The organism is Buchnera aphidicola (Acyrthosiphon lactucae) (genome assembly GCF_005083565.1).
Classification (GTDB): domain Bacteria; phylum Pseudomonadota; class Gammaproteobacteria; order Enterobacterales; family Enterobacteriaceae; genus Buchnera; species Buchnera aphidicola_AH.
In genome coordinates this window covers 1-230,686 of record NZ_CP034891.1, presented here as the reverse complement: position 1 = coordinate 230,686, position 230,686 = coordinate 1, and the positions used below count along the sequence as shown (strand labels likewise).

The window sequence follows — 230,686 nt, the reverse complement described above, 5'->3', positions numbered from 1 at the left end:
GGATGTGGAAAAAATTTATTTATTTCAGAATTTTATTTTAATTGTAAGAATTGTCTTACACAAAACGGAATTTTTGTAGCGCAAAATGGTATTTTCTTTCTTCAAAAAAATGAAACTATTCTTACTTATAAAAATTTAAAAAAATATTTTTATGATACAAAATTTTATCAAGCAAATATTCCCACTTATTATGGTGGAATTATGATGTTTGCATGGGGTACTAATAATATAGAATTTCGTAAAAATAGTTTTATAAATATACAATCACGCATAAAAAATACAAAATTAGCTTTTAATTACTATAACGCTAAAATTCATATAAGTAGTTTTTATTTACCTCAATATATTCTTAATGCATTAAATGAAAGTTAAAAATCCTTTCATAGGAGAGTAATTAAATTGCAAAAACTAAAATTATATGGCTTTAATAACTTAACTAAAAGCCTAAGTTTTTGTATCTATGATATTTGCTATGCGAATACTAACGATTCACGTAATAGTTATATTGCTTATATTGATGAACAATATAATGCTATTAGATTAACTAAAATTTTAAAAGAAACTTGTTCGATTATTGGTGCTAATGTTTTAAATATATTCCATCAAGATTATGAACCTCAGGGTGCAAGTGTAACTATTTTAGTATGTGAAGAACCGATTAATATAGAGAAAATAAATGTTTTAAACAATAAAATTGTATCATCTTCTGTACTAGCTCATTTAGATAAAAGCCATATTTGTGTACATACATATCCAGAAAGTCATCCTCAAAGTGGAATTTGTACTTTTCGAGCTGATATAGAAGTTTCAACATGTGGAATTATATCACCTTTGAATGCATTGAACTATCTTATACATCAATTAGAATCAGATATTGTCACAATTGAATATCGCGTTCGGGGATTTACTAGAGATATTGACGGGGTAAAACATTTTATTGATCATAAAATAAACTCTATTCAGAATTTTATGTCAAATGATATAAAATCAATGTATGATATGGTAGATGTAAATGTATATCAAGAAAATATTTTTCATACTCGAATGTTATTAAGAGAATTTCATTTAAATAATTATTTATTTAATATTGATTTAAAAGATCTAAAAAAAGAGGAACGTTCTAATATTGTCAATTTACTTTGGAGGGAAATGCGTGAAATTTATTATGGACGCAATATATCTATGATAGATTCTATCTAGTAGTATGTGTTTAAAAATTTAATAGTAATGCAGAATTAGTAATTTTTTTTAGAAAAAGAAAAGATTATAGAAGATTAATTTCTATAATCTTTTCTTTTTCTGAAAAAATTTTATTAATATAAAAATAGAGCTTTTAAAAAATCAATAATTATTTATTAAATTTAACATTTAATACATCTGTTGCTGTACCCTGAAAAATTTCTGCAGATAAACCGATTGATTCATATAAAGTAGGATGGGCATGAATAGTTAATGCAATATCTTCAGCATCGCATCCCATTTCAATAGCAAGTCCAACTTCACCAATTAATTCTCCAGCATTTGTCCCTACTATAGAACCACCAATAATTTTATTATTTTCTTTATTAAAAATTAATTTTGTCATACCTGTACTACAGTTTGAAGCAATAGCTCTTCCTGATGCACTCCAAGGAAAATTTGCAATTTCATAATTTATATTTTCTTTTTTAGCTTGTTTTTCATTTAATCCAACCCAAGCAATTTCAGGTTCAGTATATGCTATTGATGGGATTACTTTGGGTTCAAAATAATGTTGTTTACCAGAAATAACTTCTGCGGCAATATGACCTTCATGAACTCCTTTATGAGCTAACATAGGTGCACCAGTTACATCACCAATAGCATAAATATGAGGTATATTTGTTTTTAACTGCTTATCCACATCAATAAAACCTAAACTATTTATTTTCAATCCTATTTTATCTAATTTCAATGTATCAATATTAGGAGTCCTACCTATTGCTACTAATACAGCATCATAAAATACATTTTTTTTAGAAATATTTTCTTGTACTATATCTACTGTTAATCCATTTTCTTTTAGTTCAATTTTATCTATATGAGTATTCAACATTAAATTAAATCTTTGATTAATAGATTTTATATATACATTAGTAATATCTTTATCTACTGCAGGAAGAAAATGATTAAATCGATCAATAATATCAACTTTTGAACCTAATGCACTATATATTGTAGCCATTTCTAAACCAATAATACCACTTCCTATAATTAAAAAACGATTGGGTATTGTTTTAAATGATAATGCATCAGTTGAATCCCAAATTCTTATATCATCATTAGGTATCGAAGAAATTTTAATTGGTTTAGAACCTGTTGCAATAATTGCATGATCAAAAAAAATAGAAAATCTATCTTCTTTACTTGTTACAAAAAGACTTTTATCAGTATCAAAAATAGCATTTCCTTGAAAAATTCTTATTTTTCTTTTTTTTCTCATACTAGATAAACCATTTGTTAGTTGATTTATAACATTTTCTTTCCAATTTTTAATTTTTTCAATATCAACTATGGGTTCACTAAAAGAAACGCCTGTTTTATATAATTCTTTAGCTTCTTTAATAACTTTAGCTATATGCAATAACGCTTTTGACGGAATACAACCAACATTTAAACAAACACCTCCTAATTTATTATAACGTTCTATCAAAACAGTATCTAAACCTAAATCTGCACAACGAAAAGCTGCAGAATAACCTGATGGACCTGATCCAATAATTGCAACTTGTGCGTAAATTTTTTGATGCATTATAACCTCTTATTAAGTAATATTTCAATAATTTTAAATACATAAAAATCACATGATTAAAAAATGTATATCAGATAAAATTTTTCTAATAAATGTGATAAAATGCGCTGCATAAGCCCCATTAATTACACGATGATCATAAGATAAAGATAATGGTAACATTAAAGATGGAATAAATTCATTTCCATTCCATAAGGGTTTTATCTGAGATTTTGAAATTCCAAGAATTGCTACTTCAGGTGCATTGATAATCGGAGAAAACCAACTCCCCCCAATACCTCCTAAATTAGATACTGTAAAACACCCTCCTGTCTGATCTGAAATATTTAATTTTCTTTTTCGGGCTTTTTCTGATAGTAACATTAATTCAAAAGATAATTGTTCAATATTTTTTTTATTAACGTCTTTTAATACAGGAACAAATAAATCATTGTCAACATCTATAGCAAATCCGATGTTAATATATTTTTTTAAAATAATTTTTTTATTATGAGAAGTTAAAGAACTATTAAAAATAGGAAATTTTTCTAATGCATATGCAATTACTTTAATTATAAAAACTAATATTGTAATCTTATTACTTGTTTTTTTTTGATTTTTATTTTCATTATTATATTTTTGACGAAATTTTTCTAATATAGTAATATCAACTTCATCAAATTGTGTTACATGAGGTATATTTATCCAATTCTGATGTAGATTATGACCAATTATTTTTTGAATATTATTTAATTCATACTCTTCTTCTTTCGATTGATTATCATTATTAGTACAAATTTTACTTTTTTCTTCTAAAAATTTTTTTTTAATTTTATTTTGATATAATTCTATATCCTTTTTTACAATCCTATTTTTAGGACCAGTACCAACAATAGTACATAAATCAATATTTAAATTACGTGCTAAACGTCTTATAACTGGAGTGGCATGTGGAAAAATATCTTCTTTAAGTTTTTTATCAAGATTTAAATTAATATTTTCATCTAAATGATTTTCTTCTTTTTTCTGTATATTAGAATTAAAGTTATTAACTTCAAACATCATGATAAGAGAATTAGTTCGAATTTTATCACCAATTTTTATATAAATATTTTTTACAATACCTGATGTAGGTGAGGGTATTTCCATAGAAGTTTTATCTCCTTCCACAGTTATTAGCCCTTGCTCTGGTTCTACTTTTTCATTGTTATTAACTAATATTTCAATTACTTCTACTTCTTCTAACCCAATATCAGGCATTTTTACTTCTATATCCACTGTTTTTTTACCTCTCAAGCTAAACGCGGATTAATTTTATTAATATTAATATTAAATTTAATAATTGCATCTTCTACTACTTGTTTCTTAATATTATTTATATTAGCTAATAAATTTAAAGCAGCTACAACAATATAATGAGCATTTACTTCAAAGTGATTACGCAATTTATCTCGACTATCTGAACGGCCAAAACCATCTGTTCCTAAAACATGATATTCTTTTGATGGAATATAATGACGAATTTGCTCAGCAAACAATTTCATATAATCAGTAGCTGCAACAGTAGGATTTTTATTCATAACTTGTTTTATATATGCGATTCTATTCTTTTCTTTAGGATGTAACATATTCCATCGTTCGCAATCTTCGCCATTTCTAGCTAATTCTGTAAAAGAAGTAACACTATATATATCTGTGGTAATAGAATAGTCTTTTAATAAAATTTCTGCAGCTTGACAAACAGAGCGTAAAATAGCACCAGATCCTATTAACTGTACTTTTGATGCAGTACCATGTAAAGTTTTTAATTTATAAATTCCTTTGCAAATACCTTCTTCTACACCTAGAGGCATGGCAGGCATATAATAATTTTCATTAATTGTAGTAATATAATAATATATGTTTTCTTGGGAAGGACCATACATACGTCTCAATCCATCTTGTATAATTACAGCAATTTCATAAGCAAAAGAGGGATCATAAGATATGCAATTAGGAATTGTTAAAGATTGTATGTGACTATGTCCATCTTCATGTTGTAATCCTTCACCATTTAACGTAGTTCTACCTGAAGTTCCACCAATTAAAAACCCTCTTGCTTGTTGATCTCCAGCAGCCCAAAATAAATCCCCTATTCTTTGAAAACCAAATATTGAATAATAAATATAAAAAGGAATCATAGGAAAATTATTAGTACTATAAGAAGTTGCAGCAGCTAACCAGGATGCAGCAGCACCTAATTCATTTATGCCCTCCTGTAGTATTTGACCTTTTTTTTCTTCTTTATAGTATGCTACTTGTTCTCGATCTTGAGGAATGTATTTTTGACCACTAGAACTATAAATACCAATTTTTCGAAATAATCCCTCCATTCCAAAAGTTCGTGCTTCATCAGCAATAATTGGCACTATTAAATCTTTAATAGAATTATTTTTTAAAATAATATTTAAAACACGTATAAAAGCTATAGTTGTAGAGATATCTTTTTTTTGTTCTTCTAATAATGATTTAAAATCAATTAAATCTGGTAAAACTAATTGATTAGTAAAACTAGATAAACGAAAGGGAATATAACCACCTAACTTTTTTCGTTGTGAATGTATATAACAATATTCTTCAGAATTTTTTTTAAAAGTTATATATGGTAATTTTTTTACATCATCATTTGATATGGGAATATTAAAACGATCTCGAATATGTATTATGCCATTAATATCTATTTTTTTGATTTGATGAGCAATGTTTTTACCTTCCGCACTAACTCCCATTCCATATCCTTTAACAGTATGTGCTAGAATAACTGTTGGTTTATTTTTTGTTTCTTTTGCTTTTTTTAACGCGTTAAACATTTTTTTAGGATCATGCCCTCCTCTATTTAATTTCCATATTTCTTCATCAGTCATGTCTTTAACTAATTCATATGTTTCTTTGTATTTACCAAAAAAATATTTTCGAACATACGCACCATCTTTAGATTTAAAAGTTTGATAGTCTCCATCAATTGTTTCATTCATTAATTGAATTAATTTTCCAGTTTTATCTTTTTTTAATAAATAATCCCATCTACTACCCCATATAACTTTTATAACTTTCCATCCTGCACCATAAAAAAAACTTTCTAATTCATTGACAATTTTTCCATTTCCAACTACAGGACCATCTAATCTTTGTAAATTACAATTAATTATAAATATTAGATTATCTAAATTTTCACGCACAGCTATAGAAATAGCACCTTTAGATTCTGGTTCATCCATTTCACCATCGCCTAAAAAGGCATAAACTACTTGTTTGGAAGTATTTTTCAATCCTCTATTTTGTAAATATTTTAAAAATTTTGCTTGATAAATGGAACAAAGTGGTCCTAGACCCATAGATACAGTAGGGAATTGCCAAAAATTTGGCATTAATTTAGGATGAGGATAAGAAGATAAACCTATACCATCAACTTCTTGTCTAAAATTATTAATTTGCTCTTCTGATAAACGTCCTTCTAAAAAAGATCGAGCATAAATACCTGGAGAAATATGACCTTGAAAATAAACTAAATCACCTCCATCATTATCATTTTTAGCTCGAAAAAAATGATTAAAACATACTTCGTATATTGTAGCAGAAGATTGAAAAGATGATAAATGACCACCTAATTCTAAATTTTTTTTTGATGCACGTAGTACCATCATTATAGCATTCCAACGAACTGCTGAACGAATACGCTTTTCTATAATAAGATTTCCAGGATATTCAAATTCATCTTCGCTACAAATAGTATTAACATAGTCACTAGTAAAAAAACATCTAAAAAATTCTACTCTATCAATTTTAGATTTTTTTAAAACTTGTTCAATTAAAAAATGAGCTCTTTCACGACCTTCTTGACGAATAACAGATTCAATAGCTTGCACCCAATCACTAGTTTCAATTGGATCCACGTCATTATATAAACGTTCTGACATGGTATAAATTCCTTATACATTATATGTATTTAATGATTAAATTAAAATTTAATATAAAAAATTATTACAATGAGTTTTTTATTTTAATAAAAATTTTATCTTTATATATTATTATCTTAATTTAAAATTAGTTATGAATATCTAAAAAAAATCAATAAAATTAAATATACATAAGTATAATTAATTTTATTGATTTTAAAATATAAAAACTTTTTCAATAAATATTTTTATTCTTTAAAAATATTAAAAACACAATTTTCTTGTTCAGTAACTCGTATAAATGTAGTTCTTTTTGTTAATTCTTTTAACTTTTCTGCACCTACATAGGTACAAGAAGAACGCAATCCTCCTAGAATATCACGTATAGTATTTTCTACATTTCCCCGAAAAGGTATTTTAACTGTTTTTCCTTCAGATGCACGATATCCTGCAATTTTACCTTCATAACGTTTCATTGCAGAAATAGAACTCATTCCATAAAATAACATATATTTTTTTGATTTTTCTTCAACTATGTTTCCTGAACATTCCTTATGACCTGAAAGCATTCCTCCTAACATAACAAAATCTGCACCTCCTCCAAAAGCTTTAGCAATATCTCCAGAAACAGAACATCCTCCATCACTAATGATTTGTCCATTTAATCCATGTGCTGCATCAGCACATTCTATAATAGCTGATAATTGAGGATAACCAATTCCGGTTTTCATGCGTGTAGTACATACCGAACCCGGACCAATACCAACTTTAACTATATCTGCTCCAGAAAGTATTAATTCTTCAACCATTTCACCAGTAACAACATTTCCAGCACAAATAATTTTATCTGGAAAACATTCTCTGACTAACTTTAAAAAAGAAACAACATGTTCAGAATAACCATTAGCGACATCAATACAAATATATTTTAATTCAGAAGATAATAAAAAAATTTTTTTCATTTTTGAAAAGTCTATATTGGAAGTTCCAATTGATACAATTACATGATTTAATACTTCTTTAGAAGATGAATTAACAAAAGTTTTCCATTCTTCAAAAGAATAATACTTATGGACTGCTGTTAGTATATTAAAATCTGATAAAGATCTAACCATTTCAAATGTACCTATAGTATCCATATTTGCAGCAATAATAGGAATACCAGACCAAATACTAGAAGAATATTTAAAAGAAAAACAACGAATAAGATCGACTTGAGCACGACTTTTTAATGTAGAACGTTTTGGTCTAATTAATACATCTTTAAAACCTAGTTTTATATCTTCTTCAATTCTCATAAAATTGTTATCCTAATTTAAACATACTATACTAATAATAAAAATTTAAAATATCATGACTTATATTGTAGCACTTACTGGAGGTATTGGTAGTGGAAAAACTACCGTCTCTAATGAATTTAAAAAAATAGGCATCAACATTATTGATACAGACACTATCGCAAAAAATATAATAGAATTTAATTCAACAATATCATTGTCTATCAAAAAAAAGTTTGGAAAAAAAATATTAAATATAGACAATTCAATTAATCGTTTTCTACTAAGAAAATATGTTTTTAATAATAAAAATGATCGTTTATGGTTAGAAAATCTATTGTATCCTAAAATCTATCAAGAAACTAAAAATCAAATAAAAATTACACAATCAAATTGGTGTTTATGGGTAGTACCGTTATTAATTGAAAAAAAATTAGAAAAAAAAGCTCATCGAATTCTTTTAGTTGATACACCAGTAAAAGAACAAATAAAACGTATAATTAAAAGAGATAATATTAGTCATGTAGAAGCTAAAAAAATTATTTCATTACAAACTACTAGAAAAGCAAGAATTTCTATATCAGATGATATTATTTTCAATAATAAAAACATTAAAAATATAAATTTATATATTTATTATTTTAATATATTTTATTCATATTTATCAGAAAAGTATCATAAAAAAAAAATAATAGACATTAAAAAAAATTATTTAACAAAATTTTACTAATATATTAAATATATTTTTATTATTTATTTTAAAAAAATCTTAAATTTAAATATTTTTAATAAAAAAAAATTAATATTTTTCTTTAAGAAAAGTTATAACATCATAATTCGCAGGTGGAAAATCAGAAGATTTTAAATTATATAAAAATTTCCAATGATAAGAATATCCTTCAATACTATAAGGTTTATTTTTCCATTTTTTTATTAAAAAAAAATATAATTTTATTTTTTTTTTATAATTTATATGCTCTATATATTTAAAAAAATTAACTTCTAATATGTTAATTCCCACTTCTTCTAATAACTCTCTTTTTAATGCATGTACTATGTTCTCATGTTTTTTAATCTTTCCACCTGGAAACTCCCATATATTTTTTTTATATTTTCCTCTAGTGACATATACTTTTTTTTTTATTTATAATAATCCCAATTGCTGCTTCTATACAATTCATTAGATTTATCCTTAATATAAAACATATCTTTTATTTTTTTATAAAAATAAAATTTCATAAAATACCATGACAATACTTATATTTTTTTCCTGAACCACATAAGCAAAGTGCATTTCGACTGATTTTAGTATTATTAAAATTTCCTGTTAAATGTTTATTTAAATCTATATATTTTTTTGAATAAGATAAATTAATCTTGCTGAGAAATGATACTACTTCATATTTTAACAATTCTAACATGCTAGAAAACATATTAAAAGATTCTCGTTTATATTCTTGTTTGGGATCTTTTTGAGCATAACCACGTAAATGGATACCTTGTCTTAGATAATCTATAGCTGATAAATGCTCTTTCCAAAGTGAATCTAATGTTTGCAACATAATAGTTTTTTCTATTATACGTAAATTTTTTTCACCAATTAATTTTTCTTTTTTTTCATAATTAATTTTTGCAAAATCAATTATTTTTTTTATAATTTTTTTATCTTTTAAGTTAGGTTCTATAGTTAACCAATTTAAAATTGGTATATTTAAATGAAAGTCAGTATTTAATTTGTATTCTAAATCAATAATATTCCATTTATCTTTCAAAGTATTTTTAGGTATATATACAAAAATATTTTTTTTCAAAACATCTTCTAAAATATCGTAAATTATTACTTTTATATCTTTTGCATCAATTAATTTATTACGTTGCGAGTAAATTGCACTACGCTGTTCATTAATCACATCATCATATTCTAATAATTGTTTTCTAATATCAAAATTTCTATTTTCTACTTTTTTTTGAGCATTTTCTATAGCTTTTGTCACCCAGGGATGTTCAATTGCTTCATTTGAAGACAATCCTAATTTTCGCATCATATAAATAATTTTATCAGATGCAAAAATTCGCATTAACGAATCTTCCATAGAAAGATAAAAACGCGAAGATCCACTATCTCCTTGACGACCAGAACGACCTCTTAGTTGATTATCAATCCGACGCGATTCATGACGTTCAGTTCCAATTATATGTAACCCACCAGCAGAAACAACTAAATCATGCTCTTTTTGCCATTTTTTTTTAATTTTTTTTACTTCATATTCAGTTATATTTTTATATCGATTTAATTCTACTTCTAAATTACCTCCAAGAACTATATCTGTTCCTCTACCAGCCATATTAGTAGCAATTGTAATGGATTTAGGTTTTCCTGCTTGTGCTATAATTTCAGCTTCTTTAGCATGAAATTTAGCATTTAAAACACTATGATCAATTTTTAATTTTAATAACTCTTTAGAAATAACTTCTGATTTTTCAATAGAAACTGTACCAACTAAAACAGGTTTATTTAAACTTATACATTCTTGCACATCTTTAATAATAGCGTTGATTTTTTCTTTTTCAGTAACATATACTAAATCAGGTAAATCCTGACGTATCATTTTTCTATTTGTTGGTATGACAATAGTCTCAAGATTATAAATAGAACTAAATTCAAAAGATTCAGTTTCCGCAGTACCTGTCATACCTGCTATTTTTTTATATAAACGAAAATAATTTTGAAAAGTAATAGATGCTAGAGTTTGATTCTCATTTTTTATAGGAACATCTTCTTTTGCTTCTATTGCTTGATGTAATCCATCAGACCATCTTCTTCCTGGCATAGTACGACCTGTATGTTCATCCACAATAATCACACAATTATCTTTTATGAGATAATCTACATCTCGAATAAATAATTTATGAGCACGGAGTGCAGATAAAACATGATGCATCAATATTATGTTATTAGAAGAATATAATGATTCACCTGTATTCATTAATTTTTTGTCAAATAATATTTTTTCAACTTCAATTAATCCTCTTTCTGTTAAATATACTTGTTTTGATTTTTCATCAATAGAAAAATGTCCTGTTCCATGAAAAAAATCTGAATCTTCTTTTTCTTGTGAAATTAAGTAAGGAACAATTTTATTGATTTCTTTATATAGTTCAGAACTATCTTCTGACGGACCTGAAATAATTAAAGGAGTTCTAGCTTCATCTATCAAAATTGAATCCACTTCATCTACTAATGCATAATGTAATCCTCTTTGTACTCTTTGCTCAGGAGAAAAAACCATGTTATCACGTAAATAATCAAATCCATATTCATTATTTGTACCATAAGTAATATCAGATAAATAAGCTTTTCTTTTAGAAGAAAAAGACATATCAGATGAATTTAAACCTACTGTTAAACCAAGAAATTCAAATAATGGAGTATTTTTTTCAGCATCTCTCTGAGCTAAATAATCATTCATAGTTACTATATGTACACCTTTTCCGCTTAATGCATTTAAATAAGCAGGTAAAGTGGACGTTAAGGTTTTTCCTTCTCCTGTCCGCATTTCTGCAACACATTGTTTATTTAAAACTATTCCCCCAAGAATTTGTACATCAAAATGACGCATATTAAAAATACGCTTACTTGCTTCTCTAACTGTAGCAAAAGCTTCTGGTAATATATCATCTAAAGTTTCACCATTACTTAATCGTAGACGCAAAATTGTTGTTTTTTCTTTTAATTTTTCATCTGATAAATTTTCAAAATTTTTTTCTAATTTATTAATAGATAAAACTATTTTTTTAAACTTTTTTAAAAAACGATTATTACGATTGCTAAAAATTTTAGTTAAAAATTTAATTAACATACTATAAATTCTCATATTTAAAATTTTTGAATCAAATGACAGTAAAAAATTTTTTTATTATTCTTTAAGTGACTTGATCAATTATTTTAATTCTATTTATATACAATATAATGAAAAATTTTTCATTAATAAAATAATCTCAAATTAACATTAATAATATGCAGTTAAACAAAAAAAAATTTTTATTGTGTTTTAAAATAAATCTTTTAACCAAAATAAAAAATTTTTTTTCTCTTTTATTGAAAGATTTTCTGAAAATTTATTTTGAGTACAAATTTCTTTATTTTTTAAAGACCATATTGGTAAAATTCGATTATGTTTATCGTTTTTTTCACAAAATAATTTTCCTGAATCATCAATATAAAACATATTAATATTTTTTGGAGGTTTTAATATTAGAGGTATTGGATGTTGATATTGAAGATATCTCCTATAAATTTGCATTGCTCCAGAAGCACTATACAACTTTGTTGTTTGATTATTATCTCTACCTACCCAAATAATTGCAATTTGTTTTCCATCAATACCTACAAACCAATTATCAACTAAATTATTTGTTGTACCAGTTTTACCAGCCAAAGAAAATTCCTTAAAAATTGCTCCTAGTGATTTTGCTGTTCCACTATTAACTACTTGTTGCATAGCATATAGTGTCAAATAAGACGCTTCAGAAGATTCTATATGTTTTGATTGAGGTAAAGTTTGATAAAAGACTTTACCGTCATCAGAAACAATTGATCTAACTGATGATAATAATGACTTGTAACCACCACTTGCAATTATTTGAAATACTTGTGCTACTTCAATAGGTGTTAAATTAATAGCCCCTAAAGATATTGATGGAAAAGAAGTAATACGATTTTTAGAAATACCTAAATGCAACCAGCTATCAACTATTTTTTTTAAACCTATATCTATACTAAGATTAACTGTAGGAATGTTAATAGAATTAATTAAAGCATCTAATAACATTACTTTTCCACTAAAAGAAAAATTATTATTTTTTGGTATCCAGTATTGACCATTATCTAATTTAATTGAAATAGGACGATCAGAAATCCAAGTATTTAAATTGTATTTTTTTGGTTGTGATAAAGCAGTTAAATATGTTATAGGCTTAGATAAAGAACCAATGGAACGACGAGCTTTTAAAGCTCGATTATAACCATTAAATTCTGGCTTAGAACTTCCAACTAGTGCTTGAATTTCTCCATTAAATCTATCTACTACTATCATAGCAACTTCTAAATCTTTTAGTCCTTTTTTTCTTTTTAATATAGGTATTTCTATTTTTACAGCTTGTTCTACTGCATTTTGTGAAATAGAATCTAGGGTTGTAAATATTTTAATTCCTGAAAAATTTTTTATTGAACTACTAATTTTTTTTTTAGATTCTTTGCATACAAGTTGTATAAAAGAAGGATGCAGTGAAGTAATATTTCCTTTAGGTTGAACATTTAAAGATCGTCTACATAAATCTTCATAAATTTTTTTTGTAATATAATTTTGTTTATATAATAAAAATAAAACTAAGTTTCTTCTTTTTAATGCAGATTCAGGATGAGTCCAAGGACTATATAAAGATGCTCCTTTTACCATTCCAACTAATAAAGCATACTGATCTAAAGTTAATTCATCTATTGGCCGACCAAAATAACAAATACTAGCAAGAGGAAATCCTCGAATTTGTTCATCACCATCTTGTCCCAAATATACTTCATTTAAATATAGTTCTAAAATCCGATCTTTTGTGTAAAAACCATCTAAAATTAAAGCCATATAAATTTCATTCATTTTCCTTAATATTGAACGATTATTTGTTAAAAACATATTTTTTATCAACTGTTGCGTCAAAGTACTTCCACCTTGAATTGTACGACCAGCCATCGTATTTACTAAAAAAGCTCGACCTATAGAAGATATCTGAATACCATCATGTTCATAAAAATACTTATCTTCAATTGCTAATAATGTTTTCACTAACATTTCTGGATATTTATTACGAGAAAAAAATATACGTTTCTGTCTTTCAGGAGATTTTAATATATTAATTAATTTAGGTTCTAAACGAAAAAAACTAAAATTACGATTATTTTCAATATTTTTAATTTCTATTAAAGTATTTTTTTTAAAAGATAAAAGTGTATGCAACTCACCTTCTTTAATATCAGGAAAATCAAAAGAACGTCGTATAAATTCTATAGTATTATCTTTTATACTATATTCTCCTGGTAACATAACTAAATCGACTTTTCTATACATTCTACTTTTTAAAAGACTTAATAACTCTTTCTGAGAATATAAATTACCTGGTGCTAAATTCACTATACGTCCATATATTGCATTAGGAAAACTCCATACTTTTCCATTAATTGATCGATCTATCTTAATATACAAATATAACCCATAAAAAATAATTAAAATTAACATAGATAAAAAAATTTTTATTAAAATTTTTTTTTTTATATTCATATATATTAATCATTCCTTGAAATTTTATCGAAAATGTTTTACTAAAAATTTATAAACAAAAAACAATTTAACATTTTTTTATTTAAAAAATATAGAAGTATATGGTGATTTGGGCAAATTAAAATGTAAAGGATATTCTACATATACTAAATATAAACCTTTAGCTGGTGCAGTAGCTCCTGCATAATTTCTGTCTTTTTTTTGTAATAACTCTTTTATCCAAAATTCTTTTTTTTTAGAAATTCCAATTTCAATTAAAGAACCAACAATATTTCGAACCATATGATGTAAAAAAGAATTGGCTGTAATATCAATTATTACCCAATGATTTAAACGAAAAACATTTAATTTTTTAATATTTCTAAAAGGAGAATATGATTGACAACTGAGTGCTCTAAAAGATGTAAAATCATGTTCTCCTAATAAAAATTGAGCTTCAGAATACATTTTATTTACATTTAATTTTCTATAAATATGATTTATTTTATTCTGAAAAATAGCAGAACGAAGACTATAATTATATATTATATAACGATAAGAACGTGTAATAGCACTATAACGAGCATGAAAACTTTCTGGAACTTCTCTAACCCATACAATAGAAATATTTTTAGATAAATAACTATTTACTCCTATTGACCAAGACGATTTTTTTCTCACTGCTGTAGTATTAAAATGTATAACCTGACCTATACTATGTACTCCAGCATCAGTTCGACCTGCACATATAACATCTACCTTATGATTAGCAATTATAGATAAAGCTCTTTCTATTTCTGCTTGAATACTAGGTACTCTTTTTTGACTCTGCCATCCATAATAGAGACTTCCATCATATTCAACTCCTAAAGCAAATCTTTTAATATTATTAAATGCCATTTAAAAAGAATCCTATTATAATATTGAAAAAAATAATAAATTTGTACTTTTTATACAAAGTAGTATATGTATGTAAAAAAAAATCTAATCATATAAAAAACATATTTAATTATAGTTTATGTTAAAAAAATTTATTATAATGACTACTTAACACATAAAATAAGAAAAAATATAAATTTAATATATCTTAAAAAAATATTTACTAAATTTAAAATTATAAAAATAATATAAATTAATTATATTAATAATTTTCTTATATGTTCAATATTTAGTAAAATATTATCATTGGAGAGAGCTATGGAAAAAGACAAAAATAAAAAAACATCATCTTTAAATGTTCTTTCTATTGCAGGTTTGCAACCTTATCAAGAAAAAATAGACGAAAAATACATGAATGAAGATCAAATGTTACACTTTTATAAAATTCTTAAAACATGGAAAAATCAACTAAAAGATGAAATTCACCATACTCTACTCTATATACAAGATAAAGCAACAAATTTTCCAGATCCTATTGATCGAGCTACACAAGAAGAAGAATTTAGTTTAGATTTACGAAATCGTGATCGTAGTCGAAAATTAATTAAAAAAATTGAAATAACTTTAAAAAAAATTAAAGAAAAAGATTTTGGTTACTGTAGTTCTTGTGGTATTGAAATTGGAATTCGTCGTTTAGAAGCCAGACCTACTGCTAATCTTTGCATTGATTGTAAAACATTAGCAGAAATTAGAGAAAAACAAATGACTGGTTAATTTTGTAGATTAAAAAATTTAGATCAGGATGTTCGATTGATTCAAAAAAATCCATTCGAATATCCTTTCTTGATTTAATTCATATTATTATCATAAAAATTAACTGGAGTAAATATGGAATGTATTACAATTTCTAAATTAGAAAATTGGAAAAAAAATAAAAAAAAATTTGCGGCTATTACAGCTTATGACTTTAGCTTTTCTAAATTATTTTCTAATCAAGGTATTCCAGTTATACTAATAGGCGATTCTCTCGGGATGACTATACAAGGTCATAGTTCTACATTACCAGTAAAAGTTCAAGATATTGAATATCATACAAAAGCAGTTAGAAAAGGAGCGCCAAATACTTTCTTGTTATCTGATTTACCTTTCATGTCTTATTATGAAACTAGACAAGCTCTTAAAAATACAGCAAAAATTATTAGATCTGGTGCAAATATGATAAAAATAGAAGGAGGAAAATGGTTAGTTGAAATTGTTAAAGAACTATCTAACAGATCAATATTAGTATGTGGTCATATAGGTTTAACACCTCAATCCTTTAATTATTTAAGCGGATATAAAGTTCAAGGAAAAGAAAAAAAAGACGCAAATAAACTAATAGATGAAGCCTTATTATTAGAAGAATCTGGCATTAAAATGCTAGTAGTAGAATGTATTCCAGAAAAATTAGCAAAAAAAATTACGAAAAATTTATCTATTCCGGTTATCGGTATAGGATCAGGTAAATATACTGATGGACAAATTCTTGTAATGCATGATTTATTAGGAATTACTGAAGGGAAAAAACCTAGTTTTACAAAAAATTTTCTTTCTGAAAATGGTAGTATTCAAAAATCTATTCAAAAATATATATATGAAGTTGAAAAAGGTATTTATCCAAACAAAAAATATAGTTTTTAAAAATTTGGAGTTATAATGTATATTATCAAAAAAATAGAAACATTATATAAAAAAATAATTATTTTAAAAAAAACAAATAAAAAAATAGGACTAGTTCCTACAATGGGAAATTTACATGATGGTCATATAAAATTAATATTATTAGCAAAAAAACACGTAGATATTATTATAGTAAGCATTTTTATTAATCCAATGCAATTTAATAATTTATCCGATCTGGAAAATTACCCACAAACCTTTAGAGCAGATTGTCAGATATTAAAAGAACAAAATGTAGACATAATTTTTGTTCCTTATGTAAGTCAAATTTATCCAAACGGTATAAAAAAACAAACATTTGTTGAAGTTCCAAAATTATCTGAAATCTTAGAAGGTCAATCACGTCCAGGACATTTTAAAGGTGTAACAACAATTGTTTCTAAGTTATTTAATTTTATACAACCAGATTTTGCTTTTTTTGGAGAAAAAGATTATCAACAATTATTAATAATAAAAATGCTTGTAAAAGAACTAAATTATATGATAAATATAATTAGTTTACCTATAATACGACTAAAAAACGGACTTGCTTTAAGTTCAAGAAATAATAACTTAACCAATCAAGAAAATAAAATAGCACCTTATTTATATAAAGTTATAAAAGCAACATGTAAAAAAATTAAAAAAAGAAAAAGTTACAGTAGAAAAGAAATTATTTATTCATCCCGTATTTTATTAATTAAAAAAGGATTTTCTATTGATATTTTTAATATATATAATTCTAAAACATTAAAAAATCCTTCTAAAAACGTTAAAGAAGTTATTCTTTTAGCATCTGTGTGGTTAGGAAAAACTCGTTTAATTGATAATAAAAAAATTTTTTTTAATTAAAATATATCTATTTTAATTTTATTTTTTAAAAACTACTTTTCCTATATATGGAAGATAACGATAAGATTGAGCGTAATCAATACCATAACCTACTATAAAAAAATTTTCTAAAATAGAAAAACCTATAAAATCAACACTAATGTCTACCTCACGACATTCCGGTTTATCTAAAAGAGTGCAAATTGATAATGATTTTGGATTTCTAAGTTTTAAAATACCTAATACTTTACTTAAAGTTTTTCCTGAATCAATAATATCTTCTACAATTAAAACATTTTTATCATAGATATCTTCATCTAAATCTTTTATAATTTTTACGTCGCCACTAGAGAGCATTCCCCGTCCATAACTAGAGGTTGTCATAAAATCTATTTCGTGTTTAATGTGAATTCTACGACATAAATCTGCTATAAATACAAAAGAACCACGTAATAATGCTATTAATATCATTTTATTCTGACTATTTCTATATTTTTTAGTAATTTCTTGACCTAATTCTCGAACACGGATATCAAGTTCTTTTTCAGTAATGACAACTTGAATAGTATGTTTCATAATATCAACTAAATGGTTAGTGTGAATTAAATTATATTAAAAATTTAAATTTAAAAAAACTAGTTTTTTTATTAAAAAACAACATATTTTGAAAAAATTCTAATATATAATTAAAACTATAACATTTATTTTTTAAATTATTGCACTAATAATGATCGTTATGTTATAAAAATTAACTCAATAAATAAATTTATTAATAAAATGGTTATATAAAAAAATTATTATGATTAAAAAAATATATTCTATCTATATCAAAATGTAATTTATGTTATATTTATTATTTTAATATTAAATATTAAATGTAAAAAAAAATACAATGTTTTTTGATAAAAAATAAATAATTTTCATTATTATTTTTTTTATAAACAATACATACATCTAATTTATGATAAAATCAAAAAATACTGCTTTTACAGCATTCTAAATAAATAACAATATTTTTAATTTAAAATATAAACTATATTAAAAGATATCATCTAATACAATTAATTGACGCACTTTACGTATTCACAAAAAATATTAATATCTATTTATAGCCTTTTCACTAGAATAGCTGTTCTAATTATTATAACTAGTTATGATCTAGGCTTAAATAACATTTTTTCAAAAAAACCTGCTCATACTAAAAAGCAGGTTTTTTTATGATATAAATATAAGGAATTATAAAATATGAAATTATTAAAATTTGGTGGAACTTCATTAGCTAATGCGGAAAAATTTTTATGCGTAGCTAATATTATAGAAGAAAAAATCAAAAAAGAACAAATTGCAGTAGTACTTTCAGCACCAGCTAGAATTACTAACTATCTAGTTAAAATTGTAGAAAAAACAATTAAGAATAATCAAATTTTAGAAACTATACATCTTGCGGAAAATATATTTATTGAGTTAATAAAAAATATTTTAAAAATACAATCTAATTTTCCTTATCATGAAATAGAAGAAAATATAAAAAAAGAATTTGATAAATTAAAAAATATAATACATGGAATTATATTATTAAAACAATGTCCAGATAATATTCGTGCTACTATAATTTCTCGTGGAGAAATACTTTCTGTTTTTATAATGAAAAGTATATTGCAATCTAAAAATTATAATGTAACTGTTATTGATCCAGTTAAGAATTTTGTTTCTTTAGGTAATAATTATTTAGATTCAAGTGTTGATATATATCAATCTAAAAAACGTATTAATAATATTAATATTAATAAAAATCATATTATTTTGATGGCTGGTTTTATTTCAGGCAACCAAGATAAAAAATTAGTAGTATTAGGAAGAAATGGTTCTGATTATTCCGCTGCAGTTTTAGCAGCTTGTTTAGATGCTAATTGTTGTGAAATTTGGACTGATGTTGATGGAGTTTTTACTTCTGATCCAAGAACCGTTCAAAATACTTATTTATTAAAATCAATATCATATCAAGAAGCAATGGAACTATCTTACTTTGGCGCTAAGGTATTACATCCTCGTACTATTGAACCAATTTCTCAATTTAAAATACCATGTTTTATTAAAAATACTAATAACATTAAATCTGTTGGAACTTTGATTTGTCAAAAAAATTATTCTGAAAAAGATTTTCTAAAAGGTGTTACTCATCTTGATGACATAGCTATGTTTAATATATCTGGACCTAATATAAAAGATATAGGAAATATAATTCCACGTATATTTACTATAATTTCAAGAGATAATATTAAAACATTATTAATTACTCAATCATCTTCAGAATATAAAATGAATTTTTGCATTTTTGAATATGACATTGAAAAAGTTTTATACTCATTAAATAAAGAATTTCAATTGGAATTAAAAGATAAATTATTACATCCTTTTAAAATAAAAAAAAATTTATCTATTCTTTCGGTAGTTGGATCTAATATTTATAAAAAATATAATATTGCGTCAAAAATATGTTCTACTTTAGGTGCTTCAAAAATTAATATTCTTGCAATTGCACAAGGCTCTTCAGAACATTCTATTTCACTAGTAATTAAAAAAGAATATATTTTAAAAGCTGTTGAAAACGTTCATAATACATTATTTTGTAATAAAAAAATAATTCATGTTTTTTTAATAGGAATAGGTGGAATTGGTAGCACACTACTAAAACAAATATTAAAACAAAAAAATCTTTTAGATGAAAAAAATATAGAAATTAAAATTTGTGCTATTGCTAATTCCAAAAAAATATTATTTTTAGATGATAGAAATAATTTATGTAATTGGAAAAATGATTTCCAAAAATCAACTAAAAAATTTAATTTAGAATTGTTAAATAATTTAATTAAAAATAATAATTTTTCAAATTCGGTAATTGTTGATTGCACATCTGATCAATTATTAGCCGAACAATATGTAAATTTTATTTATAACGGTTTTCATGTAGTTACTTCAAATAAAAAAGCAAACACTAGTGAATGGGATTACTATAAAAAAATAAGAAATGCTACTTTTAAAAAAAATAAAAAATTTTTATATGAAACTAATGTCGGAGCAGGATTACCAGTAATAGATACTCTTAAAAATTTATTTAACACAGGTGATACTTTAATTCGATTTAAAGGAATATTATCTGGATCATTATCTTTTATCTTTGGAAGATTAGAAGAAGGAATTTTATTATCACAAGCTACTAGAGAAGCTAAAGAATTAGGTTTTACTGAACCAAATCCGTGTGATGATTTATCTGGTATAGATGTTGCAAGAAAATTACTAATTTTAGCACGTGAATCTGGATATAATATAGAGCTAAAAGATATTAAAATTGAACCTTTGTTACCAAACACTTTTAAAGGATATGAAGATGTTGATAATTTTCTATTAAAATTAAAAGAATTAGATTTATATTTTCTTAAAAAAATCAACCAAGCACAAAATGCAGGAAATGTACTACGATTTGTTGCAACAATAGAACAAAAAAGACAATTTTTTGTAAAACTTGAAGAAGTCAACATTAACGATCCATTATATAAAGTAAAAAATGGTGAAAATGCATTAGCATTTTATACTAATTATTATCAACCAATTCCTTTAGTATTAAGAGGTTACGGTGCTGGTAATAATGTTACAGCGTCTGGAGTATTTTCCGACTTACTACGTACACTATCATAAACGTCAGGAGCATAGTAATGATTAAAATTTATGCACCAGCTTCTATTGGTAATGTTGGAGTAGGATTTGATATTTTAGGTGCAGCAATTATGCCTATAAACGGTTCTTTATTAGGTGATTTTGTAACAGTAAAATTATCCAAAAAGTTTAACTTAGTTAATAAAGGTATGTTTTCTGATCAACTACCTAAAAATACTGAACAAAATATTGTTTGGAAATGCTGGTTGAAATTTTGTAATATCATAAAAAAAAATATTCCAGTTTCTATTATATTAGAAAAAAACATGCCGATTGGATCAGGATTGGGCTCTAGTGCTTGTTCAATAGTTGCTACTTTAGTTGCAATTAATGAATTTTGTAATAAACCTTTAAATTCAAAAGAATTATTACTTCTTATGGGAGAAATAGAGGGAGAAATATCAGGAGGTATTCACTATGATAACGTTGCTCCATCTTATCTTGGAGGACTACAGCTAATATTAGAAGATTCTGAAATAATAAGCCAAAAAATTCCAAGTTTTAAAAATTGGTTTTGGATAATAGCTTGGCCAGGAATTAAAGTTCCTACTTCGAAAGCAAGAGAAATATTACCAAAAAAATACCAAAAAGAAATATGTATTAAAAATAGTCGTTATTTAGCTGGTTTTATTCATGCTTCATATAGTAAACAACCTTATTTAGCAGCAAGATTAATGCAAGATTTTATAGCAGAACCATATCGTATTAAATTATTACCTAATTTCTTAAAAGCTAAAGAAAAAATAAAAAAAATTGGCGCTATAAGTTGTGGCATATCTGGTTCAGGACCTACTATTTTTTCTATTTCTGACAATATACATACAGCTCAAAAAATATCTTTATGGTTAACAGAAAATTACTTACAGAATAAAACAGGATTTGTTCACATTTGTTTTTTAGATTCAAAAGGTGTACGTAAAATAGGATAAAAAAATGAAACTTTATAATTTAAAAAATCATAGCGAACAAGTAAATTTTGAAACAGCTGTCAAACTAGGATTAGGACAACAACAGGGTTTATTTTTCCCAGTAAAACTACCTGTTATTACACCTATAGAATTGTCAAAAATATTAAAAATGGATTTTATTACTCGAAGTACTGAAATACTTTCTAAATTTATTTATCATGAGATATCTAAAGAAAAACTATATGAACATGTTAAACAAGCATTTTCATTTAAGAATCCATTAAAAATAAAGATTACAGAAGATATACATTGCTTTGAACTATTTCACGGACCAACATTAGCATTTAAAGATTTTGGAGCACGTTTCATGGCTCAAATGATACTATCGCTAAATAAAAAAAATGAATCTGTTACTATTTTAACAGCAACATCAGGTGACACAGGTGCAGCGGTAGCACATGCTTTTTATAGAATGAAAAATGTGCGAGTAATTATTTTATACCCTAAAGGAAAAATTAGTGAATTACAAGAAAAACTATTTTGTACTTTAGGTGAAAACATAAAAACTATATCAATTAACGGTAGTTTTGACGATTGTCAAAAACTAGTAAAAGAAGCTTTTAACGATAAAAATCTTAAAGAATCAATAGGATTAAACTCAGCTAATTCTATTAATATAAGTAGATTATTAGCACAGATTTGTTATTATTTTGAAGCTTTTTCTTTAATGTCAGAAGAACAAAGAAAAAATTTAGTAATAGCAGTTCCATGTGGAAATTTTGGTAATTTAACCGCTGGATTATTGTCTAAATCTCTTGGTTTACCAATCAAATCATTTATCGCATGCACAAATTCTAATGATACAGTACCAAGATTTCTTAGTAATGGAAAATGGTATCCAAAAAAAACTGTATCTACAATTTCTAATGCTATGGACATTAGCCAACCCAATAATTGGACTCGAATTGAAGAATTATTTTCTCGAAAAAAATGGAATTTAAAAGAACTTAGATTTGGTAGTGTATCAGATAATACTACCAAAGAAACATTAAAAGAACTATTTAATTTAGGTTATGTTTCTGAACCTCATGCTGCAATAGCATATCGATTATTACGAGATCAATTAAAAAAGAATGAATTTGGTTTATTTCTAGGAACTGCTCATCCAGCTAAATTTAAAAATACTGTAGAAAAAATATTAAAAAATAAAATTTCACTACCCAGTGCGCTAAAAAATAGAATCAATCTTCCATTATTATCATATAATATTAATCCTGTTTTTAATAAATTAAAAACATTTTTATTAGAAAAATAAAAATTAAATTAGAGAGGATAAAATTATTTTTTCCTCTCTAAAAAAATAATATATAAAAAAAATTAAAAATTAATTCTCTTAAACATTGAATAAAAAATGAATAATATCACCATCTTTAATATAATATTGTTTTCCTTCTATTCTAAATTTTCCCATTTCTTTAATTTTTGCTTCACTTTTATATTTTATGAAATCTATATATTTTACAATTTGAGCTCTAATAAAACCTTTGCTAAAATCACTATGTATTTTATGAGCAGCTTGAATACTAGTACTTCCATTAAGAATTGCCCAAGCTCGAATTTCTTTTATCCCTACAGTAAAAAAAGTTATTAAATTTAATAATTTATAACCAGCAGAAATAATATTATTTAAAGCTAAAGTTTTTATATTAAAAGCTTTCATAAAATATTTTTGTTCTTCATTATTCATTTTAACTAAATCTAATTCTAGATTTTCATAAATTGGAATCACTATAGCATTTTCTTTTTTAGCTATATTATTTAACTCATCTAAAAAATAATAAGATTCCTTTTCTTCATTAATATTAGCAATATACATTGTTGGTTTTAAAGTTAAAAAACGCAAATAACTAATTAATTTTTTTTCCTCTTCATTTAAATGAAGAGTTTTTAACATGAAAAATTCTGTTAAATGATTTATACATTTTTTTAAAACATTAATTTTTTTTTCTATTTCATTATTTTTTAATGCTTTTTTTTTTTGCAATTGTAATATAGTTTTTTCACAGAGATCAAAATCAGATAATATAAGTTCAGTATTAATAATATCTATATCTTTAGAAGGTTGGACTTGATTATAAATATGAGTAATATTATCATTTTTAAAACAACGAACGACATGTGCTATGGCATGTGTCTCTCGTATATTACTTAAAAATTGATTACCTAATCCTTCACCTTTAGATGCTCCTTTAACCAAACCTGCAATATCTATAAATTCTATAAATGCATGGACTATTTTTTGAGGAGAAACAATCTTAGCAAGATGATTGATACGCTCATCAATAACTGGAACAACACCTACATTTGGTTTAATAGTACAAAATGGAAAATTAGCAACTGCTGAATTCCCTTTAGTTAAAAGATTAAATAAAGTAGATTTACCAACATTAGGTAATCCTATAATACCGCATTTAAAACCCATATCTGATATACCTTAAAAATAGAAGAGATTTTATCTAATTAAAATCTTAAAATATTTGAAATAAAATTTTCTTTTATTGCATGTAAAATTGATTTATGAATTAATTTTTTCTCTTCTTCTGTAGGAATTGATAACACAAAAGAAGCTATTTGATTACGATGTATTGGACGACCGATACCAATTCTCAGTCGATGAAAATTAATTTTCTTGTTAAATACATTAACAATATTTCTCAAACCATTATGTCCATTATGTCCATAGCTATATTTTAATTTTATAATTCCAGGCTGAAGTTCTAAATCATCATGAACTATTAATATTTCACTTAAATGAATATTATAAAATGAAGCCATTTTAAAAATTGACTGACCATTTAAATTCATAAATATATCAGGTATAAGAAATCGAATATCATTTGAATCTATATCAAAAAAAGAAGTGAAACCAAAAAATTTTTGTTCTTTTTTAAAATTCTTTAAATAATTTTCTGCTAAAGAATATAGATACCAAGAACCCGCATTATGACGTGTATTGTGATATTCTATTTTGGGATTAGATAATCCAACTATCATTTTAATAGTATTCAAAAAATATCCTTTAATCTTAACATCATTATGTTAATATTTTATAAAATAAAAAACATATAATATAAATTATATGTTTTTTAAAAATTATACGAAAAAATTTAGAATAAAATCAATAAAATTGATATGTAATCAATATAAAAAAATGTTATTCTAAGAATATAAATAAATTATTTTTGTAAACGATCAGAAGCTTCTTCCCAATTCACAACGTTCCAAAAAGCTTTAATATAATCTAATCGTCTATTTTGATATTTTAAATAATAAGCATGTTCCCAAAGATCTAAACCAATTATAGGATAACCATAAGTATTAGATATTAATTTACCCATTAAAGGATTGTCTTGATTAATAGTAGAAACTATAGATAAAACACCATTTTGATTCACTAACCAAACCCAACCCGATCCAAAATGATTTAGTGCTACTGATTCGAATTGTTCTTTAAACCTATCAATTGTACCAAATTGTTTTTCTATTTCTATTTTTAAATCATTTGTTAAAACTGTTCCTAATTTTAAACTTTTCCAAAAAAAACTATGATTTATATGACCACCTGCATTGTTACGTAACAAATTCTTTTTTTCTAAAATAATCTCATTAAAAATAGACATTAATTCATCGATAGATAATGAAGAAAAAGTTGTTTTTTCTAAAATAGCATTAGTATTGTTAATATAATTTTGATGATGTTTAGTATGATGAATTTTCATGGTTTTCTCATCAAAAAACGGTTCTAATGCATTATATGAATAAGGTAAAGAAGGAAGAATATAACTCATTTTATTTTCCTCAAAATAGTGATAATAAAATTATGAGATTGTTTTTAAAAAATATTAAATTAATAATTTAATCTTAAATATTCTTATAAATTATAGTACACTTATTAAATCATTCACAATAATCATAATACATATTTTTAAAGTATCTATAATTAAAATCATAAAAATATAAAAAATTAACTATATTAAACAAAAAAATATTTTAAAAATGAGATTTTGATGTCTACAACTCAAGAATTCAATTTATTAAGCAACAGGTTTCGTACTTTTTATCCTGTTGTTATAGATATTGAAACTGCAGGATTTAATGCAAAGACTGATGCAGTATTAGAAATTGCTATAATAACATTAAAAATGGATGAATCAGGGTGGTTGCATAAAGAAAACACATTACATTTTCATATAGAACCATTTAAAGGTTCTATAATAAACTCTGATGCAATAGCATTTAATAAAATTGATCCATTCAATCCATTACGTGGTGCAATTAGTGAAAAAATAGCAATTCAATCTATATTAAAAATGGTACGAAGGGGAATTAAAATACAAGGATGCAGTAAGGGAATTGTTGTAGCACATAATGCTAATTTTGATCATAATTTTTTAATGGCAGCAATTCAAAGAGTAAAAATAAAAAACAATCCTTTTCATCCATTTGTTACATTTGATACAGCAGCATTAAGTGGATTAGTTGTTGGTCAAACTGTATTATCTAAAGCATGCAAAGCTATTGGTTTATCATTTGATAATCATCAAGCTCATTCTGCACTTTATGATACTTTACAAACTGCTAATCTTTTTTGTGAATTAGTAAATCGTTGGAAACGTTTAGGTGGATGGCCTCTTAATTTAGAAAAAAATAATAATATATAAAATAAATATTTAAAAATAATTATATTATATATTTAATAATTTTTCAAAATTAGAAAAAGATATGACATATTTAATAAATATTAAAAATATTATTTAATGTCATATCTAATTTTCTATATATATTATAGATCTACCTTTTTTAAATAACTATATTTTATATTTTTTTACTGTCTTTGATATTAGTTCTTTCAATTGACCATTTTCTAACATTTCAAGTATAATACTACAACCACCAATTAATTCACCATCCACCCATAATTGAGGAAATGTCGGCCAATTTGCATATTCTGGTAATTTATTTCTAATTTCTACATTTTCTAAAACATCTACATATGCAAACTTTTCACCACAAACTGACAAAGCTCTTACTGCTTGTGCAGAAAAACCACAACTAGGAGACTCAGGAGTTCCTTTCATATAAATTAAAATAATATTATCTTTAATTTGTTGTTTTATTTTTTTAATAATACTCATATTGATTTCCATTTTTAAAATTTACAAAAAATATATATTTAAATTATTTAAATAAAAATTTTATTAAAATACTATAAAATATTTCATAGACAAACTTATTTTTTTTTGCAATACTACAATTTTAGAATAAAAGGGGCTGTTTTTGGATTTGACAAAATTATCAACAAAGTAAAGTGCATGCCGAGGAACGGTTTGCCTCGATAAAAGCCGTAAAAAAATAATTGCAAATAATAAACAAAACTACGCTTTAGCAGCTTAAAAAACTGTATTAAGCCCTTTCTTCTCAGCCTCCCTCTTAGGACGAGAAAAAAGAAAGGTCAAAAAAAGAGAAAAACGTGAAAATCAAGCTTGACGATGACACGCAGTAATTTTTCAAGCTATATACCTAAAATGTGTTTTTCCAAATTAGATTATGAATATAAAAAAGAAAAACTAAGCATGTAGTACTTTATTCGTCGAGATTTTGGACGCGGGTTCAAATCCCGCCAGCTCCAAAATATTAATATAAAATTAAAATATTTATTTTAAAAAACTATGTAATATTAAATTTCTCAACTTTATTATCTTTAAAATATAAATTTAACATTACTTTTGAAGAAGTATTATTATTTTTTAAATCATATAAATAATAATGATACACATCACTAAAAGAATCTGAAATAATTGGCATACCAAAGATATAAACTATTTGTTTTCTAGTCATGCCAACATAGTTTTGATTTAAAATATTCTTATTAAAGTATATTTTATCTAAAAAATTAGAATTTTCTTTTTTATCTAAAACTGAACAACTAGAAAAACAAATAACTATTAATAGTATTTTAATATAATTATTCATCATAATATCTTATTATAGTTTACATAAAAAAAACAATTAATACTCTTTATTCATATCCTACAATGTTTTTTGTTAATAAAAAATATCAATTATTCAAAAAAAATATTTTTTTTATTAAATTGATGATCTTTTATTCTATATAGTCTAAAAAAATTTTTTAGACCAACTTAACTTAGAAGTTAAATTTTTAAAATAATTATAACTTTTAGGATGGATAAGATTTAAATAATAACAACTTCGACGAATAAATACACATTCGCCTTTTTTTATTGTTAAAATAATTTGACTATCACAGCTTATTTTTAAATTATTTTGAATATTAGAGAATTTTAAACAAATTATACTATCGCTATGAATTACTAAAGGACGAGCAGATAAACTGTGTGGAAACATTGGCACTAATACAATTGCATCTAAAGATGTCGCTATAATTGGTCCCCCAGCCGACAGTGAATAACCAGTAGAACCCGTGGGCGTTGAAACAATTAATCCATCTGCACGTTGAGCAAAAGAGAATTTATTATCAATATAAACCTCAAATTCTATCATATGTGCTAATTTTTTTGTATGTAAAACTACTTCATTAATAGCTATACTAGATCTCGAAATCATTTGTTTTTGACAAACTTGTGCATCTAATAAAAATCGGTTTTCTAATAAATAATTTCCAGATAATACCTCTGATAATTTTTTCAAGCCAGTATCAGGATTTAAATCAGCAAGAAAACCTAGATTACCTCGATTTATTCCAATAATTTTAATATTATAGAATGATAAAACACGTGCTGCACATAATAAATTACCATCTCCTCCTATAACTACTGCTAAATCACAAGATTGACCAATTTCAATTAATGTAGCAGTATTAGGATTATTTAATTTTAATTCTTTAGCAACAGTGCATTCAATAAAAACTGTGTAACCATTTTTTATCAACCACTTATAAAGAGTCTTATGTGTTATTAATGCACTCGCATGACGCGGACGCCCAACAATACCTATACAAGTGAAATGTTGCTTCATTACATAAAAATTCCTAATAAAAATAATGTATATTATATTATAATAGCAAACAGTCTTGAAAGATTAATTATAAGGTTTATAATAGCTTCATTATTAACATTTAAAATGGTAAGATTTATGGAAAATCAAGAAAAACAAGAAAATTCAATTGATATAATTTCTCTTGAAAACAAAAAAATAGATGCATTGAAATTAGAACTAATTAAAAATCAAAAAAAAATAAACGATATTGAATTACGCAAGTTAGCAAATATAGAAAATATCAAAAAAAACACCATAGAAAAAATAAAAAAAATAAAACAAACAGAAATTGAAAGATTTTTAAAAACAGTAATTCCAGTAATCGATTCTTTAGAAGATATCTTAATATTATCTGATAAATTAAATGTAAAAGATAAGCCTTTAATAAAAGGAATTGAACTTACATTAGAATCTTTATTAAATATATTATATAAATTAGGTGTAAAAACTGAAGGCAAAAAAAATGAACTTTTTAATCCTGAAATTCATAAGTCAATTTCAAAAGAACTATCAGATAATACACAACCTAATCATATCATATCTATTAGTAAAAAAGGATTTACTTTTAATAAAGTATTATTAAGAAAAGCAGAAGTTACAATTTCTAAAAATTAATATTCCCATTTTTAAATTAAAAACCAGTTAATTGGCTCTTTTTTATTTTGAAGTAGTATTTTATTAGTTAAAGAAAAATGTTTACATCCGAAAAAACCTCGATATGCTGATAATGGAGAAGGATGAGACGCTTTTAATACATAATGATTATTTTTATCAATTAAATTACATTTTTTTTGTGCATCATTCCCCCATAACAAAAAAATAATAGAATTTCTATGCAAGTTAATTGTAGAAATCACTTTATCAGTAAAAATAGTCCATCCTATATTACTATGTGATTTTGGTTTTCCTGATTCAACTGTTAAAATAGTATTTAATAAAAAAACACCTTGATGGGCCCATCTTTCAAGGCATCCATGATTAAATTTATATTTTTTTTTAAAATCGCTATTTAGCTCTTTATATATATTCTTTAAAGAAGGTGGTATAATAGAATTTTTCGGTACAGAAAATGATAAACCATGTGCTTGATTTTTAGAAAAGTATGGATCTTGTCCAAGAATAACAACTTTAATATCATTAAAATTAGTTAAAATAAAAGCGTTAAATATATCTTTTTGATCTGGATAAATTATTTTATTTAAACGTTCTTTTTTAAGAAATTTAATTATATCAATAAAATATTTTTTTTTTTCTTGCGATAAAACATCTTTCCAAGATGGAATTATATTCATTTTTAATTTCCATTTTTAATAAAAATTTAACAATAATTTTATTATACTATTTATTATTATAACATTATAGGAAAAAAAATGGTTTTAGTCACACAAAAAGCACCTAATTTTATAGCACCTGCAATTTTAAAAAATAATCAAATTGTTGAACAATTTGATCTTAAAGAATATGCTAATGGTCAATCAATCGTACTATTTTTCTGGCCAATGGATTTTACTTTTGTATGTCCATCTGAAATTATAGAATTTAATACACTATATGCAGAATTTAAAAAAAGAAATGTAAAAATTGTAGGTGTATCCATTGATAATGTTTTTGTTCATCAAGCATGGCAAAATACATTAATTAAAAATGGTGGCATTGGGAAAATAAACTTTCCTATGGTATCTGATATAAAACATAATATTCAAAAATCTTATGGAATTGAACATCCAAATCTTGGCATAGCACTGAGAGCTTCTTTTTTAATTGATTCTAATTGGACTATACGTCATCAAGTTGTAAATGATTTGCCATTTGGACGCAATATAAAAGAAATGATAAGAATGGTAGATGCTATAGAATTTCATAATAAATTTGGAGAATTATGCCCTGCTAATTGGGAAAAAGGGAAAAAGGGTATGAAAGCTTCTTCGGAAGGAGTTGCTGAATATTTAAGCAAATATTCTTAAAATAAAAAATTAAAGTCAGCAAAAAAAAATATTTTATGCTGGCTTTATTTTGTGACCTTTTTTATAAAAAATAAAATATTAAATTTTTTTATATTACAATTAAAGAAATACTTTTTTAAATAAAATGACTATCATCAAAATCAATATCATCTGAATCATAAACATCATTGTTTATAGTTTCTAAATTTGATTCGTTACTATTAGTATCTGATTCATCAGATTCGTAATTTATTAAATTATTATTAGAATTATGATGATTTAAAAGATCATCTTCTCTATGCGATTCTAAAGATGATTTATTAACAGTATCAAATATATCTTCTTCTGGTTTAGTATGACTAAAAACATTCATTAACATATTTCCTAAAATCATACCTCCTGCTACACCTGTTGCTGTTTGTAACGCACTGCTAAGAAAACTACTACTTCTATTGCTACTATTTACTGTTGGTAGTGGTTGAGTTGTTGGTAATATGGTTGCATTAGAATGACCAGACGAAGAAATATCTCTTTTTTTTCTCCATAAATCATTATCATTAGATTCCATTTGAGCAGTAGGCTTTTTTTTAAAAAAACCAGATAAAAAACTTGATTTTTTATTTAATTCTTCTGTATTTAATTCTTTTATTCTTCTTTTTAATTCTTCAATTTTCATGTTCATTTTTTTTATGGCTGTTTCTTGAATTAATATTGTTTGAACCATATAATAAGAAGAAGCAGGTTGTTTTTTTACTAAGTTTTGAATTAGATCATCTGCTAAATGATCTCTTTCACAAGAGTTTAGTTCGGTTTTTTTCAAACGATGAAATAAATTTTCTATTAAATTTTTTTCTTCATCTTTCATAATAAAATCTCATTTTAAAATCAAGTTAATAAACTATTATATGTTTAATCAGTATTTTTTAATACTTTTAATGTAAAATTATTATTTTTTTATAATAATACTTTCATTTTAAATAAACAATATAAAAAAATATTTTTTTATTATAATAAAGTTATTTATCATCAAGAATGTCTTTCTTATATGCATCTAATAGTTTAATTATGTTATACTTTTATACTTAATTCGATTGTTTTAATAAAGAGATAAAAGTTCTATGAAAGATCCTGCACGAGAAATCATACAGGTCAATATTGAAGAAGAGCTAAAAAGCTCTTACTTAGACTATTCTATGTCTGTAATAGTTGGCCGAGCTTTACCAGATGTTCGAGACGGTTTAAAACCTGTTCACCGAAGAATACTTTTTGCAATGTATATATTAAATAATGATTGGAACAAATCATATAAAAAATCTGCTCGTGTAGTAGGTGATGTTATAGGAAAATATCATCCACATGGAGATTCTGCTGTATATGATGCTATAGTTCGTATGGCTCAAAAGTTTTCATTACGCTATATGCTTATAGATGGTCAAGGCAACTTTGGTTCTGTAGATGGAGATTCTGCTGCAGCAATGCGATATACAGAAGTTCGAATGTCTAAAATAGCTCATGAGTTATTAAATGATTTAGAAAAAAATACAGTTGAATTTTTACCCAACTACGATGGAACTGAATATATTCCAGAAATATTACCAGCAAAAATACCAAATCTTTTAATAAATGGTTCATCAGGTATAGCTGTAGGCATGGCTACAAATATTCCACCGCATAACTTGCATGAAGTGATTAATGGATGCCTAGCTTATATTGATAATAATAATATTACTCTACAAGAACTAATGAAACATATTCCAGGTCCAGATTTTCCAACAGCTGGAATAATCAATGGAAAATCAGGAATAGAAGAAGCTTATCGTACAGGAAAAGGAAAAATTTATATTCGAGCACGAAATAAAATTGAAAAAAATAAAAAAAATAAAAAAGAATCTATTATATTTGATGAAATACCTTATCAAGTAAATAAATCACGTTTAATTGAAAAAATAGCAGAACTAGTAAAAGACAAAAGAATCGATGGGATTACAGCTTTACGTGATGAATCTGATAAAGATGGAATGAGAATTGTTGTAGAAATTAAACGAGAAACTATTTCTGAAATAATTTTAAATCAATTATATTCTTTAACTCAATTAGAAATATCTTTTGGCATTAATATGGTCGCTTTATGCCAAGGACAACCAAAAACATTATCTTTAAAAGAAATATTAAAAAATTTTTTGTCTCATAGACAAGAAATAATTATAAGACGTAGTATTTTTGAATTAAATAAAATGCGTAATCGTATTCATATTCTTGAAGGATTAAATACCGCTTTAATAAATATTAATATAATTATTAAAATAATAAAAAATGCAGAAAATTCAATAGATGCAAAAAATTTAATAATTAAAAAAAAATGGATATCTGAAAAAATAAAAACATATAATTCTTTAGAAGAAAAAAGTTATTTATTTAAAAAAAATGAATGTTATTTTACTGAAAAACAAGCACAAGCTATATTAGATTTACGTTTACATAAACTAACTAATTTAGAACAAAAGAAAATTATTATAGAATACGATGATTTGACAAAAAAAATTAAAGAACTAAAAGAAATACTCGAAAATCCTAACCGTATGTTTAATGTTATCAAATCAGAGTTATTATTAATAAAAAATAATTTTAGTGATAGAAGACGAACTGAAATTACTGAAAATCACACTGATATTAATATTGAAGATCTAATTAACCAAGAAGATGTAGTAGTTACACTATCTCATTCAGGATATGTAAAATATCAACCTCTTTCTGATTATAATGCTCAAAGACGGGGTGGAAAAGGAAAATCCGCTGCGAAAATAAAAGAAGAAGATTTTATAGAAAGTTTAGTAATTGCAAATACACACGATACTATATTATGTTTTTCTAGTCGAGGTATTTTATATTGGATGAAAGTTTATCAATTACCAGAATCTAGTAGACATGCTAGAGGAAGACCAATAGTTAATTTGTTACCTTTAAGTCCTAAAGAAAGAATCACAGCTATATTACCAGTACATGAATATAAAGATAATCTAAATATTTTTATGACCACTGCACATGGAATAGTAAAAAAAAGCGCATTAAATCAATTTAAAAAACCTAGAATTGCAGGAATTATTGCTATCAATTTGCATGCAAATGACGAGCTTATTGGAGTTGCTTTAACTGATGGTAATAATAATATTATGCTATTTACACAAAATGGTAAAGTAGTTCAGTTTTTAGAAAAAAGTGTTCGAACTATGGGTAGAACAGCATCTGGAGTCAGAGGAATTAAAATTAAAAAAAATGATAAAGTTGTTTCTTTAATTGTACCAAAAAATAAAGGAAGTATTTTAATAGCGACAAAAAATGGATATGGTAAACGTACAAAAATTACTGATTTTCCTATAAAATCACGTGCTACTCAGGGTATTATCTCTATTAAAATTACAAAAAAAAATGGAAAAATAATTGGAGCAATACAAGTTGTAGAAAAAGATCAAATTATGATGATTACTAATGCAGGAACATTAGTTAGAATTAGGGTTTCTGAGGTAAGAGTATTAGGAAGAAACACACAAGGTGTAATATTAATAAGAACTTCAAAAAATGAAAAAGTTGTCGCTTTGCAAAAAATTGTCGAACCTATATAAAAAATACATTTCTCTATATATAGATCTCTAATCTAAATTAATAATTTTAAAAAATACATTTTTATACTCTTTATAATAAGTTAAATTCATTATGAAAAATAGTTTGTTTGTCACTAAGCGTGATGGAAGAAAAGAAAAAATAAATTTAGATAAAATTCATAAAGTCTTAAATTGGGCATCCGAAGGACTAGATGACATATCTGTATCACAAGTCGAATTATGTTCTCGAATTCAATTTTATAATAATATTACTACTATTAATATTCATGAAACTATTATCAAAGCTGCTGCTGATCTCATTTCACAAGATACACCAGACTATCAATACATGGCTGCAAGATTAGCTATTTTTCATCTTAGGAAAAAAGCGTATGGTCAATTTAAACCACCTCATCTATATGATCATGTAAAAAAAATGGTTCTTTTAGGAAAATACGATAAAAATTTACTAAAAAACTATTCTTATGAAGAATTTTTACAAATGAATTCTTTTATTAATCATTGGCGAGATATGAACTTTTCATATGCAGCTGTAAAACAGTTAGAAGGAAAATATTTAATACAAAATCGTATCAGTGGTCAAATATATGAAAGCGCCCAATTTTTATATATTTTAATATCTGCATGTTTATTTTCTCAATATCCAAAAAATATTCGAATGAATTATATTCATCGATTTTATAATGCTATTTCTACTTTTAAAATTTCGTTACCTACACCAATTATGTCTGGAGTTAGAACTCCTACTCGTCAATTTAGTTCTTGTGTTTTAATTGAATGTGCTGATAACTTAAATTCTATTAATGCTACAACTAGTTCTATTGTTAAATATGTTTCTCAACGTGCTGGAATTGGTATTAATGCAGGACAAATTCGTGCATTAGGCAGCCCTATTAGAAATGGAGAAGCATTTCACACAGGTTGTATACCTTTTTATAAACATTTTCAAAGTGCTGTAAAATCTTGTTCTCAAGGAGGTGTAAGAGGTGGAGCTGCAACTATTTTTTATCCAATATGGCATTTTGAAGTCGAGAATTTATTAGTTTTAAAAAATAATAGAGGAATTGAAGAAAATAGAGTACGTCATATAGATTATGCAATTCAAATTAATAAATTAATGTATCAAAGAATGTTATCAGGAGATCAAATAACGTTATTTAGTCCTTCGGATGTTCCTAACTTGTATGAAGCATTTTTTTCTAATCAAAAAAAATTTGAAGAAATGTATATTCAGTATGAAAAAAATAAAAAAATAAGAAAAAAAACAATTAAAGCACTAGATCTATTTTCATTGATGATGCAAGAAAGAACTTCTACTGGACGTATTTATATACAAAATGTAGATCATTGCAATACACATAGTTCATTTAATCCTCAATTATCTCCAATAAGACAATCTAATTTATGTTTAGAAATTACATTACCTACTAAAGCATTAAATGATATTTATGATACAAATGGAGAAATAGCACTTTGTACATTATCAGCTTTCAATTTAGGAGCTATTAAAGATCTAAATGAATTTAAAGAATTATCGATATTATCTGTACGTGCACTAGATGCAATATTGGAATATCAAAATTATCCAATATTAGCAGCTAAAAAATCAGCGATTTCTAGACGTTCTCTAGGAATTGGTGTTATTAATTTTGCTTATTATTTAGCTAAAAATAAAGTACGCTATTCAGATGGAAGTGCAAAAAACTTAACACATAAAACTTTTGAAGCAATGCAATATTATCTATTAGAAGCATCTTGTGAATTAGCAAAAGAAAAAGGACCATGCTCTTTATTCAATCATACTAATTATTATTTAGGAAAATTGCCAATAGATACATACAAAAAAGATATTGATAATATATGTAATGAACCACTTCATTTGGATTGGAATTTATTACGTTATAAAATTAAAAAATATGGTTTAAGAAATTCAACATTATCTGCTTTAATGCCTTCAGAAACATCTTCTCAAATATCTAATGCAACAAATGGTATTGAACCACCAAGAGGTTTTATTAGTATCAAAATTTCAAAAGATGGAATATTACGCCAAGTTGTTCCTGAATATAAAAAATTAAAATCACAATATGAATTACTTTGGGATATACCAAATAATACAGGATATTTACAACTAGCTGGTATTATGCAAAAATTTATTGATCAATCTATTTCAGTAAATACTCACTATGATCCAAAAAGATTTTTAAACAATAAAATTCCTATGAAGCAACTTCTATATGATCTTTTATTATCATATAAACTTGGTTTAAAAACACTATATTATCAAAATACTCGAGATGGTTCTGAAGACCATCAAAATATTATATCTAAATCTATAACAGAAGATATTTGTGAAAGTGGTTCATGTATTATATAAAACACATATTTTTTTAAAAATATATATTAAAAAATTAAATTTATTATTAGGTATCATATATGTCTTATACAATTTTTTCAAAAAAAAAAAATAATCAACTTAAAGAACCTATGTTCTTTGGACAACCTGTAAACATTTCTAGATATGATCAACAAAAATATAATATTTTTGAACAACTAATTGAAAAACAGTTGTCATTTTTTTGGAGACCGGAAGAAATAGATTTATCACGAGATAGAATAGATTTTCAAAACTTACCCGATAATGAAAAACATATTTTTATTAGTAATTTAAAATATCAAACATTACTTGATTCTATTCAAGGACGCAGTCCTAATATAGCTTTTTTACCAATTATATCTATTCCTGAATTAGAAACATGGATTGAAACATGGTCTTTTTCTGAAACTATTCATTCGCGTTCTTATACTCATATAATTAGAAATATTGTTAATTCTCCGTCTTTAGTATTTGATGATATTATTTCAAATAAACACATTAATGATCGTGCTCAAAATATTTCTATCTATTATGATGAATTAATCAAAATAACGAATTATTGGCATTTATTAGGTGAAGGTACTCATTTAATAAATGAAAAAAAAATTCATATTAATTTAAACTTACTAAAAAAAAGATTGTATCTATGTTTAATAAGTGTGAATGTTTTAGAAGCAATTAGATTTTATGTTAGTTTTGCATGTTCATTTGCGTTTGCAGAAAGAGAATTAATGGAAGGAAATGCAAAAATTATCAGATTAATAGCACGCGATGAAGCATTACACCTAACAGGAACTCAACATATTTTAAATCTTTTAAGTAATATAAAAAATGATGAAAATATGGAAGATGTAATATTAGAATGTAGAGAGGAAGCTATGAATATATTTGTTTCAGCTGCACAACAAGAAAAAAAATGGGCTGAATATTTATTCCAAAACGGTTCAATGCTCGGATTAAATAAAGATATCCTTTGTCAATATATTGAATATATTACAAATATTCGTATGCATACAATAGGTTTCAAAATGCCTTTTAAAAAACAATCCAATCCTATTCCTTGGATTAACCATTGGTTAACTTCTGATAATATACAAAATGCGCCCCAAGAAACAGAAATCAGTTCTTATTTAGTTGGTCAGATTGATTCAGAAGTATCTGATTATGAATTTAAAAAATTTAAACTATAAAATGAATCATACTATTATTAAAATAATAAATATTAAAAAAAAAATTATTTATAAAAAAAACATCTCACTATTATTAATTTTAAAATTAAATAAAATTAATATAGAATATCAGTGCCAATCTGGATATTGTGGAATGTGTAGAATTGAATTAGTTAAAGGAAAAATATTTTATTTAATAAAACAGCCTATGGCTGCTTTATTTAAAGAAACAGAAATATTTCCATGTTGTTGTAAACCAAATGGAAATATTGTAATTAAAATTTAAAATACATATTCTTATAGCATAAAAAGTATAATTTACTGAGATTGAATAGATGTTAATGCGATAGTATACAAAATATCTTCTACTGAAGCACCTCGTGATAAATCATTTACTGGTTTTCTTAATCCTTGTAACATTGGGCCAATAGAAACTATTTTTGCAGAACGTTGTACTGCTTTATAAGTTATATTACCAGAATTTAAATCTGGGAAAATAAATACATTTGCAGCTCCTGAAATTGGAGAATAAGGTGATTTTAATTTAGAAACTCGTTCTGAAACTGCTGCATCATATTGTATAGGACCATCAATAATTAAATCAGGTCGTTTATTTTTAACAATCAAAGTAGCTTTTTTTACTTTTTCTACTTGGCATCCAAATCCAGAAGAGCCAGTCGAATAAGACAACATAGCAATACGTGGTTCTATTCCAAACATTTTTGCTGAATCTGCAGATTGAATTGCAATTTCTGATAATTCTTCTGCAGTTGGATTAATATTAATAGCACAATCACCATAAATTACAACTTGACTTGGTAATAACATAAAAAAAACAGATGAAACTAATAAACTCTGAGGATGAGTTTTGATAATTTGTAATGCCGGACGTATAGTATCAGATGTAGTATTTACTGAACCAGAAACTAATCCATCTACTTCATTAGATTCTAATATTAAAGTTGCTAAAACATTATTATCTTCTAATTGTTTTTTAGCAGTAAATTCATTTATACCTTTTTCTTTTCGGATTTCTAGAAAACGTGAAAGATATTTCTTTCTTATTAAAACAGGATTAATTATCTCAATATTTTTATTTAAATTAATCCCTTCATTATTTGCTATACTATAAATTTTTTTTGGATCTCCTAACAATACACATTGAGCAATGTTATAATTACAACATATTGAAACAGCTTTTAATATACGAATTTCATATGATTCAGGTAATATAATACGTTTATTTCTTTTTTTTGATAATAATTTTAAATGATAGCAAAATTCTTTTGGAGAATATTGTATACCATATTTGTATTTTTTTTTAGAAACTATAAGAGAAGAATAAGAAAAAAAACTAGAAATATATTCTTGTAATTTTCTAATATATAGAAACTCTTTTGAATTAATATTAAAATTAAAAAATTGCAATTGAGATAAAATCTCTATTGTGCTTTTTTCTGTATAAAAAATAGAAATAGATTTTTGAATTAAGACATTACATAAAGAAATAAGATGTTTTTTTGATTTTAATACTCCTGTCAAAATAACACATTGAATTTGATTAGCATTAAAATTTAACACATCTATAAAAATATCAATACGACTAAAAGAAATTATTATCAAAGTATTTGAATATTTTTTATTTAACATATTTAAATAACTTTCATCAAATATAATTATTTCTTCTATAATATGAGTTTTTTTTTGTATTAAATTAATACATTCTAAATTTAAAAAATTTAAAATATCTCTTACATATGTTATTATCAATCTTTTATTCCAAGGAATGCAAGCTATGATTGGAAAAAAATTATTTTTAAATTTTTGATTGGGAATAATTACTTCTGTTTTATTTGTTATTTTTTTTAAAAGTGTTAATTTTTTTATAAAATTATATTTTTTTTCTATAAAAGGAGAATTAATTTTATTAAAAATTACACCTAAAATATTTTTATATTTTTTTTGTTTTAAAAATAAATTTATGTTTTTTTCTTTTTTTTGAATACATTCTAAAGAAGTATTTTCTAAATTTGATATAAATATTACTTCTGCATTTAAATTTTGAGCAATATCGTAATTAATTGTCTCAGAATTAATGCTATAATTATTATTTATTCCTTCAATTAAAATAACTTCGTATAAAAACTTGTTATTATGACATTCGTCCATAATTTTATTTAATAAAGATAAATATTCAGAGGAATTTAAAAAAACTTGAGAGAAATCTATATTTTCTGATATATGTACAATGTTTGAAAAATATTTTTTAATAATTAATGATGTATCATCTAATGATTTTTTTATACAAGAAAAATATAATATCGATTTAACTGATTTCTTTTCAAATTTATTTTTATCAAAAAAATAAATCATACTTAAACTTATAGTAGTTAAACTAACATCTTTATCTAAGGGAATTAACATTATAATACGTGACATAATTATCCTATTATGACATATCAATATAAAACACTAAAAAAATAACTATTTTTTATTAAGAATATTATTAGTTTCTTGAGCTATTGCTAATTCTTCATCTGTCGCAATAACAAAAACTGGACGAGAAGGATATTCAGTAATTAATCCAGATTTACCTCTTATCATAGATAAATTAAATTCAGAATTAATTTTAAAACCTAATATAGATAAACTAGAAAGAGTCAATTCTCTAATTAAAGGTACATTTTCACCGATTCCACCAGTAAAAATTACAGCATCTAAACGATTTTCCATTAAGCTCATATAAGAAGCAATATACTTAGATAAACGATGACAAAAAACATCTACTGATCTTTTAGCATGTTTTTTAAAATAATAATTTTTTTCAAAATAGCGAAAATCATTGCTAATACCACTTAAACCTAATAATCCTGATTTTTTATTTAAAATTATTTCAATTTCATTAATACTCAAATTAAGATTTTTATTCATAAAAAAAATAATTGAAGGATCTAAATCTCCACTTCGAGTTCCCATAACTAATCCTTCTAAAGGAGTTAATCCCATTGAAGTATCTACGCATATTCCATTACAAATAGCGGAAATAGAAGCTCCATTACCTAAATGACATGTTATAATATTTAAAGATTTAAATTTTTTATTTAACATGATAGACGCTTGATAAGCAACATAATTATGACTGGTACCATGAGCACCATAACGTCTAATACCATATTTTTTATAAAAATTATAAGGTATTGCATATAGAAAAGAAGTTTCAGGCATTTTTTGATAAAAAGACGTATCAAAAACTGCTACATTTTTTCTTGATAAACTAGGATATTTTTCTATAATTATTTTGATACCGATTAAATTAGCCGGATTATGCAACGGAGCGAACGAGACAGCATCTTGAATACATTTAATAACATCGTTATTAATTAAAGTTGATTTTTTTATTTTAGCACCTCCATGTACGACTCTATGACCTATACCTATTAAATTTTTTAAAATGTCTTCTTGTTTTTTTAAAACTTTATCTATAATAAAATTTAAAGCATCTTCATGACTAACGTTTGAACCTATTTTTTTTTTATATTTTACTCCTAAACACTGCCATTTTATATATGTTTCTGATAAAAATAAACATTCTACTAAACCAGATAAATATTTTTTTTTGTTATTGGGATTTAATATCGCAAATTTTATAGAAGAACTACCACAATTTAATACAAAAATTAAATTATTCAATTTTTTATCCATTTTTTATTTTAAGAACATTAAAAAGTACATTCAGTATTTAATATATAAATATTTAAAACTTTTAAAAATTAGGAAAATTTATGACACTTCAAAAAAAAATTATTAAGTTACTAGGAGTAAAACCTACAATTATACCAGAAATAGAGATAAAAAATTGTATTGATTTTTTAAAAAACTATTTACTTAATCATGTTTTGCTAAAATCTTTAATAGTTGGTGTTAGTGGAGGACAAGACTCTACATTAACTGCAAAATTATGTCAAATAACTATTGAAAAATTGAGAAATGAAAAACAAGACATGACTTATCAATTTATCGCATTACGTTTACCATATGGAATTCAATCTGACGAAAAAGACTGTCAAGATGTAATTAATTTTATACGTCCAGATCAAGTATTTAATGTTAATATTAAAGAATCAGTTTTAAGTAGCGAAAAATCTCTAAAAAAATCAGGGATTATTATTTCAGATTATATTAGAGGAAATGAAAAAGCTAGAGAAAGGATGAAAGTACAATATAGTATTGCTGCTATAAAAAATGGTCTTGTAGTTGGAACAGGACATGCAGCAGAAAATGTCACTGGATTTTTTACAAAATATGGAGATAGTGGAACAGATATAAATCCTATTTCTAAATTAAATAAACGACAAATTCAATTATTATTAAAAAAATTAAATTGTCCAAAACATCTATATTTAAAAAAACCAATGGCAGATTTAGAAGACGAACATCCACAACAAGATGATGAATCTATTTTAGGTGTTACATATAATATAATTGATTCTTATCTAGAAGGAAAAAAAATAGATCTCACTAGCCAAAAAATTATTGAAAGATTATACTTGAATACGTTACATAAACGTAATTTACCAGTTACACAATAAATAATTTTAATGTAATATAATTTTTTTTTGTTCAATAGAGTGAATTTGAATTTTAATAATTTCACTAATCGGATCTTCAGGACAATGTTCTACAAAATAAATTAAATCTGTTAAAGCAACATGATTACATTCTAATTGAGCATATATTAGTCCTCTATCACGAATTTCATATGGATCATTTGGATTAATCTTTAGCAATAAATTTGTAACATTTAATGCTAATTCCATTTTTTTTTCTTCCATTAATGCAGATTTTAATGTATCTAACATTTTTCGAACCACAGTAATGGATTCAGATTTATACAAATCATTTTCATATAATTCTGCTGTTGGACTAATATTGCCTTTTAACCAAACTTCTAACGTATGTTGATCTAGTATTTCTCCATTAAAGGGATTAATAAACCATTTTTTTTCGTTGATCCAATCTGCTCTTAAAATTAGTTGAGTAGGAAACACCACAGGATTTAATGGTAACTTCAATTCTTGAGCAATATGTAAAAAAAGAATACCTAAAGATACTGCAGTACCTTGTCGTGTTTTTAATACATTATCAATCCATAGTACATCTGAAAGTTTATAAATACCACTTGCACCACCAAAATTCCAGTGGGTATAGAATAATTCTAATAACTTTTCTAATTGGCGATTAGGTTCAGTTTCAGATGAAATATAAGATTTAGCTTCTTTTATTCTACTTTTCAATTCAGATATAACACAATTTGCAGAAAAATCTTCTCGAATAGCTTGAGAAGCAATAATAATAGATTCAAAAAGTGATAATTTAGAAAAATCAATATTAGAAAGAGATTTCATATTATTAGTAATAGTAATATTTTTTTTAAATTAATAATAAAGATCAAAAGGTATAAGTTTTATATAATTAATCTAATTTATATTAAAACATAACATTTTTTTATTTTTATTAATACAACATTTTTTATTTTATAAAATTTTAAAAATGTTATATTTTTTTGATTATATTTTTCCAACTGTCACACGATCGTTTCCTCCATAATCTTGATAAGATTCTATTTTAAAAAAATTATATTTTTTGAATAAATACTGAACCTGCATTTTTTGTTGCCATCCATGTTCTATTAACAACCAACCTCCACAAAATAAATAATTTTTTGCATTTTTTATTATTTTTTCAATATCAGATAGTCCATTATTATCAGATAAAAGGGCATCAAATGGTTCAAAAAAAATATCTTTTTTAAGAAATATCATTTCTTTTTTGCTAATATATGGTGGATTACTTACAATAATATTAAATTTTTGATTTATATTTGAAAACCAATCACTAAAAAAGAAAGAGACATTTTTAAAGTTTAATTTATTTGCATTAATGCGAGCTATTTCAAGAGCCTTTTCCGATTTATCAATACCAATAATATTCCAATCGGAACATATGCTTGCTAAAGCTAAAGAAATAGCTCCACATCCAGTACCCAAATCTAGAATCAAAGCAGAATTGCTGTGAACTTTAGTTAATACTTGTTCTACTAAAATTTCTGTATCAGGTCTTGGAATAAGAGTATCATATGAAACACATAAAGACAAAGACCAAAACTCTTTTTCTTTTATTATATAGGCTATAGGTTCTCCTAAAGATCTACGATCAATTAAATAATTTAAATATTTATATTGTTTTTGAGTTAATTCAATATTGTCAGTACTAATTATACAACTTCGTGTGCGTTTTGAAACATAACTAAGTAAAAATTCAGCTTCATATTTAGGATTATCAACACAAGATAATTTTTTAATAGATTTTTTTATCCATTTTTTAATATTCATAGTTCTGATTGGGATAAAGAAGAAAGCATATCTGCTTGATATTCTTGTATTATTGGATCAATAAGTAAATCTAATCTTCCTTCTAATACTTCATCTAGTTTATAGATAGTAAGATTAATTCTATGATCTGTAATTCTATTTTGAGGAAAATTATATGTTCTATTTCTATCTGATCGTTCACCAGTACCTAATAAAATTCTTCTCATAGAAGAATTTTCTTGATGATCTTGTTCTAGTTTAGCAGCATAAATACGTGCTGATAAAATAGACAAAGCTTTTGCTTTATTCTTATGTTGTGATCGTTCATCTTGACATTCTACCACGTGACCAGTTGGAATGTGAGTAATTCTAATGGCTGAATCAGTAGTATTAACATGTTGTCCCCCTGCACCAGAAGAGCGAAAAGTATCAATTTTTAAATCAGAAGAATTAATTTCTTCTTTTTCAGTTTTTGGTATAACAGGCATAACAGCAACAGTGCAGGTAGATGTATGAATTCTCCCCTGTGATTCTGTTTCTGGTACTCTTTGTACACGATGACCACCTGATTCAAACTTTAGACGACCACATGCACCTTTCCCTGTAATTTTTGCAATTATCTCTTTAAATCCTCCTTTTTCACTTTCACTAGTATTCATTATTTCTACTTGCCATGAACAGTATTCAGCATATCGTACATACATTCTAAATAATTCACCAGCAAAAATAGAAGATTCATCTCCACCTGTTGCTGATCTAATTTCAATAAAACAACTATGTTTATCATTAGGATCTTCAGGCAATAATAATTGATTAATTTTTTCTTCTAATATTTTCTTTTTTTTATTTAAAAAACATAACTCTTCTTCAGCCATATCTTGTATTTCTATATCATTTAATAAAATATTAATATTTTTAATATCAATTTTTAATTTTTCCCATTGAATAAAATATTTTACAATTTTAGAAAGTTTTAAATATTCTTTAGATAAATTTTTCAAATTTTTTCGATCTGAAATCACATTTTTCTGAGTAAGCATAAATTCAATTTCTTGATAACGATTTCGTAAAGATTTTAATTTATTTAAAATGGAATTATTCATGAAATCCTTTTTATTTATCAGTATCTTTGAAAAATAATTTTTAATTAATATTAAACAATGTATTATTAATATAATTAAAAATAAAATAAAATATTTTTTTAATAATTTTTTTAAAATATAAGAATTAGAATTCTTATAATACAACGATTATATCATTTTCAATATTTTCATTGTAATTTTAATAAAAAGTAATATAAAAAAAATATTTTAAATTAATAAATGAAAATTAAAATGATTCATACATGGTTATCTCCTGCAAAAATTAATCTATTTTTATATGTAACAAGTGCACGTAAAGACGGATATCATAATATACAAACATTATTTCAATTTCTTGATTATGGTGATACATTAAAAATAATTCCTAATAAAAAAGGTAACTTTCGATTATTCACTACAAAAAAAAATCTTTTAGATGTAAATAATAGTATTATTATTGCTGCTAAATTATTAAAAGAAAATGCACTATTTCATGGTAAATTACCTAATTCTAATTATGGTGCAGAAATATTTTTAAAAAAAAAGATACCTATAGGTAGTGGATTAGGCGGAGGTTCTTCTAATGCTGCAACTACTTTAATTGTTTTAAATAAGTTATGGAAAACAGAATATACGTTACAAGAACTAGCTACATTAAGTCTTAAAATAGGCGCAGATGTACCTGGTTTCATTATGGGAAAAACAGCTATTATTGAAGGAATAGGGGACATAATATATCCTATTATAAAAAAAGAAAAATGGTATCTAGTTGTATATCCTTATATCAATGTTTCAACAAAAAATATGTTTTCTAGTCCATTTTTAATCCATAATACTCGTAAAAAATCAATCACAGAATTATTAAGATTACCTTTTAGTAATGACTTCGAAAATATAGCAAAAAAAAAATTTATTGCAATACAAAAATTAATTACCATCCTATCTTCATATGCACCTTCTCGAATGACTGGTACAGGATCCTGTGTTTTTTCTGAATTTAATAATAAAAAGTCTGCTCAAAAAATTTTTTCTTTATTACCTAAAAATATGCAGGGATTTATAGCAAAAAGTGTTAATATTTCACCATTACATAAAGCTCTTTATAAAAAAATATTTTAATATAAATTAATTTTTTTAAATATTAATAATCAAACATATTATAATTAAATATATAAAAAATTACTAATTAAAAAAAGGTTCTTTATGCCTGATATGAAACTTTTTTCTGGAAATTCTATTCCTAAACTAGCAAAATTTATTGCAAATAGATTGTATATTAATTTAGGCAAGGCTTCTGTCGGTCGATTTAGTGATGGTGAAATAAGTGTTCAAATAAATGAAAATGTAAGAGGTGGAGATGTTTTTATTATTCAATCAACTTGTTCACCGACTAATGATAATATAATGGAATTAGTTGTAATGGTAGATGCTTTAAGAAGAGCTTCTGCTGGTAGAATTACTGCAGTAATACCATATTTCGGATATGCTCGTCAAGACCGTAGAGTAAGATCAGCACGAGTGCCTATAACAGCAAAAGTTGTAGCTGATTTTCTATCTAGTATTGGAGTAGATCGTGTATTAACAGTAGATCTGCATGCAGAACAAATACAAGGGTTTTTTGATGTACCTGTTGATAATGTTTTTGGTAGTTTAATTCTTTTAGAAGATATGCTTCAAAGAGAACTAAAAAATCCAATTGTTGTTTCTCCTGATATTGGTGGAGTAGTAAGAGCTAGAGCAATCGCTAAGCTACTTTATGATACTGATATGGCTATTATTGATAAAAGAAGACCGCGTGCTAATGTATCTCAAATTATGCATATTATTGGTGATGTAGCCAATCGTGATTGTATTTTAGTAGATGACATGATAGATACAGGAGGTACTCTTTGTAAAGCTGCAGAAGCTCTTAAAGAAAGAGGAGCTAAGAGAGTTTTTGCATATGCAACACATCCTATTTTTTCTGGCGATGCATCAATAAACTTAAAAAATTCTGTTATTGATGAAGTTGTCGTATGTGATACTATTCCACTATCAGAAAGAATTGAATTACTTCCAAATGTACGCACACTAACGTTAGCAGGTATGCTAGCAGAAGCAATAAGACGAATTAGTAACGAAGAATCTATCTCAGCTATGTTTGAACATTAAATTTTTTATTAAAATATATGCAATTCTAAGCACACTATAATTTTTTATACTAATGCAAATAATGTGCTTAGTTTTTTTAATAAATTTTAAAATGATAAAAAATACTTAATAAATTTTAAAAAAATAGAAATTAAAATAGAATTATTTAAATAATAGTTATAACTATTCTTATTCATATAATTAAAAACAAAAAGAAGTAAAAATACTAATAACAAACCACGAAATATTCCAAAAAATCCTCCTAAAATAATATCATAATAAGAAATATGAATTTTTTTAATAATTTTTTTTATAAAAAAATTTAAAATATATTTTGTAATAAAAAAAAAACAATCATAACTAATATTAAAATTTTATTTTTTAAAAAAACATTTTGAATTGCATTTATAAAAAAAGAACTAAAATACTCATATTTATTAAAAAAATAAAAATTAAAGAACCAAAAAAAAGAAGAAAATATTTCTTGATAAAAACCACGTAATAAACCAAAAAAAACTGAAATAATAATAGTTAAAATAATAATATAATCTAATAAAAACATGGATTTTCCAAAATTATATTTTTTATATATTATGTTACATTTATAATTTTAAAGAAAGAAACTCTGAAACAGTTAAAAAAGAACCAAAAACTATAATAGCATCCTGTTTTTTTACTGATAAATATGCTGCTTGATAAGCTTCATAAATACTGTTTAATACACATGTATTATTCATAGTAAAAATATTTTTCAATTGATTTTTAGTGGCAGTCCGAATTGTTTTTAAAGGTGCAGCAAACCAATAAGAAATTTTATTTTTTAACGGATTGATAATACCTAAAATATCTTTATCGTTTAATATACCTACTACTGCATATATTTTTCCTTTTATATCAATTTCATCTATCTTTTTAGATAAATATAAAGCAGCATCAGAATTATGAGCTACATCAATAATAATATGAGGAAAGGTAGATAGTACTTGAAATCTACCTGATAATTGCACATTAGAAAGAGATTCTCTTATAATTTTTTCGTTAACTTTAAAATCTGAATAATATAGAGCAGCTAATGCAGTAGCTGCATTTGATAATGGTATCTGAGTTATAGGTAAATTATATAATTGAATATTTGAATGAATAAAATTCCAATAATTACTTTTTTTTTCCCATGACCAATCTTTATTAATTTTTTTTAATATTGTTTTTTTTTCTTTCGCTATTTGATACATGGACTCAGGAATATCTATCTCTCCAATTACAGAAATTTTATTCTTTCTAAAAATACCAGATTTTTCACGTGCAATACTTGCACGATCTGTTCCTAATAAAGCAGTATGATCTATACCTATATTGGTTATGATAGATATATTAGAATCTATAATATTAGTAGCATCTAATCTACCTCCTAATCCTACTTCTAGTATAAGAACATCTAATGAATACTTTTTAAATAAAATTAATGCAGAAAGTGTGATAAATTCAAAATAAGTTAATAGCATACCATTTCTTACTGATTCTATATTCTGAAAAGAAGAAATATACTCTGATTCATTAATAAAAAATCCATTAATGCGTACTCTTTCTACAAAATTTATAAGATGAGGTGAAGTATATAATCCTACTTGATAACCTGAATTTAATAGTAATCTCTCTAACATTGCACAAGTTGTGCCTTTACCATTAGTTCCGCCAACAGTAAAAATAAAAGCTTTTGAATTTAATAAATTCAATTTTTCTGCAAAATTTTTTAATTCAGTAAGATTATATATGATTTTTTTATCTGATTTCTCTAAATATTTAAGCCACATAGATAAAGGATAATTTTTATTAAGCATATCACTCTTATTAGTTTTTATAATATGTAATGTTCAAAATTTCTAATATAAAATAATTGAAATATTCTATAAATTTTAAAAATTTAATATTGATTTTTTTTATTTTCTAATAATTTTTTATTTTTTTTAAATTTTTCTAAAAAATATCAATGTTTATATCTTTTCATAAATACATTAATATTTTTTATAAAACAAAATACTATTAATAATATGAGTCATTATTAAAATGACTAATATTATTAAAAAAGTAATAAATATTGGAATAATAAAAAACTTTCAAACATCATTTGAACTCCAATAAACATTAAAATAACTGATAAACCATATTTAATTATGATATTTTTTTCTAACATAATAGGCAAAAAAAATACATTGATCTTAATGCTAATACAGAAAAAATATTAGAAGAAAGTACAATAAAAAAATTATCAGTTATAGAAAAAATAGCAGGAATACTATCTACTGTAAATACAATATCACTTAACTCTATTGTAATTAAAGATAAAAACAAAGGAGTAGTAAAAAATTTATTATTTATAATAGAAAACTTTTCACTATTAATATTTTTACTAATTCTAAAAATATTAGAAATCCAAGGTATGCTGATATTTTTTCTTTTAAATTTATTTTTTTTAAAAAAAATAAATTTTAAATTTGTTAATAGAAAGAGAAAACCAAATAAACACAACAACCAATGCCATGTAGGAAAAAAATCTTACCATAAAAAATTATTATAGAACGTAATATTAAAGCTCCCCATATACCATAAGATAATATTTTTTTTTGAAATTTTACCGGTATTATAAAAAATTGAAAAATAAGAATCTATATAAAAAAATTGTCTATTGAAAGTAACATTTCTAATAAATATTCAGTAAAAAACAATATAACTTTTGAATTAGAAATTTTACAATCTTCATTTTTAAAAACTATAAACCAAAAAATTAAAAAAAAATAATAAAGATAAAAAAACCAATGAAAATTATAAATAAAATAATATTTTAAATATTTTTTTTATTTTTTTCTTATAACAATAATTATCTATTATAAATATTGTTAATACTAAGAAAAAAATACTCCAAAGTAATGGCATATAAAAAAAATTATTCACTAAAAATACCTTTTTATTAGTAAAAAATTTTTCTAATATAATAAATATATTTTAAAAAATAATATTATATTGTTAATTTAACCAAGTTAATCAATGAATTTGGATGTATACCTAATATTAAAATTATTATTCCTGAAATACATATTACTATTCCAGAAGGAGAATGACACCAATCCTTAGATACATTTAAATCTCTTTTACATGATGTGGCCGGATTTAAATATAAATTTAAAATTATTCTTAAATAACAATAAAGACCTAATATAGTTCCAATTATAAAAGAAAAACCTATTATCAATAAATGTTCTTTTATAATAATTGATAATATATAAAATTTTGCAATAAAACCTAGAGTTATTGGAATACCTGCGAAAGAAAGTAGAACTAAAGTGAATATACTAGATAACAGTGGTTGTGACCAAAATAATCCTTGATATGAAGATATCAAATCACAATTATTTTTTTTATTTGAATTTGAAATTAAATTGATAATACCAAAACAAGCTATATTACTAAATAAATAATTACATAAATATATTGCACTAGCTTCTAAAGAAAATAAATAATTTTTCTTTGATATAAATAATATTATTAAAAGATACCCTAATTGAGATATTGACGTATATCCAAAAAATCTTTTAATATTTTGTTGCAAAAGCGCCATTAAATTACCCACTAATATAGAACAAATAGTGATTAATAATAATATAAAATATAATGTTTTATTATCTAAATTAGAAATATTTGAAAAAAAGTGCAATAATACACTAAAAATAGCAATTTTACTAGTAGTTGAAAAAAAAGATAATACCGATGTAGGCGATCCTTGATAAATATCAGGAGTCCATAAATGAAATGGTATAATTGATAATTTAAAAAATAAAGCAAAAAAAATCATACTGGTTCCAAATAGAACTACTAATTTTTCATTTTTAGATATACTTTCAAATACTTGATGCATAGATAAAAAATCAAGACTTCCAGAAATAGAATAAATCCATGCAATTCCAAGCAATAAAAAACAAGATGAAACACCAGATAAAATTATATATTTAAATGAAGCTTCTAAAGAGTATTTTTGATAACTAGAATAAGCAATTAAACCAAAAATTGGTAAAGATATCAGCTCAATATTAATAAAAAGTGACGCCATATGATTCGATATAATTAATGACATGGCTCCTAAGCTTGAAATTATTATTAATAAATAAAATTCTTCTTTATTGAATGGATATTTTAATAACCATGAATATGCGAAAATACATGCACAAAAACTAGAAATTATAACCATTCCAATATATAAAATAGAATAACTATCAATATGAAATAAACAAGTCACATCTATAGGAACGATTGCAATTAAAAAATATAGTGAACAAAATGCAGATATAAAACCTAATATGCTAAATACAGCAATAAAAAAATGATTTCGATTATAAGAAATAGATAACATAACTGTTACTGCAGTGAACATTGTAATCAAAACAGGCAGCAGCGCTGTTAATTGTTGTAAATTTATTGTCATTACTAATTACAACCTTATCTTTAGAATAGAATTATTAAATTCTTTTTGAATATTGTGTATAGGATTATATGAAATATCTATAATTTTCTGTGGATTTAAACCTAAAAACACTAACATAAAAATCAATGCTATTATTATGCATAATTCTTGTTTTTTTACAAAAAATATAGAAAAATTTTTTTTATATGGACCATAAAAAATATTTTGAATAATATTTAAAGAATAAATAGAAGAAAAAACAATACCCATTGTTGCTAATATAGATGCAAATGGTAAAACTTGAAAAAGACCAGATAAAATTAAAAACTCACCAATAAAATTTCCTGTTCCAGGAATTCCTAAATTTGCAAGAGAAAAAAATAAAGAAAAACCTGGAATCCAATAAATACGAGACCACAGGCCCCCCATTTCATTCATATTTTGAGTTTTAAAACGTTTGTAAAGTTGACCTGATAAAATACACAAAGCAGCAGTAGTTAAACTATTTGATAATATTTGAACAACTACCCCTTGAAGTGCTATTTCATTATTACTATAAATACCAATTAAAATCAAACCCATATGAGAAATCGAAGAATACGCAATTAATCTTTTAATATTTTTTTGAGAAAAAGCAAGCCAAGATCCATAAAATATACTTAATAGACCTAAAAAAATTGCAATTAAAGAAAACTTTTCTGTTGAATAAGGGAATAAAACTAAATTGTATCTTAAAAGTGCATAAGGAGCAGTTTTTAATAAAACACCAATAATTTCTACTGCACCACAAGAAATTGATTGAGAATGTACATCTGGCAACCATCCATGGAATGGTACAATAGGCATTTTTATAGCAAATGCTAAGAAAAAACCTATCATAACTATATATTCTATATATCTATTAATTGGTTTATCAAGTAATAAATTATAATTAAAAGTTAATATATTAGTACTTTCATAATAACTAAAAACTAATAATAAAATAGATGATAATAATATTAATCCAGAAGTCTGTCCATATAGAAAAAACTTATTAGCAGCAAGAAAATTTTTATTTTTTTCATCTTTATCACTCCATAATACAATTAAAAAATACATTGGGAGTAACATAATTTCCCAAAAACAAAAAAATAAAAAAAGATCAAAAGAAATAAAAATACCAATTATTCCAGTAAAAACAAGCATAAAATTAAAATAAAAAAATCCTTCATTTTTTTTAATTTCATTCCATGAACAAAAAACTGCTATTATTGATAATAAAGAAGAAAAAATAAGCATAACAATCGAAAAACCATCAATGGCAATATTAAATTCAATACCGAATCTTGATATCCAAGGCACAATTAATTGGCAATCCCAATTAGGAGAATACTTAGTTTGAAAAAAATGAGCTTTTTCTTGAAAAAAAATTTGAATTAAAAATAAAAATGTTAAAATTATTCCTAATAATGCAATCCAACGAGGAAGATTTTTATGCAATCTATAAGAAAAAAAAGAAAAAAAACTACTAAAAAATGGGATTATAATTAACAAAGAAAGTAACATTCACGTATATTCCTATTATTCACTATGAATATTTAATTAATATAATTATTTTTATAAAAACATAAATTTATTAATAAAAAAACTATTTTAAATTAAAGTAATAAAATTAATAAAAAAATAAAATTTATACCTAATATCATAGAAGCTACATACCATCTTACATAACCATTACTAGTTTTTAATAAATAAAAATTAAATATCTGAATAATTTTTAAAAAATAATTAATAATTCTATTAAATGGATCAGAAGATAAATTTTTAGATATATACAAATAAAAATTTATAAAAGATATATTATAGAACCAATCAAAACCCCATCCTTTTAAAAAAAAGCAATATATATACCTTGTTAATTTAAATTTAAAAAATTTATTAAGAAAATATAAATTTTTAATCCAAAAATAATAAGCTAAATATATTCCGGAAATAGATAATATACTGCATATTATTTCAAGTACAAACTTATCATCTGTCAATAAATAAGAAAAAGGAAATACATGTAGTAATGGTGGCGATATATACGAACCAAATATAGTAGAAAAAAATAAAAGAATAAATAACGGAATATCATGTCCTAAATTTTTAGATGAAGTAACTTTATTAATATTTTTTCCATGAAAAACAACAAAAATCATTCTAAATGTATAAAGAGCTGTTAAAAAGGAACAAAATAATGCAATTAAAAAAAAATGAATATAACCACTTTTTAAAACACTAAATAAAATGTTACCTTTACTATAAAATCCAGCTGTAAGTAAAGGAAAAGAAACTAAAGATGCACCTCCTACTAAAAAATTAATATATAAAAAAGGTAGATTTTTACGTAAACCACCCATTTTAAATATATTTTTTTCATGTTTACAGGATAAAATTAATGAACCAGCAGATAAAAATAATAATGCTTTAAAAATTGCATGTATAATTAAATGTGTAATTGCTGCACTCCATGCTTTAACTCCTAAAGCTAAAAACATATACCCTATTTGACTCATTGTAGAATAGGCTAAAATACGTTTTATATCTTTTTGAACTAAGGCAGAAAAACTGGAAATTAATATTGTTAACGTGCCAATAAGTCCCACTAAATATAATATATCAGGAGTTAATAAAAATAAAAAATGTGTTCTTGCTATTAAATAAACACCAGCTGTTACCATAGTAGCCGCATGTATTAAAGCTGAAACAGGACTTGGACCAACCATTGCATCAGATAACCAAGTTTGTAAAGGTAACTGTGCTGATTTTCCAATTACACCTAGTAATAAAAAAAATGTGATACAATTTATATTGTAAATATTTTCTATATTTAAAAAAGTTGATAACAATTTAACTTGTTGAAAACTAAAAGTATTATATTCTTTATATATTAAGAATATTGCAATTATTAAAAAAACATCAGAAATTCGAGTTAAAATAAAAGCTTTAAAAGCACAACGATTATTATTCAATTCAGTATAATAAAAACCGATTAGTAAATAAGAACATACACTAACTCCTTCCCATCCTAAATACATAAATAAAAAATTATCAGCAAGAACTAAAACTGACATGCTTGCTATAAATAAATTAGTATATGCAAAAAAACGTGAATAACCTTCTTGATATCTCATATACCAAGAAGAAAAAATATGTATTAATAATCCAACACCTGTAATTACAAATAACATGCTTAAAGACAAACCATCTAAAAGAAAACCAAAATCAATATTAAATCCATCAAAAGACAACCATTTCCACAATTTCTGAGTAAAAATTTGATCATTATTTTTAATAATTCTAATACCATAAAAAAAAGTTGTAATAAATGATATAAATATAGATAATATACCTATATTTGTTGTATTTTTCCTAGAAATAACACCTTGTGTAGAAGATAAAAATAAAAATCCGATTAATGGAAATAAAGTTATGAAAAAAATAATATTCATCCATTCATCTCACTTAAAATATCAATATTTAATGTTTTTCTACGTCTATAAAGTTGAAGTAACAATGATAAGGCTATACTAGCTTCTGATGCAGCTAAAGTAATAGCAAATATATACATTATTTGACCATCTGCTTGATGCCAGTAACTACCAACTACTATTAACGCTAATCCAGCAGCATTCATCATTATTTCTAAACTAATTAATATAAATAATATATTACGTCGAACAATTAAAGATGTTAAACCTAAAATAAATAATATTAATGATAGAAATAATCCGTGAAATAAAGAAATCATGAATTATTACCCTTAATAAATATCAATTAATCAAAAAAATTTTATTTTTATTTATATATTTTTTCTTTTCCAATATGAAAAACAACAACTAATGCAGATAATAAAAGAACAGAAGATAATTCAACTAAAAGTATATAAGGACCAAATAAATTTATACCTACTATTTTTGCATCAACTAATAATCCATCTATTTTTTTTTCTTTTAAAAAAAATATTGCATAAGTCATAGATATAAGTAATATTAGTGATAAAATACTAGGTCCAATCCAAAAATTAATTTTTAAATAACGTATTTCTTGTAAATCATATTTATCACTGATATTAAGCATCATAATAACAAAAACAAATAATACTATAATAGCTCCAGCATACACAATAACTTCTAAAGCACCGGCAAAAAAAGCTCCTAATGAAAAAAACACACCAGATATTGATAAAAGAGAAATTATTAAATATAATAGTGAATAGACTGCATTTTTTTGAATAATTACAAAAAAAGTAGAAATAACTGCTATAAATGCACATATATAAAAAACAAATTCCATAAAAATCTCCTTATGGCAATAAATCTTTTACATCCACAGGCTCAGATTCGATATCTAAATCACCTATTTTTTTTCCTTCTATAGACACACCAGAAAAATTATAAAAATCATAATCTGGATATTTACCTGGACCCGAAACTAATAAATCTTTTTTTTCATATACTAAATCTTTTCTTTTAAAATCAGATAATTCAAAATCAGGGATTAATTGTATAGCAGCTGTAGGACAAGCTTCTTCACATAAACCACAAAATATACAACGAGAAAAATTAATTCTAAAAAATTCTGGATACCATCGACCATCAATTGTTTCAGATTTTTGTAAAGAAATACAATCGACAGGACAAACTGCAGCACATAAATTACAAGCAACACAACGTTCTTGTCTATCTATATTACGAGTTAATATAATTCGACCTCGGTAACGAGGAGAAAGGTATACTTTTTCTTCTGGATATAATTTAGTTTCAGATTTAGAAAAAATATTTGCACCAATCATTAAAATACTTCTTATTTGTGTAAAAAATCCAATAATAATATTTTTAAAAATCATAAATAAAAAAATCTCTTATAAAATTTATAATAAAATAAAAAAAGCAGTGACAAATAAATTTAATAATGTTAACGGCAAACAAATTTTCCATCCAAATAATAAAACTTGATCATATCGTGGTCTTGGCAAAGATGCTCGGATTAAAATAAAAATAAAAATAAAAAAAATAGTTTTTAAAATAAACCAAATAAAACCTGGAATCCAAGGGCCAAGCCAACCACCAAAAAAAATTGTTACTATTAATGACGAAATTGTAATAATAGAAATATATTCACCGATAAAAAACAAACCAAATTTCATACCTGAATATTCAATATGATAACCATCAGCTAATTCTTGTTCAGATTCAGGCTGATCAAAAGGATGTCTATGACACACAGCCAAACCTGCTATGAAAAAAGTTAAAAAACCAAAAAACTGAGGGAAAAAATTCCATATATATTTTTGACTATTTATAATGTCTGATATATTAAAAGATCCTGATTGAGCTACTACACCCATTAATGATAAACCTAAAAAAACCTCATAACTTAACGTTTGAACACATGCTCGCATAGCTCCTAATAGTGCATATTTATTATTACTAGACCAACCAGCAAACAATACTGAATAAACAGATAAACTAGCCATCATTAGAAAAAATAAAATTCCTATATTTAAATCAATGATAAAAAAATGAGAAGTAAAAGGAATAATAGGAATAACGCATAATAAAGAAGTAAAAGCTATTACTGGTGATAAAACAAAAATAAATTTTCTACTAAAAGGAGGGACCCAATCTTCTTTAAACAAAATTTTAATCATATCAGCACATAATTGTAAACTTCCCATCCAACCAACTCGATTAGGACCATGTCTATTTTGAAAAAAAGCTAATAATCTTCGTTCAATTATACTTAACATAGCACTAGAAAATACTGTTAAAAATAAAACAAAAATAACTTTTAAAAAACAAAAAATTATTTTAATAATATTTGTATCTAGCCAAATCATTTAATAAATTCCTGTAAAAATTTAATTTTTTTACCAATAAGGGCAGTAGGAAAACCTTTTCTTCCAATAGGTAAACCTATCTGTTTTTCACTTAAATGTTTAGATAATTGTATTGCTAAACGATAATCTTTATTTAAACAATTAAACTCCACTATAGAATCTTTTTTTAGACCTAATGCAATGCTATCTGATAAACTAATTAAAGCATATTCTAAAGGAATATTTTCTTGTATAATAGAAGAGTACTGGGTTAATTCTTCGTTTCCAAAAAGATGATAATAAGGAATTATATTCCAATATTTTTCTTCTATTAAATCTTTGAAAATTACATTTGAATACATATCTACTTTGATTTCATTTGTTTTAAAAATATGTATTCCTGAATTACCTGATATTAAATTTTTACCTATTTCTATTTGAAATTTATTCCATGCTTGAGGTGAATTCCATCCAGGAAACCAAGCAAAGGGAATATGAGAAATAGATGCGTTAGGTTGATTATATCCTTCCATAGAAAATGCAAACATACTATTAGTATCTTCAGGTTGACAAGGTTCATGAATATCAATATCAGCACGTAGGGATGTTCTTCCACTAGAACGAATAGGAGATCGAGCAATTTTTTGACCGTTAATTCGAAAAGTAGAACTTAATTCTCTTATTTTTAATTTTTTTAAAACTGAATATTTTTTAGAATAAGAATTTATTACATCATCTAAGTTAAACCAACACACTTGTGTGTTATTAACTTTTGATTGAATACAATGTAACCATTTCCAACTATCAAAAAGACAATTATTCTGATTATAAAAATTAGGATCATAAACTTGAAAAAAACGCTGTGCTCTTCCTTCAAAATTAACTAATGTTCCAGAACTTTCAGTAAAACTTGTTGAAGGTAGAGATAATCCAGATTTTTTATAAGTCTCTGTATACTGATGATCTATAGTAATTATATTTTTTTTATTTTTTAAAAAACAATCACAATCATCTTGAGATATAAAACGATATAAATCATATTCCATGAAAATTACAGCATCTGCTTTTTTTTGTTTAAATGCATCTAAAACAGATTCTATAGACATACCTCCAAGCAACTCTGCACCTAAAGAATTACAAGATGCTGTTAAAAAAGTAATACCAACATGATGATTAATAGTATGAATTTTAATAGCTTTAGCTATATTGATAGATGCTTGTATAATAGAACTATTAAAAGAATGAGAACCTGAAATAATCAATGTTTTTTTAGATGAAATTAATCGATTAGCAATTAATGATACTTTTTCTTTTAACATAGAATTTAAATTCAATACTTGTGGTAAACTTTTATCTAATTCACAAGCAATAGCAGATGCTAGTTCTACTTGTTTATCAATAGGGGCAAAATAACACCATTCAGAAATATCATCTAATTTATTTTCATGTGTATGCATAATATATAAAGAATTTTTAAATCTTTCTGAAATATGCATATTAGAAGAAACGTTCCATTTTGGTATTCCATATGAATTTGTTATATCTTTCACCCTATTTTTAACTGCTTGACGAACAGCTAGAGCAACACGAGAAGATGTTTGTGTTAGATCTTCTCCAAGAACTAAAATTACATCATAACTTTCAATTTCTTTTAACGATGGAATATATATATAATTATTTTTTAAACATTCTAAAATTAACTTAATACACTTCTGTTCTTTTTCAGGCATTCCATTAGAAAAATTTTCTTTTCCCACTAGTTCTTGTAATGCAAAATTATTTTCTATACTTGATCTAGCAGAACCAACTCCAATTACACGGTTATACTTTTTTAAAAAATCGACTCCGATTTTTATTGCTTGATTAAAATTTAATGTAGTTAAATCGTTATTATCATTAATATATGTAGGATTTTTAGGACGCTTATTTAAATTATTATGTAAATATCCAAATCGACCAAGATCACAAAGTAAATAATGATTTATATTTTCATGATATCGGTTTTCTATACGACGTATTTCACCATAACGTTCTCCAATACTAATATTGCATCCAATACTACAATTTTGACATATTCCTGGAGCATATTGCATGTCCCATTTACGATTATATTTTATAGAATGAATTTTATCAGTAAACACTCCAGTAGGACATAATTCTATTAAATTACCTGAATATTCACTTTCTAAGGTACCATCTTCTATACGACCAAAATAAATATTATTATTAGAACCATAAACACCAAAATCCACACCATCTGCATAATCATTATAGTATCGAACACAACGGTAACACGCAATACATCGATTCATTTCATGTTTAATAAAAGATCCTAAATATTGATTTTTATGTGTTCTTTTTTGAAATCTATAATCACGTATACTATGTTTTGTCATAGCAGTCATATCTTGTAAATGACAATGACCACCTTCTTCACATACTGGACAATCATGAGGATGATTTGTTAATAAAAGTTCAATAATAGTACTTCTAAAAACCTCTGATTCAGTACTTTTAATAGAAATTATGGCCCCATCAGTTACAGGAGTCATACAAGACATAATTAATCGACCCTTACGATCTTCAAAATTATTATACTGTGTAACTGCACATTGACGACAAGCTCCTAAACTTCCTAATAAAGGATGCCAACAAAAATAGGGGATATCAATCCCTACTGATAAACAAGCTTGTAATAAATTTTCTGATTCATTAACATTGTAAGTTTTACCATCTATATAAATTTTAGCCATAAGAGAGTGATTCCAAAAACTTTTATTTTAGATATATTTATTTAAAAAATATTTTCTACAAAAAAATTTAATGTGTAAACTTAATATTATTAGATTGAATTCCAATAATTTTTTTATTTAAATTCATTTTTTTTATACTAATCCCAGATTCGAATTCAGATCGAAAATATTTAATAGCACTTTGTAATGGTTCTATCGCTCCTGGTGCATGAGCACAAAATGTTTTTCCTGGACCTAAATGTAAACATAATTTTTCTAAACGTTGTACATCATTCTTTTGCCCTTTATTTTGTTCTAAACTTTTTAATATTTTTACAATCCACGGTAATCCATCTCGACATGGAGTACATAAACCACATGATTCTCGGGCAAAAAATTTTTCTATATTATATACAAGAGAAACCATGTTCGTTTTATTATCAACAGCCATAGAAAGAGCAGTTCCTAAACGACTACCAGCTTGACTAATATTCTTAAAATCCATTGGTAAATCTAAATGTTCTTCAGTTAAAAAATCTGTACCTGCACCACCTGGTTGCCAAGCTTTTAAAAAAAAACCAGACTTCATTCCACAAGCATAGTCTTCCAAAATTTCACGAGCAGTAATACCAAAAGGCAATTCCCAAACACCAGGATTATTTACTTTTCCTGAAAACCCCATTAGTTTAGTACCTGTATCAGAACTTTTAGATAAATTTTTATACCAATCTGTACCATTTAATATAATAGATGGAATATTAGATAATGTTTCCACATTATTTACACAAGTAGGTTTTCCCCATAAACCAAATAATGCTGGAAATGGTGGCTTAGATCTAGGATTAGCTCTACGACCTTCTAAAGAATTGATCAAAGCTGTTTCTTCGCCACAAATATATCGTCCAGCCCCAGTATGTAAAACTAATTCAAAATTAAAGTTGCTACCTAAAATATTTAATCCAATATAGCCAAGATTTATTGCTTCCTGTATAGATTTTTTTAAAATATATTCTGCGTGAACATATTCTCCTCTTAAAAAAATATAAGCGCGAGAAACATTTAATGCATATGCTGATAATATGATTCCTTCAATTAATTGATGAGGAATTTTTTCCATTAATAGTCTATCTTTATATGTACCAGGTTCCATTTCATCGGCGTTACATACTAAGTAAGAACGTTCTATTTTTTTAGATCTATTTTGAGACATTAAACTCCATTTTAAACCAGTAGAAAATCCTGCTCCTCCTCTTCCTTTTAAACCAGATTCTTTTACTATATTAACAATATCTTCTGGAAGCATATTTTTTAATGCTTTTTTTAAAGCTGCATAACCATTTTTATCGCAATACTCTTTAATCCAAATAGTTTTTTGATCATCTCTTAAACGCCAGGTCAAGGGATGCGTTTCTGCAATACGTAGAAATTTATTCATTTATATGATTCCAGTAAATGTGGTATAGATTCTGGAGTTAAACAAGAATGTGTATCTTCATTAATCATAATTGTTGGACTTTTATCACAATTTCCTAGACAACAAACTGGCAATAAAGTAAACCTATTATCTTTAGTAGTTTGTCCTATTTTTATTTTTAAATAATATTCTAAAGCTATTTTAATCTTTTCATAACCAGTTAAAAAACAAACTACACTATCACAATAACGAACAATATTACGACCAACAGGTTTACGAAAAATTTGACTATAAAAAGTAGCAACTCCTTCAACATCACTTGGATTGATCTGAAGTATTTCAGCAATTGCATAAATAGCTTGATCAGAAATCCAACCTCGTTTTTTTTGAACAATTTTTAATGCTTCTATTGAAACAGAACGAAAATTTTCATAATATTTTTTTTGGTTTTCTATTTCATTGATTTCTTCATTAGTTAATGAAAATTTTATAGAAATTTCTCGAATTTGACTTTTTTTTTATTCATAATTATCTATCCACGTCAGACATGACAAAATCTATACTACCTAAGTATACAATTAAATCTGATATTAAACTTCCACGAATTACTGAAGGTATTTGTTGTAAATGTGGAAAACTAGGTGTACGTATTCTTGTACGATAACTCATCGTACCACCATCACTAATTAAGTAGTAACTATTAATTCCTTTTGTTGCTTCAATCATTTGAAAACTTTCATTTTGTGGAATTACTGGACCCCAAGACATTTGTAAAAAATGAGTAATCATTGTTTCAATGTTTTGTAAAACACTTTCTTTAGAAGGAGGTGTAGTTAATGCATCTTCAGACTTAAAAGGACCTTTTGGCATATTATATAAACATTGTTTTAAAATAATAAGACTTTGATAAATTTCTTCTACTTTAATCATTACTCTTGAATAACAATCACTTATACCTGATCCTATTGGTATTTCAAAAGTATAATTTTGATATCCAGAATACGGCCTCCATTTTCTTACATCAAAATTTAATCCTGTAGCACGTAAACCTGCTCCAGTAACACCCCATTGCAATGCTTCTTTTTTATTATATTCAGCAATTCCTTTCGACCGATTGATTAAAATACTATTTTTTAAAGCAGTTGTTACATAATATTTTAATCGCTTAGGCAACCAATCAAGAAATTCTTTTAATAAAACATTCCACCCTTTCGGAAGATCATTAGCCACTCCACCAATACGAAACCAAGCAGGATGCATACGAGCACCTGTAATTGCTTCAACTAAATCATATATTTTTTGACGATCAGTAAAAGCAAAAAAAACGGGAGTCATACAACCTACATCTTGGATAAAAGTAGAAATATATAACAAATGACTATTTATTCGAAACAATTCTGACATCATTACTCTAATAACTTCTGCTTTTTCTGGAACAGAAATATTGGCTAGTTTTTCTACAGCTAAAACATAAGGAAGTTCATTTACGCAACCACCAAGATATTCAATTCGATCAGTATATGGAATATAACTATGCCATGACTGACGTTCTGCCATTTTTTCAGCTCCGCGATGATGATATCCAATATCTGGAACACAATCCACAATATTTTCACCATCTAGTTGCAAAATAATTCTAAAAGCACCATGAGCAGAAGGGTGGTTAGGTCCTAGATTTAAAAACATAAATTCTACATTCTCATTTTTTCGTTTCATTCCCCATAACTCAGGTTCGAACCTTAGCCCTTCCATTTCAAAGTCTTCTTTCTGTTCATTTAAGAAAAAAGGTTCATACTCAGTTGCTCTTGCAGAATAATTTTTTCTTAATGGATGCCCTTTCCATGTACTAGGCATAATAATACGAGTCAAATTAGGATGTTTCTCAAAAATAATACCAAACATATCCCAAGTTTCACGTTCATACCAATTAGCATTAGGAAATAAACTAGTAAAAGTTGGTAAAATTAAATCATCTTCTAATAATGGTACTTTAATCATAATATCAGAATTACGTTCAATAGATATTAAATGATAAAAAACTGAAAAATCAGCTTTAGGTAAATTTTGACGATGAAATCTAATACGTTCATCTACACCATGTAAATCATAAAGCATGATATAAGGTTGAGATAAGTTACATAAAAATCTTCCAACTTCTATTAATATTTTTTTATTTATCCAAATTACAGGAAAACCAGTTAAAGTAATTTGATGAAAAAAAAATTCTTTACCGAAAACGTCAAATAAATTTTTAATTACTGAATCAATTGATTGCTCTTCAGGTTTTTTCTTCAAAAATAAATCTTCTTTTGAATTTAAATCTATCATAAATCTCTCACTACACTTAGTTTGAAAATATAATAATATTATTATCTAAAAAAAAATGAGTAATATTAAAGAAATTTATATTTTTTAATTAGTATAATTAAATTTTTTCTGGGGTTCGAAGATTAATAATGTTAATAGTTTTACTTCTTTTTTTAACTTTTTCAGATGGCATTTTTTTATGATACACACCTTGTTCTCCAATTATCCAAGACAATGGTCTTCTTTCTTCATTAATTAATTTTTGCAATAATATTAAAGCTTGCATATATGCTTCAGGACGAGGTGGACAACCAGGAATATAAATATCAACCGGTAAAAATTTATCTACTCCTTGAACAACAGAATAAATATCATACATACCTCCAGAATTAGCACATGCACCCATAGAAATAACCCATTTTGGTTCTAACATCTGATCATATAATCGTTGAATAACAGGAGCCATTTTTATAAATGGGGTACCTGCAATTACCATAACATCAGCTTGTCTAGGAGATGCACGCAAAACTTCAGATCCAAAACGTGCAATATCATGAACAGAAGTAAAAGAAGATACCATCTCTACATAACAACAAGATAATCCAAAATTATAAGGCCACAAAGAATTTTTTCGTCCCCAATTAACTAATTTATGCAATAATTCAGCAATTTTACCCATAAAAATATTTTTTTTTAAATATTCTTTAATTGGATCTGAAACTAATTCAATATTTTGTTTTGGATATTTTTTATTATTTTTATCAGTATCTGCTTTGGTTAAAGTATAGTTCATTTTATATCTCTTTAAAGTAAATATATAATGTATTTAAGATAGTTAAATATTATTATGTTGTGAATTTTGAGATACCCAATTTAATGCTTTGATACGAATTAAATAAAATAACCCTAATAAAAGAGATGTTGCAAATATACAAGCTTCACTAAATCCAATCCATCCAGATTCTTTTATACTAATAGACCAAGCATATAAGTAAAGTGCTTCAACATCAAAAATAACAAAAAATATAGCAATTAAATAAAATTTTACAGAAAAATAAAGATGAGTATTTGACGAAGACACTATACCTGATTCAAAAGGAGTATTTTTATATCTAGATGAAGATCTACCACCTAAGATCCAGCTTAAAAAAAGCATAAAACAACATAATCCTAAAGAAAAAATTATAAAAATAAAAAAAGATGCACATTCAATAATCGTTTCTGTGTTTATCAACATATATTTCTCCTAAAAATTTACAAATATTTAAATCATACGATATAAATTGTTTTATATATCCTTAAGATATTAAAAATAAAAATTACTACTATAATATTAAACATATTAACGAATATGTTATCTTAAATAAATAAAAAAACTTATAATTCTAGTTATAGTCCACTAAAACTTTATTTTTTTTATGCTCAACCCTTGATGAGCGAAAAAGCGACCCCATGTAATAATCATTCTACATTGTAGATATAAAGAACAATATTAAAGTCATGTAACTAATTAAAAGCCAAAAAAATGGCTGCATAAATGTTGCAAACCCAATTTATCAAGATGTTGAATAGGAGAAAAACGTTAATGGGTAAAATTATTGGTATTGACTTGGGAACAACCAACTCTTGTGTTGCCATTATGGATGGCAATAAACCACGTGTTCTAGAAAATTCAGAAGGTGATCGTACTACACCTTCAATTATTGCATATACTCAAGAAGGAGAAGTTTTAGTAGGACAACCTGCTAAACGTCAAGCTATAACTAATCCAAAAAATACACTTTTTGCTATTAAACGTTTAATTGGTAGAAAATTTAAAGATGATGAAGTACAACGTGATATAAAAATAATGCCTTACAGAATTATAAACTCTGATAATGGTGATGCATGGATTGATATAAAAAAACAAAAGATGGCACCTCCACAAATTTCTGCAGAAGTATTAAAAAAAATGAAAAAAACTGCAGAAGATTATTTAGGAGAAACAATAAAAGAAGCTGTTATTACAGTTCCTGCATATTTTAATGATGCTCAACGTCAAGCTACTAAAGATGCTGGAAGAATTGCAGGACTAGAAGTAAAACGAATTATCAATGAACCAACAGCTGCAGCACTCGCTTATGGTTTAGATAAAGGACAAGGAAATAGAACAATAGCTGTTTATGATTTAGGTGGTGGAACTTTTGATATCTCTATTATTGAAATTGACGATGTTGATAAAGAAAAAACATTTGAAGTTCTTGCTACTAATGGAGACACACATCTTGGAGGCGAAGATTTTGATAGTAGATTAATAAACTATTTAGTAACTGAATTTAAAAAAGAACAAGGAATAGATTTAAGAAATGATCCATTATCTATGCAACGATTAAAAGAATCTGCAGAAAAAGCAAAAATAGAATTATCATCTGCGCAACAAACAGATGTAAATCTTCCTTATATTACAGCAGATGCTAATGGACCTAAACATTTAAATATAAAAGTCACTCGAGCAAAATTAGAATCTTTAGTAGAAGATTTAATAATACGTTCTATTGAACCACTGAAAGTTGCATTAAAAGATGCAGGATTATCAGTATCAGATATAAATGATGTAATATTAGTTGGTGGTCAAACTAGAATGCCTATGGTACAAGCTAAAGTGGCAGATTTTTTTGGCAAAGAACCTAGGAAAGATGTAAATCCAGATGAAGCTGTAGCAGTCGGAGCAGCAGTACAGGGAGGAGTTCTTTCTGGTGATGTTAAAGATGTTTTACTACTTGACGTAACTCCTTTATCACTAGGAATTGAAACTATGGGTGGAATAATGACTCCACTTATAAATAAAAATACTACTATTCCTACTAAACATAGTCAAATATTTTCAACCGCAGAAGATAATCAATCAGCAGTAACCATACATGTACTACAAGGCGAACGCAAAAGAGCATTAGATAATAAATCATTAGGACAATTCAATTTAGATGGAATCGATCCAGCACCTAGAGGAACAGCACAAATTGAAGTAACATTTGATATTGATTCCGATGGAATATTACATGTGTCTGCAAAAGATAAAAAAACAGGAAAAGAACAAAAAATTACTATTAAAGCATCTTCTGGACTAAATGAAGAAGAAATTAAAAAAATGGTAAATGATGCAGAAGCTAATTCTGAAGCAGATCAAAAATTTGAAGAACTGATTCAAACAAGAAACCAAGGTGACCAATTAATTCATAGTATAAAAAAACAATTGAATGAAAATAAAGATTTAATTGAAGAAAAAGATAAAAAAGAGATTCAATTAGCTGTAGACGAATTAGAAAAAACATTAAAGGGAGAAAATAAATCTGATATTGAAAAGAATATACAAAACCTTTTAAAAATATCCTCTAAGCTAACAGAAATCAATCAAAAAAAATCAGAAGAAAGTAAAAAAGATGAAAATGTATCATCTAATAAAAAAGATGAAAATGTTGTAGATGCAGAATTTGAAGAAATTAAAGATCCTAATAAATAATCAGTTTTAATAAAATATTGAAAAGTAATTATTACAGACTTTAAACTAGCACGGGCGTAGAGGCTTATCTACGCCCGTGTAATTGTTTTAAATTAGGAAGAGCAAGTAAGAATGACAAAAAAAGACTATTATCAAGTTTTAGGGATTTCTAAATCAGCTGAAGAACGCGAAATTAAAAAAGCGTATAAACGATTAGCAATGAAATATCATCCTGATCGGAATCAAGGAGATAAAACAGCTGAGGGAAAATTTAAAGAAATAAAAGAAGCTTATGAAATTTTAGTTAATGACGAAAAAAGAAGCGCATATGATCAATATGGACATGCAGCTTTTGAAAATGGTCAGTCTAATAATACATATAGTAGTACCTTTACTAGTTCTACAGATTTTGGAGATATTTTTGGAGATGTTTTTGGAGATATTTTTGGAGGAAATAGAACTCAAAGAGCTAAAAAAGGAGCTGATTTATGCTATAATATAGAAATATTGTTAGAAGAAGCAGTAAAAGGAACAAAAAAAGAAATTCGCATTCCAACCCTTAAAAAATGTCAAAAATGTTATGGAAGTGGTACAAAAACTGGGACTAAACCTCGTGCATGTTCTACATGCCACAGTAAAGGACAAATACATATAAGAAAAGGTTTTTTTACTGTACAGCAATCATGTCCTACTTGCCATGGTAAAGGGTCAGTAATTACTGATCCCTGTAATTTATGTCGTGGACAAGGACGAATTAAAGCATATAAAACACTATCAGTAAAAATTCCACCAGGTGTAGATACTAATGATCGAATCCGTTTAAACAATGAAGGAGAAGCTGGTTCCAATGGTGCAGAATCAGGAGATCTTTATGTACAAATCACAGTTAAAAAACATCCTATTTTTGAGCGAGAAGAAAATAATTTATACTGTGAAGTACCAATAAATTTTACAATGGCTGCATTAGGTGGAGAAATAGAAGTTCCTACGCTAGATGGTAGAGTTAAGCTAAAAATACCATATGAAACACAGTCAGGAAGACTCTTTCGTATTCGTGGTAGAGGTGTAAAATCAGTACAAAATAGAAATCAAGGCGATTTATTATGTCGTGTTGTTGTTGAAACACCTGTAAATCTTAATGAACAACAGAAAAATCTTTTACATGAATTAGGAAATAGTTTTAATGGTTTTCGAGGTGAAAAAAATAGTCCTCGTTCAAAAAGATTTTTTGATGGAGTCAAAAGATTTTTTGATGACTTAACAAGATAAAATTTTATAAAGTATTGCTTCTAAATTAGAGGCAATACTATTAAAAATATTATATTTTACATATTTTTCTAATTTTTAATGAAAAATTAGATTTATAGCGTGCAGCTTTATTTTTATGTATTAAACCTTTATTCACATGACTATCAATAATAGATTGCATTTTTTGAAATGCATCTTCTGCTTTCTTTTGATTACCTGACATAATAGCTACCCGTACTTTTTTTATAAAAGTACGAATCATTGAACGTCGACTAGAATTTTTTTTACGACGTTGTTCAGATGTTACTGCGTCTTTTTTAGCAGCTTTTATATTAGCCAATTTCTTTACCTCTAAAATTTTAAAAAATTGAACATTTATCGAAAAACAATATTAATTAATATTCTAAAAATATATTATAATTATTAATTCAATTATAAATATTTTTTATTTAAAAAAAATATAAAAAAACTATAAAGTTTTAATGAAATTTTTATCTAATGTAAAATTTACTTCATTTAATAAGGTTAACCTAACAATGAAGATTATACGAGGAATTCATAATATTAAGGAAATAAATTCTGATTCAGTTATTACTATTGGAAACTTTGATGGAGTACACTTAGGTCATCAAGAATTATTTTTTAATACATATAAAATAGGAAAAAAATATAAATTATCAACTATAATTATTTTATTTGAACCACAACCACTAGAATTTTTAAAAAAAAATAACGCTCCTATTCGGATTACACAATTTCGCGAAAAAGTACAACGTATTGCTTCTTATAATTTGAATTATATTTTATGTATTAGATTTAATAAATCTTTTGAATGTCTAAGTGCAGAAGATTTTATCATAAATATATTGATAAATAAACTAAATGTAAAATTTATAGTGATAGGAGATGATTTTAGATTTGGATTTCAAAAAAATGGAAATATTAATCTTTTGAAAAAATTAGGAAATAAATATCAATTTAATGTTATAAAAGTTAGTTCCTTATATAAAAATAATATAAAAATTAGTAGCACTAATATTAGAAAAGCACTATCTGAAAATAATATCGAACTAGCTTCTCTTTTACTTGGTCGCAAATTCAGCATATCTGGAAAAGTCATTCATGGAAATGCAATAGGTAGAACAATAAATTATCCTACAGCTAATATACTTTTGAATAAGAATTTTCCATTAATTAATGGAGTATATGCAGTTAAAATAAGATATTGTTCAAACAAAAATGCTACAGGAATATCTAATATTGGTGTCAAACCTAGTTTCTGTAATACTGAAAAAAATAAATTACTTGAAGTTTACTTATTTAATATAGAAATAGATTTATATGGACAAGATATAGAAGTATTTATATATAAAAAAATACGTGATGAAAAAATATTTATTTCAAAAAAAGAATTAAAAAATCAAATTTTTAAAGATATTGTGACAGTTAAAAAATATTTTAAAATCTATTAAATATAAGAAATAAAAGAGGGAAAAATGGCTGATTATAAAAAAACTTTAAACTTACCTAAAACAAACTTTTCTATGCGAGGAAATCTTTCGCAAAAAGAACCAAAAATATTAAAAGATTGGTATAAAAATAATTTATATAAATTAATTAGAAAAAAAAATAAAGAAAAAAAAATATTCTTTCTTCATGATGGTCCCCCATATGCTAACGGAAACATTCATATTGGACACGCAGTAAATAAAATTTTAAAAGATATTATTATAAAATCTAAAAATATGTCAGGTTTTGATGCGCCTTATATTCCATCTTGGGACTGTCATGGATTACCAATTGAACAAAAAGTTGAAGAAAAAATTAAATCAGATCAGAAAAATATAACTACTTCAGAATTTCAAAAAAAATGTAGAGAATATGCACAAGATCAAGTAGAAAAGCAAAAAAAAGATTTTATTAGATTAGGAGTGATAGGTAATTGGGAACATTCTCATCTTACAATGAACTTTAAAAATGAAGCAAACATTATAAGAACTTTATCTAAAATTATTAAAAAAAAATATTTATATCAAGATTTTAAACCTATACATTGGTGTCTTAAATGTTCATCATCATTATCTGAAGCAGAAATTGAATACTCTAAAAAAAAATCAGATTCAATTATAGTTGGATTTAAATGTCAAAATACGTCAATTATAGAAAGATTATTTAATTTTCAAATTTTCAACGAAAAAGCAATATATCTACTTATTTGGACAACAACACCGTGGACTCTTCCATCTAGTAAAGCTATTTCGATACATCCAGATTTTCAATACCAATTAATAGAAACTGAAAAATATAATTTAATTATAGCAAAAGAATTAGTTAACAATGTATTAAATATATTAAAGATCAAAAAATGGACAGAAATAAATTCGATTGAAGGAAAATTACTAGAGAAAATAACATTTTTTCATCCATTTTTAAAAAATATTCATTTACCTATAATTTTAGGAAAACACGTAACTCTTGAATCAGGTACAGGAGCTGTTCATACATCACCAGATCATGGAATAGATGATTATATTATTAGTCAAAAATACAATATTAAAACAAGTAACTTAGTAGATTTTAAAGGCAATTATATTTCTAAGATACATCCCAAATTAGATCGTATAAATATTTTTGAAGCTAATTCAATTATTATAGAACTATTAATTGAAAATAACACATTATTTCATCATAAATATTTAATACATAGTTATCCACATTGTTGGAGACATAAAAGTCCAGTTATATATAGAGCTACTCCACAGTGGTTTATCAATATAAATAAAAATCAATTACGTTGCAAATTATTAACAGAAATAAAAAAAGTTCATTGGATACCTGAATGGGGCAAATTAAGAATTAGTGATCTAATGCAAAACAGACCTGATTGGTGCATTTCAAGACAAAGAAAATGGGGTGTGCCAATGTCAATTTTTATAAACAAGAAAACAGGAGAAATGCATCCTGATACTGTTTTTTTAATGGAAAAGATAGCAAAAAAAGTAGAATTAGAAGGAATACAAGTATGGTGGAATAGCGATATAAGGAAAATCCTAGGTAAAAAATATCAATTATATAAAAAAGTTTTAGATATATTAGATGTATGGTTTGAATCAGGAAATACACATACTTCAATAGAATATCATAATAAAAAGTATGCTAAAAAAAATGCAGATATGTATTTAGAAGGATCAGATCAACATAGAGGTTGGTTTATGTCTTCATTGATAATATCTACTTTAATTACTGAAAAAGCACCGTATTCTGAAGTGTTAACTCATGGATTTGTTGTAGATGGAAAAGGACAAAAAATGTCTAAGTCTATAGGTAATACTATTAGTCCCAACAAAATAGTTAATACATTAGGAGCTGATATTTTAAGGTTATGGGTTGCTTCTTCGAATTATACTAACGACATTTCGATTTCTAATGAAATATTAAAAAATTCATCAGATATATATAGAAGAATTAGAAATACAGCACGTTTTATATTAGCAAATATTAGTGATTTTGACCCTAAAAAAGATCTAGTATCTAAAGATAATATGGTTTTTTTAGATAAATGGGCTATCGGACAAAGTAAAATAGTTCAAGAAGAAATTATTGAGTTCTATAAAAATTATAATTTTCATGCAGTAGTACAACGTTTAATGTATTTTTGTTCTATAGAAATGGGCTCTTTTTACCTTGATATTATAAAAGATAGACAATATACATTAAAATATAATAGTCAAGAAAGACGCAGTTCTCAAACAGCTATGTATTATATAATTAATGCACTTGTAAGATGGATAGCACCAATATTATCTTTTACTGCTGACGAGATATGGAGCTATTTACCAGGAAAAAAATCTCAATATGTATTTCTGGAAGAGTGGTTTGACAAATTATTTTATTTAGATCAAGATAACTTATTTAATCATCAATTTTGGAATGAAATAATTACGATTAAAAACGAAATAAATAAATTTTTAGAAGAAGAAATAAAAAATAAAACTATTAATAATTCACTTGAAGCTTCTATTACTTTATACATTTTACCTGAATTATTCAATACGCTCAAAGTATTAGGAAAAGAGATAAAATTTATTTTTTTAACATCTGATATAAAAATAAAATTATATGATACAGCTCCTAAAAATATTAAAAAAAGCAAAAATATTCCTTATTTAAAAATTTCTTTAGAAAAAATTAAAGGGGAAAAATGTCCAAGATGTTGGCATTATTTTAATTTTTCTACACATGATATAAAAAATAGCAATATTTGTAATCGTTGTATTTTAAATACAATAGGAAAAGGTGAAAAACGCATATTCATATAATGAAAAATAAATATTTTAAAAAATCAAAAAACTGGATTTATATAATTATAATAATTTTTGTTCTTTTTCTAGACAGATTTAGTAAATATTGGATTATCAAAAATACTAAAATATATGAAATAAAAAAAATTTTTCCAATATTAAATATCTTTCATATACATAATTACGGTGCAGCATTTAGTTTTTTATCTGATCAAAAAGGATGGCAAATATGGTTTTTATTAATTATTAGCATTTTTACTATACTAGTAATAATAAGAATCATTATAAAATCAAGAAAAAAAGAAATAAAAAAAATAACTGCTTATTCTTTTATTCTTGGAGGTGCAATAGGAAATCTAATAGATCGAATGACTTATGGATGTGTGATAGATTTTATTGATGTACATATCGATGATTGGCATTTTGCTACATTTAATATAGCTGATTTTAGTATTTTCCTTGGAATTATAATACTTATACGAATAAATTATTAAATTTAAAAAATTAAATAGTTCATATAATATTCAATCAATATTAACATACATATTCTGGAGATAACCAAGTGAATATTATATTAACTAACCCACGAGGTTTTTGCGCAGGCGTTAAAAGAGCAATTTTAATAGTTAAAAATGCATTAAAAATTTATAAAAAAACAATTTATATTAAACATGAGCTAGTACATAACCAACATGTTATTAATGAATTTCGTCAACAAGGGGTTGTTTTTATTGAAGAAATTTCAGAAATTCCAGATTATTCAATAATTGTTTTTTCTGCACATGGTGTATCCAAAAAAGTTGTACAGGAATCTATAAAAAAAAAATTAATTATATTAAATGCCACTTGTCCATTAGTAGAAAAGGTACATATAGAAGTATCAAAATCCAGTAAAAAAGGAATAGAAACAATTCTTATTGGTCATAAAGGTCATCCTGAGGTAGAAGGTACAATAGGACAATATAATAATAAAAAGGGGAAAATATATCTTATTGAATCTATAGAAGACATAAATAATTTATCTGTCAAAAATGATCAAAAATTAAATTTTGTTACACAAACGACTTTATCTATTACAAATACAAAAAATATTATTACTACTTTAAAAAATAAATTTCCTAAAATTTCTGGTCCTAATAAAGAAGATATATGCTATGCCACAACTAATCGTCAAATGGCAGTGCGTAAATTATCTAAAATAGTTGATATAATACTTGTAATAGGATCAAAAAATTCTTCTAATTCTAATCGTCTTGTAGAACTAGGAAAAGAAACTGGTACAGTTACAAAACTTATTGACTCTTTTGTTGATATCAAAAAAAAATGGTTTAAAAATATCAATTATATTGGTATTACAGCTGGTGCCTCTGCACCAGAAATATTAGTCACAGAAGTAGTTCAATATTTACAAAAAATAGGTGCTAATAAACCAATAGAGATGATAGGTATTAGAGAAAAAAAGGTTTTTAAAATTCCTAAAAAAATATTAAAAATAAAAACAATATTAGATAATATGGATAAGAACAATGAATAAAAAAACTCGTATTGCAATTACTGGTCCTATGGGTCGTATGGGTCAAATGTTAATTAAAGAAATAAAAAAAAATGAATATGCATATTTAACAGCAGCATTAGTTCAAAAGAATAATCCACTAGTTGGAAAAGATATCGGTGAAATCCTTGGAATAGGCAAAATAAATGTTTCTATTAGCGATACATTAAATATAAAAAAAAATGATTTTGATGTTTTAATTGATTTTACTAAACCAAGTAGCACATTAGAGTATTTAGAATATTGTAATCAATACAAAAAAAATATTATTATTGGTACTACTGGATTTTCAAAAGAAGAAATTAATATTATTAAATCATACTCTCAAAAAATTGCTATAATTTTATCATCTAATTTTAGTATAGGAATTAACTTATTATTAAAATTAATTAAAAACACTACTAAAATTATAGGAGAAAATTCTGATATTGATATTATTGAATATCATCATCGTAATAAAATCGATGCTCCTTCAGGTACAGCTTTATCAATAGGAGAAAGTATATCAAAAATAATGAATTGGGATTTAAATAAAAGTTCTATATATCATAAAAAAGGAACAACTGGAATCAGAGAAAAAAATAAAATTGGATTTTCTATTGTACGTGCAGGTAATATTATTGGAAAACATACTGTTATGTTTTCTAGTTCTAGTGAAGAAATTAAAATTACTCATACTGCATTTAATAGAGAATCTTTTGCTAAAGGTGCTATACAATCAGCTTTATGGATTAATAAAAAAAATACGGGTCTATTTGATATACAAGATGTACTATTATTTTAATCATAAACAAGTATAAATTATCTTATTAAGATTATTTATTAAATTTAAATTCGATAATATATAATTATAATTAAATCTAAATATATAATTATAATTAAATCTATGAAATATTAATTTCAATATATTTTTTTTAAATAAATATAAATTTTTATCATGATAATAGACAAAAATATTAATTTTAGTTAAAATAAAACGCAATTAGTACAATAGTAATAAAAATTCACACATTAAAAAAGTGTCTTTTAAATGGAGGATGTTTTGAGCCAATTAGCAGTACTGGTTTTAGAAGATGGAACTAAATTTCATGGACGAGCTATTGGAGCTAAAGGAGTAACCGTAGGAGAAGTTGTTTTTAATACATCAATAACTGGTTACCAAGAAATAATTACTGATCCTTCTTATTCACATCAAATTGTGACATTAACACATCCCCATATTGGCAATGTTGGAACAAATTCTCATGATGAAGAATCATCTAAAATTTATTTAAAGGGTCTTATTATCCGTGATTTATCAATAATTTCAAGTAATTACCGCAATCAAAAAAATTTATCTTCTTATTTAAAAGAAAATAATATTGTTGCAATATCTGATATTGATACAAGAAAATTAACACGTATTTTACGTACAAAAGGTTCACAAAATGGATGTATTATAGAAGATAAAAAACAAAATTATACTATAGCGTATAAAAAAGCTAAAAAATTCTTCAGTTTACAAGGTTTAGATTTAGCAAAAGAAGTATCTACTAGATCTATTTATAATTGGAAACAAGGTAGTTTTACTTTTGATAAAAAAAATACTATTTCTATTAAAAAACAAAAATTTTTATTTCATGTTGTTGTATATGACTTTGGAGTTAAAAGAAATATACTGCGTATGCTTGTAGATAGAGGATGCTATTTAACTGTTGTTCCAGCTACAACTGATCCAAAAATAGCGTTAAATTTATACCCTGATGGAATCTTTTTATCTAATGGACCAGGAGATCCTAGACCATGTCATTATGCCATTCATGCTATTAAACATTTTTTAAAAACCAACATTCCTATTTTTGGAATATGCTTAGGACATCAGTTACTTGCCTTAGCAAGTGGAGCCAAAATTATAAAAATGAAATTTGGTCATCATGGAGCTAATCATCCTGTTAAAGATATTAAAAATAACCGAGTTATTATTACATCTCAAAATCATAGTTTTACTGTAGATACTAAAAATATGCCACAAAATATAGAAATCACACATAGTTCTCTTTTTGATGGCACATTACAAGGACTATCTTTAACTAATAAATTAGCTTTTAGTTTTCAAGGTCACCCGGAAGCAAGCCCTGGACCACATGACGCCTCATCTTTATTTGATCACTTCATTAAATTAATTATTCACCAAAAAAATAAAACTCAGTAATTAATTAGGGAAAAAAAATGCCTAAATCTACTGATATAAAATCAATTTTAATTCTTGGTGCAGGTCCAATAGTAATTGGACAAGCATGTGAATTCGACTATTCAGGCGCACAAGCTTGTAAAGCTTTAAAAGAAGAAGGATATAAAATAATTCTTGTAAATTCTAATCCTGCAACTATTATGACAGATCCTTGTATGGCTGATTCTACATATATTGAACCAATTCATTGGAAAATAGTAGAAAAAATTATTCAAAAAGAAAAACCAGATGCACTGCTTCCTACTATGGGAGGTCAAACAGCTTTAAACTGTGCTTTAAAATTAGATCAAAAAGGAGTTTTAAAGACACATGGTGTTAAAATAATAGGCGCAACAGTTAATGCAATAAAAAAAGCTGAAAATAGAAAATTATTTGAACATTCAATGAAAAAATTAAATTTAGAAACTGCAAAATGTGGTATTGCACATAATATTCAAGAAGCATTTTTAGTTCTAAATGATGTAGGTTTTCCCTGTATTATTCGTCCTTCTTTTACTATGGGCGGACATGGAGGAGGTATTGCTTATAACCATGAAGAATTTGAAAAAATATGCGAAAGAGGACTTAAATTATCTCCTAATACAGAACTTCTAATTGACGAATCACTTATTGGTTGGAAAGAGTATGAAATGGAAGTCGTACGAGATAGAAATGATAATTGTATCATCGTTTGTTCCATCGAAAATTTAGATCCTATGGGTATTCATACAGGTGATTCAATTACTGTAGCACCCGCACAAACTCTTACTGATAAAGAATATCAAGTTATGAGAAATGCATCTATGGCAATTTTACGAGAAATAGGTGTAGAAACAGGTGGTTCTAATGTGCAATTTGCAATTAATCCAAAAAATGGTCGAATGATTGTTATTGAAATGAATCCTAGAGTTTCTCGTTCTTCTGCTCTAGCATCAAAAGCTACAGGATTTCCTATTGCAAAAATTGCAGCTAAATTAGCTATTGGATATACACTAGACGAACTTACAAATGACATAACAGGAATGAATACTACTGCATCATTTGAACCATCAATAGATTATATAGTAACTAAAATTCCTAGATTTAATTTTGAAAAATTTCCGGGATGTGATGATAGACTAACTACACAAATGAAATCTGTTGGAGAAGTAATGGCAATTGGTCGTACTTTCCAAGAATCTATACAAAAAGCTATTCGTGGTTTAGAATTAGGTGTCAGTGGTTTTGATTCTAAAATATCTCATCTTGATCCAGAATATTTAATTAAAATTAGACGTGAATTAAAAGATGCTGGTTCTGAACGTATTTGGTATATAGGTGATGCATTTCGATCTGGTATGTCTGTAAATGATGTATTTAATTTAACATCAATTGATCCATGGTTTCTTGTTCAAATTGAAGAAATTATTCAATTAGAGAACAAAATTATAAAAAACGGATTTCTTGGATTAAAATATGATTTCTTTTATTTAATTAAAAGAAAAGGTTTTTCTGATCAACGCATTGCAATATTAACTCAGAAAAATGAAAGTCAAATAAGAGAACTACGTTATAAGCTAAATTTACATCCTGTTTATAAAAGAATTGATACATGTTCAGCTGAATTTTCAACTGAAACAGCATATATGTATTCAACATGGGAAGATGAATGCGAATCGTATCCAAATAAAAATAACAAAAAAATTATTATATTAGGTGGTGGCCCTAATAGAATAGGACAAGGTATAGAGTTTGATTATTGCTGCGTACATGCTGCTCAAGCTTTACGAGAAGACGGTTTTGAAGCAATTATGATTAACTGTAATCCAGAAACCGTATCTACTGATTATGATATTTCAGATAGACTATACTTTGAACCAATTACATTAGAAAACGTTTTAGAAATAGTTAGAATAGAAAAACCTAGAGGTATTATTATTCAATATGGAGGACAAACTCCATTAAAATTAGCACGTGAATTTGAAAAAGAAGGTGTTCCTATAATAGGTACAAGTCCGGATTCTATTGATAAAGCAGAAGATCGCGATCGTTTTCAAAAAATTGTTACTAAATTAAAATTACAACAGCCTTTAAATGCAACTGTCTTAACTTTAGATGAAGCTTATAAACAAGCTGAAATAATTGGCTATCCAATAATGGTACGACCATCTTATGTTTTAGGTGGTAGAGCAATGGAAATTGTTTATGAACAATACGGTTTAAAAAATTATTTTAAAACAGTATTGAAAGAAAATAATACTACTCCTATTTTATTAGATCAATATTTAAATTATGCAACAGAAGTAGATGTAGATGCTGTCTGTGATGGAAAAACAGTTTTAATTGGAGGCATCATGGAACATATCGAACAAGCTGGAGTTCATTCCGGTGATTCTGCATGCTCATTACCAGTTTATACTTTAACTAATAAAGTACAAAATGAAATTAGAAAACAAGTAACAAAATTAGCTTTTGAATTATCTGTAAAAGGGTTAATGAATGTACAATTTGCTATCAAAAGAAATATAATCTATATTATTGAAGTAAATCCAAGAGCAGCACGAACAGTTCCATTTATTTCAAAAGCAACAGGTCTTGCATTAGCAAAAATTTCTGCTCGAGTAATGTATGGAAAAACATTATTAGAACAAGGTTTTATTAAAGAAATAATTCCGCCATATTTCTCAGTAAAAGAAGCCGTTCTTCCATTTGACAAATTTCAAGGTGTTGATCCTATACTAGGTCCAGAAATGCGTTCTACAGGAGAAGTAATGGGAATGGGAAAAAATTTTTCAGAAGCTTTTTCTAAAGCTATGTTAGGTGCTCATACAAATATGAAAAAATCAGGTCGTATTCTTCTTTCAGTAAGAGATGATGATAAAAATAATATTGTAAATTTAGCTGTTAAGTTGAAAAAAATAGGATTTAAAATAGATGCAACTAAGGGCACGTCTATAGCTTTAAGAAAATCTGGAATTTCATCTAGACTAGTAAATAAAGTACATGAAGGACGTCCTCATATACAAGATCGTTTAAAAAATGGAGAATATTCTTATATTGTTAATACTACATCTTCTCATCAAGGGATAAAAGATTCAAAATTAATATGTCGTAGTGCTCTTCAATATAAAGTACACTATGATACAACAGTTAATGGAGCTTTTGCAACTGTTATGGCGTTAAATGAAAACCCAATAAAAAATATTAAGTCTCTACAAGAGATGCATAAAAAAATAAAATTATTTTACAAGAAAAAATAATTCACTTACACTATAATTTAGTAAATATTTATAAATATGTTGTGAAACATATTTATAATTAATATAAAGGTTATATTTTTTACATGAATATAAGTTTGATTGCAGCTATATCTAATAACTTAGTTATTGGAAACAAGAATAAAATTCCTTGGCATGTTCCAGAAGATTTAAAATGGTTTAAAAAACGAACTATCAATAAAAACATAATTATGGGCCGTTTAACTTGGGAATCTATTAAAAAACCTTTACCAATGCGTACAAATATAGTAATTAGTAGTAATGAAATTAAAGAAGAAGGTGTAATTTGGGTGAACTCAATATCTAATGCAATTATTTCTGCACAGTATAATAAAGAAATTATGGTTATTGGAGGAGCTAAAATATATAAAAAAATGTTATTTTATGCTAATAAATTATATTTGACTCACATAGATACTGATATTATTGGTGATTCTTATTTTCCTCAATATAAATTATATTCATCTTGGAAGGTATTATTTCAAAAAAAAAATATTAAAAATAAATTAAACCAATACAATTATACTTTTGAAATTTTGTCAAGATAAAATAAAAATTTTCTAACATAAATAGTTTATATAAACTATTTTAATAAAAAAGGCTGTGAAAACCACTTTTTGTCTTCCCATCTTAACATAATTAATTCTTCTCCCCAACAACAACCACCATCTAATGAGAAAAAAGGTTCAGGTATATAAGTGCCTTTTAAAGAAGACCAGTGTCCAAAAAAAATAGAATAAACTTTTGGAATCTTAGATGGCATTAAAAACCATGGTCGTAAAGGATATTTGACAAAATTAGGAGATTGTTTATGAAACATATTTAATCGACAATCAGGATAACAATATCTCATTCTTGTAAAAGAATTTATAGCATATCGTAATCTATCTAATTGATTCAATTTTAATTCCCAAAAATTTATATTATTATCATACATCTCTTTTAGAAATAAAGAATAATTTTCATGAGATAAAAAATCCTCAATTTCTAATGCACAAATTTTCGCTGTATCAATATCCCATTGTGGACTAATTCCAGCATGTGACATAATAATTTTACGTTTTTCATCAACTTTTAAAAGAGATTGACAACGAAGCCAATTTATCAATTCAAATCTATCTGATGAAGAAAGAAATTCATTAAAATAATTTTCTTTTTTATTTTCTTTTATACCAGAATATACTGCAATTAAATTTATATCATGATTGCCTAGTACTATTTTTACTCTATTTTTTAATGAATAAAGATATCTTACAACATTAAGAGAATCAGGACCTCTAGATACTAAATCACCTGCAATCCATAAATAATCTTTTTTATCATCAAAATCTGATTTTTCTAAAAGCATTCTAAATTCTTTATAACAACCGTGTATATCACTTAAAAAATAAGTACTCATGTATTATATTGCCTTTTTAATAAATATAAAAAAATTAATTTAGTTTGTTTTTAAAGTAGTATTTAATTTTTTATATAAATAATTAGATAATTGACAATACTGAAAAATAGAAATATTTTCAGCTCGTAAATTTGGATTAATTTCTAATTGAAGCAATTCTTTTTTAGAAAAAAAATTTTTTAAACTATGACGCAAAATTTTTCTTCTGTTCTGAAAAGCATTTTTCGTAATATAACTTAAAATATTTATATCATGAACAAAATAAGGAGAATTGGTATGAGGAGTTAAATTAATAAAAACAGAATGAACTTTCGGAATAGGTCTAAAGTCTTCAGGTATAACATTTAATAATATTTTAATATTACAATAATATTGAGATATAATGCTTAAACGACCATAAGATTTATTTCCAGGAATCGAAATTAGTCTCTCAGCAACTTCTTTTTGCAACATAAAATTCATATCTTGAATAACTTGAATTTGTTTAAATAATAAAATAATTAAAGATGTAGAGATATTATATGGTAAGTTTCCAAAAATACGAATTAATTGATTTTTTTTATGAAATAAATCTATAAAATTAAAACGTAGAGCATCTTGGCAAAAGACTATTAATTTTGAATAAAATGAACGTTTTTTTAATAAAAGTAATAAATTAGGATCTACTTCAATAACAATTAATTTTTCTAAAAATTGACACATTGATTTCGTTAATGCACCTAATCCTGGTCCAATTTCTACTAATATTTGTTTTATATTCGGGTTAATTATTTTAACAATATCTTGAATAGTATTTTTATTGACAAGAAAATTTTGTCCATATCTTTTTAGGGGAATATGTCTTTGAGAATGTTTTATAATCATAAATTTATAATTAATTATTTAATGTTTAAATTTTATCGAAGAAAATATATTTATGATCTTATAATTTTTATATAAGCAGTATTTTTAAGTTCTTCTATCCAATTATTCTTTTCTAGCATTATTCTTTTATTGAATAAAATATTATAAGCTTGTTTTTTTTTCAAGTTATAAAAATAATCTACTTGACGTTTATCTAATACTTTAAAAATATGCCATCCAAAATTAGATTTAATAGGCTTACTTATTTGGTTATTTTTTAAATAAAAAAAATTTTTATCAAAATTGAAATTAAATAACTCTTTTGAAATCCATCCTAAATTACCTTTTTTATTAGATGAATAGGAATCATGAGATAAATTTTTAACTGCATCATCAAAACTATAAATTCCTTTTTTGATATTTTTATATATTTTAAAAATATTCTTTTTCGATTCTTGATCTGTTAAAATAATCGTAGGCTTTATTAAACAGTGCTGCATGTAAAATTCGGTTTTAATATTTTCTTTATTGTTATAAATATCATTAACTCTTAAAATATAAAACCCCTTATCTCCTAATAAAGGCCCTAAAATCTGTCCTTTTTTAAAAATATTTAAAGTTTCAGAAAAATTTTTTTTTATATCTGAATAATGCATCCAAAACATTTTTTTTATTAAAAAAATAGATTTATCTTTTTTACAATCTATAAGTAGTTTTTCAAAATCATAACCTTTTTCAAGTTTATTTACGATATCTTCTGCTATTTTTTTTCTATTTCTCATAGTATCATTAGAATCTTTTTTTAAAGAAGGCAATAAAATGTAGCTTAAATTTATCTTTTGAAATTTTTTTTTATTTTTTACAAGTTTGTTAAAAATAAAATTAACTTCTTGTTCTGGAACATGAATACGTTTATGAAGTTCATAATCTTGCATTATCTTAATTTTTAATAATTTTTCAATATTCTTTATATAATTATTATTAAGATTATGAAGTAAAATATAATTTTTTAACTTATCAAAACTAATATTTTTTTTACGAGCAATATTTTTAATTACAACATCAATCTGTTCTGGAGTAACTCTAATATTCATTCTATTTGCTTCTTGTAATATTAAAGAATCTACAATTAATTTTTGAATTGCTTTTTCTTTTAAAAAATTACTTCTTAAAGGAGTTCGAAAATTTTTACCTTCTTTTTTTAGAAAAAAAAGAAGATTATTTACATCGCTACTTAATATAATTTGATCATTAACAATAGCTGTAATATTATCTACGTTAATATCTTTAGCAAAAACATAGAAAATACCAGTAAAAATATAAAAAATTACTAAAATACATACTTTCATTACAATTCTTCTTTTTATGAGTAAGTTTTTTTGTACTAAAATATTTTTTTATTATTTATATAATAAGAAATATTTTTTTATTATTTTAATTTCAAAATGTTTAAAAAAATTTACAATATTTTCTTGAGGTTATTTTAAAAAAAATATAAAGTATAAAATATTTTATAAACAATTTAGTTTTAATATAAAAAAATTTAAATAATGAGAATTTATGGAATCTTGGTTAACATCTTTTATAACACAATCTGTCACATACGCTCTCTTAGTAGTTGGTATTATTTCTTTTTTAGAATCTCTTGCTTTAGTAGGCTTATTACTTCCTGGTATTATTTTAATGACTACATTAGGCACATTCATAGGTGATGGAAGATTATTATTTTATCCTGCTTGGATATCTGGAACAATCGGATGTTTATTAGGCGATTGGATTTCATATTATATCGGCTTGTATTTTAAAAATTGGCTTTATAATTTTAATTTTTTAAAAAAAAATCAAAAATTACTCGATAAAACTAAATCTGTATTGCATAAACATAGCATGATTACTATTATAATTGGACGTTTTATAGGACCAATCAGACCTTTAATACCAATGGTTTCTGGGATGTTAAAACTACCATTAAAAAAATTTATTTTTCCTAGTATTATTGGATGTATATTATGGCCTCCAGTATATTTCTTTCCTGGTATAGTTGCAGGAATCGCTATTAAAATACCTCAAAATTCTCAAAATAGTTATTTCAAGTGGTTTTTATTAATTATTTCAATTTTAATATGGCTAGGTATTTGGTTAACATCAAAATGGTGGAAAATGAGAAAAAATCATAAAAATAATAACACTGATTTTTTTTTCAATAAGAAAAAAATTGGATGGTTAGCAATTTTAACTATGTTATCTGGCTTTTCAAGCTTAATTGCTATACAATTTCATCCTACAATGTTTATTTTTAGAAAAATTTTTTCTGCGATATTATTAGGAATATATTAAAATAATAAGTTATAAAAATTATAATTTTAAAAAACAAATAAAACTAATAATATTAGTCCTTGTTTCATGTATTTAAGAAACATATAAAAAATCAATATGTAATAATTTTGATTTAAAGGAATGTCGTTGAATAGCCTGTACTTTAACTTTATATTTTATATCTTTAATAAGCAAGAAAAAATTTTCTGTATAAAATTCTACTTTTTTTTGCAAATTAAAAACAGAATTATGGTCTAATATAAGTAAAATTTCAGTTTTATCAACTCCATACAAAATTCCCGGAAATTTGTTGTTAATACGTAATCTTCTACTAAAGCTTTTACCTTTTTCTTTTCTTGTTTCTACTTGAAGCGTCAACATATTTAAACCTCTTATTAGTATAATAATTTTATTAATTAAATTTTTTTTGTGATCTTAACCAAAAAATTTCTTCTTCCCATATCGCAGAATTAACTGTTTCTAAAATCATTGGAATGTTATAAAATTTTTTGTTTCTTATAATCCATCGAAAAGCTAATTTTCCTATTTCACCTAATCCTAAACTTTCGTGACGATCAATACGACTATTAAGTTTTCTTTTAGAATCATTTAAGTGAATCCCTTTTAAATATTTCAATCCTATTAAGTTATTAAATGTTTCAAATGCATTTTCACAATCTTGCTCAGTACGTAAATCATACCCTGATGCAAATAAATGACATGTGTCAATACATACTCCAACTCTAGATTTATCATCAACATTTTTAATAATTTCAGACAAATGTTCAAAACAATATCCTACATTAGTTCCTTGTCCTGCTGTATTCTCTATAACTGCAATTACATTTTTAGTTTTTTCTAAAGCTATATTAATAGAATCAGAAATTCGTAATAAGCAAGAATTTTCACTAATTCTATTTAAATGACTACCTGGATGAAAATTTAAAAATATTAAACCGAGTTGGCTACAACGCATCATTTCATTAATAAAAGAAGCTCTAGATTTTTTTAATAAATCATCGATAGGATGACCTAAATTAATTAAATAACTACTATGAGGTAAAATTTGTTGAGGTGTGAATGTATATTTAATACACAACTCTTTAAAATCATCTATTTCTTTTTGAAGTAATGGACGAGAAAACCATTGGCGTTGATTTCTAGTAAAAAAAGAAAAAGCTGTTGCTTTGATTTGAACAGCACGTAAAACTGTTTTTTCTAAACCACCAGCAGAACTAAAATGTGCACCAATATAGTTCATTTTTTATCTATTTCCTGTAAAAATAATTTTTATTTAATATGTTTAAATATATTTTAAAAAAATAAAAATAATAATATAATGGAAATATATTATTCATAAAATTTATTTTTATTTTTAATATAAATATAATTTTTTTATATTAAAAACAATATAATACTGAGAAAGCATCTTTTAATCAATAAAAATAAATCGAATATATTTAATTCATTATTTCATAATTTTAAATAAAAAGATTATTAGAAAAATTTTTATCACATTTAAATCAGTTGTATAATGAAAATTAACGATACTACTATACTTATCACAAAGCTACCATTTTAAATAAAAAATGTTTAATAATTAAAATATTTTTATTTCTAATAAAAATTATAATTTAATTGATTAATATATTAATGTATATTATCACTATTAAATTTTTTCAATATAAAATTATATTTCTAATTACAATTATTCTATTAGAATAAATTAAATAAAATTATTTAAAAATATAATTTTAATAAATTTTTTAAGAAAATTATAATATGTTTAGCAATCAATAATTATTTTTTTCTTTATATGATTATGTTCTTTTAAAAAAGAATTATTATAAAAATATATAATATATCTTTATTATCTTTTCTGGATGTGCAATGAAAAATTACCATAATAATTTTTATAATTTAATTACAATTTTGCAAAAATATTGGTTGCAACAAGGATGCACTGTTTTTCAACCATTAGATCTACCAATAGGAGCCGGAACATTTCATAATATCACTTTTTTAGGTACTATTGGACCAGAACCAATTAATGCTGCATATGTACAATCTTGTCGTCGTCCTACTGATGGAAGATATGGAGAAAATCCTAATCGTTTGCAACATTACTATCAATTTCAAGTTATTATAAAACCTCCTCGAGATGATATTCAAAATCTCTATTTAAATTCATTAAATTTATTAAATATAGATGAAAAAACAAATGATATACGTTTTGTAGAAGATAACTGGGAAAATCCTACACTAGGTGCTTGGGGCATTGGTTGGGAAATTTGGTTGAATGGAATGGAAATTACTCAATTTACTTATTTTCAACAAGTAGGTGGATTAGAATGTAATCCTGTAACTGTAGAAATAACGTATGGTTTGGAAAGAATTGCTATGCATATGCAAAATAAATCAAATTTATATGATCTTGTTTGGAATATACATAATAATAAAAAAATAACTTATGGTAATATTTTTCAACAAAATGAAATAGAACAGTCACAATATAATTTCTACTATTCTGATATTAACTTTTTATTTAGTTGCTTTATGCAATATGAACTAGAAGCAACAAAACTAATAAATTTAAAAAAACCATTATTATTAGTATCATATGAAAAAATATTACAAGCCAATCATATATTTAATTTATTAGATGCAAGAAAGGCTATATCTTCCACCGAACGTCAAAGTTATATTTTACGCATTCGAAAATTAACTGCTCAAATAGCAAAAAAATATTTAAATTTAAGAGAAAAATTAGGATTTCCATTATGTTATAAAAAAAGAGAAAAAAATGATAAAAAAAACATTATTAATTGAAATAGGAACTGAAGAACTACCAGCTAGATTGCTTTTTAAAATATCTTTATATTTTTATGAAAATTTTATTAAGGAGTTGAATTATTATAATATTAAATATAAAAAAATCCAATATTTTTCTACTCCAAGAAGATTAGCATTAAAAATAATAGATATTGATATAACAGATAAATTTATAGAAATAACAAAAAGAGGTCCATCAATAATCAATTCTTATGACAAAAATAGATGTTTAACACAATCAGCTATGCGTTGGTTAAACCATTGTGGAATTAATATTAATCAAACTACTCGTTTAAAAAATAAAAAAGGTGAATGGTTGTTATATCAAACAAGAAAAAAACAAGAAAAAATTGAACTACTAATTCCTAAAATGACTGAATCAGCGCTGAAAAATATTTCAATAAAAAAATGTATGCGTTGGGAAGAAAATAATCAAAAATTTTTTCGTCCTATTCGTAATATAGTAATTCTATTAGACAATCAAATTATTGAAGGGAAAATATTTAATATTGCTTCTAATAATCTTCTTCAAAATCATCTTTCTTTAAAAGAAAATCAAATAGAAATTCAAGATGCTAGAGATTATCCAAAAGTTCTTTTTCAAAAACAAAATATTATTGCGGATCATATAATTCGTAAAAAAACAATCATAAAAAACATTAAAGAAATTGCACAAAAAATTAACGGTTTTATAAAAAATAATGATCTATTGATTGAAGAAGTAACCTCTTTGGTAGAATCACCTACAGCACTTTTAGCTAATTTTGAAAAAAAATTTCTTAAAATACCTCAAAAAATACTAGTGCACACTATAGAAAAACAACAAAAATGTTTCCCAATATATAATTTTAAAAAAGAACTTCTTCCATACTTTATCTTTGTCTCTAATATTAATTCAAAAGAACCACAAAAAATTATCATTGGAAATCAAAAAGTAATGCATGCACGACTTTCTGATGCTGAATTTTTTTTAAAAAATGACAGGATGATAAAATTAGAAAATCATCTTTTATCTTTGAAAAAAGTATTATTTAAAAATAAACTTGGTTCATTATATGAAAAAACCTTGCGTCTTACACTACTTATACAATGGATTGCTAAATACAATTGCAGTAATATACAAGATTCAATCAGAGCTGCACTTCTCTCTAAATGTGATCTTGTAACTCATGTAGTATCCGAATTTCCAGAACTAAAAGGAACGATAGGTATGTACTATTCGTTAGAAGATAAAGAAAAAAAAGATGTTGCTATTGCTCTTAAAGAACAATATCTACCAATTTTTTCAGGAGATAAAATACCATATACTTCTATAGGTTGCGCACTATCCATTGCTGATAAAATGGATACTTTATCAGGGATGTTTTATGTTGGAAACATCCCAAGTTCAGATAAAGATCCATTTGCATTAAGACGATTAGCTATAGGAATAATACGTATTATTATAGAAAAGAAAATACCATTAGATTTAAAAGATTTAATCAATAAAAGTCTTCATCTATACGATGAAAAAAATGTTAATAATTTGATTTTATTCAATAAAATTCTTGAATTTATAATAAAAAGACTATTTCATTGGTATGAAGAAACAGGATATAATATAAAAATTATCAAATCAGTATTATCATATAAATCAACACAACTAATAGACGTTCATGAAAAAATAAAAGCTATATCTTTTTTTCAAAAACTAGAAAGTTCAAAATCAATAATATTATCTATTAAAAGAATATCTAATATTTTAGAAAACGAAAATAAAAAAATTACTGGACTCATTAATATAAAACTAATGACTGAAGTAGAAGAAATTATATTATTTAATCAAATAAAAAACTTTAATGTTAATACAAGAAATTTATTTTTAGAAAAAAAATATAAAGATATTTTAATCGAAATCAAAAATCTTGAAAAACCTATATCTAATTTTTTTGAAAAAGTTAGAATACACGATTCTAATTCTCAAATACGTTTAAATCGACTAATTTTATTAAATACTTTAAAAGAAATTTTTTTTTCAATAGTAGATTTTTCTTATTTATATTAAATATATAAAAAAAAATTATAAAGATTTTAAAGTACCCTTAGGTAATGATGATGCTATAAAATCTTGTTTTATAAATACTTCAGTTGTATCATTTAATTGAAGTAAAATATATCCATTTTTTGTAATTTTTTTTATTCGTCCTAATAAACCACTGGTTGTAATGACTTCATCTCCTTGAACAAGAGAATTCATAAGATTTTTGTGTTCTTTATCTTTCTTTTGTTGGGGACGAAAAAGCATAAAATAAAAAACTAATAAAAAGATTATAACCATAAATATTAAAGAATATGAATTTCCACTTTCTGATATTTTATTTACTGTAGCATTGGCGTTTTGAATAAAAAAACTCATATGTTTTCCCTTAAAATGATTTTTTTGAAAATTAATTTTATTTTTATTCATAAAAATTTAATAAAATTGATTAAATTTTTTATTTTTTTTATGAATGTCTTATATTCGACATTAATTTCTGATAATAATATAAATTATATATTATATTTAAAATGAGCTCTTAGTATTTTATTACAAGAATATAAATGATGTAAATAAAGAACGAGTATAATATTGATAAGTATAACAGGTCCAAGTACTATCTAAACAAGATAAATTTTCTTTATATTTTTTATGACTAATTTTAATTATATCCTTTATAAAACATAGATATCTATTTCTAGAATTTTAATTAAGTATAAATAATCAAAAAAATCTATATCTCGATTAATTCTTTTTATCAAATCTTCTAGATTACCTAATCCTATTGAATATCGAGATTTATTTTCTGGTATTTAAAAATAAATATGATCTAATAATCTATACATTTCTTTTTTTGTTTCTCTAATAGCTAAACTAATTAATGTATATCTATCAAAATTTATTTTTATTGTTTATTTTAGAGACATATCATATAAATATGAATATATTACTTTATAAGTAATACCAAATAATAAATTTTTATTTTTATATTAATCAAAATACAAAACAATTATTTTACTTAATTTAATTATCTTTTTATTGCATTTTTTATTTTTTCTTAACCTTGATTATATGCAATAGATTCGTAAAAAATTATAAAAATATTTAAATCTAAATCTAATTGATTTTTCATAGAAATTTAAATAATTAAAAATATTTTTTTCTATTGATATTATTTTGGAAAAGAACTCCTTCATTATTAAATTTATAAAATTGTGAAAGATTAAAAATTTGAAATCCTTAGATTCAGTAAGAATAGGTCCTGACTAATTCATAAAATTATGTAAAACTTTTATCTAATTTTATTATCTCATGTCTAAATCTAAAATATAAACGAAATGAATTTGCTAAAATAATTTTACTCCTATTTTTTTTAATCTCTTCTGTACTAATACTTCTTACAGTATCATAAATATTTACTGTAATAAAAATAAGTTTTTTCTATTATTGTTCTATTAAAATTAAATTCACTATTCTAAAATTTCTATCTTGATATAAAACTTGAAAATTTATTTTTTCTATAATCCTTATAATATATTTTTTAAAAAATTTTTATTTGAATATATAACATAATAAAAATTTTATATAGACCTAATTTATTATGAGTTATATATAACTTCATTATAAGTAAAAATAATCATAATTGTTTATTATTACTTAACAATAAGGATTCATTTTATTTTTATATCCTAAAAAAAAGAAACTAACATAATAAATTTTAATTCATAAAAATCAAAATTAATAATCAATGAATTAACAATATTATCCTTATAACCAGGATATATAAAAATATTCGTATCGCTAATAAAATTTTTAGTTTTTCTCTATACAAGTAAACACTAAAAATTTTATAAAGTACAAAGTATAATAGTGCCTACTAAAATAACACGACCACACTTTTTTACAAAATTTAATATTTTGAATTATTAAAGAAAAAACTTTAACTCATTCAGAATGCATAATATTCTTTCAGTTTTAACTATTTTAATTAGTTAAAATGCACTAAAACCTATATGAAGAATTATACAATCTATATCTATACCTTTATTATATAATTTTCCAATAAAGGTAAATCAAAATCTAATTCAGTAGTAGGTACAGTAACAGAACCTATTTTTTTATATACAGTTTGATATAAAAATCTAATTTTCTTTATAATTTTTTAATATAAGGCGGCAAAGGTATTGCTCCAATGCCATTAATAAAGTTAATCTCTGAATAGATTTTACTATAAAAAAATTTTTAAAAAGAGTTTTTATAGTTAATAAATAAACTTTTCATTTATTTTTTATATCCAAGTAGAATATTAATTCTAACATTAATTTTTTAGGATTTTTAATCCTGGCTAATATCTTATTAACATCTAATATCTTCTCGACTATAAATTTAACTTTTCTAGCGTTATCTTTATATCTAAAAAAAACGAGTAGAAATAACTTTAGTATTATTTAAAACAATTAAATCACCAGGGTTGATTGCATGAATAATATTAAAAAACGCTTATGAGATAAAATTCTATTATCTCAAGAAAAACAATCATTAAACGACATGTATGACTAACAAAATGAAAATTAAAAGATATAAGTCATTTTATTAAATCAAAATAAAAATCAGAAATTTTTATATATTACTTCTTTTAAAAAATAAAAAATTATTCTAATAATATTAAATATCATTATTTTTTTTTTATTAAATAATTATCAATTTTATTTTTAAGTTTTTGACTAGCTTTAAAAGTAACTACTCGTCTAGCTGTTATAAGAAAAATTTCTCCTGTTCTAGGATTTCTACCGGGACGAGCTTTTTTATTCTTGATTTGAAAATTTCCAAATCCAGATAATTTAACATCTTCTCCTTTTTCCAAAGATTTTTTAACTTCTTCAAAAAAAAATTCTACAAATTTTTTTGAATCTTTTTTAGTTAACTGTAATTTCTCAAATAAATTTTCTGAAATTTCCGCTTTTGTAAGCACCATAGGTTTATTTCCTTAAAACAGCTTGAAATTTTTCTTCTAATACTCCTATGCAATCATTAATCATTAAATTAATTTCATCATCTTTTAAAGTTCTTTGTTCATTTTGAAAAATAAAACTAATACCTAAACTTTTTTTCTTATTATGAAATTCTTTACAAAAGTAGATATCAAATAGATTAATTTCTACTTTTTGATTAATAAAAAATTGTTTACATTTCTTAATCACATTATTAACTACAATATCTTCTGATATTAATATTGCAATATCACGTCGAATAGTAGGAAATTTTGAAATCTCTCTAATTTTAAATGGTTCAATGTCTAAAAAATTATTTAATGATATTTCAAATAAAAATGTAGCACTATTTACATTTAATTTTTTTTCTAATCTTGGATCAATTGCACCAATACTACCAATTAAATGATTTTTAAAATATATAGAAGCACTTTGTTTTGGATGTAATCCAGATATTATTTCATGTCGAAACTCTATATGATTTAATTTACATAATAATTCTAATATAGATTCTAAATCACCTTTTAAATCATAAAAATCCATTTTTCTGATTTTATGATACCAATTTTCTTTAATATAATTACCACTGATTGCTGCTGCTAAAAAAATTTCTTGTTTAACACCAAGTTTTTCTGTTTTATCTACTGAAAAACAAAGTCCACTTTCAAAAATACGGATACTTTGCTGCTGACGATTTTTATTATAAGAAATATTTTTAAGTAAACCAGGCCACAAAGATAAACGCATACATGACATATCTTGAGAAATAGGATTGGATAGTAATAAAGTTTTTTTATTCGGAAAAATTAAACTTTGTATTTTAGGATCAACAAAACCATAATTTATAACTTCATAATAACCTTGATTAATTAATATGATGGCAGATTTTTTTAATAAAGAATCTATTAATGTATTTTCTTTCCTATAATTTAAAAATTCTTTTAATGGAGTTAAGCTAATATTATTGTATCCATATATTCGTAGTATATCACTAATTACATCTTCCTCGATTAGTATATCAAATCGCCAACTAGGAGGAATAACATCCCAGAAATTTTTTTGAAAATTCAACTGATAATCAAGACTATACAAAATGTTTGAAATAGTGATTATATCAATAAAAAAACCTATTATTTTATTTAATTTTTGATGATACAATCTTATCGTATTTTTTTTATATATATCTAAATTATTTTTTTCACCAATAATTGGACCAGACATACCTCCACATATTTTGATAATTAAATCAGTTGCATATTCAATAGCATAATTTTGAAGAGATGGATCAATACCATAATTATAATATTCTAATACTTTATTAAAATTCATTTTTTTAATAATATAAGAAATAGATTTTCTATCAATTAAAAATGAACTTAAAAAAATATTTTTAGTATTTTTATTTACATCAACAATATTAGAATTAATGTTTCCAGGAAGAGATAATATTTTATTAGTATCAGAAAAAACTAATATATTTTCATTTAAACTTATCTTTATATTATTATTTAAAAATATATTCTCTTTATCTTTTGCCATACGAACTATAATAGAACCATTAATATTATCTGAATTTAATGCATTTAATGGTTGTCCAACTTCAATTAATACATAATTAATAATATTTGTTATAATATTTTCTGATAAAACATCAGAAAAAAACAATTTTTTTTTCATCCAAAAAGGAGTTTCAACATTTATATTAATATCTTTTATAATTCTTCCTAAAAAATTTATACATTTTTTTTTAGCATGAACATTAATATCAATTTTTTCTTGAATAACTACAGGAGCTGATTTATATATTAAAGGTGAAATTTTTAAATTATTTATAGCTGCTATATTCCGAGATAAACCTAAAAGACTTAAACCATCTGGACGATTTGACGTGACAGAAACTTTAATAATATTATCATTTAATGATAAATAATCATTAACATTAGTACCTATCAATGTTTCTTGAGGAAATTCAATAATTTTATTATCATTAACAAAAATACCTAATTCAAAAAAAGAACATAACATCCCTTCAGATAATTCTCCTTTTAAAACTCTTTGATTAATTTTAATATTTTTTGGTAAAGTAGCACCAATAGTAGCTACTGCAACTTTCATACCATTAAAACAATTAGATGCTCCACAGACAATGTTTAATAATTTTTTTTTGCCTATATCTACTTTTAATATTTTTAAATTTTGAGATTGAGAATGAAAAAAACATTGAATAATTTGACCAACTACAACACCATTAAATTTAGATTCAAAATTCTCGATATCTTCTACTTCAATACCAGCACTAGAAATTTGTTCATGTAAAGTATTACTATTAACTTTTGGATCTATCCATTCGCGTAACCATTTTTCACTAAATTTCATTTTATCTCGCTAATTATATTTAAATTGATTTAAAAATCTCATATCGTTTTCAAAAAAATATCGAATATCAGATATTCCATAGCGTAACATTATAATTCTTTCAATACCTATTCCAAAAGCACAAGCAGAATATCTTTTTGAATCAATATTAACATTTTTTAAAACCTCAGGATGTACCATTCCACATCCTAATATTTCTAAAGGTTTTCCATTATTATTAATAATATCTACTTCTGCAGAAAGAACAGTAAAAGGAAAATATGATGGACGAAATTTAATAGAAACCTTTTTTCCAAAAAAATGATATAAAAATTTATATATAATCCATTTTAAATTAGAAAAATTAATATTCTCATCAACTATTAAACCTTCAATTTGATGAAACATAGGTGTATGTGTAGTATCGTAATCATTTCGATACACTTTACCAGGAAAAATAAATCTAATTGGAGGTTTTTCTTTTTTCATAATACGAATTTGCATACTTGAAGTTTGAGTTCTTAATAATCGATTATCATTGAACCAGAAAGTATCATGACTATCTCGAGCAGGATGATTTTTAGAAATGTTTAAAGCATCAAAGTTATGATATTCATCTTCTATTTCAAGACCATTTACTGATTGAAAACCTAACATTAAAAAAAAATTTTTTATGTAATTAATAGTATGTGTTATAGGATGTAAACTACCATATTCAGTACGACGTCCAGGTAAAGAAACATCAATAGTTTCTTCTTTAATACGTTTTTCTAAAATAAGTTCAGTTAATTTTTGTTTTTTTTGATGAATTAGGCTAATGATCTCTTGTTTTTTTTTATTTATAATAATGCTGTATTTCTTTTTTTCTTCAAAAGAAAAATTTTTTAAGTTTTTTATATAAGAAGTGAAAATGCCTTTTTTACCTAAGTATTTAATACGAATTTCATCTAATTCTTCTATTTTTTTTGAATTTTTTAGATCTGTTTTAATATTTTCAAACAATTGATTTAAATTTAACATTTTATGTGCTTTTTTTATTTTATTAATATTTTAAAAGTATTTATTCAACATAATAAAAAGCTCCCATAAAGGAAGCTTATTTTTATTTTGGCTAATAAGCCAAAAATTGAAATATAACAAAAAATTTCTATTAAATATTTTTAATATTTAAATATCGAGGGGAGATGAATTTCCCCCTCTTATATGTTAAAATTTAATATTTACAGTAAAGCTTCTTTTGCTTTTTTTACTAATGCATTAAATGAAAATACATCAGATACAGCAATATCAGATAATATTTTTCGATCAATATTAATCGACGCTTTTTTTAAACCAAAAATAAAATTACTATAAGATATTTTACTTTGACGAACAGCAGCATTAATACGCGAAATCCACAATTGACGAAATTGTCGTTTTCGTTGTCTTCTATCACGATAAGCATATTGACCAGCTTTAATTACTGCTTGACAAGCAACTCTATAAATACGTGAACGAGCCCCATAGTAACCTTTTGCTTGCTTTAAGATTTTTTTATGACGAGCGTGGGCAATTACTCCACGTTTTACACGAGCCATTGATGCTCTCCTATTCGTAAAATCTTAACAAAAATCAGTTAATTTACGCATATGGTAAAAAAGATTTAACTTTATCTATATCTCCTTTAGATACTAGAATCTTAGGACGAAGATGACGTTTCTTAGTTGTTGTTTTTTTTGTTAAAATATGACGTAAATTTGCTTGTTTACGTTTAAATTTACCAGATGCAGTTTTTTTAAAACGTTTAGCTGCACTTTTTAAAGTTTTAATTTTTGGCATAAACTGTTTCATTTAAATTATAAAAAAAATATAAAAAATTGCTTAAATAATTTATATATCAATTCTAAAAAATATAATTAAAAATTACTATTTCTTTTTTGGTGCTAAAATCATTATCATTTGTCGACCTTCAATTTTAGATGGAAAAGATTCTACAGTTGCTAACTCAAATAAATCATTTTTCACTCTATTTAACACATCAACACCAATTTTTTGATGTGCCATTTCTCGACCTCTAAATCTTAAAGTAATTTTAGCTTTATCACCATCTTCCAAAAAACGTATTAAATTACGTAATTTAACTTGATAATCGCTTTCATCAGTTCCTGGCCGAAATTTTATTTCTTTTATCTGAATTACTTTTTGTTTTTTTTTCTGTTCCTTGGAAGATTTACTTTTTTCATAAAGAAACTTTCCATAATCCATAATACGACAAACAGGAGGTTCGGCATTTGGACTAATTTCAACTAAATCTAATCCTAATTCCTCAGATTTTTCTAAAGCTTCACGTAAATTAACTATACCAATTTGGTCGCCTTCAATTCCTGTAAGACGAACTTTAATAGCACGTATCTCATTATTAATTCGATTAGGACGTGTTAATTGAATTCTTTTTCCACCTTTAATACTTCATTCCTCCATTTGATAAAAGTTACGAGTAATAATTTCTTCTTGTAACTTTTGAATAAAAAAATCAATATCAACCATTCCAAAATTATGACCATTTCTATTTCGAACGGATATTTTTTTAGAACTAATTTCTTTCTCACCACAAATTAATATATAGGGAATTCGACGCAGTGTATGTTCTCGAATTTTAAAACCTATTTTTTCATTTCTTAAATCAGATTCTACACGGATATTCATATCAGAAAATTTTTTAAATAATTTTTTAACATAATCTGAACTAATATCATTAATGCTAATTATTACTACTTGTATAGGAGACAACCATGTTGGTAAACTACCTGAACACTCTTCAATTAATATACCAATAAATCGTTCTATAGAACCTAATATAGCACGATGAATAATTACAGGTACTTTGCGTTCATTATGTTCATCAACATAAAACGAATTTAAACGTAATGGCAAATAAAAATCAAGTTGAATTGTTCCACATTGCCAATTGCGATCTAAAGAATCTTGCAAAATAAATTCAATTTTAGGTCCATAGAAAGCACCTTCTCCTGATTGATATTCAAATGATAAATGATTTTCTAACAACATATCAGATAAATCTTTTTCTGATTCATTCCACAAAGAATCAGTACCAATACGTTTTTCTGGACGAGTAGACAATTTAACTAATATTTTTTTAAAATTAAATGTACTATACAAATCATATATCATTTTAATACAATCATTAATTTCAGAACGTACTTGTTCTTTAGTACAAAATATATGGGCGTCATCTTGAGTAAAATTACGTACTCGCATTAAACCATGTAGAGAACCTGAAGGTTCATTACGATGACAACTACCAAATTCTGCCATACGAATAGGTAAATCGCGATAAGATGTTAATTTGCTATTAAAAATTTGTACATGTCCAGGACAATTCATTGGTTTAATACAATATTCTCGATGTTCTGATAATGTAGTAAAAATAGCATGCTTATAATTATCCCAGTGTCCACTTTTCTGCCATATTATTTTATCTAACAATAATGGTGTTTTAACTTCTTTATATTGATATTCTTTTAGTTTTAAACGTACAAAATTTTGTAATTCATTAAAAATAATCCAGCCTTGATTATGCCAGAAAATCATACCTGGAGATTCTTCTTGCATATGATACAATTCAAGAAATTTCCCAATTTTTCTATGATCTCTTTTTTCTAGTTCATTTAAATAGTTGAGATGTTTATCTAATTCTTTTTTATTAGACCAAGCAGTACCGTAAATACGTTGTAACATTTTATTTTTTTTGTTATTCTCCCAGTAAACACCTCCAATTTTCTGTAATTTAAAATATTTACAAAATTTTATATTAAAAACTTGCATTCCTATATCAATATCCACATAATTTTCATGATAATACAAAGAAACTTTGTTTTTAAAATTATTTTTTTTATCAATTAAAGAAAGTTTATATTTTTCAGAAGATTTTTTAAATATTTCTCTTGCTTCAGAATAAGAAACGAGTTTATTTGAAATAACATATTCTTTTTTTACAAGAATTTTCATATTATTTTCTAATAAAATTAGATCTTCTCCTGAAATTTTTCTTTCACAATCTATATCACAATAAAAACCGTTTTCTATAATATTGCTTGTTGCAATTTTTGAAATTGGCCATATATTTTTTACAGCATAACTTAAAAGTTGAACGCAAGAATATCGAATAATATTTAATATTTTATTATCTTTTTCCTGAATAAATTCTATAAAAGAATCTTTTTTTATTAAAGTATTTAAATTTGAAAAGTGACTATTAACAGAAATTGCGAAAAGAGATTTCATAATACTAGGTTTTTTATTTTTAATAATGTCTATCAATGAAACAGAATGCTCGTACACCTGCTGACTTCCATCACAAAATCTTATTACAGGCATTCTTAAGTCCTTAATTTAAAATATTAATTGTTTATTGTCTAAAAAAATCAAATATTTATAAAATATTTTTATATTAAATATTATTTAATAAAAAAGATTTTTTCTGATACATAAAATATAGATATTAATTTTATATTAAAAAAAATCAAAAGTTATAAAACGATGCTAGTCAAATTTTTTGACTAGCATATAAATTAAAAACGAGCATCTACAGCATCTGCTAATTGTTTAATAATTAAAGTACTATCTTTCCAATTTAAACAAGCATCAGTAATTGATTTACCATATATTAATGGTTTATTCTTAATTACTGGTTGGAAACCTTCTTCTAAAAAACTTTCAATCATAACACCAAAAATAGCTTTACAACCATGAGAAATTTGATATGCAACAGAATTAGAAACATTTTTTTGACGAAGATATTCTTTTAAACAATTGCCGTGACTAAAATCAATCATTAAATGTTCTAATAAATTAAACTCACGTAAACTTTTTACTGCTAAATTAATATCATCAGAATGATAATTAGGAGAACGACCACCTCTCATAATTATATGCCCGTATGGATTACCACTAGTATGATTAATCGTCATTTGCCCATCTTTATTAGGTGCTAAAAATAAATGGCGTACTTTTGCTGCACGAATAGCATCAATTGCAATTCGTATATTACCATCGGTACCATTTTTAAAACCTACTGGACAAGAAAGAGCAGATGCCATTTCTCTATGTATTTGACTTTCAGTTGTTCTTGCCCCAATAGCACCCCAACTAATTAAATCTGCGATAAATTGCCCTATAACCATATCAAGAAATTCAGTTGCTGCAGGCATACCTAATGAATTTATATCTAGTAATAATTTACGCGCTAAAGCCAATCCATGATTAACTCGAAAAGTTCCATTTAAATCTGGGTCTGAAATCAATCCTTTCCATCCAACAACTGTTCTTGGTTTTTCAAAATATGTACGCATTATAATTTCAAGGCGATCTTTATATTTTATTCGCAATTCATATAATCGATGTGCATATTCTACTGCAGCGATCGGATCATGAACTGAACATGGACCTATCACAACAAGTAGTCGCAAATCTTGTCCAGTCATAATACGCGCAATATTTTGTCTTGTTGCAATAACAGTATCCATGATCTCTGAAGTAATTGCATATTGCTTTGCTAATTCAGATGGAGTTATTAATGGATCAATTCGTATTGTACGTAGTTCATCTGTTTTTTTCATTTTGTTCTCTAAAATGAGCTTTTTATTCTAGTAAAAATATGAAGACGTCATAATAATTACGAAAACCTAACCAGTGTTACAATCTCATTTCTAATAGTTTCTTTAAATACTTGATAGAAAAAATTTAATAATATTAGGGAGAAAAATTTTTAATAGTATACTTTAAATAATATGATAGAAGTTTTAAATAAGAAAAACGTTAAGATCAAATATTACAAAAAAATTAAATTTATATAATATGATTCAATTTCTTTTGACTAATAGTTAAATATAACTAAATCATTCTTTATATTTTATCATAATTTAGATTTTATTTAATTAAAAGTATTTATTTTGTCTATTGTTTTAATATTAATTAAAATTCTATTTTAACGATGTATTTTCTAAAAAAGATGCAATTGAAACTCCATACATCCATGATATGATTAAACGATAAAATATTACTAATACCACTGGACCAACAAATAAACCAATAATGCCAAAAGCTAATAAACCACCAATGACTCCGGATAAAGTTAATAAAATCGGTAAATCAGCTCCTATACGTATGAAAAATGGTCTAAGTATATGATCAAGTATAAATACAAGACAACTCCAAATTAACAATATTGTACCCCAAGTAGTATTATTATTCCAATAAAGCCACATAATTGAAGGTATTAAAATAGGTAATGGTCCTAATTGTATTAAACATGAAAAAAAAATTATTATCATCAATAACGCCCAATAAGGAACACCAGAAATTAATAATCCTATACCAGATAATAGAGCTTGAATAAAAGCTGTTACTGCAACACCTAATGCAACAGCTCTAACTGCTTGAGTAGCTAGTAAAATAATAGCTTCACCATTTTTTTTGCTAAGTTGCATTGCAAAATGACGGATAGCACTGCTAATTTTTTCACCATTCCAATATAATAAAGCACTAAAAAATAACATCAGTAATAAATGTATAACAAATAATCCACAATTTTTAACTTGGATTATAAAAAATTCAGTTGTACGTCCCATATAAGGCTTTACTTCACGAATTAATTCACCTCCATCACTATCTAATAATTTTTGATAACTAATAAATATTTTTTTACCAATAAGAGGAATATCTTGTAACCATAATAATTCTGGAAATTCCAAGGTATTTGAACCTAACCAATGAATTAGAGGTATGCTTGTTGCAATTAAGCTATTCACTAAAAAAAATACTGGAATTATAAATAAAAGAAGTAAAATTATGATCATCATTAATACAGCAAGCGAACGTTTTCCACCTAAAAATTTTTGTATTTTTAACATAAGAGGCCAAGTGGCAATTACAATCATACTAGCCCAAGAAAATCCTAATATAAATGGATGAATGACTAAAAAACTGATTACACCCATAGACACAATAAATATCAGTGACAAAATAGATTGCGATAAATCCATTTTCTCTGTTGGATTTTGCATATAATTGTTGTACCTCAATATTTTTATATTATAAATAATTTTTTATGAAATTAACGTAGTTTTATAAAAATTTTTACATTTCTTAAGAAATAAAAAATAATTATAACATTAAAATTTATAAAATAATTAATAAAAAATAATATTGTTTAAAATATACAAACTTATTTATAATAGAATGTATTATATATAATTATTTTTTTATTTCTGTCGATATATTTTTTAAAAAAAGAGGAAATCATGAATAAAAATATAGTTAATACTTATTTAACAAAAAAAAGTATATATAAAAATATTACAATAACTGAAGATGCTATGAAACAAATTTTATTTCTCATTAATTTAAATACTGATAATATAGGAATAAGATTAAGTATAAAAAAATCAGGATGTGCAGGATTTCGTTATACTATGAATTTAGTAAAATCTTCAGAATTTAAAAAGGAAAAAAATGAAAAAGAAATTAGTTTTTTTTATAAAAACATTCTGGTATATATATTTTCTAAAGACATACCATTTTTAGAAGGAGTTAAAATAGATTTCATAACAAGTAATATTAATAAAATATTTAAATTTTATAATGCTAAATTAGATAAATTTTGCGGTTGTGGTGAAAGTTTTTCGATTAATTTAAAATAGACTACCAGCATAATAAAGAATGATTTTTTTTTCCTCTAGATAATAAAGTAAACTTTCCAAATAATTTATCTTGTCTATTAAAAATATGATTTTTTCTTATTTTCTGAGTATTGATAGATATAGAATTAGAAATTATCATATTTTTAGCCTGAGTTCGAGATTGTGCTAATGAAGTTAATACTAATGCTTCTTGTAAATCTTTTATATGATCGACGTTAATAAACGGTATACCATCTTTTTTTAATTGCTTTAAATCAGATTCTTGAATATGATTGATATTTTTTAAAAACAGAAATTCTGTAATCCTTTCTACTGCTAATAAATTTTCTTTTCCATGTACTAAACGAGTAATATTTTTTGCCAGAAAAGACTTGTCATTAATAATTTGATTGTTAATGTGTTTTTTTTGTTCTCTTTCATTAATTTCTGATACTTTAATAAAAGTAAAAAGCTTTAAAAAGTAATATACATTAGAATCTTCTATATTCATCCAAAACTGATAAAATTTATAAGGACTAGTTTTATTTGCATCTAACCATATAGTTCCTAATTCTGTTTTTCCAAATTTAGTTCCATTAGATTGAATCAAAAGAGGAACAGTCAAACCATGTACTTCTTTCTTGGATCTGCGATGTATTAAATGCATTCCTGAAGAAATATTACCCCATTGATCAGCTCCGCCAATTTGGAGATCTACTTGATATTTTTTATTTAAAATAAAAAAATCATATGCTTGTAATAAATTATAAGAAAATTCTGTAAATGAAATTCCTTGATCTGGTCTGATGATCCGTTTTTTAACTGCTGCGCGATTAATCATCGTATTAATTGAAAAATATTTTCCGACATCTCGTAAAAACGATAAGATGTTCATCTTATTAAACCACATATTATTATTTAATAATAACGCACTGTTTTTATTAGAATTAAAATCTAAAAACTGAGAAATTTGTTTGCTAATTTTTTCTGTCCATTTATTAATATTATTGTTAGTATTAAAAATACGTTCTTTTTCTTTAAAACTAGGATCCCCGATTAAGCTTGTAGCTCCTCCTATTAATATTATAGGAGTATGGCCTGCTATTTGAAATCTTTTTAAAGTAATCAAAGGTAAAAGGTGACCTATATGAAGACTTTCATCTGTAGGATCAAAACCGCAATAAAGAGAAATAGAGTTTTTTTTCATGAGTTTACTTAAACTTTCTTCGTTTGCAATATGAGATATTAGACCTCTATCACGCAATCTTGTAATTAAATTAAATTCACTCATTAAAGCCTCTTTTTTAATATATACATTTAATAAACAAAAAAAATATTTTTATATTATTTTATATTTCATTTTTTTAAAAATATTTTATTCTAATTTTATTAGAACTTCAACGAGTAAAAATAAAATTATTAATTATTTCTCAAAATATATTTTATTAATATTAATTCGGTTCAACATCTATAAACCATTTAACTCGTTTTGAAATATCAAAAATATTAATTAAATCAATACATTCATTTAATATGATTTTAAGAAAAATACGTGAAGAACATTCAATTAATAATTTATGGAAATGTTTTTTTTTATTTTTTGATAAAAAAGAATTATGAGGTCCCACAAATCGTAAAAAAAAATTATTTTTATTAGATTTTTTCTCTAATATTTTTCGTATCAAATTTAAAAAAATTATATTATATTCAGCATATAAACTTTCAGAATAAACAACACTGTGAAAATTCCAAGGAGGCAGTAAAAAATTTTTTCTAATTGATAATATTTTCCTAGAAAAAGAAAAATATCCATTGTTACATATTTCTTTTAAATTTATATCATTAGGAAATGATGTTTGTATAAATATTTTAAATGATTTTTTAATACTTTTAGTTAGTTGATTTAAATTAATATAAAATTGAGCAAAATATTCTATAGCACGAAAGTTAAAAGAAAGAAAATAATTATCAATACACATTAAAACAATTAATTTTATATGAGGAAAATAATAATTTTGAACTATTTCTTCTGTAGTAATAATTATATAAGGACTAGAAATATAAAATTCAAAATTTTTTTTATTTAGTATGTTTTTATTTATATTTTTTTCATTTAATAAGAAAAATAATGGAATTTTTGGAAAAAGATTTTGTATTTTATTTTCAATTTTTTCTATACTTATTTTTATAATAAGGAGAAGAAAACTTCTACAATTAGAACAAAAAATTGGTTTTTTGATCTGAATTAAACAAAATTTACAAAATAAAATATTACGATATTCATTAATTTCTAAATAATTATGACAACTACTACATTCAAATATAAAATTACATTTACTACACTTTAATACAAAAAAAAATAAATTAAATTTATTAAAAATTAATAAAACTTGTTTTTTTTGGGAATTTTTATAAATTTCATTTATTAAAGTTAAAGATAGCCCAAATTTTATTTTATCTTTTTTTAAATCAATAATACTGTTATTTAATTTATTAATATAATTATGTTTATATAATTTAATATAAAAACATTTTTTATGTAAAACATTATATAATGTTTTTAATGAAGGAGTATTTGAATCTAAAATTATAGGTATATTCTCTTTATATGCTCTTAATATTCCTAAATCTCTAACATTATACCTACACTGATATATACTTTTATACCTTAAATTATGTTCTTCAAAAATAATAATAACTCCTAAATTCGAAAAAGGTAAAAAAATACTTTTTCTTGTACCAATAATAATAGAATTTTCACCATTTTTTGTTCTGATCCAATTTTTAAAGTATTTAGTATTAGCTAATTTTGAATGAATGATATCAATAGAAACATTAAAATATTTTTTTAAAAATACTAAAATTATATTTATATTTTTAATATAAGGAACTAAAATTAAAATTTGCATACTTTTATATAGTACTGATTTGATTAGACCTAAATAAAATTTAACTTTAGCATATAAATTATTTTCACTTAATAACCAAGATGAAAAACTTTTTTTTATCAAAATATTGTCAAGAATAATTGATATTTTTTTATTTAAAAAAAAATTTCTTTTTATTTTTAAAAATTTTTTTTTAAAAAATATTCTATAATCAAAATATTTTACACATAATTCTTGAATTTCCAATTTTTTTAAAATAACTTGAGATAAATTATATTTTTTTAATTCAGTATTTAAAATATTTTTTTTCTTTAAAAAAAGCAATGTTTCCAATTGTTTTTTTCTATTTTTTAAATGACTTAAATCTAATTCGCGACCTTTTTGTGTTATAATCCATTGAAAAGTATCTATATTTTTTATAACATTACTAGCATGTAATATTTTTGGTAAAATAGAAAAAAATAAATTTCCCATAGGACAATAATAATTTTTACTTGTCCATTTTATCAGATCTAATGTAATATTAGAAAAAAGTGATTTTTTATCAATTAATAATTTAACGTATTTAAAATTCAATTGACTTATATTATTCTTTTTATAAAAAGAAATCACAATCCCCACTAAGTCTTTAGAATTAAACGGAACTAAAACTCGCCCTCCGATAACAGGACACATAAAATTAGGCAAAAAATATTCAAAATATTTTCTAATTGGAATAGGTAAAACAACTTTTATAATAATCACGTATACATCCATAAAAATATATTATTTTTTTTTAAATTCACATAATTTGAATATTAAACATATATCACATTTAATTTTCCGTGCCGTACAAATATACCGACCGTGTAAAACAAACCAGGAATGAAAGTTTAATTTAAAAATATCAGGAACTACTTTAATTAATTTTTTTTCAACCTCGTTTACATTTTTTCCTTTAGCAAAATTAGTACGATTTGATACCCTAAAAACATGTGTATCTACAGCAATAGTTTTTTTTTTGAATAATATGTTCAAAATAACATTAGATGTTTTTCTTCCTACACCAGGCAAAGATTCTAATTCAATTCGATTATTTGGAATAATTCCATTGTATTTAGTTAATATCAAAGAAGAAGTACGTATAATATTTGATGCTTTAATATTATATAAACCAATATGTTTAATATAATTTTTAAGACCTTCTAGCCCTAATAATAAAATACTTTCAGGAGTATTTGCTTGTTTAAATAATATTTTAGTAACTTTATTTACAATAACATCACTAGATTGAGCTGAAAGAATTACAGATAATAATAACTCAAAATCAGAAGAAAAAACTAATTCTGTCTTATTTTTCGGATATTGAGCATTAAATATTGATAAAATTTCATAACGTGTTTCTTTGTTCATTATAATATCATTTTCTTATTTTATTAATGCATGAACATTGTAAAGAATTTTTTATTGTGTTTTTTTTATAATATAAATCTAAAAAATTTTTTATAGCAATAATACAACCTAATATAAAAAAACCACCAGGTGGAAAAATAGCTAAAATTATTATAGATTTTTTATCTAACAATGTAATAAAAAATGAACTATCTATACTAGATATCATTTTATTAAGTCCAAAAAATAAAGTTCCATTACCTAATATTTCGCGTATAGAACCTACTATAAACATAGCAATAGTTGAACCTAATCCTATTAAAATGCCATCAAAAAAAGATTCTATTATAGAACTTTTATAAGCAATAAAATCTGCTCGTCCTACAATAATACAGTTCGTAACTATCAATGGAATAAAAATACCTAATGATTGATATAAATCAAATTGATAAGCATGAAGTAACATTTCTATAGATGTAACAATAGAAGAAATGATAATCATATAAATCGGAATTCTCAAATCTTCAGGTATAAGTTTTTTAAAAATAGAAATAATCGTGTTTGTTACAGTTAATACTAAAGTAGTTGTTATCCCTAAACCTATAGCATTAATAGAATTAGTTGTCATTGCTAAAACTGGACATAATCCTAACAATTGTACTAAAGAAGAATTGTTTTTCCATAATCTATCATTTAAAAAATTTTTAATATTCATGTATATCCTTATTTGATAAATTAAGCATTAATGGTATTTCTTTAATAAGAACAACTGTTCTTTTCACAGCATTTGTTACAGATTGCGGTGTTATTGTAGCTCCTGTAAACTGTTCAATTTGCCCTCCATATTTTCGCAATGTAAAATTCTTATCTTCTATAGAAGATACATGCATACCAGTAAATTTATTAATCCAATTAGAAATAGATAATTCAATTTTATCTCCAATTCCTGGTGTTTCCTTATGAGATAAAACTCTAACGCCAATAATTTTCCCGTTAAAATATGCTGCAACTAACATATAAATAGAACCTGAATATCCATCAGGTGCTGTAGTTTCAATAATTGCTGCTTCTGGTTTTTTATTTTTAAAAAATAACCATAAATCATGAGTTTTAGAATCTCCTAAATATTTGTTCGTAATTTTATATGTTTTTTTTTCAAGTTTATGATATATACCATAAGATAAAACTTCTTCTAATATTTTTTTTTTTCTTTTTCTTTTTGATTCATAATCTTATTTTTTGTTATATTATTTATTAAAACTGTACCACCAATAGATATAATTGAAAAAAAAGTCATTAAAAAAGCATGTTTTAATATTTTTTTAAATATTTTCATATATTATTATGACCATATCCAGAAGTTTTTGTATTATAATCTATAAATGGTGCAATCATATTTCCAAATAAAACAGAAAAAGCAATTGCATCAGGATAATCACTATAGTTGCGAATAATCCAAACTAAGAAGCCTATGATACAACCAAAAATTATCTTCCCTATATTAGTACAAGAAGTAGTCACTGGATCTGTAGCAATAAAAAATGCACACATCATAGTTCCTCCAGAAAAGAAATGAAATAATGGAGACATAAATAAATCTTTTGAATAAAAATAAGTTATCATTGAAACAATACCCAAAGAAGTGAGAAAACTTATTGGAATACGCCAACAAATTATTCGTTTAAAGAATAAAAAAATACCACCCAGAAAAAAACTTATATTTATATATTTCCAACTATTTTGAATAGTAACTTTTTTATTTTTTAATATAGATTCTTGTGGAAAAAAATTGTCTTCTAAATGTGATTTAATCTTAAAATTATTTAAAGGAGTAGCCTCTGTAAAAGCATCAGGAGTAATATTTTTATTAATATAATTTGTACTATTGTCACTGTTAATAGAACACTTATAATTTTTTGAAAAAATAATATTTACAGATTGTTTAAAATCATTTAAAAAAGATATAGAAAAATCTCTTTCATGCCAATTATTCATATCAATTGGAAAAGATATTAATAATACTGCATATCCAACCATAGCTGGATTGAATATGTTTTGACCAATTCCACCATATAAATGTTTAGCAATAATAATAGAAAAAAATAGCCCAATAACTACCATCCACCAAGGTAATAAAGAAGGAATACTAACTCCAAATAAAACAGAAGTTAAAACTGAAGAATTATCTTGTAAGTTATTTTTAATTTTTTTAAATCGTAATTTTAAAATATTAACTTCCAGTAATAAAGAAACCAATATAGAAAATAAAATTTGTATTAAAGTACCACTACCAAAAAAATAATACTTAGTAAAAATGCCTGGAATACAAGCTATAATAACTAAAAACATTATTTTTCTAGTACTATAAAAATTATATATATATGGAAAGTTCATTTTTTTCTTACATTATTAATAAAAAAATTTATTTTTTAGCATTCATGCGATTTATTGCCTCTTGAACCATTTTTTTCCGTATATGTTTTTTCGTATTACTAATTTTTTCATTGTTTTTTTTTATTAAAAATAAATTATTATTATTTGTAAAACTAGAATTATTTTTATTTATATTAATTATATTTTTTAAATCTAATAATCGTTTTTCTCTTTTTTTAAATCGAATTAATGATATTTTTTTGCGATCATTTTCTAATTTAATATCTTTTAAAATATTTTTCTCTTTTTTGAAATATTTTACTAATGGGATATAACTAGGACATACCTTTTCACATACCTTGCATTCAATACAATCTAAAACATGATGTTTTTTTGTTTGTTCATGATTATTTTTTATACTGTACCAATAAAGTTGTTGAGGAAGTAAATTTACCGGACATACAGATGAACAATAACCACATCGAATACAAGTTTTTTCAAAAATATTTTCATGTTTTTCTTGTTTTAATTTCATTGAAATACAATTTGTATTCTTTAATACAGAATAATTTAAATCATTAATTGTTTTCCCCATAAAAGGACCACCTAAATATATAGATTTAATAAAATCTGCATTCAGTTTTTTATTACTTAAAAAATATTGTATTGGAGTTCCAATCCTAATCCAAAAATTACCAGATAAAAAATTTTTATCACCTAAAAAAGTTACAATACGTTCTGTTAATGGTTCTCCATTTATAATTGCTTTTTTTATAGAAAATATTGTAGCAACATTAAAAACAAGATACCCTATATCTATGGAATGCTTTTCATGGGGTATTTCTTTTCCTGTTAAAGATTTTATAAGTACTTTACTACTACCCCCAGGATATTTCTTTTTAAGAATACAAAGTTTAAATAATGATTCATCTTTAATTGAATTATAAATTTTTAAAATTGATTTAATTTTGTCTTCTTGAATAGCAATACAAACTAATTTAATTTTAGTTATCCAACAAATAATCCTACATCCTGTTAAAATTTCATCTATATAATTATATATTAAACAATTATCTGATGTTATATAAGGTTCACTTTCTACAGCATTTACAATTAAAGTATGCGCTTTATTTATACTTAAAATTAATTTTTTTGAAGAAGGAAATTCACCTCCTCCTAGACCAACGATACCTGATTGATGAATTATTTTAATTAGTTTTTCAGGGTTTAGTTTTTTATAATTTTCAATTGGTTTCAATCTAATCCATTTATCTAAATAATCAGAAGAAATTACAATTTTTATATTTTTTTTATTTTTTTCAATCAGATGTGAATCAAAATCAATTTCTTCTATTAAACCTGAAGTTGGCGCATGAATAGGAACATTAAAATCATCACTAAAGGTTAGGGGTTGTCCGCGTAATACTTTTTGGTTTATTCTAATACGTAATTTTTTATTATAAAAATTACTTTTTATAAAAACAAAAAATTTACTAGGGATCGGTAGAGATTGTAATAATAAATCACTTGATTTATTTTTCTCAAATAAACATTTTAAACCACCCTTAAAATTATATTTTTTTTTATATAAAAAATAAAAAAAAATATTTTTTTCCATGATTTTATCGAAAAAAATTTTTTTAAAAATTTTTTTATTATTAGAAATTTTATATTATTCATGTGTCTCTTTTTTTATTTTAATACAATTAGTAGGACAATGTAATAAACAAATATTACAACCAGTACAAAATTTTTCTAAAACTGTATGTATAAAATTAGGCGCACCAACTATTGCGTCTACTGGACAAAAAGTAGCACATTTTGAACATCCAACACAGTTTTTTTCTTCAATCCATACCGTCATTCGTTTTTGTTTTTTATTATTAATAATTATATTTTTTTTAGATACTTTTATATTTAATACATTAGCTATTTCTAATGCAAGATCAAAACCACCAGGAATACATTTATCAATTTCTTCAGAATTTTTTACTATTGCTTTTGCATAGGGATAACATCCAGAATATCCGCATTGAGCACATTGACTTTGGGGTAATAATTTATTGACTATTTGTATAGTAGGATCTTTTTTAAATTGAAATTTATAAGCAGTAAAACTCAATATAACTCCTAATAGAAAAGATAATACACCAAAAAAAATAAATATTATCATTAAATTTTTATTAAACCTTTAAAACCCATAAATGTAATAGATATTAAACTTACAGTAATTAAAATAATAGGAGCACCTTGAAATGGCAAAGGAATATCAGATAATATGATACGCTCACGAATGCAAGAAAAAATAATCATAACCAAAGTAAATCCTAATGATGCACTGATTCCATAGCATAGACATTCTAAAAACGTATGGTTTAAATACAAACTAAATAATGGAATGGCTAAAACTGCACAATTAGTTGTAATTAATGGAAGATAGATGCCAAGTAAACGATATAAAATAGGACTAGTATTGCGTAATACTATTTCTAAGAATTGAACGCTAAATGAAATAATTAACATGTAAGCTATAATTCTCAAATACACTAAATCAAAAGGTGATAAAATAAAAAAGTTAACACACCATAATAATACTGATGAAATAAGTATAACAAAAGTAGTTGCAAAACTCATTCCTAAAGCAGTTTCAATTTTACTTGAAGCTCCTAAAAAAGGACATAAACCAAGAAATTTTACTAAAATAAAGTTTTCAATTAATATATTCGAAATAAAAAATAAAATATAATGTTTCATTTATAATTCCTATAATCAATTATATTAATTTCTTTCTTAATTATCAAAATAATTTTAGATTTTATCTATTAAAATAAAATTATCAAGTTATTTGAATAAATCTATTAAATATATCGAATACCTTTATTTATTAAGCGTTCTGTAGTATCTACGATTGTTTGAGTATAAAAATCAATTTCAATATTCATTAAACTACCATTCGTTTTATTTTTTATAGTAGTAGATAAAAAAGTATGAGGTATGATATTGACACAAAATTCATTTCCAATAATATCTCCTACAGTAAGACTAATTCCGTCAATACAAATAAATCCTTTATAAAAAACATATTTCATTAAAAATGTATTTCTCATTTTTAACCATATAATACAATTATTATCTGATTTAAACATTTTAGAAATTTTAGCAGTGCTCATAATATGACCAGATATTATATGGCCACCAATTTCATCGCCATATTTTACTGATCTTTCAATGTTAATACTATCTCCAATATTTAAAGTTCCTAAATTAGTACTTTTCAATGTTTCTTCAATAACATCACATGTTATATAAGAACTATCATAAGAATTATCAATTAATTTTACAGTTAAACAACATCCATTATGTGATATTGAATCACCTAATTTTAAATTTTTAGATAGAATAGATGGGATTTTAATTGTATAGCTGTAATGTTTTTTTTTCTTTTCGATTAAAACAATAATAGCAATTCCATTTACGATACCTGTAAACATAATATTTCCTTAAAAACAATGTTTTTTCAATTTATGTAGAGATTTTATTGAGTATAAAAAAATTTTATACATTTATAATTTTCATATAAAAAAATATTTGTATATTATATTAATAATAATATATAATTTAAGTTATAAAAATATTAAAAAAATTTTTTCATATTTACGTTCGTAGCTCAATTGGTTAGAGCGCTACCATGACATGGTAGAAGTTGGTGGTTCAAGTCCACTCGAACGTATCAAAAAATATAAATTCATAGGTCATTTTATTTGATTGAAGAAACTATCAGAAAATATAAAAAAAAATCATTTTTAATAGCTTATAGTGGTGGATTAGATTCCACAGTACTTCTTTATCAATTATTAGAAATAAAAAAAAAATATTATATCAAAATACGTGCTATTCATATTAATCACAATCTTACTTTACTTTCAAAAAAATGGACAGAACATTGTAAAAAAATTTGTTCCATTAATCACGTACCTTTAATCATTGAAAATATTAAGGTTGAAAATCAAAGAAAAAATCTTGAAGAAAAATTGAGAATAAAACGATATAATATTATATATAGTCATTTATTTCCTAATGAAATACTCCTTACTGGTCATCATATGAATGATCAATGTGAAACATTAATTTTATCTTTAAAAAGAGGAAGTGGTCCCACTGGACTTTCCAGCATGTCTTTTGAAACTTTATTAGGAAATAAAAAAATAGTCCGTCCTTTTTTAAAAAAAACAAAACAAGAATTAGAATTATGGGCTAAAAAAAAAGATTTGAACTGGATTGAAGATTTTAGCAATTTAAATATTGATTATGATCGTAATTTTATAAGACATAAAATTATTCCTAAATTAGAAAAAAGATGGTCTTATTTTTTAAAAAATTGTTTTCGTACAACTAATATATGTCGCGAAGAAACTATACTACTCAATTATTTTCTTCATGAAAAAATTTGTAATTTTATACAATTTGATAACTCTTTAAATATTAGCAATTTTAAAAATATAAAAAAAGAAATTTGTACAGCATTAATTAGATATTGGCTCTTATCAAAAAAGATAAAAATGCCATCTTATAAAAATATTCAATGCATTTATAATCAAATGATTTTTAGTCGAACAGATGCGAACCCTAAAATAATTTTACAAAAATATGAAATAAGACGTTATAAAAAATCACTACACTTCATAAAAACACAGCCTAATATTAAAAATACTTTATTATTTTGGCATCAAAAAAATAAAAAATTAATACTTCCTAACAATTTAGGAAATTTAATAGAAAATCATAATGGTATTATACTCCCTGCACCTAAAGATAATGAATTAATTAATATTCGTTTTCAACATGAAGGAAATATTTTAATTTTAGGAAGAAATAAAAAAAGAAAAATAAAAAAAATTTGGCAAGAAAAAAATATCCCCCCCTGGTTAAGAAATCAAATTCCACTTTTATTTTATAACAATAATTTTATTAGCGCTCTGGGCCTATTTGTTACTAACATAAAAAATCAAAATAGAAATACTTGGACAATATCTTGGCAAAATGATTTAAAAATAAATTATAATAATTTTTTTTCATTTTATTAAAAAATAATATTTAATACAATTACTTATATATTTTATTATATAAATTTATTTTTATTTACATAAATTAATTAGTTCAGAAATTTTTTTAATATGAATTCTTTTATATAATGGAGTGAATTTATTTATTTGATGAGATAATAATGGTACTTTAATACCATCCCAGGTTAATTTTGAAATTAAAAAAGATTCTGTTTTAATTGCTAAATCAGGTACAATCGGTTTTAAAAAAATCATAACAATTCTGAATAAATTAATCCCCATTGTACAAATTTTTTGCAATTTAATAATGTTTTTTTCTGTTATTTGAATTGTCCATGGTTTTTTTTCATTAATATATTGATTAGCTATATCTAATAATCTCATAGATTCTTTTATAACAAAATTAAATTTACGATTTTCTAAAAAACTTTCAATATTACTACTTGCATTAATAAAATATTCATATAATTTAACATCACTTAATGTATTAGATAAATATCCATTAAAATGTTTATTAATAAAACTAGCATTTCGTGATGCTAAATTAACTAATTTATTTACAATATCACTATTTATTTTATGAACAAAATCTTCTAAATTAATTTCAATATCATGAATATTATTAGATAACTTACTGGCATAATAGTAACGTAAACTATCTGAATCAAAACATTTAATCCAATCACTAGCTTTAATTAAAGCACCTCGTGATTTTGATAATTTTAATCCATTTATAGTAAGATAGCCATGAACAAAAATGCCATTAGGTTTTCTAAAAGAAATAGCTTCTAATATTGCAGGCCAAAATAAAGTATGAAAATAAATAATATCTTTACCAATAAAATGGTACAATTCATAATTAGATTTTTGATTCCATAATTCATTAAAATTTAATTTTTTATTTTTAAAAGAAAGGTTTTTAAATGCACTCATATAACCAATAGGAGCATCAAGCCAAACGTAAAAATATTTACTAGGATGTTTTGGGATTTTGAATCCAAAATAAGGTGCATCTCGAGAAATGCACCATGGTTTTAAACCTACTTTAAACCATTCTTCCGTTTTTTTAATCACTGAACTTTCTAAAACACCAGAATGTATCCATTTCTTTAACATATTGCTAAAAAAAGGTAAGTCAAAATATAAATGTTTCGTATTTTTTAAAATAGGTTTTTCCCCTGAAATAACAGATATCGGATTGATTAAATCTATAGGTTCATAAGTTGCACTACATGTTTCACAGTTATCACCATATTGATTTTTTGTTTTACAAATAGGACATGTACCTTTTATAAATCTATCTGGAAGGAAAATTTTTTTTATATCATCATATAATTGAGAAATTTTTTTTTCTTTAATGAAACCCTTTTCATTTAACAATGTAAAAATTTTTCTTAATAAATATAAATTTTCTAAACTATGAGTCGAATAATAATTATCATGCGAAATTTTAAAATTTAAAAAATCTATTTGATGTTCTTTTCTGACATTTTTAATTAATTTATTTGAAGATATTCCTAAATCTTCCGATTTTAACATTATAGCAGTACCATGTGCATCATCAGCAGAAATAAACCATACTTCATGACCACGCATTCTATGATAACGCACCCAAATATCTGCTTGAATATGTTCTAACATATGACCAATATGAATAGAACCATTTGCATAAGGCAAAGCACAGGTAACTAAAATTTTTCTAAGTACACTTGACATAATATTATATTTTTTTAAACAAACAACATTATATAGAAAAAAATTAATCATAAAATATTTTTCTTAAAAAGAATTTTATTTATGATTAACGTATACAATAACTAATAAATAAGATATAGATAATATTCTTATAAATAAAAAAAAATTTTACTCTTCATTAATACGGCTAGGTACTACTCCATTTTGACTTTTATATTTAGCTTCTTGTCTTAAATTATATGGACGTAAAACTGATTGAGACAGAACTTCAAAACTAAGTGCTGCAATCTTCATTTTAGGACGTAATACTAAAGTTAATTTTCCTGCATTAAACATTTCTAACACAATATTTCCCTTCCATCCTGGATCAATACGATGTGCAGTCGCATGAATCATTAATCCTAAACGAGCTAAAGAAGAACGTCCATCTAACCAACCAACTAAATTATTTGGAATATTAATATTTTCAAAAGTAGAAGATAATACTAAAGATCCTGGCTGTAAAAAAAATGGTTTTTCTTTAGAGAAAATTATTTCATTACTCATAATTTCTGTCAATGCTGATGTTGTATTTATTTTAGAATCACTTAAATCAATACAGGACCTAGTATGTTCATAAAAAAAACGAAATTTGTTACCAAGATGTATATCAACAGTAATACCATTAATTAATTTTTTTTCGGGATAAGGTTCTATAATTAATTCTTTTCTTTTTAACCATTCTTCAATATCTTTATCACATAAACGCATTTTTATCCCTATAATATAATTAATCTATCTTAATATCATAAGTTATAAAATTAAAAAGATATATTAAATAATAGATAATATCTCATAGCAGAGATATTTTAATATCTTCTGCTATTTTATTTTTTAACCATAAGATTAATAGCAGGCATATAAAAAAAACGATATTTTCATATAAATATCAATTACTCTAATATTATTTTTTTATTGAGACCAATTTGTATGAAAATAACCTATCTTATCTATTCTTTGATAAGTATGTGAACCAAAAAAATCTCTTTGCGCTTGAATAAGATTAGCCGGTAAACGTAATGCTCGATAACTATCATAATAAGAGAGTGCTGCAGAAAAAGTTGGTACGGGAATACCATATTTTATCGCATAAATAACAATATTACGTAATGAATTTTCATACTCATTAGATATTTTTGAAAAATAAGGTGTTAATAACAAATTAATGATATTACTATTTTGAGAATATTCTTCTGTTATCTTTTCTAAAAAATTTGCTCGTATAATACATCCAGCTCTAAAAATTTTAGCAATATCTCCATATTTTAAATTCCAATTATATTTTTCTGAAGCTCTTTTCAATTGAGAAAAACCTTGAGCATAAGAAATTATTTTTCCTAAATATAAAGCGCGTCTAACTTCTTCGATAAAACTTTTTTTATCTTTAATAAATATTTTTGTATTAGGTCCTTTTAATATTTTTGATGCAATTATACGTTGTTCTTTTAAAGAGGATAAATAACGTGAAAAAACAGATTCAGTAATCAATGAAAGAGGTTCTCGAAGTTCTAATGCATTTTTACTAATCCATTTACCAGTACCTTTATCTTCAGCTATATCTAAAATAAAATCTATTAAATATTTACCATTTTTATCTTTTTCAATAAAAATATTTTTTGTTATTTCAATTAAGTAACTATTTAGTTCACCTTTATTCCATTCAGAAAATGTAGATGATAATTCTTCATTGCTCATATTTAATAAATTTTTTAATAAAAAATATGATTCTGATATTAATTGCATATCACCATATTCAATACCATTATGTACCATTTTCACATAATGACCTGCACCATTTGGACCAATATAGCTTACACATGATTCACCTTTAAATTTTGCAGATATTTTTTGCAACATAGGAAATATGAGTTTATATGATTCTTTTTTTCCTCCTGGCATGATAGATGGACCATTTAATGCTCCTAATTCACCTCCAGATACACCCATACCAATAAAATTAATGCCATATTTAGATAATTCTTGACTTCTACGAATAGTGTCTTTATAAAAAGTATTACCTGCATCAATTAATATATCTTCTTTTTCTAAATAAGGAGTGATTAGTTTAATAGTTTCATCAGTAGCTTTTCCAGATTTAACCATTAATAAAATACATCTAGGTTTAATAAGTGAATTAATAAAGTCTTTGATAGAAAAATATGGAAAAATATTTTTTTTCTGATTCTGATGAATAACTTCTTCTGTTATTGAACTTGTTCTATTAAATATAGATACACTATAATTTTTACTCTCAATATTTAATGCTAAATTTCGTCCCATTACTGCCATTCCTACAACACCAATTTGTTGTTGCGACATTTTTTCCTCCAAAATAAAGCATACTGAACTGGTATTAAATAATTATTTTTAAAAATTATTAAATTTCTTATATCCTGCATTATAAATAATATTATAAGAATTTTTAATTTTTTATTAATTTAATAAAATATTAACATAGTATTTTTATCAATTTAAAATATAGATAAAAATTTTAAAAAATTATATTTTTACTTAATTTTTAAATAAAAAAATATTTATATTACTAATTAATTTTTTAAAAATAGAAATTTTTTTATTTAAAATTATACATAATATACATTTTTTATATTATAAAATTTATTTTCTAAGGATTAATAGATGAATCTTTTTTTCTTCTTTTTTTTAAATTATTAAGAACTAAATTTAAATTTAAATTTTGATCATGTAATAATACAATTAAATGATAAATTAAATCTGAAGATTCATTGATTAATTCATTTTTATTTTTCTTCATAGCTGCTAATATTGTTTCTATAGCTTCTTCACCTACTTTTTGTGCTATGCGACTTGTTCCTAATTTATATAAACTAGATGTATATGAATTAGTTAATAGTTTATTTTTTCTATTTTCTATAATTTTTTCTAATTCAAATAAAAAATTTATATTATTTTTTTTTGAAAAAAAACAACTTACATTACCTAAATGACATGTTTTACCTGTAGAAACAACTAAAATTAACAACGTATCATGATCACAATCTGTACTAATTTTTATTACTTTTAAATAATTACCAGATGTTTCTCCTTTAGTCCATAAAGAATTTTTAGTACGAGAATAAAATGTTACTAAACCATCTTTTTGAGTTTTCAATAAAGCTTCTTTATTCATATATCCATGCATTAAAATTTCATTCGAAAAATAATCTTGTATAATCGCAGGAATCATACCATTTGTTTTTGTCCAATTGAGATTTAATAAACTATTTTTTGTTAACATTCTCTAATCTCCATTCCTCTGTCAATTAAAAAATTTTTTAAAGTTTTTATATCTACTATATTTTTATGAAAGACAGATGCAGCCAATACTCCATCTACATTAGAATAATGTAATGCTTCATAAAAATGTTCTACATTTCCTGCACCCCCGGATGCAATTAAGGGAACCTTACATATTTGTCTTATTTCACTTAAATGTAAAAGATCATATCCTTTTTGTAATCCATCTTTATTCATCATATTTAAAACGATTTCACCTGCACCTTTTTCTTGTACTTTTTTTACCCAATCAGATGTTTTCCAAGACGTTTGATAAGTTTTAGTAACATCTCCTGTATACTGTTGTACCATATAAGAATTATTCACTTTATCAAACCAAGAATCAATTCCAATTACCATACACTGTACGCCAAAACGTTCTGAAATTTTAGTTATTAAATCAGGATCTATTAGTGCTGAAGAATTAATTGATATTTTATCTGCACCACTAGATAAAATATTTTTTGCATCTTCTACGCTTTTAATTCCTCCAGCTACACAAAACGGAATATTTATCACTTCAGCAATATTTTCTATCCAACTTTTATCAACTAATTTATTTTTTGTTGAAGCAGTTATATCATAAAATACTAGTTCATCTATACCTTCTTCTGCATAACGTTTAGCTAATGGTATAATATCACCTACAATTTGATGATTTTGAAATTTAATTCCTTTTACTACTACACCATCATTAACATCAAGACATGCTATAATTCGTTTTGCCAGCATTTAGAAGCCTCTTCTATCGTAAATTTTTTTTCTAATAAACTGCGGCCAATAACAATACTTTTAATTCCTGTTTTTTTTAAAAAAATAATATCTTGTAATGTTGATACTCCTCCAGATGCTTGAAAATTTATATTTTTAAAAGCATTAGACATTTCTTTATATAAATTAAAATTCGGTCCTAATAATGTTCCATCTTTAGATATATCAGTACATAATACATGCTTTAATCCACTTGGTAAAAAATATTCAATAATTTCCTCAAGAATAAAATGAGTTCTTTTTTGCCAGCCATTAATATATATTTCTTTTTGATTATTACTATTAATATGTATATCTAATGCTAAAACAATTGAATCTGGACCATAAATTTTTAACCATTTTTTTACTTTATTTTTATCTTGTATAGCAGAAGAACCAATTACTACTCTTTTAACTCCTAAATTAAGAAGCGTACTTATATCTTTTGCAGTTCTTATACCTCCCCCTATTTGTACAGGAATAGTAGTATAAGATAATATCTTTTTAAATAATTTTATTTGTCTATTTTCACTATTTTTTGCTCCATCTAAATCTACTAAATGAACAATTTGAATTCCTTTTGATTTATATTCCTCTAAACAAAAGAGTAAATTTATATCATAATTTTTTTGATTCAAATAATCACCTTGATATAAACGCACTGCCTTACCATTGATTAAGTCAAATGCAGGAATAATCATTAAATTATATCTCCAAAAAATTTTTTAATAATTGGGAACCTATTTTCCCAGATTTTTCTGGATGAAATTGCACACCAAAAAAATTATTTTTTTGTATGACTGAGCTAAAATCAATACCATAATTAGTTTTAGACAATGTATATTTATTAATAGGAACAATATAACTATGTACAAAATAAAATCTCGAATTATTTGGTATTTTTTTAAATAAAGGATGTGTCTTATGAAATGTAATTTGATTCCAACCAATATGAGGCAATGGTAAATTATTATTTTTTAAACGCAATACAGAAGATTTAATGATACCAATTGTTTTTACACCATTACATTCTTCACTAAAATCACAAAAAAGTTGCATTCCAAGACATATGCCTAATATTGTTTGTTTAGATTTTTGAATAACATCAATTATATTTTTTTTATATAAAAGATTCATTACTGAAGAAGCAGTTCCTACTCCTGGCAAAAAAATTTTTTTAGATTTTGAAATTATAGAAGGTTCAGAAGTTATGATAGAATGATAACCCAATTTTTTAATTGCGACTCTTATTGATGTTAAATTAGCAGAACCTGTATCTACTATTACTATATCCATTATAAAATGCCTTTTGAAGTTGGCAATACATTACCTTCTAGCTTAATAGCTTGACGTAATGTACGTCCAAAAACTTTAAATAAACTTTCAATACAATGATGATCATTTTTACCTTCAGCATATAAATGAAGTGTTATTTTCATAGAATAGCAAAGAGAATAAAAAAAATGTTCAACCATACTAGTACTTAAATCACCAGCCATTTTATAATTAAAATTCGCTTTAAAATTTAAATATGGACGATTTGATATATCCATAATGCAATTAGATTTACTTTCATCCATAGGTAAATAAAAACCAAATCTACATAAACCATTTTTTTTACCTAAAGCTTTTAATAATGCTTCTCCTAAAACAATGCCTGTATCTTCTATTGTATGATGATCATCGATATGAAGATCACCTTGTGTAAAAATATTCATGCAAATTCCACTATGTACTGCTAACTGTTCTAACATATGATCAAAAAATTTTATACCAGTATCAATTTTACTAGTTTTTTCTAAATCTAACCAAACTTTAATATGCACTGTTGTTTCTTTAGTTTTTCTAATAACTTCAGAATATCTGTTATATTTTATAATATATTTTGCAATATCAACCCAATTACATATGTTATCTTTATATTGAATTCCTTTTATTTGAAGGTTTTTTGAGAATTCTATATCTGTATCACGATCACCAATGACATAACTATTTTTTCGATCTATTCTATTCAACCATGGTTTTATCATATTAATTTTTGGTTTACGACAAGCACAATTATCATCAAAAAAATGAGGACAAATTAATACATCGTCAAATATTACTCCTTCTGAATGAAAAACCTTTAGCATAAAAAAATGAGGTTTATTAAAGTCTTTTAACGGAAAATGTTTAGTACCAAGACCATCTTGGTTAGTAACCATGATTAATTTATAACCAAATTTAATTAATTTACGTAATGAAGAAATTACATTTTTCTTAAATATTAATTGATTTATTGAATCTATCTGATAAGTATTAATTGGTTCATCGATTAATGTACCGTCTCGATCGATAAATAATATTTTATTTTTCACTAATAGCACCTTGAAACATATTTTTTTTAGAAAATTTTTTAAGTTCTTTAACTAAACGAGAAGACTCTAAACGTGTTCCTATTGAAATTCTTATACATTTGTTTAAATTAATTTTTTCATTTTGATATCTTAAAATTATTCCTTTGTCCCATAAAGTTTGAAAAACTTTTTTAAACATAAAAAATTTAACTAATATGTAATTAGTATTACTTTCGAATACTCTTTCTACGCAAGTAATATTTTTTAATTGATTCATTAACCAAGTGCGATTATTATTAGAATCTAAAACTCTATTTTTCATTAATTCAATATAATCTAATTCTAAAGATTGAACTGCGATATCGGAAACAGGTATAGATATTGGATAAGGACTAATAACTTTATTTAAAGTTTTAACGATTTCTTTGTTTGCTAAAGTAAAACCGCATCTTATTCCAGCCAAAGCAAAAGCTTTAGACAATGTTCGTAAAATAACTAAATTTGGATATTCTTTTAAGTAATTTTTCATACTTTCTTTGGGAGAAAATTCAATATAAGCTTCATCTATAACAACTAAAGATCGACCTAAAGTAATATTTAATAAGGAAATAAGATCTTTTTTTAAAAAAAGATTACCAGTAGGATTATTTGGATTACATACATAAACTAATTTTACTTTACTTAAATTTAATTCAATATTTAATAAATCTAATTGCCAAGTGTTTTTAATAGTAGGAATTTCTTTTATTTCTACACCAGCTATTTTTGCACTTATTCGATACATATCATAAGTAGGCGGACAATAAATAATTGCATCTTTTCCTGGTTCGCAAAACGCTTTAATTAATAATTCAATACCTTCATCAGCACCTCTTGTCACTAAAATTTGATCATAAGACAAATTAACATAATGAGCATAAGAAGAAATTAAATTATTTGGTTGACATTCTGGATAACGATTAAATGATTTTTTTTTTGATTTAAAAAAAATAGATTTAGGTGATTCATTAGCATTTAATAATATATTGCCGTTCTGTCCTCCAATACGTCTTGCAGATTGATAAGGTGTTAAATTTTTTATATTATTTCTAACTAATTTTAAAATATTATCCGTCATATTTTCCCCTTTAAAAAATCTACTCGAATTTTTACAGCATTCTTATGTGCTTCAAGTTTTTCGGCAGAAGATAAAATTTCAAGAGTGTTAGATAGTTTTATGAGTCCTTGAGGTGTTAATTCTTGAACTAATACACGCTTTTGAAAATCAGATAATCCTAAAGAAGAACTAGAAACGGATTTTCCATATGTTGGTAAAACATGATTTGTTCCAGAAGCATAATCACCTGCAGATTCAGGAGACCATAAACCTAAAAAAATAGAACTAGCATTAGAAATATAATTAAGTACTTCTCTAGGTGACTTTGTTTGAATAATTAGATGTTCAGGTGCATAAATATTAGATATTTTAATACATTCTGATAAATTTTTAGCAATAATGATTATACTATTTTTTAATGCTGTTAAAATTTCTGATAATCTAGATAAATTTTTTAATTGTTTATTAAGAGAAATAATTACTTTTTTTGCCAATTCAAGACATGGTGTTAGTAAAATAACTTGAGAAGATATACCATGTTCAGCTTGTGATAATAAATCGGCAGCAATAAAATCTGAATTAGCACTATTATCAGCAATAATTAATAATTCTGAAGGTCCTGCTAACATATCTATTTCAGTTCCATGTAAAATAGAACTTACTTGCAATTTAGCTTCTGTAACATAAGCATTACCAGGACCAAAAATCTTATCTACTTTAGGAATAGTCTCAGTACCTAAGGCGAGAGCTGCTATAGCTTGAGCTCCACCAACTTGAAAAATATTTTCAATTCCACAAAGATAAGCTGTATAAAGAACTTCATTACTAATTGGAGGAGGAGAACAAAGAATCACTTTTTTACAACCAGCAATTTTAGCGGGTATCGCAAGCATCAATACAGTAGAAAATAAAGGAGCAGTTCCACCGGGAATATAAATACCTATAGAATTCAAAGGCAAATTTATTTGCTGACAACGAACTCCCACTTCTGTTTCAATATCTATTTTTGATGAAATTTGAGCTTTATGAAAAAGAGTGATATTTTTTTTTGCAACTGCAATTGATTTTTTTAACGCTTCGCTTAAAAAAAATGAAGATGAAAAAATTTTTTTTTCTGAAACTTGAAATTGATTTATATCGTATTTATCAAATAAAAAAGTATATTTTTTTAATGCTTTATCACCTGATTTTTTAATATTTTCTATAATTTCTTTAACAGTTTTTTGAATAACACTACTTTCTTTTAAAAAAGGCCTTGATAATGTTCTTTTTTTTTCATCAGAGTTTAACTTATTCCAATAAATTAGATTTTTAAAGTATTGCATGTAATTTTCACTCCATCATTTTTTCAATTGGCAAAACTAAAATTGAACTAGCTCCTAATAATTTTAATTTTTCCATTGTTTCCCAAAATAATGTTTCACTACTTACCATATGCATTGCAACTCGATCATTATCACCTGCTAGTTTTAGAATAGTTGGTCTTTCTGCTCCATGAAGCAAAGATATTACTTCTTCTAATTTTTTTATTGGTGCATGTAACATAATATATTTAGATTCACGAGCTTTAATTACACCCTTCATACGAGTCATTAATTTATTAATAACTTCTTGTTTTATAAAATTAATCTCTCCAGTCTTACAAATAAGACATGCATGAGAACGATAAACTACTTGTACCTCACGTAAACCATTAGCTTCTAATGTTGCTCCTGTAGAAACTAAATCACAAATCGCATCTGCTAAACCAGCTCTAGGTGCTACTTCTACTGATCCATTTAACATACATGATTTAAATACAATTCCTTTTTCATCTAAATATTTTTTTAATAAATGAGGATATGAAGTAGCTATTCTCATATTTTTAAAATATGTTATATTAGAATATATAGTATTTACTGGAATTGCTAAAGATAATCTACACACTCCAAAATCAAGGCGTCTTAAAGTGATATAAGAAGATTCTAATTTTTGTGATGTTCGCTTTAATACCTCCTCTTCAAGTACATTTTCACCAACTATTCCTAAATCTATAACACCATCCATTACTAATCCAGGAATATCATCATCGCGAACTAACATAACATCAATAGGCATATTTTCAGCAAAAGCTATTAATTTTTGTTGTTTTAAATTGATTTTGATACCACAACATGTTAATAGTTTTATAGAATCATTGCTTAAACGACCAGTTTTTTGCATCGCTATACGTACACGATTATTATCAAACATATAAAATCCCTTAAAAAATTCTTTATATTAAATAAAAAAATCTACATATTTTATTTTTTTAAAAATAAAAAAACCCAAAAAATAAGGGTTTTTAAAAAAATATTTTTCTATAAAATTAAGAAAACATAATAATTAAATAATTTTGACAACATAAATGATGTTATCGTAAAAATTAAGTATAATAAATAAAAATTATTGATAATAGTTTAGTCTTAAATATTTTATTGAAATATTTTTTAGATTTAAAAAAATAATAATGTTGTTTAATTAAATTTAAAAAAATTTTTTATTCTCATTCAAAACATTCTTAATGAATTTAAAAAAATGATTTAAAATTGTAAACCTGTTTTTTATTTAAAAAAATACTTCTATTTTTATATCTTTAATATAAAATTATTTGATTTATTAGTTAATATATTTATATTTTTTTTCTTTGAGAATTAACTTCAATGATAACTATAATTGCAGCATCGCTTCCAAAAAATTTAGGAGCTTGGTGAAAAGCTATGATATCTGGATGTTGAGATAACCAAAAAGGTGTTTGTTTCTTTAAAATATGTTTACCATGTCCATGCATAATATGAGCACAAAAAATTTTTTCTTTTTGACATGTTGTGATTAATTCACCTAATGCTTGTTGTGCTTGATACTGTGTAAATCCATGTAAATCAAGAAAAATATCTGGATCATATCTTCCTTTTTTTATATTTTTTAAAACATTATTTAAACTTTGATGACGTACATAAGAAACAGGATTATCTTTAAATAAATTTTTTTTATTTCTATGGGAAAAATAATGACTATGAGCATTTTGTTCAAAAAAAATACGCTGAGATACTATATTAGTGTTATTTTTTTTATGAACTCTAGAATGAAAAATAGTATCCTGTACTATCTCACGGGTACCATTTAACCATTTACGAAATAAAATATTCGAATCAATAGTATATCGGCTATTTTTATTCATAATTATTCATTACCAATAATATTAATTAATTTAAAATTTTACATATATGTTTTATTTATAATATTTATAATTATTTATATATTTTACTAATTATATAATTTACTTTTTGTAAAAACAACAAATAAAAAAATATTATTAGTAATAATATAAAAAAATATACAAATTAATATTTTCAAAATAAATATGTTTTTTTAAAAATAAAAAATCATTTTTTTTATTTATTCTGTATAGTTATATTATTTCATTTTTAAAATTATAGAAGAATCAAAATGTCTGGGAATACAATTGGAAAAATATTTTGTGTAACTACTTTTGGTGAATCACACGGAGAAGCATTAGGATGTATAGTTGATGGTACACCACCAGGTCTTGAATTATCTTGCGAAGATTTACAATATGATTTAAATCGTAGACGGCCAGGCACTTCTCGTTATACAACTCCCCGCTGTGAACTAGATAAAATTCATATACTTTCAGGTATATTTAATGGTTTTACTACTGGTACTAGTATTGGTTTAATTATTTATAATAATGATCAACGTTCTAAAGATTATAATAATATAAAAAATTTATTTCGACCAGGACACGCTGATTATACTTACGAAAAAAAATATGGCATAAGAGATTATCGTGGTGGAGGAAGATCTTCTGCTCGTGAAACTACTATGCGAGTTGCAGCAGGTGCTATTGCAAAAAAATATCTTAAACACAAATATGGAATAACTATAAGAGCATATTTATCAGCAATGGGAAATATTAGGTGTACTTTAAAATCTTGGGAGGAAGTAGAAAAAAATCCGTTTTTCTGTCCTGATCATGACAAAGTTTTAGAACTTGAAAATTTAATTAAAAATTTAAAAAAAGTAGGTGATTCAATTGGTGCTGAAATAACAATTATTGCCGAAAATATTCCTGTAGGACTTGGAGAACCAGTTTTTGATCGTCTTGATGCAGATTTAGCTCATGCTTTAATGAGTATTAATGCCGTTAAAGGTATAGAAATTGGAGATGGATTTTCAGTAGTAAATCAAAAAGGAAGTAAAAATCGTGATGAAATTACATCAAACGGATTTTTGAGTAATCATGCTGGTGGCATTTTAGGTGGTATTAGCAATGGTGAATCTATTATATTAAAAGCAGCATTTAAACCTACATCAAGTATCCGAATAAGAGCTAATACAATCAATAAAAAAAATGAAACAGTTGAAATAATTACAAAAGGTCGACATGATCCATGTGTAGGAATACGCGCTGTTCCAATAACTGAAGCAATGGTAGCAATTATATTAATGGATCATTTATTAAGATTTCGCGCACAATGTAGTGGAAAATAATTTTCTAGAATATATTAATGCTACTAAATAAATCTCTGTTTAGTAGCATACTTATATATGAAAAATTTTTTAATAAAAAAATATTTTTTTTAATAAAAAATATTAAATTTTTAATACTTTTCTTAAAAAATAAACGTTTTAAAGATAATAATTTATTTCTCAGTATTATATATTTAGTTATTTAAAAAAATGAATATTGTCTGAAATATTAAAATCTTGTACTATGCAACGCAAAGTCATAGATATATAATAAAAAGAAATTGTACTTCTCATTATCAAAAAACAATAAAGTTACTTTTTCTTAATTTAATCAGGTAAAATAAATGTTATATAATAATCATGCATATAATCATATTCATTATACTAAATATTAATCATAATCAATAGATATTATAAAATATATTTTTTAATTGATTATATTTAATTATAAAAAAATAAAAAACATATAATTAAAAAGTAAAAATATTTTATATAAATTAATTTAAAAAAATCTTTTTTTTATAATAATGAATAATAAATATTTTTATATTTGAAATAAAATAATATTTTTTAAAATATTGCAGTAACTATTTCTGTATACTTTATTTTAAATGTGTCAAACATGCCATAAAATATTTTTTATGGAGGAGGACCGCTAATGTTCAAAGGAAGTATAGTTGCACTAATTACACCCATGGATGAAAAAGGTCATATTTGTCGTACTAGTTTAAAAAGATTAATTAATTATCATATTATCAATCAAACTAAAGCTATTGTTTCTATCGGAACTACTGGAGAATCCGCAACACTCAGTCAAGAAGAACATATAAATATTGTCATGCTTACTTTAGAATTAGCAGACAAACGTATTCCAATTATTGCAGGTACAGGAGCAAATGCTACAACAGAAGCGATCTCTTTAACACAAAGATTTGAAAACTCTGGTATTGCAGGTTGTTTAACTGTTACACCATATTATAATAGACCTACTCAAGAAGGATTATATCAACATTTTAAGGCAATTTCAGAAAATACTGAACTACCACAAATTTTATATAATGTTCCGAGTAGAACAGGATGTGATTTACTTCCAGAAACAGTTGCTAAATTAGCTAAACTAAAAAACATCATAGGAATTAAAGAAGCAACTGGAGATTTATCAAGAATAAATAAAATAAAAAGATTAGTTAAAAATAATTTTTTATTAATAAGCGGGGATGATACAACAGCTTTAGATTTTATGCAATTAGGTGGACAAGGTGTAATATCGGTTACTGCTAATATTGCTGCAAAAGAAATGATGAAAATTTGTTCATATGCATTAAAAGGAGATTTTATTAAAGCAAGATCTATAAATAATCGTTTAATGTTATTACATGAAGCACTATTTTTAGAATCTAATCCTATTCCTATAAAATGGTTAGCTAAAAAAATAGGATTAATAAAAAATGATACACTTCGTTTGCCTATGACTCCTATTTTAAATTCTACACGTTTACAACTTGAAAAAGCAATTCAATATGCTAATCTTAAAATATTATAAAAAATTTTTTAAAATTACAATAATATTTCAAATATTAAATGTATTTTTAATAACATCTTGCACATTAAAAAATATACAAAATAATCATAATTTTGATTTTTATAACAAAAAAAATCAATTTAAAAAATTAATTATTCCAAAGGGTATAAGCATCCCGAATATAAAAGAAGAATATAAAATCCCTTATACAGATGAAGATTTAAAAAAAGAAAATCATAATATATTTCCCCCTATATAATCTTTTAAAAAATAATAGTAGAATTAAAAAAATATTTTTTAAATTAAATGTTTATTCATCGTAATTGATGCAGATTGTCTTTATGATATTCTGCATCACTCATTAAAAAAAATAAAAAATTTTCAACAATTTTTAAAAAAATTAAACTAATAAATTTTTCATAATATCTTCGTACATCAAACTTAACAATTGCAAATCAGATATTTTTACACATTCATTAACTTTATGAATTGTAGTATTAACTAATCCCAATTCTACTACTTCAGAACCCATTAAAGAAATAAATCGACCATCAGAAGTACCACCAGAAGTAGACAAAATAGGTCTTTTTTTATTAAAATAAAAAATAGATTGACTTACATTTTCTATTAACAAACCTTTTTTAGTAAGAAATGGTTTTCCGGATAAAAACCATTTGATAGAGTAATTAATATTATTTTCATCTAGCAAGCTAATTATTCGAAATTGAATTTCTTTTTCAGATATTTCTGTACTAAATCGAATATTAAATTGCACGAACAAAGATCCTGGAATAATATTATTAGTTCCATCTCCTGCATGAATATTTGCAATATTTATGCTAGTTGGTGAAAAAAAATTATTTCCATTATCTAATTTTATCGATAATATTTTTGAAATAACAGGTAATCCTTTATGTATTGGATTATCTGCTAACTCAGGATATGCAATATGTCCTTGTATTCCATGAATAGTTAAATTGGCTGTAATTGAACCTCTTCGACCATTTTTTATAACGTCACCAACTATAGAAGTACTAGTAGGTTCTCCTACTATACAATAATCAATTAAATCATTTTTAGAAATCAAATATTCTACTACTTTAATTGTACCATCCACTGCACTCGATTCTTCATCTGAAGTAATAAGAAAAGATAAACGTCCTTTATGATTTGAAAATTTATTTACAAATCTTTCAGCTGCAATAATCATTGCTGCTAACGCACCTTTCATATCTGAAGAACCTCGACCGAATAAAAATCCATTTCTAATTACTGGTTTAAAAGGATGAGTACACCAATCTTTCTTGTCACCTGGTGAAACTACATCTGTATGTCCTGCAAATGTTAATGTTTTTCCAGATCCTCTAAAAGCCCAGAAATTTTTCGTATTATTAATATTAATTACTTTTATTTTAAATCCTATTCTAGATAAACGTTTTATAATAATATCTTGACAACCTAAATCTTTTGGACTAATAGATGGAATAGCAATTAATTTTTGTGCTAATTCAGTGACTGAACAAATCATATTTTTCCTAATTTCATCTTGATATTGATAAATATTATTTTTTTATAAATCGATGGGGCTATAATTAAGCCCCATAATCATTTAGAAATTCTTTAATAAAATTAAGATTTTAATAAAATTATTGATTTATTAACTATATTTTCTACAGTAAAACCAAATTTTTTAAATAAATCTTCTGCAGGCGCAGAATCACCAAATGTTTTCATTCCAATAATTAAACCATTGATTCCTACGTATTTATACCAAAAATCTTCTATACTTGCTTCGATTGCAATTCTTTTAGTAACATAAGACGGCAACACAAATTCTTTATAATTATCATCTTGTCTATCAAAAACATTAGTAGAAGGCATAGATACTACACGTACAGAATATCCTAAGGAAACAAGTTTTTTTGCAGAAATTAAAGTAATATTTAATTCTGAACCAGTTGATATAAAAATAACATCAAGCGGTTTTTCCGAATCATATAATATATATGCTCCATAAGAAATACTATCTAATTGTTTAGAATTTCTATGAAATTGAACAAGATTTTGACGTGATAGAATTAATGCTGTAGGTCCTGATTTTTTCTCAATAGCTTGTTTCCAAGCCACAGCTGTTTCTACCTGATCACTAGGTCTCCATACATCTATATTAGGCGTTATTCTCAAACTAGATAATTGTTCGATTGGCTGATGTGTAGGACCATCTTCACCCAATCCAATAGAATCATGAGTATAGACAAAAATATGCTTAGTATTCATTAAAGCAGCCATACGAACTGCATTACGTGCGTATTCAACAAAAATTAGAAACGTAGCAGTATAAGGTATAAAACCTCCATGATGAGAAATTCCATTTGCAATAGCTGTCATTCCAAATTCACGAACTCCATAATGAATATAATTTCCAGATAAGTTATCTACAATGGAATTAGAACGAGATGACATAGTTAAATTGCTAGGTGACAGATCTGCTGAACCACCTATTAACTCAGGCAAAATTTCAGAATATTTTTCCAACGTATTTTGTGAAGCTTTACGACTAGCAATATCTTGTTTATTTTTTTGTAAAAAATAAATATAATTCTTTGTTATTTTATCCCAATTTAAAGGTAATTCTTTCTTTATTCGCCGTAAATATTCGATCGATAAATCAGGATATTTAGATTGATAAGAAAAAAATTTTTTATTCCATTCCTTTTCAAGTTCATAACCTTTCTTTGCAAAATTCCATTTTTTATAAATTTTATCAGGTATTTGAAAAGGAGGATATTTCCAATCTAATTTTTTTCGAATTAAAGCAATTTCTGTCTTACCAAGAGGTGCTCCATGCGATTCTGCTGTACCTGATTTATTAGGCGAACCAAAACCAATAATAGTATTACAAATAATAATTGAAGGTTTATCTATTATTAACTTTGCTTCTTTTATACTTTTTTTTATAGATTCTGAATCATGACCATTAACAGCATCTACTACATGCCAATTATAAGATTTAAAACGTTTTGCTGTATCATCGGTAAACCAATCAGACGTTTTTCCATCTATTGAAATACCATTCTTGTCATAAAAAACAATTAACTTGCCAAGATTTAAAGTTCCTGCTAAAGAACATACTTCGTGAGAAATACCTTCCATTAAACAACCATCACCTACAAAAACCCAAGTATAATGATTTACTATATCATGTTCTGGTCGATTAAAATAAGAGCTCAAAGTTCTTTCTGCAATAGCCATACCAACAGCATTTGCTAGTCCTTGTCCTAATGGACCAGTAGTTGTTTCCACACCAGGTGTTTCACCTATTTCAGGATGTCCTGGAGTTTTTGAATTAAGTTGTCTAAAATTTTTTAGTTCTTCTATTGATAAATTATATCCTGTAAGATGTAATAAACTATACAATAACATAGAACCGTGTCCATTAGATAATATAAAACGATCACGATTATTCCAATTAGGATTTTTTGGATTGTATTTTAAAAAATCTCTCCACAAAACCTCAGCGATATCCGCCATTCCCATAGGCATACCAGGATGTCCTGATTCTGCATTTTGTACAGCATCTATACTTAGCATTCGAATTGCATTAGCTAATTCTCTTCGTGAACACATATATTTCCCTTGAAATTTAAAATATTGCGAGTTAATTATTTATTATTAAAATAATTTATATTTTTTTAGAAAATATTTTTTCTAGATATAATTGATCTTTTCCAAAATTACGTATACCTTCAGATAATTTTTGAACTGCCATAGGATCTTGGTTATGCTCCCATCGAAATTCTTCTTCAGAAAGCGCTGTTGGACGAACTGAAAAAAAACTAGGAGGATTAAGCTGTCTTTTTATTTTTCCAGTATTAGATTCTAGTTCTTTTAATAAAACAGGTGAAATAGTTAAACGATCACATCCAGATAAATGTAATATTTGTTGAATATTACGGAAACTAGCTCCCATAATAATAGTTTTATAATCATATTTTTTATAATATTCATATATTTTGCAAACAGATATGACACCAGGATCTTTTCCTAAAAAAGATTTGGATAACAAATTTTGAGAAACATACCAATCGTAAATACGTCCGACAAAAGGAGATATCAAAAAAACATTTGATTCTGCACAAGCACGTGCTTGAGCAAAAGAAAACAAAAGTGTTAAATTGCAAAGAATATTATCTTTTTTAAGTTCTTCTGCAGCTTTGATACATTCCCAGGTAGCCGCTAATTTAATTAATACTCTATTTCTAGAAATTCCTTGTTCTTCATATAAACTAATTAATTTTTTTGCTTTTAAAATACATTTTTCAGTGCTAAAAGATAAACGAGCATCAACTTCACTAGAAACATAACCTGGTACTTTTTTTAAAATCTCTATTCCAATATCCACTAATATTTTATCACTTGCATTAATTATTTTGTCTTTATATAAACCTCCTTTCTTTTTTGCATATTCTATAGCTTTATCAAAAAAAACTTGATTAACACTTGAATTTACTGCTTGAAGTATTAAAGATGGATTAGTAGTTGCATCTTCTGGTTTATATTTACAAATAGATTCTATATCACTAGTATCTGCAACAATCGTTGAAAATTGTTTTAAAGCATTTAATTGATTCATATTTAATCTCTCTTTTTTTAATATAAAAAATTTAAATTTAAATATATAAATAATAAATATATTTTTTTACCTAACACCAATTTAAAAAGGTACATATTAACAATAAAAAAATCATTTTAATATTTTCAATATTAAAATGATTTTTTATATTTAGTACTATTTAAATAAAAATAAAAAAACATATATTCCTAATATAAAAATAGTTTGAAAAAAATACATAAATATTTTAATATATAAAAAAAAAATATTATTTAAAAATATTTAAATTATTATGAAAATAATATATTAATATTTTTTTACTATTAATGAAGCGTTAGTTCCACCAAAACCAAAACTGTTAGACATAGCCGTACTAATTTTTATATTAGTAGTTTCTTGAATAATGTTCATATCTTCTGCACAAGATTCTAATCTTTCAATATTAATTGAAGGAGCAATAAAGTTATATTTTAACATCAATAAAGTATAAATAATTTCATGTACTCCTGAAGCTCCTAATGAATGACCCGTCATTGATTTTGTCGCCGAAATCATTGGTTTCTTTTCATTTAAGAATACTTCTCTAATTGCTTTTAATTCTATTAAATCACCAATTTTTGTAGAAGTTCCATGTACATTAATATAATCAATAGGTATTCTTTTATTTTTTCTAGCTAAATTCATACAACGAACTGCTCCATTTCCTGAAGGCAAAATCATATTAAAACCATCAGACGTTGCAGCATATCCAATAATTTCAGCATAAATACGAGCAGAACGCGATAAAGCAGAACTTAATTCTTCAATAACTAAAATTCCTGCTCCACCTGAAATCACAAAACCATCACGATTTATATCATAGACACGTGATGCCTTTATAGGATCATCATTAAAATTGGCGGAAAGAACTTTCATGGCATCAAATTGACTAGCTAATTCCAAGCTTAATTCTTCACCTCCACCTGCAAAAATAATATCTTGTCTACCAAATTGAATTAATTCAAATGCATTTCCAATACAATGAGCAGAGGTAGTACAAGCTGAACTTATAGAATAAGTTATTCCATAAATTTCAAATAAAGTAGATAAACAAGCTGATATTCCAGAAGGCATATTTTTAACTGCAAGATAAGGGCTTATAAAATTTGAAATACGTCTATTTTTTATATTATATATATTAGATTTAACCATGTTTTTTGAAAAACTACATCCTGATCCAGCAATTAATCCAACACGAGGATTTTTTCTATATGTTTTACTTTCTATCTTGGCATCTTTAATAGCTTCTATCATAGCTAAAAAAGAATATCTAGAAGCATTATTCATAAATCGAGATAATTTCTGTGTTATCATGTTTATACTTTCTAATTTAATATTACCCCAAATTTTACTACGCATGCCTAATTTTTTCATTTTTTCTGAAAAAACAATTCCAGATATACCATTATATAAAGAATTAAGTACTTCTTTTTTATTATTACCAATACTAGAAACAATGCCAATACCTGTTATTACTACTCGTCTCACTTTTAATCCTTATAATTATAAAAAATCAAATACATTTTAAAATTTAAATAAAAAATTTAAATTAATTTTCAATTATTATCACATATATAACAATACTCTACGGATAAAAAATGAATAAATTTTATATTGGTATTCTTTATATTGTACCAACTCCTATAGGTAATTTATCAGATATTACTTATAGAGCACTAGAAATACTAAAAGATGTTCATATAATTGCTGCTGAAAATATTAGACATACTAATATTTTACTTCAACATTTCAATATTAAAAACCATTTAATATTAATGAATAAAGATAATGAAAAAAAGCAAAGTGATAATTTAATCAAAAAATTAAAAAAAGGAAAAAAAATTGCTTTAGTTTCTAATGCAGGAACTCCAATTATTAATGATCCTGGTAGTATATTAATAAAAAAATGTCATATTTCTAATATAAAAGTCATTCCTCTTCCAGGACCTTGTGCTGCTATTACAGCATTAAGTGCTTCGGGAATAACAAATAATCGTTTTTGCTATGAGGGATTTTTACCTTCTAAAAAAAAAACAAGATGTGATTTACTCTATTCTTTAAAAGAAGAAACACGAACAATTATTTTTTATGAATCAAAATATAGAATACTTGAAAGTATACAAGATATCATAGAACAAATAGACAAAAATAGACATATAGTAATAGCAAGAGAAATTACAAAAAAATGGGAATCAATTTATGGAGCCAAAGCAACTTTAATACTTCAATGGCTTAAAGAAGATAAATATCGTTATAAAGGCGAAATAGTAATTATTATTGATGGTTTTAAAAAGTTAAAAAAAAATAATCTATCAAAAAAAATATTAGATACATTTTCAATGTTAAGAAAATTTTTATCATTAAAAACATCAGTTTTAATTACTTCTCAGATACATGAGATTAAAAAAAATAATTTATATCAATACGTGATAAAAAAAGAAGAGTGACAAAATCATTTAAATAATGTATGATTTCATTTTGAAGTTGACCAAACAGTCGCTGTTTAATTTGTAAAAATTAAAAAGAGGAAAGTCCGGGCTCCATAGAGCAAGGTGCCAGATAACATCTGGAAAGCGTAAGCTTATGACTAGTGCAACAGAAAAAAAACCACCTATTTTTTTAATAAAAATATGGCCAGGGTGAAAAGGCGTGGTAAGAGCACACCGCATAATTGGCAACAATTCATGGCATGGTAAACTCCACCTGGAGCAAAGCCAAATATAGGTTCAATTTATTCCGTATTGCTCGTACTTTATAGACCTGGGTAGGCTGCTTGAATTAGTAAGTGATTACTAATCTAGATGAATGACTGTTGAAACAGAACCCGGCTTACAGGTCAACTTCACTAATCTAAAAAAATACTTGTTTTATTTTTATAAAGGTAATAAATTTATTACCTTTAATTAATTTTTTAAAAAATAGAAAATATCATTTAATTTCCAGAAACCTGTATTTCAGATAATAATACTGAACCACATTGAATTTTATTGCGCTTATCAACGTCAGTACTAATACCAACAATATTATTCCACATATCTCTTAAATTTCCAGATATAGTAATTTCGTTTATAGGATAACAAATTTTTCCTTTTTCAACCCAAAAACCTACTGCTCCGCGTGAATAATTACCGCTAATTATATCTACACCTTGTCCCATTAATTCTGTAACTAATATACCTTGATTCATCTTTTTTAAAAGCTCTTCAAAAGATATATTACTATTTGAAATCAACCAATTATAAATTCCACCGCAATTACCTGTACTTTCTAACTGAAGTTTACGAGCATTATAACTATTTAATAACCAAGTTTGTAGTATTCCATTTTTAATAATATATTTACTTTTTGTAACTACACCTTCATTATCAAAAGGTTTGCTTCCTAAACCTTGTTTTAAATGAGGATTTTCTTCAATATTAAGCCAATCAGGAAAAATTTTCATATTTAAATCATCAATCAAAAATGTGGATTTTTGATAAACATTATCACCACTAATCGCATTAATAAGATGTGAAAAAAAAATATGAGATATTTCCGATGAAAAAATAACTGCAGACTTCATTGTATTTATTTTCCGAGAACCTAATCTAGATACAGCTCGTTTAGCAGTTTTTTGACCTAAAATTTCTGGTTTTATTAAATCATCAATTTTTCTTGAAATCGAATAATCAAAGTCTCTCTGCATAGAATTTTTGTCTCGAGCAATCATACAGTTATAAGTTGAATAACGAGTAGATTTATATTTCTCTAACATACCTAGACTATTACCAAAAACATTTATAGTCATATAACCGTTAAAAAAACTACCTTCACTATTAATAATTCTTTTATCAAATTTAAAAGCTGCTTTCTCTGATAAAATAGAAAGATCAATTGCATTTTCCACATTAAATTCCCATGGGTGAAATAAGTCAAGTTCCATAGCATGAAAACATAAAAATTTTATATTAGGTAAACCTGAAAAGAAATCAGAAGAAGAATAATTTGAAATATTAATAGCTGTTTCTAACATTTTTTTAATACTATTAATACTGAAATCTTTAGATGAAACACTTCCTTTAGAAAACTTATTATATACTGTAATAAATAACGCACCATCACTATTAAACTCTACGTTTTCAACAATACTATTTCTTATATTGACACTAATACCGATTGTTTTTTTTATAAATACTTCAACAGAAATATTTTTTTCATTAGACAATTGTAAAGTTTCTTTTACTACATTTGAAAGAAATAATTCTTCTTTTTCTATTTCTCTAATTAATTTCATATACATAAACCCTTAAAAATATATTTTTTATATATAAATATTATATTAAAAAATACTTAAAATTAAAATCAATTACTTTCTATAAAGTATAGATATAATGATTTTTAAATGTTAAAATTTATTTAATTTTATACCCTTATTGACTCAACTTATTAATATATCAGAGTAATTAAAAGCTATTATTAAGGAAAAAAATGAATTTAAATAAAATTATTGCTGGTGATAACATACCAGATGATATATATGTAATTATAGAAATTTCATCAAATTCATCCCCTATTAAATATGAAATAGATAAGAAATCAGGTATGCTTTTTGTAGATCGTTTTATACCTACTCCAATGTTTTACCCTTGTAACTATGGATATATTAATCAAACTTTGTCTCTAGATGGTGATCCTTTAGATGTTTTAGTATCTTCTTATTATCCAATACAACCTAACTGTGTTATTCACTGTAAACCAATTGGAATTTTAAAAATGCACGATGAATCTGGCGATGATGCCAAAATCATAGCAGTACCAAAAAGCAAGATTTGTAAAGAATATAAAAATATAAATGACATTTCAGATATATCAGAATTATTAAAAAAACAGATTTCCCATTTTTTTCAACATTATAAAAATCTAGAAAAAGAAAAATGGGTAAAAATTGTAGGATGGGGAAATTGTCAAGATGCAAAGTTAGAAATAAAAAATGCATATGACCGTGCTAAAAAATTAACACAGCATATTTGAAATAAGAAAATTTTTTAATAAAATTAAAAAATAAAATTTTTTTCATTAATTTTAAAATAAAATAAAGAAAATCTTATATATCCAATTAAATCATATTTTGAAAGTAAATAATGTAAATTTAATTGAGAAGAAAATTTTATTCTAATTTTAGGGAAAATGGATACTAATATTTTTTTGCTATTAAATATAAGTCTCCATTCTATATTATCAGAACTCTTAGAAAATGGATTCAATGTAAATAATACACTTCCATTATCTAGTCTAATTTCTTGCATAATTTTTATAGAATCTATTTTACCTAAAAAATACGGAAAAAATAAAGTTATATACTTTAATAGATTATTGCTTTTAATAAAAATATTTTTTAAACTGACATCAGCCGAAATTTTAGGCCGATTTAATGTTCCAAAAAATTTTATATTACTTTGAAAAGTACCATTAACTTGTTTAAAGTTTGTAGTAAAAAAATTTATAAAAGAAAAAGGAAAGTTATAAATAATAAATTTTCCTTTTACATTTTTTTTATTATAAATATCTATAATATTTAAATTTCCAATAATACTTTGATCGTTTAATAAATTTCTTATTTTTTTTACTATCCACTTACTTTTAAAATCATTCTTTATTAAATTAATAGATATTTTTAAATAATCTAAATTTTCAATTAAAAATTTTTTATTGATCTTTTTTTCTAATTTTATATTGTTACTTGTTAAAATTATTTTTCCATCGGAAATTCTTTTTCCTAATATCCACTTTAATTTTGCATTAATAAATAGTTCACTTTTGAAACTTATAAGCGATTGATTGAATATATTAAAAAAAGACTTTTTTGTATTATATAAAAAAGATAAAATAACATTTATTTTTTTAATATTCTTTTGATAAAAATTACTGATGTTATTATTAGGATCATAATAAATTAAATTATTTTTTTTTGCAGTTATTTCCCCTAAACAAGTTTGAATATTTATTTTTTTAAAAAAACCATGCCAATTTCCAGTTTTTTTGTTAAAACTTCCATTTATTATTAAATTTATATATAATTTATGACTTTTTAATAACAAAGAAAATTTTTGTTTTTGATTATTAAAATGAGTTTGAATATGTAAATTATTAATATAAAAATCATAAAAACGCATTTTTTTTGCATTTATTAAAATTTTTCCTAAAAATTTATTATTAATATTCATTTTTGTTAATATTTTAATATTTTTAGAATATATATTCTTCCAATCTAAATCGCTAGCTAAAATTTTACTAGTTATAGTAGGAAGCAAATAATCACCATAAAAATTTACTTTTGCTTTAATTCTACCTTTTAAATTAGGTAAAAAATAATTGAGATTATTAGCATAAATAGATGAGTGAATATTATATTTTTCTCCTAATGAACCCTTGAAATATAATTGATTTTTTCCTAAAAATAAATTTATCCCAGGAATTTCGATAAAGTTAAATTTCTTATAATATAAAGGACTGAATATAGATAATTTTTTTTTCATTATACTATTATCTAAATTTATTTTAGGAATAGATAAATTATTAGTATTATCATTATTTTTACCAGTTATATTAATTTTTCCCATTAATTTTAATATATGTTGATCATATATAATATTATTATTTGAATGAATTTTAATTTTGTAGGGTTTTATTTTTTTTATCGGTAGAATTTTAATATTTTTTAAAAAAATATTTTTTAAATTCCCTTTTCCTTTAATATTAATTAAAATTGAAGGTAAACCTTGTAATGTAAAAATATTTTTTAAAGATAAAAAATAATTGTTAATTTTTCCTTTTATAATACCATCAAAATTATTTAATTTTAATATATAATCCTTTTTGATTGACCAAAATAAATTTTTACTCTTTAATTTTATGAAAAATGGGTAATCTAAAATATTTAAAAATACTGAACCATAAATTCTAATATTATTTAAATCTTCAGATTTTAATCTAAATGTAAGTTTGTTATTTTTATTTAAATGAGCTTTAAATAAAAAATTCATAATCCTATTCTGAAATCTAGGTACTACTATACTGTTATTCATCAAAAATAGAATTGAATGATCGTTATTAAAAAAAACTTTTCCATAAGAATTTATTTTTAAAAAAGAGGAATTTACTTTTATTTTTTTTATTTTTAAAATATTATTTTCTATTTTAGCTTTTAAGTCTATTTTAAATATATTATTTTTTTTATAATCTATAAATTTTATTTTATTACATTTTAAAGACATTAAATTAATATTTAATGGAACAAAATTTTTTGTTTTATTTGAAAAAAAACGCAAAAAACTATAAATTTTTTTAATATTATTAGATTTCTTGATAAAATTTATTTTTTTTATAGTATTTTTTTTTTTAAAATTAACTTTTAAAGATGATAAATAAATAGCATCCACATAAGTAGGTGAAAAAATAATATTATTATTAATTAATTCTATACTACTGAAAAAATTTAAACAAAATATATGTACTTCAGGAGATTTAAAAGAAATTTTATCTGCGTGTATTTTTTTAAAAATTATAGGATAATTTATAAAAATATTTTTTTTAACAATATTAGAAGATATATTTTTATTTGAAAAATTAGAAGATACATTATTTTTTAATGAGATGATCAAATTTTTTGTCTCAATCTCTTTAAAAATTGTTGATATTTTAAATAAAGATTTAGTATCTAGGATTACATGTAGACTATTAGCTGTCATCGAAATCCCAAAAATATTATATTTAATGTTTTTTAATGTAAAATCACGCCAATTTCCTGATATTTCCTCAGCTTTTAATCCTATAAAAAAACGACTAGTAAAGTTAAAAAACCATTTAAATCCTATGTTACTTTCTATAAATAATAAAAAAATTACAAATAAAATAGAAATAAAAATCAAAGATTTAGATAAATATCTCTGATATATACTCATAAAAATTGTCCTGATTTAGTATTAAATTATAAATATAAAAATTAATTTATAATAAATGAACTAATAGTTAACATGATATATTTTATATTAAATAGAAAAACAATTTTTTCTATGCTTTAAACGTTATTTAAAAATTATTTAAAAATAAATTCACATATATTTAAAATAGATTGTAATTTAAAAATATACTAAATCCTATTTTAAAAAAAATCAAAAATTAAACAACTATTATAGTTTTTTATAATATGTTAAAATATTTTCCTATTTTAAAAAAAAAATAATTATCAGATCTATTAATTTAAAATATATTAAATTTAAATTTAAGAGAAAAAAATTATGTCACGTATATGTCAGATTACTGGTAAAAAAAGAATGATTGGCAACAATCGGTCTCATGCTATGAATGCAACTAAAAGAAAATTTTTAATAAATATTCAATATCATCGATTTTGGCTTGCTGATGAAAAAAGATTCATTAGATTACGTATTTCAACTAATGGAATGCGTTATATTGATAAAAAAGGTATTGAAAAAATAATCAAAAAAATAAAGGTAAATTAATGGCTAAAAAAAATCGTGAAAAAATAAAAATGATATCATCTGCAGGAACAGGGCATTATTATACTACAACTAAAAATAAGAGAAATACACCAGATAAATTAAAATTTAAAAAATATGATCCAGTCATTCGAAAACATGTTTTATATAATGAAGGAAAGATTAAATAAAAAAAAATAATGAATTTCTATTCAAAAATATTCTAAATTCTAAATTAAAAACTAAAGTATAATTTTAAAAAATTATACTTTATTTATAATGTTTTTTTAAAAATTTAAGCTAAAATATATAATTTAATATATAAAAAAATTTTTAAATACATAAATTAAAACTACATACGTAAGAAAGTGCTAGTGATAAAAAACATTAAATCATTTGATATTTTTTCAAAAAAAGGAAATATAATAGGTATTAAGAAATATAAAACTAATATACCTAATAATAAATTTAATGGAAAACCAATAGAAAAAATAGATATCTGAGGAGATAATCGATTTAATAAACTCATTATAACACTAAGAGATAATAAAAAAATCATAATTGGAAAAACAAATAAAACACTATTTAAAAAAATATAACTAGAAAACTTTAATAAAATAAAAAAAATATTTGCATTTAAAAAATAACTATCAATAGGCATACTATAAAAACTATCAATTAAAATAGAAATTAAATAAAGATGAGTATTAAGAATTAGAAAAAAAAACAAAGTTAAAGTATTTAATAAACGAGATATTACAGAAGTACCAATGTGAGTATTATTATTAAAAAAGGTTGCAAATGATAAACCCATTTGCAATCCTATTATTTCACCAGATAAATTTATTGTAATAAATAATAACTGCGCAGTAAAACCTAAGACAAAACCAATTAATATCTGTTGTAAGAATAATAAAAATCCAAAATACGAAAATAATTCTGTATGAACTTCAGGTAAAAAAGGAGATACTAACCAACTAATTATACCAGATAAAAAAATTTTATTCTTTCTATTGACTAGTTTATCATTAAAAATAGGCACCGCTGAAAAAAAAGATAAAATTCGTACCATAGGCCAAAAAAAATTACTAATTAAAGTTATTAATTGAAGACTATTGAATGTTAACATTATTTGATAATCAATGGTATACTGTTAAATAAATTATGCATATAATCTAGCATAATACCTAACATCCAAGGTCCAAGTATCACTATTGTACCTAAAACAGAAACAATTTTAGGGATAAAAGATAAAGTCTGTTCATTAACTTGTGTAGCTGCTTGTAATACACTAATTACTAAACCACTAATTAAAGCTGCTAATAATAATGGCAACGCAATAATTAATGCAACTTTTACAGCATTATGAAATAATTCCATTACATATTCAGATGTCATAAATAAACATCTCCATTTTTAAAGTTAATTTAAAATTATTTACAATATATAAAAAATATTTTATAGAGATATTATGTATTAAAACTTTGTGCTAATGAAGTAATTAATAGTTGCCATCCATCTACTAATACAAACAACATTAATTTAAAAGGCAAGGAAATTGTTGAAGGTGGTACCATCATCATACCAAGAGCCATCAATACACTAGCTACAACTAAATCAATAATTAAAAAAGGTATAAAAATAGTAAATCCAATTTGAAAAGCAGTTTTTAATTCGCTAGTAATAAATGATGGTAATAAAATTCGCATTGGTATATCATTTTTATTTTTATAGTAAGAAATATTTGCTAATTTTGAAAATAATTCTAAATCAGGTGTACGTGTTTGATTTAACATAAATTTCTTTAATGGAATAGAACCTTTTAAAATAGCATCTTCCATATTTATTTTTTCTTCACTAAATGGTATATAAGCATCTTTATAAATTTTATCAAATGTAGGAGACATAATAAAAAAAGTAAGAAAAAGTGCTAAACCAAGTAATATCTGATTTGGTGGTGCATATGGAGTACCTAACGCATTTCTTAATAAACCAAAAACAATAACGATCCTTGTAAAACTAGTCATCATTAAAAGAAATGCTGGAAGAAAAGTTAAAGATGTTAAAAAAACTAACGTTTGTACTGGTACAGACCAAGTTTGTCCACCATCATCTAAAATATGACTTGTTAATCCAGGAATTTCTGCACGGACTGTTGGACAAAAAAATAATAAAAATAAAAATGGAATAATTCGATAAAACATTGTTTTTTTCCAGGATATTTTAGAAAAATTTTTCAAAGAATAATTAAAATAATTTTTTAGAAACAGAGATTTGTCTGTTTTTTTTATTGGTTCATCTTTTGAAATAGATGAATATGTATATAAATGAGTAATATTTTTTGCTGTAACACCTAATACCAATCTTACCTTTTCGACTTCTATAATAATAATAGATTCTTGAGATCCAACAGATAATCTATCTATTATTTTCATAGAAGATATTATATTATTAATTTTAAAAAAAGAAATCTTTTTTAAAATCCAACTCAAGATTAATATTAGCAATATTATTTCAGATAATGAACTAATTATTTGATAGAATTTTTCACTATTAAATATCGGCTGAAAAGTATTTGATATTGGCTGAAAAAACATATTATTTTTCATAAAATTTAAATTTAAGATAAAACATCTATAGTTTTTAAAGAATTTTTTATACTAGTAATGCGAAGACCATATTTTTTTTCTGAAATTACAATTTCGCCAGATGCAATTAAATGACCATTAATAAAAACATCTAAGGGGTCTTCTGTTGGTTTATCCAAAATTAACATGCTTCCCTTTGAAAAGCTAAGAAAATCTTTAATTTTTATTTTTGATTTTCCTAATTCTACAGTAATATTAACAAATGTATTAAGTAAGACATTTTTATTATTTGTTAAATTTTTAGAATTATTTAATACATGTTTATTCATATTTTCTTCAGATAATAATTTTTTATTACTCTTTTGGTTATCAATTATTTTTTTTTCAGAATTAATTAATTTTTTATCATTATCATTTTTCTGTATATTATTCATTAGAAAGTATTCCTTATCTTTATTAAACTTTAAATTATTATTAATAAACTCTTCTATAAAAACAATAGATTGTTCATTAAACCTTTTAAAGTTTCCAAAAAATATAGCTTGGTCTTCTATAAATCCTATAATTTTATTAGGCTTTTTGATTGATAAAACATCTCCGACTGATAAATTATAAAGTTTATCATATGAAATAGAACTAAACATAAATTTAGATATAACATTTAGTTTAACATCATATATATCATTAAAAGAAATCTTATTATGAATATTTTTTTTTATATTATGTATATTTTTATTATCATTATTTATTGAAAGAAGTATATTTTTATTTATGTATTTAAGTATTGATATAGGAATTAAAATATTAAAAAAAATTTCTATATTATTAATAAAAAAGCTAAAATAACTAATTAAAAATAATGTATTAGGATTAAAATTAGATTGTTTAAAATTAAAAAATATTTTTGTATTAATAAAATTTGTTTCTGTTGAAAAATATTTTTGATAAATTTTAGTGAAAGAAGTTGTTATAAATTTAGTAATTTTAGTATTAATCAAAGTCTCAGTAGATGTAAAATTTTTTATTTTTTTATTTTTATCTTTAAAATGACCTTTACCTCCAAACAAGATATCTATAATAATAGATAAAAAATCATGAGAAAAAATTATGAAAGATTCCTCTTTATAAGGTAAAATTTCTATTAAATTTAGACATCTTAAGTTTTTTATAATATATGTTTCAGAATTACAAGATCCTATTTTTATATGATGAGAAGCTAATTTAATATTATTTTTAGTAAAACTAGTAAAAAATTTTATAAATTGACCTATAAAACTATTATTAATATTTTCTAATATTTCAATTTCATTTTCTTGTAAAAAATTATTTAAATTATTACTTTTCCCCATTTATATACCTCAAAGGTAAAAGTTGTTAAAAAAAACTAAAAAACACGATTTTTTATATCGAATAATATATTTTTTTTAGAATAAAATTCTATAATTTTTATCAAATATATATATCAATTGGTTTAAAATTTTTTAAATCTAAATCATTTTTATATATATTGAGATTTTTTTTAAAACTATCTAGATAGTTAATATTCTTACTAAATAAATTTTTATAGTTTTTGTATTTTTTATTTGTAAGAGAACTAGAAATATTAAATTTTTCTAATTTAATTCCGTGTTCTGTTAATGAATTACGTAAAAAAGGAATAGAATTCTCTAAAAACATTCTTACTTCATTATATTTAGAAATAAATTTTAATGTAGCAGCATTATTTTTCATATTAATCACAATATGTATAGATCCTAAAGATTCTGGTTTTAAATGTATTTCTGCTTGATTGTTTTTGTTAGAAATTGATAAAAGTATTTTATGGCTAATTAATTTTTTCCATTCAATAGAATTTTTTGTATTATTTGAAAGTAATGGTTTTATATATGATTTTATATGTTCTTTTTTATTAAAAATTGGAAATGAATTTCTTCTATGAATTATATTATCAATTTTATTTATATTTTTAGAAAAAAATATAAATTTTTTATTTTTTTTAGTATCTAAGGGAAGAATTACCTTTTTTTCATCTTCTATAAATTTCATTTTATTTTTATAAACTTTAGGGATGTTTGTTTTTCTTTGAAAAAGTTGATTATTTGTTTTTTTTGAGTCTAAATTATTTGTTATTCTTATATTATTTAATTCATTAATTTGATTAAACTGATTTTTATTGTTTATTAGTTTACTTGATTCTGTTTCTATTTTTAATATTTTAAATGTGTTTTTAATTTTATTTTTTTTAGAATCTTTTATATTTTTTAAAAAATCAATAGTATGTAATGAATTAACTTGATTCTTCTTTATTTTTTTTTTTTGCATTTTATTATCTTTAATATTATTAAAAGTTTCAGAATTTAAAATTCTATCTCTTTTATTTAAAATATTTAATAGATTATTAATTATAAAATTAGCACATACAATATTTTTATCGTTATCATCATTTTTTTTTTCTTCTGTAAAAACATTATCAAATTCTATTTCTTTTCTTAGTAAGTATTTATTTAATTGATTTAAAACAGATATTGATAAGCCTTCTTTAAAAATATTATTAAAAAAATTATTATCTTTATTTAAAGAAGCATTATTTTGTGAATTTATATTATAAATCATTTGTAACATGATAATAATTTTCCTTTTTTTAAAAATTTTAATTGAGTACAATTATCATTAATTATGTCTTCCTGTATTTTTTTCATCTTTAATGTTTGTTTTTTATTTATTTTATTTAAATATTCCCAAACTTTTAGTTTCATTTTATTTGCAGACCATTTTTTTAAACTTTTTTTAATTATTCTTTGATTTTCTTCAATGCTATTTATGTTTTCTTTGATAATCACCTGTAATGTAGAAATAAAATTATTATAATTTTTCCACTGATGTACGCAAACTCCTGACATCATTTTATCATGTATTTTTTTTAAATATTCTTTTTGATAATTAATTAATAGTTTTAATTGTTCACTATTCTGTTGTTTTTTTAAATAAAGATTTTTAATCTTAATTGTCTCTTCTTCTATTTTTTTTTTTTCTATTGTTTCTAACAAAGAAAATGAAAATTTTGTATATTTCATTAATATAAGACATCCAGTATATTAAAATATTAAATAAATATTTCATTTAACGCTTGACAAGAAAAAAAATAATCGCTTTTTTCAGATATTCCTTGTTGCAAAAACTTTTCTAATTTCGGCCAAATTTTAATTGCATGATCTAACACTAAATCAGTTCCATTAATATAAGCACCTATATTTATCAAATCTCGATTTCTTTGATACGAAGAAACTAATTTTTTAAAATAAAAAGCTTGAGAATACTGTTTGGCACTAATAATATTAGGCATCACGCGACTAATAGAAGATTTAATATCAATTGCGGGATAATGACCTAAATCAGCATAATAACGAGACAGTATAATGTGCCCATCTAATATAGACCGAGCGAGATGTGAAACTGGATCTTGTTCATCTTCATCTTCAGTTAAAACTGTATAAAATGAAGTAATTGAAGCTTTATTTTTATTAGCTATTCCTGTACGCTCTACTAAAGTAGGAATTTTTGAAAATATAGAAGACGGATAACCTTTAGAAATAGGTAACTCTCCTAAAGATAATGCAATTTCTCGTTGCGCCATAGCATAACGAGTTAAAGAATCCATAATTAATAGTACATGTTTATTATTTTTATAAAAATATTCCGCAATATTAGTAGCATAAGAAGCTGCTTGTATTTTTAATAAAGGAGATACGTCTGCAGGAGCAGCAATAACCACTGATCGAGATAATCCTTCTGCCCCTAATATATTTTCTATAAACTCTTTTACTTCTCGACCTCGCTCTCCAATTAAAGCAATAATAATAACATCAGCTTGTGTATACTTTGCCATCATACCCAGTAAAATACTTTTACCAATACCAGAACTAGAAAAAATTCCTATTTTTTGACCTCTTCCAATTGTTAAAAGTCCATTAATAGCGCGTATTCCAGTATCTAATACTTCAGTAATTGGAGTTCTATTTAATGGGTTAATGCTACAATTTTTTATTGCAGTATAGTATTTATAATCAATTTTAGGTAATTGATCTAAAGGTTGACCTCGTCCGTCTAATACTCTTCCTAATAATTTCATACCCAATGGCATTTTTTTTACAATACCATAATTTCCTGGTTTTACACAAACACGAGCCCCAGGAAAAACACCATTAATTTCTTCAAAAGATAGCAATAAAGTTTTTTCTCCTGAAAAACCTATTACTTCAGCATTCATATATATGTTTTTGCCATCTATTTTTCTTTCAATAAGACATTCCGAACCAATAGGTGTTTTTAATAATCCTATAACTTCTAAAACTAATCCATTAATACTAATAAGACGACCATAATTAACAATATCAGACAGTTTCTCAATTCTATTTTCAACAGAAGAAAACTTTTTTAAAAATTGAGTAAATCTTAAATTCATTAATATTCCTCTGAATAAACAAGACGAGATAATTCCTGCCATCTAGCATCTACTGTTGCATCCATATCAATTTTTTCTGATTTAATTTTACAACCATTTACGTCCATATTATCATCGTAAACTAATGTCCATTTATGAGTATTTAAAAAATCTTTAAAGTTTTTTTCTATTATTTTTTTATTTTTAGGATGAATTATAAGTTGTGGTTTTTTCAAGAATATACCATCTTGATTAATAATCTTTTTTATATAATTTATCAAAATTGATTCATCAATATCAATATTTTTACCAATTACATAAGATGAAATCTTTAAAACTGTTTTTAGCAATTGAGAACATAATGCTTTTTCAAAAATAATGAGAGAATTCTCAAAATCTAAAAATAAATTATTTAATTTATTTTTTAATAATATATTATCTTCTTGACCTTTTATAAGTCCTTTTTTAAAACCAATTTCATATCCTTTTGTTTTTTTTAAATCTATTGTAGATTCTTTTATATCACTAATAAAATTTTTTTGATTTTTTGATGCTATAAAGAAATCTTCTTCTTTAAATTTATCAGAAAAAAACAAAATTTGTTTATTTTCTTTTTTGTTTTTTAAAAATATTTTTTTTGGATACCATCGTGTCCATTTTTTTTCTAAGATCGAATTAGGCATAATACTCTCTTAAAGTTTTTAATGAAATTTTTCCATTTTCTATAATACTTTTAATCATTATTAAAATTAATTTTTGTTCATTTTTTATAGAATTTTTAGAAATATAAGACTTTTTCTGCAAACTCAAAGATAGTTCATTAGATTCTGTTTGAGACATATTTTTAAAAAACTTCTCTCTAATAGAGGAATTAGTATTTTGAAGTGCAATATATAATTTTTCTTTTTCTATATTTTTAATTAAAACTTTAATATGTTTATCATCTATATCTACTAAATTATCAAATAAAAACATTTCTTCAACAATTCTATCTGCTAATTTTTGGTTAAATATACTAATTTTTTTTATCGTTTTTTTCTCATTCTTCATTTTCATTGAATTAAGAATTTGAGCAGCAGTTTTTATACCTCCTTTTTCTGATAAAATTAATTTTTTATTTTGTAATAAATTATTAATAACTTTATTCAATTCGACTAAACTAGATTCTTCAATACCACGAAATTCTATAATTCTTAATATAATTTCAGATTGTTTTTCATCACTAAGAAATGAAAGAACTTGGGCTGATTGATTTTTATCTAAATATACTAGTATTGTAGTAATAATTTGGGGATGTTCATTATCTAATAAAAAAGCTACTTGTTCAGCTTTCATATAATTAAGTGCTTCAATACATATTTTAGCATTACGGATTTCTAATGCTTCTTGTAATAGAGAATTTCCTTTTTTCTCTCCCAATGCTTTTGTTAACATATTAACAAGATACTTATCACTATTATTACAATTTAAAATATTGTTTTTTATAGCAAGATCATAACATTCCGTAAGTATTTCATGTAATTTCTTGTGAGAAACTCTTTTAATATTCACCATAGCAGTAATTAGTTCTTGAACTTCAAAAGGAGTTAAATTTTTTAATATTTCTCCTGCTTGATCAGACCCTATTGTTATTAATAACAATGCACTTTTTTCAGTACCATTTAAAATCATATTTTATCACTCATCCATTTACGAATAATCAACGCTATAGTACGTGGATTCTGATTAGATATATTGCAAATTTGATGGATTAATTTATCTATATTTATATTTTTTTTAATATCTTCTTGAACAGAATTTTCTTGTAAAATATTATTTTTTCCTATATGTTTTTTTTCTTTTAGAACATGTGTATTTTCAAAATTATTTTTTTTTGAAAAAGAACAAATATATTTTTTTAATAATAGAAAAAGAAAGAAAGAAGGAAAAAACCACGGCGCAATAGTAAATAAAAAATTTGATAAATTAAAATTATTTAAATTATTTATTTGAACCGGTATTTTTTCATTATATCTAGTAAATGATGCATTAACAAGATGAATACTGTCTCCTCGCGATTTAGAATATCCTATTGCTTCTTGTACTAATTTTTTAATATTTTTTGTCTTTTCTATAGTTAAAGGAACTAATTTTCCATTTTTATCTTTAATAAAATTCACTATAACTGCTGCTGATAATCTTTTGATTTCTCCTATATTCATTTTAGTATGTGATACACTATGATTTAATTCATAGTTAATGGTATTATCACGATTAATATTACTATTAAAAGGAGTATAGTCATTTTTTAAATTATTACTATTTTTTACAGTATTTAGTTTTCTTGTATTTTTATTCTCTTGAGTATTCTTATTTAAATTAATATCATCATTGGATAAAGAATTCGGTATATTTTCTTTCTCTATTTCATCATGAATACTTATTTGACGAGATCTTATTGATTGATTTTTATGATTAGTATTCGGTGAATATTTTTCTTGTGTTTTTTCTTGTGCATTAAAATCTATTTGTGCAGTTACTTGAGCATAAACATTACCAATCCCTACTAATGGTTCTAAAATATTTTTTATTCTATTTCGATAACGAGATTCAATCTCTTCAGAATATTTAAACTGCAAATCATTAACGTGATCATATTCTACAGAATTCTGATTTAATAAGTTTCCTAATTGATCTACGATGGTAATATTTTTTACTGAAAGATTTGATATACTACTTGAGACTAAATGTAATATTGCATTAATTTGTCCCATATCTAATGTTCTTCCTGGCTGAAGTTCTAAAACAACAGAAGCTGAAGATTTTTTTTTGTCTTGTAAAAATAATGATGTTTTAGGAAATGCTATATGTATTCTAGCACTTTTCACAATATTAATTCTTTGTATAGTTCGAGCTAATTCCCCTTCTAAAGCACGATGATAATTTATTTGTTCATTAAATTGACTCATTCCAAATTTTTCTTTATCTAATAATTCAAAACCAACACCTCCACCTCTAGGAAGATTATTTTCTGCCAAACGCAAACGAATTTCATAAACTTTATCTTTTGGAACTGATATTTGACCTGAAATATCAGTAAATTGATAAGGAATTTTCATTTGATTTAGTTCATTAATAATAGCTCCACCATCTTCATTAGATAAATGATTATACAAAACTTGATACTCGGGAGATTTAATCCATATTGAAACAGAAACAGCAGTAATAACTGCAGCTGTTAATAAAATAATTAAAACACGAGAACTTTTTAAAAAACGAGATAGAAAATTATTAAATTTTTTTTTCTCTTTTAAAACTGATTCTTCTATAGTGCTAAAATTCATGAAATCTTCCTATCTGAATAATTAATTCTAACTATAATTTAGTGATGATTAAAAAAATTTTACTAATAGTATGAAATAAAAAAATTTCTTGTTAAATTATTATCAATAATATAATAAAAAATGTTATTTTAGTATAATATTAAAATTCTTATCTTTATAGTATTTTTATCTTAATAAAGGTATGATAATATTTTAAAAATTTAAAAATATAAAAATTATTTTATAATGAGGAAGATTATGTTTATTAATAATATAGATCATCAAAACATTAATACAAAAATTAATTTATTAGATATAAATACAAAAACACAAAAAACAGAAAGTGACAAATTTATGGATTATATAAAAATAGGATTAGGAGAAATAAGTAAAACTCAAAATCATGCAAAATCTGATTCGGAAAAATTTATATTAAATCAATCAGGAGTTTCTCTAAATGATGTAATGATAAATTTAGAAAAATCTTCTATTTCTATGCAAATGGCAATCCAGATAAGAAATAAAATTATGTCAGCCTATCAAGAAATTATGAATCAACAAATCTAACTGATAAACCTTACTGTGCTGAATAAAAAATTTAGCACAGTATTATAATAAATGTTATACAGTCATTTTAAAAATAAAGAATTTTTTTATATTTTTACAAAAATTTAAACTTTAAAAACAATTCAATGGAGCTAAGCGGAATCGAACCGCTCACATCTTGCATGCCATGCAAGCGCTCTGCCAAATGAGCTATAGCCCCAAAAATATTACAATATAAAAACACATGAATCCTGTCAATTTATTTTTTATAAATTATTTTAAAAATATATTTTTCATGAAAACTTAAAATATAATCTTACTAAAAATCATATGTGTCAAATTTTTTATCAATAATTTTTAGGTCTACAAAATAAAAAAATCAATATAACACTACTATCTATATATTCTTAATGTAATTAATTGATTTTTTAATTCTTAATAAAGTTTTTTCTCGACCGATTAAATTAATTATAGAACTAATACTAGGCGAATAGATATCTCCTGTCATAGAAATACGCAATACCATATTCACTTCTTTTGTTTTTACTTTAATATCTAAAGATATATCATTAATTATCGTAGAAATATTATAATCATTCCATATAGATAATTTTTTCATTCTTTTGTAAGATTCTTCTAAAATAGAAGAATTTTTTTTTGTAAAATATTTTTCTACTGCTTTTTTATTAAAAAAATCAAATTCTTCATAAAAATAGCGACAAGATTCCGTTATTTCTTTTAAAGTACTATAACGATTTCTTAATAATTTAACTAAAGATTCTACATCAGGACCATTTTTTATATCAATTTTTTGGTTTGTCATATAATCTTGAAGAAGATTAGAAACGTAATTTAATGGTAGATTATTAATATAATATTTATTCATCCATAAAAGTTTTTTAATATTGATCGTACTAGAAGATTTACTAATAGATTTTAAATTAAACAGTTCCTGCATTTCTGATATATTAAATATCTCTTTATCACCATAAGACCAACCTAATCGTATTACATAATTTAATAATGCTTCTGGTAAAAAACCATTTTTACTGTACTCGATGACATTTAAAGCATTTTTCCGTTTAGAAATTTTATGTCCTTCTTCATCTAAAATCATTGATAAATGAGCATAAATAGGTATTTTAACTCCCAATGAGTTCAAGATATTAATTTGACGTGGCGTATTATTAATATGATCTTCTCCACGAATAACATGAGTGATTTCCATATCTAAATCATCTACAACAACACAAAAATTATAAGTAGGCATTCCATTAGAACGTTGAATAACAAGATCATCTAATTCTGCATTATCAAAAATAATTTCTCCTCTAATTTTATCTTGAAATACTACTTTTCCAGAAAGTGGGTTTTTAAAACGTATTACATATTTTTGATTTGATGTATTTTTAATTTTTAAATTTCTACAAGTACCAGGATAACGTGGTTTATGACCTTCTCTAATTTGTTTTAGTCGTATTTGTTCTAATTCCTGAGATGAACAAATACAGATATATGCATCTTTTTTTTCTAACATAGAATTAATAACTTGTTTATATCTATTTAATCTTTGAGTTTGAAAATAAGGACCTTCATCCCAATTCAAACCTAACCATTTTAATCCATTTATGATAGAATTAATAGAAATTGCTTGAGAACGTGAAAGATCAGTATCTTCTATACGAAGTACAAACTTTCCACTATGATGTCTTGCAAATAACCAAGAATATAACGCAGTACGAATACTACCAATATGTAAATTTCCAGTAGGACTAGGTGCAAAACGAGTTTTTACTTTCATATATTCCTTTAAAAAAATCAATTTAACAATTAATAATATAAAATATTATTTTAATATTAGAATTATTAATCTTTTTTTAAAAAATAGATTATTATTTAATCATTCTGATTAAATTTACAACAAACAAATTTTATTTTTTAAAAAAAGATTGACTCTATTTCTTCTAGCTTTACAATATATGTATATATAAATTTATAAAAGGGTGATTAGCTCAGTTGGTAGAGCTCCTCCTTTACACGGAGGAAGTCGGCGGTTCGAGTCCGTCATCACCCACCAAGTATATTTATAAAAGGGTCGTTAGCTCAGTTGGTAGAGCAGTTGACTTTTAATCAATTGGTCGCAGGTTCAAATCCTGCACGACCCAAAAATTAAATGCTATTATTTAATTTGAATTAAATGTTTTAATTCTTCTTCATTCATAATTCTAATTTTTAAATTTTTTGCTCTAAAAAATTTAGATCCAAAATTTTTACCATAAATTAAAATATCTGTTTTCTGAGAAATATTATGCAAAACATTCGCACCTAAATTTATTAAAATTCTCTTTAGTTTTGTTCTTGAAAAAGAATTAAATACTCCCGTTAAAACAATTTTTTTATTTAAAAAAAGTGTTTTTTTTATATTGGATTTCTGTAATTCCTGATCGTCCCAATAAATTCCTGCTTTTGTAATTAACTCATTAATCATTTTACGATTGGAAACTGTATAAAAATAATTAAATATATTATTTGCAATAACTTTTCCTATTCCATCTATAGAATTCAATTCTAAAACATCAGCATTCATTAATTTATCTAATTTTAAAAAATAATTTGAAATTTTTTGAGAAACAATCTCTCCCACACCAGGTATACCTAAAGCATAAATAAAACATTTAAGAGTAGTTTTTTTACATTGAATAATAGAATTAATAATTTTTAAGCTTTTCTTTTTTCCTACATTTTTTAATTTAATGAAATCAAGATCTTTAAGATAAAAAAAATCTATTGGATTTTTAACAAATCTTTTTTTTATTAATTCATTAATAATTTTTGGACCTAAACCCTTTACATACAAAGATTTTTTTGAAAAAAAATGATATAATGCTTTTTTTTTCTGAGCATCACAAGTTAGTCCAGAATGACAACGAATTAATTTTTCGTCAGTATTTTCTAATAATTTTGTATTACATACTGGACAAAATTCAGGAAAAGTAATTTTTTTCGCATTTTTACAGCGTATATTTTTAACAACACTTAATAATTTTGGTATAACATCACCGGAACGACAAATTATAACAGAATCATTAACATGTAAATTTAATCTTTCTATTTCATACTTATTATGTAATGAAGCTTTTCTAATCATAACACCAGATATATAGACAGGATTAAAATAAGCTACAGGAGTAATTACACCTGTTCTACCAACTTGAAATTTAACATCATTTAATAAAGTAATTTTTTCTGAAGAAAAGAATTTAAATGCTATTGCCCATCTTGGAGATTTTGTATTACATCCTAATTTTTTTTGTAATTCTATTGAATTTACTTTAATAACAATTCCATCTATATCAAAATCAAGAAAATTTCTTTTTTTTTCAAATTTTTTATAAAATTCTTTAACCTCTACATAACTTGAACAAATTATAATTTCTTTTTTTACAGGTAGTCCCCAAGATACACATTTCATTAATCGTTTATAATGAGTGTTTAGTTCTTCATTAGTTTCTGTGAAGAAATAACATCCGTAACATGAGAAAATCAATTTTCTTTCAGCTGTTATTTTTGGATCAATATGACGTAGTGATCCTGCTGCTGCATTCCTAGGATTAGAAAAATATTTCTGTTTATTATTTTTATATTTTTCATTTAATTTTATAAAATTAGATTTTAACATAAATACTTCGCCCCGAACTTCTAATCTTTTGGGTATATCAATTCCTTTTAATTGTAATGGAATTGATTCGATCATTCGAGCATTAGCAGTAATATTTTCTCCTTGAAAACCATCACCTCGGGTTGCTGCACGCACAAAAACTCCTTCCTCATAAATTATACTAATTGCTATTCCATCTAATTTGAGTTCGCAACAAAAAGATATTAATTCATTAATACTAATAGATTTTTTAATTCTTTTTTCAAAATTTAAATATCCATTTATATCAAATGTATTTTCTAACGATAACATAGGAAAAAAATGTTTTATTTTTTTAAAATTTTTCAACAAACCTGATCCTACTTTTTGTGTAGGTGAGTCTGAGGTAATAAGTTTTTTGTTTTTTAATTCTAAATTATATAATTGATTTAATAAATAATCATATTCTGCATCAGAAATAATTGATTGATTTAATGTATGATAAAAGTATTCATATTTTAAAATATTTTTTCGTAATTTAGTAATTTTATTCTTAGTAGATGTCATAAATTTATTATATATGTAATTATTATAGAAATAGATGAATTTTAAATTATCTCAAATTTCATAAATTAATAATATTAGTATTCTTAAATATTTTTTATTATATAATTTTTATTTATAATATATAAATAAAATTTTTTAATAATTATTAAAATAAATATTTTAAAAAAATATTTAACAAGAAGACCGAATAAAATTTTGTAATATTATTTAAATTTTTAAATATAGAAAAAATTTCAAAAAAAGGAAAAAAATGAGTAAAATATATGAAGATAACTCTTTAACTATTGGTAACACACCTCTAGTTCGTTTAAATAAAATTGGACACGGAAATATTTTAGTAAAAATAGAATCTAGGAATCCAAGTTTTAGTGTTAAATGTAGAATTGGTGCTAATATGATATGGAGCGCAGAAAAAAATCAAAATATAAATAAAAATATAGAATTAATAGAAGCGACTAGTGGTAATACAGGAATAGCATTAGCTTATGTTGCTGCTTCTAGAAATTATCGATTAACTCTAACTATGCCTGATACAATGTCTATTGAAAGACAAAAAATATTAAAATCTTTAGGGGCAAAACTAATATTAACAAACGGAAAATATGGTATGCAAGGAGCTATTTCTAAAGCTAATGATATTGTATCATGTAATTCAGGGAAATATTTTTTATTAAAACAATTTGAAAATCCAGCTAATCCCGAAATTCATCAACAAACTACTGGTCCAGAAATCTGGAACGATACTAATGGAAATTTAGATATATTAATTTCTGCTGTAGGAACAGGAGGAACAATAACAGGTATCACAAGATATATAAAAAAAATAAAAAGAAAAAAAAACTTAATTAGTATAGCTGTTGAACCTTCCGAATCACCGGTAATTACACAGTTTTTAACAGGAAAAGAAATAGCACCTGGACCACATAAGATTCAAGGTATTGGAGCAGGATTTATTCCTAAAAATCTAGATTTAACATTAATTGATCAAGTAATTACTGTGTCTAGCGAAGAAGCAATACTTATGGCTCGAAAATTAATGAAAAAAGAAGGAATATTAGCAGGAATTTCTTCTGGTGCTGCATTACATGCAGCAATAAAAATACAAAATAAAAAAAATTTTTTAGATAAGAAAATAGTTGTTATTTTACCGTCTTCAGGAGAACGTTATTTAAGTACAGAATTGTTTTCTAATCTATAAAAAAATAATTAAAATACAACTTTCCAATAAAAAAATTTTAAAAACCTTGTTTTTATTACATATCTTGTATTTTAATAGTTAAAAAATATTTTAAAATTATTAAAAAATTACATTAATAAACTTTTATTAAGGGGAAAAAATGTTTCAAAAAAAAGTTACAATAACTGCTCCGCATGGTTTACATACTCGTCCTGCAGCTCAGTTTGTGAAGGAAGCAAAAAAATTTATTTCTGAAATCTCAATTACTTATAATGGAAAATCAGTAAATGCAAAAAGTTTATTTAAAATTCAAACGCTTGGTTTAATCCGAGGAAGTCTTATTACACTAACAGCTCAGGGAGAGGATGAAAAAAAAGCAATTGAACATTTATCTCTAATAATTACAGAATTAGAATAAATAAATACTAAAGAATCAATTTTTGATTTCTCTAAAACAGAACTAGAAGTTACATAAAAAAACTTCTAATTATTTTATGAAAAATGTATTTGCCTGACATGTTATATTTCGATCTCTAAATAGATAAACTTTATTATTAAAGGTAATGTTATGATTTCAGGCATTTTAGCATCACCGGGCATAGCTTTTGGAACAGCTCTTTTATTAAAAGAAGAAGAAATTGTTATTAACCGGAAAATAATTACTATTAAAAATATTAAAAAAGAAATAGAAAGATTTTTTGAAGGTAGAAAAAAATCAATACAACAATTAACAGAAATAAAAATCAAAACAAGGAAACTATTAGGGAAAAAAAAAGAAAGTATTTTTGAAGGTCATATTATGCTTCTTGAAGACGAAGAATTAGAACAAGAAGTAATTTCTTTAATCAAAGAAAAAAATATATCTGCTGCAGCAGCTACTGAATTAATTATTGAAGGACAAGCAAAAGCTCTAGAAGAACTAAAAGATGAATATTTAAACAATAGAGCTATCGATGTAAGAGATATTGGAAGTCGCTTATTAAAAAATATACTTAATCTAAATATTATTGATTTAAATAATATAAATAGTGAAGTGATTTTAATTGCAAAAGATTTAACTCCTTCCGAAACAGCACAAATTAATCTAAAATATATTTTAGGCTTTATTACTGATTTAGGAGGTAGAACGTCACATACCTCAATTATGGCAAGATCATTAGAAATTCCTGCAATCGTAGGAACTGGAAATATTACAAAAATAGTTAAAAATAATGATTATCTTATTTTAGATTCTATTAATAATCAAATTTTTATAAATCCATCTAATCAATTAATTAATCAAAAAAAAGAAATAAAAAATAAGTATATTTTAAAAAAAAATAAATTAATAGCTCTAAAAAGTTTACATGCTACAACTATTGATGGACATAACATTAAAATTGGTTCTAATATTGGCGATCTTAAAGATATTGATTCTGCAAAAAAAAATGGTGCTGAATGTATTGGCCTGTATCGAACTGAGTTTTTATTTATGGGTAGAAATTCTTTACCTACTGAAAACGAACAATTTCAAGCATATAAAAAAATTGCAGAATTAATGAAAAATAAATCTGTGATTATCAGAACAATGGATATTGGTGGAGATAAAGATCTTCCTTATATGAATTTACCAAAAGAAGAAAACCCTTTTCTCGGATGGCGTGCTATACGAATTTTAATAGATCGCAAAGAAATATTACATACTCAGTTAAATGCTATTCTTAGAGCTTCTGCATTTGGTAAAATATATATTTTATTTCCTATGATAATATCTGTAGAAGAAATTAGATTTTTAAAATCAGAAATTAAAAAACTTAAAATTCAATTAAGTAATAATAATATATTATTCGATAAAAATATTAAAATTGGAATTATGATAGAAACCCCAGCATCAGCTATAATAGCTGAATACTTAATAAAAGAAGTAGATTTTTTTAGTATTGGAACTAATGATTTAACACAATACACTTTAGCTGTTGATAGAGGTAACGATTTAATTTCACATCTTTATAATCCTATGAATCCATCTGTTTTAAAATTAATTAAAAAAGTTATCGATATTTCACATTCAAACGGAAAATGGACTGGGATATGCGGTGAACTAGCTGGAGATGAACGTGCTACTGTTCTTTTATTAGGTATGGGATTAGATGAATTTAGTATGAGTTCAATAAGCATTCCTAAAATTAAAAATATTATTCGCAATACATCTTTTTCTAACGCTCAAAAATTAGCAAAAAAAGCATTAACACTACCTACTACAAAAGAAATAATCCATTTAGTAGAAAATTTTATTAATCATTAAGATACAAAATATTATCAAAGATATAATAAAAAGTACCTAGGAGAAAAAAATGAGTTTCTTTTCTGATTTTTTTAACAGTAAGAAAACTAATTTTTCTAAAAAAATAGATATTATTGCACCTATATCAGGTGATATAATAAATATAGAAGATGTACCAGATCTTGTTTTTTCTAAAAAAATTGTAGGTGATGGAATAGCTATTAAACCATCAGGAAATAAGATACTTGCACCAGTAAATGGAAAGATTGGAAAAATATTTGAAACTATGCACGCTTTTTCAATAATTTCAGAAGATAATGTTGAATTATTTGTACATTTTGGAATTGATACCGTAAAGTTAAAAGGAGAAGGTTTTAAAAAAAAAGCACAAGATAATCAAAAGGTAAAAATAGGAGATGAAATTATTACATTTGATTTAGATTTTCTTACAGAAAAAGCGCAGTCTGTTTTAACTCCTGTCGTAATATCTAATATAGAAAATTTTAAAAAAATAAAAAAATCATCTGGAACTATTGTTGCTGGAAAAACGGTTATTATTACGTTGTTTTATTGATTTTCAATATAAAAACGGTGCTATTATTTAGTACCGTTTTATATATACTGTTTATATTAAATAATTTTAACGGAAAAATAAATGCTTGATTTATATCAAGTTATCACTTCTATTATTATTGGAATAATAGAAGGGATAACAGAATTTCTTCCTATTTCTTCCACAGGACATATAATTATAGCTTCTCATTGGTTAAAAATAGAAAATAATAATACAAAAATATTAGAAATGTTTATTGAATTTGGTTCTGCGTTATCAATATTATATTTTTTTCATAAAAAAATTTTAAATTTAATAAAATTTAATATAAATATTAAAAACAAAAAAACAAAAAATGTTCATATTCTTATTTCTATTTTACCCACCATATTTTTTGGACTGATATTTTATAAAAAAATTAAACTATTATTTAATATATATAACGTTATGTATGCTTTAATATTAGGTGGTTTTTTTTTATTAATATCTGAAATATTTAAACCAAAAAAATATAAAATAAATAGTATTAATGATATTACTTTATTTCAATCTACAATAATCGGTTTTTTTCAAATTCTTTGTTTATACCCTGGTTTTTCAAGATCTGGAGCTACTATAGCAACTGCAATATTATTAGGAATAAAACGATCAGTTGCAATAGAATTTTCTTTTATAATATCAATTCCATTAATAATGGGAGCATCTTTTTTTGATATCATTAACAATATTAGCAATATTAGAATATCAGATCTACCAATATTTTTTATGGGATTTATTATCTCTTTTATAGTTTCTTTATTATGTATTAAAAAATTATTAGAAATTATCAACAAAACATCACTAATATTTTTTGGAATATATCGTTTTATAATGGCTGGATTAATTTATTTAATTAATTAGTTTAAATTTTAGTTAAAAAATTTTTTATAGATAGGAATAATATTGAATATTTTTTAAACGCCATAATTCTAATTTTTCAATTCTTAAACGCATTAATTCATTTTTTATTGCATAACCCTTAAAGCCTTTTTTTAAAATTAATTTAATAGAAACACTTTTAACAATATAAAAACATTTTTTTAAAAAACAACCAGATTTTACATGATAAAACTCAGATTTATACTGACTTAAAAAATTAAAATTACTTAAAAATGCTAGTTTTTTAATACGTTCCGGTTTTCTCCATGCATCAACTTTTGAAAATAAATTTATAATGTTTTTAGATGATTGGTGATAAATGGTATTTAAAAAAAAATAAAATCCAGTATGCAAAACTGCTATATCTCTAACACAAGATGGAATATTAAATCGCTTACATAGATTCTTAATAATAGAAGCAGAATATGAATCAAAAAATATCTTTGAATAATTTTTATTTATTTGATTAACTGATAAAAATTGACATAAATAAGCAAAACGCACATCGATATCTTTATTATAAAGTGATATTTTAGCTAATCCCATTAATATCATATTTTTATTACATAATTTTTTAAAAAAAGAATAGTTTAAAAAAAAATTTTTTTCATATAAAAAATACAGTTCTGGAAAAAAAAAATTAAGTGCATTACAAGTATATAAAACTTGAAAATATACATGAGGATTAGAAGTTTTAAAAGCTTTTTCAGTTTCATTCCATATTCTATTTGATGTTAGATATAACAATTCCTTTTTTTTAACTATTATACACATTAACAACATAGTTTCTTTTGCGACTTTAAATCCTAAATGAACTAAAGAAGCTGCAAATCTTGCTACACGTAAAACACGCAATGGATCTTCAATAAAAGATTCTGAAACATGTCGTATTAAACGACATTCTATATCTTTTTTGCCTTGAAAAGGATCAATATAATTACCATATTCATCTTGTGCAATAGCATTAATAGTTAAATCTCGTCTTACTAAATCTTCTTCTAAAGTAACATTAGAATTACAATCAGTATCAAAACCAGTATATCCTCTTCCAGCTTTTCTTTCTTTTCTTGCTAAAGCATATTCTTCATGTGTTTCTGGATGCAAGAAAACTGGGAAATCTTTCCCGACTTGTTGAAAATTTTTTTCTAATAACATTTTTTCTGTAGCTCCAACTACTACCCAATCTTTATCTTTAACAGGCAAATTAAGTAAAGAATCACGAACAGCTCCTCCTACTAAATATATTTTCATAATCATTTTCTCATACTAAAAAATAAAATTCTATTCTATAATATAAAAATAGAATTTTTAAATAATTATTTATTATTTTAAATATTTAAGAAATGTAATAATATTTCATATAATATATAAAAAATATCGTATTTAATTTATAAATTTTTATATCTTAAAAAAAATAAAATTTTATATTTTATTAAATGACTTAAACTTATCGAGATAATATCATGAAAAAAAAATTGATCAATTTTAATAATTCACTTGTTCTAGTTGTAGGAGATCTTATACTAGACTGTTATTGGTATAGTAAAAATCACTATATGTCGTCAGAACAATTAACACCAATCCTACCAATTTATAAAATTAAAGAACAACCTGGAGGTGCTGCAAATGTAGCTAAAAATATTGCAGAGATTGGAGGTTGTTCTAAAATAATTGGTTATATTGGTACAGATAATGAAGGATCAATATTAAAAAAACTTATGAATCATCTTAGAATTGATTCTGATTTAATTTCTCTAGAAAAAAATAAAACAATTACTAAGATTAGAATCTTATCAGAAAAAAAACAATTGATTCGAGTAGATTTTCAAGAAAAATATATTTCTAAAAAAATGAATATATTACATCAAAAAATTATTAATTCATTATCATATTTTAAAGTTTTAGTACTATCAGATTATGCAAAAGGTACTCTAGCACATATAAAAGAAATAATTAGTTTTGCAAAAAAAATATCTATTCCAATACTTATAGATCCTAAAGGAATAGATTTTAAAAAATATTCAGGCGCTAGTTTATTAACACCAAATCTTTCTGAATTTGAAAAAATAGTTGGAAAATGTTATAGAGAAAATGAAATTTTACAAAAAGGAATAAAATTATTATCTGAATTAAAATTATCAGCATTATTAGTTACTCGTTCTAAGAATGGAATGACTTTGTTTCAAAAACAAAAAAAACCAATACATTTTCCTGCTATATCTCAAATAGCATCTGATGTAACTGGTGCAGGAGATACTGTAATTGCTATAATTGCAGCTTCTTTAGCAACAGGATATTCTTTAGAAGAAGCATGTTTTTATGCTAATATTGGAGCTAGTATAGTCATAAAAAAAATTGGTACTGAAACAGTAACTATAAATGAATTAAATTCTGTTTTAAACTGCCAATAAAAAAATAATTCTTATTAGATTTTATAATTTTTTTATAAAAATTTTCTTTGATAAAAATTTATATAATATATAATTATAATAAGTTTTTATATTCAAATAATATTTGAATAATACTATATAAAAAAATAAAAATTATACTTGAAATAAAAATTTCTGCATTGCTCTTGAATTTAATTCAATATATAATATCTTTTGTATGATTTTATAAAAAAATTAAGATATAAAATAAAAATTAACTAAATTTATTATTAATAAAACTTGTTTTATTGAATAATTTAACTCTATTAAGATTTTTATAATGAATCAAATACTTCTATCTAAATTTGGAACACCTACAGAGCGAATTCAAAAAGCAATACTTGCTTTACAATCTGGTCAAGGCATTATTATATTAGATGATGAACAACGTGAAAACGAAGGAGATCTCGTTTTTGCCTCTGAAAATATGACAGTAGAACAAATGGCTTTTACTATTCACTATGGCAGCGGAATAGTATGCCTATGTATAACTGAATCTAAACGAAAACAGCTTGATTTACCTATGATGGTTAAAAAAAATACTAGTATGTATCGTACTGGATTTACAGTAACAATAGAAGCTTCTAAAGGTATTTCTACTGGTGTATCAGCTAAAGATAGACTCACTACTATAAAAACTGCTATTTCTGACAATGCTAAACCTAGTGATTTAAGTAGACCAGGTCATGTATTTCCTTTAAGAGCTCATAAAGGTGGAATTTTATCAAGAGCAGGACATACGGAAGCTGCCATTGAAATTGTTGCTCTAGCAGGATTTAAACCAACTGGAGTAATTTGCGAATTAACAAATAAAAATGGAACTATGGCTCGTATAAATGAAATTATAGAATTTTCTAAAAATAAAAAAATGCCAGTATTAACTATACAAGATTTAATTTTTTATATTAAAAAGATAAATCATTTATAGACCATTTTGGCTTTACTAATATTTCTAATTGAGGATTTTGTGCCTCTTTCTCACGTAATGAACCAAGATATGCAATCATAGCTCCATTATCTGTACAAAGTTCTAAACTAGAATAAAAAACTGTTCCATTAAAATATTTTTTAACCATTTTTTTAGATTTTTTACGCAAATTATGATTAGCACTAACACCACCTGCTATAACTAAACGTTTCCAGTTTTGTTTTTTTAATGCTTTTTTAGTTTTAATTAATAATATATCAATTACTGCATCTTCAAAAGCTCTTGCAATATTAGCTTTTTCTTGTATACTTTTATCACATTTATTAATTGTTTGAGCCGCAAAAGTTTTCAAACCCGAAAAACTCAAATTTAAACTAGCATCATGTATCATAGGTCGGGGAAAATAAAAATAATCTTTAATTCCTCTACATGCTAATTTAGATAATTCAGAACCACCTGGATATTTTAATCCTAATAATTTTGCTGTTTTATCAAACGCTTCACCAGCTGCATCATCTAAACAATTTCCAAGTATTTCATATTGACCAAATTTGTGAGCACCGATAATTTGTGTATGTTTTCCTGATACTAAAAGTCCAATAAATGGAAACTTAATTGATTTAAACTCTAACATTGCTGATAATAAATGTGCTTCCATATGATGAACTGGAAGAACTGGTATATTTAAAGACAGTCCTAATGAGCATGCAAACGTAGCCCCTACTAATAACGAACCAACTAAACCAGGACCAGCAGTATAAGCTATTATATCAATATATTTAGCAATATTTTTTTTTTTAAATATTTTTTTTAATAAAAACATCATTGCTGTCACATGTTCTCGAGATGCTAATTCTGGAATAATACCTCCATGTATATTATATAATTTTCTTTGATTATATACTTCGTTAATTAATAATCCTTCTTTACTATCATAAATAGCTACACCTGTATCATCACAAGAAGTTTCAATACCTAATATTCTCATAAATTTAAACCTATATATTAAATTTTAAAAATAAGAAAAAATACATTTCACATCAATTTTAAATTAATGTTATTCTAAATAAATTAATTTTAAATAATTTTATTAAAACTATATTAAACATAAAAAATGATACTTTACAATATAATACTCATTGATATAGGATCTATTATATTAAAAATATTTTGATATTTTTTTATTTTGAAAAATAAATAATTGAGGTAAATTTTGAATGCCAATAATAAAAGTACGTGAAAATGAACCATTTGATGTTGCACTCCGTCGTTTTAAACGATCTTGTGAAAAAGCTGGTATTTTAGCTGAAATTCGTCGAAGAGAATTTTATGAAAAACCAACCACTGAACGCAAACGAGCCAAAGCTTCAGCTATCAAACGTCTTGCAAAAAAACTTACACGAGAAAATGCAAGACGTATTCGTATGTATTAAATACATTTTAGACAATAAAATCACTAAAAAAAACCGTTCTTCTTTAAGAACGGAAATAAATTCTATAATTATAAAATTATATGTCTGGTAAAATACCTAAATATTTCATTACTGAACTACTATTTCGAACTGATATCGTAGAATTAATTAATACACGTCTAACATTAAAAAAATATGGTAAAAATTATCAAACTAACTGTCCTTTTCATCATGATAAAACTCCATCTTTTACTGTAAGCTATGAAAAGCAATTTTACTATTGTTTTGGATGTAATGCGCATGGTAATGCAATTGATTTTTTAATGCAGTATGAACATTTAAATTTTATAGAAAGCATTGAAGAATTATCTATAATACATGGTATTACGATACCATTTGAAAAATCAATACCTAACAATGTTTATTTTAAAAAGCAAAAACTCTATTTTTTAATGGAAAAAATATGTAAGTTATATAACAAGAACATAAATTTCACTCATTTAGCCAATCAATATTTAATTAAACGAAATATTAATAAAAATATGATTGATTTTTTTTTAATTGGATTTTCAAGTTTAAATTGGAAAAACTTTTATACAAAATTAAATATAAGCAAAGAATTTGAACAAGAATTATTAATTAATAATATAATTTCTATTAATAAAGAAGGATATACATATGATCGATTTCAGGGACGTATAATATTTCCTATACAAGATCATCATGGTAGAATCGTCGGTTTCGGAGGTCGTTCGTTAAATAACACTTTACCAAAGTATCTTAATTCACCTGAAACAGATATTTTTCATAAAAGAAAACAAATTTATGGATTATATCAAGTTAAAAAAAAATGTTTAAAACCTACATATTTGTTAGTAGTTGAGGGATATATTGATGTTATAACATTAACACAATATAATATAAATTATGTAGTCTCTACATTAGGTACTGCAATAACTAGTGAACATATTCAACTTCTCTTTCAAAATACTGATATAATTATATATTGTTATGATGGTGATGATGCAGGAAAAAACGCAGCTTGGTGCACTTTAAAAAAAACATTACCATATATATCAGATAAAAAAACAGTAAAATTCATCTTATTACCTAATAATGAAGATCCTGATTCAATTATTAAAAAAGAAGGTAGAAAGAAATTTCAAACACGTATCGATAATGCAATTACTATGGCAAAATTTTTTTTTAAAAACATGCTAAAAAATATTAATTTATTATCTGATGATGATAAATTTCATTTAAGCGTACGTGCTTTGCCTTTAATCAATACTATTTCTAGCGATACGATAAGAATTTACTTACGTCAGATATTAGCCAGAATGATAGGAATTTTAGATGATAATCAATTTGAAAAATTTTTATATGAAAAAGAAATTAAAAAAACTAAAAAACGACAATTTCAAATTAAACGTACTCCAATGCGTACTTTAATAGGACTGCTTTTACAAAATCCTAGTTTAGCAAAAATAGCTCCTTCAATAATAAAATTTAAAAATTTACAAGTAGAAGGATTACCTATATTTTTGGAAATATTACAAACATGTCTTGATAATCCTAATATTAATACAGGTCAATTATTAGAATTATATAGAAATACTAAAATAATTAATATCTTAAAAATTTTGTCTAGATGGGATTTAATGATAATTCAAGAAGAAATTCAAAATATGTTTTTAGATTTATTAATGAATATATATAATAAAGTTCTTCAAAAAAGACAAGAATATCTTATTGCAAAAGAAAGAATAAAGGGGTTAAAAATGAATGAAAAAAAAGAAATTTGGTCTATTAATAAAGCATTATCCAAAAAATAAAATTAAATTTTTTTAAAAATTAGTAGTAATTTAAAAAATTAATACTTTAAAAATTTTAAATATATTTAAAAATTTAAGATAATTTTATTATCTTTCATTATTGACAAAACAGTCAATTCATATTCGTGAAATTAACAGAATCTGGATATCATATTATGGATCAAAACCCACAATCGCAACTTAAGCTACTTGTCACACATGGCAAAGAGCAAGGATATTTAACCTATTCTGAAGTTAATGATCATTTACCAGAAGATATTATTGATTCTGAACAAATCGATGATATCATTCAGATGATTAATGATATGGGCATTCCAGTAGTTGAAGAAGCACCTGATGCTGATGATCTAATATTAAATCAAATCAATACAGATACAGATGAAGATGCAGTTGAAGCAGCAACACAGGTACTATCTAGTGTAGAATCTGAATTAGGAAGAACTACAGATCCTGTTCGAATGTATATGAGAGAAATGGGTACTGTTGAGTTACTTACACGAGAAGGAGAAATTGATATAGCTAAACGTATTGAAGAAGGTATTAATCAAGTTCAATCCTCAGTATCAGAATATCCAGAAGCTATTACGTATCTTCTTGAACAATATGATCGTGTCAAAACTGGTGAAATACGGTTATCTGATATAATAACAGGTTTTGTAGATCCAAATGCAGAAGAAATTTTTTCTCCTACAGCTATTCATGTAGGATCTGAACTTCTAGATGAAGAGCAAGAGAATCAAGAGGAAGAAGAACATAATCAAGAAGAGCATGAAGATGATCAAAGCATTGATCCAGAATTAGCTAATGAAAAGTTTTCTGAATTACGCATTCAATACAATAATACTAATAACACAATTAAAAATAAAAAAAGAACACATAAAGACTCATTATTAGAAATTTATAATCTTTCAGAGATTTTTAAACAATTTCGATTAGTTCCAAAACAATTTGATCATTTAGTTAATAATATGAGACATATGATGGAAAGAGTTCGAATACAAGAAAGAATTATCATAAAATTATGTGTTGAAATATGCAAAATGCCAAAAAAAAATTTTATTAAGATTTTTCCAGTAAAAAAAATTAATAATATTTGGTTTATAAAAGAACAAAATACAAATCAACCATGGTCTGAAAACTTAAAAAAAGTCAAAGAAGACGTTTTTACCAGTGTAGGAAAACTAATTAAAATAGAAGAAGAAACTGGATTAACAATTGAACAAGTAAAAGATATTAATAAAAGAATGTCTATTGGAGAATCAAAAGCAAGACGCGCAAAAAAAGAAATGGTAGAAGCTAATTTAAGATTAGTTATTTCCATTGCAAAAAAATATACAAATAGAGGACTACAGTTTTTAGATTTAATCCAAGAAGGAAATATTGGTTTAATGAAAGCTGTAGATAAATTTGAATACCGTCGTGGTTATAAGTTTTCAACTTATGCAACTTGGTGGATTCGACAAGCAATTACGCGCTCTATTGCTGATCAAGCACGTACTATTCGTATTCCAGTTCATATGATTGAAACTATTAACAAACTCAATCGTATTTCTAGACAAATGTTACAAGAAATAGGTCGAGAACCAACTCCAGAAGAGTTATCTGAAAAAATGCTTATTCCTGAAGATAAAATTAGAAAAGTATTAAAAATAGCTAAAGAACCAATATCAATGGAAACACCTATCGGAGATGATGATGATTCACATTTAGGTGATTTTATTGAAGATACTACTTTAGAATTACCTTTAGATTCTGCAACATCTGAAAGTTTACGTTCAGCAACTCATGACGTCTTATCAGGTCTAACAGCTCGTGAAGCAAAAGTATTACGTATGCGTTTTGGCATAGATATGAATACTGATCATACTTTAGAAGAAGTTGGTAAACAATTTGATGTTACTCGCGAAAGAATACGTCAAATAGAAGCAAAAGCTCTTAGAAAACTACGTCATCCAAGCAGATCAGAAGTGTTGCGTAGTTTTTTAGATGATTAAAATAAAAAAATTCAATATAAAATAAAGCTTCTGTACTGATATTAGTATATCTACTATGATTTATTTAAATAAAAACAGAAGTTTTTATTTTATAAAAAGTGAAAATAAACTAAATACCATCTCCATATTGAAAGTTATGTATAGATTGAAAGCTACTTTTTTCTTCTTGATTATGACATATTTTTCTATCTAATTTATTTACAATTTTTGCTGGTATTCCAACAACAGTTACATATTCAGGAACATTTTTTAAAACTATTGAACCTGCGCCTATTTTTGCTCCTAAACCTACTTCAACATTTCCTAAAACTTTTGCCCCAGCTCCTATAACGACTCCTTTTCGGATAGTAGGATGTCTTTTTTTACTAAAATTCTTTCCAGTACTACCTAAAGTAACTGAATGAAAAATTGAAACATCATCTTCTATAATTACACTTTCTCCAATAACAATACCAGTTGCATGATCAAGCATTATACCAGATCCAATACACGCAGCTGGATGAATGTCGACTGAAAATTCAGCAGATATTCTATTTTGTAGATATATAGATAATGATTTTTTTTTTATATTCCAAAGATAATGACTTATTCTATAAGCTTCTAATGCATGAAAACCTTTTAAATAAAGTAAAGGTGTTAAATAATCATTTACTGCTGGGTCTCTTTGTAATACAGCCTTAATATCTCGTACTATAAAATTTAATATAGAAGGATTATTTAAATATATCTCATTAAATACATTTTGAATTTTTTTTTCAGAAATCATAGATGTAGATAATTTATTTGCTAAGATATAACTTAAAGAACTAATAAAATTTTGATGCTGTAATATACTATATTGATAAAAATCCGACAAAATTGGTTCTTTTTTTAATAATAAAGAAACTTCATAGCGTATTTTATTCCATATTTTTGATATTTCTAAAACACACATAATCTTCTCCTAAAGAAAATTTATAATATTCTATAATTAAATTTTCTTTTATGTTATTCAAAAGAATAGTTATATTCATAATTCATTTTGATACTTTTTTTTCTAATTTAAGATGATTATAATAAAGAGCATCAAAATTAATAGGTGCAAGATTTATCTGAGGGAAACTACCATAAGATATAAAACTAGATATGCATGCACGAGCATAGGGAAATAAAATGTTTGGACAATAAGAATATAAACAGTGCTTCAGTCTTTTTTCACTTAAATTTTTAATAAAAAATATACCAGCTTGATCTATATCACATAAAAAAACTAAATCGTTTTCAATTTTTACTATAAGTCTTATTTTTAAAATCACTTCAAAAATATTTTTTTCTATTTTTTTAATATTAGTATTTAAATTAAATTGAATATCAGGTTTCCAATCAATATGAAAAATATTTGGTGTATTCGGTGCTTCAAAAGAAGCATCTTTTATATAAATACGTCGAATTTCAAATGATTCTTGTTTTTTTTTTTCTTCTGACATAAAATTTCCAAAAAAAAGATAATAAATATAATTTAAATTTTTTAATGATATTAGTTTATTAAAAAAATTCTTATTTAAAAAAAAATGTAAGAAAAACTATTTTCACTTTTTTAAATTATTTATCTTTAGTAATAAGTGGCAGATGATCTGCTTTCCAATAATATACACCATTTTTTAAAATATAAACATGCTTAAATCCATGTTTAAAAAATTCTTTAATACATTTATTATCTTTATATGTTTCGTTTAATATAAGAATAATAGGAGAAAATTTATCAACTTGCATCTCCTTTATTTTTCCTAAAAAAACATCTTTCAATGGAATATTAATAGAATTAATAATATGACCTTCTTCAAAAAATTTTGGAGAACGAGTATCAATTATAATTGCATTATTCTGATTAATTAGTTTTATAGCTTGAAAATTACTAATTATTTTAGATTTTAAAAATATATTTTTAATTATAAAAAAAATTGCTAAAACAAGACAAAAAAACCAGATAGTGATAAGTATAATATGTTCACTAATAAAAAATACTATATCTTGCATAGATTATTTTCCCTATTTTTTATATTTTATAAAATTATTAACTCAGCATTTAAATAATTTTTAAATGCTAGTTAACAAATATAAATAATATAAAAGCTTTATATTCATAAAAATATATTAAAAAATATTTAACCTTTTTTTTGCTTTTATAATTTGATTATAAACTTGAGCTGCTGCTACACCACCTTTAGACGATCTTTTTTCAAGACAAGATTCTAAAGTAATATTCTTATATATATCATCTTTAATAAGATGACTGTATATTTGAAACGTCGATAATTCTAAATCATTTAAAGATTTTTTTTCACTAATGGCTCTTAATACTAATTGACCAGATATATTATGTGCTTCACGAAAAGAAACTCCTTTTTTGACCAAATAATCTGCAATCTCTGTTGCATTAGAATATCCTTCTTCTGCAGCTTTACGACATGATTGTTTTTTTATTTTAACATTTTTTAAAACCAAGATCGCTATACATAAACAATCATTCCATGTTTTGATTGAATCAAATAAACCTTCTTTATCCTCTTGCATATCTTTATTATAAGATAAAGGAAGAGATTTCAATATAACTAAGATAGAAATTAAAGAACCGTGAACACGACCACATTTAGCACGAATTAATTCTAATGCATCTGGGTTTTTTTTTTGAGGCATTAATGAAGAACCTGATGTAATTAAATCAGAGAGTTCAATAAAATTAGCTTCACCAGAATTAAAGAAAATTATATCTTCAGAAAATCGTGACAAGTGCATCATACTAATTGATGCTGATGATAATAATTCAACAACATAATCTCGATCAGAAACACTATCAAGGGCATTATTAGTTGCTGAATCAAAACCCATAGATGAAGCAAGTTCTTCACGATTAATTTTCCATGCTGTTCCAGAAAGAGCACCTGAACCTAGAGGACTTGTATTTAATCGTTTTAAAACATCTTTTAAACGACTAACATCTCGTCTTAACATTTCAACATAAGCTAAACACCAATAAGAAAAAGTAATAGGTTGAGCTCGTTGTAGATGCGTGTAACCTGGCATGATAACATCATGATTACATTCAGCGCTTAAAATAAAATTTTTTTGCAGCTCAATAATATTTTTTAATAAAATATTAATTTGATTTCTACACCATAATTTTAAATCAGTTGTAATCTGATCGTTTCTACTCCGACCAGTATGTAATTTCTTGCCTAATTCACCAATTTTATTAATAAGATTTTCTTCTACCCAACTATGAATATCTTCACAGTTACTTGTAAGAATATCTTGAGTATTATCTCTAATTTCGATTAATAATTCAAGAAGTGCAGATTCTATTATTATCTGTTCTTTTTTAGTAATAATATTACTCTTTGCCAAAGTTTTAGACCAAGCAATCGAAGCAGTTATATCCTCTTCTGCTAAAATATAATCAAAAGATAAAGAAGTATTAAATTTTTTAAATAATTCATGAGATTCATTAATGAATCGTCCACCCCAAAGTGCCATATATGATCTCTATAAAAAAACTGCAAAAAGAAAATAAAATATAACGTTTTATAAGTATATTTTTAAATTTTTTAAAAAACTATTTTAATTGATTTTGTGCACGTATTCTTGAAGAAAGAGAAAAAAGACGAATAAAACCATCTGCATCAGATTGTTTATAAACTTGATCTTCACTAAAAGTAGCATATTCTTCAGAATACAATGAATTAGGAGAATTCTTCTGAACAGCTATTACGCTACCTTTATATAATTTTAATATTACTTCTCCATTTATTTCTGATGATAATGAATCAGCAGCAGCTTGTAAAGATTTACGTATTGGAGAAAACCAGCGTCCATCATAAATAATAGATGACATTTCTAAACCTATTTTTTCTCGCCATTGAAAACTTTCACGATCTAAAACTAATTGTTCAATTGCTTTGATAGCTGTTATAATAATAGTTCCTCCAGGTGTTTCATAACATCCTCGGGATTTCATCCCAATTAATCTATTTTCAACAATATCAATTCTACCAATTCCATGTTTAGAACCTAAATTATTTAATTCTTCTACACATTTTAATGGATTTAATTTTTTATTATTAACAGATACTACAGAACCTGCTTTTAATACTAATGAAATATATTCAGGTTTTTCTGGAGCATCTTCAGGATCTACTGTCCAAGTCCAACAATCTTGATTAGATCGATTCCAAGGATTTTCAAGTAAACCTCCTTCTGTTGAAATATGCCAAGAATTTTCATCTTTACTATATATTTTTTCTAATGTTGCTGTTGTAGGAATATTCCTTTCATGTAAATATTTTAATAACGATTCTCTTGAATTAAGATTCCATTCCCGCCATGGCGCAATTACATTTAAATTTGGAGCTAATGATGCATAAGCCATTTCAAATCGAACTTGATCATTACCTTTTCCAGTAGCACCATGACACAATGAATTTGCTCCAATATTTAATGCTAATTCAACTTGTTTTTTTGCAATAATAGGTCTAGCTATTGCTGTTCCTAATAAATAACTACCTTCATATAAAGCACCAGTTTTTAAAATAGGATAAACATAACTTTCTATAAATTCTTCTTTTAAATCAAAAACATGACAACTCGATGCACCAGATTCTAGTGATTTTTTCTCAATTCCATTTAAATCTTTTTTAGATTGTCCTATATCAGCTACAAAAGCAATAACTTCAAAATTATAATTTTCTTTAAGCCATGGGATAATTGCTGAAGTATCTAAACCACCAGAATATGCTAGAACAACTTTTTTATTTTTTTTTCTGATCATATTTTAAACCTATTAAATTTATAATAAAATTATATATAAACTCGAGTACCAATATTTGTACCATTAAACAACAATTTTAATTCTTCTGTATTTTGCCAACTTGCTATATCTATAGGACGATGTAAAATTCGTGCGGCTTCTAAGGCTGCATTCACTTTAACAATCATACCATTAGTAATAATTCCTTGTTCAATTAATCGTTGAGCTTGAATACTGTTAATCTCTATAATTCTCTGTCCTTTTCCATCTAATATTGAACTTATATCAGATAATAAAATTAGATGAGCTTGTAAAGTAGTTGCTAAAGCTGTTGCTGCTAAATCAGCATTTACGTTCATTAATAATCCATCATGAGTAATTCCTATAGAACTAATAATTGGTAAAATACCTTCTTCACAAAGTTTATTTAAAAATAATGGTGATCCTGGTAACGCTTTACCAACATGACCTAAATTTTGATCTAATTTTTCTACATTAACACTTTTTCCATCTGCTAAACATAATCCAACAGAATTTATATTATATTTTAATGCCCATGCAAGTAAAGTTTTGTTAGCAGTGCCAGCTAATACACCTGTAATGATATTAATATGTTCAGATGGAGTAACACGTAACCCATTTTTCTTTTTAACTGGTAGAGAAAGTTTCTTCATCAAATTATCAATTAAACTACCTCCTCCATGAATTATTAAAATATGACGTTTATAAGATTTTTGATAATCGTTTAAAGCTTTAAATAAACGCATCATAGCATTATCACTTTCTAAAAGCACTCCACCTAATTTAATAACTAAAGGATTCATTATAAATACTCATTATTAATTAAATAATTGATTCCGTTTCAGAAAAACTAAAACGGATATTAAAACACTGTACTGCTTGGGCAGCAGCGCTTTTTAATAAATTATATTCTGTGCTGTCACAATTACTATATAATTATCCTTTATCACAAAACAGTTGTTTTTCAATGGATTTAATACTAGTAAATATTTTTTGTATATACGAATCAACGGTTTTTTCTTATAAAATTTATTAAAAATATTATATATATATCAATTGATTTAATATTTTTTTAATTTACATGTAATAGCAGCAATTATACCTCGAGAAAAAGAATCTACATGTCGAATAAAATTATTAGAATACCTCACTGCTCAATAATTTCAAGAGTATGACGATGCGTAAAGATATTATACAGTTACAAACTTACTTTACAAAAACTATTCTTTAAATTAGATTTTCTACCAGAACCACTAAAACCGCTAACAACATGAATAATTGTTATATTTCTATTACAAAGAACATTTTCTTTTCTAAGAAGCTTTAATGCTAATTGAATGTACGTGGGATGATATCTAGATACTGCAATCAGACTTGCTTTTTTATTTTTTTCATTCTGCTAATCTATAAACAGAATCTTTTAAAAGTTCTTTATATTGATGAACAAAACCATAATAATCTAAATTTACTGTTCTTTTTTTAACTCTATAAGCAGAAAGATCAAAAAAAATACAACTAAAAAATAAAATAAAGGGAAGTAAGAGAATGACTAATACGATGATCTATTGCTAAAAAATAGTATTAACGTTTTCTTAAATTAAATTAAAATCTCTTATATCTTCAAAATATAAATCTATAATATCTTTAAATTATTGATGAACATCCGAAAATAATTTACCTATACCTAAACTATTATTTGAAGCAAATATTAGCAAACTTTTGACGATTCATATAGTTAACTAGTTCTGTACCAGAATATCTACTGATACTAACAATTAACACATTTAACATAAGATTAATAAACCTTAAATAAAAAATACTATTTATAGATAAAATAATGTATTAAATTTTACAAAAATATATTTTACATTATTAATATATCGATCAAGTATCTATTTATAAATAAAATATTTTAAATTCCAAAAATAACATAGGTTTAAAAAGTTTTAATATAATGACAAAAATGCCTTCTTCTATTGAATTTTATAAGTCATTAATTAAAATTCATACGATTAGTAATGAAAATAAATTTATTGATCAAAGTAATAAAAATTTTATTTATTATCTAATTATTTTTCCAATTTAAATTTTTCAATAAAAAATTATCAAATTTCATATACTAATAAATTTAAGATGTTAGCTTATATCGCTTCAGAAAATCAAAGACTTCTATTATCTAGACATTTAGATACCGTAGATTTTGATGAAAACACATAGATAAAAGATCCTTTTAAATTAACTGAAGCTAACAATAAACTTTATGGATTAGGAATAATAGATATAAAATTTTTTTTTACTTTTATATTAGATGTGATATCTTCTATAAATATAAAAAAATAAATAAACTAATTTATATTCTTACTACTATTAATCAAGAAAGAGATATTTCTAGAGCCAAACATTTTATAGAATCTATTCACATTAAAACCAGATTGTGTAATAATTGTAGAACTAACATCTTTAAAATTAATCAATGCACATAAAGAACATATATTTTATTCAATTAAAGTAATTAAAATACTAACCATTCTAGCAATCCTAATGATGGTATTAATAATTATAGTATTAATAGTATTCAAGTTATTATGTATCATGTTGTCTAAGCTTTATTTCTTTTAAAAAAATATTTAAAAGAAAAGTATCGACGTTAATATTTTTCTATTCTATATTCAACTATGAATCTATCTTCTATACATAAAGTTGATCTAATTAATCGCATTTTTTCTTTATTCAAATTAAATTTTGAAATACGATCTACACTAGGTCTAACTTTAAGACAAATTCAAATTTTAATTTAAAAAATTAGAATCAATTTAAAAAAATAGTCTAATCGTATTATTATAAAAAAACTTTCTTCTTCTGTTACTGCTTATGAATGTTTTCATAAAATAATACTATTAGAAAAGTAAAAGCATTATGTCATTTAAAAAGTTCAGCAGTAAATTACTATACAAAAGCACTTTTTCTTGAAAAAATCGCACCTACTTTAATATTAGGACCGGGCTCTATTAAACAAGTACATTAACCAGATGAATATTTTTAGAATATTGCTTTATTCGGACCTATTTAACACGTTCTGAGTAAATTAATACATAAATTTTATTACTGAATTAAAATTTTTTATAAACCTAAGATATTACAAATAGAATAGGTCATATCAGATTGATTTAAGGTGTAAAAATGAAAGTTTTTTACTCCTTCGAAAGATAATTTTTTTACTATATCTATTGCTATACTAGAACCGATAATTTTTTGTGTAAATACATCATTGTCTAATCCATCAAACATTTGAAACATCCACTTAGGAATGTGAACATTAGTCATTTTTGAAAAACGTTGTAATTGCTTAAAATTACAAACAGGCAAAATACCAGGTATAATTTCAATATTTATTCTATTTTTAATGCAATTTTCTCGAAAACGCAAATAACTTTCAATATTAAAAAAAAACTGCGTGATTGCTCTGCTTGCACCTGCATCAACTTTTTTTTTTAAATTAAGAATATCCAATTTAAGATTTTTTGATTCTGGATGTAATTCAGGATAAGCAGCTACAGAAATATCAAAATTAGCAATTTTTTTTAATAAAATAACTAAATCTAAAGCATACATTGTATGTTTATAATTTTTTTCTAATGTATCTCCTCTTAATGCAATAATACTTTTAATACCGTTCTTCCAATAATGTTCTGCTATTTTTTTTAATTTATTAGGTGTAGAATTAACACATGTTAAATGCGCTGCTGTAATAATACCTGTTTTTTTATATATTTTTTTTACAATATCATATGTTTTTTCACGTTCGCCAGAATTTGCACCATAAGTTACAGAAAAAAAATTTGGTTTTAATTCACTAAGATGTTGGACTGAAGACAACAAATTTTTTTCTAAAGAAGATTTTTTTGGTGGAAAAAATTCAAAAGAACACTGTATATTATTCGAAATATTTTCTAATTTTTGCTTTATTATATCTTGATGATATTGAGAAAAAACATTCATTTTAAAACTCCATTAAAAATAATTTTATATAATATTTATTAAAATTTGATGTATATACTAAAAATATTTTGATAAATATAAAATAAAAATAACGTTATTATAATAGTCTAATATTCCATGTGTAAAAAAAAATACTTTTCTAATCAATCGTTAAAAGATTTAAACACATTTGCAATAGATGTGACAGCAAAAAAAGTTATTTTCGTAAAAACAATTGTATCACTAATTAATATATCGAAAATCTGTAAATTATCTAATATTCCTTATATAATTTTAGGAGAAGGAAGTAATATATTATTTTTAGAAAACTATGCAGGAATAGTAATAATCAATCGAATTAGAGGAATAAAAATAATAGAAAAAAAAAATACTTGGTTATTGCATGTTTTTTCAGGAGAAAAATGGCATAATTTAGTAAAATTAACTTTAAATTTAGGTATCTTTGGATTAGAAAATTTAGCTTTAATACCAGGTTGTATAGGATCTGCAGCAATTCAAAATATCGGTGCATATGGTTTAGAATTTAAAGATATATGCCAATATGTTGACGTATTGTGTTTAAAAAATAATATAACCACAAGAATTAATAAAAAATTTTGTAAATTTTCTTATCGGAATAGTATTTTTAAAAACCAATATAATCATGAACATGCTGTTATTGCAGTTGGGATAAAACTATCAAAAAAATGGCGTCCGATTATCTTTTCTACATTAAAAAAATACATTAAACAAAAAAATATAACTCCATATAGCATGTTTAATATAGTATGCAAAATACGCAAAAAAAAAATACCCGATCCAAAAAAAACTGGAAATGCAGGTAGTTTTTTTAAAAATCCTATTATTACAAAGGAAAAAGCACAAAAACTTCTCAAGTTATATCATGTCCCAAATTATCCCGAAATAAATGGTTTAATAAAAATTTCTGCTGGTTGGTTAATTGAACATTATAAATTTAAAAACCTCCAAGTTGGTGATGCAGGTATTCATAAAAAACAAAAACTTGTATTAATTAATAAAAAAAATGCTACTCCTCAAGAAATAATAAAATTAGCAAAAATAATACATATATGTATTTTAAAAAAATTTAATGTATTCTTAGAACCAGAAATAGATTTTATTGGATCAATTGGAAAAGTAAAATCATCAGATATTTTTAAATTAAAAAATAATTAAAAACGACATAAATTTAAATAAAAAACATGATCTTTACTAATTTTAAGATTATTTTGATAAAAAACTTGCAATAAAAATGAAAAATTATATAATATAACTTATTTAAAATTAATATTTTAATATTTTATATAATATTTAGTAAAAAACAGCCGGCTTAGCTCAGCAGGTAGAGCAACTGACTTGTAATCAGTAGGTCACCAGTTCGATTCCGGTAGCCGGCATAAAATTTTTTTTAGGTGGGATTCCCGAGTGGCTAAAGGGAGCAGACTGTAAATCTGCCGTCATAGACTTCGAAGGTTCGAATCCTTCTCCCACCAAAATAAAAAATATAATTCTATAAAATGCGGACATCGTATAATGGCTATTACCTCAGCCTTCCAAGCTGATGACGCGGGTTCAATTCCCGCTGTCCGCTAAAAAAATCTGCTGATATGGCTCAGTTAGGTAGAGCACACCCTTGGTAAGGGTGAGGTCCCCAGTTCAATTCTGGGTATCAGCATAACTAGAAATTTAGTCAATATATTTTTAGTTAAAAAAATATTTTCAAATCATTTTTCATAAATCTCACCTGATACTTTATTTTAAAATATTCTATATTTTGAAATTTCTACACTTACTTCATAACGAATTGATCTATTTTAAAAATAAATAGTTTATTTTAAGAGTTTTTAATTTTAAAAATTAATAAAAGTTTTTCGCATAAAAAAATACAATTTTTATAAATAAAAAAAATAATTAAGATGTTTAATGTACTAATATATTTTTTCTATATTATTTTTGTAATTTTAAGAGAAACTATGAACAAAAAAAACTACAATCGGAATAAATTTAAAATTTTAGAAAAAACAAAATGGTTATCTATATCTGTATTTTTTATAATATCTTGTTTTATTGATTACTATTTTTATCAAACACAATTTTTTACGGGTATATTTATTATATCTTTTTTAATTTTCTGCGCAATAGGAACTTTAATATATACAAAAAAAGGAAAATACATATTATCATATATAATCATGTCAAAAAAAGAGATGAAAAAAATCATATGGCCTAAATATAACGAGACTTTATATACTACATTAATTGTTATTGCTGTAACAATTGTTATGTCTCTTCTTTTATGGGGTGTAGACAGTATAATATTCCATTTAATAGCATTTATTATTAGTTTAAGGTTTTAAAAAATGCATGAGAGTCAAAAAAAAAAATGGTATGTATTACAAGCTTTTTCTGGATTCGAAAGTCGTGTAGCACAATCAATACGGGAACATGTAAAATTAAATGAAATGGAAAAGTTATTCGGAGAAGTAATGGTTCCTTCTCAAGAAGTTATTGAAATTCGAGGTGGACAGCGTAGAAAAAGTGAATATAAGTTTTTTCCTGGATATGTTTTAATTCAAATGATAATGACTGATTCAACCTGGCATTTAATTAGAAATGTTCCAAGAGTTTTAGGATTTATCGGGGGAAAATCAGATAAACCTTCACCTATTAGTGACAAAGAAGTAGAAATTATTATTAATAGACTACGTAAGATTGGCGATAAACCGAGACCTAAAACTTTATTTGAACCAGGAGAAATGATTCGAGTTAATGATGGTCCTTTTGCAGATTTTAACGGTGTTGTAGAAGAAGTAGACTATGAAAAAAGTAGATTGAAAGTCTCTGTTTCTATTTTTGGAAGATCTACCCCTGTAGAATTAGATTTTAGACAAGTTGAAAAAAATTAAAAATTAATACATTTTAATAAAAAAATGAGAAAAAAATGGCTAAAAAAATACAATCCTATATTAAACTACAAGTTTCAGCTGGTACAGCTAATCCTAGCCCACCAATTGGACCTGCTTTAGGTCAGAAAGGTGTTAATATTATGGAATTTTGTAAACTATTCAATAAAAAAACAGAAAACATAGAAAAAGGACTTCCAATACCAGTAATTATTACAGTTTATTCTGATCGTTCATTTACATTTATTACAAAAACACCTCCTGCTGCTATTTTATTGAAAAAATTTTCTGGAATTAAAAAAGGTTCTAGTAAAAATAAATCAGAAAAAATAGGAACAATAAATCGTTCACAGATAAAAGAAATAGCAATTATGAAAAATAATGACATGACTGGTTCTAATATTGAAAGTATGATGAAATCTATTGAAGGAACCGCTAAATCTATGGGTCTAATCATTGAGGGCTAATAATGAATAAAATAGCTAAACGAATAAAAAAAATTAAAGAAAATATTAATTTTGAAAAATTATACCATATTGATGATTTAATAATATTATTAAAAAAATCATCTCAAGTAAAATTTAATGAAAGTATTGATATTGCAATTAATTTAGGTATAGACTCCAAAAAATCAGATCAAAATATCAGAGGTTCAATAGTATTACCAAATGGCATAGGACGTTCTATTCGAGTAGCTGTATTTACACAAGGCAATAATATTAAAATAGCTCAAAATGCAGGTGCTGAATTCATAGGAATGGAAGATCTATGTGAAAAAATAAAAAAAGAAGGTGTTAATTTCGATGTGGTGATTGCTACACCTGATGCAATGAAAGTAGTAACACAGTTAGGACAAATACTTGGACCTCGTAATTTAATGCCTAATCCTAAATTAGGAACAGTAACTACAAACATTGCTGAAGCAATTAAAAATGCAAAAACAGGACAAGTACGTTATCGAAATGATAAAAATGGAATTATTCATGCTACAATTGGTCGTATTAACTTTGATAAAGAGCAGATAAAAGAAAATTTAAATATATTTTTAGAATCTATTAAAAAAGCAAAACCACCACAATCAAAGGGAATATATATAAAAAAAATAGTTTTATCAACAACGATGGGTATAGGATTAATTGTTGATCAATCTACTTTATCGCTTTAACAAAAAGATTTCCACTTTACGCTATAAAAAAAATTATTTATAATGATATCCCTTTTTTAAGAAGCATCTAAAGCTTTTTTTGGTTAAAAACACCTAAAAAATAATCTGATCTAATGCTAGAATTTATTATTCTAATAATTTTTTCTTGTATTTATAGAATAAAATATAAAAATATATTTTAAAAAATCTATTATTGTGATTAGTATTTTAATTAAAAATTAATTCAAATTATTTCTCTATAGATCAATAAAGGGAATTCGATAAATGGCATTAAATCTTGATAAAAAGAAAATAATTGTTTCTAAAATCAATAAAATTTCTAATATAGCATTATCAGCTGTTACTGCAGATTCTCAAGGTATTTGCGCAAATAAAATGAATGCATTAAGAAAATCTGGACGTGAAATTGGAGTCAAGATGAGTATTGTTCAAAATACTTTACTATCTTTAGCAATTAAAAATACTACTTTTGAATGTTTAAAAAAAAAACTAAAAGGTTCTACTTTTATTGCTTATTCTATGATACATCCAGGTAGTGGTGCTAGATTATTTAAAGAATTTTCAAAAAAAAATACACAGTTTAAAATTACAGGAGCAGCTTTTGAAGGAAAATCACTCTCTACTTTAGAAATTAATCAACTTGCAGATATGCCTACTTATAAAGAAGCAATAATCAAACTTCTATTAATATTGAAGATGCTAGTTGCTGGTAAACTAATTTTTGTATTATCTGCTATAAAAAAGAAAAAAGAAACCTCTTAAAAGGTTATTATTTTTGATGTATTAATAACATCTAAAATAATTCTAATTGTTATTAGGAATTATTGTTATGTCTATTACTAAAGAACAAATCTTAGAAGCTGTATCAGAAATGTCAGTTATGAATGTTGTAGATCTTATTGCGGCAATGGAAGAAAAATTTGGAGTGTCTGCTACTAGCATGTCTGTAAATAGCAACAACCATAATGAAAAAGATTTACATGAAGAAAAAACAGAATTTGATATTTTTTTAAAAGTTATTGGACCAAACAAGGTATCAGTAATTAAAACTGTACGTAGCGCAACTGGTTTAGGACTAAAAGAAGCTAAAGATTTAGTAGAATCTGCTCCAACAGTTTTAAAAGAAAATGTCAGTAAAGAAGACGCAGAATCACTTAAAAAAACATTGGAAGATGTTGGTGCCGAAATCGAAATTAAATAAAAATATTAAATTTTATAATTTAATTAATTTTAAAGTACGGCTGGTGATTTTAATTCACCAGCCTTTTTGATCAAAAAATTCAAATCATTTTCTAAAAAATATTTAATAAAAAAATTATAAAACATAATTTAAAATTCTTATAAAAATATTAAAACTGTCTCCCCTTCAGACAAAAAGATAAATTAAATTTTAACTTCTCTGTCAATGAGCTTAGGAACCCCATGGTTTACTCTTATACCGAAAAAAAACGTATTCGTAAAGATTTTGGCAAACGTCCTAAAGTTTTAGATATACCATATCTTCTTTCGATTCAATTAGATTCCTTTAAAAAATTTATTAAACCAGATTTAGAGGGTCAACATGGATTAGAAGCAGCATTTCGTTCTGTATTTCCTATTTGTGGTTACAATGGAAATTCTGAACTTCAATATGTTAGTTACCGTTTAGGAGAAACAATATTTGATGTAAAAGAATGCCAAATAAGGGGTGCTACTTATTCAGCACCATTAAGAGTCAGATTACGCCTTGTTATCTACGAACGTGATATATTAGAAGCTACTGTTAAAGATATTAAAGAACAAGAAGTTTATATGGGTGAAATCCCTTTAATGACAAATAATGGAACATTTATAATAAATGGAACAGAGAGAGTAGTTGTTTCTCAGTTACACCGTAGTCCTGGAGTTTTTTTCGATAGTGATAAAGGTAAAACACACTCTTCAGGTAAAGTTCTCTACAATGCTCGAATTATTCCTTATAGAGGATCTTGGTTAGATTTTGAATTCGATCCAAAAGATAATTTATTTGTTAGAATTGATAGACGTAGAAAATTACCAGTAAGTATTATTTTACGTGCTCTTGATTATAATACAGAAGAAATATTAAATATCTTTTTTGAAAAAAACATTTTTAAAATAGAAAACAACAAAATTAAATTAGAACTGGTTCCTGAAAGACTTCGTGGTGAAACTGCATCATTTAATATCAAAAAAAATGGAAAAGTATATGTAGAAAAAGGTCGTCGTATTACTGCTAGACATATTCAAGATTTAAAAAGTAATAAAATAAAATCTATTACAGTTCCTGTCGAATATATTTTAGGAAGGATTATCTCTAAAAACTATATAGATCAAAAAACAGGCGAAATCATTATTTCTTCTAATACAGAATTATCTTTAGAAGCATTAGAGAAATTAAAAAAATCAGGTTTTCGTTATATTGAAACACTATTTACTAATGATTTAGACCATGGTCCATATATATCAGAAACACTACGAATAGATTCAGCTAATGATCGCATAAGTGCTTTAATAGAAATTTACAGAGTTATGAGACCCGGAGAGCCTCCTACTAAAGAAGCAACAGAGAATTTATTTGAAAATTTATTTTTTTCAGAAGACAGATATGATCTTTCTTCTGTTGGTAGAATGAAATTTAATAGATCTCTTTTACGTGAAGAAATTGAAGGATCAGGTACTTTAAACAAACATGATATTATTGATGTTATAAAAAAAATTATCGATATCCGTAATGGAAAAGGAGAAGTCGATGATATCGATCATTTAGGAAACAGACGTGTTAGATCTGTTGGTGAAATGGCAGAAAACCAATTTAGAATCGGTTTAGTAAGAGTTGAAAGAGCAGTAAAGGAAAGATTATCTATTGGTGATTTAGATACTATTATGCCACAAGACATGATTAATGCTAAACCAATATCAGCTGCTGTTAAAGAATTTTTTGGTTCGAGTCAATTATCACAATTTATGGATCAAAACAATCCTTTATCAGAAATCACACATAAAAGACGAATTTCAGCATTAGGTTTAGGAGGTTTAACTAGAGAAAGAGCTGGTTTTGAAGTTCGAGATGTTCATCCTACTCACTATGGACGTGTATGTCCGATAGAAACACCAGAAGGTCCAAATATTGGATTAATTAATTCTTTATCTGTGTATGCTCAAACAAATTCATATGGATTTTTAGAAACACCTTATCGAAAAGTTAGAAAAGGTTTTGTTACGGAAGAAATTAATTATCTATCTGCTATAGAAGAAGGGAATTATATTATTGCTCAAGCTAATACTAATATTGATAAAACTGGTTTTTTTACCGATGATTTAGTAACTTGTCGACATAAAGGTGAATCTAGTTTATTTAATCGTAATCAAGTAAATTATATGGATGTTTCTACTCAGCAAATTGTATCTGTTGGTGCATCTTTAATTCCTTTTCTCGAACATGATGATGCAAATAGAGCACTAATGGGTGCTAATATGCAACGTCAAGCAGTTCCGACTCTTAAAGCAGATAAACCTTTAGTTGGAACAGGAATGGAACGAGCAGTTGCAGTAGATTCTGGTGTTACAGCTGTAGCTAAGAGAAGTGGTTTTATTCAATACGTAGACGCTTCACGCATAGTAATTAAAGTAGATGAAGAAGAAATGTATTCAGGAGAAGCTGGAATAGATATCTATAATTTAACTAAATATACTCGATCAAATCAAAATACTTGTATCAATCAAAAACCTTGTGTCAATCTAGGTGAAAAAATTAAGAAAGGTGATGTTCTAGCAGATGGACCTTCTACTGATTTAGGCGAGCTTGCATTAGGACAAAATATGCGTGTAGCATTTATGCCTTGGAATGGATACAATTTTGAAGATTCAATACTAGTATCAGAAAGAGTTGTTCAAGAAGATCGTTTTACTACAATTCATATTCAAGAATTATCATGTATATCACGAGATACTAAGTTAGGAGCAGAAGAAATTAGTTCAGACATACCTAACGTAGGTGAATCTGCATTATCTAAGTTAGATGAATCAGGTATTGTTTATATTGGAGCAGAAGTGACTGGAGGTGACATACTAGTCGGTAAAGTAACTCCAAAAGGAGAAACACAATTAACACCAGAAGAAAAATTATTACGTGCTATTTTTGGTGAAAAAGCATCAGATGTAAAAGATTCTTCATTACGAGTTCCTAATGGAGTTTCAGGAACTGTAATAGACGTACAAATATTTACAAGAGATGGTGTAAAAAAAGATAAAAGAGCTTTAGAAATTGAAGATATGCAACTTAAAAAAATTAAAAAAGACTTGACTGAAGAATTTAAAATATTTGAATCAAGTTTGTTCACTCATATTAAAAAAACTTTTATGTCTTTTAACATTGGAATAGAACAGCTTAATAGATTGCCTTTTGAAAAATGGTTTTCTATAGAAATTAAACATAAAGACCAAAAAAAAGAAATCGAAAAATTAGAAAAACAACATAACGAATTAAAAGAAGAATTTAACAAAAAAATTGAAATAAAACGGCGAAAAATAACACAAGGTGATGATCTTGCTCCAGGTGTTTTAAAAATAGTAAAAGTATATTTAGCAGTTAAACGTCAAATTCAACCTGGTGATAAAATGGCGGGAAGACATGGTAATAAAGGAGTAATTTCTAAAATTAATCCTGTTGAAGACATGCCTTATGATAAAAACGGTATACCAGTTGATATTGTTTTAAATCCATTAGGTGTTCCCTCTCGTATGAATATTGGACAAATATTAGAAACACACTTAGGTATGGCAGCAAAAGGTATTGGTGAAAAAATAAACTACATGCTTAAAACACAAGAAAAAATATCTAATTTACGAAAATTTATACAAGAAGCATTCGACTTAGGAGATAACTTACGTCAAAAAGTAGATTTAGCAAAATTTTCAAATGAAGAAATATTACGTTTAGCAGGAAATTTAAAAAATGGTATTCCTATTGCTACACCAGTTTTTGATGGTGCAAAAGAAAACGAAATAAAAAAAATGTTAAAATTTGCAGGTTTGCCTGCTTCTGGACAAATTACACTTTTTGATGGAAGAACAGGAGAAAAATTTGAAAGACCTGTTACAGTTGGTTATATGTACATGTTAAAATTAAATCATTTAGTAGATGATAAAATGCATGCTCGTTCTACTGGTTCTTATAGTTTAGTAACTCAACAACCACTAGGTGGTAAAGCTCAGTTTGGTGGACAGCGTTTCGGTGAAATGGAAGTTTGGGCACTAGAGGCGTACGGAGCTTCTTATACATTACAAGAAATGTTAACTGTCAAATCTGATGACGTAAATGGAAGAACTAAAATGTACAAAAATATTGTAGATGGAAATCATCAAATGGAACCTGGAATGCCAGAATCTTTTAACGTACTTTTAAAAGAAATTCGGTCATTAGGTATTAACATTGAACTAGAAAGTGAATAATAACATCAGTAATATAATAAAAAAATATTTATATATTTATTACCTTTAAAGTGTAACTCTAACGAGAGCTAATGTGTGAAAGATTTACTAAAATTTTTAAAATCCCAAACTAAAAACGAAGATTTTGATGCTATTAAAATCTCATTAGCTTCACCTGATATGATTAGATCTTGGTCATTTGGAGAAGTTAAGAAACCTGAAACTATTAATTATCGTACATTTAAACCTGAAAGAGACGGATTATTTTGTGCGCGTATTTTTGGTCCAGTAAAAGATTATGAATGTTTATGTGGTAAATATAAAAGATTAAAACATCGTGGTGTTATCTGTGAAAAATGTGGTGTTGAAGTAACACAAAGTAAAGTTAGACGCGAAAGAATGGGTCATATAGAACTTTCTTCACCTACAGCACATATTTGGTTTTTAAAATCTTTGCCATCACGAATAGGTCTATTATTAGATATGCCTTTAAGAGATATTGAAAGAGTACTATATTTTGAATCTTATGTCGTTATAGAAACAGGCATGACTAATCTGGAAAAACGTCAAATTTTAACTGAAGAACAATATCTAGATGCATTAGAAGAATTTGGAGATGAATTTCACGCTACAATGGGAGCAGAAGCAATTCAATTTTTATTAAAAGATATTAATTTAGTTCAAGAATGTAATACATTAAGAATAGACTTAAATGAAACTAACTCTGAAACAAAAAGAAAAAAAATAACAAAAAGAATTAAATTGTTAGAATCTTTTATTCAATCGCAAAATAAACCTGAATGGATGATTCTTAATGTCTTACCAGTATTACCACCTGATCTCAGACCGCTAGTACCATTAGATGGAGGAAGATTTGCTACATCAGATTTAAACGATTTGTATCGTCGAGTAATTAATAGAAATAATCGTCTTAAACGTTTATTAGATTTAGCTGCTCCAGATATAATTGTACGTAATGAAAAAAGAATGTTACAAGAAGCAGTAGATGCATTATTAGATAATGGTAGAAGAGGAAGAGCAATTACAGGATCGAATAAACGACCTCTTAAATCATTAGCTGACATGATAAAAGGGAAACAAGGACGATTTCGACAAAACCTTCTTGGAAAACGTGTAGACTATTCTGGTCGTTCAGTAATTACTGTAGGTCCCTATCTTCATTTACATCAATGTGGTTTGCCTAAAAAAATGGCATTAGAACTTTTTAAACCATTTATATATGGAAAATTAGAAGTTCGTGGTTTAGCTACTACTATTAAAGCAGCAAAAAAAATGGTGGAAAGAGAAGAAGCAGTAGTATGGGATATTTTAGATGAAGTAATTCGTGAACATCCAGTTCTTTTAAATCGTGCACCTACTTTACATAGATTAGGAATACAAGCATTTGAACCAGTTCTCATTGAAGGAAAAGCTATTCAACTTCATCCACTAGTATGTGCAGCTTATAATGCCGATTTTGACGGAGATCAAATGGCTGTACATGTTCCATTAACTCTAGAATCACAATTAGAAGCTAGAGCTTTAATGATGTCAACTAATAATATTTTATCTCCAGCTAATGGAGAACCGATTATTGTACCTTCTCAAGACGTTGTTTTAGGGTTGTATTATATGACTCGTGAAAAAATTAATGGAAAAGGCGAAGGTATGTTATTGAACGGTTCTAATGAAGCTGAAAAAGTATATCGTTTGGGTATTGCAGAACTACATTCATTAGTAAAAGTCCGCATAATAGAATATAAAAAAAATGAAGATAAAAGTTTTAGTTCAATCAAAAAAATAATTACTACTACTATAGGTCGAGCAATTTTATGGATGATTATTCCTAAAGGACTACCATTTAGTATTGTTAATCAAACTTTAGGTAAAAAAGATATTTCTAAAATGCTTAATACTTGTTATCGTATCTTAGGACTTAAACCTACTGTTTTTTTTGCTGATCAAATTATGTATACTGGCTTTGCTTACGCAGCAAGATCAGGAGCTTCAGTCGGTATAGATGATATGGTAATACCAGAAAAAAAAGCAAATATTATAAATGAAGCAGAAATTGAAGTAGCTGAAATACAAGAACAATTTCAATCTGGATTAGTTACAGCAGGTGAAAGATATAATAAAGTTATTGATATTTGGGCAGCAGCTAATGAACGAGTAGCTAAAGCTATGATGGAAAACCTATCTACAGAATCCGTCATGAATAAAAAGGGTGAAAAACAAAAACAAATATCTTTTAATAGTATATTTATGATGGCCGATTCAGGAGCACGTGGTTCTGCTGCACAAATTCGTCAATTAGCTGGTATGAGAGGACTAATGGCAAAACCTGATGGTTCGATTATTGAAACCCCTATTACAGCTAATTTTCGAGAAGGTTTAAATGTATTACAATATTTTATTTCTACTCATGGAGCACGTAAAGGATTAGCAGATACAGCACTTAAAACTGCTAATTCTGGTTATTTAACGCGTCGTTTAGTAGATGTAGCACAAGATTTAGTTGTAACACAAGATGATTGTCAGACACATGAAGGAATTTTAATGACTCCATTGATTGAAGGAGGCGATGTAAAAGAACCATTACGTGAACGTGTTTTAGGCCGAATCACTGCAGAAAATGTTACTGTGCCAAATACTAAAAATATATTAATCAAAAGAAACACGCTATTAAACGAACAGTTATGTGATCTTTTAGAATATAATTCTATAGATACTGTTAAAGTTAGATCAGTAGTAAATTGTGATACTGATTTTGGTGTTTGCGCTTATTGTTACGGTCGTGATTTAGCTCGAGGAAATTTAGTGAATAAAGGAGAAGCAATTGGAGTAATTGCTGCTCAATCTATAGGAGAACCAGGTACACAGCTAACTATGAGAACCTTCCATATTGGAGGTGCAGCATCAAGAGCTGCAGCAGAATCTAGTATTCAAATAAAAAATCAAGGAATTATAAATCTTAATAACGCAAAATCTGTAACTAATTCTGCTGGTAAAATAGTGATTACTTCAAGAAATGTAGAACTTAACATTATTGATAATTTCGGAAGAACAAAAGAAAGCTATAAAGTTCCTTATGGAGCTATTATGGCTAAAGGAGACGGTGAAAAAGTAAATTCTGGAGAAACTGTCGCAAAATGGGATCCACATACTATGCCAGTAATTACTGAAGTTAATGGTTTAGTTCGTTTTGTAGATATGATTGATGGGCAAAGTATTACAAGACAAGCAGATGAATTAACAGGTTTATCTTCTATAGTAATATTAGATACAGCTGAAAGAATGTCAATTGGAAAAGATTTGAGACCAGCATTAAAAATTATTGACTCTAATGGAAAAGATGTTTTAATTGCAGGAACTGATATGCCTGCACAATATTTTTTACCTGGAAAAGCAATTGTTCAGCTTAACGATGGAGTTAAAATTAGTTCTGGTGATACATTAGCGCGTGTTCCACAAGAATCTGGAGGAACTAAAGATATCACTGGTGGATTACCAAGAGTTGCAGATTTATTTGAAGCTAGACGTCCAAAAGAATTAGCAATTTTAGCTGAAATTAGTGGTATTATATCTTTTGGAAAAGAAACTAAAGGCAAAAGAAGATTAGTTATAACCCCAGTAGATGGTAGTGATTCTTATGAAGAAATGATTCCAAAATGGAGACAATTGAATGTTTTTGAAGGAGAAAGAGTAGAAAGAGGAGACGTTGTATCTGATGGACCAGAATCGCCACATGATATTCTGCGATTAAGAGGTGTGCAAGCTGTTACTAGGTATATTGTAAATGAAGTGCAAGAAGTATATCGTCTACAAGGTGTAAAAATTAATGATAAACATATTGAAGTAATTATAAGACAAATGCTACGAAAAGCTACTATAGTGAAATCAGGAGATTCTAATTTTTTAGAAGGTGAGCAAGTTGAATTCTCTCGTGTAAAAATTTCAAATCGAATTCTAGATAAAAAAAAGAAGATACTAGTTACTTTTTCAAGAGATTTATTAGGAATCACTAAAGCATCACTTGCAACCGAATCTTTTATATCTGCAGCTTCTTTTCAAGAAACAACAAGAGTGTTAACTGAATCTGCAGTTGCAGGAAAAAAAGATGAATTAAGAGGATTAAAAGAAAATGTAATTGTTGGACGTTTAATTCCTGCAGGAACAGGATATGCATACCATAAAGAACGCTTTAATCGTCGTCAAAAAAAACATAACAATCTAACAGTTAGAAGCTCTCAAATTAGTGCTGAAGAAGCCTCTGCTAGTCTTTCAGAATTATTAAATTCTGCTCTTATAGAAAAATAAATTATCTATATTATTTTATATATCTAAATTATGGCTGCTCTTAAAAGCAGCCACAGTAAAAATCTTTATATATTTTATAAGAAAGTTTATTAAAAAAATGATTGAATTTAATAAAGATATAAAAGACAATTTTAATCAAATTTAAATATTATTAAAAACGTAGCTTTTTTTAAAATATATGATTTTTATACAATATTTTAAAATAATATTCAGATATATTATATATTTAAATTCTTTTAATTGTGAAATTTTAACCTAACTCTTCTTTTTTTATATTTTTTATAAATATAAAATTTTTAATTGATAAAAAATTATATAAAAATAAAAAATATATTTTTTATACCAAAAATATATATAAAAAAATTCTATAAAAATATAGTTTTAATATAAATTTTTCTATCTAATTTATAAAAATAGCATCTAAATAAATTGTTAAATTTAAATAAAAAAAAAAGGAAAAACAATGAATAAAACTCAGTTAATCGATGTTATTTCTAAAAAATCTAATTTATCTAAAATACAAGCAAAATTAACTTTAGAAACAACATTATCGACTATTATTGATTCTTTAAAAAAAGGCGAATCTGTACAAATAGTTGGATTTGGTACTTTTAAAGTTAATTTAAGATCATCTCGTACAGGACGCAATCCTCAAACAGGAAAAGAAATACAAATCCCCGCCACAAAAGTTCCTAGTTTTACGTCTGGTAAAACATTAAAAAATGCAATTAAATAATTATAACTCATATTACATTTAAAGGGGCATAAACGCCCCTCATTAAAAAAATATTCTATTTATTGTTATTTTCACAAAAATGATTATATATTTAAAATAATATGAACATAAAAAATATAGATTCATATTATATAACAAAATATTTAATTTTTTATTAAAAATAAGAAAATATATTATGTCATCAAATAATCTTATAAAAAACGCATTAATTAGCGTTTCAGATAAAACAAATATTTTAGAAATTGCAACAGTATTAATAAAAAATAAAATTAATTTATTTTCAACAGGAGGAACTTCCCAAGTTTTAAAAAAAAATAATATACTTGTTACGGAAATATCAGATTATACAAAATTTCCTGAAATAATGGATGGACGAATTAAAACATTGCATCCTAAAATTATGGGCGGTATTTTGAGAAGAAAAGATAAAGATAAAAAAATAATGAAATTATATGATATTCACCCAATAGATATAGTTATTGTAAATTTTTATCCATTTGAAAAAATAAAAAATACAAAAAAAAATAATATAGATGACATCATAAATAGTATTGATATAGGTGGACCAACACTTGTACGTGCTTCTGCAAAAAATTATAAAAATGTTATAGTAATAGTAGATCTCTTTGATTTTCAGTCTGTTATTAATTCTATTAATAATAATACCATGAATATAGAAAAAAGATTTAATTTAGCATCTAAAGCATTTGAATACACATCATCTTATGAGAAAATTATTTCACAATATTTTGTAAAAAAAAGTACTTTTAACAAAAAAAATAAAAATAATTTTTTTCCTAAAGAAATAAATTTTTCTTTCATAAAAAAACAAAATTTAAGATATGGCGAAAATCATCATCAAAAAGCATCTTTTTATATAGAAAAAAATATATCTAAATCCGGAACAATTAGCACAGCACATCAGATTCAAGGAAAAACTTTATCATATAATAATATAGCAGACTCTGATATAGCATTAGAATGTGTTAAAGAATTTAGTAAACCTACATGTGTTATTGTAAAACATGGAAATCCTTGTGGTGTTGCAACAAGTAATTATATTTTAAAATCATATTTATCTGCATATCATGCCGATCCTATTTCAGCATTTGGAGGTATAATTGCTTTTAACGATATATTAGATGAAAAAACAGCCGAAAAAATTATTAATCAACAATTTGTTGAAGTTATCATTGTTCCTGAAATAACTGATTTAGCATTAAAAATATTAAAAAAAAAACAAAATATAAGAATATTAGTTACTGGTAAATTAGAAAAAAATCAAATAGGACTAGATTTAAAAAAAATTACTAATGGATTACTTGTACAAGAATATGATTCTGATAATATAGATCATAAATTATGGAGTGTTGTTACGAAACGTACACCAACAAAAAAAGAATTAAAAGACTCGATATTCTGTTGGAAAGTAGCAAAATTTGTAAAATCAAATGCAATCGTATACGGTCGTAATGAAGTTACCATTGGAATAGGTGCTGGTCAAATGAGTAGAATTTATTCGACTAAACTAGCTAATATAAAAATAAAAGATCAAGGTTATAATGTTGTTGGTGCAACTATGGCTTCTGATGCTTTTTTCCCTTTTAGAGACGGAATAGACAGCGCTGCTTCTGTAGGTATTAGCTGTATAATTCAACCGGGTGGTTCAATCCGTGATAAAGAAATTATTCAAGCTTCAGATGAACACAATATAACCATGATTTTTACTAATAAACGTCATTTTAAACATTAATCTCTTATAATTTCAAAAATAAAAGATATCAAAATTTATAAGTATTAAATCATCATTTTAGATTTTTTGAAATAGTCTAAAAGATGATTTAATATTAAATTAAATCCTAAAAATTAAAAATAAATTGATTTAATTAAGACTTTTCTTTTTAATTTTTTCTCTAAGTTTTTTTGTTGCTTCAACCATATTTTTTAAAGATAATAGTGTTTCATTCCAGTTTCTTGTTTTTAAACCGCAATCTGGATTAACCCAAAGACGTTTTACAGGAATATATTTAATTGCTTTATTTAAAAGTATAGTCATTGATCTTACACTTGGTATATTAGAAGAATGAATATCGTATACTCCCGGACCAACTTCATTAGGATATTTAAATTCTTTAAATGTTTCTAACAATTCCATATCTGAACGAGCCGTCTCAATTGTAATAACATCAGCATCTAACAACGCAATAGACTGCATTATATCATTAAATTCACAGTAGCACATATGCGTATGAATTTGTGTAGTATCTTTAACACCTGAAGCACTCAAACGAAATACATCAACCGCCCAAGATAAATATTCATGCCATGAACTTTTTCGTAAAGGTAAACCTTCTCGTAATGCGGGTTCATCAATTTGAATAATTTCTATTTTTTCTTTTTCTAAATCTAAAACTTCATCGTGCAATGCTAAAGCAATTTGTGTTGCAATTTTTTTCAATGAAATATCTTCTCTTGGAAAAGACCAAAATAAAATTGTAACTGGGCCTGTCAACATTCCTTTTACTGGTTTTTTAGTTAAAGATTGAGCATATTTAGACCATTCTACAGTAATTGGTTTTAGACGACTAATATCTCCAATAATAATAGGCGGTTTAACACAACGTGAACCATAACTCTGTACCCATCCATTATCTGTAAATACAAATCCATCTAAATGTTCACCAAAATATTCTACCATATCATTTCTTTCAGCTTCACCATGAACTAAAACATCTATATCTAATTCTTCTTGTATTTTTATAACTTTTTTTATATTTTTTTTAATTCCTATCTCATATTCTTCTTTATTTATCGAACCTAATTTAAAGTCAGATCGTAGTTTTCTTATATCAATAGTTTGAGGAAAAGATCCGATAGTAGTTATTGGTAAAACAGGTAGATTAAATTTTTTATTTTGTTTTATAGAGCGAATTTCATAAGAATTTAAACGTTGATGTTTATTAACCACAAGATTAGATAAGCGTTCTTCTACTGTAATGTTATGTACTCTTTGAGAAGATATGCGTTCATGAATAGGCAGACTCCATTTTGTGATGGCATTAATATTATTATGATTTAAAGCATTTGATAATAAACTTAACTCTGTACATTTTTGTACAGCAAAAGAAAACCATTTTTTTACTTCTTTATCTAATTTTTTTTCTGTTTCCAAATCTATTGGTGTATGCAGTAAAGAACAAGATGAACCAATCAATATTTTTCTATGATTATTTGAAATGGATTTAATAATTTTAAACCATTTTAAAAGATCAGCACGCCAAATATTTCGACCATTAATAACACCTAAAGACAACATCCATTCTGGTGATATTTTAGAAATAAAATTTTTTAAATTATATTTTCCAAATACTAAATCAATATGAATACCTTGAACTGGTAGATTACGAATTAATTCTATATTATGTTCAACACTATCAAAATATGTTGTAAGTAATATTTTTGTTATTCCAAATAGTTCTTTATAAACATAAGAATAAGAATCTTTCCATTTTTTTGGTAATTCTAAAACTAACACAGGTTCATCAATTTGTACAAAATCAACACCCCGGTTAGATAGTTCTTTTAAAATATATTTATATATTGGAATTATATCTTTTAAAATATCAAGACGATTAAAATATTCTCCTTTTACTTTTCCTAACCAAAGATATGTAATTGGACCTAACAGTATTGGTTTAACTTTATGACCTAATAATAATGCTTCATCTACTTCATCTAAAATTTGTTTCCAAGAAAACTTTAAAGTTTTATTTTTATAAAACTCAGGTACAATATAATGATAATTAGTATTAAACCATTTAGTCATTTCGGAAGCTGAAATATCTGGATAACAACCTCTTGCAATACGGAATAAACAATCTAAATCAATAGAATTAGTAGTATTACTATGTCTTTCTGGAATATTTCCTAACATCATACTAGTAGTTAATACATGATCATACCAAGAAAAATCTCCAACTGGAATATAATCGATTCCAGATTCTTTTTGTTTTTGCCAATTTTTTTTTCTTAATTCATAACCAACTGATAAAAAATCTTGAAGCATAAGATTACCAGACCAGTATTTTTCTTGAGCTTTTTTTAATTCACGATTTAAACCTATTCTTGGAAATCCAAGAGTATGATTTAAAATAATCATATTAAATATCCTATTTTTAATAAATTAAATTGTTATTTAAAAAAATTATAATTGCTTTATATAAAATATATATCCTATAATTCTAGTATTAAAAAATTAGTAAGCGTAAATAGTTAATTCTTAATATGAAGGAATCTCATGATTGAAATAAATATCTTCGAACATTACAAGCATTAAAAAATAATGGTTTATTAAATGCATCTGTAATCCAATTACACTAAATAAAATCAGCAATATCACATCAATATAACTAATTAGAAAAAATAGAATTAAAATTATTTATTAGAAAAAATAATCCTATAATATTTACAGTTCAAGGTAAAATTTTACTTTAATTATATAAAGAAATACTATCTAAAATAAAAATAGCAATATAATCATGTACAGATTCTCATAATATAGTCATTGGATGAGCAATCGCATGCCATATCTGTATTAAATGATTCACACCCGCATTAGAATTTTTAAAAAAAAATGTTTAGAAGTCAAAATAGATTTTTATTCTGATATAATTTTTAGTCCTCAAATATTTCTACAATAAGCAAAACTAGATATTTTAATAACTTCTAAAGTATTACTTCGGAAGTAATTTTTTTATATAACTATATTCAATTTTAAAGTACGCTTAGTTTTATCTCCTAATCATCTTCTTGTATTTAAAAAAAAATAAAATCGTACCAGAAGATCTTGAATCTAAAATATTAATGACTTATCCTATTTAATAACATAGACTAGATATTAGAAACATTTTTTATAACCATATGGTATTATAGATAATTTTAAGCATATTAATAATACATTACTTTAAATTCAAATGGTATCAGCAAAAATAAGAATTACTGCGTTATCTCATTAGGGTAGTAAATAAATTTGAAAAACAAGGTTTAATCGTAACAAAAGCATAGGAAATGAAATATGGGGACGATTATACGTAGACATATGTAATAGTGCACAAAAAAACCAGTTATAAAAAATTTTATTCATTCCATACGTTTACATAGCTCTACTCATTTATAATTTATTCGTATTATATTTAAAAATATTAGTTTTTATTCTTAGAATAATACTATATAAATATTTTTTATTATATTTATAATATATTTTTATTATTTTTTATAAAAACTTTATTTAAACACCTTGCAACACCATCGTTATTATTACTTTCAATAATTTCAATATGCGGTAATGCATTTTTTAAACGTGAGTCTGCATTTTTCATAATATATGCTTTTCCCACAATAGCAAGCATATCTTGATCATTCATTCCATCTCCAAAAGCAATAAAATTATTTAAAGAAATTCCTAATAAATTAGATATTAATTTTAATCCATGACCTTTTGAAGTATTTCCAGATACAATTTCGAGACAGCCCGGAACTGAAAAATTAATATGAACTTTATTACTATATAAATTAGTAATTTTTCTTTCAAGAATATATAATTTTTGAAAATTTTTACTTGTAAAGAAAATTTTACTAATATTATTAAAATTTAAACTATCTGGATAAAAATATTGATATTGTAATGACGAAAGAGCAGGACAAAATTTATTGTCTATTTTATTATTATTTATATACCATTTATCGTTTTGATATATTTGAGTGATAATTTCTTTATCTGCATATTCTATTCTACAAAGTGTTGAAGAAATATCTTCTTCTAAATTATCACTAAATATTAATTCATTATCTAAATTATAAATTTTAGCACCATTAGATGTAATCATAAAAGTTTTTATTTTCAAACTATCTCTAATTTTCATAACATCTATATAATGACGACCTGAAGCAAAAACAAAATAAAAATTTTTTTTTATTAATAACTGTATAATCTCTTTGGTATATTTTGTTATTTTATTCTCTGAAGAAAGTAAAGTACCATCTAAATCTAATGCAATAATGTAGCACATAAAAAAACCTTAAAAAATATAATATATTTTATTATAAAAAACATATTATATATAGATAAATTCACATATAAAATAATTTATTAAATATTTTATGTTCTTAAATTAATCAATTGAAAATATAAAAAACAATTCACATGTCATTAAAACTATTTAATGAAAAATTTCTTATTTAATAAATATATAAAAAAGGTTCTTTATGTTAAAAAATGAAATAATTGTAATAATACTTGCTGCTGGAAAAGGAACTAGAATGAAATCTAATTATCCGAAAGTACTACATTATTTAGGAGGAAAAACTATTTTAGAACATGTAATACAAACTGCACAATCCATAAAACCAAAAAAAATTATAATAGTTTATAATTCTCAAAAAAAAATTATATTTTCTAATATACACAATATTCCAATTGAATGGGTAATACAAAAAAAACCACAAGGAACAGGACAAGCAATACTACTAGCAACAGAAAAAATATCAGATAATAAAAATATACTAGTACTATATGGAGATGTACCATTGATTTCAATTGAATCAATACAAAAACTGAAAAAATCTAAAAAAAAATCAAAAATTAGTTTGTTAACTGTAAAAACACAAAATCCTTATGGATATGGACGTATTTTACGAGAAAAAGGAAAAGTTATTGGTATAATAGAAGAACAAGATGCTACTAATACACAAAAAAATATTAAAGAAATATATTCAGGAGTTTTTATAGCTAAAAGTGTAGATTTAAAAAGATGGTTAAAAAAGATTGAAAAAAAAAATAAAAAACAAGAATTTTATTTAACAGATATTATTTCTTTAGCTTATCTAGAAGGTAGTTTTATCAAAACAGTACAACCTTTAAATCATGAAGAAATTTTAGGAATAAATAATAAATTACAATTATCTATTTTAGAGAAAATTTTCCAAAAAAAACAAATTAATCAATTACTCATCAATGGAGTTACAATAAAAGATCCATCTCATTTCATTATTAGAGGAACATTGAAATATGGTAAAAATGTTGAAATAGATACAGGTGTTATTCTAGAAAAAAATGTTGTTTTAGGTGATGATGTTAAAATTGGTCCCGGGTGTATTATTAAAAACAGTATTATTGATAGTCAAACTAATATTGAAGCATATACAATTATAGAAAATGCTAAAATAGGCAAAAGTTGTGTTATAGGTCCATTTGCTCATTTACGCTCGAATACTCTATTAAACAAAAATGTTCAAATAGGCAATTTTGTTGAAATAAAAGATAGTTTTATAGAAAAAAAATCTAAAATAAAACACTTAAGTTATCTTGGAAATTCTGAAATTGGTTCTAATGTAAACATCGGAGCTGGAAGTATCACATGTAATTATGATGGTGCAAACAAATTTAAAACTATTATTGGTGATAATGTTTTAGTCGGTTCCAATACACAATTAGTTGCACCTATAAAAATTGCAAAAAACACAACTATTGCAGCAGGTACTACTTTAACAAAAGATATCAATACACCCTGTTTAGTCTATAATACTAAAGAACAAAGATATAAAAAAGACTGGATACGTCCTAATAAAATTCATAAAAAAAAATAATTTTTATAATCTATAAAATTATTATATTTATTTATAATATATAATTTTTTAATAAAAGGTATCAATATGTGTGGTATTGTTGCTGCAGTAACACAACGTAATATTACTAATTTTCTTATTAATAGTATTAAAAAACTAGAATATCGAGGATATGATTCTTCAGGATTAGCTATAATAGATAACAGAAACAATATAATGAGAATTCGTTGTGTTGGAAAAGTTGATGAACTTATAAAAAAAACAAACAAAAAAAAAATATTTGGTAACATTGGTGTAGCTCATACTCGATGGGCTACACATGGAAAAGTTTCTAAAGAAAATACTCATCCACATATTTCTTCGAATATTGTTGTTGTACATAATGGAATTATTGAAAATCATTCCACATTACGTCATTTTTTACAAAAAAAAGGATATATCTTTTCTTCTGATACTGATACAGAAGTAATTGCACATTTATTACATTGGGAACAAAATAAAAAAAAAGATTCTCTTAAAAAAGTTATACAAAATAGTATTAAAAAATTAGATGGTAATTACAGTATGGTTATCATCGATCAAAATAATCCTACAAGATTAATAGCAGCACGTTCTAAGAGTCCATTAATTATAGGATTAGGAATAGAAGAGAATTTCATAGCTTCTGATCAAATTGCATTATTACATACAACAAAACGTTTTATATACTTAGAAGAAGGTGATATTGCTATTGTTGAAAAAAAGAATATTAATATATTTAATAAAGATAATTTTACAATTAAAAGACAAAAAATTATATCTAATATAGAACACAAATCAGTAGAAAAGGGACAATACCGTCATTATATGGAAAAAGAAATCTATGAACAACCTGAATCTATTCGGAATACTTTAAAAAACCGTTTAAAGAATAACAATAAAATATTTTTTTCTGAATTAGGATTAAAAGCAAATAATATATTTTATAATACAGAAAATATTCAAATAGTTGCATGTGGAACTTCATATAATGCAGGAATGGTTTCTAGATATTGGTTTGAATCACTTGCTAATATTCCTTGTAATGTTGAAATTGCATCTGAATTTTCTTCAAGAAAATTAATTGTAAGAAAAAAAAGTTTATTAATAACTTTATCACAATCAGGTGAAACTGCTGATACGTTATCAGCATTAAGATATTCTAAAAAACTTGGATATTTAGGAAATTTAACTATATGTAATATGGAAAGTTCATCTTTAGTAAAAGAATCCGACTTTTATATATTAACTAAAGCAGGTTTAGAAATAGGAGTAGCTTCAACAAAGTCTTTTACAACTCAATTAACTGTGTTACTTATGTTAGTTGCTAAAATAATAAATTTAAAACAAGAAAATAATGATATTTCAAAAAAAATTATAGAAACATTAAACATTTTACCTATTAGAATTGAAGAAATTTTAAAAAAAAATACATTAATTAAAAATATTGCTAACATATTAGCTAATAAAAAAAATATGCTATTTCTTGGACGAGGCAATCAATATCCAATTGCAATGGAAGGAGCTTTAAAATTAAAAGAAATTTCTTATATTCATGCAGAAGCATATCAATCTGGTGAACTTAAACATGGACCCCTTGCACTAATTGATAAAAATATACCAGTTATTATGATAGCCCCTAAAAATTCATTATTTGAGAAAAATAAAAAAAATATTAAAGAAATATGTTCTAGAGGAGGTTTAATTTATGTTTTTTCTAATCAAGAATTCGATTATGAAGATAATATAAATGTTATAAAACTTCCTTATGTAGAAGAATTAATAGCACCTATTTTTTATATTATTCCCTTACAATTACTTGCTTATTATATTGCATTAAAAAAAGGAACAGACATTGATCAACCAAGACATTTAGCTAAATCAGTAACAGTAGAATAAAATTATTTTATTAATAAAAAAACTTATTTAATATTAAAAAAAGAGTATGAGTTTTGCATTTAATAAAACTTAATCTCATACTCTGTATAAAGAATTTTAAAAAAAAATTAAATTTTATTATATTAAAAATTTTATCTTAAACTAAGTTTCTATAGCTATTTTTAACTTTTTCATTGCATTTTTTTCTAATTGTCGCACTCGTTCTGCAGAAATTCCATAATTATTTGCTATATTTTGTAAAGTATTTTTTTTACTTTTATCTAACCAACGTGCATGAATAATATGACGACTACGTTCATCTAACCTTAATAATGCATTACTTAATTTATTTGCAGCATATTCTTCCCAATTATCTTGCTCAACTCCATTAGCAAAATTAGATGTCTTGTCTTGTAAATATTGCATGGAATTATTTATTCTACCATCAAAATCTTCTTCTGGTAATGGATTAAAAGTAATATCTTGAGCAGACATGCGAGATTCCATTTCTCTTACATCTCTACTACTAACTCCTAATTCTCTCGCAACTATTTGAATTTCTTCTTCATTAAACCAACCTAATCTTTTTTTTGTTTTTCTTAAATTAAAAAATAGTTTTCTTTGAGATTTAGTGGTAGCAACTTTAACAATACGCCAATTACGCAAAACATATTCATGTATTTCAGATTTAATCCAGTGCACAGCAAAAGACACAAGACGAACTCCTATCTCCGGATTAAATCTACGAACTGCTTTCATCAATCCTATATTACCTTCTTGTATAAGATCGGCTTGAAGTAAACCATATCCTGAATAGTTACGTGAAATATGAATTACAAAACGGAGATGGGATAAAATCAAAGTTTTTGCGGCATCTAAATCGCTGTTATAACGCAAACGTTTAGTTAATATTTTTTCTTCTTCAATTGATAGCATCGGCCATAAATTAGCTATTCTAATATAAGAATCTAAATTGCTTGGTGGTGTTACAGATAAAATCTGTACTTTGTTGATCATTTTAATTCCCGCATCAATGAATTATATATACTGAATTATTAACATGTGGGACATACTTATAATACTGTAATTAAAAATATAAATCAAAGATTTATATAAAATAATTTATCTACATTTTATAAAAAAAATATTTTTTTTTATATTTTTTTATATAAATATAGATTCAATGAATTCTTGACTGTTAAAAACACCTAAATCCTGTGTTTTTTCACCAATTCCAATATAACGAATTGGAATTTTAAATTCATCGGCTAAAGAAAACACAACACCTCCTTTTGCTGTTCCATCTAACTTGGTAATTATAATACCAGTTAAATCTAACGCTTTATGAAATGTTTCTGTTTGTTGTATTGTATTTTGTCCATTACAAGAATCAATAATTAATATTTTTTCATGTGGTGCAGATGTATCTATTTTTTTAATTACTCTAACTATTTTTTTTAATTCTTCTATTAGATGCGATTTATTATGCAATCTACCTGCAGTATCAATAATTAAAACATCTATTTTTTTTGATTTTGCTGATTTTATAGCATCAAATATTACTGCTGCAGGATCTGCGCCAGGACGCTGTGCTATTACTGGTATTTTATTTAATTTTCCCAATACTTGTAATTGTTCTATACCTGCAGCTCTAAAAGTATCTGCAGCAGCTAACATTATAGATTTTCCTTCTAATTTATATTTATGTGCTAATTTAGCAACTGTTGTAGTTTTTCCTGTACCATTAACACCAACTACTAAAATAACAAAAGGAGTATGACTAGATATTTTTAAAGGTATTTCTACTTTTTTTAAGATATTATACATATTTTCTTTTAATAAAAAATACAGTTTGTCAGAATTTTTTAAATCTTTACGACTAACATCTTTAATTAAATTATCAATAATTCGATTAGTAGTATTAATTCCAATATCAGCAAGTAACATTTTTTCTTCTAATTCTTCGAAAAGTACGCTATCAATTTTTTTTGATAAAAAAATATTATTAATTCCTTGACCAAGAAGTTTTTGTGTTTTCTTTAAACCTTTTTTCAAACGTGAAAAAAAATTTATTTTTACATTCTGACTATTCTCTATATTATTACTATAATCACTTAATATTTCTATATTATCTTTTTTTAGATAATCTTGTTTAGTTAATAAATCTTCTGAAACACATAATTTTTTACTATTAGAATTATTATTTTTTTCTTTTTTATTATCTTGTGTTATATCTATTTTTTTATTTTTTCTTATTTTAGAACTTAACCAAGAAAAAAAACTATTTTTTTTATGATCTTTCATATTATTTTCCTTGTATTTTATCAGTTAAAACTATATTTCTTAAAAATTTAATATTTAAAACAATATTGATTTAATTTATTATTAATATAAATATTAAAATAAATTATATCACTAACATAAATAATCTAATAAAATGCATAATTCTTTTTTTAAAAAAAATGGTAAAATTTATATTATTTCTGGAAAATTTAAAGGAAGAAAAATATCTTTTAATAATACTGAAAATTTACGTCCTACTACTAATCAAATAAGAGAAACACTATTTGAGTGGCTATCTAAATACATTAAAAATGCTCGATGTCTTGATTGTTTCGCAGGTAGTGGCGCACTAGGAATAGAGGCTATATCACGCTATGCTGCATTTGTAACGTTATTAGAAATAGAAAAAAAAACATTCTTTAATCTTCAAGAAAATGTAAAAAAATTAAATATATCTAACTTAGAAATAATACGTACTAATACACTTAATTGGTTAAAAAAAAATAGAAAACCATATGATATAATATTTATTGATCCTCCTTATCATCAGGGATTAATTAATAAAACTATTAATTTATTAGAAAATAAAAAATGGATTAAAAAAAATTCATTTATTTATATAGAGCATGAAAAAAAACAGTCTCTAATAATACCAAAGAATTGGACTTTATATAAAAAAAAAATTACAAATAAAATAGAGTGTTATCTATATATTTTAAATATATAAAATTTATAAAAATTGTAATATTTTGTGTTAAAAAATCGAATAATATACAATATTATAAAACAATTAAATAAGGTAAAAAATTTATGAAACTTTTAGTTTCTGATGATATATCCATTGATTTATTCTGTAAAAATCCAATAAAAATTTTAGAACAATCAAATAAAGGAGTTCTAGCAGTAATAAAAAACAATTCCCCTGTTTTTTATGTAATTACACCTCATTTATTAAAAAAAATATTTGATCTTGAATATCAATTATTAGATAAAAAAATAAAAAAACAAAATATTGTCAAAAAATTTTCAATGCATCCAGAATGGACCCCTGATAAAGATTTTATTCATCAAGCAGCATTATGGGGAATCATGTTAACTGAAGAAATATTAGAATCTGAACTTGCATCTTTTATTTCTTATTGGCAAGCAGAAGGTTGTTTTTTTTATCATATACAGTGGCAACAAAAATTAGCTAGAAGTTTACAAAAAAGTAGATCTATTAATTATATATCTCAAAAAAAACGAGATATTACGTATATTCCAGTACCTGATCAAACTACACCAACTGGATTTAGAGGTAAATAATGACATTTTATACTGAATTTTTTAAACGTCTTAAACGTCTGATGCCTAAGCATATTAAACCTAAATTTGATAATGACGAAGCTTTATTAGCTTGGAATCAAGAACAAGGAAGACTGTCTTCTGAATCCATATTACGTGAAAACAAAGCAATGAAAATGCAACGTGTTTTAGGAAGATCAGGTATTCGAGAATTATATATGAATTGTTCATTTGATAATTATAAAATTGAACATGATGGTCAGAGAAAAGTACTTAAAGCATCTAAACGATATGCAGAAGATTTTAATAAAAATATAGCTAGTTTTATTTTTTCTGGAAAACCAGGAACAGGGAAAAATCATTTAGCATCTGCTATAGGAAATTACTTAATTTTACATGGAAAAAGCATTTTACTTGTAACAGTAGCTGATCTAATGTCTAATATGAAAGGAACATTTAGCGGAACCAGTAATATCACAGAAGAAAATTTATTACATAATCTAAGTAGTGTTGATTTATTGATGATTGATGAAATTGGTATGCAAACTGAATCTCGTTATGAAAAAGTGATTATTAATCAAATAGTTGATAGAAGATCATCATCTAAACGTTCTACTGGAATGTTATCTAATTTAGATCATAAAGGAATGAAAAGTTTATTAGGTGAAAGAGTGATTGATAGAATGCGTTTAGGAAATAGTTTATGGTTGACTTTTGAATGGGATAGTTATAGACAATATGTTAAAGGAAATGAATATTAATATAAAATTTTTTATTTTACTCTAGATACATATTCACCAGATCTTGTATCTATTCTAATTAATGAACCAATTTGAATAAATAAGGGTACTCTTACAACAGCTCCTGTGATTAATGTCGCTAATTTAGTACTACTAGTATTAACTGTATCACCTTTGAGAGTTATCTGTACATCTATAACTTTAAGATTTACAAAATTATTAGGTGTAATTGAAATCGGTTGATTATTCCATAAAGTTACAGTGCATGTATCTTGTTCTAATAACCATTTTTTATGAGTACCAATAATTTTTTTTTCTATTGATAATTCTTCAAAATTATTATTATTTATAAAATACCAAAAACGGCCATCATTATATAAATAAGAAAGTTTATGTTCTATAATATCAGCTACTTCGAAAGAATCTTTAGATTTAAAAGTCTTTTCTATAAGTTGTTTTGTCAATAATTTTCGTAGTTTTACACGAAAAAAAGCCTGACCTTTTCCAGGCTTAACAAATTCACTAGATTCTATCAAACACGGTTCATTTTCAAAAATAATTTTACAACCTAAACGAAAATTATTAATATAATATACTCTCATTTGAACCTCTATTATTATAAAAAAATTATTATATTAATAAGTCTTTTTATTTATAGACTAATTTTTTTAAATATTGATTATATTTTAGCTAAAATTATTACATTAACTTATGCTGATTATCAAGAAAAAATAAATAATAATTTAACTCTTAATTTACTATACTTTTAAAAAAATATAATTTGTCTTATTAAATCTTATTATTAAGTTTTTCAAAAATCATTCTTTAAATTTTATATTAAAAGAATATATACTTTAACAAGTAAACAATATAATAAATTTTAAATTCAACTAAAATAATATCTAATTATTTATTATATAAATTCAATTATAGTATTGATATTTAAAAAAAAAATAAAATATTATAGTCGATATATAAAAAAAACTTTCCTCAGAATAATTATTCTGAGGAAAGATATTTTAAAATTAATTGAAAATCATTGTAATAAAATACAATTCTTATTACATCATTCCACCCATACCACCCATTCCTCCTGCAGGAGAAGAACTGGAATCAGAAGATTTATCTTCTTTTGGTAAATCAGTTACCATACATTCTGTTGTTATCATTAAACCAGCAACAGAAGCAGCGTATTGTAAAGCAGAACGTGTAACTTTAGTAGGATCTAATATACCAAAATCTATCATATCACCATATTCATCGGTAGCAGCATTATAACCATAGTTACCTTTTCCATCTTTAACATTATTAGTAACTACAGACGGTTCTTCACCGGAATTAGAAACAATTTGACGCAATGGAGCTTCCATCGCACGTAGCGCAACACGAATTCCTACATTTTGATCTTCATTTTGACCACGTAAGTTAGATATTTTTCCTGCTACACGTACTAATGCGACACCTCCACCAGCAACTACACCTTCTTCAACAGCTGCGCGAGTAGCATGTAATGCGTCTTCAACACGAGCTTTCTTCTCTTTCATTTCTACTTCAGTAGCAGCACCTACTTTAAGTACTGCAACTCCTCCTGATAATTTAGCTAAACGTTCATTTAGTTTTTCTTTATCATAATCAGAAGTAGCTTCTTGAATTTCTTGACGAATTTGACTAATACGACTTTGAATTGCGTGTTTTTCTCCTACACCACCAATGATAGTTGTAGTATCTTTACTAATAACAACACGTTTTGCTTGTCCTAAATCTTCTAAAGTAGATTTTTCTAATTCCATAGCTAATTCTTCAGAAATAACAGAACCGCCAGTAAGAATTGAAATATCTTGTAACATTGCTTTGCGACGATCACCAAATCCAGGAGCTTTTACTGCAGCTACTTTTACAATTCCTCTCATAGAATTAACTACTAACGTGGCTAATGCTTCACCTTCTAAATCTTCTGAGATAATTAGTAATGGTTTCCCTGATTTTGCAACAGATTCTAATATTGGCAACATTTCACGAACATTAGATATTTTTTTATCAGCCATTAAAATATATGGGTTTTCTAATTCAACAATACCTGTTTCCGGTTTATTAATAAAATATGGAGATAAATAACCTCGATCAAACTGCATACCTTTAACAACTTCGAGTTCATCTTGAAGACCTGTTCCTTCTTCTACTGTAATTACTCCATCATTACCAACTTTTTCCATTGCTTCTGCAATTAAAGCACCGACTTTTTCATCTGCATTTGCAGAGATAGTTCCAACTTGTGTAATTGCTTTAGAATCAGAACATGGTACAGATAAATTTTTTAATTCTTCTACAGCACTAATAACAGCTTTATCAATTCCACGTTTAAGATCCATTGGATTCATACCAGCTGCTACTGCTTTTAAACCTTCATTTACTATAGATTGTGCTAATAATGTTGCTGTTGTAGTACCATCACCTGCTGCATCATTTGCTTTTGATGCAACTTCTTTTACCATTTGAGCTCCCATGTTTTCGAATTTATCTTCTAATTCAATTTCACGAGCTACTGATACACCATCTTTAGTAATACTAGGTGCTCCAAAAGATTTATCTAGAACAACGTTTCTACCTTTTGGCCCTAAAGTTACTTTAACTGCATCTGCTAATACATTAACTCCACGAAGCATTTTAATTCGGGCTTCGTTTCCGAATTTTACATCTTTAGCGGCCATTTGACATTCCCTTAAATAAATTTTTCAATGGATATAGCATATAGTTTATTATTCAACAATTGCTAAAATGTCACTTTCGGTTAAAATCAATAATTCTTCATTATCAATTTTTTCTGTTTTTGCACCATAACCTTCATTAAAAATAACAACATCCCCTACTTTAACATCTAATGGCTTAATTTCTCCATTATCTAAAACACGACCTTTTCCAACAGCAGTTACTGTTCCTCGAGTCGATTTTCCTGCAGCAGAACCTGTTAGTACAATACCACCTGCAGATTTTGATTCAACTTCTTGACGTTTAACAAGCACACGATCATGCAACGGACGAATTTTCATATGATAATACTCCTGTGAACAATCTTGCTTAATTATTTTAAAAAAAATACTTTTTTTAATTTAATATATTCTCTTAATTTAAATATAGGGATCTTTATTAAAACTTTCAAGGGCAAAAAAATATTTTTTTATTGTTTTATCTACTAAATTTTATATTTTTAAAAAAATTAATTATTAATTAATATAAAATATAAAAAATCAATATAGAAAAAATTTGATAATAAAAAACATTGACAATCTTTTATATTTGATGATTTAATATAAAAAAGCCCGGATAGCTCAGTTGGTAGAGCAGGGGACTGAAAATCCCCGTGTCGGTGGTTCAATTCCGCCTCCGGGCATATTAAAATATAAAACTTATTTACCAATACAAAAACTAGAGAAAATATGATTTAATAAATCTGAAGAAGTATACCGACCTGTTATTTCACCTAAAATTTTATTTATAAAATTTAAAGACTCTGCTAAAAATTCAATATTTTCAGACATCCTCCAATTATTTTTAGCTACTAAAAACTCATTATATGCTAAATCAATTTGATTAATATGACGACGACGAGCAATAAAAATACCTTCTTTATTTATATTTTTTTCAATTTTTATAATATGTTCACGTAATATATTAATACCTTCACCTGTTCGAGCAGATATACTTATAAATGACAAACCATCTATATTTTTAATACCAAAACTATCATTTACTAAATCGTTTTTATTTAAAATAAAAGTGACTGGAATTTTATTCTTAGCAATTCTTTTCATAAATTCATCACATATTTTTTTTTGTTTTAATTTGTCAATGGTTTTATCAATAACAAAAAGAATATGGTCAGATTTTTTAATTGCCTCCCAAGCACGTATGATTCCAATACGTTCTACTTTATTATCTGTTTTGCGTAAACCTGCAGTATCAATTAATTCACAATAAATACCATTAATACTAATATTCTCATAAAGAACATCTCGTGTAGTACCAGGCACGTCAGTTACTATAGCTCTATCAGAATACGATAAAATATTTAATAAACTTGATTTCCCTGCATTAGGAAGACCTGCAATAACTATTTTTTTTCCTTCTTTTAGCAGACTCCCTTCTAAAATCATATTTTTTAATTGTAAAAATTTATTGTCTAATTCTCCAAATTTTACATTAACTATATCTTTAATATTAATATCAATTTCTTCTTCTGAAAAATCTATACTAGATTCTATATTAATACGAAATTCAATAATTAAATTTATTAATTCTTTAATAAAAAAAGAAAAATTTCCTTGCAATGAATTTAATGAAGCACGAATAGATAGTTCTGTTTCTGAATTAATTAAATCATCTATAGATTCTGCTTGAATTAAATCTATCTTTCCATTTAAAAAAGCACGTTCAGAAAATTCCCCTGGTTTAGCCATTCTAACATTTTTAATAGATAAAATTCTCTTTATCAATAAGTCTATTATCAATGGACTACCATGCCCTTGTAATTCTAATACATCTTCACCTGTTAATGAATAAGGAGCAGGAAACCATAAAGATATACCTTTATCTAGTACTTTCAAATTTTTATCTAAAAAATTTGAATAAGTAGCAAACCTTGCTAAGGGAATTTTGCCTAAAATCTTCATAGCAACTGTCTTTGCTTCAACACCAGATATTCTTAAAATCCCAACAGCACTTTTTCCTGGACAAGTAACTTGAGCAACAATAGTTTCATTATAAATCATAAAATAGTTTCTTTTTCTAGATCAGATATTAAAAAAGTTTAAAAATTAATTACTTAAAGAGTTGAATAAAAAATCTTACTTATTTTTTTTTAATTTAGACAAAATGAACTTTTGTTGCATAATAGTTACTAAATTACTGATTATATAATATAAAACTAATCCTGAAGGAAACCATAAAAAAAATGCCGTAAAAATAACAGGCATAAAGTTCATAATCTTTTTTTGAAATGGATCAGAAATATGATTAGTAGATGACGTTTTTTGAATAAAAAACATTGTTAAACCCATTATTATAGGTAAAACATAATATGGATCCTGACTTGATAAATCATGAATCCATAACAAAAAAGGTGCATGACGTAATTCAACAGATCCTATAAGCATATAATAAAGTGATAAAAAAATTGGCATTTGAACAAAAATAGGTAAAAATCCACCTAAGGGATTTATTTTTTCTTTTTTATATAAAACTATCATTTCCTGACTAATACGTTGTTTATCATTTAAAAATTTTTCTTTTATTTCCTTAATTTTTGGTTGCAGCGCACGCATTTTCCCCATAGAAATATATTGTGCTCTCGTTAGAGGATAAGTTATAGCTTTCATAATAAAGGTAATTAAAATAATAGCAAATCCCCAATTGCCCACAATCTTATATAACATAGTTAATAATTTAAATAATGGTTGAGATAAAAACCAAAGCCAACCATAATCAACTGTCAAATCTAGATTTGGTGCGACTAATTTCATTTCATTTTGTATTTCAGGACCAATCCATAATTTTGATTTTATAATAGATCGAGAATTAGGTAAGACATTTATTGAAGGAGACTTATATCCAATTACAGCAACACCATGATCTAAACTAGATGTATATATTGTGTTTTGACCTAAATTTTGAGGAATCCAAGCAACAGCAAAATACTGTTGTAACATTGCAATCCATCCGTTTTCAGTCATAATATGTAAATTTTTATTATTAGAAATCATATCAAATTTATATTTTTCATACTTATTATCAACACTCGAATAAGCAGCCCCCCGAAAAGTCTGAAGAGCAAAATTTTCACTATAAATATTACGTTTCTTAGGTAAATGTATTGTTTGTTTTATTTGTCCAAACATATTTAATTTTAAAATATTTTTACTTGGATTATAAATATCATATTCTATTTGAACATCATATCTATTTGGTTTAAGAATAAAAGTTTTAGTATAAATTACACCATTTTTATTTACCCATTTAATAGGAACACGCAATTCTTTTTTATTATCTTCTAACGAAAAAAAATTTTTATTAGAAAAATATAGTGGTCTGCTATTATTTATCGAACTATCAGGGCCATCTTTTCCAATTAATCCACTTTGCGCTTGATAAATAAAATCAGATGCAGTTTCAAGTAATTTAAAAGGTTTAGATGAATACAGTTTATCTTTATATGCAAGTAAAGAAGCTTCTTCTATATCTCCACCATACATATTGACAATTAAACTAATCACATTATTTTTAATAAAAATTTGTTTTTCATTTTTTTTGCTATCTATAAAATGAAAGCTTGGGACTTTTTTTTCATTTGTTTTTTCATGTAAAAACGATTGACTTTGCCATGCTTGCCAAAGTAAAAAAGAAACAAATAAAAAAGCAAAAATAAAAAAATTACGTTGTACTTCCATAATTAATATTCACTTTTATCTTTAATATTTAAAGGTAAATAATTTTATTTACCTACATTTAAAGGATATTACGTTAATTAAAACTAAATTATTTTAATTCTATTAAACTAGATAATATACTTAAGATATATAGAATCAAAAAATATTAAATCATATTTTTTCTAAAAAAGTTTTGAATAAAGAAAATAAAATTACCTATGATAATTCAACCATAAACTATTTAACATATCTATTATTTTTTTATTATTTAAATAAAGAATATTTTTTTTTGCTATAACTACAAAATCCATTGATAGCAATTTATATTGTAATAAACGAAAAGTTTCACGAACTAATCGTTTAATTAAATTTCGATTATGAGCATGTTTAATATTTTTTCGGGATATGCTGAGACCTAATCTGGGATATCCTAATAAATTAAAACGTCCTAAAATACTTATTTCTAAAGTATTTTTTTTTTTTGCAGGTTTTCTAAAAACATTTTGAAAGTTTATAGAACTAGATAATCGTAATTGTTTTTTAAAAAAATAATCAAACACAATAGTAACCTGCTATTTGCTAGAAACAGTTAAACGAGTTCTTAATTTAGCACGTCTTCGTGATAAAATATAACGACCATTTTTTGTTGCCATACGAGTTCTAAATCCATGTGAACGATTACGTTTTAATATTGATGGTTGAAAAGTTCGTTTCATTTTAATATTTACCTAACTATGCTTTGTTAAAAATGATTTATGAGATTTAATCTTACTAAGAATAATTATTCTAAATGATATAGTCAATTAACTTTATTGAAATCATTGATTATAGAAAAAATATTAATAAATATTTTTAGTAATTAACATACGTTCAATATTGACTTATCTAAAAAAATATTTTTAATCTTTTATTCTGATATGATAACTATATTTTTATTTATAAATGTAATAGTACATCTAAAAATCACTTCTTTAGATAAAAGAATATCTCAAAAACATATTATATCCTTTTCGTTATACTCACCAATCTTAGATTGTATAGCTTTTAATGTAAAAAAATATAATTTTATATAAAAATTTATATAAAATTAACATTATATATATCAAAGTAAACGTATAAAAAATTAATAACTTTCAAATTTTATTTTTTTATTAATTGTGTTCGCTTGGAGTCTACCGTGTCACTTTGTCTTTGGAAACAGTGTCTTGACCGGTTACAGGATGAGCTACCAAATACAGAGTTTAGTATGTGGATACGCTCTCTGAAGGCCAAACTAAACAATAACATTTTAGAAATATATGCTCCAAATAAATTTGTTTTGGATTGGGTAAAAGATAAATACTTAATTCACTTTAAAAAAATACTGCAAGATTTTTGCGGTACCAATTCTCCATTGATAAAATTTGAAATTCATCAAATTTATAAAGAAAAAAAAATAAAAAAAAATGTTTTGAAAAATTCTTATAATAAAAATAAAAAACGAATCTGGTCTAAGATTCCAGTATTAAAAAATTTATCTTATCGATCAAATATTAATAAAAAACATAATTTTAAAAATTTTATAGAGGGAAAATCTAATCAACTTGCACGCTCTGTAGCATTTCAAGCAGCAAAAAATCTTGGAAATTCTTATAATCCACTATTCTTATACGGTGCAACAGGATTAGGAAAAACTCATTTACTACATGCAATAGGAAATGAAATTTTAGCATATAAATATGATATTAAAATTATTTTTATGAATTCTGAACGTTTTGTACAAGATATGGTAAAGGCATTAAAAAATAATTCTATTGAAAAATTTAAATTATATTATCGCTCAGTTGATGCATTATTAATTGATGATATTCAATTTTTTGCATATAAAGAACGTTCACAAGAAGAATTCTTTCATACATTTAATGCTCTATTAGAAGGAAATCAACAAATCATTTTAACTTCTGATCGTTATCCTAAAGAAATAAATGGAGTTGAAGAACGTCTTAAATCAAGATTTAGCTGGGGCCTTACTGTTGCTATAGATCCCCCAGAAATAGAAACTAGAATAGCTATTCTTATAAAAAAAGCTGATGAAAATAACATTATATTATCTAACGAAGTAGCTTTTTTTATTGCTAAACATTTATGTTCTAATGTACGTGAATTAGAAGGTGCTCTTAATCGAGTTATCGTTAATTCTCGTTTTACTCATCGTGCTATTACTGTAGATTTTGTTCGTGAAGCACTTCGAGATATACTCACTTTACAAAAAAAACTCATTACTATTGAAAATATTCAAAAAGTAGTCGCAGAATATTATCAAATTAAAGTTACGGATCTATTATCAAAAAAACGCTCACGTTCAATAGCTCGTCCAAGACAAATAGCGATGGCACTAGCGAAAAAATTAACTAATCATAGTCTGCCTGAAATTGGAGATGCATTTAGTGGTCGAGATCATACAACAGTACTACATGCATGCCGTAAAATTGAACAGTTACGAGAAGAAAATCACGATATTAAAAAAGATTTTTTAAATTTAATTAAAACCCTATCAGTGTGATTATATGAAATTTATTATAAAAAATAATATTTTAATTAAAAATTTACAAAAAATAAACCGCTTAATTATAAAAAATAATTCCTTTCCTATTTTAGAAAATATATTAATTACCATAAAAAATGGAATTTTATCATTAACAGCAACAAATTTAGAAATAGAATTAATTTCTATTATAAAACTATCAACAGAACATATTGCAGGTACTGCAACTATTTCAGGTCGAAAACTTTTAGATATTTGTCGAAATTCATTAGATTTATCCAATATTAAAATGCAGCTAAATAAAAATAAAATGCATATTATTTCTGGTAATAGTAATTATATACTAAGTACTTTACCTTTTGATAATTTTCCAAATCATCACGATTTTCGTCATATTTCAGAATTTTTTATATCTTCAGAAATTTTAAAAAAAATGATAGAAAAAACTCAATTTTCTATGGGAAAACAAGATGTACGATATTATCTCAATGGTATGTTATTAGAAAAAACAGATAAATTACTTTATACAGTAGCTACGGATGGATATCGTCTTGGAGTTTCAAAGGTTCCTATAGAGGAAAGTATAGTTCCTTTTTCTATAGTTATTCCTAGAAAGGGAATTATTGAATTATATAGATTACTAAATATTCAAACACAATTAATACGAATTTTAATAGGTAAAAATAATATTAGAATATATATAGAAGACCTAATTTTTACTGCACAATTAATTGAAGGCAAATATCCTGATTATAAAAGTGTTTTATTTAAAACAAAAAATAATTTTATAACTTTAAATTGTAAAATGTTGAAACAATCACTATTGCGTGCTGCTATTTTAGCGCATGAAAAATTTTGTGGGGTAGAAATTCATATCAGAAATAATCAATTTAAAGTATTATCTGATAATCAAGAAGAAGAAACAGCAGAAGATACATTTAATATAAATTATACTGGAAATACAGTAGAAATATCAATTAATGTGTATTATATATTAGAAATATTAAATTCTATTACCAGTGAAAATATTTTTTTATTTTTAAATGATTCTAATAATTCGATACAAATTGAAGCAGAAAATGATGCTTCAACATTATATGTTGTAATGTTATTACAACGTTAAAAATTTTTAAAACTAAATTATAGGATTTAATGAATTATTTAAAATAATTTCAATAAATTTCTTTTTTTATAAAAATATTATAATAAAAATTAATCATTTTACACTTTTAAAGATCATAGGGAAAACTATGAAGAATATATATAACTCTTCTAATATTAAAATTTTAAGAGGATTAGATGCTGTTCGTAAAAGACCAGGTATGTATATTGGAGATACAGATGATGGAAGTGGATTACATCATATGGTTTTTGAAATAGTAGACAACTCTATAGACGAAGCGTTATCAGGTTATTGCAAGGAAATAAAAGTAACTATTTATTTAGACAATTCAGTTTCTGTAGAAGATAATGGTAGAGGCATACCTACGGATATTCATCCTGAAGAAAAAATTTCAGCTGCAGAAGTAATAATGACAGTATTACATTCAGGTGGTAAATTTGATAATTCCTCATATCAAATATCAGGAGGATTACATGGTGTAGGAATATCAGTTGTTAATGCTTTATCAGAAAAACTAGAACTAATAATTTATAAAAATAAAAAAAAATATCAACAAATATATCGAAATGGAAAACCGGAAAGTCCTCTTTCAGTTATTGGAACAACTGATATAACAGGTACATATATAAGATTTTGGCCAAGTTATAAAACATTTACTAATAATATAAAATTTCAATATGAAATTTTATCTCAACGTTTACGCGAACTATCTTTTCTAAATTCAAATATTACTATTTATTTAGAAGATAATAGAAGTAGTATCAAAAATTGCTATCAATATAAAGGTGGTATTAGAGCATTTATTAAATTTTTAAATACAAAAAAAATACCTATTCATTCACGTATATTTTATTTTCGATCTAAAAAAGATCAGATAGAGCTAGAAATTGCTATGCAGTGGAGTAATTCTCATCAAGAGAATATATTATGCTTTACAAACAATATACCACAAAAAGACGGTGGTACCCATTTAGCTGGTTTTCGTTCTGGTATGACACGAACATTAAATTTATATATAGAAAGAGAAGGATATAATAAGAAACAAAAAACTACCATAACAGGTGAAGATGTACGTGAAGGTTTAACAGCAATTATATCAATTAAAATACCAGATCCAAAATTTTCATCTCAAACTAAAGACAAATTAGTTTCTTCTGAAGCAAGATCAGTTATAGAATCATTAATTAATGAAAATCTTATTCAATATCTTTTAGAAAACCCTTCTGATTCAAAATCTATTATTCAAAAAATTATTAATGCTGCTAAAGTTAGAGAAGCAGCACGCCGTGCTAGAGAAATTAATAAAAGAAAGAGTATATTAGATCTAGGTGCTTTACCTGGAAAATTATCTGATTGTCAAGAAAATGATCCTAAATTTTCAGAAATTTATTTAGTAGAAGGTGACTCAGCAGGTGGTTCTGCTAAACAAGGTAGAAATAGAAAAAATCAAGCCATTCTTCCTCTTAAGGGAAAAATATTAAATGTTGAAAAATCAAAATTTGATAAAATGATTCTATCTCAAGAAGTTGCTTCTCTTATCACCGCATTAGGATGTGGAATTGGTAAAAAAGAATATAATATAGATAAATTGAGATATCATTATATTATTATAATGACTGATGCTGATGTAGACGGGGCACATATTCGTACACTTCTTTTAACTTTTTTTTACCGTCAATTACCTGAATTAATTGAAAAAGGCTATGTCTATATTGCACAACCTCCATTGTATAAATTAAAAAAAGGAAAAAAAGAAGAATATATTAAAAATGATATAGAAATGAATAAATATCAAATTACAAATGCTTTAAAAGATATTGTGTTAAAGAATACAAAAAATTTTAGTATTAATGAAAATATTAAAAAATTTAAAAAAATTATATCTGAATATTATTTTATTCAAATCATCATGAATAAAAGTAAACACTATTTTCCAAAATTAGTATTTAACGAACTAATCTACCATACTCATTTATCTAATTTAACAGAAATGAAAATAGTAAAAGATTGGATAGATAAATTAGCAGAAAATCTAAATAAAAAAGATAAAAGTCACAGTTATTATTCAACAGAAATTAAAAAAAATTTTGATAATAATACATTTGAACCAACTATAAAAATATCTAGATATGCATATCATACAAAATATGATTTTAAAGAAGAATTTTTAAAAAGTAAAGAATACCTATTAATTACTAATTTAGGTAAAAATTTTAAAAAATATTTTTTAAATGAAGTTTTAATAGAAAAAGCAGGACAGATCTATAAAATAGATAATATAAAAAATACATTAGAATGGTTAATTAAACAGTCTAAACGTGGTTTATTTATACAACGATATAAAGGATTAGGAGAAATGAATCCTGAACAATTATGGAATACAACAATGAATCCTGAAACTAGAAATATGTTTCAAGTAACTATTAAAGATGCAATCTCTGCTAATAACTTATTTAATACTCTTATGGGAGATGCAGTAGAACCTAGACGAAAATTTATAGAAAAAAATGCTTTAAAAGCAGAAAATATTGATATATAAAAAAAATTTTTTAATTTTAATAAAGTAAATTTATTAAAATACTTGCGGCAGGAAAAAACCAGCCGCGAAAAATTATTTTTCATTTAAATTTATCCATCATTTCAAGTACTCTTAATTTTGCAATTTCTTTAGAAATTTGTAATAAAATATCATCTTTTTTTATTTTAATATCTTTCTTCTTAATATGTTCTTCAGCATCTTTTTTTGTTTTTAAAATACGTTCTCGATTTAAATCAACAGCACGAATAGCGACATCTGCTAAAATAGATACTACAGTAGGTTGTACTTCTAATATTCCTCCTGATATATAAATACATTCTTCTTTTGCATTTTCTTTATGAACGATATATACTATTCCAGGTTTAATTATACTTAATAATTGAGTGTGTCCTGGATAAATACCAAGTTCACCTTCACTTCCAGAAACTTGTATTTTTTTAACAAAACCAGAAAATATACGTTTTTTTACACTTACTACGTCTAAATAAAAATCCATAAATATATCCTATTTATCTTAAAAGTTATAATTTTTTTGATTTTTCTATAACTTCCTCAATAGAACCTACCATATAAAACGCTTGTTCTGGTAAAGAATCAAATTCGCCTTCTATAATCCCTTTAAAAGCACGAATGTTATCTTTTAACGAAACATATTTGCCCGGAGTACCAGTAAAAACTTCTGCAACAAAAAATGGTTGAGATAAAAATCTTTGTATTTTACGTGCTCTCGATACTAAAAGTTTATCTTTTTCTGCTAGTTCATCCATACCTAAAATAGCGATTATATCCTTTAATTCTTGATATCTTTGTAATATTGACTGTACACCTAATGCGGTATTATAATGTTCATCTCCTACAATATAGGGATCTAATTGACGACTTGTTGAATTTAAAGGATCAATAGCAGGATAAATTCCTAATGATGCGATTTGACGACTTAATGTAACTGTGGAGTCTAAATGTGCAAATGTTGTGGCTGGTGAAGGATCTGTTAAATCATCAGCAGGAACATATACTGCTTGTACAGAAGTAATTGAACCTTTTTTTGTTGATGTTATTCTTTCTTGAAGTAGACCCATTTCTTCTGCTAAAGTTGGTTGATAACCTACTGCAGATGGCATTCGACCAAGTAAAGCAGAAACTTCTGTACCTGCTAATGTATAACGATATATGTTATCAATAAACAACAAAACATCTTTCCCTTCGTCACGAAATTTTTCTGCAATAGTAAGACCTGTAAAAGCAACTCGTAATCTATTTCCTGGTGGTTCATTCATTTGTCCATATACAAGAGAAACTTTATCTAAAACTTGAGAATCATTCATTTCATGATAAAAATCATTCCCTTCTCGAGTTCTTTCACCTACTCCAGTAAAAACTGAATAACCAGAATGTTCTAAAGCAATATTACGAATTAATTCCATCATATTAACTGTTTTACCTACACCTGCACCTCCAAATAAACCAACCTTGCCTCCTTTTGCAAAGGGACAAATTAAATCAATTACTTTTATTCCAGTTTCTAATATTTCTCTAGAACTAGCTTGTTCTTTGTAACTTGGAGGAGCACGATGAATTTCCCAATATTCAATTTCAGCAACATTTTTATTTTTTAATGCTCCTTTATTATCTATAGTTTCACCTAATACATTAATTATACGACCTAATGTTGCTTCTCCTACCGGCACTTTTATATAATGCCCAAGATCAGTAACAATTAAACCTCGTTTTAAACCATTAGATGAGCCCATAGCGATAGTTCGTACAACACCTGCACCTAATTGTTGTTGCACTTCTAAAATTAGTTTATATTGCTTGTTTTTAACTTCTAAGGCATTATATATTTTAGGTACTGAATCTTGATTAAATTCTACATCGACTACAGCACCAATAATTTGGATAATTTTTCCAGTAGCCATTATTTTAAAACCTCTAACTAATTTTTAATCAATTGAAACTGCTGAAGCACCTGCAACAATTTCAGTTAATTCTTGAGTAATATTAGCCTGACGAACTTTATTGTAGACTAATTGTAATTCTTTAATCCGATTACCACTATTATCTGTCGCTGTTTTCATTGCAATCATACGAGCAGCTTGTTCACTTGCTATATTTTCTAAAATACTTTGATATACTTGAGATTCTATATATCGATTAAATAATATATCTAAAATTAATTTAGATTCTGGTTCATATAAATAATCCCAAATATTATTGCTTGTACTTTTAATATTTTCTTTAGAAAAGGGAAGTAATTGAGTAATTTTAGGATGCTGAAACATTTTATTATGAAATTTATTATAAGCAATAAAAATTTTATCAATTTGTTTATTTTTATATGCTTCTAATATAATTTTAACAGAATTAATCAATTCTTCTAATTGAGGATTTTCTCCTAAATTAGTTACTTTTGCAAGAATATTACTTTTAAATAATTTAAATACAGATAAACTTTTTAAACCAAATAATATCAAATCACATGGAATATTAATTTTAGCAAACTTCTGAATTTTAAATAATATTTGTTTAAAAAGATTACTATTTAAACTTCCACATAATCCTCTATCAGTAGATATCACAATTATACCAATACGTTTAATTTCTCTTTCTTCTAAATAACTATGTTTATATTCTAAATTTCCTTGTACAACATGATCAATAACTTTTCTAATAATATCGGAATATGGTCGACCAGACTTCATTCTTTCTTCAGTTTTTCTCATTTTAGAAACTGCAACCATTTCCATAGCTTTAGTAATTTTTTTCGTATTAATAACACTAACGATTTGATTTCTTATTTCTTTTGTACTAGTCACTATTTTCTCTTTTTCACTTATCAATCATTTTTTTAAAATTGATCTTTTTTAAAATCAGTAATTAATTTTATGAATTTTTTTTGTATAATAATATTAAAATCACCTGTTTTATTAATTTGCTCCATTAATTCAGAATAATAATTCTTAGCATAAATCAATATTTCTTTTTCAAATCTATTTATATTTTCTATGGAAATATCTTCAAGAAAATTATTTTCTGCAATAAAGAGTATTAAACCTTGTTCAGCTATAGAAATAGGTGAATACTGTTTTTGTTTTAATAATTCTGTAATCTTTTCACCATAATTTAATTGTTTTCTAGTTGCATCATCTAAATCAGATGAAAATTGTGAAAATGCTGCAAGTTCTTGATATTGTGCTAATGCTGTTCGAATTCCAGAAGAAAGTTTTTTAATTATTATAGTTTGTGCAGCACTTCCCACACGAGAAACAGATATACCAGGATTTACAGCAGGACGAATACCTGAATTAAACAAGTTTGATTCCAAAAAAATTTGACCATCAGTTATAGAAATAACATTAGTAGGAACAAAAGCAGAAACATCTCCAGATTGTGTTTCAATAATAGGCAAAGCTGTAATTGAACCTGTTTTTCCAACAATTTTATTTTTTGTTATCTTCTGTACATATTTTGCAGAGATTCGAGATGCTCGTTCTAATAAACGAGAATGCAGATAAAATATATCTCCTGGAAAAGCTTCTCTACCCGGTGGTCGACGTAATAATAAAGAAATTTGACGATAAGCTATTGCATGTTTTGAAAGATCATCATAAACAATTAAAACATCTTCTCCTCGATTTCGAAAAAATTCTGCTATTGCACAACCAGAATATGGTGCTAAATATTGTAAAGAAGCTGCTTCTGAAGCAGAAGCCACTACTATAATTGTATTAAATAATGCATCATTTTCTTCTAATTTTTTAACCACATTAATAATTGTTGAAAGTTTTTGTCCAATTGCGACATAAACGCATTTAATACCTGATTTTTTCTGATTAATAATTGTGTCTATTGCTAGTGCTGTTTTTCCTGTTTGTCTATCACCAATAATCAATTCACGTTGTCCTCGACCAATAGGAATCATTGCATCGATAACTTTATAACCAGTTTGTATTGGCTGATTAATTGATTGGCGATCAATTACTCCAGGCGCATCTGCTTCTACTGGGAAATAACTATCATGTTTTATAGAATTTTTTCCATCAATAGGAAAACCTAATGCATTCACTACTCTACCTAAAAAATTATAACCAACCGGGACTTCTAATATTTTTCCTGTACATTGTACTTTAGTTCCTTCGGTAATATGAATATAAGGTCCCATAACTACTGCACCAATTGTATCTCTTTCTATATTTAAAGCAATTGCATATTCATTATTGGGTAATAAAATCATTTCTCCTAGCATAACGTTAGAAAGACCATTAATTCTTATAATACCATCACTTACAGAAATAATAGAACCCTCGTTATATGATTCATTAAATACTTCAAATTGAGCTATTCTTTCTTTAATTAATTTACTAATTTCTGTAGAATTTAATCTCATATATTATTATTCTCTTACAAATTTAAAGCGTCAGATAATTGTTTAAGATGATTTTGAATAGATAAATCAAAAACGGTATCGTTCACCTTTATAATTATACCATCAAGTATTTCAGGATTCACTTTATATATAAATTTCACTTTTCTTAAAAAAGACTCTTCTAATATTTTTTTTATTCTATTAATCTGTTTTTCTTTCAAAGTAAATGCTGATCTCAATTCAACTATTATAATATCTTTATAGTATGATTCTAATTTTAAAAATTGTTTTAATATATTATTTAATATTTTAAATCGTTGATTTTTAGCTAATAATTTTATTAAATTTTTTGCATTTTCATTAATTATATCACTACTAATTGTAGTAAATACTAATGATAAATATTCGGGTGAAAGTGAACCTGATAAAAAACTTCTAACTTTTTTATGACAAGCAATCATTTTAATAAAAATTAAAATATTTTTCCATTCTTCAATTGTATTATTTTGAATGGCAATTTCAAAAATTGCTTGAGCATAAGGTCTAGAAACAGTATCTGCTGCTGACATTAATTTTTTACCTGTGATAAAGAAACAACTAATTGATCTAATAAATTTTGATTATCTTCTTTAGAAATATTTTTTTTAATTATTTTTTCTGCTATAGCAATAGATAAATCTACTACTTCTTTATGTAAATTTTTACGTGCATGAATAATAGAAATTTCAATTTCTGATTGAGTATTTAAAAGAATTTTTTTACTCTCTTCTAAAGCATTCTTTCTTGCTTCTTCTAAGATTAGTTCTTTTTGTTTATTTGCCTCATTTAAAATATTCGATGCTTTTTGTTTTGCTTCAATAATATTTTTTTTTATTTTTTTCTCAAGAATATATAATTCATCTTGAGCTTTTTTTGAATTAATTAATGATTCTTTAATCTCTTTTTGTCTAGTTTCAATGGCTAAAATAATAGGAGGCCAAACATATTTCATACAAAACCAAACAAATAAAAAAAACGAAATAGCTTGACCAACAATTGTCGCATTAAGATTCACAATAATGCACCTTTTATATAAAAATAAAAATTAATCTTTACGTTATCTGAAAAAACGTAAAGATTTTATCTTAATTATCTAAAATAATATATTTTTTATAGAAATAATCGCAATAAAAAATTATGAAATAGCAAAAAGCATATATAAACCTAAACCTACAGCAATCATTGGAATAGCATCAACTAATCCCATAACAACAAAAAACTGTGTTCTTAACAAAGGAACTAAATCAGGTTGTCTAGCAGCTCCCTCTAAAAATTTACAACCTAGAATTCCAATACCGATTGCTGCTCCAATTGATGCCAATCCAACCATTATAGCAACTGCTATATAAAGCATGTCAACATTTAAATTTTCCATTAAAAACTCCAATTCTTAATAAAATCACAATAGATCTTAATCTTTATGAGATTGAGAAGCCATTGATAAATATACAATAGTTAATACCATAAAAATAAAAGCCTGTAATGAAATTATTAAAATATGAAAAATAGCCCATGGTACATTTAAAAAAAATTGTGACCACCATGGAAGTAAACCTGCAATTAAAATAAAAATCATTTCACCTGCATACATATTTCCAAATAATCTTAATCCTAAAGAAATTGGTTTGGAAAGGAGTGATACAAATTCTAATATAAAATTAAAAATAGAAAATACAGGATGGTTGAAAGGTTGTAAAGTAAGTTCTTTTAAAAATCCTACATATCCTTTCATTTTAATGGTATAAAATAAAATTAAAACAAATACACTAAGTGACATTGATAAAGTAATATTAATATCAGCGGAAGGTACAATTCGAATAGCTGGTAATTTAAATACTTTTTCAGAAATAAATGGGAAAAAATCAATTGGAACTAAATCCATAAGATTCATTAAAAAAACCCAAATAAATACTGTTAACGACAAAGGTGCAATAAGAGAATTTTTACCTTGATACATATTTTTTACATTTAAATCCACAAAATTAAAAATTAATTCAATTGCAGTTTGTAACTTATTTGGTACACCGGTAGTAATTGTTTTTCCTACTATATAAAAAACACTTAAAAAAAAACCCCCAAGTATAAGAGAAAAAACTATAGAATCAATATTTAAAGTCCAATAACAGGAAGAAAGTGAACCAGGTTGAACAATTTTAAAATGTCGTAAATCTATCTGCAAATGATTTAAATGATGACTAATATATTTTTGAGGATCAGATATCTTTTCTAAAATCATAAGGTTCTCTCATTTTTATTATAATTTTAAAAAAGATTATACAATAAAAAAAATACATTCAGCAAATAGTTACTATTTAACAAATTCAGCATATTCAAGAAATTATTATGTATTTTAAATTAATTAAAATCAAATTTTAATTTTTTAGAATTATAAAAAAATAGATTAAAAAATAGATATTCAATAATTATATATTATAAAAAATTTTTATCAGATTCTTTTTTTAAATAAATCAATAAAATCGATATAGCTGCTGGTGTGATACCAGAAATTCGTGATGCTTGACCTATAGAAATAGGTTTATAGTCATTTAATTTTTTAGCAACTTCAGAAGATAAACCTTTTATTTTATTATAATCACAAGTAGGTGATAAGAAAGTATTTTCATTTTTTAAATGTCGTTCGATCTCTTCTGATTGTCGCTTAATATAGCCTGCATATTTAATTTGATTTTCTATCTGTTCTATAGCTTGTAAATCAGAAATTCCTTCACTAAACGCTTTTAAAGATTGAAAATGTTTATATCTAATTTTTGGTCGTTTTAATAATTCAATTATGCTTGTTTCTTTCATTAAATTAATATCACATATTTTATTTAAAATATTAGAATCAGATGATAAAGGATGTATCGTAATTTTTTTTAAACGACTCATTTCTGTTTTAATATTTAATACTTTTTCATTATAACGAATCCATCTTGAATCACTTACTAAACCAAATTTACGACCAATTTCAGTTAATCTTAAATCTGCATTATCTTCTCTTAACATTAATCGATATTCCGCACGTGAAGTAAACATTCGATACGGTTCTTGCGTACCCTGTGTCGTAAGATCATCTATTAAAACACCTAAATAAGCTTGATCACGTCTAGGAAACCATCCCTGAGAATTCATTGAATTTAATCCTGCATTTAAACCTGCTAATAATCCTTGTGAAGCTGCCTCTTCATAACCAGTGGTTCCATTAATCTGACCAGCAAAAAATAATCCTTTAATTAACTTGCTTTCTAAAGTCAAATTTAAATCTTTTGGATCAAAAAAATCATATTCAATAGCATATCCAGGACTTATAATCTTAGATTTCTCTAAACCTTTTATAGAATTTACTATTTTTTTTTGAATTTCTAACGGAAGACTAGTTGAAATTCCATTAGGATATATTTTAATGCTAGATAGTCCTTCAGGTTCTAAAAATATTTGATGTGACTTTCTATCTGGAAAACGTACAATTTTATCTTCAATAGAAGGACAGTATCGAGGTCCTGAACCTGTTATAAGACCTGTATATATAGGACTTTGATCTAAATTTCTACGTATTATTTCATGTGTTTTTTCATTAGTGTGTGTGAGATAACATGATATTTGCTTAGGATGATTCAAAAAATTCCCCATAAATGAAAAAACTGGAACAGGAATATCCCCGTTTTGAACAAATAAATCATTAAAATTAACAGTATTGATATCAATTCGAGGTGGCGTTCCTGTTTTTAATCTATTCACTCTCAAAGATAATTCTCTTAAACGAACAGATAAATCTATAGAAGATTTACCCCCTATTCTACCCGCAGAATAACTATTTAATCCTATGTGTATTTTACCACCTAAAAAAGTTCCTGTTGCTAATACAACTGATCTTGAATAAAAATTTATTTCGTTTTGCGTCAATACACCAATAACAGTATAATTTTTAAAAATTAAATCTTTAACTTCTTGCTCTAAAATTAATAAATTATTTTGTTTTTGTAATATTCTTTTTACAGTTTCATGATAAAGAAATCTATCAGCTTGAGCTCTAGTAGATCTTACAGCAGGTCCTTTACTAGAATTTAAAATTCTAAACTGAATACCAGAATAATCAATAGCTTCAGCCATCATGCCACCTAATGCATCTATTTCTTTTACTAAATGACTTTTTCCTATTCCACCAATTGCTGGATTACATGATAACACACCTAAATCTGTAATTTTTTGAGTTAATAATAATGTTTTGCAACCCATTCTCGCTGAAGCCATAGCTGCTTCAGTACCAGCATGTCCTGCTCCAATAACAATGACATCAAAATTTTTTGAATTTAACATTAAAAAAACCTTTTTAAAATTTAAAAATATTTAAACAATATTTATATCTTATTCAAGATAACACATGTTAATCTTAAAAATAAGATCTTAAAAGAAAGATCTTTTTTCTTTTCTTTAAGATTTAAAATCAAAAAAAAAAGAAATAATATTAATTATTATTATTATTATTATTAGCAAAGATCAAATCTGTGGATAAGTAGTCTGTAGCATTGATTATAAAAGAA

The 230,686-nt window shown here is 24.7% G+C and carries 196 protein-coding genes, 9 tRNA genes, 2 other RNA genes and 3 pseudogenes (1 of these 210 cut by a window edge); 81 read left to right on the top strand and 129 right to left on the bottom strand.

Annotation, left to right across the window (positions count from 1 at the left end; translation table 11 throughout):
* Both speE and speD read left to right on the top strand, forming a co-directional pair.
* Positions 1-372, top strand: partial view of a polyamine aminopropyltransferase gene (gene speE, locus D9V61_RS01060; RefSeq protein WP_158339400.1) — the 3' portion only. 489 nt of this gene lie to the left of the window's left edge; the window shows 372 of its 861 coding nt (coding positions 490-861); the start codon falls outside the window, past its left edge; the stop codon is at positions 370-372.
* A gap of 21 nt (positions 373-393) precedes the next feature.
* Positions 394-1,200 (top strand): adenosylmethionine decarboxylase, encoded by an 807-nt coding sequence (gene speD, locus D9V61_RS01055; RefSeq protein ID WP_187308786.1) that lies wholly within the window; start codon positions 394-396, stop codon positions 1,198-1,200.
* Positions 1,201-1,348: 148 nt separating this feature from the next.
* Here the strand turns inward: speD and lpdA are convergent, their stop codons facing one another.
* From lpdA to D9V61_RS01035, 4 genes are all read right to left on the bottom strand, one after another.
* Positions 1,349-2,770, bottom strand: a complete 1,422-nt coding sequence (gene lpdA / locus D9V61_RS01050; RefSeq protein WP_158339398.1) for a dihydrolipoyl dehydrogenase — start codon at positions 2,768-2,770, stop codon at positions 1,349-1,351.
* 48 nt (positions 2,771-2,818) lie between these two features.
* A complete protein-coding gene (locus D9V61_RS01045) occupies positions 2,819-4,027 on the bottom strand; it encodes a 2-oxo acid dehydrogenase subunit E2 (protein WP_187308781.1) in 1,209 nt (402 codons plus the stop codon).
* A 14-nt stretch (positions 4,028-4,041) separates the two neighbouring features.
* Positions 4,042-6,705, bottom strand: a complete 2,664-nt coding sequence (aceE, locus tag D9V61_RS01040; protein ID WP_158339397.1) for a pyruvate dehydrogenase (acetyl-transferring), homodimeric type — start codon at positions 6,703-6,705, stop codon at positions 4,042-4,044.
* Positions 6,706-6,932: 227 nt separating this feature from the next.
* The gene (locus D9V61_RS01035; RefSeq protein ID WP_158339396.1) at positions 6,933-7,982 is read right to left on the bottom strand and encodes a GMP reductase; all 1,050 of its coding nucleotides are present in this window, start codon (positions 7,980-7,982) and stop codon (positions 6,933-6,935) included.
* A 55-nt stretch (positions 7,983-8,037) separates the two neighbouring features.
* On the opposite strand from D9V61_RS01035, the gene coaE reads away from it, so the two are divergent.
* On the top strand, positions 8,038-8,691 hold the full coding sequence (gene coaE / locus D9V61_RS01030) for a dephospho-CoA kinase (protein WP_158339395.1): 654 nt from the start codon (positions 8,038-8,040) through the stop codon (positions 8,689-8,691).
* 69 nt (positions 8,692-8,760) lie between these two features.
* Here coaE and D9V61_RS01025 read toward each other — a convergent pair whose 3' ends face one another.
* The 4 genes from D9V61_RS01025 to truA all read right to left on the bottom strand — a co-directional run bounded on the left by D9V61_RS01025 (position 8,761) and on the right by truA (position 15,172).
* Positions 8,761-9,036, bottom strand: a complete 276-nt coding sequence (locus tag D9V61_RS01025; protein WP_261979471.1) for a DNA mismatch repair protein MutT — start codon at positions 9,034-9,036, stop codon at positions 8,761-8,763.
* A 160-nt stretch (positions 9,037-9,196) separates the two neighbouring features.
* Entirely contained in the window at positions 9,197-11,821 is a 2,625-nt protein-coding gene (secA, locus tag D9V61_RS01020) for a preprotein translocase subunit SecA (protein ID WP_158339394.1), read from the bottom strand.
* Positions 11,822-12,013: 192 nt separating this feature from the next.
* Positions 12,014-14,293, bottom strand: coding sequence for a penicillin-binding protein 1B (mrcB, locus tag D9V61_RS01015; RefSeq protein ID WP_261979464.1), 2,280 nt, complete (start codon positions 14,291-14,293; stop codon positions 12,014-12,016).
* Positions 14,294-14,371: 78 nt separating this feature from the next.
* Positions 14,372-15,172, bottom strand: a complete 801-nt coding sequence (truA, locus tag D9V61_RS01010) for a tRNA pseudouridine(38-40) synthase TruA (RefSeq protein ID WP_158339392.1) — start codon at positions 15,170-15,172, stop codon at positions 14,372-14,374.
* A gap of 297 nt (positions 15,173-15,469) precedes the next feature.
* On the opposite strand from truA, the gene dksA reads away from it, so the two are divergent.
* The 3 genes from dksA to panC all read left to right on the top strand — a co-directional run bounded on the left by dksA (position 15,470) and on the right by panC (position 17,701).
* Positions 15,470-15,925 (top strand): RNA polymerase-binding protein DksA, encoded by a 456-nt coding sequence (gene dksA, locus D9V61_RS01005; protein WP_158339391.1) that lies wholly within the window; start codon positions 15,470-15,472, stop codon positions 15,923-15,925.
* Positions 15,926-16,039: 114 nt separating this feature from the next.
* Positions 16,040-16,831 (top strand): 3-methyl-2-oxobutanoate hydroxymethyltransferase, encoded by a 792-nt coding sequence (panB, locus tag D9V61_RS01000; RefSeq protein WP_158339390.1) that lies wholly within the window; start codon positions 16,040-16,042, stop codon positions 16,829-16,831.
* A gap of 15 nt (positions 16,832-16,846) precedes the next feature.
* Positions 16,847-17,701 (top strand): pantoate--beta-alanine ligase, encoded by an 855-nt coding sequence (gene panC, locus D9V61_RS00995; protein WP_158339389.1) that lies wholly within the window; start codon positions 16,847-16,849, stop codon positions 17,699-17,701.
* Between the two features lie 18 nt (positions 17,702-17,719).
* On the opposite strand, the gene hpt is transcribed toward panC, so the two are convergent.
* Positions 17,720-18,256 (bottom strand): hypoxanthine phosphoribosyltransferase, encoded by a 537-nt coding sequence (gene hpt / locus D9V61_RS00990; RefSeq protein ID WP_158339388.1) that lies wholly within the window; start codon positions 18,254-18,256, stop codon positions 17,720-17,722.
* A gap of 669 nt (positions 18,257-18,925) precedes the next feature.
* On the opposite strand from hpt, the gene thrA reads away from it, so the two are divergent.
* Genes thrA through thrC form a run of 3 tightly spaced genes read left to right on the top strand, consistent with a single transcriptional unit; the run spans position 18,926 to position 23,617 of the window.
* Positions 18,926-21,376 carry a bifunctional aspartate kinase/homoserine dehydrogenase I gene (thrA, locus tag D9V61_RS00985; RefSeq protein WP_158339387.1) on the top strand — a complete coding sequence of 817 codons (2,451 nt, stop codon included), beginning with the start codon at positions 18,926-18,928 and terminating at the stop codon, positions 21,374-21,376.
* A 17-nt stretch (positions 21,377-21,393) separates the two neighbouring features.
* Positions 21,394-22,323, top strand: a complete 930-nt coding sequence (thrB, locus tag D9V61_RS00980; protein WP_158339386.1) for a homoserine kinase — start codon at positions 21,394-21,396, stop codon at positions 22,321-22,323.
* A 4-nt stretch (positions 22,324-22,327) separates the two neighbouring features.
* Positions 22,328-23,617, top strand: coding sequence for a threonine synthase (gene thrC / locus D9V61_RS00975; RefSeq protein ID WP_158339385.1), 1,290 nt, complete (start codon positions 22,328-22,330; stop codon positions 23,615-23,617).
* 78 nt (positions 23,618-23,695) lie between these two features.
* On the opposite strand, the gene ychF is transcribed toward thrC, so the two are convergent.
* The 3 genes from ychF to D9V61_RS00960 form a co-directional block, all read right to left on the bottom strand.
* A complete protein-coding gene (gene ychF, locus D9V61_RS00970) occupies positions 23,696-24,784 on the bottom strand; it encodes a redox-regulated ATPase YchF (protein WP_158339384.1) in 1,089 nt (362 codons plus the stop codon).
* Between the two features lie 38 nt (positions 24,785-24,822).
* Positions 24,823-25,356 carry an aminoacyl-tRNA hydrolase gene (gene pth, locus D9V61_RS00965; RefSeq protein ID WP_158339761.1) on the bottom strand — a complete coding sequence of 178 codons (534 nt, stop codon included), beginning with the start codon at positions 25,354-25,356 and terminating at the stop codon, positions 24,823-24,825.
* 182 nt (positions 25,357-25,538) lie between these two features.
* A complete protein-coding gene (locus D9V61_RS00960; protein WP_158339383.1) occupies positions 25,539-26,150 on the bottom strand; it encodes a Fe-Mn family superoxide dismutase in 612 nt (203 codons plus the stop codon).
* Between the two features lie 219 nt (positions 26,151-26,369).
* On the opposite strand from D9V61_RS00960, the gene rnt reads away from it, so the two are divergent.
* Positions 26,370-27,023, top strand: a complete 654-nt coding sequence (gene rnt / locus D9V61_RS00955) for a ribonuclease T (protein WP_158339382.1) — start codon at positions 26,370-26,372, stop codon at positions 27,021-27,023.
* A 147-nt stretch (positions 27,024-27,170) separates the two neighbouring features.
* Here the strand turns inward: rnt and grxD are convergent, their stop codons facing one another.
* The gene (gene grxD / locus D9V61_RS00950; RefSeq protein WP_158339381.1) at positions 27,171-27,497 is read right to left on the bottom strand and encodes a Grx4 family monothiol glutaredoxin; all 327 of its coding nucleotides are present in this window, start codon (positions 27,495-27,497) and stop codon (positions 27,171-27,173) included.
* Between the two features lie 132 nt (positions 27,498-27,629).
* On the opposite strand from grxD, the gene ssrA reads away from it, so the two are divergent.
* Positions 27,630-27,992, top strand: a transfer-messenger RNA (tmRNA) gene (ssrA, locus tag D9V61_RS00945).
* Positions 27,993-28,029: 37 nt separating this feature from the next.
* On the opposite strand, the gene D9V61_RS00940 is transcribed toward ssrA, so the two are convergent.
* The gene (locus D9V61_RS00940; protein WP_158339380.1) at positions 28,030-28,335 is read right to left on the bottom strand and encodes an outer membrane protein assembly factor BamE; all 306 of its coding nucleotides are present in this window, start codon (positions 28,333-28,335) and stop codon (positions 28,030-28,032) included.
* Between the two features lie 144 nt (positions 28,336-28,479).
* The gene (gene nadK, locus D9V61_RS00935; protein WP_158339379.1) at positions 28,480-29,358 is read right to left on the bottom strand and encodes an NAD(+) kinase; all 879 of its coding nucleotides are present in this window, start codon (positions 29,356-29,358) and stop codon (positions 28,480-28,482) included.
* On the opposite strand from nadK, the gene grpE reads away from it, so the two are divergent.
* Positions 29,347-29,994, top strand: coding sequence for a nucleotide exchange factor GrpE (gene grpE, locus D9V61_RS00930; RefSeq protein ID WP_261979463.1), 648 nt, complete (start codon positions 29,347-29,349; stop codon positions 29,992-29,994). The genes nadK and grpE overlap by 12 nt on opposite strands.
* A gap of 11 nt (positions 29,995-30,005) precedes the next feature.
* Here the strand turns inward: grpE and ung are convergent, their stop codons facing one another.
* On the bottom strand, positions 30,006-30,665 hold the full coding sequence (gene ung / locus D9V61_RS00925) for a uracil-DNA glycosylase (RefSeq protein ID WP_158339759.1): 660 nt from the start codon (positions 30,663-30,665) through the stop codon (positions 30,006-30,008).
* An 84-nt stretch (positions 30,666-30,749) separates the two neighbouring features.
* On the opposite strand from ung, the gene D9V61_RS00920 reads away from it, so the two are divergent.
* Positions 30,750-31,343 (top strand): peroxiredoxin, encoded by a 594-nt coding sequence (locus D9V61_RS00920; protein WP_158339378.1) that lies wholly within the window; start codon positions 30,750-30,752, stop codon positions 31,341-31,343.
* A gap of 115 nt (positions 31,344-31,458) precedes the next feature.
* Here the strand turns inward: D9V61_RS00920 and D9V61_RS00915 are convergent, their stop codons facing one another.
* The gene (locus D9V61_RS00915) at positions 31,459-32,187 is read right to left on the bottom strand and encodes a DUF2076 domain-containing protein (protein WP_158339377.1); all 729 of its coding nucleotides are present in this window, start codon (positions 32,185-32,187) and stop codon (positions 31,459-31,461) included.
* 253 nt (positions 32,188-32,440) lie between these two features.
* Between D9V61_RS00915 and gyrA the strand changes: the two genes are divergently transcribed.
* The 4 genes from gyrA (at position 32,441) to yfaE (ending at position 38,774) form a co-directional block, all read left to right on the top strand.
* Entirely contained in the window at positions 32,441-34,942 is a 2,502-nt protein-coding gene (gene gyrA / locus D9V61_RS00910) for a DNA topoisomerase (ATP-hydrolyzing) subunit A (protein ID WP_158339376.1), read from the top strand.
* A 91-nt stretch (positions 34,943-35,033) separates the two neighbouring features.
* Positions 35,034-37,319: a class 1a ribonucleoside-diphosphate reductase subunit alpha gene (gene nrdA / locus D9V61_RS00905; protein ID WP_158339375.1), complete on the top strand. Its 2,286-nt coding sequence runs from the start codon at positions 35,034-35,036 to the stop codon at positions 37,317-37,319.
* A 59-nt stretch (positions 37,320-37,378) separates the two neighbouring features.
* A complete protein-coding gene (gene nrdB, locus D9V61_RS00900; protein WP_158339374.1) occupies positions 37,379-38,509 on the top strand; it encodes a class Ia ribonucleoside-diphosphate reductase subunit beta in 1,131 nt (376 codons plus the stop codon).
* Position 38,510: 1 nt separating this feature from the next.
* Positions 38,511-38,774, top strand: a complete 264-nt coding sequence (gene yfaE / locus D9V61_RS00895; RefSeq protein ID WP_158339758.1) for a class I ribonucleotide reductase maintenance protein YfaE — start codon at positions 38,511-38,513, stop codon at positions 38,772-38,774.
* 32 nt (positions 38,775-38,806) lie between these two features.
* On the opposite strand, the gene pta is transcribed toward yfaE, so the two are convergent.
* Together pta and D9V61_RS00885 are read right to left on the bottom strand one after the other, a co-directional pair.
* Positions 38,807-40,927: a phosphate acetyltransferase gene (gene pta, locus D9V61_RS00890; protein WP_158339373.1), complete on the bottom strand. Its 2,121-nt coding sequence runs from the start codon at positions 40,925-40,927 to the stop codon at positions 38,807-38,809.
* A 45-nt stretch (positions 40,928-40,972) separates the two neighbouring features.
* Entirely contained in the window at positions 40,973-42,190 is a 1,218-nt protein-coding gene (locus tag D9V61_RS00885) for an acetate kinase (RefSeq protein ID WP_158339372.1), read from the bottom strand.
* A gap of 80 nt (positions 42,191-42,270) precedes the next feature.
* On the opposite strand from D9V61_RS00885, the gene nadE reads away from it, so the two are divergent.
* Positions 42,271-43,077, top strand: coding sequence for an ammonia-dependent NAD(+) synthetase (gene nadE / locus D9V61_RS00880; RefSeq protein WP_158339371.1), 807 nt, complete (start codon positions 42,271-42,273; stop codon positions 43,075-43,077).
* Positions 43,078-43,083: 6 nt separating this feature from the next.
* On the opposite strand, the gene sirB1 is transcribed toward nadE, so the two are convergent.
* The 3 genes from sirB1 to prfA all read right to left on the bottom strand — a co-directional run bounded on the left by sirB1 (position 43,084) and on the right by prfA (position 45,962).
* Entirely contained in the window at positions 43,084-43,893 is an 810-nt protein-coding gene (gene sirB1, locus D9V61_RS00875; RefSeq protein ID WP_158339370.1) for an invasion regulator SirB1, read from the bottom strand.
* Between the two features lie 162 nt (positions 43,894-44,055).
* Positions 44,056-44,880, bottom strand: coding sequence for a peptide chain release factor N(5)-glutamine methyltransferase (gene prmC / locus D9V61_RS00870; RefSeq protein ID WP_158339369.1), 825 nt, complete (start codon positions 44,878-44,880; stop codon positions 44,056-44,058).
* Positions 44,877-45,962 carry a peptide chain release factor 1 gene (gene prfA / locus D9V61_RS00865; protein ID WP_158339368.1) on the bottom strand — a complete coding sequence of 362 codons (1,086 nt, stop codon included), beginning with the start codon at positions 45,960-45,962 and terminating at the stop codon, positions 44,877-44,879. Before prfA ends, prmC begins: the two co-directional genes overlap by 4 nt.
* A gap of 231 nt (positions 45,963-46,193) precedes the next feature.
* Here prfA and ispE point away from each other — a divergent pair, with 231 nt between their 5' ends.
* Positions 46,194-47,060 (top strand): 4-(cytidine 5'-diphospho)-2-C-methyl-D-erythritol kinase, encoded by an 867-nt coding sequence (gene ispE, locus D9V61_RS00860; RefSeq protein WP_158339367.1) that lies wholly within the window; start codon positions 46,194-46,196, stop codon positions 47,058-47,060.
* A gap of 84 nt (positions 47,061-47,144) precedes the next feature.
* On the top strand, positions 47,145-48,092 hold the full coding sequence (locus tag D9V61_RS00855) for a ribose-phosphate pyrophosphokinase (RefSeq protein WP_158339366.1): 948 nt from the start codon (positions 47,145-47,147) through the stop codon (positions 48,090-48,092).
* Positions 48,093-48,178: 86 nt separating this feature from the next.
* On the opposite strand, the gene D9V61_RS00850 is transcribed toward D9V61_RS00855, so the two are convergent.
* The 17 genes from D9V61_RS00850 to ndhC form a co-directional block, all read right to left on the bottom strand.
* Positions 48,179-48,364, bottom strand: a complete 186-nt coding sequence (locus D9V61_RS00850; protein ID WP_410049992.1) for a CvpA family protein — start codon at positions 48,362-48,364, stop codon at positions 48,179-48,181.
* Positions 48,365-48,393: 29 nt separating this feature from the next.
* Complete coding sequence (locus D9V61_RS00845) at positions 48,394-48,633, bottom strand: hypothetical protein (protein WP_158339365.1); 240 nt, start codon at positions 48,631-48,633, stop codon at positions 48,394-48,396.
* 40 nt (positions 48,634-48,673) lie between these two features.
* Complete coding sequence (gene folC, locus D9V61_RS00840) at positions 48,674-49,909, bottom strand: bifunctional tetrahydrofolate synthase/dihydrofolate synthase (RefSeq protein WP_158339364.1); 1,236 nt, start codon at positions 49,907-49,909, stop codon at positions 48,674-48,676.
* 346 nt (positions 49,910-50,255) lie between these two features.
* The gene (locus D9V61_RS00835; RefSeq protein ID WP_187308780.1) at positions 50,256-50,597 is read right to left on the bottom strand and encodes a TerC family protein; all 342 of its coding nucleotides are present in this window, start codon (positions 50,595-50,597) and stop codon (positions 50,256-50,258) included.
* Between the two features lie 487 nt (positions 50,598-51,084).
* A complete protein-coding gene (locus tag D9V61_RS00830; protein WP_158339362.1) occupies positions 51,085-52,545 on the bottom strand; it encodes an NADH-quinone oxidoreductase subunit N in 1,461 nt (486 codons plus the stop codon).
* 6 nt (positions 52,546-52,551) lie between these two features.
* Positions 52,552-54,069: an NADH-quinone oxidoreductase subunit M gene (locus D9V61_RS00825; protein WP_158339361.1), complete on the bottom strand. Its 1,518-nt coding sequence runs from the start codon at positions 54,067-54,069 to the stop codon at positions 52,552-52,554.
* Between the two features lie 92 nt (positions 54,070-54,161).
* On the bottom strand, positions 54,162-55,997 hold the full coding sequence (gene nuoL / locus D9V61_RS00820) for an NADH-quinone oxidoreductase subunit L (protein WP_158339360.1): 1,836 nt from the start codon (positions 55,995-55,997) through the stop codon (positions 54,162-54,164).
* Positions 55,994-56,296 (bottom strand): NADH-quinone oxidoreductase subunit NuoK, encoded by a 303-nt coding sequence (gene nuoK / locus D9V61_RS00815; protein WP_158339359.1) that lies wholly within the window; start codon positions 56,294-56,296, stop codon positions 55,994-55,996. Before nuoK ends, nuoL begins: the two co-directional genes overlap by 4 nt.
* 47 nt (positions 56,297-56,343) lie before the next feature.
* Positions 56,344-56,841: an NADH-quinone oxidoreductase subunit J gene (gene nuoJ, locus D9V61_RS00810; RefSeq protein ID WP_158339358.1), complete on the bottom strand. Its 498-nt coding sequence runs from the start codon at positions 56,839-56,841 to the stop codon at positions 56,344-56,346.
* 10 nt (positions 56,842-56,851) lie between these two features.
* Positions 56,852-57,394, bottom strand: a complete 543-nt coding sequence (gene nuoI / locus D9V61_RS00805) for an NADH-quinone oxidoreductase subunit NuoI (RefSeq protein ID WP_158339357.1) — start codon at positions 57,392-57,394, stop codon at positions 56,852-56,854.
* Between the two features lie 24 nt (positions 57,395-57,418).
* Positions 57,419-58,387: an NADH-quinone oxidoreductase subunit NuoH gene (gene nuoH / locus D9V61_RS00800; protein WP_158339356.1), complete on the bottom strand. Its 969-nt coding sequence runs from the start codon at positions 58,385-58,387 to the stop codon at positions 57,419-57,421.
* Complete coding sequence (gene nuoG / locus D9V61_RS00795) at positions 58,384-61,119, bottom strand: NADH-quinone oxidoreductase subunit NuoG (protein ID WP_158339355.1); 2,736 nt, start codon at positions 61,117-61,119, stop codon at positions 58,384-58,386. Before nuoG ends, nuoH begins: the two co-directional genes overlap by 4 nt.
* A gap of 67 nt (positions 61,120-61,186) precedes the next feature.
* On the bottom strand, positions 61,187-62,533 hold the full coding sequence (gene nuoF / locus D9V61_RS00790; protein WP_158339354.1) for an NADH-quinone oxidoreductase subunit NuoF: 1,347 nt from the start codon (positions 62,531-62,533) through the stop codon (positions 61,187-61,189).
* Positions 62,530-63,018: an NADH-quinone oxidoreductase subunit NuoE gene (gene nuoE, locus D9V61_RS00785; RefSeq protein WP_158339353.1), complete on the bottom strand. Its 489-nt coding sequence runs from the start codon at positions 63,016-63,018 to the stop codon at positions 62,530-62,532. Before nuoE ends, nuoF begins: the two co-directional genes overlap by 4 nt.
* 22 nt (positions 63,019-63,040) lie before the next feature.
* Entirely contained in the window at positions 63,041-64,840 is a 1,800-nt protein-coding gene (gene nuoC, locus D9V61_RS00780; RefSeq protein ID WP_158339352.1) for an NADH-quinone oxidoreductase subunit C/D, read from the bottom strand.
* Between the two features lie 97 nt (positions 64,841-64,937).
* Positions 64,938-65,612, bottom strand: a complete 675-nt coding sequence (locus tag D9V61_RS00775; RefSeq protein ID WP_158339351.1) for a NuoB/complex I 20 kDa subunit family protein — start codon at positions 65,610-65,612, stop codon at positions 64,938-64,940.
* A gap of 42 nt (positions 65,613-65,654) precedes the next feature.
* Entirely contained in the window at positions 65,655-66,056 is a 402-nt protein-coding gene (gene ndhC / locus D9V61_RS00770; protein ID WP_158339350.1) for an NADH-quinone oxidoreductase subunit A, read from the bottom strand.
* A gap of 348 nt (positions 66,057-66,404) precedes the next feature.
* Here ndhC and dnaK point away from each other — a divergent pair, with 348 nt between their 5' ends.
* Together dnaK and dnaJ are read left to right on the top strand one after the other, a co-directional pair.
* On the top strand, positions 66,405-68,318 hold the full coding sequence (gene dnaK, locus D9V61_RS00765; RefSeq protein WP_158339349.1) for a molecular chaperone DnaK: 1,914 nt from the start codon (positions 66,405-66,407) through the stop codon (positions 68,316-68,318).
* 111 nt (positions 68,319-68,429) lie between these two features.
* The gene (gene dnaJ, locus D9V61_RS00760; RefSeq protein WP_158339348.1) at positions 68,430-69,566 is read left to right on the top strand and encodes a molecular chaperone DnaJ; all 1,137 of its coding nucleotides are present in this window, start codon (positions 68,430-68,432) and stop codon (positions 69,564-69,566) included.
* 49 nt (positions 69,567-69,615) lie between these two features.
* On the opposite strand, the gene rpsT is transcribed toward dnaJ, so the two are convergent.
* Positions 69,616-69,885 carry a 30S ribosomal protein S20 gene (gene rpsT, locus D9V61_RS00755; RefSeq protein WP_158339347.1) on the bottom strand — a complete coding sequence of 90 codons (270 nt, stop codon included), beginning with the start codon at positions 69,883-69,885 and terminating at the stop codon, positions 69,616-69,618.
* A gap of 196 nt (positions 69,886-70,081) precedes the next feature.
* On the opposite strand from rpsT, the gene ribF reads away from it, so the two are divergent.
* From ribF to folA, 8 genes are all read left to right on the top strand, one after another.
* Positions 70,082-71,017, top strand: coding sequence for a bifunctional riboflavin kinase/FAD synthetase (gene ribF / locus D9V61_RS00750; RefSeq protein WP_158339346.1), 936 nt, complete (start codon positions 70,082-70,084; stop codon positions 71,015-71,017).
* 24 nt (positions 71,018-71,041) lie between these two features.
* Positions 71,042-73,864, top strand: coding sequence for an isoleucine--tRNA ligase (gene ileS, locus D9V61_RS00745; protein ID WP_158339345.1), 2,823 nt, complete (start codon positions 71,042-71,044; stop codon positions 73,862-73,864).
* Complete coding sequence (lspA, locus tag D9V61_RS00740; protein ID WP_158339344.1) at positions 73,864-74,340, top strand: signal peptidase II; 477 nt, start codon at positions 73,864-73,866, stop codon at positions 74,338-74,340. The genes ileS and lspA overlap by 1 nt, the downstream gene beginning before the upstream one ends.
* A 68-nt stretch (positions 74,341-74,408) precedes the next feature.
* Entirely contained in the window at positions 74,409-75,380 is a 972-nt protein-coding gene (gene ispH, locus D9V61_RS00735; protein WP_158339343.1) for a 4-hydroxy-3-methylbut-2-enyl diphosphate reductase, read from the top strand.
* On the top strand, positions 75,373-76,182 hold the full coding sequence (dapB, locus tag D9V61_RS00730; protein WP_158339342.1) for a 4-hydroxy-tetrahydrodipicolinate reductase: 810 nt from the start codon (positions 75,373-75,375) through the stop codon (positions 76,180-76,182). Before ispH ends, dapB begins: the two co-directional genes overlap by 8 nt.
* Positions 76,183-76,440: 258 nt before the next feature.
* Positions 76,441-77,589 (top strand): glutamine-hydrolyzing carbamoyl-phosphate synthase small subunit, encoded by a 1,149-nt coding sequence (carA, locus tag D9V61_RS00725; RefSeq protein ID WP_410049991.1) that lies wholly within the window; start codon positions 76,441-76,443, stop codon positions 77,587-77,589.
* A 17-nt stretch (positions 77,590-77,606) separates the two neighbouring features.
* A complete protein-coding gene (carB, locus tag D9V61_RS00720; RefSeq protein ID WP_158339340.1) occupies positions 77,607-80,846 on the top strand; it encodes a carbamoyl-phosphate synthase large subunit in 3,240 nt (1,079 codons plus the stop codon).
* An 83-nt stretch (positions 80,847-80,929) separates the two neighbouring features.
* Positions 80,930-81,412 (top strand): type 3 dihydrofolate reductase, encoded by a 483-nt coding sequence (gene folA, locus D9V61_RS00715; RefSeq protein ID WP_158339339.1) that lies wholly within the window; start codon positions 80,930-80,932, stop codon positions 81,410-81,412.
* Positions 81,413-81,447: 35 nt separating this feature from the next.
* Here folA and apaH read toward each other — a convergent pair whose 3' ends face one another.
* The 3 genes from apaH to D9V61_RS00700 are packed head-to-tail and all read right to left on the bottom strand — an operon-like array spanning position 81,448 to position 84,455.
* On the bottom strand, positions 81,448-82,263 hold the full coding sequence (apaH, locus tag D9V61_RS00710) for a bis(5'-nucleosyl)-tetraphosphatase (symmetrical) ApaH (protein ID WP_158339338.1): 816 nt from the start codon (positions 82,261-82,263) through the stop codon (positions 81,448-81,450).
* Between the two features lie 39 nt (positions 82,264-82,302).
* Positions 82,303-83,127 carry a 16S rRNA (adenine(1518)-N(6)/adenine(1519)-N(6))-dimethyltransferase RsmA gene (rsmA, locus tag D9V61_RS00705; RefSeq protein WP_261979462.1) on the bottom strand — a complete coding sequence of 275 codons (825 nt, stop codon included), beginning with the start codon at positions 83,125-83,127 and terminating at the stop codon, positions 82,303-82,305.
* A gap of 50 nt (positions 83,128-83,177) precedes the next feature.
* Positions 83,178-84,455: a peptidylprolyl isomerase gene (locus D9V61_RS00700; RefSeq protein ID WP_158339337.1), complete on the bottom strand. Its 1,278-nt coding sequence runs from the start codon at positions 84,453-84,455 to the stop codon at positions 83,178-83,180.
* A 211-nt stretch (positions 84,456-84,666) separates the two neighbouring features.
* Between D9V61_RS00700 and D9V61_RS00695 the strand changes: the two genes are divergently transcribed.
* Complete coding sequence (locus D9V61_RS00695) at positions 84,667-85,443, top strand: DedA family protein (RefSeq protein ID WP_158339336.1); 777 nt, start codon at positions 84,667-84,669, stop codon at positions 85,441-85,443.
* Positions 85,444-85,515: 72 nt separating this feature from the next.
* On the opposite strand, the gene rplY is transcribed toward D9V61_RS00695, so the two are convergent.
* Entirely contained in the window at positions 85,516-85,803 is a 288-nt protein-coding gene (rplY, locus tag D9V61_RS00690; RefSeq protein WP_158339335.1) for a 50S ribosomal protein L25, read from the bottom strand.
* A 31-nt stretch (positions 85,804-85,834) separates the two neighbouring features.
* On the bottom strand, positions 85,835-86,683 hold the full coding sequence (gene nfo / locus D9V61_RS00685; RefSeq protein WP_158339334.1) for a deoxyribonuclease IV: 849 nt from the start codon (positions 86,681-86,683) through the stop codon (positions 85,835-85,837).
* Positions 86,684-87,312: 629 nt separating this feature from the next.
* Here nfo and glyQ point away from each other — a divergent pair.
* Together glyQ and glyS are read left to right on the top strand one after the other, a co-directional pair.
* Complete coding sequence (gene glyQ / locus D9V61_RS00680; protein WP_158339333.1) at positions 87,313-88,251, top strand: glycine--tRNA ligase subunit alpha; 939 nt, start codon at positions 87,313-87,315, stop codon at positions 88,249-88,251.
* Complete coding sequence (gene glyS, locus D9V61_RS00675; RefSeq protein ID WP_158339332.1) at positions 88,226-90,298, top strand: glycine--tRNA ligase subunit beta; 2,073 nt, start codon at positions 88,226-88,228, stop codon at positions 90,296-90,298. Before glyQ ends, glyS begins: the two co-directional genes overlap by 26 nt.
* Before the next feature lie 15 nt (positions 90,299-90,313).
* Here glyS and yajC read toward each other — a convergent pair whose 3' ends face one another.
* The 11 genes from yajC to ydiK all read right to left on the bottom strand — a co-directional run bounded on the left by yajC (position 90,314) and on the right by ydiK (position 102,680).
* Positions 90,314-90,649: a preprotein translocase subunit YajC gene (gene yajC, locus D9V61_RS00670; protein WP_158339331.1), complete on the bottom strand. Its 336-nt coding sequence runs from the start codon at positions 90,647-90,649 to the stop codon at positions 90,314-90,316.
* Between the two features lie 1,310 nt (positions 90,650-91,959).
* Positions 91,960-92,031, bottom strand: coding sequence for a hypothetical protein (locus D9V61_RS03165; RefSeq protein ID WP_261979469.1), 72 nt, complete (start codon positions 92,029-92,031; stop codon positions 91,960-91,962).
* Positions 92,032-92,945: 914 nt separating this feature from the next.
* Positions 92,946-93,245, bottom strand: coding sequence for an integration host factor subunit alpha (locus D9V61_RS00655; RefSeq protein ID WP_158339330.1), 300 nt, complete (start codon positions 93,243-93,245; stop codon positions 92,946-92,948).
* 4 nt (positions 93,246-93,249) lie between these two features.
* Positions 93,250-95,637: a phenylalanine--tRNA ligase subunit beta gene (gene pheT, locus D9V61_RS00650; RefSeq protein WP_158339329.1), complete on the bottom strand. Its 2,388-nt coding sequence runs from the start codon at positions 95,635-95,637 to the stop codon at positions 93,250-93,252.
* 9 nt (positions 95,638-95,646) lie between these two features.
* Entirely contained in the window at positions 95,647-96,636 is a 990-nt protein-coding gene (gene pheS, locus D9V61_RS00645) for a phenylalanine--tRNA ligase subunit alpha (RefSeq protein ID WP_158339328.1), read from the bottom strand.
* A gap of 200 nt (positions 96,637-96,836) precedes the next feature.
* Positions 96,837-97,193, bottom strand: a complete 357-nt coding sequence (gene rplT / locus D9V61_RS00640; protein ID WP_158339327.1) for a 50S ribosomal protein L20 — start codon at positions 97,191-97,193, stop codon at positions 96,837-96,839.
* Positions 97,194-97,236: 43 nt separating this feature from the next.
* A complete protein-coding gene (gene rpmI, locus D9V61_RS00635) occupies positions 97,237-97,434 on the bottom strand; it encodes a 50S ribosomal protein L35 (protein ID WP_158339326.1) in 198 nt (65 codons plus the stop codon).
* 87 nt (positions 97,435-97,521) lie between these two features.
* Positions 97,522-98,061 carry a translation initiation factor IF-3 gene (gene infC / locus D9V61_RS00630; protein ID WP_158339325.1) on the bottom strand — a complete coding sequence of 180 codons (540 nt, stop codon included), beginning with the start codon at positions 98,059-98,061 and terminating at the stop codon, positions 97,522-97,524.
* A gap of 3 nt (positions 98,062-98,064) precedes the next feature.
* Positions 98,065-99,993 carry a threonine--tRNA ligase gene (gene thrS / locus D9V61_RS00625; protein WP_158339324.1) on the bottom strand — a complete coding sequence of 643 codons (1,929 nt, stop codon included), beginning with the start codon at positions 99,991-99,993 and terminating at the stop codon, positions 98,065-98,067.
* A 194-nt stretch (positions 99,994-100,187) separates the two neighbouring features.
* Positions 100,188-101,234 (bottom strand): 3-deoxy-7-phosphoheptulonate synthase, encoded by a 1,047-nt coding sequence (locus D9V61_RS00620; protein ID WP_158339323.1) that lies wholly within the window; start codon positions 101,232-101,234, stop codon positions 100,188-100,190.
* Positions 101,235-101,597: 363 nt separating this feature from the next.
* A complete protein-coding gene (gene ydiK / locus D9V61_RS00615) occupies positions 101,598-102,680 on the bottom strand; it encodes an AI-2E family transporter YdiK (RefSeq protein ID WP_158339322.1) in 1,083 nt (360 codons plus the stop codon).
* 237 nt (positions 102,681-102,917) lie between these two features.
* Here ydiK and D9V61_RS00610 point away from each other — a divergent pair, with 237 nt between their 5' ends.
* The gene (locus tag D9V61_RS00610; RefSeq protein ID WP_158339321.1) at positions 102,918-103,316 is read left to right on the top strand and encodes a HesB/IscA family protein; all 399 of its coding nucleotides are present in this window, start codon (positions 102,918-102,920) and stop codon (positions 103,314-103,316) included.
* 1 nt (position 103,317) lies between these two features.
* On the opposite strand, the gene tyrS is transcribed toward D9V61_RS00610, so the two are convergent.
* The 11 genes from tyrS to D9V61_RS00560 form a co-directional block, all read right to left on the bottom strand.
* On the bottom strand, positions 103,318-104,586 hold the full coding sequence (gene tyrS / locus D9V61_RS00605; protein ID WP_158339320.1) for a tyrosine--tRNA ligase: 1,269 nt from the start codon (positions 104,584-104,586) through the stop codon (positions 103,318-103,320).
* Positions 104,587-104,746: 160 nt separating this feature from the next.
* Positions 104,747-106,927 (bottom strand): primosomal protein N', encoded by a 2,181-nt coding sequence (gene priA, locus D9V61_RS00600; protein ID WP_158339319.1) that lies wholly within the window; start codon positions 106,925-106,927, stop codon positions 104,747-104,749.
* 21 nt (positions 106,928-106,948) lie between these two features.
* A complete protein-coding gene (gene nth / locus D9V61_RS00595; RefSeq protein ID WP_158339318.1) occupies positions 106,949-107,575 on the bottom strand; it encodes an endonuclease III in 627 nt (208 codons plus the stop codon).
* Between the two features lie 7 nt (positions 107,576-107,582).
* Positions 107,583-108,269, bottom strand: coding sequence for an electron transport complex subunit E (locus tag D9V61_RS00590; protein WP_158339317.1), 687 nt, complete (start codon positions 108,267-108,269; stop codon positions 107,583-107,585).
* A complete protein-coding gene (gene rsxG / locus D9V61_RS00585) occupies positions 108,259-108,726 on the bottom strand; it encodes an electron transport complex subunit RsxG (RefSeq protein WP_158339316.1) in 468 nt (155 codons plus the stop codon). The genes D9V61_RS00590 and rsxG overlap by 11 nt, the downstream gene beginning before the upstream one ends.
* Positions 108,727-108,746: 20 nt before the next feature.
* On the bottom strand, positions 108,747-108,890 hold the full coding sequence (locus D9V61_RS03135; protein ID WP_187308779.1) for a hypothetical protein: 144 nt from the start codon (positions 108,888-108,890) through the stop codon (positions 108,747-108,749).
* The gene (locus D9V61_RS00580) at positions 108,887-109,948 is read right to left on the bottom strand and encodes an RnfABCDGE type electron transport complex subunit D (RefSeq protein ID WP_158339315.1); all 1,062 of its coding nucleotides are present in this window, start codon (positions 109,946-109,948) and stop codon (positions 108,887-108,889) included. The genes D9V61_RS03135 and D9V61_RS00580 overlap by 4 nt, the downstream gene beginning before the upstream one ends.
* 28 nt (positions 109,949-109,976) lie before the next feature.
* Positions 109,977-111,545, bottom strand: a complete 1,569-nt coding sequence (gene rsxC, locus D9V61_RS00575; protein WP_158339314.1) for an electron transport complex subunit RsxC — start codon at positions 111,543-111,545, stop codon at positions 109,977-109,979.
* Between the two features lie 54 nt (positions 111,546-111,599).
* Entirely contained in the window at positions 111,600-112,100 is a 501-nt protein-coding gene (locus tag D9V61_RS00570) for an RnfABCDGE type electron transport complex subunit B (protein WP_158339313.1), read from the bottom strand.
* Positions 112,100-112,681: an electron transport complex subunit RsxA gene (rsxA, locus tag D9V61_RS00565; RefSeq protein WP_158339312.1), complete on the bottom strand. Its 582-nt coding sequence runs from the start codon at positions 112,679-112,681 to the stop codon at positions 112,100-112,102. Before rsxA ends, D9V61_RS00570 begins: the two co-directional genes overlap by 1 nt.
* A 104-nt stretch (positions 112,682-112,785) precedes the next feature.
* On the bottom strand, positions 112,786-113,418 hold the full coding sequence (locus tag D9V61_RS00560; RefSeq protein WP_158339311.1) for a riboflavin synthase subunit alpha: 633 nt from the start codon (positions 113,416-113,418) through the stop codon (positions 112,786-112,788).
* A gap of 165 nt (positions 113,419-113,583) precedes the next feature.
* On the opposite strand from D9V61_RS00560, the gene D9V61_RS00555 reads away from it, so the two are divergent.
* A tRNA-Val gene (locus D9V61_RS00555) sits at positions 113,584-113,657 on the top strand.
* Positions 113,658-113,688: 31 nt separating this feature from the next.
* Positions 113,689-115,011, top strand: a complete 1,323-nt coding sequence (tilS, locus tag D9V61_RS00550; protein ID WP_158339310.1) for a tRNA lysidine(34) synthetase TilS — start codon at positions 113,689-113,691, stop codon at positions 115,009-115,011.
* 51 nt (positions 115,012-115,062) lie between these two features.
* On the opposite strand, the gene metG is transcribed toward tilS, so the two are convergent.
* The 12 genes from metG to smrB form a co-directional block, all read right to left on the bottom strand.
* Positions 115,063-116,706 (bottom strand): methionine--tRNA ligase, encoded by a 1,644-nt coding sequence (metG, locus tag D9V61_RS00545; protein ID WP_158339755.1) that lies wholly within the window; start codon positions 116,704-116,706, stop codon positions 115,063-115,065.
* Between the two features lie 147 nt (positions 116,707-116,853).
* Positions 116,854-117,435, bottom strand: a complete 582-nt coding sequence (gene dcd / locus D9V61_RS00540) for a dCTP deaminase (RefSeq protein ID WP_158339309.1) — start codon at positions 117,433-117,435, stop codon at positions 116,854-116,856.
* A gap of 201 nt (positions 117,436-117,636) precedes the next feature.
* Positions 117,637-119,043 carry an NADP-dependent phosphogluconate dehydrogenase gene (gndA, locus tag D9V61_RS00535; RefSeq protein WP_158339308.1) on the bottom strand — a complete coding sequence of 469 codons (1,407 nt, stop codon included), beginning with the start codon at positions 119,041-119,043 and terminating at the stop codon, positions 117,637-117,639.
* A 304-nt stretch (positions 119,044-119,347) separates the two neighbouring features.
* A complete protein-coding gene (gene hisIE / locus D9V61_RS00530) occupies positions 119,348-119,980 on the bottom strand; it encodes a bifunctional phosphoribosyl-AMP cyclohydrolase/phosphoribosyl-ATP diphosphatase HisIE (protein ID WP_158339307.1) in 633 nt (210 codons plus the stop codon).
* A complete protein-coding gene (gene hisF, locus D9V61_RS00525; RefSeq protein WP_158339306.1) occupies positions 119,974-120,750 on the bottom strand; it encodes an imidazole glycerol phosphate synthase subunit HisF in 777 nt (258 codons plus the stop codon). Before hisF ends, hisIE begins: the two co-directional genes overlap by 7 nt.
* The gene (gene hisA / locus D9V61_RS00520; protein ID WP_158339305.1) at positions 120,729-121,469 is read right to left on the bottom strand and encodes a 1-(5-phosphoribosyl)-5-[(5-phosphoribosylamino)methylideneamino]imidazole-4-carboxamide isomerase; all 741 of its coding nucleotides are present in this window, start codon (positions 121,467-121,469) and stop codon (positions 120,729-120,731) included. Before hisA ends, hisF begins: the two co-directional genes overlap by 22 nt.
* A gap of 4 nt (positions 121,470-121,473) precedes the next feature.
* The gene (hisH, locus tag D9V61_RS00515) at positions 121,474-122,064 is read right to left on the bottom strand and encodes an imidazole glycerol phosphate synthase subunit HisH (RefSeq protein ID WP_158339304.1); all 591 of its coding nucleotides are present in this window, start codon (positions 122,062-122,064) and stop codon (positions 121,474-121,476) included.
* Positions 122,064-123,125, bottom strand: a complete 1,062-nt coding sequence (gene hisB, locus D9V61_RS00510) for a bifunctional histidinol-phosphatase/imidazoleglycerol-phosphate dehydratase HisB (protein ID WP_158339303.1) — start codon at positions 123,123-123,125, stop codon at positions 122,064-122,066. Before hisB ends, hisH begins: the two co-directional genes overlap by 1 nt.
* Positions 123,115-124,221, bottom strand: coding sequence for a histidinol-phosphate transaminase (hisC, locus tag D9V61_RS00505; protein ID WP_158339302.1), 1,107 nt, complete (start codon positions 124,219-124,221; stop codon positions 123,115-123,117). The genes hisB and hisC overlap by 11 nt, the downstream gene beginning before the upstream one ends.
* Positions 124,218-125,525: a histidinol dehydrogenase gene (gene hisD / locus D9V61_RS00500; RefSeq protein WP_158339301.1), complete on the bottom strand. Its 1,308-nt coding sequence runs from the start codon at positions 125,523-125,525 to the stop codon at positions 124,218-124,220. The genes hisC and hisD overlap by 4 nt, the downstream gene beginning before the upstream one ends.
* A 7-nt stretch (positions 125,526-125,532) precedes the next feature.
* Complete coding sequence (gene hisG, locus D9V61_RS00495) at positions 125,533-126,432, bottom strand: ATP phosphoribosyltransferase (RefSeq protein ID WP_158339300.1); 900 nt, start codon at positions 126,430-126,432, stop codon at positions 125,533-125,535.
* 418 nt (positions 126,433-126,850) lie between these two features.
* Complete coding sequence (smrB, locus tag D9V61_RS00490) at positions 126,851-127,399, bottom strand: endonuclease SmrB (RefSeq protein WP_158339299.1); 549 nt, start codon at positions 127,397-127,399, stop codon at positions 126,851-126,853.
* A gap of 269 nt (positions 127,400-127,668) precedes the next feature.
* On the opposite strand from smrB, the gene aroC reads away from it, so the two are divergent.
* Both aroC and dapA read left to right on the top strand, forming a co-directional pair.
* Positions 127,669-128,733 carry a chorismate synthase gene (gene aroC, locus D9V61_RS00485; RefSeq protein ID WP_158339298.1) on the top strand — a complete coding sequence of 355 codons (1,065 nt, stop codon included), beginning with the start codon at positions 127,669-127,671 and terminating at the stop codon, positions 128,731-128,733.
* A 637-nt stretch (positions 128,734-129,370) separates the two neighbouring features.
* Entirely contained in the window at positions 129,371-130,255 is an 885-nt protein-coding gene (gene dapA, locus D9V61_RS00480; RefSeq protein ID WP_158339297.1) for a 4-hydroxy-tetrahydrodipicolinate synthase, read from the top strand.
* A 379-nt stretch (positions 130,256-130,634) separates the two neighbouring features.
* Here the strand turns inward: dapA and dapE are convergent, their stop codons facing one another.
* The 4 genes from dapE to D9V61_RS00455 all read right to left on the bottom strand — a co-directional run bounded on the left by dapE (position 130,635) and on the right by D9V61_RS00455 (position 136,373).
* Positions 130,635-131,762, bottom strand: a complete 1,128-nt coding sequence (dapE, locus tag D9V61_RS00470; protein ID WP_158339295.1) for a succinyl-diaminopimelate desuccinylase — start codon at positions 131,760-131,762, stop codon at positions 130,635-130,637.
* Positions 131,763-131,863: 101 nt separating this feature from the next.
* Entirely contained in the window at positions 131,864-133,861 is a 1,998-nt protein-coding gene (tkt, locus tag D9V61_RS00465) for a transketolase (protein WP_158339294.1), read from the bottom strand.
* Positions 133,862-133,916: 55 nt separating this feature from the next.
* A complete protein-coding gene (gene tal, locus D9V61_RS00460) occupies positions 133,917-134,867 on the bottom strand; it encodes a transaldolase (protein WP_158339293.1) in 951 nt (316 codons plus the stop codon).
* Positions 134,868-135,152: 285 nt separating this feature from the next.
* A complete protein-coding gene (locus tag D9V61_RS00455; RefSeq protein ID WP_158339292.1) occupies positions 135,153-136,373 on the bottom strand; it encodes a beta-ketoacyl synthase N-terminal-like domain-containing protein in 1,221 nt (406 codons plus the stop codon).
* Positions 136,374-136,483: 110 nt separating this feature from the next.
* On the opposite strand from D9V61_RS00455, the gene rsmI reads away from it, so the two are divergent.
* Both rsmI and rnpB read left to right on the top strand, forming a co-directional pair.
* Entirely contained in the window at positions 136,484-137,332 is an 849-nt protein-coding gene (rsmI, locus tag D9V61_RS00450; protein ID WP_158339291.1) for a 16S rRNA (cytidine(1402)-2'-O)-methyltransferase, read from the top strand.
* Between the two features lie 33 nt (positions 137,333-137,365).
* Positions 137,366-137,733, top strand: an RNA gene (rnpB, locus tag D9V61_RS00445) — RNase P RNA component class A.
* 84 nt (positions 137,734-137,817) lie between these two features.
* On the opposite strand, the gene pmbA is transcribed toward rnpB, so the two are convergent.
* Positions 137,818-139,158 carry a metalloprotease PmbA gene (pmbA, locus tag D9V61_RS00440; protein ID WP_158339290.1) on the bottom strand — a complete coding sequence of 447 codons (1,341 nt, stop codon included), beginning with the start codon at positions 139,156-139,158 and terminating at the stop codon, positions 137,818-137,820.
* A gap of 194 nt (positions 139,159-139,352) precedes the next feature.
* Here pmbA and ppa point away from each other — a divergent pair, with 194 nt between their 5' ends.
* Positions 139,353-139,895 carry an inorganic diphosphatase gene (ppa, locus tag D9V61_RS00435; protein ID WP_158339289.1) on the top strand — a complete coding sequence of 181 codons (543 nt, stop codon included), beginning with the start codon at positions 139,353-139,355 and terminating at the stop codon, positions 139,893-139,895.
* A 23-nt stretch (positions 139,896-139,918) separates the two neighbouring features.
* Here the strand turns inward: ppa and D9V61_RS00430 are convergent, their stop codons facing one another.
* Positions 139,919-142,825: a translocation/assembly module TamB domain-containing protein gene (locus tag D9V61_RS00430; protein WP_158339288.1), complete on the bottom strand. Its 2,907-nt coding sequence runs from the start codon at positions 142,823-142,825 to the stop codon at positions 139,919-139,921.
* Between the two features lie 336 nt (positions 142,826-143,161).
* On the opposite strand from D9V61_RS00430, the gene rpmB reads away from it, so the two are divergent.
* Positions 143,162-143,386, top strand: coding sequence for a 50S ribosomal protein L28 (gene rpmB, locus D9V61_RS00425; protein ID WP_158339287.1), 225 nt, complete (start codon positions 143,162-143,164; stop codon positions 143,384-143,386).
* The gene (gene rpmG / locus D9V61_RS00420) at positions 143,386-143,553 is read left to right on the top strand and encodes a 50S ribosomal protein L33 (RefSeq protein WP_158339286.1); all 168 of its coding nucleotides are present in this window, start codon (positions 143,386-143,388) and stop codon (positions 143,551-143,553) included. The genes rpmB and rpmG overlap by 1 nt, the downstream gene beginning before the upstream one ends.
* A gap of 161 nt (positions 143,554-143,714) precedes the next feature.
* Here the strand turns inward: rpmG and fliR are convergent, their stop codons facing one another.
* The 11 genes and pseudogenes from fliR to fliF all read right to left on the bottom strand — a co-directional run bounded on the left by fliR (position 143,715) and on the right by fliF (position 153,714).
* Positions 143,715-144,491, bottom strand: a complete 777-nt coding sequence (fliR, locus tag D9V61_RS00415) for a flagellar biosynthetic protein FliR (RefSeq protein ID WP_158339285.1) — start codon at positions 144,489-144,491, stop codon at positions 143,715-143,717.
* The gene (gene fliQ, locus D9V61_RS00410) at positions 144,491-144,760 is read right to left on the bottom strand and encodes a flagellar biosynthesis protein FliQ (RefSeq protein ID WP_158339284.1); all 270 of its coding nucleotides are present in this window, start codon (positions 144,758-144,760) and stop codon (positions 144,491-144,493) included. The genes fliR and fliQ overlap by 1 nt, the downstream gene beginning before the upstream one ends.
* Positions 144,761-144,831: 71 nt before the next feature.
* Positions 144,832-145,566, bottom strand: coding sequence for a flagellar type III secretion system pore protein FliP (gene fliP, locus D9V61_RS03160; protein WP_261979477.1), 735 nt, complete (start codon positions 145,564-145,566; stop codon positions 144,832-144,834).
* Between the two features lie 36 nt (positions 145,567-145,602).
* A pseudogene (gene fliO / locus D9V61_RS03155) lies at positions 145,603-145,959 on the bottom strand (flagellar biosynthetic protein FliO); the annotation flags it as partial.
* 23 nt (positions 145,960-145,982) lie between these two features.
* The gene (fliN, locus tag D9V61_RS00395) at positions 145,983-147,299 is read right to left on the bottom strand and encodes a flagellar motor switch protein FliN (RefSeq protein WP_261979461.1); all 1,317 of its coding nucleotides are present in this window, start codon (positions 147,297-147,299) and stop codon (positions 145,983-145,985) included.
* Between the two features lie 100 nt (positions 147,300-147,399).
* Complete coding sequence (locus D9V61_RS00390; protein WP_158339282.1) at positions 147,400-148,572, bottom strand: flagellar hook-length control protein FliK; 1,173 nt, start codon at positions 148,570-148,572, stop codon at positions 147,400-147,402.
* Positions 148,560-149,024, bottom strand: coding sequence for a flagellar export protein FliJ (locus D9V61_RS00385; RefSeq protein WP_158339281.1), 465 nt, complete (start codon positions 149,022-149,024; stop codon positions 148,560-148,562). Before D9V61_RS00385 ends, D9V61_RS00390 begins: the two co-directional genes overlap by 13 nt.
* Positions 149,025-149,053: 29 nt before the next feature.
* Positions 149,054-150,454, bottom strand: a complete 1,401-nt coding sequence (locus D9V61_RS00380) for a FliI/YscN family ATPase (protein WP_158339280.1) — start codon at positions 150,452-150,454, stop codon at positions 149,054-149,056.
* Positions 150,412-151,074, bottom strand: coding sequence for a flagellar assembly protein FliH (locus D9V61_RS00375; protein WP_158339279.1), 663 nt, complete (start codon positions 151,072-151,074; stop codon positions 150,412-150,414). Before D9V61_RS00375 ends, D9V61_RS00380 begins: the two co-directional genes overlap by 43 nt.
* The gene (gene fliG / locus D9V61_RS00370; protein ID WP_158339278.1) at positions 151,067-152,062 is read right to left on the bottom strand and encodes a flagellar motor switch protein FliG; all 996 of its coding nucleotides are present in this window, start codon (positions 152,060-152,062) and stop codon (positions 151,067-151,069) included. Before fliG ends, D9V61_RS00375 begins: the two co-directional genes overlap by 8 nt.
* Positions 152,059-153,714 (bottom strand): flagellar basal-body MS-ring/collar protein FliF, encoded by a 1,656-nt coding sequence (gene fliF, locus D9V61_RS00365; RefSeq protein ID WP_158339277.1) that lies wholly within the window; start codon positions 153,712-153,714, stop codon positions 152,059-152,061. The genes fliG and fliF overlap by 4 nt, the downstream gene beginning before the upstream one ends.
* 237 nt (positions 153,715-153,951) lie before the next feature.
* On the opposite strand from fliF, the gene fliE reads away from it, so the two are divergent.
* Positions 153,952-154,260 carry a flagellar hook-basal body complex protein FliE gene (fliE, locus tag D9V61_RS00360; protein WP_158339276.1) on the top strand — a complete coding sequence of 103 codons (309 nt, stop codon included), beginning with the start codon at positions 153,952-153,954 and terminating at the stop codon, positions 154,258-154,260.
* A 126-nt stretch (positions 154,261-154,386) separates the two neighbouring features.
* On the opposite strand, the gene D9V61_RS00355 is transcribed toward fliE, so the two are convergent.
* Together D9V61_RS00355 and gltX are read right to left on the bottom strand one after the other, a co-directional pair.
* Positions 154,387-154,459 (bottom strand) — tRNA-Ala (locus D9V61_RS00355).
* A gap of 177 nt (positions 154,460-154,636) precedes the next feature.
* Positions 154,637-156,040: a glutamate--tRNA ligase gene (gltX, locus tag D9V61_RS00350; RefSeq protein WP_158339275.1), complete on the bottom strand. Its 1,404-nt coding sequence runs from the start codon at positions 156,038-156,040 to the stop codon at positions 154,637-154,639.
* 200 nt (positions 156,041-156,240) lie between these two features.
* On the opposite strand from gltX, the gene D9V61_RS00345 reads away from it, so the two are divergent.
* Together D9V61_RS00345 and D9V61_RS00340 are read left to right on the top strand one after the other, a co-directional pair.
* Positions 156,241-156,316 (top strand) — tRNA-Val (locus tag D9V61_RS00345).
* 15 nt (positions 156,317-156,331) lie between these two features.
* Positions 156,332-156,404 (top strand) — tRNA-Lys (locus D9V61_RS00340).
* Positions 156,405-156,418: 14 nt separating this feature from the next.
* Here D9V61_RS00340 and ligA read toward each other — a convergent pair.
* On the bottom strand, positions 156,419-158,443 hold the full coding sequence (ligA, locus tag D9V61_RS00335) for an NAD-dependent DNA ligase LigA (RefSeq protein WP_158339274.1): 2,025 nt from the start codon (positions 158,441-158,443) through the stop codon (positions 156,419-156,421).
* A 250-nt stretch (positions 158,444-158,693) separates the two neighbouring features.
* Here ligA and cysK point away from each other — a divergent pair, with 250 nt between their 5' ends.
* From cysK to D9V61_RS00310, 5 genes are all read left to right on the top strand, one after another.
* Positions 158,694-159,641, top strand: coding sequence for a cysteine synthase A (gene cysK, locus D9V61_RS00330; protein ID WP_158339273.1), 948 nt, complete (start codon positions 158,694-158,696; stop codon positions 159,639-159,641).
* A gap of 139 nt (positions 159,642-159,780) precedes the next feature.
* Positions 159,781-160,038, top strand: a complete 258-nt coding sequence (locus tag D9V61_RS00325) for an HPr family phosphocarrier protein (protein ID WP_158339272.1) — start codon at positions 159,781-159,783, stop codon at positions 160,036-160,038.
* A gap of 150 nt (positions 160,039-160,188) precedes the next feature.
* Positions 160,189-161,904, top strand: a complete 1,716-nt coding sequence (gene ptsI, locus D9V61_RS00320) for a phosphoenolpyruvate-protein phosphotransferase PtsI (protein ID WP_158339271.1) — start codon at positions 160,189-160,191, stop codon at positions 161,902-161,904.
* A 49-nt stretch (positions 161,905-161,953) separates the two neighbouring features.
* Positions 161,954-162,457, top strand: a complete 504-nt coding sequence (gene crr, locus D9V61_RS00315) for a PTS glucose transporter subunit IIA (RefSeq protein ID WP_158339270.1) — start codon at positions 161,954-161,956, stop codon at positions 162,455-162,457.
* An 81-nt stretch (positions 162,458-162,538) separates the two neighbouring features.
* Complete coding sequence (locus D9V61_RS00310) at positions 162,539-163,336, top strand: undecaprenyl-diphosphate phosphatase (RefSeq protein WP_158339269.1); 798 nt, start codon at positions 162,539-162,541, stop codon at positions 163,334-163,336.
* A gap of 24 nt (positions 163,337-163,360) precedes the next feature.
* Here the strand turns inward: D9V61_RS00310 and D9V61_RS00305 are convergent, their stop codons facing one another.
* On the bottom strand, positions 163,361-164,605 hold the full coding sequence (locus D9V61_RS00305) for a tRNA CCA-pyrophosphorylase (protein WP_158339268.1): 1,245 nt from the start codon (positions 164,603-164,605) through the stop codon (positions 163,361-163,363).
* Between the two features lie 212 nt (positions 164,606-164,817).
* Here D9V61_RS00305 and rfaE1 point away from each other — a divergent pair, with 212 nt between their 5' ends.
* Positions 164,818-165,765 (top strand): D-glycero-beta-D-manno-heptose-7-phosphate kinase, encoded by a 948-nt coding sequence (gene rfaE1 / locus D9V61_RS00300; protein WP_158339266.1) that lies wholly within the window; start codon positions 164,818-164,820, stop codon positions 165,763-165,765.
* Positions 165,766-166,063: 298 nt separating this feature from the next.
* On the top strand, positions 166,064-166,711 hold the full coding sequence (gene ribB / locus D9V61_RS00295; protein ID WP_158339264.1) for a 3,4-dihydroxy-2-butanone-4-phosphate synthase: 648 nt from the start codon (positions 166,064-166,066) through the stop codon (positions 166,709-166,711).
* Here the strand turns inward: ribB and tsaD are convergent.
* Positions 166,689-167,699 carry a tRNA (adenosine(37)-N6)-threonylcarbamoyltransferase complex transferase subunit TsaD gene (tsaD, locus tag D9V61_RS00290; protein WP_158339262.1) on the bottom strand — a complete coding sequence of 337 codons (1,011 nt, stop codon included), beginning with the start codon at positions 167,697-167,699 and terminating at the stop codon, positions 166,689-166,691. The genes ribB and tsaD overlap by 23 nt on opposite strands.
* A 229-nt stretch (positions 167,700-167,928) precedes the next feature.
* Between tsaD and rpsU the strand changes: the two genes are divergently transcribed.
* The 3 genes from rpsU (at position 167,929) to rpoD (ending at position 171,952) form a co-directional block, all read left to right on the top strand.
* Entirely contained in the window at positions 167,929-168,144 is a 216-nt protein-coding gene (gene rpsU, locus D9V61_RS00285; protein WP_011053591.1) for a 30S ribosomal protein S21, read from the top strand.
* Positions 168,145-168,224: 80 nt separating this feature from the next.
* Positions 168,225-169,958: a DNA primase gene (dnaG, locus tag D9V61_RS00280; protein WP_158339260.1), complete on the top strand. Its 1,734-nt coding sequence runs from the start codon at positions 168,225-168,227 to the stop codon at positions 169,956-169,958.
* Positions 169,959-170,113: 155 nt separating this feature from the next.
* Positions 170,114-171,952, top strand: coding sequence for an RNA polymerase sigma factor RpoD (rpoD, locus tag D9V61_RS00275; protein ID WP_158339258.1), 1,839 nt, complete (start codon positions 170,114-170,116; stop codon positions 171,950-171,952).
* A gap of 109 nt (positions 171,953-172,061) precedes the next feature.
* On the opposite strand, the gene cysE is transcribed toward rpoD, so the two are convergent.
* From cysE to D9V61_RS00240, 7 genes and pseudogenes are all read right to left on the bottom strand, one after another.
* Positions 172,062-172,886 (bottom strand): serine O-acetyltransferase, encoded by an 825-nt coding sequence (cysE, locus tag D9V61_RS00270; protein ID WP_158339256.1) that lies wholly within the window; start codon positions 172,884-172,886, stop codon positions 172,062-172,064.
* A gap of 82 nt (positions 172,887-172,968) precedes the next feature.
* Complete coding sequence (gene secB / locus D9V61_RS00265; protein ID WP_158339254.1) at positions 172,969-173,418, bottom strand: protein-export chaperone SecB; 450 nt, start codon at positions 173,416-173,418, stop codon at positions 172,969-172,971.
* Between the two features lie 115 nt (positions 173,419-173,533).
* Positions 173,534-173,968 carry a rhodanese-like domain-containing protein gene (locus tag D9V61_RS00260; protein WP_158339252.1) on the bottom strand — a complete coding sequence of 145 codons (435 nt, stop codon included), beginning with the start codon at positions 173,966-173,968 and terminating at the stop codon, positions 173,534-173,536.
* Positions 173,969-174,085: 117 nt separating this feature from the next.
* Positions 174,086-175,465: an argininosuccinate lyase gene (gene argH, locus D9V61_RS00255; protein WP_158339250.1), complete on the bottom strand. Its 1,380-nt coding sequence runs from the start codon at positions 175,463-175,465 to the stop codon at positions 174,086-174,088.
* A gap of 79 nt (positions 175,466-175,544) precedes the next feature.
* The gene (locus D9V61_RS00250) at positions 175,545-176,756 is read right to left on the bottom strand and encodes an argininosuccinate synthase (RefSeq protein ID WP_158339248.1); all 1,212 of its coding nucleotides are present in this window, start codon (positions 176,754-176,756) and stop codon (positions 175,545-175,547) included.
* Positions 176,757-176,785: 29 nt separating this feature from the next.
* Positions 176,786-177,559: an acetylglutamate kinase gene (gene argB / locus D9V61_RS00245; RefSeq protein WP_158339246.1), complete on the bottom strand. Its 774-nt coding sequence runs from the start codon at positions 177,557-177,559 to the stop codon at positions 176,786-176,788.
* 19 nt (positions 177,560-177,578) lie between these two features.
* Positions 177,579-178,547, bottom strand: a pseudogene (locus tag D9V61_RS00240) (N-acetyl-gamma-glutamyl-phosphate reductase).
* Positions 178,548-178,707: 160 nt separating this feature from the next.
* Between D9V61_RS00240 and D9V61_RS00235 the strand changes: the two are divergent.
* Positions 178,708-179,865: pseudogene (locus D9V61_RS00235) on the top strand (M20/M25/M40 family metallo-hydrolase).
* An 11-nt stretch (positions 179,866-179,876) separates the two neighbouring features.
* Here the strand turns inward: D9V61_RS00235 and metF are convergent.
* Positions 179,877-180,755, bottom strand: coding sequence for a methylenetetrahydrofolate reductase (metF, locus tag D9V61_RS00230; RefSeq protein WP_158339244.1), 879 nt, complete (start codon positions 180,753-180,755; stop codon positions 179,877-179,879).
* Positions 180,756-180,872: 117 nt separating this feature from the next.
* Between metF and murB the strand changes: the two genes are divergently transcribed.
* From murB to purH, 15 genes are all read left to right on the top strand, one after another.
* On the top strand, positions 180,873-181,931 hold the full coding sequence (murB, locus tag D9V61_RS00225) for a UDP-N-acetylmuramate dehydrogenase (protein WP_158339242.1): 1,059 nt from the start codon (positions 180,873-180,875) through the stop codon (positions 181,929-181,931).
* Between the two features lie 148 nt (positions 181,932-182,079).
* Positions 182,080-182,152: transfer RNA gene (locus D9V61_RS00220), tRNA-Thr, on the top strand.
* Positions 182,153-182,166: 14 nt separating this feature from the next.
* Positions 182,167-182,248: transfer RNA gene (locus D9V61_RS00215), tRNA-Tyr, on the top strand.
* 26 nt (positions 182,249-182,274) lie between these two features.
* Positions 182,275-182,346: transfer RNA gene (locus D9V61_RS00210), tRNA-Gly, on the top strand.
* A gap of 10 nt (positions 182,347-182,356) precedes the next feature.
* Positions 182,357-182,430 (top strand) — tRNA-Thr (locus D9V61_RS00205).
* 298 nt (positions 182,431-182,728) lie between these two features.
* Complete coding sequence (gene secE / locus D9V61_RS00200; protein ID WP_158339240.1) at positions 182,729-183,112, top strand: preprotein translocase subunit SecE; 384 nt, start codon at positions 182,729-182,731, stop codon at positions 183,110-183,112.
* A gap of 3 nt (positions 183,113-183,115) precedes the next feature.
* The gene (nusG, locus tag D9V61_RS00195) at positions 183,116-183,661 is read left to right on the top strand and encodes a transcription termination/antitermination protein NusG (protein ID WP_158339237.1); all 546 of its coding nucleotides are present in this window, start codon (positions 183,116-183,118) and stop codon (positions 183,659-183,661) included.
* Between the two features lie 35 nt (positions 183,662-183,696).
* Positions 183,697-184,125 (top strand): 50S ribosomal protein L11, encoded by a 429-nt coding sequence (rplK, locus tag D9V61_RS00190; protein WP_158339234.1) that lies wholly within the window; start codon positions 183,697-183,699, stop codon positions 184,123-184,125.
* Between the two features lie 2 nt (positions 184,126-184,127).
* Positions 184,128-184,823: a 50S ribosomal protein L1 gene (gene rplA, locus D9V61_RS00185; protein ID WP_158339231.1), complete on the top strand. Its 696-nt coding sequence runs from the start codon at positions 184,128-184,130 to the stop codon at positions 184,821-184,823.
* A gap of 264 nt (positions 184,824-185,087) precedes the next feature.
* A complete protein-coding gene (rplJ, locus tag D9V61_RS00180; RefSeq protein ID WP_158339228.1) occupies positions 185,088-185,585 on the top strand; it encodes a 50S ribosomal protein L10 in 498 nt (165 codons plus the stop codon).
* A gap of 67 nt (positions 185,586-185,652) precedes the next feature.
* On the top strand, positions 185,653-186,024 hold the full coding sequence (rplL, locus tag D9V61_RS00175; RefSeq protein WP_158339225.1) for a 50S ribosomal protein L7/L12: 372 nt from the start codon (positions 185,653-185,655) through the stop codon (positions 186,022-186,024).
* Positions 186,025-186,245: 221 nt separating this feature from the next.
* Entirely contained in the window at positions 186,246-190,274 is a 4,029-nt protein-coding gene (gene rpoB / locus D9V61_RS00170; RefSeq protein ID WP_158339222.1) for a DNA-directed RNA polymerase subunit beta, read from the top strand.
* Between the two features lie 75 nt (positions 190,275-190,349).
* Positions 190,350-194,573: a DNA-directed RNA polymerase subunit beta' gene (gene rpoC / locus D9V61_RS00165; RefSeq protein ID WP_158339219.1), complete on the top strand. Its 4,224-nt coding sequence runs from the start codon at positions 190,350-190,352 to the stop codon at positions 194,571-194,573.
* Between the two features lie 463 nt (positions 194,574-195,036).
* Positions 195,037-195,309, top strand: coding sequence for an HU family DNA-binding protein (locus D9V61_RS00160; protein WP_158339217.1), 273 nt, complete (start codon positions 195,037-195,039; stop codon positions 195,307-195,309).
* 175 nt (positions 195,310-195,484) lie between these two features.
* The gene (purH, locus tag D9V61_RS00155; protein ID WP_158339215.1) at positions 195,485-197,062 is read left to right on the top strand and encodes a bifunctional phosphoribosylaminoimidazolecarboxamide formyltransferase/IMP cyclohydrolase; all 1,578 of its coding nucleotides are present in this window, start codon (positions 195,485-195,487) and stop codon (positions 197,060-197,062) included.
* A gap of 129 nt (positions 197,063-197,191) precedes the next feature.
* Here purH and metE read toward each other — a convergent pair whose 3' ends face one another.
* Complete coding sequence (gene metE, locus D9V61_RS00150) at positions 197,192-199,468, bottom strand: 5-methyltetrahydropteroyltriglutamate--homocysteine S-methyltransferase (protein WP_158339213.1); 2,277 nt, start codon at positions 199,466-199,468, stop codon at positions 197,192-197,194.
* 1,090 nt (positions 199,469-200,558) lie between these two features.
* Positions 200,559-201,377 (bottom strand): Cof-type HAD-IIB family hydrolase, encoded by an 819-nt coding sequence (locus tag D9V61_RS00140; protein ID WP_158339211.1) that lies wholly within the window; start codon positions 201,375-201,377, stop codon positions 200,559-200,561.
* A 196-nt stretch (positions 201,378-201,573) separates the two neighbouring features.
* Here D9V61_RS00140 and glmU point away from each other — a divergent pair, with 196 nt between their 5' ends.
* Positions 201,574-202,953 carry a bifunctional UDP-N-acetylglucosamine diphosphorylase/glucosamine-1-phosphate N-acetyltransferase GlmU gene (gene glmU, locus D9V61_RS00135; protein WP_158339209.1) on the top strand — a complete coding sequence of 460 codons (1,380 nt, stop codon included), beginning with the start codon at positions 201,574-201,576 and terminating at the stop codon, positions 202,951-202,953.
* Positions 202,954-203,019: 66 nt separating this feature from the next.
* The gene (gene glmS / locus D9V61_RS00130; protein ID WP_158339207.1) at positions 203,020-204,849 is read left to right on the top strand and encodes a glutamine--fructose-6-phosphate transaminase (isomerizing); all 1,830 of its coding nucleotides are present in this window, start codon (positions 203,020-203,022) and stop codon (positions 204,847-204,849) included.
* A 141-nt stretch (positions 204,850-204,990) separates the two neighbouring features.
* Here glmS and rpoH read toward each other — a convergent pair whose 3' ends face one another.
* Positions 204,991-205,845 carry an RNA polymerase sigma factor RpoH gene (rpoH, locus tag D9V61_RS00125; protein ID WP_158339205.1) on the bottom strand — a complete coding sequence of 285 codons (855 nt, stop codon included), beginning with the start codon at positions 205,843-205,845 and terminating at the stop codon, positions 204,991-204,993.
* A 147-nt stretch (positions 205,846-205,992) separates the two neighbouring features.
* The gene (ftsY, locus tag D9V61_RS00120) at positions 205,993-207,132 is read right to left on the bottom strand and encodes a signal recognition particle-docking protein FtsY (RefSeq protein ID WP_158339203.1); all 1,140 of its coding nucleotides are present in this window, start codon (positions 207,130-207,132) and stop codon (positions 205,993-205,995) included.
* 133 nt (positions 207,133-207,265) lie between these two features.
* Between ftsY and rsmD the strand changes: the two genes are divergently transcribed.
* The 3 genes from rsmD to dnaC all read left to right on the top strand — a co-directional run bounded on the left by rsmD (position 207,266) and on the right by dnaC (position 209,156).
* The gene (gene rsmD, locus D9V61_RS00115) at positions 207,266-207,838 is read left to right on the top strand and encodes a 16S rRNA (guanine(966)-N(2))-methyltransferase RsmD (RefSeq protein ID WP_158339201.1); all 573 of its coding nucleotides are present in this window, start codon (positions 207,266-207,268) and stop codon (positions 207,836-207,838) included.
* Positions 207,839-207,921: 83 nt separating this feature from the next.
* Positions 207,922-208,416 carry a primosomal protein DnaT gene (gene dnaT / locus D9V61_RS00110; RefSeq protein WP_158339199.1) on the top strand — a complete coding sequence of 165 codons (495 nt, stop codon included), beginning with the start codon at positions 207,922-207,924 and terminating at the stop codon, positions 208,414-208,416.
* Positions 208,416-209,156: a DNA replication protein DnaC gene (gene dnaC, locus D9V61_RS00105; RefSeq protein WP_158339197.1), complete on the top strand. Its 741-nt coding sequence runs from the start codon at positions 208,416-208,418 to the stop codon at positions 209,154-209,156. The genes dnaT and dnaC overlap by 1 nt, the downstream gene beginning before the upstream one ends.
* A gap of 11 nt (positions 209,157-209,167) precedes the next feature.
* On the opposite strand, the gene efp is transcribed toward dnaC, so the two are convergent.
* The 3 genes from efp to D9V61_RS00090 form a co-directional block, all read right to left on the bottom strand.
* On the bottom strand, positions 209,168-209,737 hold the full coding sequence (efp, locus tag D9V61_RS00100) for an elongation factor P (protein ID WP_158339195.1): 570 nt from the start codon (positions 209,735-209,737) through the stop codon (positions 209,168-209,170).
* Between the two features lie 459 nt (positions 209,738-210,196).
* Positions 210,197-211,843, bottom strand: a complete 1,647-nt coding sequence (gene groL, locus D9V61_RS00095; protein ID WP_158339193.1) for a chaperonin GroEL — start codon at positions 211,841-211,843, stop codon at positions 210,197-210,199.
* Positions 211,844-211,891: 48 nt separating this feature from the next.
* Positions 211,892-212,182, bottom strand: coding sequence for a co-chaperone GroES (locus D9V61_RS00090; RefSeq protein WP_158339191.1), 291 nt, complete (start codon positions 212,180-212,182; stop codon positions 211,892-211,894).
* Between the two features lie 268 nt (positions 212,183-212,450).
* Between D9V61_RS00090 and D9V61_RS00085 the strand changes: the two genes are divergently transcribed.
* Positions 212,451-212,523: transfer RNA gene (locus D9V61_RS00085), tRNA-Phe, on the top strand.
* Positions 212,524-212,539: 16 nt separating this feature from the next.
* Here D9V61_RS00085 and mnmE read toward each other — a convergent pair.
* The 4 genes from mnmE to rpmH all read right to left on the bottom strand — a co-directional run bounded on the left by mnmE (position 212,540) and on the right by rpmH (position 216,270).
* Positions 212,540-213,901, bottom strand: coding sequence for a tRNA uridine-5-carboxymethylaminomethyl(34) synthesis GTPase MnmE (gene mnmE / locus D9V61_RS00080; RefSeq protein ID WP_158339189.1), 1,362 nt, complete (start codon positions 213,899-213,901; stop codon positions 212,540-212,542).
* A gap of 75 nt (positions 213,902-213,976) precedes the next feature.
* A complete protein-coding gene (gene yidC / locus D9V61_RS00075; protein WP_158339187.1) occupies positions 213,977-215,575 on the bottom strand; it encodes a membrane protein insertase YidC in 1,599 nt (532 codons plus the stop codon).
* A gap of 191 nt (positions 215,576-215,766) precedes the next feature.
* On the bottom strand, positions 215,767-216,114 hold the full coding sequence (rnpA, locus tag D9V61_RS00070) for a ribonuclease P protein component (RefSeq protein ID WP_158339185.1): 348 nt from the start codon (positions 216,112-216,114) through the stop codon (positions 215,767-215,769).
* A 12-nt stretch (positions 216,115-216,126) separates the two neighbouring features.
* Complete coding sequence (gene rpmH / locus D9V61_RS00065) at positions 216,127-216,270, bottom strand: 50S ribosomal protein L34 (RefSeq protein WP_011053551.1); 144 nt, start codon at positions 216,268-216,270, stop codon at positions 216,127-216,129.
* Between the two features lie 461 nt (positions 216,271-216,731).
* Between rpmH and dnaA the strand changes: the two genes are divergently transcribed.
* The 3 genes from dnaA (at position 216,732) to gyrB (ending at position 221,740) form a co-directional block, all read left to right on the top strand.
* The gene (gene dnaA / locus D9V61_RS00060) at positions 216,732-218,096 is read left to right on the top strand and encodes a chromosomal replication initiator protein DnaA (protein ID WP_158339183.1); all 1,365 of its coding nucleotides are present in this window, start codon (positions 216,732-216,734) and stop codon (positions 218,094-218,096) included.
* A gap of 4 nt (positions 218,097-218,100) precedes the next feature.
* Positions 218,101-219,201, top strand: a complete 1,101-nt coding sequence (dnaN, locus tag D9V61_RS00055) for a DNA polymerase III subunit beta (protein WP_158339181.1) — start codon at positions 218,101-218,103, stop codon at positions 219,199-219,201.
* Positions 219,202-219,328: 127 nt separating this feature from the next.
* Entirely contained in the window at positions 219,329-221,740 is a 2,412-nt protein-coding gene (gyrB, locus tag D9V61_RS00050) for a DNA topoisomerase (ATP-hydrolyzing) subunit B (protein ID WP_158339179.1), read from the top strand.
* A gap of 79 nt (positions 221,741-221,819) precedes the next feature.
* Here gyrB and D9V61_RS00045 read toward each other — a convergent pair whose 3' ends face one another.
* The 9 genes from D9V61_RS00045 to mnmG all read right to left on the bottom strand — a co-directional run bounded on the left by D9V61_RS00045 (position 221,820) and on the right by mnmG (position 230,462).
* Positions 221,820-222,236 carry a F0F1 ATP synthase subunit epsilon gene (locus D9V61_RS00045; protein ID WP_158339177.1) on the bottom strand — a complete coding sequence of 139 codons (417 nt, stop codon included), beginning with the start codon at positions 222,234-222,236 and terminating at the stop codon, positions 221,820-221,822.
* 25 nt (positions 222,237-222,261) lie between these two features.
* On the bottom strand, positions 222,262-223,659 hold the full coding sequence (gene atpD, locus D9V61_RS00040; protein WP_158339175.1) for a F0F1 ATP synthase subunit beta: 1,398 nt from the start codon (positions 223,657-223,659) through the stop codon (positions 222,262-222,264).
* 24 nt (positions 223,660-223,683) lie between these two features.
* The gene (gene atpG / locus D9V61_RS00035; protein ID WP_158339173.1) at positions 223,684-224,556 is read right to left on the bottom strand and encodes a F0F1 ATP synthase subunit gamma; all 873 of its coding nucleotides are present in this window, start codon (positions 224,554-224,556) and stop codon (positions 223,684-223,686) included.
* 32 nt (positions 224,557-224,588) lie between these two features.
* On the bottom strand, positions 224,589-226,127 hold the full coding sequence (atpA, locus tag D9V61_RS00030; RefSeq protein WP_158339171.1) for a F0F1 ATP synthase subunit alpha: 1,539 nt from the start codon (positions 226,125-226,127) through the stop codon (positions 224,589-224,591).
* A 14-nt stretch (positions 226,128-226,141) separates the two neighbouring features.
* Entirely contained in the window at positions 226,142-226,675 is a 534-nt protein-coding gene (locus D9V61_RS00025) for a F0F1 ATP synthase subunit delta (RefSeq protein WP_158339169.1), read from the bottom strand.
* Complete coding sequence (locus tag D9V61_RS00020; protein WP_158339167.1) at positions 226,675-227,160, bottom strand: F0F1 ATP synthase subunit B; 486 nt, start codon at positions 227,158-227,160, stop codon at positions 226,675-226,677. Before D9V61_RS00020 ends, D9V61_RS00025 begins: the two co-directional genes overlap by 1 nt.
* A 120-nt stretch (positions 227,161-227,280) precedes the next feature.
* The gene (gene atpE / locus D9V61_RS00015; protein ID WP_158339165.1) at positions 227,281-227,520 is read right to left on the bottom strand and encodes a F0F1 ATP synthase subunit C; all 240 of its coding nucleotides are present in this window, start codon (positions 227,518-227,520) and stop codon (positions 227,281-227,283) included.
* 36 nt (positions 227,521-227,556) lie between these two features.
* Positions 227,557-228,381: a F0F1 ATP synthase subunit A gene (gene atpB / locus D9V61_RS00010; RefSeq protein WP_158339163.1), complete on the bottom strand. Its 825-nt coding sequence runs from the start codon at positions 228,379-228,381 to the stop codon at positions 227,557-227,559.
* Between the two features lie 194 nt (positions 228,382-228,575).
* Complete coding sequence (mnmG, locus tag D9V61_RS00005; protein ID WP_158339161.1) at positions 228,576-230,462, bottom strand: tRNA uridine-5-carboxymethylaminomethyl(34) synthesis enzyme MnmG; 1,887 nt, start codon at positions 230,460-230,462, stop codon at positions 228,576-228,578.
* Positions 230,463-230,686 lie beyond the last annotated feature (224 nt).

Excerpts from the sequence above, each read along its gene's own strand:
- nuoC (WP_158339352.1), bottom strand. The coding sequence starts at position 64,840 with ATGATAGATTTAAATTCAAAAGAAGATTTATTTTTGAAGAAAAAACCT.
- fliN (WP_261979461.1), bottom strand. The coding sequence starts at position 147,299 with ATGGGGAAAAGTAATAATTTAAATAATTTTTTACAAGAAAATGAAATT.
- folA (WP_158339339.1), top strand. The coding sequence starts at position 80,930 with ATGAATATAAGTTTGATTGCAGCTATATCTAATAACTTAGTTATTGGA.
- dnaC (WP_158339197.1), top strand. The coding sequence starts at position 208,416 with ATGACATTTTATACTGAATTTTTTAAACGTCTTAAACGTCTGATGCCT.
- ileS (WP_158339345.1), top strand. The coding sequence starts at position 71,042 with ATGGCTGATTATAAAAAAACTTTAAACTTACCTAAAACAAACTTTTCT.
- nadE (WP_158339371.1), top strand. The coding sequence starts at position 42,271 with ATGACACTTCAAAAAAAAATTATTAAGTTACTAGGAGTAAAACCTACA.
- hisC (WP_158339302.1), bottom strand. The coding sequence starts at position 124,221 with ATGACGGATAATATTTTAAAATTAGTTAGAAATAATATAAAAAATTTA.
- D9V61_RS00830 (WP_158339362.1), bottom strand. The coding sequence starts at position 52,545 with ATGACAATAAATTTACAACAATTAACAGCGCTGCTGCCTGTTTTGATT.
- D9V61_RS00825 (WP_158339361.1), bottom strand. The coding sequence starts at position 54,069 with ATGTTACTTTCTTTGTTAATTATAATCCCATTTTTTAGTAGTTTTTTT.
- thrA (WP_158339387.1), top strand. The coding sequence starts at position 18,926 with ATGAAATTATTAAAATTTGGTGGAACTTCATTAGCTAATGCGGAAAAA.
- D9V61_RS00940 (WP_158339380.1), bottom strand. The coding sequence starts at position 28,335 with ATGAATAATTATATTAAAATACTATTAATAGTTATTTGTTTTTCTAGT.
- ychF (WP_158339384.1), bottom strand. The coding sequence starts at position 24,784 with ATGGGTTTTAAATGCGGTATTATAGGATTACCTAATGTTGGTAAATCT.
- coaE (WP_158339395.1), top strand. The coding sequence starts at position 8,038 with ATGACTTATATTGTAGCACTTACTGGAGGTATTGGTAGTGGAAAAACT.
- D9V61_RS00025 (WP_158339169.1), bottom strand. The coding sequence starts at position 226,675 with ATGTCAGCAGCAGATACTGTTTCTAGACCTTATGCTCAAGCAATTTTT.
- D9V61_RS00570 (WP_158339313.1), bottom strand. The coding sequence starts at position 112,100 with ATGATAATATTTATTTTTTTTGGTGTATTATCTTTTCTATTAGGAGTT.
- rsmI (WP_158339291.1), top strand. The coding sequence starts at position 136,484 with ATGAATAAATTTTATATTGGTATTCTTTATATTGTACCAACTCCTATA.
- secB (WP_158339254.1), bottom strand. The coding sequence starts at position 173,418 with ATGTCAGAAGAAAAAAAAAAACAAGAATCATTTGAAATTCGACGTATT.
- D9V61_RS00380 (WP_158339280.1), bottom strand. The coding sequence starts at position 150,454 with ATGGCAGGAATTATCTCGTCTTGTTTATTCAGAGGAATATTAATGAAT.
- dnaK (WP_158339349.1), top strand. The coding sequence starts at position 66,405 with ATGGGTAAAATTATTGGTATTGACTTGGGAACAACCAACTCTTGTGTT.
- fliP (WP_261979477.1), bottom strand. The coding sequence starts at position 145,566 with ATGTTTTATCGAATTATTCCATTTTTATTTTTATTATTTTTTTGTCCA.
- fliE (WP_158339276.1), top strand. The coding sequence starts at position 153,952 with ATGTTTATTAATAATATAGATCATCAAAACATTAATACAAAAATTAAT.
- D9V61_RS00250 (WP_158339248.1), bottom strand. The coding sequence starts at position 176,756 with ATGATCAGAAAAAAAAATAAAAAAGTTGTTCTAGCATATTCTGGTGGT.
- apaH (WP_158339338.1), bottom strand. The coding sequence starts at position 82,263 with ATGAGTACTTATTTTTTAAGTGATATACACGGTTGTTATAAAGAATTT.
- rsmA (WP_261979462.1), bottom strand. The coding sequence starts at position 83,127 with ATGATTATAAAACATTCTCAAAGACATATTCCCCTAAAAAGATATGGA.
- mnmG (WP_158339161.1), bottom strand. The coding sequence starts at position 230,462 with ATGTTAAATTCAAAAAATTTTGATGTCATTGTTATTGGAGCAGGACAT.
- tyrS (WP_158339320.1), bottom strand. The coding sequence starts at position 104,586 with ATGAGTGAATTTAATTTAATTACAAGATTGCGTGATAGAGGTCTAATA.
- gltX (WP_158339275.1), bottom strand. The coding sequence starts at position 156,040 with ATGAAAGTAAAAACTCGTTTTGCACCTAGTCCTACTGGAAATTTACAT.
- D9V61_RS00620 (WP_158339323.1), bottom strand. The coding sequence starts at position 101,234 with ATGAAAAAAACAGATGAACTACGTACAATACGAATTGATCCATTAATA.
- dnaT (WP_158339199.1), top strand. The coding sequence starts at position 207,922 with ATGAAACTTTTAGTTTCTGATGATATATCCATTGATTTATTCTGTAAA.
- D9V61_RS00775 (WP_158339351.1), bottom strand. The coding sequence starts at position 65,612 with ATGAACTATACTTTAACCAAAGCAGATACTGATAAAAATAATAAAAAA.
- glmS (WP_158339207.1), top strand. The coding sequence starts at position 203,020 with ATGTGTGGTATTGTTGCTGCAGTAACACAACGTAATATTACTAATTTT.
- prmC (WP_158339369.1), bottom strand. The coding sequence starts at position 44,880 with ATGAATATTAAAAAATGGATAAAAAAATCTATTAAAAAATTATCTTGT.
- D9V61_RS00560 (WP_158339311.1), bottom strand. The coding sequence starts at position 113,418 with ATGTTTACAGGTATCGTAAATGGAATTGCTATTATTGTTTTAATCGAA.
- nuoG (WP_158339355.1), bottom strand. The coding sequence starts at position 61,119 with ATGGCTAAAATTTATATAGATGGTAAAACTTACAATGTTAATGAATCA.
- pheS (WP_158339328.1), bottom strand. The coding sequence starts at position 96,636 with ATGTTAAATTTAAATCAATTGTTTGAAAATATTAAAACAGATCTAAAA.
- grxD (WP_158339381.1), bottom strand. The coding sequence starts at position 27,497 with ATGAGTATTATTAAAAAAATAAAACAACAAATTAAAGATAATATTATT.
- aceE (WP_158339397.1), bottom strand. The coding sequence starts at position 6,705 with ATGTCAGAACGTTTATATAATGACGTGGATCCAATTGAAACTAGTGAT.
- rpmI (WP_158339326.1), bottom strand. The coding sequence starts at position 97,434 with ATGCCAAAAATTAAAACTTTAAAAAGTGCAGCTAAACGTTTTAAAAAA.
- dapE (WP_158339295.1), bottom strand. The coding sequence starts at position 131,762 with ATGATTTGTTCAGTCACTGAATTAGCACAAAAATTAATTGCTATTCCA.
- cysE (WP_158339256.1), bottom strand. The coding sequence starts at position 172,886 with ATGTGTGTTTTAGAAATATCAAAAATATGGAATAAAATACGCTATGAA.
- smrB (WP_158339299.1), bottom strand. The coding sequence starts at position 127,399 with ATGAATAAAAATAGCCGATATACTATTGATTCGAATATTTTATTTCGT.
- nrdB (WP_158339374.1), top strand. The coding sequence starts at position 37,379 with ATGTCTTATACAATTTTTTCAAAAAAAAAAAATAATCAACTTAAAGAA.
- hisD (WP_158339301.1), bottom strand. The coding sequence starts at position 125,525 with ATGCAATACTTTAAAAATCTAATTTATTGGAATAAGTTAAACTCTGAT.
- D9V61_RS00090 (WP_158339191.1), bottom strand. The coding sequence starts at position 212,182 with ATGAAAATTCGTCCGTTGCATGATCGTGTGCTTGTTAAACGTCAAGAA.
- ftsY (WP_158339203.1), bottom strand. The coding sequence starts at position 207,132 with ATGAAAGATCATAAAAAAAATAGTTTTTTTTCTTGGTTAAGTTCTAAA.
- murB (WP_158339242.1), top strand. The coding sequence starts at position 180,873 with ATGTGTAAAAAAAAATACTTTTCTAATCAATCGTTAAAAGATTTAAAC.
- carB (WP_158339340.1), top strand. The coding sequence starts at position 77,607 with ATGCCTAAATCTACTGATATAAAATCAATTTTAATTCTTGGTGCAGGT.
- sirB1 (WP_158339370.1), bottom strand. The coding sequence starts at position 43,893 with ATGAAATCTCTTTCTAATATTGATTTTTCTAAATTATCACTTTTTGAA.
- thrS (WP_158339324.1), bottom strand. The coding sequence starts at position 99,993 with ATGCCTGTAATAAGATTTTGTGATGGAAGTCAGCAGGTGTACGAGCAT.
- dnaJ (WP_158339348.1), top strand. The coding sequence starts at position 68,430 with ATGACAAAAAAAGACTATTATCAAGTTTTAGGGATTTCTAAATCAGCT.
- pheT (WP_158339329.1), bottom strand. The coding sequence starts at position 95,637 with ATGAAATTTAGTGAAAAATGGTTACGCGAATGGATAGATCCAAAAGTT.
- nuoF (WP_158339354.1), bottom strand. The coding sequence starts at position 62,533 with ATGAATAAATTTCTACGTATTGCAGAAACGCATCCCTTGACCTGGCGT.
- pmbA (WP_158339290.1), bottom strand. The coding sequence starts at position 139,158 with ATGAAATTAATTAGAGAAATAGAAAAAGAAGAATTATTTCTTTCAAAT.
- tal (WP_158339293.1), bottom strand. The coding sequence starts at position 134,867 with ATGAATCAATTAAATGCTTTAAAACAATTTTCAACGATTGTTGCAGAT.
- rpoH (WP_158339205.1), bottom strand. The coding sequence starts at position 205,845 with ATGATCAACAAAGTACAGATTTTATCTGTAACACCACCAAGCAATTTA.
- D9V61_RS00045 (WP_158339177.1), bottom strand. The coding sequence starts at position 222,236 with ATGGATTTTTATTTAGACGTAGTAAGTGTAAAAAAACGTATATTTTCT.
- glmU (WP_158339209.1), top strand. The coding sequence starts at position 201,574 with ATGTTAAAAAATGAAATAATTGTAATAATACTTGCTGCTGGAAAAGGA.
- D9V61_RS00960 (WP_158339383.1), bottom strand. The coding sequence starts at position 26,150 with ATGAGTTATATTCTTCCTTCTTTACCTTATTCATATAATGCATTAGAA.
- fliG (WP_158339278.1), bottom strand. The coding sequence starts at position 152,062 with ATGATTTTAAATGGTACTGAAAAAAGTGCATTGTTATTAATAACAATA.
- ligA (WP_158339274.1), bottom strand. The coding sequence starts at position 158,443 with ATGACATCTACTAAGAATAAAATTACTAAATTACGAAAAAATATTTTA.
- rpsU (WP_011053591.1), top strand. The coding sequence starts at position 167,929 with ATGCCAATAATAAAAGTACGTGAAAATGAACCATTTGATGTTGCACTC.
- nuoH (WP_158339356.1), bottom strand. The coding sequence starts at position 58,387 with ATGATTTGGCTAGATACAAATATTATTAAAATAATTTTTTGTTTTTTA.
- dapB (WP_158339342.1), top strand. The coding sequence starts at position 75,373 with ATGAATAAAAAAACTCGTATTGCAATTACTGGTCCTATGGGTCGTATG.
- yajC (WP_158339331.1), bottom strand. The coding sequence starts at position 90,649 with ATGAGTTTTTTTATTCAAAACGCCAATGCTACAGTAAATAAAATATCA.
- ribB (WP_158339264.1), top strand. The coding sequence starts at position 166,064 with ATGAATCAAATACTTCTATCTAAATTTGGAACACCTACAGAGCGAATT.
- argB (WP_158339246.1), bottom strand. The coding sequence starts at position 177,559 with ATGAATCCTTTAGTTATTAAATTAGGTGGAGTGCTTTTAGAAAGTGAT.
- yfaE (WP_158339758.1), top strand. The coding sequence starts at position 38,511 with ATGAATCATACTATTATTAAAATAATAAATATTAAAAAAAAAATTATT.
- grpE (WP_261979463.1), top strand. The coding sequence starts at position 29,347 with ATGTTGCTTCATTACATAAAAATTCCTAATAAAAATAATGTATATTAT.
- hpt (WP_158339388.1), bottom strand. The coding sequence starts at position 18,256 with ATGAAACATACTATTCAAGTTGTCATTACTGAAAAAGAACTTGATATC.
- lspA (WP_158339344.1), top strand. The coding sequence starts at position 73,864 with ATGAAAAATAAATATTTTAAAAAATCAAAAAACTGGATTTATATAATT.
- D9V61_RS00915 (WP_158339377.1), bottom strand. The coding sequence starts at position 32,187 with ATGAAAGATGAAGAAAAAAATTTAATAGAAAATTTATTTCATCGTTTG.
- thrC (WP_158339385.1), top strand. The coding sequence starts at position 22,328 with ATGAAACTTTATAATTTAAAAAATCATAGCGAACAAGTAAATTTTGAA.
- D9V61_RS03135 (WP_187308779.1), bottom strand. The coding sequence starts at position 108,890 with ATGAAAATATTTAAAAAAATATTAAAACATGCTTTTTTAATGACTTTT.
- D9V61_RS00140 (WP_158339211.1), bottom strand. The coding sequence starts at position 201,377 with ATGTGCTACATTATTGCATTAGATTTAGATGGTACTTTACTTTCTTCA.
- rplT (WP_158339327.1), bottom strand. The coding sequence starts at position 97,193 with ATGGCTCGTGTAAAACGTGGAGTAATTGCCCACGCTCGTCATAAAAAA.
- nrdA (WP_158339375.1), top strand. The coding sequence starts at position 35,034 with ATGAAAAATAGTTTGTTTGTCACTAAGCGTGATGGAAGAAAAGAAAAA.
- rsxA (WP_158339312.1), bottom strand. The coding sequence starts at position 112,681 with ATGAAACATTATATTTTATTTTTTATTTCGAATATATTAATTGAAAAC.
- rfaE1 (WP_158339266.1), top strand. The coding sequence starts at position 164,818 with ATGAAAAAAAAATTGATCAATTTTAATAATTCACTTGTTCTAGTTGTA.
- D9V61_RS00305 (WP_158339268.1), bottom strand. The coding sequence starts at position 164,605 with ATGAAAATATATTTAGTAGGAGGAGCTGTTCGTGATTCTTTACTTAAT.
- dnaG (WP_158339260.1), top strand. The coding sequence starts at position 168,225 with ATGTCTGGTAAAATACCTAAATATTTCATTACTGAACTACTATTTCGA.
- nth (WP_158339318.1), bottom strand. The coding sequence starts at position 107,575 with ATGAACAAAGAAACACGTTATGAAATTTTATCAATATTTAATGCTCAA.
- D9V61_RS00610 (WP_158339321.1), top strand. The coding sequence starts at position 102,918 with ATGAATAAAAATATAGTTAATACTTATTTAACAAAAAAAAGTATATAT.
- metG (WP_158339755.1), bottom strand. The coding sequence starts at position 116,706 with ATGTCAAGTGTACTTAGAAAAATTTTAGTTACCTGTGCTTTGCCTTAT.
- rpoD (WP_158339258.1), top strand. The coding sequence starts at position 170,114 with ATGGATCAAAACCCACAATCGCAACTTAAGCTACTTGTCACACATGGC.
- glyS (WP_158339332.1), top strand. The coding sequence starts at position 88,226 with ATGATAAAAAAAACATTATTAATTGAAATAGGAACTGAAGAACTACCA.
- hisG (WP_158339300.1), bottom strand. The coding sequence starts at position 126,432 with ATGTTTGATAATAATCGTGTACGTATAGCGATGCAAAAAACTGGTCGT.
- D9V61_RS00325 (WP_158339272.1), top strand. The coding sequence starts at position 159,781 with ATGTTTCAAAAAAAAGTTACAATAACTGCTCCGCATGGTTTACATACT.
- rplK (WP_158339234.1), top strand. The coding sequence starts at position 183,697 with ATGGCTAAAAAAATACAATCCTATATTAAACTACAAGTTTCAGCTGGT.
- dnaN (WP_158339181.1), top strand. The coding sequence starts at position 218,101 with ATGAAATTTATTATAAAAAATAATATTTTAATTAAAAATTTACAAAAA.
- D9V61_RS00855 (WP_158339366.1), top strand. The coding sequence starts at position 47,145 with ATGCCTGATATGAAACTTTTTTCTGGAAATTCTATTCCTAAACTAGCA.
- dapA (WP_158339297.1), top strand. The coding sequence starts at position 129,371 with ATGTTCAAAGGAAGTATAGTTGCACTAATTACACCCATGGATGAAAAA.
- rplL (WP_158339225.1), top strand. The coding sequence starts at position 185,653 with ATGTCTATTACTAAAGAACAAATCTTAGAAGCTGTATCAGAAATGTCA.
- pta (WP_158339373.1), bottom strand. The coding sequence starts at position 40,927 with ATGTCACGTATTATAATGTTAATTCCCTTAGATAAAGATGTTAGTTTA.
- D9V61_RS00260 (WP_158339252.1), bottom strand. The coding sequence starts at position 173,968 with ATGCAAGATATAGTATTTTTTATTAGTGAACATATTATACTTATCACT.
- tsaD (WP_158339262.1), bottom strand. The coding sequence starts at position 167,699 with ATGAGAATATTAGGTATTGAAACTTCTTGTGATGATACAGGTGTAGCT.
- nadK (WP_158339379.1), bottom strand. The coding sequence starts at position 29,358 with ATGAAGCAACATTTCACTTGTATAGGTATTGTTGGGCGTCCGCGTCAT.
- nuoJ (WP_158339358.1), bottom strand. The coding sequence starts at position 56,841 with ATGGAATTTGTTTTTTATATATGTGCATTTATAGCAGTTATTTCTACT.
- nuoK (WP_158339359.1), bottom strand. The coding sequence starts at position 56,296 with ATGATTTCTTTATTTCACGGATTATTTCTATCATTAATATTATTTATT.
- nuoL (WP_158339360.1), bottom strand. The coding sequence starts at position 55,997 with ATGAATATTATTTTTTTCATAACTTTATTTCCATTAATCGGATTTTTA.
- lpdA (WP_158339398.1), bottom strand. The coding sequence starts at position 2,770 with ATGCATCAAAAAATTTACGCACAAGTTGCAATTATTGGATCAGGTCCA.
- prfA (WP_158339368.1), bottom strand. The coding sequence starts at position 45,962 with ATGAATAATTCCATTTTAAATAAATTAAAATCTTTACGAAATCGTTAT.
- purH (WP_158339215.1), top strand. The coding sequence starts at position 195,485 with ATGTCATCAAATAATCTTATAAAAAACGCATTAATTAGCGTTTCAGAT.
- D9V61_RS00920 (WP_158339378.1), top strand. The coding sequence starts at position 30,750 with ATGGTTTTAGTCACACAAAAAGCACCTAATTTTATAGCACCTGCAATT.
- yidC (WP_158339187.1), bottom strand. The coding sequence starts at position 215,575 with ATGGAAGTACAACGTAATTTTTTTATTTTTGCTTTTTTATTTGTTTCT.
- ppa (WP_158339289.1), top strand. The coding sequence starts at position 139,353 with ATGAATTTAAATAAAATTATTGCTGGTGATAACATACCAGATGATATA.
- rplA (WP_158339231.1), top strand. The coding sequence starts at position 184,128 with ATGAATAAAATAGCTAAACGAATAAAAAAAATTAAAGAAAATATTAAT.
- gndA (WP_158339308.1), bottom strand. The coding sequence starts at position 119,043 with ATGTCGCAACAACAAATTGGTGTTGTAGGAATGGCAGTAATGGGACGA.
- rsxC (WP_158339314.1), bottom strand. The coding sequence starts at position 111,545 with ATGGAAAAAAATATTTTTTTTTATTTTTTATATAAAAAAAAATATAAT.
- rplJ (WP_158339228.1), top strand. The coding sequence starts at position 185,088 with ATGGCATTAAATCTTGATAAAAAGAAAATAATTGTTTCTAAAATCAAT.
- D9V61_RS00390 (WP_158339282.1), bottom strand. The coding sequence starts at position 148,572 with ATGTTACAAATGATTTATAATATAAATTCACAAAATAATGCTTCTTTA.
- D9V61_RS00590 (WP_158339317.1), bottom strand. The coding sequence starts at position 108,269 with ATGAATATTAAAAATTTTTTAAATGATAGATTATGGAAAAACAATTCT.
- D9V61_RS00430 (WP_158339288.1), bottom strand. The coding sequence starts at position 142,825 with ATGAGTATATATCAGAGATATTTATCTAAATCTTTGATTTTTATTTCT.
- rpoB (WP_158339222.1), top strand. The coding sequence starts at position 186,246 with ATGGTTTACTCTTATACCGAAAAAAAACGTATTCGTAAAGATTTTGGC.
- rsmD (WP_158339201.1), top strand. The coding sequence starts at position 207,266 with ATGCATAATTCTTTTTTTAAAAAAAATGGTAAAATTTATATTATTTCT.
- fliR (WP_158339285.1), bottom strand. The coding sequence starts at position 144,491 with ATGTTAACATTCAATAGTCTTCAATTAATAACTTTAATTAGTAATTTT.
- dcd (WP_158339309.1), bottom strand. The coding sequence starts at position 117,435 with ATGCGTTTATGTGATAAAGATATTGAAGAATGGTTAAAAAGAAAAGAA.
- D9V61_RS00845 (WP_158339365.1), bottom strand. The coding sequence starts at position 48,633 with ATGTTTTTATTAGATTATATTATTATTTTAACTATTATTATTTCAGTT.
- ptsI (WP_158339271.1), top strand. The coding sequence starts at position 160,189 with ATGATTTCAGGCATTTTAGCATCACCGGGCATAGCTTTTGGAACAGCT.
- aroC (WP_158339298.1), top strand. The coding sequence starts at position 127,669 with ATGTCTGGGAATACAATTGGAAAAATATTTTGTGTAACTACTTTTGGT.
- D9V61_RS00310 (WP_158339269.1), top strand. The coding sequence starts at position 162,539 with ATGCTTGATTTATATCAAGTTATCACTTCTATTATTATTGGAATAATA.
- secE (WP_158339240.1), top strand. The coding sequence starts at position 182,729 with ATGAACAAAAAAAACTACAATCGGAATAAATTTAAAATTTTAGAAAAA.
- nfo (WP_158339334.1), bottom strand. The coding sequence starts at position 86,683 with ATGAACTATATTGGTGCACATTTTAGTTCTGCTGGTGGTTTAGAAAAA.
- ribF (WP_158339346.1), top strand. The coding sequence starts at position 70,082 with ATGAAGATTATACGAGGAATTCATAATATTAAGGAAATAAATTCTGAT.
- D9V61_RS00160 (WP_158339217.1), top strand. The coding sequence starts at position 195,037 with ATGAATAAAACTCAGTTAATCGATGTTATTTCTAAAAAATCTAATTTA.
- fliF (WP_158339277.1), bottom strand. The coding sequence starts at position 153,714 with ATGAATTTTAGCACTATAGAAGAATCAGTTTTAAAAGAGAAAAAAAAA.
- atpE (WP_158339165.1), bottom strand. The coding sequence starts at position 227,520 with ATGGAAAATTTAAATGTTGACATGCTTTATATAGCAGTTGCTATAATG.
- pth (WP_158339761.1), bottom strand. The coding sequence starts at position 25,356 with ATGATAGTTGGATTATCTAATCCCAAAATAGAATATCACAATACACGT.
- tkt (WP_158339294.1), bottom strand. The coding sequence starts at position 133,861 with ATGTGTTCACGAAGAGAATTAGCTAATGCAATTCGAATGCTAAGTATA.
- cysK (WP_158339273.1), top strand. The coding sequence starts at position 158,694 with ATGAGTAAAATATATGAAGATAACTCTTTAACTATTGGTAACACACCT.
- nuoI (WP_158339357.1), bottom strand. The coding sequence starts at position 57,394 with ATGATTTTTAAAAATATTATTATTGGATTTTTTACACAAATAAGAAGT.
- D9V61_RS00580 (WP_158339315.1), bottom strand. The coding sequence starts at position 109,948 with ATGAACTTTCCATATATATATAATTTTTATAGTACTAGAAAAATAATG.
- D9V61_RS00885 (WP_158339372.1), bottom strand. The coding sequence starts at position 42,190 with ATGGATAAAAAATTGAATAATTTAATTTTTGTATTAAATTGTGGTAGT.
- dksA (WP_158339391.1), top strand. The coding sequence starts at position 15,470 with ATGGAAAAAGACAAAAATAAAAAAACATCATCTTTAAATGTTCTTTCT.
- atpD (WP_158339175.1), bottom strand. The coding sequence starts at position 223,659 with ATGGCTACTGGAAAAATTATCCAAATTATTGGTGCTGTAGTCGATGTA.
- ispE (WP_158339367.1), top strand. The coding sequence starts at position 46,194 with ATGATTCATACATGGTTATCTCCTGCAAAAATTAATCTATTTTTATAT.
- rnt (WP_158339382.1), top strand. The coding sequence starts at position 26,370 with ATGTCTACAACTCAAGAATTCAATTTATTAAGCAACAGGTTTCGTACT.
- D9V61_RS00655 (WP_158339330.1), bottom strand. The coding sequence starts at position 93,245 with ATGGTGCTTACAAAAGCGGAAATTTCAGAAAATTTATTTGAGAAATTA.
- truA (WP_158339392.1), bottom strand. The coding sequence starts at position 15,172 with ATGGCATTTAATAATATTAAAAGATTTGCTTTAGGAGTTGAATATGAT.
- rpmB (WP_158339287.1), top strand. The coding sequence starts at position 143,162 with ATGTCACGTATATGTCAGATTACTGGTAAAAAAAGAATGATTGGCAAC.
- D9V61_RS01035 (WP_158339396.1), bottom strand. The coding sequence starts at position 7,982 with ATGAGAATTGAAGAAGATATAAAACTAGGTTTTAAAGATGTATTAATT.
- D9V61_RS00385 (WP_158339281.1), bottom strand. The coding sequence starts at position 149,024 with ATGAAATATACAAAATTTTCATTTTCTTTGTTAGAAACAATAGAAAAA.
- rpmG (WP_158339286.1), top strand. The coding sequence starts at position 143,386 with ATGGCTAAAAAAAATCGTGAAAAAATAAAAATGATATCATCTGCAGGA.
- gyrB (WP_158339179.1), top strand. The coding sequence starts at position 219,329 with ATGAAGAATATATATAACTCTTCTAATATTAAAATTTTAAGAGGATTA.
- secA (WP_158339394.1), bottom strand. The coding sequence starts at position 11,821 with ATGTTAATTAAATTTTTAACTAAAATTTTTAGCAATCGTAATAATCGT.
- rpmH (WP_011053551.1), bottom strand. The coding sequence starts at position 216,270 with ATGAAACGAACTTTTCAACCATCAATATTAAAACGTAATCGTTCACAT.
- efp (WP_158339195.1), bottom strand. The coding sequence starts at position 209,737 with ATGAGAGTATATTATATTAATAATTTTCGTTTAGGTTGTAAAATTATT.
- ndhC (WP_158339350.1), bottom strand. The coding sequence starts at position 66,056 with ATGTTGATAAACACAGAAACGATTATTGAATGTGCATCTTTTTTTATT.
- glyQ (WP_158339333.1), top strand. The coding sequence starts at position 87,313 with ATGAAAAATTACCATAATAATTTTTATAATTTAATTACAATTTTGCAA.
- hisH (WP_158339304.1), bottom strand. The coding sequence starts at position 122,064 with ATGGATATAGTAATAGTAGATACAGGTTCTGCTAATTTAACATCAATA.
- gyrA (WP_158339376.1), top strand. The coding sequence starts at position 32,441 with ATGAAAGATCCTGCACGAGAAATCATACAGGTCAATATTGAAGAAGAG.
- fliQ (WP_158339284.1), bottom strand. The coding sequence starts at position 144,760 with ATGACATCTGAATATGTAATGGAATTATTTCATAATGCTGTAAAAGTT.
- argH (WP_158339250.1), bottom strand. The coding sequence starts at position 175,465 with ATGGCACTTTGGGGTGGACGATTCATTAATGAATCTCATGAATTATTT.
- metE (WP_158339213.1), bottom strand. The coding sequence starts at position 199,468 with ATGATTATTTTAAATCATACTCTTGGATTTCCAAGAATAGGTTTAAAT.
- metF (WP_158339244.1), bottom strand. The coding sequence starts at position 180,755 with ATGAATGTTTTTTCTCAATATCATCAAGATATAATAAAGCAAAAATTA.
- rplY (WP_158339335.1), bottom strand. The coding sequence starts at position 85,803 with ATGTTGACGCTTCAAGTAGAAACAAGAAAAGAAAAAGGTAAAAGCTTT.
- mnmE (WP_158339189.1), bottom strand. The coding sequence starts at position 213,901 with ATGATTTATAATGAAACTATTGTTGCTCAAGTTACTTGTCCAGGAAAA.
- mrcB (WP_261979464.1), bottom strand. The coding sequence starts at position 14,293 with ATGAATATAAAAAAAAAAATTTTAATAAAAATTTTTTTATCTATGTTA.
- groL (WP_158339193.1), bottom strand. The coding sequence starts at position 211,843 with ATGGCCGCTAAAGATGTAAAATTCGGAAACGAAGCCCGAATTAAAATG.
- D9V61_RS00375 (WP_158339279.1), bottom strand. The coding sequence starts at position 151,074 with ATGCCTAATTCGATCTTAGAAAAAAAATGGACACGATGGTATCCAAAA.
- folC (WP_158339364.1), bottom strand. The coding sequence starts at position 49,909 with ATGCTTAATAAAAATTATCCTTTATCTATGTGGCTTAAATATTTAGAG.
- panC (WP_158339389.1), top strand. The coding sequence starts at position 16,847 with ATGTATATTATCAAAAAAATAGAAACATTATATAAAAAAATAATTATT.
- atpA (WP_158339171.1), bottom strand. The coding sequence starts at position 226,127 with ATGAGATTAAATTCTACAGAAATTAGTAAATTAATTAAAGAAAGAATA.
- nusG (WP_158339237.1), top strand. The coding sequence starts at position 183,116 with ATGCATGAGAGTCAAAAAAAAAAATGGTATGTATTACAAGCTTTTTCT.
- hisA (WP_158339305.1), bottom strand. The coding sequence starts at position 121,469 with ATGATTATTCCTGCATTTGACTTAATCAATGGTAAGGCAGTGCGTTTA.
- thrB (WP_158339386.1), top strand. The coding sequence starts at position 21,394 with ATGATTAAAATTTATGCACCAGCTTCTATTGGTAATGTTGGAGTAGGA.
- hisIE (WP_158339307.1), bottom strand. The coding sequence starts at position 119,980 with ATGTTAACAAAAAATAGTTTATTAAATCTCAATTGGACAAAAACAAAT.
- panB (WP_158339390.1), top strand. The coding sequence starts at position 16,040 with ATGGAATGTATTACAATTTCTAAATTAGAAAATTGGAAAAAAAATAAA.
- hisF (WP_158339306.1), bottom strand. The coding sequence starts at position 120,750 with ATGCTGGCAAAACGAATTATAGCATGTCTTGATGTTAATGATGGTGTA.
- crr (WP_158339270.1), top strand. The coding sequence starts at position 161,954 with ATGAGTTTCTTTTCTGATTTTTTTAACAGTAAGAAAACTAATTTTTCT.
- D9V61_RS00695 (WP_158339336.1), top strand. The coding sequence starts at position 84,667 with ATGGAATCTTGGTTAACATCTTTTATAACACAATCTGTCACATACGCT.
- atpB (WP_158339163.1), bottom strand. The coding sequence starts at position 228,381 with ATGATTTTAGAAAAGATATCTGATCCTCAAAAATATATTAGTCATCAT.
- D9V61_RS00700 (WP_158339337.1), bottom strand. The coding sequence starts at position 84,455 with ATGAAAGTATGTATTTTAGTAATTTTTTATATTTTTACTGGTATTTTC.
- ydiK (WP_158339322.1), bottom strand. The coding sequence starts at position 102,680 with ATGCAAAATCCAACAGAGAAAATGGATTTATCGCAATCTATTTTGTCA.